Source organism: Nitrosospira sp. TNL300 (genome assembly GCF_055385915.1).
In genome coordinates this window covers 921,951-1,152,636 of record NZ_AP041005.1, presented here as the reverse complement: position 1 = coordinate 1,152,636, position 230,686 = coordinate 921,951, and the positions used below count along the sequence as shown (strand labels likewise).

Sequence of the window (230,686 nt, the reverse complement as noted above, 5' to 3'; positions counted from 1 at the left end):
AACTTCGGAATGAATGAAACCTTTATGCACGCGATAAGAGATGGCCCGGTCGTTGTAGAGGGAAGCAAAGACATCCTTGACCGCTTTCAGGAGATTATCCAATCCCTGGACATTGAGATAGGTTTCCTGCTGCCCGGCAAACGAGGCATCCGCCAGGTCCTCGGCAGTGGCCGAAGAGCGTACCGCCACCGAAATTTCCCCTTCCGCCTCGCGCAGCATTTTCTCATAGGCAACAGAAATTTCAGTTTCCAGGCGAGAGGGGAACGATGCTTGCACTATCCAGGAGCGAATTTGTGCGCCTGCCCCAGCCAGCGCTTGAACATCTTCTATGTCAAGCTCAGCAAGGGTCTGCTCGATACGCCGGGCGAGGCCATCCTGAACCAGGAAATCGCGATAGGCATCGGCAGTGGTTGCGAAACCGCCGGGGACCCGCACTCCCATCCCGGTCAGCTGGCTGATCATCTCGCCAAGAGACGCGTTCTTGCCGCCGACACGACTCACATCCGTCATGCGCAGCGTGTCAAACCAGGCTATATAGGGCGACTCGTCCATTTTGACTCCTGATTGTGCGAATGCTAGCCAAAGAAGAATTGTGCTACATTTTGAAGCGGGATTTCCACCCGGAAATCATCCATAGTTTCTCATAACCATGCCGATCACTGCCAAACCAATTCATCGAACTGCCTTCTTTCTTTCAGACCGTACCGGGATTACGGTGGAAATGCTGGGGCATAGCCTGCTCAGTCAATTCGAAAATATTCTCCTGGATGAGATCACTCTACCCTACATTGACAACAGGGCAAAAGCCACTTCGGTCGTCTGGACGATCAATGAGCGGTGCATCGCGGACGGCGCGCGCCCGGTGGTGTTCAGTACGTTGGTGAATCCCGAAATCAGGCTTATTATCAATTCCGCCGACGCTCTGCATCTCGATTGCTTCAGCATTTTTATTGCTCCACTGGAGGCTGAGCTGGGCGTGCGTTCGTCGGAAAACATGGGGCGTTCTCACCGTGTTTCCGATCCAACCGGGTACCGGAAACGCATCGATGCAATAAATTACGCTCTGGAGCATGACGATGGCTTGTCGCAAAAAGACTGGAACCGGGCCGATGTTACCCTGGTAGGTGTTTCCCGTACCGGCAAGACACCGACTTGTCTCTATCTTGCCTTGCAATATGGAATTTACGCGGCAAACTACCCGTTTATTCCCGAGGATTTCCAGCACGGAGAGCTTCCTGCCCAGATCAGGAATGTGCGAAGCAAGCTGTTCGGTTTTACCATTCACCCTGAGCGGCTCCATGAGATACGCAGCGAACGCAAACCAGAGAGCGTGTACGCTTCCCTCGGGAACTGCAAGTATGAGATACAGAGCGCGGAAAAGCTGATGCGCCGCGCAGGAATCCCCTATCTCGACGTAACCAGCAAATCTATCGAAGAATTGGCGACCGCGGTACTGCACGAAGCAAAACTCGAAAGGAAGATTTATTAACCGAAGAAACCATAAGGGGAAATCAGGCAGCGAAGGTACATACTTATTTACCCCTACGGTATGAAGCCCGAAATCCGGATGACGACTTCATGCGTAGGCAGAGCCGCTTGTGAAAGAATCCGAATTCTGATTCTCATCCCATCAAAAGGTCCGCGGTGAGTGAATGATCGAGGCCTGGTTTTGGGGATGGAAATGAGGGAATTCATGAGATGCTTACCAAATTTGCGTGGAAAGCTCCCCCATTCATGGGGGAGATGGATAGCGCGGACGCTGGAAGCGTCCATCCAAATTTATAATTTGAGCCATGCAACGACTCCAGGCCTATAAATTCGAGCTAAAGCCTAACGGCGAACAGCAGCGCATGTTGCGCTGCTTCGTCGGTTCGTGCCGCTTCGTCTATAACAAGGCGCTGGCGTTGCAGAAGGAACGACACGAGCAGGGCGAGAAGAAGCTCGGCTATGCCGGGTTATGCGCGCTGCTGGTTGAATGGAAGGCAGAGGCTGCCACGGCGTGGCTGGCAGAAATCCCTTCCCAAGCCCTGCAACAGACACTCAAGGATCTGGAGCGAGCCTACGCCAACTTCTTTGCCAAGCGTGCCGACTTCCCGCGTTTCAAGAAGAAGGGCCAGAGCGACAGCTTCCGCTATCCGCAAGGGGTGAAGCTCGATCAGGCAAACAGCCGCATCTTCCTGCCAAAGCTGGGCTGGCTGCGCTATCGCAACAGCCGAGACGTGTTCGGCACGATGAAGAACGTCACCGTCAGCCAGTCCTGCGGCAAGTGGTACGTTTCGATCCAGACCGGGCGGGAAGTCGAGCAAGCGATACCGAAAGGCTGCGCTGTCGGCATCGACATGGGCATCGCCCGCTTCGCTACGCTCTCGGACGGTACGTTCTACGCGCCGATCAACAGTTTCAAGCGACACGAAGCCGCGCTGCGCAAAGCGCAGCAGGCCATGAGCCGCAAAACCAGGTTCAGCAATAACTGGAAGAAGGCCAAGGCCAGAGTCCAGAAGATTCATGCCCGCATCGGCAACGCCCGCCGCGACTACTTGCACAAGGCCACGACAGCTATCAGCCAAAACCACGCGATGGTGTGTATCGAGGATTTGCAGGTGCGCAACATGTCCAGGTCAGCGGCAGGCAGCACTGAACGACCGGGTAAAAACGTTCGGGCCAAGTCTGGCCTGAACAAAAGCATCCTCGACCAGGGATGGTTCGAGTTCCGTCGTCAGTTGGACTACAAGCTGGCGTGGAATGGTGGCTGGCTCATCGCCGTACCACCACAGAACACCAGCCGTACCTGCCCATGCTGCGGCCATGTGTCCAAAGACAACCGTCAAACACAAGCGCAATTTCTTTGTGTGGAATGCGGCTTCGAGGGAAACGCCGATGTGGTTGGTGCGATCAACATTTTAAGGGCGGGACACGCCCGGTTCGACTGTGAAGTGAGCGGCGCGGTAATGCCGCCAGCAGCAGGAACCCACCGAAGCGACCTAGGCATTCGCCTGGGCGCTGTAGGAATCTCCGGCCTTTAGGCCGGGGAGGATGTCAACAGGCAGTCATGGGCCTCGAGAAGCTGGCAGCAGAGGCCGTTGCTTCCGCAAGCATCCCGGATGGCTTTACACATCTGTTGCGCCTTCGTGCATCCCAACTCAACCAGTGCGCATTCTGTATCAGGATGCATACTCACGACGCTCTATCCAGTGGCGAGTCGAGCGATCGCATAAGTGTCCTACCAGCCTGGCGGGAAACCGGGTATTTCACTGAAAAGGAACGTTCATCGTTGGCGCTGGTAGAAGCAATCACATTGATCTCTGAGGGCCAAGTGCCGAATGCCGTCTATGAGCAAGCAGCAGCCAATCTGTCAAAAGATGAAATATCGGCTGTCGAGTGGCTTTCGGTAGTCATCAATGCCTGGAATCGCATTGCCATTTCCAGCCGTTATCCTGTGAAGCCATGAGTATGGCTAACAATTCTCCACTCATTTCTATCAACGAAAGGAGACATAATGTTTACCAGATTTCTCTGCGGGGTTGCCTTCGCAGCTCTCTCCGTAAGTCCGGCTTCAGCCGATAACCTGCCGGCTGATAAATCCAAAGTAACACTGGCCTTTGATCATGCCCTTCCGAACGTGCCTGGCAAAAGCATGAAAGGCGTGCTTGTCGAATACGAGCCGGGAGGTTCATCGCCCGCCCATACCCATCCAAAGTCGGCTTTCATCTATGCAACAGTCCTGGAGGGAGAAATTCGTAGCAAAGTCAATGACGGTCCGGAAAAGGTTTATCGCGCCGGCGAGAGCTCGCCGAGCTGCCGGGCGATCATCATGCCGTCAGTGCAAATAACAGCAAGACTCAGCCCGCACGCCTGCTGGCGGTCTTTGTCGTCGATACCAGCGAAAAAAACCTCGTCACGTACGACAAATAGTGAGTTGACTGCTCCCCCGTCTGAAGGCAGAGGATTCCCACTTCACAGAACCTTGCCGTTCGATAGGCGCAATTCCTCCCGCGACTAAAGTCGCAGGTTTCCTTGCGAGGATTCTATGAAAAGGGTTGGGTATTCGACAGAGCAGCCGTAGGGCAGGTTCTACCCGCCATCCTGTTGAGACGGCGGGTAGAACCTGCCCTACGAACTAAACTTCGAGGGGAATCTGGAAAGAAAGGGACGCCAAAAGCAAAGCCACTGGCAGAGAATGCCTCTGTGGTGAGAACTACGCAACGTTCAGCCAGCTTGCACCATAATCATAGCGATATTTCGTCAGCATCGATTTCACATCGTTATCTTCCAGCACCTCATCAGCTGCATTCTTGAATGCCTTGTCGTCTGGATATAGCTCCGAAAACGCGATGATGGACATTGCAGCCAGCTCCCATTCTTTCCTGGCAAATTCATTGTCAGTGCCGTCCCTGAAATCAGGATTGCCAAGCACCGCTCGCGGTCTGTCCACCCGAACGCTCATCTGATACAGGACATACCCGACTACGAACATCACCACCCCTGCGGCGAGCAACTCCTTGAGAATGTAAACCACGCCCAGGAAGAACGATGTCAGGGATAAAACGAGGCTGTTGCGCTGCTTTTTCCACGAAGTGACCGGATATGCCAAAGCCATCCAGTATTTCACAATGTAAGCGGTCAGTTCCTCAGCATTGTTCCACTTCACCGCGAGAACTTTCGTTATCGTCAATTGAGGGATATCCGATCTGCCGATCAAGGCGTGCGGTGCAATAACAAGGGCATATAGCACCGGCAGCACGGCACCCCAGTAAATGGCGAGCATGTGATTGAGTGAAAACGAGGCATACAGTGCAATGAAATTGATGATCAGTATCATCCATGCTCCTATCCAATCCGATAGTTGGATATTTCGAATAATGAACGATATACGATTCCAATCAATATCGATATGAATTTCGTAGGATTCAGAGCGGTCCGGAAAGAAGCTTCTTATGCGAATATACAGTCCGTTTGAACGGCCGCTCCAGAAGACACTGGAGTTACTGGAGTTACATTTCAATATAGCATGCACGGTGATAAGAACATTTTTAATCCGCAGTTTTCCGGGGGCAGGCAGTGGCTACGAACCGTGTGAAGGCCAATGCCAATCCCGTATCTCCGGCATGTCCTCGCCGTATTGCCTGATATAGCGTTTATGGTCGATCAGCTTGTCGCGCATCAGTTGCTTGAGGTAGGCGCCTTTGGATCTCAGCTTGGGTACACGGTCAACCACATCCATTACCAGGTGAAACCTGTCCAGATCGTTTAGCACTGTCATATCGAACGGCGTAGTCGTGGTGCCTTCCTCCTTGTAGCCGCGCACATGCAGGTTGGGATGATTGGTACGACGGTAAGTCAGGCGATGGATCAGCCAGGGGTAGCCGTGATAGGCGAAAATGATGGGCTTGTGGGTTGTGAACAGCGTATCGAAGTCCCAGTCTGAAAGCCCGGCCGGATGTTCCGATTGGGGCTGCAAGGTCATCAGGTCGACGATATTGACAACACGAATCTTCAACTCCGGGACATGGCGCCGCAGCAGGTCCACGGCCGCCAGCGTCTCCAGGGTGGGAATGTCGCCGGCGCAAGCCAGGACCACGTCCGGCTCGCCCCCCTGATCATTGCTCGCCCATCCCCATATACCGATACCCGCGCTGCTATGTCTGATGGCCGCATCCATATCCAGCCACTGGAGCGCGGGCTGTTTTCCCGCGACGATGACGTTGATGAAATTTTGAGAACGAAGGCACTTGTCAGTAATATAAAGAAGAGTATTCGCATCCGGCGGAAGATAAACACGAATGATACTTGCCTTCTTGTTGACGACATGGTCGATAAAACCGGGATCCTGATGGGAAAAGCCGTTATGGTCCTGGCGCCACACATGCGATGTCAGCAGGTAATTGAGGGAGGCGATGGGTCGCCGCCAGGGAATTTCCTTGCTGACCTTGAGCCATTTGGCATGCTGGTTGAACATGGAATCAACGATGTGGATGAAGGCTTCATAGCAGGAAAAAAGCCCGTGGCGGCCCGTAAGCAAATAACCTTCCAGCCAGCCCTGGCATATGTGTTCGGACAATATCTCCATCACCCGCCCGTCGGGAGAGAGGCGCTCATCCTCGGGCAGCCGCTGGGCAACCCAGGTTCGAGCTGTTACATCGAAGAGGGCGTCAAGTCGGTTCGAGCTGGTCTCATCCGGTCCCATTACCCGAAAGTTGCAGCTATCCAGATTGAGTTTCATGACATCGCGAAGAAACTTACCCATTTCCCGCGTGGCTTCGCCCACTTCTGCCCCCGGCACAGGTACGTCAACGGCATAGCTGCGAAAATCGGGCATTTCCAGCTCTTTCAGTAGCAGACCACCATTGGCATGGGGATTGGCGCCCATGCGCCGATCGCCTTCGGGCGCAAGTGCCGCCAGTTCCGGCATGAGACAACCGTTCTCATCGAATAACTCTTCGGGTTTGTAGCTCTTCATCCAGTCTTCCAGCTGCTTCAGGTGATCCGGCTTGGAGCCGAGTTCCGCCAGGGGTACCTGGTGTGAGCGCCAGTAATCTTCCAGCTTTTTCCCATCCACTTCTTTCGGCCCGGTCCAGCCCTTGGGGCTGCGCAGGACAATCAGGGGCCAGCGGGGATAGGTGATTGCTTCCCGGCTCTTCCCCGGATTTGGTCCGCGGCTGCGCGCCTCCCGCTGTATTCTTCGTATACTTTCGATCGCGGTATCCAGCACGGCAGCCATCGCCTGATGCATGGGCTCGGAGTCGGACCCTTCCACGAAATAGGGCTGATAGCCATAACCCGCAAACAGGCTTTCCAGTTCCTCATGGCTGATGCGCGCGAGTATCGTCGGATTTGCGATCTTGTAGCCATTGAGATGCAGGATAGGCAGCACCGCTCCATCGTGGGCCGGATTGAGGAATTTGTTCGAGTGCCAGGAGGCGGCAAGCGGTCCGGTTTCAGCTTCCCCGTCGCCCACCACGCACGCCACGATGAGATCCGGATTGTCAAAAGCCGCTCCAAAAGCATGCGAAAGCGAGTAACCCAGTTCCCCGCCTTCGTTTATCGAGCCCGGCGTTTCCGGGGCAACATGACTCGGAATCCCTCCGGGAAAGGAAAACTGCCGAAACAGCCTCTTCATTCCCGCCTCATCCCTTGAAATGCAGGGATAGAATTCACTGTAGCTGCCCTCCAGCCATGTATTCGCCACCATTGCCGGTCCACCATGACCTGGCCCGCATACGTAGAACATATCCAGATCGAATTTCTTTATCACCCGGTTCAGATGCGCGTAAATAAAACTGAGGCCGGGACATGTGCCCCAATGTCCCAGCAACCGCGGCTTGACGTGCCCAAGCGTGAGCGGTTCCCGGAGCAACGGGTTGTCCAGCAGATAGATCTGTCCTACCGAGAGATAATTGGCGGCCCGCCAATACGCATCGATCTTGCGCAGTTCGTCCGGCGAGAGCGGATTGCTTTCGGTTTGTGCTGCAGGCGAAGCACGATTCATGTTGAATCCTCCTTTTTTCCAGACACTGGTTGCTGCCGAAGAATCCCGGCACTGACGCAAAGGCTAACGGCGGCTGGAAATGGCTGCCTCTGCTTCCTGTGCGAGAATTGCCGCCTCATTCACGGGAGTTACCCACACCTCAACCCGGCTTGTTTCGCTGCTGATGCATGACATCCCGCTCGCATCGCTGTTCTTTTTTGCATCGAGATGGATTCCGCACCATTCCATTCCTGCCAGAATCTTTTCCCGCACGACTGGAACGTTCTCCCCTACGCCTCCGCCAAAAACCACTGCATTTGTCCCGCCCAGCACAGCAAGATAGGCCCCCAGATATTTACGCGCCCGGTAACAGTACAGCTCGACCGCCAGGCCAGCGTATCGGTCTTTCGATTTCAGCAGTTCCCGGATATCTGCGCTGATTCCTGATACTCCAGATAAACCGGACTGCTCATTCAGCAACCGATCCATCTCCTCCGGCGTCAAGCTCTCCTGCCGCTGCAAAAACGTCATCAGACCCGGGTCCAGGTCGCCCGAGCGCGTCGCCATCATGAGCCCCTCCAGAGGTGAGAATCCCATGGAAGTGTCGCGAGGCAGTCCCTTATCTGTCGCCGTGATCGAGCAACCGGCGCCGAGCTGCATCGAGATGATTTTTCCATTTTGCAGAAAGTCCGGATGTTGGTCGCGCCAATCCTGCCACATGGCCTGATGCGCCAGTCCGTGAAAGCCATACCGGCGCAACCTGTATTTTTCGGTCAGCTCGTGCGGGATGGCGTAAGTTTGCGCAGCTGCCGGCAGATGGGTAAAAAACGCGGTGTCGAATACCGCAACTTGCGGTGTATGAGCGCCGAATACTCCAGTCGCCGCACGTATCCATTTCAATGCCACAGGATTGTGCAAGGGCGCCAGCGGCACGAGACACTCGATTTCCCGTTCCACATCGCGATCGATCAGACAAGGGGAAGTAAGACGCATGCCTCCATGCACCACGCGATGCACCACGACGTTTACCTTGGCAAGTTTGTGGGTCTGCACGAATTCCTGGAGCGTGTCTTCCGGTTCACCGCCGGAATCTTCCCTGACACTCGCAAGCTCCGTCAGTTTTTCCTCATGGCGAACGAATGCTGCCAGGCGTACCGATGAGCTGCCTGTGTTGACCGTCAAAATTTTCATGGCAAGGACTTGATCGGAACGCATAAGGATTCAGCGCTCCGCCAGCATCTGAGAATTACAGCATCATATTAAGACAATCATATTACGGGTTGACTACAAGCACATCGCAAGGGGTTTCATAGAGGACATGCTTTGTGACTGACCCGAATAGCGCTTCATCCAGTTCTGTCTGACCACGCTTGCCTATCACGATGAGATCAATATCGAGTGCCTGCGCTTTCTCGCGGATCACAACCGGTGCATGGCCGTATTCGATAATGGATGCAACGCGCCTGTCTCCGTGGGCGTAATCGCTCACTATCTTCTCCATGCCTTCACGGGCATGGATCAATATTTCGCTGCGAAAGTGTTCAACCCGCTCTGCATCGAACCCCGCCTGCTTCATTTTCTGCCCGAGCGGCATTTCCACCGCATGCAATACGTGAATGGAAGCATCCCTCACGGCTTTCAATGCCATCTCCAGCGCACTGAGGGAGTTTTTCGAAAAATCGACCGGTACGAGCACGTGTTTGTACTTATCCCTGGGCTCCTGCCTGACGATCAGCAAGGGATGATGACCGGTACGGAGCGTTTTCGATGCGGTCGTCCCCAAAAAGAATTCGCGCGCGAAGCTTTCCCCCTGATCCCCGATCACAATGAGATCGGCATGATGGGACTGGGCATAGCGGTTAATCTCGAGGTGCGCCCTGCCGATGGCAACGTGATGCTTTACCCGTATGCCTTTCGATGCCAGTATTTCCGCCCTGTTCTGCAGCGCCACCTTTGCCCGGTTGTAGAGTCTCTGCTCGGTTTCCAGCGGCGTTTCGGCTATCAGACGCTTGAATACTTCGAGCGGCAACGCGGGAAGGACATGCAACAGATACAGCTCCGCCGCATGCTCCGACGCAAGTTGCGCGGCGCGCTGCACCGCTCTTTCGCCGCGCGGGGAGAAATCGGTGGCGATAAGTATGCGTTGAATCTTCTCCACGTATGTTCCTCGCAATAGCACCTGTCGCACCTGTCGAATACGGTCCCTTGAAATCAGGCTAAAAGATATTCTGTCGAAAGATGCTGCGATAGCCGGACAGGATAAACCGAATGATTTTTCCAGCCCCCTACGATCCTTCAGCCCTTCGGTCCTCGGTCTTGTACAGCAGGCTCAGCACTGCAGAAAATATCGATCCTGTAGTATCTCGATCCTTGTAGTATGTAGTATCCAGGCGCAACCTACGATTAGAAACATGATCTTCGGCTGCGTCTGTACGTCAACCGTCATATGACAGATGTTTTGCCATCCCTTGCTGCCGGACTGCTGTGGCCGCTGCTATAGCCGGCTGCTCCCGAACTCATCCGTTTTCCCTCCAGCACTCGTTCATCCCTGAAAGGATTCCTCAAAGACGTGAGCGATTCTGATCTTAGACGACATTTCCTTGAATTGATGGTGCTATACTCTTTACTTTAACCGTATCCCGGGAGACCTTCATGAAGAAAATATTGACTCTGTTGACCCTGGCCGTTTTCAGCTTCGGATTGGCGGCCTTCGATGCCGAGGCGAAACGCTTCGGTGGCGGTCAAAGTATCGGCAAGCAACGGGAATCCATGAGCCAGCAGGCAGCGCCCCAACCTGGAACGGCACCCAACGCCGCGCCGGGAGCGGCCGCGCGCCCAGGCGGCAATAAGTGGTTGGGACCCCTGGCTGGGCTGGCTGCGGGAGGATTGCTGGCTGCGCTTTTCATGGGCGGCGCATTCGAAGGAATTAATATGATGGACATGCTGATGCTCGCAGCGTTGATCGGCGCGGTCTTCTTTGTCATGCGCATGCTGCGCAAACCAAAGCAGGAACATTCGGCTCGCCCGATGCAGTATTCGGGCATGCAGGAAACCGCAACGGATCACAGTACCGCACCCGGAGCAACAACCTCGACAGGCTCAGGGCCGGAGACAACCTCGAGAGCAGGCACCGTGGCACCGGTTTCCGGCACAGCCAATATTCCCGCTGATTTTCAGGTGGAACCTTTCCTGCGTAACGCGAAGACTTCATTCATACGCTTGCAGGCAGCAAATGATGCGCGCGACCTGAACGATATCCGGGAATATACTACCCCCGAGATGTATGCGGAGATCAGCATGCAGATCAACGAGCGCGGTAACGAGCCCCAGCGGACCGACGTGCTGGCGATCAATGCGCAACTGCTTGAAGTGATCACGGAAAAAGATATGGCAATTGCCAGTGTCCGCTTCAATGGTCAGTTGCGCGAATCGCCCCAGTCAGCGCCGGAAGCGTTCGATGAAATCTGGCATGTGCAGAAGGATCTCAAAGATCCTGATGCCGTCTGGCTGCTCGCTGGAATTCAACAAGTCTCCTAGGGACCGGATTCCATGCTGGCATCGGTGGCGATAGCTCCGCTCAACCATGTGCTGCGTGGAGAAAGCTGGGCGCGCAAACGGCTGCAGCCGTGCGCCGGGAAGACTGCCCGTTTTCGCGTCCCACCTTTTTTTGATCTTGCCGTCGTCATCCAGCCTACCGGCGAGGTGGCGGCAGCCTCCACCGCCGCTGGCAACGACGCCATCCTGACCATCATGCCGACGTTGCTGCCGCGCCTGCTCGTTCGTGATGAAGCCGCATACCGTGAGATCCGGATTTCCGGGGATAACGTGTTCGGCCAGGAAATCCTCGAAATCGGGCAGAATCTGCGCTGGGACGTGGAGCAGGATTTAAGCGATGTGATGGGGGATATCCTCGCTCACCGGGTGGTCCGGGCGGGGGAAAACCTGGTCCACTGGCATAACGAAACCCTTCATAATTTGTCACAGGCGTTGACGGAGTACCTCACCGAAGAGCAACCGGTACTTGCCAAGCCGACCGACATGCGCACATTCGCTGATGAAGTGAGCGGATTGCAGGACCATGTATCAAGACTGGAACTGCGTGTGGAAAGCCTCATAAACAAGCCTTTATAAGCGAACTGAGAAGATCAAGGAACATCTGAGCAAGTCCCTGGGAGAACCGGGGTAGCAGAATAGAATAAATGCGTTTCTTCCGTCTTCTCAAAATACTCGCCGTCTCATTCCGCTTCGGCCTCGATGAATTCTTCCTGAGCCACGAGCGCCTGCGTCTGCTGCGACCTGTCGTCAAAGCGGCAACGTTCTGGCGTAAACTGGACCGTGCGCGTGGCGAACGTCTCCGCCTCGCCCTGGAGGCTCTGGGCCCCATCTTCGTCAAGTTCGGCCAGATGCTCTCCACCCGGCGGGATCTTCTGCCGCCCGATATCGCCGACGAACTGGCGAAACTACAGGACCAGGTTCCACCCTTTCCCTCCAGCATTGCCCTCAAGACACTGGAAGAGGTTTATGGAAAATCCGTCAACGAAGTTTTTCTGCTATTCGATGCGGAACCGGTAGCAAGCGCATCCATTGCCCAGGTTCATCTGGCAGTGCTGCATGATGGTACGGAAGTGGCAGTCAAGGTACTGCGTCCCGGCATCGCGCCTGTAATCGCCCATGATATCGCGCTGATGGACTCAGGCGCCCTTCTGCTCGAAATAGTCTGGCCGGATGCCAAGCGGCTCAAGGTACGGGAAGTCGTGACTGAATTCGCTCGTCATCTCGACGATGAACTGGATCTCATGCGCGAAGCATCCAATTGCAGTCAGTTGCGGCGCAATTTCCTGGACTCTCCCCTGCTTCTCGTACCGGAAGTCTACTGGGATTACTGCTATTCGAACGTCATGGTGATGCAGCGCGTCAAAGGCACGCCCATCAGTCATGTCACAGCCTTGCGTGAGCAGGGAGTGGATATTCCGCGGCTTGCCCGCGTCGGGGTGGAAATCTTTTTCACCCAGGTGTTCCGCGACGGCTATTTCCATGCCGATATGCATCCAGGAAACATTTTTGTCGGAAGTGACGGACGATATATCGCAGTCGACTTCGGCATAATGGGAACCCTTACCGACGAGGACAAGAATTATCTCGCGCAAAATTTCCTGGCTTTCTTCCGCCGTGACTACAAACGTGTGGCGGAAGCGCACGTGGAAGCGGGATGGGCCCCGAAAAACACGCGCGTCAATGATTTCGAAACCGCTATCCGGGCAGTGTGCGAGCCCATTTTCGACAAGCCCTTGAGCGAGATTTCATTTGGGCGGGTATTGCTGCGACTGTTTCAAACATCGCGCCAGTTCAATGTCGAAATCCAGCCGCAACTGGTGATGCTGCAAAAAACCCTGCTCAATATCGAGGGACTGGGACGGGACCTCGACCCTAATCTCGACCTGTGGACGACGGCCAAGCCATACCTGGAAAACTGGATGGCGGAGCAATTGGGCTGGAGGGGGTTCAGTCACCGCCTGCGCAAGGAAGCCACGAGCTGGGCGGTAATCATGCCCCAGTTTCCCCGCCTGATGCATCATGCCCTGACGGAGATACGCACCAGCGCCCTGGAAGAAAAGATGGACCGGTTTATCCTGGAAAAAAAACGTGAGAGCCGGCGACTCACCATCTTCATCGTATTGCTGATCGTAGTGATACTGTGGCATCTGGGGAAATAAGGGCGGAGATTTTTTGCGCACGCAAAAAATCTTGCCCATCCTCGTTTTCCGCTAAGTCATAGGCCACGCAAGCCGCCCATTACTTGAGGCGGTGCTTCACCTGTTATGGCCTGTCATGCCCCGTGATCCGCAAGCGCTGCTTGCGGGAGCGCCTTTGAATTCCCCTTTGAATTCCCTTTGTCAGGCACGCTCCAGTGCTCCCCACGCAATCCCTGCAACACCCAGCGTTCTGTAAAGGGAACTCACGTCCTGAGTTGATTCGCTCGGTTGATCCATCTAGCCCGTCGTCCGAAACCTTTCGTCGGCCATCCTTCATGAGAAATCCTTGAAGGGGAATTGGTTGACCAGGGAGTATTTTCACAGTAAGATAACAAAAACTTCACAAAAAGATAACAACTTCTTAACAAGTCGCGGTATCGGTAAAGGCGAGGCTTTGATAAGGAGAAGGATGATGAAAGTAGGAAAACTCGTTGCCCTCTCATATTTTACGGGCATGACGGTAGCACTGTTGGCGATTGCGCTCTTCTGATCCATTGAGGCTGCCAAGGGGACCTTCCCTCAACCCCCTGGATGTTGCGGCAGCACTCTTTTGATCCGTGGAGACGCCAGGGGAAGTACTCCTCCTGCACTTCCCCTGAATCTTTGTTCTTGATTTCCAGATTCCTTCGGGGATTCTGGATTATTTGCAAAAGGAGCTGGTGATGGCTACTGCAGTTGAAAATAGAGTAGTAGTAGATAAGGCAGTGAAGGCAAGCAGTCCTGCCTACGACATGTCGGAATGGTATGACTCCAGGTTCTACAAGCTGGGTCTGCTGCCGATACTGGGGATGGCGGTTTTCTGGATCTGGTTTCAACGCACCTATGCCTATTCCCACGGGATGGACTCCATGGAACCGGAGTTCGATCAAATCTGGATGGGGCTGTGGCGCTTCCAGATGATACTCTGGCCCACCATGGCCGCCTTATACTGGGGGTGGCTGTGGAAGACCCGCAGCACCAGGGAGGAATTGGCCAGCCTGACGATCAAGCAGGAGATCAAGCGGTACTTCTATTTCCTGATGTGGCTGGGGGTATACCTGTTCGGCGTCTACTGGGGATCGAGCTTCTTCACCGAGCAGGACGCTTCATGGCACCAGGTGATCATTCGTGACACCAGTTTCACTCCCAGCCATATTCCCTTGTTCTATGGCTCGTTCCCGATGTACATCATCATGGGCGTATCGATGTACATCTATGCCAGCACGCGCCTGCCACTCTACAACAAGACGACCTCGTTTCCGCTGGTGATGGTCATTGCCGGTCCGATCATGAGTCTCCCGAACGTCGGCCTGAACGAATGGGGCCATGCCTTCTGGTTCATGGAGGAACTCTTCAGCGCACCGCTGCACTGGGGCTTCGTGATACTGGCTTGGGCCGGTCTGTTCCAAGGGGGCCTCGCCGTCCAGATCATTGCACGTTTCTCCAACCTCCTGGACGTGCAATGGAACAAGCAAAGCCGCGTAATCTTGGATGACGTTGTCAACCCGGGTAATTCTGGATAACGTTGTTTAAGTTTTAATCCAGTTGTAACTCCTGCAGCACACCCCATCCGCTTTCACAGGGATGGGGTTTTTTGTAAGCGGATCAATGAGCTGCCGTCGGACGGGTTACATGAAACTGCGCTGCCTGGGAACCTCAATGTGCCAGCTTCAGTATGACAACCCCGGAGACGATGAGCGCAACCCTGCCAAGACAAGATAGGCCAACTCATGATGACTCTCCTTCGAAATTGAATGTGAAAGCTGCGGCCAGGTCAGCAGCCTCGCACTGCAGCACCAGAAATTCTCTGTTTCTTAGCAGAGGCCCTCACTGCCTGCAAGCCCTCGCTTTATCATAGCGTTCGAAGTTCCTTAAGAGAATGGCGGGAGCAGCAGTTGCTTCATAAATTTTGGTAAAATGTCGAGTTTTACCTTGATTTGCCCCGACTATGGCGCTCCTGGAAATCCGTAATGTTACGCGGCGTTTCGGCAGTTACACTGCGGTCGACAACGTCAGCATCGATGTGGAAGCCGGCGAGTTCTTCACGCTGCTGGGCCCCTCCGGTTGCGGCAAGACAACGCTGCTGCGGATGATAGCCGGCTTCGATCTGCCGGACTCCGGTCAAATCCTGCTGGATGGCAAGGACATGGTAGGCATTCCACCGGAAAAACGCCCTGTCCATACCGTGTTCCAGACCTATGCTTTATTTCCGCATATGACAGTGGCGGACAATATCGCCTTTCCCCTCAAGATGGCAGGGAAAGCGCCACAGGAAATAAAAAAAAGGGTGAATGGACTGCTGGAGCGGGTTCACCTGCCGAACTTCGGCAATCGCTTTCCACACGAACTCTCTGGCGGGCAGAAACAGCGCGTGGCTTTCGCCAGAGGATTGGTGAATCGACCGCGACTGCTCCTGCTCGATGAGCCATTGGGGGCACTCGACGCAAAGTTGCGCGAAGAGATGCAGATCGAACTCATCAATCTCCAGAAAGAAATCGGTATTACCTTTATTTTTGTCACTCATGCACAGGATGAAGCGCTGGCGCTATCGCATCGCATCGCGGTGATGAACCGGGGGAATGTCGAGCAGATAGACGAACCCTCCAAAATCTACAGTGCTCCGAGAAATCATTTCGTTGCAGATTTTATCGGCAAAATCAGTGTGATGAATGCAGCGGTTATGGAAGCTGTTCCGTCGCATCTGAAACTCGTGATAGAAGGACTGGGGGAGGTAACGGCGCCGGCCAGGGAAGGTGTAGAGGTGGGCGACAAGGGTGTACTGGCCATCCGGCCGGAGCAAGTACGAATTTCTCACCCGTCCAATGAATCGCAGCTAAAAAACCATTTCCTCGGCAAAGTGCACGACTTCCTGTATGTCGGCGACGTAACCACTTATATTGTGGAACTCGTCAACGGTGCTTATATTGAAGCTTTACTGCCAAATTCCGCTCCTGGCCGGGCCAAGTTTTTCGAGGTGGATGACGAGGTAACGATCTCCTGGCGCCACGACGCGGGCATTTTTCTCAATGATCCCCAATGATTAAGGGCGAAATGAAAGAAAAGCAGCTTGCCCGGCTGCTGGTGAGCGGGCCGCCCCTATTGTTTCTGATAGTGTTCTTTGTTGCACCCAGCCTGATCATGATTCTCACCTCGTTTCGCTTTCCGGGTGAATTCGGCGGTCTGGCGCCCGTTACGCCGCCGTCGGACAAAGCGATTGGCGACTATGGATTCACCTCGGACGCTTATCAGTTCTTTTTCAGTGACTTTATCTACACGGAGATTTTTCTCAAATCGTTCGCGGTTGCGTTCGGCACCACCTTGATCTGCCTCATCCTGGCTTATCCATTGGCAGTACTGATTGCCCGCAGCAGAAAACACTTGCGCAACCTGATGGTCCTGTTGGTGATACTTCCATTCGCGAGCAATTTCCTCATCCGCATCTACGCCTGGATGATCATTCTCGGCCCGGAATCCGCGCTCAGCCACTTTGTCAATACTGTTCTCGGCGCGTTCGGAATCGCCCCGGTCACATTATTATTCTCGCCTTTTGCAGTATTGGTTGGCATGGTGTACGTACATCTGCCGTTCATGGTGCTGCCTCTCTATACCAATCTGGAGAAGCACGACCCCTCGCTTCTGGATGCGGCACAGGATCTGGGTGCGAATGCCTGGCAACGCTTCTGGCAGGTTACTTGGCCGCTATCCCTGCCGGGCGTATTTTCAGGTTCTGCGCTGGTATTCATTCCGGTGCTGGGCATGTTCGCCGTGCCGGATATATTAGGCGGCACAGGCGATATCCTGATTGGAAACCTGATCAAGGATCAGTTCCTGGGCACGCGCGACTGGCCTTTCGGTTCTGCGTTATCGATCATGCTGACACTGGCGGTACTGTCCGTAGCAGGCTTGACGACATGGTTTGCCCGTTCCGCAACCGGCCAGCGGGCGATATAGCATGAAGCGCGGCAATCCCTGGTTGTGGTTCGCGGCCGTGCTGGTTTACGCCTTTCTTTATATCCCGCTGATCATCGTAGTGCTGTACTCGTTCAACGATTCCAGGCTGAACGCTGAATGGGTCGGCTTTACCTTGTTCTGGTACAAGGCGCTGTTCAACAATACCGAGATGCTGCTGGCGGCACGCAACTCGCTCATCATCGCGCTGTGCGCGAGCTTCTGCGCAACCCTGCTGGGCACGATGTCCGGCCTGGCGATACACCGGTACAAGCTCAAGGTATTGCCAGTGCTGGTATTCACTCCAGTGGCAATGCCCGAAATCCTGCTTGGGGTATCGATCCTGCTATTCTTTTTGCAAGTCCTGAATTTCACGCTCGGAATGGTGTCCATCATCATTGCGCACACTACCTTCTGCATTGGTTTTGTTGCCATCATCGTGCGGGCGCGGCTGCAGGGAATGGATGAAAGCATCTTCGAAGCGGCGCGGGACCTGGGCGCATCGCCGTGGCAGACTTTCCGGCTCGTCACCTTGCCGCTCATCATGCCGGCCGTGGTCGCAGGCGCCCTGATGTCGTTCACCCTGTCCATCGATGATTTTGTCATCACATTCTTTACCAAGGGTGTAGGCGAACCGATTCTGCCGATCCAGATTTATACGATGATAAAAGTTGCAGTAACGCCTGAAGTGAACGCCATCTCCACATTATTGATGCTGCTGACATTGGTCATGATCATCATTGCCGCCCGGCTTGAATCAAACGACTCCTCGGAAGGGAGCGCGAAACCTCGCACGGCAAAATAAGCGGCGAAATGATGAACTCTCCACGACTCCTTTTTTTTCTGCTGGTGCCACTGCTCACGTTCGCTGCGGGGTGCGCTCCACAGAATCCGGATGCGGCCAACAGCGGCAAAAATGTCCTGCACCTGTTCAACTGGAATAACTACATCGCGCCGGAAACCGTTGCGCGCTTCGAGAAATCCTGCAAGTGCGACCTGTCGCAGGATTATTATGCCGATAACGAGGAAATGCTGGCGAAGCTCGCAGCAGGCGCCACCGGTTATGATGTTATCGTTCCCACGGGCAATGCGCTCGACACCCTCATCCGCCAGGGAGTACTGAGTCCGCTGGACAAATCGCTGCTGCCCAATTTCAGGAATATCAACCCCGCCTATCTCGATACGGCCTTCGATCCCGGTAATATATACTCGGTCCCCTACGCCTACACGCTCTCTCTGCTCGGTTTCAACAAGGAGAAGATCGAGCGGCTTGGCCTGCCGACTGATACCTGGGCAATTATTTTCGAGCCAAGATACCTGGAAAAAATCAGGGGACGGGTGACCGTGCTCGACAGCCAGCGTGAGTTGATGGCTGCCGCGCTCAAGTATCTGGGCTATTCCGTGAACGACACGGATGAGAGGCATTGGCAGGAGGCCGCCGATCTGATCGTGCGTGCCAAACCCTATTGGGCGGCCTTCAGCAATACCAGCTACATCAAGGAACTGGCAGTGGGAAATCTGTGGGTGGCGCACGGTTATTCCAACGACATGTTCCAGGCGGCGCTCGACGCCCAGAAAACCGGGCGAAAATTCACGATCAGCTATTCGACGCCCAAAGAGGGAGCGGTGCTGGCAGTGGATAGCATGGTGCTGCACAAGAGCGGGAAACGCCCCGATCTTGCTCACCAATTCATCAATTTCATGCTGGATGGAAAGAATTCTGCCGAACTTACCAACCTCATCGGTTCAGGCAATCCCAATCTCGATGCTTTGCAATACATCCAGCCCGAGATTGCAAGCAACAAGGCCATTTTTCCCGATCCGGAACTGATTGCCCGGCTTGAAATGCTGCGCGATCTCGACCGCAAGCAGCGACGACTGCTGAGCCGCTTGTGGACAGAAATTAAATTGCGATAATCGTTATAATTTCTGCTCATCCATTCAAGACAAAAACCATGAGCTACTACCATCGGCATGTATTTTTCTGCGTGAACCAGCGTGAACCCGGAACCTTGTGCTGCAATAACTTTGGCGCCCAGGCAATGCGCGACTATGCCAAAGAGCGTGTAAAGACACTCAAGCTGGACACTAAAAACAAGAGGATAAGGATTAATAATGCAGGCTGCCTGGACCGTTGCAATGAAGGTCCTGTCATCGTCGTGTATCCCGAAGATGTCTGGTATACCTACGTGGACAAGGAGGATATCGATGAAATCATTGAAGAACACCTGAAAAACGGCCGTGTGGTCGAGCGGCTGCGGATCTGATCTCAGTGTATGATATTGCTCATTCGACTCGCGGCTATACGTACATCCATTGACTGTGCATAATTCCCAAAACTTATTCAGAAACCTGTTCATTGATGGCCCGACGGGAAAGCTGGAAGCGGTTCTGGCGGAGCCGGCTTCGCCTTCCCCCCGAGGTATTGCCGTTATCGCACACCCTCATCCGCTCTATGGCGGAACCATGAATAACAAGGTAGTGCATACCTTGTTCAAATCCTTTCTGGAGCTTGAATTTATCACGGTCAAATTCAATTTCCGGGGTGTGGAGCAGAGCGAAGGTCCTCTCTATTCAGGCAACGATGATGGCATGGGAGAAGTCGAGGATGTGGTGGCGGTGGCGGAAGCTGTAACAGCGGAATATGCCTCCCGCTTCGATTCTTCCCCGCCATTGTGCCTGGCGGGATTTTCATTCGGGGGCGCAATCCAGATCTTCGCCGCGCAACGGCTCAAGCCGCAGCAGGTCGTCCTGGTCGCCCCAGCGGTGGAACGCTTGAGCGCCCCTCCCCTCTCCTTTCCGCAGGATACGCAGGATGTCCGATCTCTATCCCGCGTGCTGATCATTCACGGCGCTCAGGATGACGTCGTTCCGCTTAAAACCGTTCTGGATTGGGCTGCCCCGCAGGAATTACCCATTGTCGTTGTACCCGGCGCAGAGCATTTCTTTCATCGGCGCCTGCATATACTCAAACGCATTGTCCTCGATTCCTGCCGCCCCTAATGAGCCGATAGCCGTAGGGCGGGTTCTCTACCCGCCATCCTGTTGCGACGACAGATAGAACCTGCCCTACGATCTGCTGCACCGCCTCCCACGCTCTATATTCCTAAAAACCCATGCCCAACTATCGACGTTGTAGAACTCCGGGAGGTGTTTATTTCTTTACCGTGGTAGCGGCTGGACGAGAACCGGTTTTTACTCGGGAAGTTACACGTGCGGCACTAAGGACAGCAATACAAACGGTAAAGAGGGAGCAACCGTTTCATATTGAGGCATGGGTACTGTTGCCCGACCACTTGCATTGCCTCTGGCGCTTACCACAAGGAGATGCTGATTTCCCGTTACGATGGGCAAAGATAAAACGCCTGACCCGGCACAATCTGGAATTGAGCTCCGGGGTCAAACTCTGGCAACCTCGATATTGGGAGCACTTCATCCGTGACGAGAATGACTTTGCATGCCATCTGGATTACATTCATTGGAACCCGGTTAAACATGGCCTCGTCCACCGCGCAGCAGATTGGCCTTATTCCACCTTCCATCGTTTTGTGACGGCTGGTGTTTATTCTGTTGATTGGGGTATTGCCCAAAAAGAAATTGAGGGGAAACCTTTCGGCGAATGATATACAGATCAAAGTTGTCAGGCAAAGCCTGACCTACAAATTAAATCCGTCAAGCTATAGTTGGTAACTCGTAGCTCGTAGGGCGGGTTCTACCCGCCATCCTGTTGCGACGGCAGATAGAATCTGCCCTACGATCTGCTGCACCGCACCGCTGCTATCTCTAAAAATCCATCCAAATAGCGCTACAGAGGTAAAACTGCCGAGGAAACAGCGATGCCCAAGTACCTGGCGCGATTCCTTAAGCTGACTGGCCGTGCGGAACCCACTGACGAATTCCAGGTCTCCTTGAATCGATCAGATCAACGAAGCGGACGGCAAATCAAATACAATTCAGTACCATTGAACGGAAGTTGTCAAAAAAACCCATTTCCTTCGACAGCTTAGCGACTTCCGCACCGGCATCGAGAAACTTATCCTCGTCCCGATAATTGTGATTGTCAAAAATGGTGAGATTGGCCTTGGGACCGACTTTGACGCTGCGCACCTTGTTCTCCCAATCGTTGCCAAACGGACCAATCAGTCGAGGCAAATTGACGGGACCGCTGAGAAAGAGGCTATCGCCTTGAAAATTCTTCTTGTCAAAAAATTTCACCCAACACCCTTTGTTTTCCAGTTCGGCGGAAACCTGGACTGGAACGAACATCAATACGGGAACTTCGATAGTCGTCTTGCCGCCCCTGGCCCCGGGATGTTTGCTCTCGACCGGTGCAGGCTTCTTATTCATTGCCGGCTTCTCAGGATACTCCTGCGCGCTGAGACCGACCGAAACAGACATACCGAACGCCAATGCAACTATGGTCAGTAAACTACGGGAGTTCTTCTTTACCAGAATATTCATGTTATCCTCCTTGAGAACAGAAATCTGAGGACTGCAATCAGATTCGATTAACGAAGATAGAAGACAAACCAGCCCGGAAGCCCTCTTCATAAAAAAGGAACGGTGCAGGTCATCTATTAATCCTAGTGACAGACCCCCACGCGTTCCGTTCGCTTTCACACATAATCGACTACCGGTGGGATGAACAACAGGAGAAAGCGACTGAAGATGTTCCAGTCATTCCTTTTATTCACCCTGATGCGCAACTGTCTCGCGTTGGAGGTCTGCAAGCCTCATTCGCTCAGGTGAGGAAATAACTTCTAACCTTCCAGCCAGCCTCCCTTAAATCCTGCACGTCGTAAGCCCGTTGCAAGATAAGAACATTTTCGCATCAGTGACCACAACAATCCTGTGCGATAGTTTTCAATCATCAATACGATGGGCCCCTGGTTCAAACCAAAGTGATAAGGCGAAACCCAGCCAAATTCCTGGTAAGGCTCCACTGGAAAGGTGGGATTGAATGTAGCCTTGTAACCATATTTCTCGGCTTTTCTCAGATTCATGCCTTCACATTTTTTAATCGTTGGAAGTACGACATCCGGCGCAAACGGTAGCGAAGCAACCACGGCCCAAGGCGCGAGAGTGCCGTCATCAGGACCATAAGGTGCACCTCGACCAATATAGGCATAAAAAACGCGAAGGATGCCGTCCACCTGTCGGGTAACGGGCCCAGGGCCGTCACTGGAAGTTATGCCCCAGCAATATTCACTGTAATGCTTGAACTCGAGCGGATTACGTACTGCATATCGCTGCTGGACAAGTGCTGCGCAACGGGAATTTTCGAAGTAATCAGTATTGTGCTCGCGCATGAAGGAATCCTGAATACTGCGAAAATCGATCCATATATGTGACAACTGATGAACGAATAACGGTCCCGCATAAAGGAATTCGATATCGTAGATCTTCTTCCATTTATAGGTCGAAGTCCACGCAGCGTAACTTTCTTCCGACAACGAGTGTGTAGGAGACCCCAGTCCAAGAAGGTAAATAATCAGGGCTTCATCATAACCCGTCCATTGATATGTCAGAAAGCCCCTTTCAGGGGTCCAGCCATGGCTTACCGCCGCCTGCCCATTCTGCATCCAGTGCCAATCAACTCGTCGGTAGAGATCATCGGCAAGGTTCCGGATTTGCTCCTCCTCCTTCGTCTCATGCTGGTAATATGCGGCGGCTGCCAGCATGCCGGCAATCAGAAATGCAGTATCCACACTTGAAAGCTCGCAATTCCAGACACGCCTTCCCGTTTCCATATCAAGGAAGTGATAATAAAAACCTTTGTAGCCGGTAGCGTCACGCTGGGGTCCATGAGGAGCGCTGGCAAAGAATTTCAGGACGGTAAGCGTGCGCTTCACTGCCTCTGCCCGGGTCATCAACCCCCGTTCGACTCCGATCACATAAGCGGCAAGCCCGAGGCCTACGGCAGCAATACTGGCCGGCCAATGCGGATGTGATTTGTCGCGGATAAGGCCGTTGGTGGGATTGATCTCGTGGATAAAATAGGAAAATGAATCCTGCTGCAAGCTTGCCAGCATTTCATCATCGGATTGCTCCCTCGAAGAAACGGTTTCAGTTTGCATGGTCGATCTATGTAGGAAACGACAGGTCCTGTCAGTAAACAATAAGACAGTGGTTCGTTTTCATTTTTTCCTCGCCATAGGAACCAAAAATCCATATTAGCCGAGGCAATAGCATAGCTTCGGTGGGTTAGCACACTTAGGAGGAGGGAGTTGGCGAATAAGGTGGCGGAAGGAATCCTGCTATCAACCGGGAAGAGCGAATTGATCTTTCCGGAAAAACAGGTTTACACTTGCTGGAACATGTTCGCAGAAAATGACGAGTCGGGAATTCTTATGCAGCGTCTGCTCATCCTATTCGGCATTGTGCTGGTATTGGCGGGATTATTGTGGCCCTGGTTGTCGAAATTGCCTTTTGGCCGTCTTCCCGGAGATATTTTCATCGAGCGCGAGAATTTCAGGCTCTACTTCCCGCTCACCACGGGGCTGCTGGTGTCGCTGGTTCTGTCGTTTCTGCTGTGGTGGTGGACCCGAAAATAAATCAGGAGAGAAAATGTGAATTTATATGAATCAATGGTGTTCTGGTTTGTGAAGGAATTTGCCAAGGCTATTCTCGGCCTCGCACTTGTGCTGGGGATAGTCGTCTTCCTGTGGTGGATCAACACAGAGGACTGAATCCGGACGCTGCCGGGTACTACTGATCCGACCAGAAAATACTATGAATCTCTAGCTGGAAGCCGGTTCCAGCTTTTCCTTTTCTTCCGGTAAGGTTTTCCTGATCGCATCCTCCGCCAGGGTGGATTCCGGCCAGGATGGAGGTCTGTCAATGATGGGTTTGAGGACCGGTACCAGTTTCTTCATCACCTGTGTGGAAAGTGCCGAGGTAAACGTGTAGTTTGCTGCATCCACTCCCGGCACGAATGCAGTCATGGTCCCGAAAAAACGGTCACCGATAAAGAAGACAAAAGTAGCAGAACGATTCACCACACGCGATTCCTTGATGACTCCGGGTGAAGAAAACGTGATATGACGATGATCTCCCGTCCCCGTTTTCCCGCCAATCAGGATTTCCGAGCCATCCTCTTCCACAATTGCATGCGCCAGCCGCGAAGCCGTACCCGCTGTCACCACCTTGGTCAGGACACTGCGCACCGTTGCCGCCAGTTCGGGTGAAAATACTCTTTCGCCCTTGACAGGTTTCTTCTCGACGATTGTCTCGAAAGGTGTATCGGCTGCAAAGCGAAGGCGTTCGATCAGCAGTGCGGGCACCCGGACGCCATCGTTGAGGATGACGCCCATAAGCTCGGCAAGGGCAGCAGGATGATCTGCGGAGCTTCCTATAGCCGTGGCGAGCGATGGCACGAGGGAGTCGAAAGGATACCCGAGGCGTTTCCAGCTGCGGTGGATTTCGAGAAATGCTTCGACCTCCAGAAGACCGCGGATACGCACATCCTGGGAGTTTTTATGGATGGTATTGAACAGCCAGTGATAAACGGCAATGCGCTCGCCAGCGCTCGCGTCGATCACCTCCTTGTAGTCGGCTGCCGGATGCAGGATGAGGTAACGTGCCAGCCATAATTCCAGAGGATGAACCGTGACAATGTGGCCCTGATCCGCCAGTGAATATTTTCCCGGGCCGTAAGCTTCATACAGATCCTCGAGTCTATAGGTATCCAGGTTTTTGAATCTGGGCAAATGCGGCGTCATGAAGGCCACGAATTCGACGAGACTGGAGGCTGGATAAATATAGCGGTAAGCTGCCGCGAGACGCCGGGGCGTGTGCCGGAAACTCGAAAAGAATATATCGTTCACCTCCCGCGGATCAGCAGCCTTGTCTTTGTACTTCAAGTAAAAGCGGTTGATGAACTGCCTGCCTTCCTTGTCGGCAAAGCGCCGAAGATATTCCTCCCGATCGGAATTACTCGCATCCCTGAGTATTTTGGCGGACGACCCTCCCACCTGGAACATGTAATAACGCACGATATCCCGCATCAACCGGATATAAACGAGATTGACCGAGTTGGTCGTAGCCTCGCGCACGCTCATGATTCTGTAGTTGTCTTCGGGCTTGAAATTATGGAAGACATGCTGGCCTCCGCCGGTAAAGAAGCGCTCATACGGGCTGGCGGAATACTTGCGTTCCATGGCCGCGTTCAGCATGGATTTCAGGCTCTTGTCCCTGCTATGCAAAAGATAGTCGATTGCCCAGCGGCTGAGTGCATCGCTCGGATCGACCTCTTCCGCGCGTAACGCTTTCGGTTCCCGGGCTGCATATTTCCCATGCAGCGCCTCGACAATTTCGAGATAACTCACGAGTGTTCTCAACTTGGCCGTGGAACCCAGATCCAGCTTGGTCCCCTTGTTGATATCGAGAGGCTGGTCGAAATTATCAGCGAGAATACGGAATTTGGCCCCGTCAGGAGTCAATTCTGAAAGCGTGAAGCTATAGATGATTTTGGATGGATCTTCTTTCCCCAACAGACGATGGCCATACAGTCCCGCCGCTACCGCATTTATCGGGTCCCGCAACTGGCGCAGCATTTCGGTGGTTTTTTTCTGCAGATCAATGTCGAGCGTGCTCTGCACGGACAGATCCAGCCGATCCAGGTCATACAGCCCCTGTAACCCGAGCTGTGACGCAAGGCGTACCCGTGCCGCGTTGACCGCCTTCTGGGCGGAAAAGTCCTTGATCTCCTCCGGCTTGAAGGCATCCTGAAACCGCAGAGGTTGCCTAAGTGCGGCATCCCTGAGCCTGGGTGGAATCACTTTCACCTGGGTGAGCACGCGCAGATAGGCATTGGTGAGTTCGCCCAACTCCTGGCGGCCGACCAGCAGATAATAGGAAGGCCTCCGCTGCGCGATCATGAGGCTCAGTACGTGCTTGTAGCGCCCTGCGGCTTCGACAAATTCGGCTTCGTTCCGGTATTGCCAGTTCAGGATACGGTTGGTTTCGTCGAAATCGAGCCCATACCAGGCCCAGAGAGCGTCCCCGATTCCATTCGTTTCTCCGAATCCGAGAGCGCCCGCAAGCGGAACGGTATTAAGGTAATCCACCACGATTTGTTTGCGGACCGCCAGCGTGCCGTCCCCCTGCAGGTACGCACGCACGGAGGCGGAAGCAATCTGCTGGAACTTGTCGCCGCTGGTAAGCGTCAGCCCGTTGGGAGAATGACGGTACTTCTCGATCTGCGTTGCAAGCGTACTGCCGCCGGGAACGTCATGATCGGAGTTGAAAACCTGAATCCCTTTGTCCAGGATCGCCCTGCCTAGCCGGGTCCAGTCTATGGCAGGATTTTTTTTCGGCTGGGCCTCATCCAGCAATTCTCGGTTTTCGATAAACAGAAGACTGCTCGTGATCACCGACGGAACGGATTCGAATTTGTCGTAAATCCGCCTTGGAAACGACACGCGGTATAGCGACTGCCCGTTGCTTCCGGTTATTTCGAGGCCCGCCTGGGATTTTTCGCGATACGGCACGAACACGCCCCTCCGGACCAGATCCTTCATCTGCCTGGAAGCATGCGCCTGCGCCTGCACCTCGAAACCATGTTTTTCCAGGTTCTGAAGCAACCGGGGCAAGCGGCTGTAGCCCAGACGGATGTCGTACGGTCCAGTCTGGGAAAGAGCAAGCCGCGTGAAGTCTTCATCCGGACCGCTTCTCATCTCCCACTTCAGGTCACCAGCCAGCTTCGACAGACGCCATGCCTGATACCAGGATGTTTCTATTTCCCGGTGAGCAAGAAAGACTGCGACTGAAAGCGCAGCAAAAAGCAGGATCAATACGCGGAGAGTGAAAAACCTGAGCGCACGCTGCACAGTAGGAATCAGCAAGGGTAAAAATACAACATTACTGTTTTATGGGTATCAACCAAACCATGAAATGCAGCATTTTCCTCGACTTATTCGCTTTTTTGAATTCGAGTCGAATCTCTGATCAAAAGGGTCGTTAAATTTTTTCGCCGTTTATTTCGTTTCCGGGGGCAAACTGCCTCGGGCATTCTAGACATGATAAATAAGCAGATATCGAACTGCAATGTTTAAGACACTCAACAGCAAGGCTGGATTCCGCAATGCCGGATATATACCGGAAATATAGTCCGTCGAGAGGATGAAACATTCTCCGTCAAACCTGGTGCGAGTGCCGCAATATGACATGCGACAATTTGTCACATGCGGCAATATGCCACATTCCTAATTTCTACGATTTGCTTTACATTCCACCTCAGCAGCAATACAGGGTTTATCAATATTCTCCTGGCTGCGAGTGACAAGCTCTTCCCGGTTTTTCCCGGCACAGGCTTTACTTCGGGCTTTACTTCGATATGCATTCCGCCTTCGAGAAAATGACTTCGTCATTTACGGCATTGATGGCTGTTTTGGCCCTGTTGAGTAGCCCTGCTTGCAGCGATTCACAGGAATTCGATGAAAACAAGAAAAATGATAAGAAGAAAAAACACGGTATCCGCACTATCTGCGGTCTTGACGATAATCTGCTCCGGTTTTGCCATGGCGCATGAAACTGAACTCACTCCGATCGTGGTAACCGCCAATCCGATCATAGATCGCGTTCGTATCGACGGTTTTTCCAGCACATCGGCAGTCGTTACCGAAAGCCAGTTGCACGATCAGAATGCATTCGATCTGGCTAACGCGCTGCGGCGCACGCCTGGCGTCCAGATATCGCGCTACAACCCCGTGGGTGCCTTTGGCGGGGATCAGGGCGGCGCGGTTTATATCCGTGGGATGGGCGTCAGCCGGCCCGGCAGCGAAATCAAAACCTACATCGATGGCGTCCCGTTTTACATGGGGGTCTGGAACCATCCCTTGCTCGATCTTCTGCCGGTCAACGGCATGCAGTCGATCACAGTATATAAAAGCCCGCAGCCACAAATCAACGGGAACAACTTTGCCTCGATCAATCTGGAAACCAAGCGCGCCATTGAAGACGGCCTGCATGCCAGCGGCAGAATATCCGGAGGCTACTTCAGCACCTTCATAGAGCAGGCGGATCTGGTAGGCCGTTATGGAAACGTGGATTTCATGCTGGCGCAAGGCCATGCCCAATCGAATGGACATCGGCCTAATGCGAACGGCGAGCTGAACAATGTAATGGGACGCATCGGGATGCGCCTGAACGCCAATTGGTCAATGGGCACGAGTTTTCTCTTTGTGGACAATCAGGCACGCGATCCCGGAGACAACCGTCACCCCCTTCCCGCTGTAGCGCCTCGGTACAACACCCAGGCGGGAATGGTGACTGCCTTCGTATCGCATCAGCATGATGCGTGGCGTGGCGACCTGCGTTTTTACTACAACAAGGGAGAAGGCAACTGGCTGCATCAAGCAGGGCTGGATGGGGATACGCTCACCAATTTCGAGATGATCGGCATGCGCTGGAAAGAAGAATTCTCCCTATGGAAGGGAGGCGCTATTGTCGCCGGTCTCGACAGCAACTGGGTTTCGGGCGACGTACGATTCAACCGGCTACCGCCAGCTCCCCGAGACAGTTTCGATGCGCCGACTTTCCGTGTTACATCGCCTTATGTGGCATTAAGCCAGAAGATCGATCTCAATGAAAACTGGTCGCTGGTGCCGTCGGTCGGAATACGTGTCTACGATCACAGCATGTTCCGCACGAGAACCTCGCCCCATGCGGGCCTCTCCCTGGTTTCCGAAAAGCTGACTCTCTTCGGCAATGTTTCACGCGGTATCAACTATCCGGGTCTGGAGGCACCTGTTCTCTCCTTCGTGATTCCACCACTGGGGCAGACATGGAAACAGCTGTCCGCGGAAGAACTCAATCATGCGGAGATCGGTTTGAAACTGACGCCTGTCGAGGCGACGCAAATCGATGTCAGCCTCTTTATCGATCAGGTAAAAAACCGGTACATCTTCGGCTTTCCGCCGAATGTTCCGCCGCCGCCTCAGTTTCTGAATCTCGGCACCTATTCGATCCGGGGGGCCGAGATTGCGATCAGACAGAATATCGGGCGTCATTGGACAGTATTCGGCGGGCTGACCTTGCTCGATCCCACCATCGACAGCCTGCCTTATACCCCGGCAAGAGCAGTCACAGCCGGTCTCAACGGGCAATTCGGAATGATTCGCGTGACGATCGATACCCAGTATCAATCCAGCGTACTGGCACTCAGCCGTTCCCGCGCAGCCGGGGCAGCGAATACCGAGCAGGTCGATTCATTTGTAATCATGAATGCGCGTGTCTCCCACCCATTGCCTTTCCTGGGCAAGAAAGGAGAAATTTTCGTGGCCATGGAAAACCTTCTGGATGCCAATTATGCCTACCGTCCGGGTTATCCCATGCCGGGCCGGTGGGGGCAGATCGGCATAGCCGCAAGCTTCTAAAAAATGATGATCCTTTGACTTGAACATGGAGGTTTCGAATGCAGTTATCACCGCTGGTACATCCCTCGGAAGAATTGAGTAAAAAAGAAATTTCGCGCTACAGCCGCCACCTGCTGATTCCTGATGTCGGTCTGGAAGGGCAGCAGCGTCTCAAGAACAGCAAGGTCCTGATAATCGGCGCCGGAGGCCTGGGATCACCCGTACTCCTCTATCTGGCAGCAGCCGGCGTGGGAACTCTCGGGATTATCGATTTCGATGTCGTCGATGAATCCAACCTGCAGCGGCAGGTCATTCATCGGCAGGAGGATATCGGCAGACCCAAATGCAGGAGCGCGCAGGATTCTGTCAATGCCCTGAATCCCTATGTGCAGGTTCGGATTCACGATGAACGCCTCGAAACAACAAATGCTATTCACATTATCTCGGGGTATGACCTGGTAGTGGACGGAACGGATAATTTCTCCACCCGCTATCTCGTCAACGATGCCTGTGTGCTGGCTGGAAAGCCCTATGTCTGGGGATCCATTTTCCGCTTCGAAGGGCAGGCCTCAGTCTTCTGGGAAGATGCGCCAGGGGAACGCGGCTTGAACTACCGCGACCTTTATCCCGAACCCCCGCCGCCCGAAATGGCCCCATCGTGTGCGGAAGGTGGCGTGCTGGGCATACTGTGCGCATCCATCGGCGCGATCATGGCTACCGAGGCCATCAAATTGATTACCGGCCTGGGCAATACGTTGCTCGGCAGGCTTGCTGTTTACGATGCCCTGGATATGACCTTCAGGTTCATCCCGCTACGGCGGACTCCGGTAAGAACGCCGATTACGAAACTGATCGACTACCAGGCATTTTGCGGGCTCCCGCGGTCGGCGGCGGACAGTAAACCGAACGTTCCCACGATCAGCGCGCTGGAACTGAAAGAGATGCGGGAAAGCAGCGTACCCATGCAGCTTATCGATGTTCGCGGAATCCAGGAATGGAACATCGTGCATATCGAAGGAGCAAATCATATTCCCAAGGACAGGATGATGTCCGAGGAAGTTTTATCCCGATTGAACAAGGAAGACCTCATCGTGCTCCACTGCAAGATGGGCGTTCGGTCCCGGGATGTTCTCATGGAGATGCGCAAACGGGGCTTTACGAACGTCAAAAGCCTGGAGGGCGGAATCCTGGCGTGGATCAGGGACGTAGATCAGACGCTGCCAGGTTATTGAGCTGTCGTCATACCGAACAGTTTATTTTTTTATTTCATTGGTTGACTCATATTGGTTGACTCATTGCAGGTCGGGCTCTGCCCGGCAACTAATTCATTGTAGGTCGGGCTCTGCCCGACAACACTTGACGTCGGGCAGAGCCCGACCTACTTGAAATGATATTGTTATGTCATACATTTTGGAGGACGCCCTGTCAAACAACACCTGGGGGTCAGGCGGAACCCGACCTACCCTGTCAACCAGTATGGAAAACCTTTGGATTCCGGATCAGGTCCGGAATGACGAAATTATATTTTTCTCGACCGGGAATATGCCGATTAATGTCAACATCATGGAGGATAAGAATCATGCTGACCATACACGCCAAGCTTGTTGAAGCAATGCTTGCTCAGGCACATAAAGATCATCCTTTCGAAACCTGCGGCGTCATTGCCGGTCCGGAAAAATCGAATCTTCCCCTGCGCCTCATCCCGATGCGCAATGCGGCCCGGTCGGAAACATTTTTCAAGTTCGATCCGCAAGAGCAGCTACAGGTCTGGAGAGAGATGGAGGCACGCGGCGAAGAGTCCATCGTGATTTATCACTCCCATACCCATACGTCAGCCTATCCAAGCCGTACCGACGTGCAATACGCATCCCAGCCCCAATCCCATTATGTCATTGTTCCAACCGACCCCGCATATGGAGAAGAAATCCGCAGCTTCCGCATTCTCGATGGAATGGTCACCGAAGAGAGAATCAGAGTGATGAATTCATATAAGACGGAATGGGAATTATCGATGGGCGCGATGGTAGCCTAGGGGCTTTCTGGAAGGACCTTCTGAAAGAACCTTTTAAAAGGACCTTCTGAACAGGTTTCTTCGCAAGCAGGTCGATCAGGAATATTGGCAGTGGCAACGGGATTCAGGCACGCTTGAAAGCGCCTGAATCCGCAAAGAATCGGATGAACTCATACGCCTTTTATTTGAATGAGGGCGTTAACGCAAATCGGAATTCTTATTAATACTTTTCGTGTTTAAAACCAGCTACGGAGAAATAAATATGCCGATAACCATAAGTATCCCAACCATACTCAGACCACTCACCGATAACCAGAAGCGTATCGAAGTGGATGGTTCCAATGTGCTCGATGCCATCGAACGAATGGAACAGCAGTACCCCGGCGTCAAGGAAAAACTGATCACCGGGGGCCAGGCGCACCGCTTCGTCAATATCTATGTGAACGACAACGATATTCGCTTTAGCGAGGGTCTCTCAACCAGACTCGCTGACGGCGACTTGTTAACCATCCTGCCTGCCGTTGCAGGGGGTTGAGCCCGAAATTACTCCTATCCCGGGGAAACATGAGCATGAATCAACCATTGACGGGTTGTGTGATGAAGGGTCCGAAAAGCATAACTCCTGATTTTGCCCCCATAGCCGCCTCGTTTCTTTATCAGTCCGAAGTGTTGGGGATGAATATCGCGGCAAATGAGAATTATGCAGGTAATGAAGCATTGTGCTTCGAATTCGAAACACCCCACACTGCCCCTGTCATATGCGAGATCACCCGGTGGGAAGATCCTTCCCGGCAGGCAACTGTGAGCGAAAACATCATGCAGGCGGCATGCGGGCTGATGTCGGTACACGGGCGAACCCACCGGCAGCCGAAACCTCTAGGGCTGAACTACGTTTCGACCTTGACCGCGGCCCTGGCGCTTCAGGGAAGCATCGCCGCTTCCATTGCCCAGCTGCGAGGGTTGCCTGTCTCCGGCAGCACTGTCTCGATGGCAGCCGCAGGCTTGTTGAGCATGAGCCAGTATATCGCCGGGGCAACAGCTTCGGAGTCCCCTGAAACCACCGAGGCCGCTGAAGCCACCCGCCCGCTCCCTGCTTCACCCCCGGCTTGCCCTCCTTTTGTTTCCCTGGACGGAGTTATTTTTGAACTCGAAACACTTGATGCCGGCCCCTGGCAAAAATTCTGGACGGAACTGGCTGTAAGTTCAGCAGCGGCGGGAAAAGGATGGAGAGCTTTTCTGCTGCGGTACGCGAGAGCGGCATCGCCATTGCCGGATGAACTGTCCCTCGCTATCTCGAAGCTGACTTATCACCGTATCTCACAGATATGTGCGAGAACCGGCATGGCTATCTGCCCTGTCCGCTCGATCGATGACAGGGCGCAGGACGACGATGCCAGACAAATCTGGCAGCAGGGCCCGTGGTCGTTTTCGTCGTTCTCATCTGGACCAAAGCCGAATGGCGAATACCTGCGCCCCGCTGGTGCATTGCCGGGGAATGATCTGCCGTTAAGCGGATTCACGGTGATCGAATCATGCCGGCGCATACAAGGTCCTCTCGCCGGGCACTTGCTCGCACTCCTCGGAGCAACGGTTATCAGGATAGAGCCGCCGGGCGGCGATCCGCTGCGAGGAATGCCCCCCATGGCTGAAGGTTGCTCTGCGCGTTTCCAGGCGCTCAACCGTCTCAAGACAGTGCGCGAAATCGATATCAAATCCGCGGCTGGAAAAACAGAAATCAGGGAACTGGCACGGCACGCCGACGTTTTTCTGCATAACTGGGCGCCTGGCAAGGCGGTACTGCTCAATCTCGATCATGGCGATCTGGCGGCAATCAACCCATCCCTGGTTTATGCCTATGCGGGTGGATGGGCCACCGATTGTGCCGAGCACGTCTCTTCAAATTCAATGCCCGGAACGGACTTCATGGCCCAAGCCTATTCGGGAGTGGCTGGAAAGGTCGCAGGAGCCGGGAGCAGCCGTGGCGGCTCCTTGTTCACCGTCCTGGATGTGCTCGGAGGCGTGGTAGCGGCTCAAGGCATCACGATAGCGCTGCTTAACCGGTGTATGAACAATGTGGGCGCAAAGGTCACTTCCTCGCTCATGAGCGCAGCAACACTTTTGTGTGCAGAGGATTTCCGGGATATATACAGCTTGCCGGCTTCCGGTTCAAAACCTTCGGCAAGCATCATCAATGAAGTCAATGACGTTTACGCCACAAGACAGGGCAGGATTACAGTCGAATGCCCTGATATGGATGCGGTATTACGGCTCGCGGAAGTCCTCGACATTACTGCCGGCATTGAAAGCAAAGGCTTCCAGCGATGCCTGAGCGAAGTGTTCCCCTTGAGAACGGCCGATGAATGGGTTGAACTCTTCCAGCACGCAGGCATTCCCTCCGCCGTTGTCATCGAAGATCTTGCCGACCTGCAAACCCTGGCGCATCTGCAACCAGGGCTGACTCCCGGCTCTTACACCCAAGTCAATTCTCCCTGGAGATTTAAATGAACCATTCCGGCATCCTGGATAGGGTCCCCACCGAGGTGCGCGCTCAATGGGCCCGGCAGGGAATCTATCCGAATAAATCCCTGTACGAGTTGTTTTGCGAGCAAGTGCGGCAACACCCGGATAGTCCGGCGGTAATATCGCTCGACCACACCATCAGTTACGCAGCGTTGCTGGACAAGATTCATCGCCTGGCTGCCAGTTTCCAGGAATTGGGCATTGTTGCGGGTGATGTAATTTCATACCAGCTTCATAACGGCTGGCGCAGCTGCGCGATCGATCTGGCGGCAGCCGCGCTTGGAGCCATCGTGGCGCCTTTTCCGCCGGGACGGGGCCGCCTCGATATCCAGTCCCTGCTCAGACGCTGTGACGCCCGTGCAATTATTGTCGAGCGCGAATATGGAAAAACCGACCTTTGCGAATTGATCGAATCCATACGGCCCACCTTGCTTTCACTGCGCATCCTCGTTGTCGATGGAGCAGCCGGAGACGATTGGCACGCACTGGATGATTTGTTCCGGACCGGCCCCATTGAACGAGACCTGCTGCCGACAGTCTGCCCGGATTCACCTGTCCGCTTCCTGATCTCATCGGGCACGGAATCCGAGCCCAAATGGGTTGCCTATTCTCACAATGCGCTGGCGGGCGGGCGAGGCCGTTTTCTGCAACGAATTCATCCTGAAGGAAAGACTTTCAGAGGGCTTTATCTGATGCCGCTCGGCACAGCGTTCGGCTCCACGGCGACATTCGGGGTTTTATCCTGGCTTGGCGGATCCCTCATTGTCCTGCGGCAATTCGACGTTGCAGCCGCTGTTCAAGCCATTGGGGAACTGAAGCCTACGCATATATTGGGCGTTCCCACGATGTTTCAGCGCATTGCCGCGGACCCTGCGTTGGCGCAGGCGGATACGTCCAGCCTGCTTGCCATTATCAGCGGCGGCGCGAAAATCGATGAGGCCTCGATTCGCCGGTGTACCGAGGCGTTCCGATGCGGATTCATCGGCTTGTATGGCTCCGCCGATGGCGTCAATTGTCATACGACCCTGGATGATGACCTGGAAACCATTATCAGGACGGCGGGAAGGCCCAATCCGGAAATCTGTTCCATCCGCATAATCGATGGCCAGAAGCAGGAAGTGCCGCAAGGCTGTATAGGAGAAATAGCGGCCAGGGGCCCGATAAGTCCCATGCAGTACGTCAACGCGCCGGACCTCGATGCTCTGTATCGTGACCAGGAGGGATGGGTGTATACCGGTGACCTCGGCCTGATTGATGAAGAGGGGCATCTGGTGCTATCCGGGCGCAAGAAAGACATCATCATTCGGGGCGGCGTCAATATCAGTCCCGCTCAAATTGAAAACATTGCCGTTTCCCACCCGGCTGTCGTCAGCGCAGCCTGCGTTCCGGTGGCCGATGCGGATCTGGGACACAGGGTTTGCCTCTGTCTCGTCATGAGAGAGGGAGCGGAACGTCCTTCGCTTTCCCAGTTCACCCGTTTTCTCCATGAAAAGGGACTGGAGAAAAGCAAGCTTCCCGAATACCTGCGCTATTACCGCCAACTGCCCCTCAGCCCGGCGGGAAAAATCGATAAGAAGCGGCTGACTGCCGAAGTCGAGTTCACGCAGTATCCTGGTGAACGGAATCATCCCGAATGGGCACATTGATGCTGCAAGCATATCAGGAGCATCGGGAGCATCTGGCATCCTCCCACACGGAAGCAGCCCGATCTCTTTCGCGCGAGGTAAGAAAGTTCGTCGACAAGGTGATCATCCCCTGCGAGCCGCGCCTGGCGGAGGGAGGAGATTCGGCAGCGCAACTGCAATCGGAATTGACCGAAAAAGCGCGGCGTGCCGGGCTCTGGGGCCTGTTTTATCCGCCCTCCCACGGCGGAAAAATTGCTTCTCTCGAAGATTACCTGATCGTGGCCGAACAGGAAGGGCGCTCAGAGTTCTCATCCGCGATCTTCGGCACCCATTCAGCCCTGGATGCGCACATGCTCCTGAAGTTCGGCAGCGATGAAATCCGCAAAAATTTCCTGGAGCCTATGATTGCCGGGGAAGCCATTCCCAGTTACGGCATGACCGAGCCCGATCATGGCGGTTCGTTTCCCACCCTGATAACGACTTGCGCCCATCTATCGAACGGGAACTGGACAATCAATGGCAGAAAATGGTTTGTCGGCAATGCGGACCGCGCCACTTTTGTCACCGTCCTGGCGCGCACTGGCAAAGAAGAAATCAACATACGCCAGACACTTTCAATGATCCTTGTTCCCGCGAATTCGCCTGGATTCAGTATCGAGCGCCAGATTCCCATACTGGGGCGCTTTCTGGGCCAGGGTGAAATGTCTTTCACCGATGTGCAGGTCCCCGAATATAACCGGTTGGGCGAAAATGGCAATGGCATCGAGCTGATGAGTCAACGGCTCCGTCTCGGCCGTCTGCTTCGCGCGATGAACTGGGTAGGATTGGCGCAACGATGTTTTGACCTGATGGGTGCGCGCATCAATTCCCGCCGCGGCCTTTCAGCCCGGCTGCCGCACAAGCAGCTCGTACGGCAGCACATCGCCAACACCTATCAGGCCATTGCAAGTGCGCGCGAATTGATTCGCATAGCTGCGCGCGGAATTGATATTCAATGCCCCAGCGACGTGCGGATCAATGTCGCGAAAATGGCCGCGTCACAAGCGCTCTGCATTGCCTCGGATTCGGCGGTGCAGCTTTACGGCGCCGAAGGCATCAGCGACCTCACGCCCCTTTCCGGAATTTACAGGATAGCCCGCACGTCGCGAATTCTCGACGGCACCGACGAGTCGCTTATCAGTTCGACAGGCCGCCGGCTCATCGACTTCTTCAAGGAAGAGGACGTTTATCACTTTGACTAAATCACTATTGGCAGCCATCTGGTTCAGGATTGTCCTGGTATTTGCCATGGCCCTGCCCATGCTGGTCTTGTATGCCATCAGCACGCTGGGACCATTCCTTGTGCGTGATCTGCGCTTCGAGGCCGGGTTGCTCGGTTATCTGGTGATGAGTGCATTCGGCATCGCGGCCATTCTATCGCTCTGGGCAGGCGCATTCGTGGATCGGATCGGGGCACGCTGGGCGCTTGCAGCGCTTTTCTTCGCCGTAGCGCTTGCTTTTGCGCTGATTGCAACGGTTGAAGATTATTACTCCCTCGTTGCAGCCGCTGCCATTTGCGGAATCGCCCAGGCACTGGCAAACCCGGTCACCAATCTCCTGATTGCACAGCAGGTTTCACCGGAGAAAAAGGCGACAGTCGTAGGACTCAAGCAATCCGGTGTTCAGCTCGCAGCGCTTTTTGCAGGTCTGGTTCTTCCCGCCATCGCAACTCAATACGGATGGCATGCGGCATTCGGCATCGTTGTTCCGGTAGCGATACTGTTCGGAATTACGACACCATACATCGCTCCGCGAAAACCCTCGGGAACGCGTAAAACTCTCACGGTTCCGCCGCCGAATGTACTGCTGCTGCGTTTGATGGCTATCCAGTTCTGCGTGGGTATAGCGCTCTCCGCTTTCGTTACGTTCCTGCCGACCTTTGCCGTCCGACAAGGCATGCCGCTCTCGGTGGCGGGAAGCTTGATCGCCGTCTTCGGCGTGATGGGGATACTCTCGCGGATAACATTGACACCCGTTGGCGCCAGAATGAAAGACGAGTCGCTGCTTCTGCTTGTGCTCATCGCCCTTGCAGCTTGCGCAATCGCAGTGACGATGAACGCCAATGCGGACAGTCATTGGCATCTCTGGGCAGGGACTGTGGGAATGGGCCTCACCGCCGTCGGCACCAATGCAATCGCAATGAGCATGCTGATCAGGGATGCCGGATTTGGCCCGGTAGCAACGGCATCGGGTTTTGTTTCCGTCGCTTTCTTCGGTGGCTTCGCATCAGGCCCGCCCCTTTATGGTGCGTTTTCGAATTATTCCGGCAGTTCCCAGTCCGCTTGGGGCTTGCTGATCGGCGTGCTTTTATGCGGGTGCCTGATGGCCCTGGGACTGGCTTCCGCCCGACGCCGCAAGGCGCAAATATTGACGTCAACTGGCGCGGTTCAGCGCGCAACCACCGCAAAGATGTAAGAACCTGAGATGTAAGACCTGAGTTGTAAAAATCGATGAATCCATGAAGCTGATAATCCTCATGACCTTGCGCAAGAGTAATTCAGGCAGCGGAAGAAGACAGTTCAGTGTTTGTAACTAAACGATCAGGGTGGGCAGTTCTTTGCACCTTGATCTGCCTCATGTTTCAGGTCACCGGTGCATGGGCTGCCGACGGCATCAAACCCATAGGTCAGATCAACGAATATCTGCGGCTGATAGGCGAACTGTATGGCAGCCACGAGACATGGAATTTTTTTCGACCAGAGCCGGCAATCAATAACAACAATGATTATGGCTTGTGGGCGGCGCGGGCAAGACTGGGCGCCCTGCTCACCACGCCCTATATCGATGGCTATGCGCAAGCCCAATATATAGGTTTATACAGTCTTCCGGACGATGCGGTTGCATCTCCCGGCGGCCCACTGGGACTGGGCGGAGCTTATTTCCTTGCCAACCAGTCAACGAATGCCAGCAATATTTTCCTGAAACAGGCTTATCTCGACTTCAAGTTCAGCTCATTGGGACTGCCGGGAGCATTGCTTAGAATCGGCCGGTTCGAGTTCATGGATGGCATGGAATATACAACGGGTATCGGCAAGTTCGACGGGCTTAAACGGGCGCGTATCGCCCAACGCCTCCTTGCCTCCAACGTCGTCCATGTAGGCCGAAGCTTCGATGGCTTTACCGCCGTTTATGACCAGCCCGGTTTCAATATAACGGCAACCGGAATTCGTCCCACCCAGGGCGGGTTCACTGTCCAGGGGCAAAAAGAAATCGGTGACATCAATCTGTTCTATGCGGCACTCACCAGCAAGAAGGATGCGCTGCTGCCGGGAACCGAGGGCCGCCTCTTCTACCTCAATTACGATGACAAGCGCAACACGCAGGCGGTGGACAACCGTCCTGCCGCAGAACGGCCCAGGCTTGATAACCGGAACCTGAATCTCCATACCATCGGCGCGCACCTGCTCACTCTCCAGCCGTTGGGTTCGGGCAGCATCGATGCCTTGTTGTGGGGCGCCTATCAGTTCGGTGACTGGACCAACCAGGACCACCAGGCGTGGGCGATTGCGGCAGAAGCCGGATATCAATGGACAGATCTTCCCTTCCAGCCATGGCTGCGCGCGCTCTATTTCAGAAGTTCGGGCGACGGCAACGCCAATGACGGCACGCATAAGACCTACTTTACCGCCCTTCCCAGCGGACGCGCCTACGCCAAGCTCCCCTTCTACAACCTCATAAATATGCAGGACGCATTTCTTCAGATGATTGTCTCGCCCACTCCGAAAACCAGGGTAACAATCGATCTGCACCATCTGTCCCTCAGCAATTCGAGTGACCTGTTCTACTCGGGGCTGGGACCGACATCCCGCTCGGGCGCATTTGGCTACTCGGGTCGCCCCTCCGGCGGCAAAAGCGATGTAGGTCAACTGGTGGACATCAGCTTCACGCACACGCTCAACAAGCACTTGTCATGGCGGTTCTATTATGGCCATGCATTCGGCGGCAGCGTCGTCAGGAATTTTTATCAGGGCAAGAAAGATGCGGACATGGTCTACATCGACTTCAGCCTGATTTTTTGAAGCGGCCTTTTTTACTTGAGCCCTTATGCACATGCTTGAAAAGACCCGATACAGCATCGAGGAGCAGTCGCCAGGCATCCTGTTGAGTCATGCAGAAATGAAGCAGGCACTGGAGTCGCTGGTACAGCGCCTGGAGGCCATTCATTCGAGCTGCGCGAACAGTTTTCCCCTTTATTCGCCGGGAGTTGCCGATCAATGGATCTTATCGTCAGGCGGTTCCTGGGTCGGGGGATACTGGAGCGCTTGCTGGTGGCTTCGATCACGAATAACAGGCGCCCTGTCCGATCGGCGTAATGCCGTGGACATCTGCCAGCGGCTATCACCGAAAATCACAATCGACTCCATTAACCGAAACCCCATATTCTGGTATGGGGCAACGCTTGGCGATCTCTGGTTCCGTGACGCAAAGGCGTGTGGCCTTACCTCGGCATCCATTTCCGCGATTGCCGCTTCCTATGATCCGGAAATGCATTGCGTTCCACTCGGTAGAGATATGGGGGGCGGAAGGGAAGGCAATCAACTCATCTCCGTGGACTCGCTGGCTCCCCTGATCCAACTTCTGAGTCGAAGTGAAGATAGTGCTCATCATCAAATCGCGCGTACTCACGCAAGTACCGTATCAGCGACGTGTAGTAGCGGGAACGGCGCATTTCACCCCGGCGCACGCTTCGCTGACGGGCACTTTCAACCAATGGAGCAGGCAGGCGTATGGTCTCGCGGTCAAGCGTGGGCCATGCTGGGATTAAGCCGCGCAGCAGCACTGTGGGGAGAACCTTACCTGACCTGCACATTGCGCGCGTGTGAATACTGGAAGCGATCGCGGCCGGAGCCCCTGCCCCTGAATCGGCTGGATAATCCATCAGGCCTTGCCGACCCTTCGTCCTCAATCATCGCGTCCCTCGCCATGCTCGCCCTCGCTGAACTGCTGGCGGATGGAACGCAATGGCGTACTTCTGCGCATCGGGAGATTGCCGCAATCGTTCGAAGCGATTACTTCACCGGTTTTCATGAAAGCGGCAACCGTGCAAAAAGTGGAGATCCGCCTTCCGGAATATTCTGGGGCTGCTGTTATAAGACCAGCGACAACAAAGAGGAAATGGTCGAGTCTGCCTGGGGCAGTTTTTTTCTCATGGCCGCTCTCTGCGTTCTGCTGGGTATGCTGAAGCCGGACAGGTTTTAAAAACGCTGCTGAATCGAGCAGCATCTGAAACGCAATCAAGGATAAAAGGAAAAAGGAGAAAAGGCTATGGAAAACATCTGCCTGAAAATCACCAGCCTCACCAGCATTACCAGCCGAATCACGGCGGGTTTATCGCTGATGTCGATCATGCTGGCTTCCCCTCTGGTTGTTGCCCAGACAACAGGGAAGCACGAAGCGCTTCTCCTGCATGCCGCACGGGTTTTCGACGGCCTCAAGATGAGGACGAACACATCGGTACAGGTAATAAACGGAAAGGTAACGCAAATCGGTCCCCGCGGCTCATTCACCTCCGATAATGCGAAAGTCATCGATCTGGGAGATGCGACGATACTGCCCGGTTTTATCGAGTTGCACGCGCACCTTTCGTTCCAGCGTGTTCCTGCTGATACGGTATTGAAGCATGGGATTACCACCATCCGGGACGTAGGCGGACCGGTACACAAGCCCTACGGGGGAAATGGCGCCTTGCGTGTGCTTACCTCGGGACCCATCATCACCGCCCCTGGCGGTTATCCTATTCCGCTGACAGGGGAAAAGAATATCGCAACACCGGTATCCACGGAAAAAGAAGCACGAGAAACGGTTCGCAACCTGATCGATGCGGGCGCGGTCGTGATCAAGATCGCCCTGGAACCCGGCGGCGAGCCCGGCGCGCCATGGTCGGGCGGCCATGGGCACGGGCATCATCATAACGCTCCCGCGCCTGCCCATGGTCACGCTCATCATGCACTGCCCAACCACGAACCGCCCAGTCATGAACCGACAAGTAACAAACCGGCAAAGCACGCCCATTCCTCTCACCCACATCCCAATACTTCCAATACTGGTCTCAACACTGCCTGGCCCCTGCTGCCTGAAAGCATCGTAAAGGCGATAGTGGATGAAGCCCATGCGAACAAACGTAAGGTAACGGCCCATATTGCCGAGACAAAAGGCGCGGAGACTGCCATCAATGCGGGGATCGATGAATGGGCGCATATTCCCTGTGACACCATCCCCGAGCCCCTGTTAAAAAAGGCCGTGTCACAGGGCGTCAAAATAGTTACGACACTCGATACCCTGTCGAAATGCCCCGGTGTTGCGCACAACGCCCGCGTCTGGCGGGAGCAGGGTGGCGAACTGCTGTATGGCGCTGAAATCGCACACCCGGATGTTCCCAGGGGAATCGACGCCCAGGAGCTTATGTTCATGATGCAGATGGGAAATATGGAAACCCTGGAAGTCCTCCGCGCAGCCACGTCGAAAGCGGGAGAGCACCTCGGCTTGCCCCTTCTCGGTACTCTCCAACCCGGCGCGCCTGCCGACCTGATCGCTGTCAAGGACGATCCCACCCATAACCTGAAAAACCTGGAATACCCGGACCTGGTTATTTCGGGCGGAGAAATTATTTTGAATAATTTTCCAGCCATTTTCCGGCAAGGCAGCGGCAGGTGACAGATAACAGAACAGGCAACAGGGCCAACTCCGCTCAATGATCAGGGATTGTTGAACGAAGCCTCAAAGTGCAATGTAACTTGCACTGAATAGCGCGCTATAATCTCCCTCCCTGCGGTATAAAAACAATTCCTCTTTAATCAGGAGCAAAAATGAAGAAGACAACTTTGATATTGACGTTTGCCGCACTGGCAGGCTTGATGGGCTGTTCGAAAACAGATCCTTACACTCCGCCCTCGGATGCCACTGGAGAAGATATATTCAGCACAAACTGCACAAAATGCCACAAACCCGAAGCTGGCGCGGCTATGATATTGAGCGAGAAGATGGCCAATAAGGATGCCATCATTCAGAAGGTCCAGAAGGGAAGCATGGGCATGACCGCTTTCCCCAATATTCAGGGCGAACCGGCCCAGCGTCTCGCAGAATACGTTCTGGCGAACAGCAAGACGAAATAGCGGCCGCGCCAGGGTTCTGACAGGAAATGACAACAGGATATGAGACCGCAGCCGGCTGTTGCCTGCATCCGGCTGGATGGCGAAAAATGACGGTAGAATCCCTCCGGGAAAAGCTTTTGAACTCCTGAAAACGCCTTGCATATCCCCTCCTGTTGGCATAATCCGTACCCGATAGTCGTTCCGCACACTATCAGTGGCTGTTTCGCCGTAGCGAATCCGCCTACATGACTTCTCGGGCGCCTTATCGTCTGGCCCGTTTTGCCTGCGCGCTTGTTATCCTGGCGTTGCTGTCCGTTGGCATTCTCTGGCTGGTATTGCATGGAAGCCTGCCGCAATACGAAGGAACAGTGCAAACGGACGCCCTGTCTGCACCTGTGGCTGTCGAACGCGATACCCTCGGTACCGCTACGTTGCGCGCTCAAAACCGGCATGACCTGGTTTGGGCACTGGGTTATGTTCACGCGCAGGAACGCTTCTTTGAAATGGACCTGATGCGCCGCCAGCCTGCGGGCGAACTGGCTGAGTTGTTCGGATCACGCGTCCTGCCCGCCGATCGGGAAGCACGCAAGCATCGGATGCGGGCACGCGCGTCCTCGATGCTGAAAGAGTTGCCGGTTGAACAGCGCGAACTGCTCGACGCGTATCGCGATGGGGTAAATGAAGGTCTCGATGCGCTGGCGACAAACTCCTTTCCCTATCTTCTGCTGGGCTTACAGCCCCTGGCATGGCGCAGCGAAGACAGCTTGCTGGTCATTGGGGCGATGTATTTCACGTTGAAAGAGGCAAGCGACGTGCGCGAAATTGCCTTCTCTACCCTGCGGGATGCGCTTTCCCCGGCTGTCTTCCGGTTTCTTAGCGCCAAGGGTGGCAAATGGGATGCCCCGTTGCTGGGCCCTCCCCTTGCCTGGCCGGATATCCCGTCTGCGAGCGAACTCGATCTCCGCAAGCTCGATCCCGGCCTTATGCCTCCCGTGGATACGCACAGCCCCGACGAATACATCGACGATGTGCTTGGGAGCAATAGCTTTGCCGTGACTGGCTCGCTGGCCGGGGGCGCGGCGCTGATTGCCAATGACATGCACCTGGAACTGCGCGTCCCCAATATCTGGTTTCGCACACGCTTCATCTATCCCCACCCGCAACGACCAGAGGAAACAAGCGACATCACAGGCGCCAGCCTGCCGGGCACACCGGCAATCACGGTCGGTTCCAACCGGCACATTGCGTGGAGTTTTACAAACAGCTATGGTGACCTGATTGACTGGGTGCGGATAACGCGCGATCCGGATGATCCCCTGCGCTACCGGACTGCGGATGGATGGAAGCGCATCGAGGTGCATCGCGAAGTGCTGCGTGTACGCGGATCGGCAGATGAAACACTGGAGGTCCAGGAAACAGAATGGGGACCCATTGCGGCAACCGATCATGACGGAACGCCGCTCGCATTTGCCTGGACTGCGCACCAACCGGGCTCCATGGATATCAAGCTTACCGATCTGGAACAGGCCGAAAGCGTGGACCAGGCGATCGCCATCGTACGGAACTCCGGTATCCCCGCGCAGAACTTTATCGTCGGCGACCGGACAGGCAGAACCGCATGGACCATTGCCGGAAGGCTTCCGGCACGGGACAAGAAGGGGTATGACCCGCGGCTCCCGGCAGACTGGAGCGCACCGGATACCGGCTGGAACGGATGGCTGGATCCCGCACTCTATCCAACCATCATCGATCCCGCCGACCAGCGCCTGTGGACCGCGAACGCGCGCACCGTGGACGGCCTGATGCTGGAGAGGCTCGGAGATGGCGGCTTTGATCTCGGCGCACGGGCAAAGCAGATCCGCGACACCCTTTATCAACATGATCATTTCACGCCCGCCACCATGCTGACCATTCAACTGGACGATCGGGCGCTGTTCCTCGCGCAATGGCGGCAGCTTCTCGAACAGACCCTGGAAAGAACCGAAGCGGCACCCTGGCGCACCGAAATGCAACAAGCGCTCAAGGATTGGGATGGACATGCATCCACAAAATCCGTGGCCTACCGGGTGGTGCGCGCCTTTCGCCAGGAAGTTGTAAGCGGCGTGCTTCGCGGCTTCGAAGCAGCCGTGCGGGAGAAATATCCGGAATTCGTGCTGCCGCCGTTGAACCAGGCGGAATATGCGGTATGGAAATTGATAGAGGAACGCCCCCCGCACCTTTTACTCCCTGTCCATTCTGACTGGGACGATCTCCTCGGCAAGTGCGCGCACCGGGTTGCCGAACGTTTCCGGCGCCAGCCTGGCGGTATCGCGGCGAGAACCTGGGGTGAACGCAACACGGCGAACATCCGGCATCCTTTCAGCCAGGCTTTACCATTATTTATCGGAAAGTGGCTGGATATGCCCAAGGATGAACTTGCCGGAGACAGCAAGATGCCACGCGTGCAGGGTCCAGCGTTCGGTGCGTCGAATCGTCTCGCCGTTGCCCCGGGCGATGAGGAGAATGGATATTTCGAGATGCCCGGCGGCCAGAGCGGACATCCCCTGTCACCTTATTACGGCAGCGGACACGAAGACTGGGTGACAGGCAGGCGCACTCCCTTCCTTCCCGGCCCCTCCGAGCAAATGTTGCATCTGCTACCCGCCCGCAAAAATCCCTCCTGATCTCCCGGTCCTGGAACCGGACCCAAGAATCGTCAGGCGTCAGGCTCATTGCTTGCGGGAAGCGTCCGGTCTCCTGTCGAGACCGCCATGGCGGCTTAACCCCGGCTCTATGGCCTGAACGCCTTCCTCATATTGAGTATAAATGTAAATAGGCAGGTCCAGGTTTCCAAGATGCCGCTCGATCAAGGGCTCCACCACCTTCCAATCCAGGCCGCCCGCGCCCGTAGCAAGACGCGGCAGCGCAATATGGGTAAACCTCTTGCTCTCCAGCAGATTGCGAAGTTCGCGCAACGACAGTTCTAAAACTTCCTTTCTGGCCGGGAGCGCCTTGCCCCCGGTGCCGGACGGCGCTTCATTCGTCAGCAGGCTGATCACCCGCTTGCCCATCGCACCCGACCAGACCCATACATCGCCGGCCTTGGGGTGCATGGCATGGCAGAAGTGGTGAAAATCCTTGACCAAGGCGGGCCACCGCTGGCTCAAACTCAAAGCCAGTCCCTGGTTGAAATGATCATGGGGAGCAACGGCATGAGCAATGACCTGAGCATGGCTCAGCAGGATATCGCCCCTTACTTCGTGAATCATGCGCCTCCCTCCGCAATGGATGACAATGAATAAGACAACCTATGCACCCTATGATTCAGTATAGCAAGCTGTGCCGCTTTAGCTTGCCCCTGTGATTCCTCTGCAATTCCTGCGACTTCAGCCAGATTCCTTACTACATGCCACCTTTATTTCCATTGGAACAAGTTGTCGCAACAAACACCGTAGCGCGCCTGGGGCCCAGCGTATCTCACTCAGTCATTAGGATCATTCCATGGAATCACTCGATATCATCCCTCGTGTACAGTATTCGCTCGAAGAAACAGAGCAAATCCTTCCTCATCCAGTGTTCCTGCCGCTAGTGAGAGCACGACTTGCGCCGCTTCTTCCTCGCTGGCCGTAAACCGATAGCCATTGAGTTCCAGAAAGAGGATGCCAATGACAAAGCCTGTGCGTTTGTTACCGTCTACAGAAGGATGATTACCCACAATTCCCACAGTGTAAGCGGCAGACATGCTAATGATATCTACATTGCTGGAATAAGCCAGATATTGACGAGGCCGCGCCAGAGCCGATGATAAAAGCGTTTTGTCGCGAACTCCGGGCGGTCCCCCATGCAGCGCGAGCAGGCGGTTATGGATTATGAGCGCGTCTCGCTCGTCTATCCATGATAGCTCTTTCACTTGGCCAGTATATGGAGCGTGTTGCGATAGCGGTTACAGATATCCTCGACCTTTGCCATTTTTTCCTCGAAGGTGGGGTCATAGGATGTAATCAAGTACCCCCCTTCCGGGGTCTCTATAAGATAGAGCGGCTGCCCATCGCCAGTATGAAGGCGATTAATGACCTCTTTGGGTAGGACGACCCCGAGTGAGTTTCCAAATTTACGGACTTTAAGTTCGAGCATGTGGGCTCCTGGAAGTTATTACAAAAGTAATAACTGATTATACAAGATCACTCATGCTTCAAACATCAGTTAAGGAAAGATGGGGCAAGCAGGCGGATATCATAGATAACGAGTTCTAGTTCGCACATATTGACGCGGCTTGCCGCCCTCCTTCTTCGCGATGGCGAGAAGGATATTTGTCGGGACTTCATACTTAACCGCCGCTTGAACTGAACAAAGCGATGTGCTCCGGCAAATCAGGGGGCAGATCCAGCATCCCCTACCCTCTTTGCGAAGTGCGAACCGACAAGGCGTTAATCGTGCCTAGCATGGTTTTCGCTGTTGGAATCCCCTGCTTTTAGGCAGAGGAGGATGTCAACTTCAAATCTCAAGCCGGGTTGACAGCGAACTTTGCCTTTTCTATACATAAGTTGGCCTTCGCATTATTTCCGCTATTGACTCTATTAACTCCAACTCTAATCGGTCCGAGGAGCTGACATGATCAAACCCTTTTCTGCCCTGCTCACTTTGGTCTTCGCCACTGGCCTTGGAGTGCCAGCGGCTTTTGCACAGCTGCAAACCCGAATCGTTGCAAGCGGCCTTGATCGCCCTTTGTTCGCAACATCGCCCGCAGGAGACTCACGCCTGTTCATTGTCGAACAGGGCGGCTTGATCAAAATCCTCCAGAATGGAGCTGTGCAGCCAACACCATTTCTCGATCTGTCAGGCTCGGTCAATACCGAGGGTGAGCGCGGCCTGCTGGGCATGGCATTCGATCCAAACTTTGCTAGCAACCGTCGATTTTATGTCGATTACATAGACAGGACCTCGCTCAACACCGTAGTCGCCACGTATCAGGTAAGCGCGACGCAGCCAAACGTTGCCGACATCGCAAGCCGACAAACAGTGCTCACTGTGCAGCAACCTGAATTCAACAATCACAAGGCTGGTTGGCTGGGCTTCAGGCCCGGTGAATCAAGGAATCTTTACATAGCCACAGGAGACGGCGGCTTCCATGATGATCCTGGTAATCGCGCACAAAACCTGTCCAGCAATCTCGGCAAAATTCTGCGGGTCGATGTTTCATCTGATCGCCTGCCCAATGATCCCACGCAGTATGGTTATGCGATACCTGATGGAAATATCACGGGGGGTAATCCGGAGATATATGCGTATGGGCTGCGCAACCCGTTTCGCGACAGTTTTGACCGGGAAAACGGCACTTTCTATATAGGCGATGTGGGACAAAACGCCCGCGAAGAAATCGATATAGGCGCCGCCGGAGCAAATTATGGATGGCGCAGATTCGAGGGCACGCTGGTGAATTTTCCCAATGATCCCCAGATTCCCAACCACACGCCGCCTATCTTTGAATATAACCATACCGCAGACGGCGGTTCAGTCATTGGCGGCTATGTCTACCGAGGCTCAGAAATCCCCGGTCTGGATGGCACCTACTTCTTTGCTGACTTCGTGAACGACAAAGTAATGTCCTTCCGCTTCACCGGCTCAGGCATTACCGACCTCACCGACCGCACTGCCGAACTGCTCTCCCCAACCGGCATTTCGGGGAATATCTCCTCATTCGGCGAGGACGCTTCCGGCAACCTTTATCTGATAAGCCTCAATGGACAGGTCGGGAGAATAACCCTTATACCTGAACCTGCAAGCTACGCGATGATGCTCGCGGGGATGGGTTTGATTGGAGTGTGGGCGAGGCGAAGGGGAAAAGCGGATGAAATGTCAGAATCGGACTCTACTACGTTATGTAGCTAGACTAATGATTTTGCCTGCTTCTTGTCGGGTTCCGCTTCGCTCAACCCTATTTACTCATCATGCCCATACCATGCATCAACAAGCTCTCCGATCTGGATATCAACTACCATAGGATGCGCAGATAACCAGCTTTTTACCCGCTCTCTATGCTCTTCAGTAGCGCTTTTTCGTTCTAATGTTACAAAACCTCCGCTATTTCCCCCGATTCCACCCCCAAACCACAAATCGTTGTTCTCAATGGCTTCCGTGATAAATTGATCAAAAAAATCGTTCAGTTTCTCGCTATCAAGATTTTCAGGTAATGAAAATGAAATCTCGAAGCCAAATTGCTGGAATTCATCCAGATGGAGTTTTTTTCTGAGGCGCCTGCTTCTGCTTTTGGACATGTTATGAAGTGATTAATGGTGCGAATAAAAGGATGAGTAGCCCGAGGTATCTCAGATCATAAAGGCTGGTCAGAGGTTCAAAAGGTGAGTATTAAACCGATAGCAAGAAGTTTATACCGACCAAGAAGTCAGATACAAAGTGTAGTAGTTTTAGATTATTCGAAATTCGAAATTGAAAGCTTTTTTATTTTATATAGGCGAGTAAATTCGATTCAGAATGGGCTTGCACCCTTCGTGCTGAATGTGAATATTCGTCCATGTCCGTTCCACTTTGTTGAGTTGGTCAGTCTCTATCCAATAGAACCAAACTGCCCGACCTTTTGCTGTCTCGGCTGTTTTCGCTGGTATATCAAGATGGTTGCCCATACGTTTACGCAGATTTGCAGTCAACCCAACATATAGGACTATGCCGGAGAAGGTAACAAAGGCGTAGCAGCCTGCACGGGGTGGTAGGAATTTTTGGTGACTGCGGTGAAACCAGCGCTTGTTTTGTTAGTGGGGCATGGTACAAGTTCTTCTACCTTCATAGCTCGATAGGTTGGCTCATTGCTCCTTTATTGAGAGCCTTCGACAAATGCTGTGATACTACATTTATGGCGCCAGCGTTTAGACAGTTAGCCTTCGATCCGCTGGCCCACCAGCTAGGATGCCCCACTCCAGCATATTCCCCTTCCATATTATCAAAGCATGTCTTCAGCAAAGCTTTCATGGTGCTAACGGTGTAGCTCCCCTTATTTTGGAGTTTCATGAAAAACGGGATCGAGAATTTGCAAAGGAGCTCCACACCGTTGTACTTGTAGAGCACCGTCGAATGACCGTCGTCCAGTAATTCAGTAATGGCCTTCCAGTAGTTCAAGAAAATCTTCTTTTCTTTCTCCGTATCACCGATTGCTGGATTGTGGACAGTAAGGACGTATTTAACGATAGCCTTGACGAATGTCTTTTGGTTCACAGATATTTGTTTTGCTGCATCTAGTGAATTATTCGCCATCTCTATCTTTTGATGCCAAGGGGAATCCTCGACCAAGTTCAGAAAGTCTACAAAGCGGATGCTATCGCTCGCTACCCGCTACCGCTGCGGTTCATTCCCACCCGCGTGGGGAACACTTGAGCGAAACCCACCAGCCCTCTCCGGAGGGCGGTTCATCCCCACCCGTGTGGGGAACACGAGGAGCTGCGGCCAGATTTTGACTGGCAGTACGGTTCATCCACCCGTGTGGGGAACACCCCCCTTTCGTGTTTCCAACTGTTACTATCATCGGTTCATCCCCACCCGTGTGGGGAACACGCTGAGAAGCGGATAAACGGATTTGTCTACCTCGGTTCATCCCCACCCGTGTGGGGAACACCAAACATCTCGGCAATTTCTCTGCGGTCGATCCGGTTCATCCCCACCCGCGTGGGGAACACGGAAGAAATGCCCCACATGCGGCGGAATGTTTCGGTTCATCCCCACCCGCGTGGGGAACACACAAGCTGTCTCCTGACCTGCAGGAGAAGTTGCGGTTCATCCCCACCCGCGTGGGGAACACTGCAAGACGCTGGAAGAAGTGACGAACTACCACGGTTCATCCCCACCCGCGTGGGGAACACGTAAAACCTGTATCAGCGCCGTCCACAAATGCCGGTTCATCCCCACCCGCGTGGGGAACACCATCTACCAAAACATCGCGTGTATGTGGAACCCGGTTCATCCCCACCCGCGTGGGGAACACCATCCAAGCCGTGCTGCTGAGGCCAACTCGGATGGTTCATCCCCACCCGCGTGGGGAACACCACTGCTTCTGTATGTCGGTGAGCTTTAATTCCGGTTCATCCCCACCCGCGTGGGGAACACAGATAGGCGGCTTCGTAAGAGATTTTCGGCGGCGGTTCATCCCCACCCGCGTGGGGAACACCGTAGAGGGCTGGTTAAATAATCGCTAATATGCGGTTCATCCCCACCCGCGTGGGGAACACTTCGAGGATTTCAGGGAATTTCACGGCAAATCCGGTTCATCCCCACCCGCGTGGGGAACACAGCGTTCATCACGTAACTGTGCCGGCTGATGACGGTTCATCCCCACCCGCGTGGGGAACACTCAGTGGGCAACCGATACTGACGCAGGAATGTCGGTTCATCCCCACCCGCGTGGGGAACACACCATTGGAATCATCGCTGTTCCGGGAAATTGCGGTTCATCCCCACCCGCGTGGGGAACACACTTGCAGATCAACATCCACTTCAAGTTTTAGCGGTTCATCCCCACCCGCGTGGGGAACACACCTATCTGGTCGCTCACGTCCTCGCCCTGGCCGGTTCATCCCCACCCGCGTGGGGAACACTTTATCGAGACCCAGTTGCAATGCCATAGTGCCGGTTCATCCCCACCCGCGTGGGGAACACTAGATCTTGCGCACCTCACGCCCCGCCTCAGTCGGTTCATCCCCACCCGCGTGGGGAACACATAGTTATTTTGATCATAGGACTCATCTACCTCGGTTCATCCCCACCCGCGTGGGGAACACGATGGTCGGTTTATCAAGGGTAGCGCGAAAACCGGTTCATCCCCACCCGCGTGGGGAACACTCAGTCTTAACGGTGGTGGTTCTCTTGCTGCCCGGTTCATCCCCACCCGCGTGGGGAACACATCATCATCGGTCTGGTCACTGTCGCAATTCCCGGTTCATCCCCACCCGCGTGGGGAACACCACCCTGTTGATCAGGCCGGTATTGGCATTGGCGGTTCATCCCCACCCGCGTGGGGAACACTGCAAATGCTCCGGCGAACGCTGCTGATGTAACGGTTCATCCCCACCCGCGTGGGGAACACCTCATATAGCTGGGGAAACGTTGGCTATGTGGCGGTTCATCCCCACCCGCGTGGGGAACACCTGTGATCTACGGCGGCGCTTTTTATAGTTTGCGGTTCATCCCCACCCGCGTGGGGAACACTTCAGGCTGTCCCTGCATCGTGGAACCGAACTGCGGTTCATCCCCACCCGCGTGGGGAACACCCCGATGATATTCCCTCTGGTGAGGTATATGTCGGTTCATCCCCACCCGCGTGGGGAACACGTTATTCCATCCCTCGGAACCACGAAACAGACCGGTTCATCCCCACCCGCGTGGGGAACACTTCAGGCTGTCCCTGCATCGTGGAACCGAACTGCGGTTCATCCCCACCCGCGTGGGGAACACCCCGATGATATTCCCTCTGGTGAGGTATATGTCGGTTCATCCCCACCCGCGTGGGGAACACGTTATTCCATCCCTCGGAACCACGAAACAGACCGGTTCATCCCCACCCGCGTGGGGAACACTGCTTCTCGTCTGCTGTCTGGCCGGGATAATGCGGTTCATCCCCACCCGCGTGGGGAACACGCGCGCCAGTAAAACCGATTGGCTTGTCGCTGCGGTTCATCCCCACCCGCGTGGGGAACACTGCAAAACGCAAAACAAATGACGGTAACCCTGCGGTTCATCCCCACCCGCGTGGGGAACACTAGGTTGACTACGGGCATACCCGTTCTGCTGTCGGTTCATCCCCACCCGCGTGGGGAACACAATAGGCGCGGAATGGTGCCATAGGGGTATCCCGGTTCATCCCCACCCGCGTGGGGAACACCGAATTCTTCTCTGTCTTTTTCCATGGTTAACCGGTTCATCCCCACCCGCGTGGGGAACACTCCGGTCGAACCGTCTCTCTTCTCGTAGAATTCCGGTTCATCCCCACCCGCGTGGGGAACACGCATTCATACGGCCCTGGAACGCACTCAGCGTCGGTTCATCCCCACCCGCGTGGGGAACACACTGCCTCTGCCCTGGTGAACATTCCAGAGTACGGTTCATCCCCACCCGCGTGGGGAACACTCATCCATGCTGGCTATGTCGCTTGAATATTGCGGTTCATCCCCACCCGCGTGGGGAACACGAAGGATGGGAGATTAAACAATCCGAATCTGGCGGTTCATCCCCACCCGCGTGGGGAACACTGCTTCAGCAATCCTGGCAATATTTGCGTTCGCGGTTCATCCCCACCCGCGTGGGGAACACGCCAGATCGGTTATGTCATCAGGCGACTCGGACGGTTCATCCCCACCCGCGTGGGGAACACACGCTTGAACATGTGGCCAGCATTGCCGACGCCGGTTCATCCCCACCCGCGTGGGGAACACATCGGCCTCGGCCCCACTATTTCGCCCGTTTCCGGTTCATCCCCACCCGCGTGGGGAACACTGCTGCCGTGCTGTTGAACTGGTCGCCGCCCGGCGGTTCATCCCCACCCGCGTGGGGAACACGTTTGATGCAGGCGGCGCTGCTGTCGATGTGTCGGTTCATCCCCACCCGCGTGGGGAACACGAAGGGAATTGTGGCACAAAGGTCACAGGACGCGGTTCATCCCCACCCGCGTGGGGAACACATGCAACTCTGCCTTGCGCTTATCCTCTTTTTCGGTTCATCCCCACCCGCGTGGGGAACACAAATCCCCATTCAAGCCTGGCACGACCTCCTGCGGTTCATCCCCACCCGCGTGGGGAACACAATGTCACCCAAGAAGGGGATCACCATATCCCCGGTTCATCCCCACCCGCGTGGGGAACACTCGCCGCGTGCAAGGAAAAGACTCCGAAAGCGCGGTTCATCCCCACCCGCGTGGGGAACACAGCTTGCGAAGGATGGCAGCGTCCTCGATGGACGGTTCATCCCCACCCGCGTGGGGAACACCCGGCAGTCCGCGAATAATCGCATCTATCGATCGGTTCATCCCCACCCGCGTGGGGAACACACTTCTTTCATCTCTTTGAATCTACATCAAAAATCAATACATCAAAATTGTACCAACTTTTTTACTACGTTTTGTCCTGTTCGGGGAGAAATGATACGAGTTTCGCTCCATCCAACTCTACGGGAATCCGCCGATTATTCCCCACCGTCACAAAATCAAAACCGGCCTCTGAATTGGTGCGCCACGCCATCACGGCATTGCCATCTTCAATACCTTTTTCTACTTGATTCCAGATATTATCGCGAACTTTTGCGGAATAATTGCCGACATAAACACCCGCACGGATCTCCAGTAACCAGATGGCGAGCCGTCCGCGCAGACGCGGTGGAGAATTTTCAAGTACGATGACCAACATCGCCTAAACCTTCTTCATTGGGAATTGCGGGCAGCACCGCTTCCTCATGAGATGCCGGCGGAGTAATTTCGCCGGCCGATAGCATTTCCTCTATTCCTGGAATGATGCGCTCAAGCAATCTACTTTCCCTGAATACATCGCGGCAAGCGAGGCGAACCTGCTGTTCCGGATTTTGCGGGAATCTGGCAGCAATCTTGAACGCCACCGGCACAACCGTTTCAAACTTATAAATATCCGCCACATCGTAAACGAAGGATAATGGCTTGCCTGTATGAATAAAGCCCACTGCGGGTGCATACCCTGCTGCCAGTACTGCGGCCTCAGCCACTCCATACAAACATGACGTCGCGGATGAGAGGCAACGATTGGGCAAATCGCCCCTGTCCCATTCGCTGGTGTCGTAATTACGCGACTTCCATTCCACACCATATTTTTTTGCGATCAGCTTATATGTCTCGCGCACCCGCGCCCCTTCGAGGCCACGCAGCTGCTCCACGCTGCGCCTCGCCGGGGGCTCCTCGCCGAAGCGGATGGCATACATTTTACGCACCACCTTGAGCCGCAAGGTATCATCCAACGCCAGTTTGGCTTGATAGAGCAAGCGATCAGCCCTCGCCCCGCCTGGCTGGCCCGAAGAATACAAACGCACCCCCGCCTCGCCCACCCACACCAGCAGTGTGCCCACTCGCGCGGCCAACGCTACAGCGGCATGGGAAGTCCTTGTACCAGGTTCCAACATGAGACAGGCAACACCGCCGACAGGAATATGCGTGCGGACACCACTCTTATCCAGCACAACGAACGCGCCATCCAGCACGTCCAGTTGGCCCTTTTCGATAAACAGGATGGAAAGCCGTTCCTTTATGGCAATCGGTTTCAGGGACGGCAGGAGATCGGCCATATAATCGGTGCAATCAGCCCGGGAAGGGGCGCAGCAAGAGATGACCGCAATAAAACTTCATGCCCCTATTTTCCCAACTCATTTTTGCCTTTCCCCTCTGCATATAGTCAAAGATGCCAAACCGCTCAATTCCGCACCAGCAACAAGCCGCAACCGAAGGCCTTCGCGTGGCCGAGTCCGTTATATAAAGCCAGATTAAATAACTGGGGATTTGTCACAAGTAGCTCGCCTGAAAAATCCACCGTGCTAAAACGGATATCGCGAGGGTGCTTAGCCGCTATGCTTTGCTCATAGGCATCCACTTGCAGCTTGCGTTGCGGCGCCTCTTCATTCGTCAGCGCAACCTCAAATCCATTTCTTTTCGCCACCCTGTCGAGCCATTCAGCACAATGCTTTTGTACCAATTCATACAGCAGTGGCTTTTTGCTTTCGTCATTCCAATACGCCCATTTTGCTCCATTGCTGAATCCGTGTTCCGTCAGCAACTGCTTCTTGGCTTCCATCACAACATCATGGCGCCGGGATTTCCCGTCGGCATTTTTTTTGGTAATCACCGGATTAGCACGGAGCTGGAAGGATAAACGCTGGCCTTCCTTCAATTGGGGAGCATAGAGGCGGCTTTCCACCTGCCACGCATCGCTGAATGCGGTGGGCTGCCGCTGCGAAACCACGTAAAAACGCGGCATCTGTTCCTGCTCATGGCGCCGGAAAATAAAATCGCGCCGTTGATCCGCACTGCTCGGGAAAAATTTCCACACCCATTGATGGACGTCATAAGACGATTTCGACAGTTCATGCGCGGCTCGTCGCAACAAGCGTTCCTCTGGCGTAATAACGCTAAAATACATGACGTTTATCCTTTCACCAGTAAAGCGATATGTTCGCTGCGGCCTGCAAACTGCCAGCCTTGGCGGGTAATCACTTGGTCCTTGCGGGTGATGCTCAAGTCGCGCTTCACCCCCACGACCGACAGGTCGTCAGCGCCGAAATCGTCACCCCAAGCGATTTTATGAACTGATAAATCATGTGGCTCAGCATGTTTTGGCAATTGCTGCTGCCGCAGATCAGCCAGTTGCTGCCGGTAACCCGTAAAGGCCGCACAAATGGTTTCAGCATCCAGGACGCAGGGATGCAAAGGTGCGGCAAGGGGACAGGATTTGCGTCCCAGATACATCACGAACTTCGGCATTTTTAATGCCCCAGCCAATTGCGCTAATGAATAAGGTGCATTCGTCATCCTTTGCACCGCCACTAAAGCGGCGGCATCCTGCCGGTAATCACGGCTGGATAAAATAGTATTGAGATCCGTTTTGGGCAATGACAATTCATCCCGCCGCGTGACGTGCGGCCGCTTTTTCAGATCAGCGCGGCCAGGCACTTGCGCAGTATGGTAATCGCGCAGCAATCTTCCCTGGCTCAGTACACCTACTGCCAGGCGATAGCCTGTGCGCAAGGCTGCCTGCGCCGCATCATCGGCGCGATCAACGCCCAATGCCGCACCCAGCAGACCGTGTATGGCGGACTGGCTGGGGTATTCCGCGCTCGGGCGATATTCACCTACGGCCGCTTCGCCCCACGAGGATAGCGGAGCATGAAGTTGAAAAACCAGGGTTTCCATAGGAATTAGTTCGCAACAAATTCGGCTAATGCATTCAGGCTCCCCTCACCCGTTTCAACATTAAACTGCGCGCAGGCATCGGTGCAATCGCCATACACCGCGTTGAAGTTGTCGCGGCGCCTGCTTAATTCCTTAATGGCACGGCTCAAGGTATCTTCGCCTTTTTCATCTTCGCCTTTTTCCTGCTTGGGCTTTATGGGTTTGAGAAAGGCTTGCGACAAACTGCGTGGCTGTTGATCACCTTTCTCCGCCAGCACAAAACCTGCATAGGCTCGCGAAGCAAAACTGTTTTGCTTGCCGATGGGCGACACCTTTGTGACCGCCTGCATGAAGGCATTCAAGGCATTTCGTGTCAACTCCGCATCGCCCCCCAGGTTTTCCTCCAGCAATTCACGGTTAATGCAGATATACAAATAGAACACGCCTGCACCAAAACCCAGTTCGCCGATATGTGCGGCGCCCCGGTCTTCTTCGCCGGCATTGAGATCATCAACAGCAATAAAATAATCATCTTCGACCGCAGCCTTGTGCACGGTGATAGCGTGCGCTACCTGTATGGCGGCTTCGGTATTAAAAGCCGGCGATGAAGCCAGCATGCGGCCAAACATCGCAATGTCCACGGCAGTGTGCTGCTTGCGCAGCAGATTCAAATCTTCCTCGGTTGGCGCAGTCGCTGTCGACACCAGTTGTGTCACTAAATCGGCAATCGCTTTTTCCTCTTCGGGACTGAAATGCACCAGTTGCTCAACGTGCAGATCTTCGTTTTTTTCGGCCTTTTTGTCGGACTTCAATTTGCCGAACTGACTGGCAATTGTTTTTGCCCATTCACGCGCATTTTTTTCGCTGACACCTTGCCGGGTCAGCGATTGATAAACGCTCACGCCCATTTCCTTGGTGCGCGTACCGATATGCCCTTTCAGCGCGCTCTCGAAAATATCGGAGGTACGCCAGGCCCGTTTAAGACTTTGCGAAGAAATACGCAAACGGGTGCAATCGCCAATCACTGCGGTTTTTGGACGGCCGGTGTCATCGCGGTTGAGGTTTGAAGGAGGGTAGCTGGTCAGGATATGCAGCTGAATAAAACGGGACATAGTTTTTCCTTTGATAGTTTTTATAAAGGGTTTTTAAAAAATCAGGCAGACTTTTTGCTCGGCCATCGATAGCTATAAGCCCATTGTTTTTTTATGTCGTCATTCCACCAATAGACATCGTGTGCCAGTTGCTCAATGTTGGCTTGATGACCTCCCAAGGGTAAAATTCGACGCAGACTGGTAAACAAATCATCAGTGGTTTCAACCTTGAGCAGGCCCCGAAAACGGATTTCCGACACCAAGAGCCTGTCGCCTTTTGATTCATACATTCTGATAGGCAAGCGTTGCGTATCGTCGAAATCACCTTGATTACCATCTTTCATTTTGACGTGTGCCACTAATCCAGCAATTGCGGCGAGCTTATCCCTTTGCCACTCACTGGAACTTTCTGGCCAGCCACAAGCCAGCATATAGCGGTAAAAGCGCTGGTAAGCATCGCTTAATGTCACTGCGTCGAGCGTTGCGCATCGCCGCAACATGGCGCGGCTGGCGCGATCGTCTTCCAACTTTTCCCACCAATCGGTTAACGGTTGGGCAAAAAGGATTTTGATGGGGATCGATTTTTTTTCTTCCATTATTTATTTCTCTACAGTGTCAATTGGGCTTGGGCATCGGCGGATGATCCGCTTTCCTGCCTTCTTTAGCAGACTTGCTTTTCTTCTGATCCACAGGCAAACGCAAGATGGTTTTTATCGCATCGCCCTGCAAATTATTTTTCAGATTGTTATAGGCTTCTGCAATTCGGCGTGGGTCCTGCTGACCGACGGGACCGGAGCCGACAATATCCTCATCAAACAGCTTGATGGCACATTTGATCAAAACGTTGCGCCATGTTTCGCCCAGGTCAATAATGAACCTGGCGTCATCCATGTTAATGCCCGATTCGGTGCGCGCCTGTTTCATTAAATCCTGCAGCTGCCGATAAAAACCCGCCTCTGTGCTGTCCCAGAATGCCTTATCGATAAAACTCAAATCGCCACGTAATTCGCTCTCGCCAAACCACGCATGCTTGACCGCTTTGCGCAAATAAAAGACGGCTTGTTCTGCGGCCTCAATTCTATTGGCGACAAGAGCGACAAGATTTTGAATCTGCGTCTGGGTAGACCGCGTAGCCTCTGCCAGGCTGTATAAAGGGAAAGTCGTTTCGTACCAGCAGCGGGATTTCATGTTATCCATGTCATAGCCAAACACCCACAGCCTGAACTGAGCCGACTTTTGATATTTTTTGCGCTCCTGAAAAAAATAATTAACGATCTCGGCGGCTTGAACGGGTTTCTTCCCTTGGTTAACCCCCAGCACCCACGCCAGCCAGTGCTTGTAACTAAAACCACCGGGTTGCGGATGCACAGGCAGCCAGCCTTCTTTGGTTTCGTAATAAGGCGAAAACGGATGCCGCCACACACCCTTGTAATTCAGGCCCTGCGGTTTGGTGGCATATCGATGCACCAGTTGGCTCGAATCGCGTTTGCAGACATCGCACGCTCCGTTTTTCACATCTGCAAAATCAACACGAATCCGACGTGGCATGGCCCAGAACGAATGATGGGGATGGACTTGCAATGGCTGTGTCTCCCCGCCGGTACGCTGAATCTGACTGATGTCTGCCAGCCACGGAAAAGTAAAGTGCCTTGCCGTTTTTTGTGCATCCCCCCCTTGCTGCAGGAAAGCGCGTTGCGGTTTGACGTTGAGCCATAAGTCTTGCCACAAGCTCTGCGATGGGGTGGCTACCAGCAGCGTAGTGAGAGGGCCGCCGCCGCGCAGACTGGTGCGATGTCCCGCGCCACCCGCAGGAGCATTCGTTTGCAAGGTAAACAAGGCCGCCGCCACACAATGCGGACACATCGCGTTGACAGTGCCACGCTTGACGAAATGGTCGGTATTTTTATCAACCGACGAGCTTCCGGCAGCCTCGATCAATAACGCATCAATTGTGCATTCCGCCCCTTCGTTAGTGGTTAAGCTGAAATCCTGCATAAACCGCGCGCCATCCCCATCCAGAATGAATGCGTCAGCATTGACGCCAAACCATTTATCCAGAATTTCAGCAGAAGGCGGCTTATCCAGCAAATGCTCCCAGCTGTCTTCGTCATCAATCGGCGTAGTCGTTTGCAACAAGCCAATCATCATTTGTGCGAGTGCACCGTTGAAATCGGCGCGATTGGCCGCAAACGCAACAATATCCGCCTCGGCAATCTGGTGCGGTGCAATCCAGTCGACTTGCCCTGTGCTGCGGCGGACAGGTAGCCATTTTTCTTCGAGTAAATTCAAATGAAATCTCACTTTTTTTATATTTACTAAAACAAATTATGCTAACTTATGAATAAGTGTATACTATACTTTGATTTTCAGATTTAAGAAAGTTTTTGATGAAAACAGGCCTCCAAATCTGAATTCATTTCTTTCTTCAGTTCCTCCAAAAAACTGATCTGTGAATCTTTGTTCCCTTGCAGAGGGATGAACCATTAGCTTAATTGGTTAGGGCATGTTTATTTGTATGTTCCCCACATCTGCGGGGCTTAGTCCGATGCAATAATTGCATCGGACTCCTTTACTCGCAAACCAAAATCCGCATCGTAAATCCAGGTCAGAAGTTCCGGCCTCTTCCCTGATTTTTCATTACCAGCAGTCCAGGCCCGGCCTTCCCACGTGCCATCCGAACGCTGCGATAACGGCAACAACCTGCACCATTTACCCTGGCTGGGCAAGGTCTGTTGCAAATGTACATAAGCCGCTTTTTGCAGCGGGTCGAATGGGGCGTCGACGCTTGCCAACCATCGGGCTGGCACTTTTACCATGCTATAAGTCCACATCCCCTCCGCCCATCCCTCCAGAAGGCCATCAACCCATTTTGCCAGCATGAGTTCCACTGTCTCTTCGCCCAGGCGGGAAGGCGTTTTTGCATCGCTCCACCAATCGTCGATCTCGCCACGCCTGTAACCACCGTCTATTTTCAGGGTGTTTAGCTGCGCCATACTCGCTTCTGCCATTTCTTGCCCTTCTGCTTTTATGGCGTTTCTGGCGAGCGATTCAGGCAGAATCTCTTTTTCAGAAAACACGGTTTCAATCATTTCTCTCGCATCCATTGGCATAGTGAAACTGCCTTTCTGTAACACCTTTGCCGTTAGCCAAAGCTGCCCATGATGCACATAAACATATTGAGCTTTCCTGAATACAGCAGCGTACCAGTCGGCCTTCGGCTGTTCTGTCCAGGCCGGTGCATATACCCACAGGCACGGTGCCGGTCGCTGATCCTTGGCGTCAGTTGCAGGCAAACGGTTGCCTTGGGCATCGCGCACATGCCGCTGCAACCGGCCCGCCCGTTGCAGGACGCGATCTACCGGTGCAAGATCGGTAATCAGCACATCGAAATCCAGATCCAGTGATTGCTCTGCGACCTGGGTGGCAATCATCAAGCGTCCTTGCCGATCTTGTTGATTGCTGCCTTCGCCAAATGCGCCCAATACCTGCGCCTCCTTTTCCAGTCTGTCCCGCAGGGCAAAGCGTGCATGAAATAGCGTTATTTTTTCGCGGGGAGTGGTTTGAGATATGCGCTCGTAAGCAGCCATCGCATCTGCAACGGTATTGCGAATCCATCCCACACATTGGCCTTGTTGCAATGCAGCACCAATATGCGAGAAGACTTTTTCAAGATCGGCTTCGTAATGTACCTGCACCGTGCGCGAAACACAGTGCCGTGAGGCTAGTGCATTTTCCACCGGGACGCATTGGTTCTCATGCCAGTGGGTTGCCAGTGGGTAGGCATCCGAATACAACGTCGGTGCGTGGTCTCGATTGCGCCCTTTGGCATAGGCGTTGAGCAAGGCCTGTTTCATGTGGATAGGCAATGTGGCCGATAACAAAATCACCGGACCGCCAGTGCACGCATGGAACTTCAGCAGCACTTCCAGCACGCCCTGCATATAGGCATCGCATGCATGCACCTCATCAACAATCAACACCTTGTTGAACAAGCCCAGTAACCGGAGAGATTGGTGCTTGCTGTGCAAAACAGCTAGCAAGGCTTGGTCTATCGTTCCGATTCCGGCGGAGGCCAATAATGCACGTTTGCTATGGTCAGCCAGCCATGCACTGCAACGTGCCGAAGCGGTTTCATCCACTTGGGCAACGTCCTGTTCGGGTGACCCAGGAGGCAGGATGGAAGTGGCAAACTTCTCCACCAACTTTTTATGACCGTGAGCCAGCACCAAATTGGCATTCCCGACAAAAAGCTTTCGATAAACTTCTGCCATGCGCTCATACATGGCATTGGCTGTTGCCATGGTCGGCAAGCCAATAAAAAAACCTTCCGCCAACCCCTGCTCCATCAAACGATAAGCCAGCATTATTGCGGCTTCGGTTTTTCCGGATCCTGTCACATCCTCCAGTAAATAAATTTGCGGTGCCTGCGGAATGTCCACTGATACCGCCCATTGTTGCAATGGCGACGCCTCCTGGATATTCTGGAATAAGTCCTTGAGAGAGCGTCCTTTCTGAATGTCGGCCGACGAAATGCCTGAATGGCCCAATGCGATAGCGACCCGACCTTTTGTGTATTCCCAGTATTCCTCCAAATCCATTGACGGATTTTTATATGGAAAATACTGGGTATTCGAACCGAGCCAGTCTGCCAGCACTGTAGTTCCTGCAAACCACCAAGACAGCATTTCGCCAGCATCCTTAAAATTCTGATTGGCAGGAAGGCGCCTGGCGTCTTTTGTAAGCAACAGTTCGGCCATCGCCTGCACAAACTCGGCAGCGATTTGCTTGTCTTCCCTACGAAAGAAACTATCGACATTGCCACTTGGTCGGGGCGGCATCCCATGATGCCCGGTCACAGCCGATAGCCAACACTTAAGGCTGCGTTGAGTGGCGCGAGAAGCTTCGATTCCGATTTCAAGCAGCGCCTCATCCACAAGATAGTCATCCAATAACCAGAAACCCAGTGAGTCATGGCGTTCACTGTATATTTTGTTTGGGTGCGGTTGTCGTTTCTGCAACGCTAAAATCAGATCGGGCCGCTGTGCCTGGAATGCCTCGCTGAACTTGCCCAGGTCATGCAATGCAAGCAAAAACCCCGACCAGGACAAAAAATCCTGTTCATGACAGTTCAACAACCTACAGCACAATTTAAGCAAAGAAGACCGCTCAAGATAAGCCACACCCACCGCCGCTACATCCAGGCTGTGATAGGCGAGCGGATGCCACTTTTGTTCGTGCGGGTAGACGGGATCGGCCTTACCCCAGTAGTTGAAAATCGTGCCCTCTAGTCGCTTTAGCATAATTTGTTTTTTGGTTGCCAACTTATGGGAGGCGCAAGAGGTAGCTCATAAGTTAGCCTGCGATTTATTATTTAGCAGGGTTGTATCCTGAATTTTGCTTGATCTTTCCACTTGTTGTTTTGATGCTTATTTTTATGGCGCTACCCAGGAAATAAGATGATCTTTCATTCCATTCCCAAACTGGTCTATTCAGATATTATTGCCTTGAAACGGGCTCAGCAATTGGACCAAAGTACTACGTCCAAGACCTGATAGTCTTTGTGTCTTGTTTCCGCTCAGGAAGGTTTCAGGGTAAAGCTTTGATGGGCTGCACTGCGCTTCACCTATCCTACGGCAGATAAGCGAACAGCATAAATAATTAATCTGTTGTCATTTTATCTGCATCCAAAAGATCGCATCTTTTCGGAGGCTTCGTTAACCCCATCCGTTAAAATGCAAGGCTCCTCTCGTCCCTGAAAATACCAATCCGAAAAACGCACGCCTTGACCTTAAGGTCCGGCAACAGGTAATGTTGCGGCCTTGTTCATCGAGTTGTTTTCAATTTCCATCTTTGACTACCCCCTCCACCAAACACGAGCTGCTGCATGACATCCTGAAGCAGGTTTCCCGTTCGTTTTATCTCACGCTCAATGTGCTGCCGATTGGTGTGCGTGACCAGATGGGCCTGGCGTATCTGTTTGCGCGTGCTGCCGATACCATTGCGGATACGGATCTGATCGATCGATCGGAGCGCCTGAAATACCTGAAGCAGTTCCGTGATCAATTCACGACGGCAGGGGTCGATCGGGAAGCGGTTCAGGGGATTCAGAGCGCGCTGGTCCCTCATCAGAAAGACTCGGGAGAGAGCATTCTTCTGCAGCGGCTGGAGGATTGTTTCAGGCTGTACGAGGAGTGCTCGCTCGACGACCGGAAGCGCATCCAGTGGGTCATAAAGGTGCTGACTGAAGGGATGGAGATGGACTTGAACCGCTTCCCCGGCCAGTCAAGTGACCGGCTTGCGGCGCTATCCACTCTGGACGACCTGGATCAGTACACCTACTATGTCGCAGGTTGTGTCGGGGATTTCTGGACCAGGATGATTTGTGCTCACCGGCCGACGATGGGGCGATGGGATGTAGAGGAGATGGCGGCCATCGGGGTAAGGTTCGGAAAAGGACTGCAACTCACGAACATTCTGAAGGATATCGGCCGGGATCTGCACAATGGGCGCTGTTATATTCCCGAATCGCTTCTCGATGAGGTGGGCCTGAAGCCAGCGGACCTGTTGAATGACAACAATTTGCCAAAATTCAAACCGGTTCTCGATCGGCTCATCAGGATGGCCATCGAACACCTGGATCAAGGCTGGGTTTATACCATGGCGATTCCCGTCTCGGAGATTCGTCAACGGCTGGCCTGCATCTGGCCTATACTGCTAGCCGGGGAAACCCTGAGGCGTGTCGCGGTGGCACCCGATCTGCTCGATCCCGCCGTCAATGTCAAAGCGCCTCGAAGCGAGGTATACCTGATAATGACGTTGACAACCCTGACCTGCGCCAACGGCTTTGTTGCAACCAGTTACTGGAACCGAGTCCGGGAGCAGGTTGTCTCAGCCGTAGAGCAATAACCGCAGAGCCGGCTGGCGCAATATAACTACCGCTGCCGCGTTTCACCCTTAAAGCCGGAAAAATCGAAAACGTTTTCGTGCCAGATACTCCCGACAATCTTTCTTTCCTTCCCCAGCAATGAACCAGTCTTCCGATAAAAGCGCGGTGGCTACAACCGTACGGCCAGCCGCGGGTTTCCTCGCTACCGTCGGCAGCTGGCTGGACGAGAATATTTTCGCGCTAGGCCGCGAAATGCGGTTGTCCTATCTGCCTCCGCTCATGGTTTACATGGCGGCGGGTATTTCCGGGCTGACGGCAATCGTCGGCACATTTTACGTCAAGGAGCGGCTGGGGCTTTCGGCCGAATTTCTTGCGGCGCTCGGGTTCTGGATGATGCTGCCATGGGCGTTGAAGATGCCGCTCGGGCATCTCGTCGACCTCGTATGGCGGTGGAAGAGCCTTCTGGTGTATCTGGGCGCGGGCTTGATCACGTTGAGCCTGCTCATCATGATCGGGTTGCTCGGATACCTGGACGAGATGCGCGCTATCGCTACTGTGGAGGCGTGGTACGTTACCGCGGCATTGCTCGCGCCCATTGGCTACGTCCTTCAGGATGTGGTGGCGGATGCGATGACGGTCGAAGCCGTGCCGCGAGTCGACAAGGACGGAAAGCCGTTAATGCTCGAAAGCCGCAAATCCATGCATGTCACGATGCAGACGCTGGGCCGGGTCGCCATCATCAGCGGGGGGGTTCTGGTTTCGGTGGTGAACGTTTATGTCTTGCAAGGCGTGGGTGAGTTACCCGAGGCGGGCAAGGCCGCGGCGTACCTGTTCGTCTATGAGCTTGCCTTGATCATCCCGCTGGTTTCCGTTACCGGTGTCCTGTTCGCTTCATGGCTGCATCGGCGGGATATTGCGCGTCTTGTAGCCCAGGGTCATAGTCGGAGGGAATCGGAGACACTGCTTGGGGTTAACCCCGAGCCTCCTCCGGTGAACTGGTGGATACTCGGCGGCGGCTTGGCTTTCACGGCAGTCTCCCTGAGTGTTGGCCTGAGCCAGATACCGGGGGGTGAGGAAATCATCTTCCTGGTTTCCATGGGCATCGTCTTATTCCTGATGTGGCGGCTGACGGGCGAACTGGAGCCCGAGGCGCGCAATGTGCTGGTGGGCACGGCAATCCTGATATTCGTGTTCCGCGCCATACCGGGGCCAGGGGCTGGTTCAACCTGGTGGATGATCGACCACCTTGGCTTTGATCAGCAGTTTCTGGCGACATTATCCCTGATCGGTGCGACCTTGACCCTGGCGGGAATGTTCATCTTTCGGCGATTCATGGCTGAACGCTCGATTGCCTACATTATCGGCTGGCTTACCATCGTTGGCACTTTCTTGTCCCTGCCCATAATCGGGATGTATTACGGTTTGCATGAATGGACGGCGTCTTTGACGAACGGTGTGGTGGATGCGCGCTTTATCGCGGTGATCGATACGGCGCTGGAATCACCCCTGGGACAGATTGCAATGATCCCGATGCTGGCGTGGATTGCCAACTCCGCACCGAAGGCACTCAAGGCCACCTTCTTCGCGGTGATGGCCTCCTTCACCAATCTTGCCCTGTCCGCGTCGCAGCTTGGGACAAAATACATGAACCGGATTTTCATGGTAACGCGCGAAGTGACGGACCCCGAGACCGGGAAGATCACTGTTCCCGCGGACTACAGCGAACTTGGTCCGCTGCTGGTTTCAGTGACTGTAATTGGCCTCGTATTGCCGCTACTGGCTATCTTCCTGCTCAGGCATTCGCGCTTCCGCAATGCGTGAGGTGTTGGAGTGAAAAGGTTCTGGATGCCGCATAAAGGAGAAGGAGAAACAAAGGAGAGACAATAGTACTCTCCAGGTAAATCCGCTCTGCCCTGACAGCATTTAGGTCGTCGGGCAAAGCCCGGCCTACTGGTTATCCAGCAGCCATTTTTCAAAGCGTGCTTGCTTTCCTCGGAAGCATTATCTATGGAGTGGAGAAAAAAATGAGTCCCATGCGACAAGAAGGCCGGGTAAACTGGCTTGTCCTTATGCTGATCGTTTTTGCCGCATCAATGGCTTACTGGTTGTGGCGCGCTCATGTCCAGGTTTCTTACGAAATCGACCTCGCCTGTCGCCTTCCGGATGCCAGCGCCTGCTCCACGGCCAAGGCGAGCTATATGAATAGCTTCTATGCCGCCTGGTTTTCGCAGATGTTCCCGTGGATTCTCCCGTTTGTTCCGGCCTTTATTTATATTTTCTTTTTTCGGTGGCTGCGCAGGAACAAACAGGCTTCTCGCGATTAAAAAGCTCCTTATTTTTTATTCCGGAAAATCTATTCGGCCCGCAGCGCTTCAATCGGATTCAACCGTGCCGCTCGCATGGCAGGAATAACACCGGCGGCGAGACCGATCAGCACAGAAATTCCGAGTGCGCTGGCGGTGTAATTCCATGGGATCTGCACGGGCAGGCCGATTGACAAGGATTTCAGCAGCCAGGCTATTCCCACGCCTGTAGCCAGACCACCCAAACCGCCCAATGTGGCAAGCACTGTGGATTCCGTCAGAAACAGAATGCGAACACGGGCACGGGTCGCCCCTAGGGCGGTGAGCAAGCCGATTTCGGCAACGCGTTCAGTCACGGCAATATGCATGAGCGTGACCATGCCAACAGCCCCTACCAGCAGGGAAATACTGCCCAGCGCTGCAACCGCGAAAATCAATACGTCCAGAACGGTATTCAACGTATTCAGCATTTGCTGTTGGGGCGTGATGGTGAAATCTTCCCGCCCATGCCTTGAAACGAGGATGCGGCGTATATCCTCCACCACGGCTTCCAGTGGCGCGCTTGGCCGATAGGCAATATTGATTTCCATTACACCTTCACGATTGAAAATTTCCAGTGCGCGGGTAGTGGGAAGGAAGACCGTATCGTCCAGATCGAAGCCGAGTACCTGCCCCTTCGATTCCATGACGCCTATCACGCGAAAGCGCGACAGGCCGACTTGCAGCGTAGCGCCTAGAGGATTCGCACTGCCGAACAATTCCGTGCGCACTTTGGAACCCAGCACCACATAGGCGCGAGGATTGCGAGGATCATCCTCCGGCAGAAACCGTCCGCTTGCGACCTTCATGTTGAAGGTATGCGCGAAATCCGGGCTTTCACCATAGACCGTCACCCGCCGGCTCCGTCCACGGGCACGTATTTCCGCATTGCCCATCACGCCTGGGTTGACGTGCTGAACATAGCGGGATTCCTTCAACGCCAGCGCATCCTCGATCGTGAGGAGCCGCGCGCTCCCGATCGCGCCCAGCGACCTGCCGTGGGTCCTGATTTTTCCCGGCGTAACCGTAATGATATTGGTGCCGAACTGGGTGAACTCCGAAATCACGAACTGATGAATTCCTTCCCCAATGGAAGTCAGGAGGATAACCGCCGCAATCCCGATGCCGATTCCGGTTGCGGACAACAAGGTGCGCAGGCGATGTGCGGTGAGCGAGCGCAGGGCGAAACGCAGCGTATCGATACCACTCATGCCGCTCCTTTCATGCCTCTTTCATATCCATTCCCTGTTTGCCCCTCATTTCCGCTTATTTTCCACTCAGTGCGCGCACGGGGTCGAGCCTGGCGGCACGCGCTGCCGGTATAAGGCTGGCCAGCAGGCCTGTTACAAAAGCCACTCCCACCCCGGCAATATTGGCCCATACGGGTGGCCACGCAGGAAGCTGCGGATAAGCCAACCGGATCAGCAGGCTTCCAAATTGCCCCAATGCGAACCCCGCTATCCCGCCCGCCAATGACAGCCACAACGCCTCGGCAAGAAACAAACGATGGATTTCGGCGGAAGGCGCGCCAAGGGCTTTCAACAAGCCGACTTCGGAGGTGCGCTGACTCACCGACACCAGCATGACATTCATTACCAATATGCCGGCTACCGCCAGGCTGATGGCGGCGATTCCCGCTACACCGAGTGTCAGCGCCCGCAGAATGCGGTCAAAAGTGGCAAGCACTGCGTCGTGTGTAATTACCGTGACGTCCTCTTCCCCATCGTGTCGCCGCTTTAAAATGTGGCGAATTGCTTCTTTGGCGGGCAAAAGGTCGCTGCGGCTTCTGGTTTCGACCAGAATACGAAAAAGGGACGATGTGTTGAACAGGGCCTGGGCATAATCGATAGGAATGATGACGATTTCATCGGTATTGAAGCCCATCGTTTCGCCTTGCGGCGCAAACACGCCGGAAACGAGGAAGCGCCTGTCACCCAGCCTTACCCGCTGACCGATAGCGCTGCTTTGGGGGAAGAACTCCTGCGCGAGCTGTGCACCCAGAACGATTTGCGCGCTGCGCTCGCTTCCTTTTTCCCGCGCAAGAAAACCGCCCTGCGCGAGATTCATGTGCCTTATCGGCAGTATATCCGCTGTGCTTCCCAGCACCGTCACTTCGCGCAGGCGCCCGGCGGAGGCAAGCTCGGCAACACCGACGTTGAGCGGCGCATACCGCCTGATCTGCGGCAGGTGGACAAGCGATCGCGCATCTTCCAGCGTCAGGTCGCGTGGGGTCTGTCCCAACGCTGCACCGGGGAAGCTGCCGGAAGTTTCGGCCCGGCCGGGCAAGACGATGATGAGATTGGTTCCGACGGATGAAAACTGGCGAACCACGTAGCCACGGGCGCCATCCCCCAGGGCGGTCAGCACGACCACTGCTGCCACCCCCAATGACATTGCCAGAATGATGAGCAACGAACGGGTGCGGTAGCTGGCAACGGTTCTGATGGAGAGACTCAACGTGTCGCGAAGCTTCACATCAAATCTTCATTCCTGCCACACCTCGCGCCATTTCCACGGCGGCTTTGAATAGGGATCAGCCCACAATCCACGCTTTGCAGCCTTCGCATCGGCCTGAAGGGGCTTGAGGTCATTGTCTTTTACATAGTGATCATAAACCCAGGCCATGCCGCGCCGCACCTGCTCTGCCCCGGCATCGACATCACCACACAGGACTTGGGCAAACATGCGGCCATACTGGTCTTTTCCTTTCGGAATAACCGTAACCTGCTGCCAGAAACAGAGATCGGAGAGAGATTCCCGGGAAAGCTTGCCAAAAGGCTGATTCGCTTCAGGCGCATCGATGCCCGCAAGGCGTGCCCTTACCCATTCCTTGTTTATTACAAGGGTAAGAGTGTCTCCATCCGCAACATGAATTACCTGACCGGTGAGGTCAGCATAAGCCAGGCAAGGAAGAAAACTGAAAAACCCGATTGCCAGAGCAACCAGAATATGCGGCATTGCAGGCGCCTCGATCCATCTCCCCGAAAGAACCGAACCTGTGAATGCTCGCAACTGACAGGACAGGGAGCTGTGATAGTACAAAATCTGCCAAGCTCATTATAAACACTTTTATGGTTACCATAGGATTTATTGCAGGCCCGTGAAGTCCTGAAAACGACAGTTGATGCAGATCATGCAAGACTGTTCCCACCTGGAAATTTACCCTGCCTCTCGTCGGATACAATTTCTCCATCACGCATCGCGATATGGCGCTGTGCCCTCGCCCCCAATTCGCGATCATGCGTCACCACGATCAATGTTGTCCCCGCCTTGTGCAAGCCTTCGAGCAGCACCATGACTTCCGCGCCAATACGGTGATCGAGATTACCCGTTGGCTCATCCGCCAGCAAGGCAGTAGGCCGCAGGATGGTAGCACGCGCGATGGCGACGCGCTGGCGCTGGCCGCCTGACAGCTCGGGAGGCCGGTGCGCCGCCCGATCCTGCAGATTGAACCCCCGCAGCGCCTCATCCACACGCGACTTTCGTTCCGCCGGCGCAATTCCCTCCAGCATCAGCGGTAGCTCAATGTTTTCCGCGGCAGTCAATCGTGGCACAAGATGAAACGACTGGAACACGAAACCGATTTTTTCCCTGCGAACACGCGCCTTCTCGATCTCCGACAGATCGGTTACATCCCTTCCGTCGAGTTCATAGCGTCCGCCGTCTGGCTGGTCGAGCAAGCCAATAACGTTGAGCAGAGTCGATTTGCCCGACCCCGAAGGGCCCATGATGGAAACATACTCTCCGGTACCGATTTCAAGATCGACTCCATCGAGCGCTCGCACCTCCTGGTCTCCCATATGGAAAACGCGTGAAATGTCAGTAAGATGAATCATTCTATTCTGGCGAAGTGAATCAATGGGTCACCTCCATTGATTCACTGCTCGGCAACCTTCTCCCGGACTTGCATGCCGGCTTTGATTTCCTTTGCCTCTGATGATAGCAACACGCGATCGCCTTCCTTCAGGCCACCGGTGACTTCTGTAAATGCCCAGTTGGCAAGTCCTGTTTCCAGTTTATGTTCAACCAATCTTTTCTCCTCGTTCACCAGCAACACTTTGCCGCCCTGACGAATCGCCTGGGTGGGCACGCGCAACACATTCTCATGCCGGTCGATCACCACTTCGACATCGGCGCTATATCCCACCAGCAACGGCCGTTCCGGTATCTCTTCGAAATCCACTTCGATATCCACCGTGCGCGCCTGCTTCTCTACCTCCGTGACATAGGGTGCTATCCGCCGCACCTTGCCGGGGAAGGTCTGGCCCGGCAAGGCATCGATCGTAATGCGGGCGAATTGCCCGATCCTCAGCTTGGGCGCATCCACCTCATCCATTGGAGCGGTAACATACAGACAGCTATCGTCGATCAGATCAATAGCCGGTGGAGTAGGAATCCCCGGGGGTGATGGGGTGGTATATTCGCCCAGTTCCCCGGTGACAAGCGCCACGATGCCATCAAATGGAGCAGCCAGAACGGTGCGCTCCAATCCCGCCTCCGTTACTTCGAGCTGTGCTCGCGCCCGCTTCACATCGGCAGTAGTCGCATCGCAGCTTGCCTGGCGGGCGCGTGCATCGGCATCGGCATTCTCCCGGTTCTGTGCGCTGACGAAGCCTCTCTCGGCAAGCTGACGCGAACGCTCAGCCTCACGGCTGGCATGGGCTGCAATGATGCAAGCTTCACGGCGCCGTTCTTCCGCAGTGGTGAGCTGGCGCCGTACGAGATCGCGCTGGGCGGTCAGGTCCGTATTCCATAGTTCCAGCAATACCTGCCCCTTTTTGACCCTGTCACCCTCTTTGACCTGCAACTTGACAATCTGTCCCCCCGCCGCTGGCGCAAGCTTGGCACGCCGGCACGCGGTTACTGTTCCGGCACGTGTATTCACCACGGTGGCTTCCACCGTACTCCGCTTGATGGTCGCAAGTTCAACCTCTATGGGCGCCGGACGCGTTGCAAACCATATTGCATAACCCGCTACCGTGAGAATTACGATGATGATGGCGAGGCGAGCCAGTGTTTTTGTTGTTGGCATGGCGAATGGGGTAAAGACAATTAGATACTTCAGGCAGCTAATGGGGCCGCCCATGCTGCTCAATGAAGAGAAAAGGAGGAATTATCGCCCATATTTGACCGAGCTACGTGCGCACGAGCAATCCGTATGCACACTTCTTTATTGAAGATCCAGGGCAGCCAGGGGGAGTTCCCTTTGCTGGCTCATGCCCGGGCTTTGCAATGCAGTATCGGAGCACAACCCGCTGGCGCGAACGCCGAGCAGCCGCATTTTCTGCTCAAGAGAGACGCGCCGCAGGCATTCCTGGGCTGCTTTGCGAATGGCAGCGGCATTCGCCGTGGGGACTGGGAGCGTGATATCACGGGTTACGGTGCGAAAATCTTCATACCGCAATTTGATGCCAATGGTACGGGCGGCATAGCCCTTGTGCTGGAGATCCTCGGCGACACCCGCGCATAGACCGGTGAAAATTTCCGAAAGAACGGGACGATCGCGACGCGCATGCAGATCCCGCTCGAAAGTCGTCTCGCGGCTGATCGATCTGGGCTCCGCATGAGTTACGACGGGACGCTCGTCAATGCCGCGGGAAGCCTCGTACAGCCAGGAACCGTTGCTGCGCCCAAACTGTGCCTGCAGGAAAGCGATGTCAGCCTGTGCCAGATCGCCGATGGTGAAAATACCTGACGCTGCAAGTTTCTGGTTTGCTTTGGGGCCGATGCCATTGATTTTACGGACGGGAAGAGGCCAGATTCTGGCTGGAACATCCGCCATGCTCAGGAGAGTGAGTCCATCCGGCTTTTCGAGGTCTGAACAGATTTTTGCCAGAAGCTTGTTTGGTGCCACGCCAATAGAACAGGACAATCCGGTGCTTTCCCGCACAGCCTGCTTGATGCGCCGGGCAAGAGTCACGATGTCCTCAGCCGAGTCACTGAAGTCGATGTAAATCTCATCGATACCGCGATCCTCTATATGAGGCGCAGCCAAGGCAACGGCTGTTTTGAACAGATTCGAATAGCGGCGGTAAGCGCTGAAGTCGGCGGGCAGCAGGATAGCCTCCGGGGCCAACTGTGCCGCTTTCATCAAGCCCATGCCGGAGGAAACGCCGAAAGCGCGAGCCTCATAAGTGGCGGTGGTTACCACTCCCCGCCCCGCATAACCTTTCAGTTTTGCAAAACGCGGCTTACCGTTGAAAAGTTCTGGCTGCTGCTCCGCGCTTCCGCCGATTACCACCGGTAACCCGTGCAATTGCGGATATCGCTTCAACTCGACTGAGGCGTAAAAAGCATCCATATCAAGATGGGCAATGCGGCGGAGCGCTGGGGTCATAAGTGACAAAAAGCGATTACGGTCGATTGGAATGCCATGACCAGTCAGACTCCGAATATTCAGGGTGGACAGGTGGTATCCGGTAACTACATGATGCAGTTGCTGCATCTTTCCCATGGCCAATTGTATGGGTCTTTAACACGCTTGCATTTGTTACCGCTGATTAAAAAGTAACCATATTGATATTGATGCGACCTACAACGAGTTGCCTGGGCGTCATTCGGAAAAATTAACCGTTACTCCTAGAAAATTCTCGAAGCGTGGTCTAGGATTTTAATAAAAGGTACAAGCAGTCACATAAGGCGACGACAAAACATTAAGATAGATGAATCAATCCAGGCGGCGCTTCTTTTGAGCGTCATTTTTATCCGAGCTACACCTTTCTCCTTCGTAACCAGTTTACTTAATGTTGGCATATTTAAGGATGGAGGGAACTACGATGTCAAAAGATAATGGACTTATCCTGGGGGAAGATGAATCAATAGCAACTGATACAGATGTGAAGACCGAGTCGGACGAAATCCAAAATAAGATGATCGTATTGCTGCAGACAGCGGCCTTTAGTATGCAAACACAAAATGTTCCCGCAGTTGATATGGCTGTCGGTACCGCAACAGCACTATATGAAATGTCTAAACAAAGGGTTTCAACAGACCAAAGCTTTCTTCTAGGTATGCTCAAGAATATGATTTCGCTCTTTGATCCTCTCACAAGAGCTATCGTATTCCAAATGGAAGGAAGGTTCTCTAGAGCCCTTGAGGAAGCCGAGAAAGGATTATCAAGGGTCAACGAGAGCCTTCTCGCCATAGAGGATTATGCACAGCAATCCAACTCCGATGAGAATGAGGTGCGGAATTTTAAATCAATCTTCTCGCTCTTTCCCATTCTCTTCAGAGGCGCCGCTGCCGCCATGCGAGCAGAAATAGTTGGTTACCAAGGTAATATTCCTCAATATAGAAAATTACTTCGGGAAGCAGCAGCTGAATATCGCCGGGCAAAGTCTCTTCCGCCCTCCCTCGACCCAATGTTTTTAGCACTTGTCAGTTTTTGCACAAGTACAGCAGAACGTGTGGAAACACGGGTTGAGGTATTCGGTTCGGAACTCAAGCAACGCTACCTGATCCCGACGGGAGACAGAGTATTCATCATCCACGGACATGATGAAGCAAAATGGCGGGAACTACGCGACATCCTGGAGGATAAACTTGATCAAAAAGTAATCGTACTGCAGGAGGAACCGAGTGAAGGCGAAACAGTCATTGGGAAATTTGAGAAGCTAGCAGATGATTGTTGCTATGCCTTCGCGCTGCTAACTCCTGACGATTTCGTTGAAAAAGAGGGCAAAAGTTACTTCCAGGCTCGGCCCAATGTTCTGCTCGAGCTTGGCTGGTTTTACGGGCGCTTCGGGCGAGACCGCGTCTGCATCGTCAAGAAATCGAAAACAGAGATACCGTCTGATCTGGCTGGAATTTTGACCATCAACTTCCACAGTGACATCTCTGAGACCTTTGCCAAAATCGAGGCCGAGCTACGGCGCGTCGGTGTTATTGCCGACGCGCGAGGTCTAGCGCGGCGCTCCGGTGGACGTGGCAAAAAGCGGATTGCCAGTGAAGTCTGATATCTTGTTCAGGGCAATTTTATTTTTAATCAGATCCTGCGCAAAGTCATGAGTGGTGGCGTTGAAAGCGCGGCACGCGTACCGATCAGTCCCGCCAGGGTCACGCCTGCGGCTCCTGCGCCTATGCCGATGAGCCAAATCCACGAATTGAAGGTATAAGTGAGATTCAGCGCATATTCCGCAACGACATAACCCAGCGCGCTTGCTCCCGCCGCCGCAAAAAAGCCGGCAAGGCCTCCCAATATAGCAAATTCAGCCGCCCAGGCACGCGCCAGTTGCCTGCGCCTTGCGCCCAGCGTGCGGAATATGGCGGCCTCCTGAATGCGTTCATCCTGGGTGGAGACGATGGCGGCATAGAGTACCGCCAACCCTGCCAGCAGCGTAAACAGGAACACGAATTCGACCGCCTTGGTCACCTGTTCGATCATTCTTTGAACCTGGGTGAGGATGGCAGCCACATCCAGCACGAGCAGGTTGGGAAATTCCTTGACCAGCTGGTTCGTCAGTTCCACATGCATGGAAGGAAGATAAAAACTCGTCACATAGCTTGCCGCATATTGCTCCAGCACGCCGGGCGGCGTCACGACAAAGAAATTCACCCGGAATGAATCCCAGTTCACCTTGCGCAGACTCGTGACCTTGGCGGAAAACACTCTGCCCGCTATATCATAAGTCAGTGTGTCGCCCACGTGGATCCCGATGGTCTTGGCAATATCCTCTTCGATCGAGATTTCCTCTTTTCCCCGGTCCTCAGGTTTCCACCAGCGGCCTTTGACGATCTGGTTATCGCTTTGCATCTCGCTCGCCCACGAGAGGTTGAATTCCCGCTCCACCAGCCGCTTTGCCCGGATATCGGCATAATCCTCGGAAGTGACCGTCTTGCCATTGATCTCGGTGAGGCGTCCCCGCACCATGGGGAAAACTCTCGGCGGCTGCATCCTGTGCTCTTTGAAAAACACAGCCAACGGCTCCAGCTGGTCCTCCTGGATATTTACCAGAAAATGGTTGGGGGCATCGGGAGGCAGGCTGGTGCGCCAGTTTCTCAGCAGATCGTCCCGGATCAGTGTCAGCGCCAATAGCGCCATCAATCCCAATCCGAGGGCCACGGCCTGCAGCACGCTCGCGGCGGCGCGACGGCGAATGCTTGCCAGGCCATAGCGCCACGCGCCACCCGCCTGGTTGCGGATATGGGTCAGCATTCTCATCAGCAGGAATCCAAGCACGCCAAAAACTGCTATTGCTACGATGAAACCACCAATGACGGAGGCACCGAGCCGCATGTCGCCCGCTTTCCACAGGAACAGCAGCGCCAGCACGCCCAGTCCCAGCCCATAGCCGGCGAGTCCCTGCGGTGGCAGGCCGATATCCCGGCGCATGACGCGCAGCGCCGAGACGCTGCGCAGGCTTAGCAGCGGAGGTAGCGCGAAGCCAAGCAACAGCACCATTCCAGTCAGCACTCCATGCACGCCCGGCCATACCGTGGGCCATGGCAATTCGGCTTCAACCAATCCCGAAAGCCAATAGGTAAGAACCTGCTGGGCGACAAAACCGAGAAGACAGCCCAGGCTGCTGGCAACGAAACCCAGGGTGAGAAAATGATACAGATAGAGGCGCAGCATGGCGCCCTGGCTTGCGCCGAGGCAGCGCATCACTGCACAGCCGTCCAGGTGGCGCTGGGTGAAACGGCGCACCGCCAGTGCCGCAGCGGCGGCCGCCAGCACCACGCTCGCCAGCGCAGTCAGGCTCAGGAATTTTTCCGCCCGCTCCAGCGCCGACCTTATTTCGGGCCGGGCGTCACGGATGCCCTCGATTTTCTCCCCCAGCATCAGGCGTTGTTCGGCCCACTTGCGGAACCCCTCCACTTCGCCCGAATCGCCGGAAACAAGCAGGCGGTAGCCAATACGGCTGCCCTGCTGGATCAGCCCGGTTGCCGGCAGGTCAACTTCGTTGATCAGCACGCGCGGCCTCAGGTTGAGAAAACCGATCGAATAATCCGGTTCCTGCGTGATCAGTGCATCCACAGCAAAGCGGGATGCGCCCACCTCGATCCTGTCTCCCCGTTTGAGAGACAAGCCGATCATGAGCTTCTCGTCCACCCAGGCCGTGCCTGGGGACGGAATCCTGTCGGCAATATGGGTCACACGCTCAGCAGGCGGGGCTCCGTTGCCGAAATCCTCACTGATGCGCAATTCGCCACGCAGTGGATAGCCTTCCGCCACGGCCTTGATTTCCGTCAGCAGACTTTCCTCTCCTTCCGCTGTCATGCTCGGGAACTTGATGGCAGAGGAAACCGACAGGTTTCGGCGTTTTGCCTCCTCGGCATAATGCGGCGCCAAAGGATGGTCCGAAAAAATGATCAGATCCGCGCCCAGCAACTGGTTGCCCTGGCGGGAAAGCGCCACCTGCACCCGGTCGGCAAAAAAACCGACAGTGGTCATCCCACCCACTGCAATGACCAGCGCAAATACCAGCACGCGCAACTCGCCCGCGCGCCAGTCGCGCCCAAGCATGCGAAGAGATAGCTTTAGAATGTTCATTCAATCATTAAAATCGCTGTTTGTACTTCCTGTTTTTGAAACCCGTAATGTGGGCTGATCGACAGGGCGAAACACGTCGGTACCAGGACAGTGCTTCTTACCCCATCCGCTTATTGCTTCCAGAATGGGCTTGAGATCGTTGCCCTTATCTGTAAGAACGTATTCGTAGCGAACGGGTTTCTGTTGATATACCCGCCGGGAGACAAGGCCTGCTGCCTCCAATCTTTTCAGGCGATCGGAAAGAATGTTCGAAGCGATATTTTCCGGCGACGAGATAAAATCGGCATAACGGCGCTTACCAAGCACCAGGTCGCGAATAACCAGAAGCGTCCATTTGTCGCCAAAGATATTCAATCCATTGGTAATGGGACATGAGGAACGCTTGAATATTGCGTCATCATGCGCTTCCGCACCACCTGTCACAGCTTCCTCCTTCATCAACCCATAACTTATAACACTTGTGGGGGTTATAACATTTGCGAGTGAGCTTTATTATAGTCACTTGCAATTCGCAATATAGTAGGCTAGGCTGCTGTCTCTTGCCACGCCAAGCTTATGAGTGGAAAGCTGATTGACAGGATGGAGAACAGCCGTGCTGATACTGTACCAGTTTGAGCGTACCTGGGGTAATCCGAATTTAAGTCATTTCTGTTGCAAAACAGAAACGTATTTGCGTATGGCAGGGATTGAATATGCAATCAGGACAACGCTTCCACTGTTTGCGCCAAAAGGTAAACTGCCTTATATAAAAGATGGAAACATCAAATTAGCGGATTCCCGCTTCATCATCCGGCATCTCAAAGACAAGTATAAAGACCTCGACGAAGGGTTGAATCCCGCAGAAGCCGCGCTGTCCCTGGCAATGCAGCGCCTGGTCGAAGAGCATCTTTTCTGGGCAACCATGTATACCCGCTGGCAGTATACGGATACGAACTGGCAGGTCAACAAGAAAGCCATCTTTGGCGTCTTGCCCCCAGCTATTCGGGATGTCGCAGCTGTTATCTACCGCTACAGGATTCGGCGTCAAATTTATGGGCACGGCATGGGGCGGCATAAATCCGAAGAGATTTTTGAACTCGGGATGCAGGATATAGACGCACTCGCCGCATGCCTCGGCGACAACAAATATTTTCTGGGAGATAAGCCCACCACGCTGGATGCAAGCGCCTTCGGTTTCCTGATCAATACCTTTGGTTGCCCTATCGAATCCCCTCTGAAGGAATATGGCTTATCGAAGGAAAATCTCAGAAACTATATTGACCGCATCAAAACGCAATATTATTCAGACTTGCAGTAGGCACTAACTGGAAGAGACCCTGACGCTTGGATCAATCGTCGATTGCGACTGTCAATTGCCGATTGTTGAACCGGATCAAAGCAGAATACTATGCAAGTTAGACTAGCTCAAAGTAGACGCCGCCTAACTCCATTGTGACTTAAACAACCTCAACGTACACTGAAACATTCAGAGCATCGAACAGGAAAGAACGGCATGGATTTTTGGCATAAATTGCCGCCGGGTATGCGGCTTCTGGTTGTAACAGGATTTGTGGCGCTGATGGTGGCGGTGGGAGCACAGTTTCACGTGAGCTCTCAGGGCGATCGGTCGTCAACATATCCAAAAGGCTATCGCGGCGGGACCTGCACCATTGAAACCGAGACCCTGCTTGTGGGCTATTCTGCCTACTTCATCCCCAGCGACTACGAAATACCGGATGACCCAACCAGCGCCAAGGCGGTTCCCGTCCTCTGCGGTAAAGTGCCAAGTCCTGGCACACTCAATGTAACGCTGGATCTGCTTTATCCTGAATCTGCCCGCTATGCTCCCCTGGCGCTTCGGTTAGTCAAACTGTCGGACAAAAATGGGGAGCAGGAATTGCTGTCAATACCACCGCAGGTGTATGAATCCGGTACTCTCACTCAGGCATTCAAGTTCGATTCGGTTGGACAATACGCCCTCTATCTCGACGGTAAACGTCCCGCTGGTACCGAGTTCAAGTTACAGATACCGATCAAAGTCGGAACGGACTGGAAAGATTATGCGTCCAAGTACTGGCTCCAGGCACTGGTGTTTCTTTTTATCGTGATTGTTCTCTCAAACTGGAAGAGAATATTTGGGTGATAGCGTGGAGAACGGGACACGAAGAACAATGAGTAGATCTTCCGGTAAGCGCTCAACTCTCGACCTTATGCCAAGGATACTCGTTTGGCTTAATGGCATAATCTTTTTCAAGAGAATGCTTGAATCCATCTGGAATGCCTAGCGCCAAGTCAAGTGCAAATAGAAAGGGTAGCCGTGAAGGGTACGATGAATTTATTCCTTCAAAATGACAAACTTCCTCAAACAACATTCTCATATCTAAGTCAATTGGTTCAGAAAGCTCCTTCGCGCCAGGGGAATACCCAAGGGATTTTCCTAATCCTTTCTCGCAGAATTCTGTATAAGCTGAAGTCAACAGAGTAAATTCTTGCCAAGCAATATCAATAGCTCTGGAAGGCAGACTCCCAGATCCATCGCTTCTTAGTTTAAGATACTGTCGCAAGCCCTCCAAAATCCATAACAAGTGCTCGTCGGATAGGCTTGGGTAATGCTTTATGATTGCTTTTTTAAGTTCTGATGGAAATTCATATTTATCAAGGAAGGCAGCTCTCCTGCGTAATGAAGGCGCAGAAATAGCGGTAAACAGAAATATAAGAAGAGCAAAGCCTAATAAAGAGTTTATTGTTGTATCTACTTGTTTACTGCCCGTTGTCAGCTCGGATGCGCAGCAGATTAAGAAGCCGTAAAATCCAACATTTAATAAAACTGAAAGTATCAGGTTTATAGTTTCTTCGAGAGTTACTTGTTTCGGGGGTTCTAAGGGTCGACTATTTAATATTCTTCCGCTTATAAATTCTTTACATGTATTTATAGCCTGTTCTACTGGTACCTCCTCAAATATCTCCGCAGTCATATCTTCATAATACGTAACCCCGTTAGCTCCTCTACTTTTATTCCATAGCACTTTCGAGTAAGGTAATCTTGTCATATCATCTCATCCTCCGAAAAGGATTCACGGCAGGGAAAGTGCTCCCTTGTTTTTTACTTACAGAATCCAAGGAAATATAGATTTTCATCAGCTTGCTATTAGAATTAGAATAAACGACTCTCTGGGATTTTGCAGTAATCATTTTTATCGTTTATTTGGATAATGTGCGAACAAAATAAGCAAAATCCGAATGGCGCTATCAAGCTATCAGTGACCCGCTTGGGTTTCCAGAGCCATTCCAAGAGTTATTTTTCAGCGTTGTGATCGGCCCAGCTTGCCTGAGTCATCTGAAATAACGCTGCAATAAATCTGAGCAGTCTGGATAGCTTAAGCTGAAACAGAGGCTTAAGAACTTATCCACAACCCTATCCCCGCTTTATCCCCGATAACTGGGGAAACCTCATCCTGACGCAGGATAACAAGGTTCTTACGTGGAGGGCGTGGCACCCATCACCTCGTCGCTCTTAATAGAGAATAGAGGCATCCGCTGATTCCAGATAACCCCGCCATCCCCCGAACTGGCTGATATCCGTTGCATCCGCTACCGCGTAGCCCTCGCATATCGCCCAAGAGACCAGGCTTGCTCATATTTACTCCTCTTGAACGATAAGCAACATCTGCCCGGCGGATACATGGCTCCCCTCCTTGCAGAATAGCTGTCTTACCGTACCGCTGACCGGCGCCTCCACGGAGAATTCCATTTTCATGGACTCCACCACTACCAAGGGATTTCCCATTTCGACATGCTGCCCTTCCTTGACGAGCAGTTTCCATACCGTGCCGGTTACATGCGCACTGACAGCCTGGGAACCGGAGGGCAAATCCAGTTCGCTCTGCGCATCCGCTTCCTCAAGCGTAACCTCGCTCACGTACTCAGCCTTGCCTTCGGCCTTCCAGCGTTCACGCTCGGCTTCAAACGCAGCCTGCTGCTTTGCTTTGAAAGCGCTGATGGATGCTGCGTTTTCTTTCAGGAAAGCGTTGTACTGTTTCAAACTGAATGTTGTCTCCTCGATCTTCAGCTTGAAGTGTCCGGTAATGAAATCCTTGCGCAGCTTGAGCAGTTCGCTTTCGCTAACCGGATAGAAACGGATCTGGTCAAAGAAACGCAGCAGCCAGGGTTTTCCTTCCTTGAAATCGGCTGTCTGGCGGTAGCGGTTCCACATCTGCACCGTGCGGCCCACAAACTGATAGCCTCCGGGACCTTCCATTCCGTATATGCACAAATAGGCCCCGCCTATGCCAACCGCATTCTCGGGCGTCCAGGTGCGCGCAGGATTGTATTTCGTGGTCACCAGGCGATGACGTGGGTCCACGGGTGTGGCAACCGGTGCGCCCAGATAAACGTCACCCAGCCCCATGACAAGATAATTCGCGGAAAATACGATGTGCTGCACTTCCTCGATACTATCGAGGCCGTTGATCCGGCGTATGAACTCGATATTGCTCGGGCACCAGGGCGCATCACTGCGCACGGACTGCATGTATTTTTCGATCGCCAGCCGCGTCACTGCGTCAGCCCATGACAACGGCAGATGCACGATCCTCGCCGGCACTTCCATATGCTCGATATCCGGCAATTCCTGTTCCGCAGCAATCAGGCCATCCAGCAATTCATTGCGCTGCAACAAGCGTGAATCGTAGTGAATCTGAAGCGAACGGATACCGGGCGTAAGATCCAAGATGCCCTTCAGCCTGCCTCCCCCAACCGCCTGCCGCACCCATTCCATCAGGGCATGTGCGCGAAAGCGCAGATTGAGATCGAGCTCGAGCGGGCCATACTCGATCAGGATATTCTTGTCGCCTGCCTGGCGATAGACGACCTGCACCTGACCGTCGCTTTGCGGGATGAAGTGGAGCACAGGGGTGGGTTCGGTGGATTCGGTGGTTGCGCCCTGCTCCACCTCCGATGAAACGTTTTGTGGAACCCGAAGGCCTTTTATCCTTGAATCCTGTTGTAGCTCCAGCGCCAGCGCCTGCTCCATCGACATCCTGTGAAAGCGCACGCGATCTCCCGGCTTAAGCTGTCCCATCTTCCACAATTCGGCCTGGATAATGGTAACCGGGCAGACGAAGCCGCCGAGGCTGGGGCCATCCGGGCCGAGTATCACAGGCATGTCACCCGTAAAATCCACAGTGCCTACGGCATAGGCGTTGTCGTGAATATTGGAGGGATGCAGCCCTGCTTCACCGCCGTCACTGCGCGCCCACTGGGGCTTGGGGCCGATCAATCGCACTCCAGTGCGATTGGAATTGTAGTGCACTTCCCAATCAGTGGCGAAGAGGGTTTCGATATCCTCTTCAGTGAAAAAATCCGGTGCACCGTGCGGCCCGTACAACACCCCTATTTCCCAGCTGTCGGTGTAGCGCGGTACCAATTCCTCCGGCAGCCCCTGCTCAAATCCGCCATCACCGTCTTTTCCGGCTTCAAAGATATGCAGCACGTCGCCGCTAAGGAGCGTGCGGCCTGCGTGTCCGCCGAAGTGGCCGAGGGTGAAGGTGGATTTACTGTCCAGGTAATCGGGAACCCGGATTCCTCCCTGCACCGCCAGATAAGCGCGGCACCCATGATTTGCGAGCTTACCGAACTGCAACAACGAACCGGCCTTGACGCGATGCGCCCGCCAATAGGCAAGCGGTTCACCATCCAGGCGCACCTCCATCGGCGCGCCACATACAGCAATAACGCTGTCACAGTTGAAGCGCAACACCGGGCCCGAAAGCGTAATCTCCAGCCCGGCCTTATTCTCGGCATCCTCGCTGTTATTGACGAGCCGATTGGCTAGACGAAACGCCAGACCATCCATCGGTCCCGATGGCGGCACGCCGATGCTCCAGTATCCTGTCCGTCCGGGATAATCCTGCACTGTAGTCTGCACCCCGGGACTGAGCACATCGACCGTATGAGCGATGTAATGGAAGCCGTTCAGGAAGCTCGTCGTGTGTCGCCCGCTGCGAAAAGCCTCGCTGCGCAGTATCTGCCTGAGATAACCGACGTTGGTTTCTACCCCATGCAATGCTGTCACGTCCAGGGCTTCCAACAGTCGCGCAATGGTCTGCTCCCTGTCCGGCGCGTACACGATGATTTTTGCCAGCATGGGATCATAAAATGGGGTGACATCGACACCGCGTTCCACCCAGGTTTCCACGCGCGCGGCAGAGGGAGACGGAAACTCCGCCGCCGTGAGGATACCGCAGGAGGGTTGAAAATCCTTGGCCGCATTCTCGGCGTACACGCGTACCTGGAGGGAGGCCCCATGCGGCTGGATATCGAATGAATCCAGAGGCGGCAAATCTCCAGCGGCTTGCCGAACCATCCATTCCACAAGGTCGATGCCGGTCACTTCTTCAGTTATCCCATGCTCGACCTGCAGCCGCGTATTCACCTCCAGGAAATAAAATTCTGCGGTGGAAGCATCGAAAATGTACTCCACCGTACCCGCGGACTGGTAGTTGACTGACTGGCCCAAACGCACCGCCGCCTCCAGCAACGCCTGGCGCACGCGCGGCGGCAGATTAGCCGCTGGCGTTTCTTCGATCACCTTCTGGTTGCGCCGCTGCATCGAGCAGTCACGCTCACCCAGCGCAATCACCCCGCCCTTGCCGTCGCCGAATATCTGCACCTCGATATGGCGTGCCTTCTCGACATATTTTTCGAGAAACAGGCCGGCGTCCTTGAAATTGTTCTGCGCCAGGTATTTCACCGATTCGTAGTTTCCGCTTAACTCTTCCTTGTTCCAGCACAGACGCATGCCGATGCCGCCACCCCCTGCCGTGCTTTTCAGCATGACCGGGTAACCGATATGGGCGGCCTGGCGCAAGGCATCATCCAGGCCTTCGAGCAATCCTGTGCCCGGCAGCAGCGGTACGTGGTTCTGCAGCGCCAGTTCGCGCGCCGTGTGCTTCAAGCCGAATTCACGCATCTGGTGGGGAGTGGGGCCAATGAAGGAAATGCCATGGTCAGCGCATTGCTCGGCGAATTCAGCTTTTTCACTGAGGAAGCCATATCCTGGATGAATGGCATTTGCCCCCGCGTGGCTCGCAACCTCCAGGATCTTTTCGGCACGCAGATAGCTTTCGGTGGCCGCGCCGCTACCGATGCAATATGCCTCATCCGCTTCGATCACATGGCGGGACATCGCATCGGCATCGGTATACACCGCCACGCTTTTGACTCCCATGCGCCGCAGTGTACGGATGATGCGGCAGGCAATGGCGCCGCGATTGGCTATCAGCACTTTTTCAAACATGCCCTATTCTCCGATACGCCTAAAAACGATTATCCGGAACAGCCTTGTTTTATCTACCGAAGCATTCTATATAAACTCTACTTCCACGCATGCCCGTAGATTACCTCAAAGGTTACTGGCAGCGTTCCGCTGATACGCAATTTTTCATAGGCGCTTACGGCCTTATACCACGACAGTTTCCCGCGTCGTCTGCCATGTGTGACGTTATGAGCCCCGATGGCCTTGAGGTCACGCATGAGTTTGATTGCGTTGTCATATTGTGAGGTAATATATTCTTTCTCTATGACGGGGGAAGAAAAACCGCTATCCAGTAGCCCCTCCCTGATATCGCGAACAGCGGCAAAGTTATTGACATGGCTATAATCATCCGCGCCACGAAACGCATGACGCAATTCCTTCAAGGTATCAGGACCGAAAGTGCTGAATATGAACAAGCCATCGACCTGCATCAGACGGTATATTTCCGCGAACGTCTGCCTGATATCATTGCACCATTGCAGCATCAGGCTCGAGCATACCAGTCCGGCACAACCGCGATCAAAAGGCATCTCCTCCACATCTGCCACTACGTATGCAATCTGACTCCCGCTTTGACTCCAAGGGACTATCGATGATCGCGATATGCAACAGCTCACCAGCTGCGACTCGACATGCATTGCTATAGCAATGTCAACCGCCAATATTTTCGCGGTGGGATAACGTAAACACAATTTACGTGTGCCATACCCGGTTCCGCTACCTACATCGAAAACAACCTCAGGGATACAAGGGATATTATCCAGGCGAGCCAACATCTGGTCGCATACATCACGCTGCAAAACCGCCGCAGCGTCATAGCTCGGTGCAGCACGTCCAAATGCGTTTCGTAGCTGACGCTTATCGATTATATGGCTGTCATTCATTTAGGTAATACTGCGGGGATGAGTCAAATTGCATGCAGACCCAGCTTGTTGAGCAGGATACTGTCTCGCTCGACCTCTGGATTTCCCGTCGTAAGTAATTTATCCCCATAGAAAATCGAATTGGCTCCAGCCATAAAACACAGTGCTTGCACCGCATCCGGCATTTCACGTCGCCCTGCGGATAATCGTACCATGGCCTTGGGCATTGTAATGCGGGCTACTGCGATCGTTCGAACGAATTCCAGGGGATCCATGATCTCGGTGCCGTGAAGGGGTGTGCCTTCTACCTGCACCAGATGGTTGATGGGCACCGATTCCGGATAAGGATCAAGATTTGCCAGTTGTGCGATCAGACCTGCCCGCACATGGCGTGATTCTCCCATGCCGACGATACCGCCGCAGCATACATTGATGCCTGCATCACGGACTTTCTGCAGGGTATCGAGCCGATCCTGATAGTTGCGAGTGGTGATGATTTCCCCGTAGAATTCCGGAGCAGTGTCCAGGTTGTGATTGTAGTAGTCGAGCCCCGCTTCCTTAAGCTGTTCAGCCTGTCCAGGTTTCAGCATTCCCAGCGTAGCGCAGGTTTCGAGTCCCAAGGCTTTTACCGTACTCACCATTTCCGTCATCTTCTCGATGTCGCGTTGCTTGGGTCCACGCCAGGCAGCTCCCATACAGAAACGCGAAGCTCCCTGGGCCTTCGCCGCTACAGCTGCCTCCACCACTTCCTCTAGTGACAGCATGCTCTGATTCTCTACTCCGGAATGGTAACGTGCGGCCTGGGGGCAGTAGCCACAATCCTCAGGGCAACCACCGGTCTTGACCGAGACAAGCGTCGATAGCTGCACTGCATTGGGATCGTGATGCTGGCGATGAACCAATTGCGCCCGATGAATCAGTTCGTTGAATGGCAAGTCCAGTACTTCCTTGACTTGCGAAACACTCCAGCGTCCTGGTTCGGCAACCATTCCTGGTATGTCGTCTGCTTGCCTCTCCAACAACTCCTTGGACACTTTTCTGTTGATCGTTATATTGGAAATAAGCTGGTTCATTAGCACGTCCCTTAATCAATATATGATGGCGAATACTTCCGAGCGGCGGCTGAACAATCGGCATTTCGCAGCACAACCTGCTCACCTCGCCGAGCTCTCATCTCAATCCTCCTTGATCACCAGGAGAATCTGTCTGGCGGAAACGCGTCCGCCCTCCTTGCACAGCACTCGCCGCACAGTACCGCTAACTGGAGCGGCCAACGTAAATTCCATCTTCATCGATTCCAACACCGCAACGGGGCTGCCCGCGCTGACGCGTTGCCCCTCCCCGACGTGAAGCTTCCATACCGTGCCGGTTACGTGTGTACGCACAGGCTGGGTTCCCGCCGGAAGGTCCATTTCATCCGGAACAGCATCGTCTTCCAGAATTTCACTAGTACTGTAATTTTCCTGGCCTTGTGCCTTCCATCGCTCGCGTTCAGCTATATAAGCCGCCTTCTGCTTCGTCTTGAACGCATCAATGGAGGCAGCGTTCTCTTTCAAGAAATCATTATATTGCTTCAGTCGAAAGGTGCTTTCCTCAATACGCAGGTTGAACTTTCCTTTCGGAAAGTCCTCGCGCAATTCCATCAACTCGCTCTCGGTCACCGGATAGAAGCGCACCTGATCGAAGAACCGAAGCAGCCACGGCTTGCCCTCCTTGAAGTCTTTTGTCTGAACATGGCTATTCCATATCTGCACCGTCCGTCCCACCAACTGATAACCTCCAGGACTTTCCATGCCATATATGCACATGTAGGCACCGCCAATTCCCACCGCATTCTCCGGCGTCCAGGTGCGCGCGGGATTGTACTTGGTGGTGACCAGGCGATGCCGCGGATCCAACGGCGCGCCCAAGGGGGCGCCAAGATATACGTCCCCCAAACCCATGATCAGGTAACTCGCATCAAAGATGATCCGTTTGACTTCTTCGATACTGTCCAAGCCATTGATACGGCGAATGAACTCGATATTGTCGGGATTCCACGGCGCATCTTTTCGTACCGATTGCATGTACTTCTTCATCGCCAATTGCACCGACGAGTCATTCCATGATAAAGGCATATGTACGATACGTGTGGGTACCTCCATGTCCTCAATCGCCGGCAGATCGTTCTCTGCAGAAACAAGGATATCCAGGAGCTTATCTCGTGGCAGGAGTTTCGATTCGAAATGGATATGAAGCGAACGGATACCGGGTGTCAAATCCACGATCCCTTGCAGCCGCCCCTCCTCCGCAGCCTTCTGGAGCCATCCCATCAGTGCATGAACGCGAAAGCGCAGGTTGAAGTCGAGCACCAGCGGCCCATATTCGACCAGCAGATTTTTGTCACCCCCCTGTCGATACAGCACCCGCGGTTGCTGCCCGCTTTCGGGAATGGCATGAAGGACGGAAGTGTCCTCTTTTCTTGCCGCCGGGATGGTGGGTGCGGACGGGGTGCGCAGGTTCCGGATGAGGGCGTCCTGTGCGGTCTCGAGCACCTGAGCATCGGTCACCGATATCTGGCGAAAGGAGATGCTGTCGCCCGGACGCAGCTGCCCCATCTTCCATAATTCGGCATGAGCCATGGTTGCCAGGCAAACGAAGCCACCCAGGCTGGGGCCATCCGGACCAAGAATCACAGGAAGATCGCCGGTAAAATCGATGGCTCCGATGGAATAGGCCACGTCGTGGACATTGGACGGATGCAAGCCCGCTTCTCCCCCATCGGTTCGTGCCCATTTGGGCTTGGGCCCAATGAGACGCACCCCTGTCCGGTCGGAGTTATGATGCACCTTCCATTCGGCAGCGAAGAAATTGCTGACATCCGTCTCTGTAAAGAAGTCCGGAGCCCCATGGGGACCGTAGAGTACGCCGATCTCCCAGTGATTGACATAGCTGGGAATGGATGCTGCGGGGATTTCGCGCGGAGTATGACTGCTCGCTGGAACGATGCCAAGCACGTCTCCTGTTTGCAGCGTACGTCCTTCATAGCCACCGAATTTGCCCAGCATGAAAGTAGCCTTGCTACCAAGATAGTCGGGCACCTGTATGCCTCCCTGTACTGCCAGATAGGCACGACAACCCCGATCCAGGACATCGCCGAAGGTAAGCAACGCCCCAGCTTCAACTTTTTGCGATTTCCACCGTGACAGCGGCTTGCCGTTCAGGTTCACCTCGATTGGCGCGCCCGTAACCGCGATTACACTGTCGCAGTTGATGCGCAATGCGGGTCCTGCGAACGTGATTTCCATCGCAGCCTGCCCTTCCTCGTTGCCGACCAACCGGTTGGCTAAGCGGAATGCCAGGCTGTCCATCGGTCCGGAAGGCGGCACGCCGATATTCCAATAGCCCAGCCGTCCAGGATAATCCTGTATCGTGGTCTGCACACCGGGGGGATCAAGCACGTCGATAGTGGAAGTGACAGGTTTATCCGCATACTGGGTTTTTTCAGACATTTTTATCTCCATATTCATTGGTAGCGTATTGCGCACGGTCGAGGCAGCAGGGCTGTCATAGAGTTATCCCCGATTCCGCTGTGTTGATGCTTTTTCGCAAAAGGGATCGCATGCCTATCCCGCAAGGCTCAGTCCCACACGAGCAGGCGGATGGGGTAGGGTTATAGGATTGCAGGGATTATTCAGTTGCGGACAGTTCGAAATCAGTACCACAACGTCCATTTCGGCCTTCATTTCCACGTACTTGCCGGGAGCCGAAACACTGTCTGCGAAATCCAGCTCGCCACTCTCCATTACAGGCACGTTCATAACAAAGTTGATATTGCTGGAATATCACGCTTGCTCATCCCGAGATGCGTGCATACCGGATCATGCGCGAGCGCACGCAGAAAACTGTGCGGTAGCTGTGCATCGGATACTTCTCAAGGGCATAATGCGTGGTGTTGCTTTCAGCCGAACAGGCGCCGCCGACGGTATCATGACGTCCGCAGGTATCGGGGCGATAGTGAGCATGACATTGCCGAAGTTGGAATACAGCTGACTTCCGGCGGTCAAATACAACATATTCTGGCGGCGAATCATGTCGGTTGCGCTATAGCTTTCCGCGGCGACGCCGCTGCCTATGCAGTACGCTTCATCCGCTTCGATCACATGCCGCAATAGCGCATCTGCCTCGGTATAGACTGCAACGCTCTTCACCCCCATGCGCCGCAAGTTGCGGATAATCCGACAGGCAATGGCGCCGTGGTTGGCTATCAATACTTTTTCAAACATGATTTATTCTCGGTTGAGTGAAAAACAGCCGGGATAGAAACTGGACTATGTAAAGCTCATCTCACTGGAATCGTCCCAGACCAGCAATCGAATGGGCGTGGGATTGTAGGCGTTGCATGGATTGTTCAGTTGCGGGCAGTTCGAAATCAGTACCACCACGTCCATTTCGGCCTTCATTTCCACGTATTTGCCAGGCGCGGAGACGCCATCCACGAATTCCAGGCCCCCCTCTTCCGTCACCGGCACGTTCATGAAGAAATTGATATTGCTGGGAATATCGCGCTTGCTGATGCCGAGCTGCTGGCACTCCGGCTCGTGCGCCAGCGCGTGCAGAAAGTTATCGCGGCAACTGTGCATGGGGAATTTTTCCAGCGCATACCGCACGGTATTGCTCTCCGCCGCGCATGCCCCTCCCAGGGTGTCATGCCGTCCGCATGTATCCGCAACGATGGTAAGCATTACGTTGCCATAATTCGAGTACAGCTTGCTGCCGGTAGTCAGATAGACCTTCTTCTGCCGGCGTACGGTATCGGTTGCGCTATAGCGCTCCACCGCGTGTGAGGCGTTGTAAAACAGGGTATCGACGGCCTGATTGCCTTCCAGGTCCACGATCCGGAAAATCTGCCCTTCCCTGACGATCTTGACCCAGGGCTCGCCTGCGGGGCAGATTTCATCCACCACCGCCGCATCCGGATCCAACCTGCTTTCAACAAAATTCTTGCTCTTTGAATTCGCATTCATGCCGCACCTCCATGACAAGCATATAAACATTCGGTGTTTTGCCGGGCACGCTGGTTTTCGGAAATATGCGCGCATTCGGCAATCACCGAAGATGGGGTTGCAAAAGCAGTGAGATTGACTGCACCGGGCTGGTAAGTCGTGGAGGGGTCGAGAGGATGCGGCGCAGCGGATAACACGACAAGCGTGTCCATTTCGAAACTCAAATCCACATGATCTCCCGCTTTGCTGTTGCCGGAATGGAAGGTGAGTTCGCCGGCTGAATTGGCGGTTACCTTGCTGAAGAAATTGATATTGGATACCACGTCCCGCATGCCCAAACCCCATTTGCCAAGCTCGATCAGCATGCCGTCCAGTCCATTGCGGAACATCTGGTTGCGGTGCTCCTGATACCGCGCGGTGCCGTATTTCCGGCGTATCAGTTCGGCGTCGCTCAGGCCGCAAACTGTATCGTGCCAACCCACGCTATCGGCGGTAATACAGCAGAATATCCTTCCCATGTCCGAATGGCAGGCATGTCCCCTAGTCAGGCGGAAGGTGTGCTGGGATTTAAGCGTATCGGCCATGTTGTAGCGCTCCAGTTTTTCTTCCTGATTGAAGAACAATACCGAGGCATTGGCGCCGCCGTTGACATCCGTCATGCGCAGGGTGGTGCCGCGCCGCAGAATGCCAGACCAGTGGCAACCGCCGGGAATATGTTGTTCCCACAAATGGGCATCCGGTTGGTTCATGTCTTTCTCCTCATCACGATAGTTTTTTCAGGTGTACCCAATTCAATTTGTAGATTGAGGCGGTGTTTTCGCATCCCTCTGCTTGCTGGGTGAAGTGGATTTTTTACGCATCTTATTTATCAGGATATATAGCGCTGTAATGCCGAGAATGCTGCCCAGCACCAGCGGTACCGCCCAAAGCTGCCACCACGGCGCGTCGGGAGCCGTGGCATAGGGACGCGGCCAGGCAATATTGACAAGTTCGAATACAGACCAGATAAAAGCGAGCGTGTTGATCAGCAACCCCCAGACGCCAAGCTTCAGCTCACCCAAGGCCGGATTCCAGCGCCCGGTGAGCCGGGTGAATAAACCCACGCCGGTCGTCATGGAAAACATGGCGTAAAGCCCTCCGGTGCCGAAGGCAATCACGGTGGCCACGGCGCCGTCGTTCAGCCCGAACAGCAATCCCAGTCCTGCCAGCGATACAGTACAGATAACGGCGTTGCGTGGCGTCTTGTCAGGCGCCAATTGGCTGAGAACAGCCGGCATATTGCCTTCGCGCGCCATGGAATATACGATGCGTGAGGTATATTTCACCACCGAGGCGCCACAGGCCAGGAATGCGACCATGACGATCGCTAGAAACGGCTTTTCCGCCCACTCGCCAAAACTGCCAGTAATTACAGGCGTAATTGGATCGGAAGTGGCACTCGCAGCAATCAACGCCTCGCGATCGAACGCGAGTGTCAGGGCGGCGGAGTTGAAAAGCACCACCGATCCCACCATGCATAAAGAGAAGAAGACGGCACGCGGCACCATCCGCTTGGGTTCGTGCGTTTCCTCCGCAATGGTGGAGCAGGCATCAAAACCGATGAATGCCCAGCCGGCGATCGCCAGTGCTGCCAAAAACGCGGATGCCTGGTCTGGCGCCGTGCCTGTGCCGAGATGCTGGAACAGTTCTGAAAAAGAATGCTGCCGGAAAAACAGGAACAGCAGCAGCGCCACGCCAAGGGAGCCGACAACTTCCGCATAGACTCCCATTGTGATGACCAGCTTGAAGATATTGACGTGGACCACGTTGATAATGGTGCACAGGAGGAGGAATACCGCGCCCCAGATCACGAATGCAGAGCCCGTTTCGCTCTCGGCTCCAAAAAACAGGGCAAGCCAGACGCCACCCGTATAGGCAGTGGTGGTAAGCATGGCGATAGTGGAACTGACGTAGATGACGCCGGCAAATTGCCCGGTGATCACGCCTCCGAGTTGACGCGACCATTTGTATGCACCGCCCGCAATCGGGAATTGTGAAGACAGTTCGGCGTAAACCGTGGCTACGAGCAACTGCATGACGAGACAAGTGACCAGCGCGCCGAACCATCCCCCTCCTGTCACAGTGGTCTGGACGCTGATGGTGGCGTAAAGCCCTACCACGGGGGAAACAACGGCGAACCCGAGCGTAAAGCTGTTCCATACGCTCATGCTGCGATGAAGCTTGTCGTCGGTGACGGGGGCGGCAGCAGGACGGGAAAATGTATTCGGGGTTTCTTCTATGGACATGATATCCCTTTCGAGACACACGGAATGATTCCACCTGGCTGACCATTTGTCGGCCTCTTCATGCTGCCCGAAGCGATGAGCAGGGAGGCGCACAGCCATGGCGGACTGAGATCGCAGGTGTCGCGGTTATTTGTATCGCGGCTATCGCAGCTATTTATGCGGCGAAAAAATACTACGAGCTTCGTCATTCCAGGGCACAATCCGGAATCCCGTCCGAACCCACAATGGTGTGCTTCGCACACCATTGGATACCGGCTTTCGTCGGTATGACTTATAAACTGCTTGCCACACAGTTCTATCGTAACCGGGCTGGCAACTGAAAAAGCGGGGAAAAGTACAGGAGGGAGATGCACGACCAAGTCTCCTTTTCGGCGGTTAAACTCCGGGAATCAATGTAATAACTACATGATCTCCCGGGCTTTTATCCCTCCGTGGAGCCTCGTCATGACGAAGCCGGAAACTCTCGGACCAGACACTTCGAGAAAAGAAGCCGGAACCCTAGTTTCGCGCTACAACTTTACTGGAAAACAGTTTTACACATCCCCTTCAGAAATACAACAAAAAATTATAAAAATTTTCTTTCGATTTGAGCTGCTGGATTTGAGCTCTCGATATTTTATTTCGATATTTTTTAGCAGCCCTGCTCCCTCCAGAGATCGGGCCTGGCGGGTTTGGCGTTAGGAATGAATTACAAATAGTGTCATTGTGCCTTTCTTCGCGCCACGACAACGCCGTCCCGCGTTGGATTTATGAAAGCGTCAAAATCGGGATCACCAAAAATCAGCCGGTTGTGCTCAAGAATGGCTTCTGTCCATCCGGGAACAATATCGACATAATGTTCCACCGCCACCCGCCCATGCCAGAGCACGTTGTCCGCAACGTACAACCCGCCTGGACGAATCCTTTCTTTTGCCATACGCCAGATTTCCGGATAATCCCCCTTGTCCGCATCGTTGTAGCAGATATCGAATACTCCTTCGATCTGCCCGAATATCTCCTGTGCGATGCCGGTGCGAAAATCGATCCTCTCCAGCAGATCGGCAGACTTGAGATACTGCTCGGCTTTTTCCTTGTTCTGAGGATCGCCATCGGTACAGATCACCTTTCCATTCGCTCCGGCTGCTTTTGCGAACCAGTAAGCTGAATAGCCGTAGCCGCTGCCGAACTCGAAAATACGTTTGGCATCGATCGTTTTCGCCAGTGTCTCCAGAAAAACGCCGACCAGGCGGCCAACGATCGGAAAATTGTTTTTGGCAGCCACCGCTTCCATTTCGGTCAGCACCGGATGATCAGTCTGTCCCACCAGACTGCGAATATACTTTTCGATTGCCGGATTGACCGGGTCTAATTGGGAGGGATTTACAATAGTTGGAGATTGCATGGCCACCGCTCCTCAAAAAAAGAAATTATGTGCTCGTCGTATGCTCATTATTCGACTCTACGCTCAATACGATGAGGGGTCAAAGACGAACTGTACTTGATTCGTTAATCCTGACGAACGGGAATGCCCATAAAAGCAGCATATGAACTCCTGCTGCTCCGGTAATATCATGACATTTGATGATAGAATCAGTGGCATCCTATCCGATCGGCCCGATCAAAACTTCCGACGAGGAACCGGCACTGGAGGTCAGGAAGACAGCAGCAGTAAGTGCTTGGCGGCGTAGCAAAGGGCGATAACAGAACTTGAAACGAGGTTGAAATGAACAGCAGACCGCACATCGTATTGACATCCCAGGACCTGGACAGGCTTGAGACCTTGCTCGAGTCGCTTCCAGCCAATGCGGTTCCTGGCAATGCGGAACTGCAAGCCGAGCTTGAACGCGCCGAAATCGTCGAGCCCGAGCAAATACCGCCCGCGGTGGTAACCATGAACTCCACAGTACGGTTCAGCATCGATTCCTCAGGTCAGGACTTCCGTCTGACGCTGGTCTATCCAAAAGATGTCGATGGGTCCGGCGATAAAATTTCCGTGCTTGCGCCGGTTGGCAGTGCGCTGCTTGGGCTTTCCACCGGCGACGAGATAGAGTGGCCGCGTCCAGGCGGAGGCACAATCAAGGTACGGATAGAGGAAATCATCTACCAGCCGGAGCGCGAGGGGAAGTTTTACAGGTAGGCCCGAGCATCTATCCGGAGTCTATCCATCAGAAGCCGTTGATTCGCTACCGCTCTGCCCCACAGTCTCCCCGACAAGCGCAATAAGCAAAGCGTATTACAGTATCCTGCCCTGAGGATATGCAATTCAAATACGCGGAGCACCTGAACACGCTTTGCTCATCAGTTCAAAATAGACGCTGATTTTGCTATAGTTGCGGGCATTTTTTTATCCGAGGTCCCTGAAATCCCGCTATGCGTCTGCCTGATTGCCTGCCTGCTTCATTCACGCCTGCCAAAAACCCCAACTCCTTTTCAAGCCCTACACAACGTACACCGGGATTATTTGTGAGATTCAGCCTGGCAGGCGTGCTGAGTATGGCGCTCCAGGCTTCTGCGGCAGATCCTGCTCCCGCCGGCAGCATCACGGTAGTCCCGACAACATCGGAGGCATCGCCACCTGCAACGAGCAGTGACGGAAGCAGCCGACGGTTCGACTGGTCGAAGGTACCTCCTGTAACCGCCCCATCCCACCCGGGCATGTTTATCATTGCCCCCTCAGGGCCGAGGTACTACTCCCTTTGGGATCATATAACCGGCAACAAGCGTGAAGGCCCACCCGTTTCCCCCTATGCGCTCTATGCCCTCATGACCACGCCGGCTTTCGATATCGATTTCCGCTATCTCGAAAAGCCCGAACATGAGAAGGATATTTTCGACCCCGTCAAGCGCATCCATCTTGGCGATGACTTCCTTTTGTCATTTGGCGGCAACTTCTGGTACCGGTATATGCGGGAATCCGACGCCCGGCTGACCAATACCAGCGACAACTACCATATGATCCGCAGCCGCTTCCATGCCGACTTCTGGTATCAGGATCGGATCCGGCTGTTCGCGGAGTTTCTGGACGCGCGCACTTTCAGCCAGGCATTGGCGCCGTTAGTCACCGATGTCAACCACACGGATATGCTGAATGTTTTTGCGGACATCAAGATCGCCAACGTCAAGGACGGCCCGGCTTATCTGCGCGTGGGGCGGCAGGAATTGCTTTATGGCTCGCAGCGACTGATTTCCACGCTCGATTGGGTCAACGCCCGCCGCACTTTCCAGGGTGTGAAGGGATTCTGGCGCACGCCCACGTTCGACCTGGATGCATTCTGGGTGCGCCCGATGGTAACGGAAAGAAACAATTTCGATAACTGGGATGAGAAGCGCGAATTCTTCGGCTTGTGGGGAACATACAAGCCCATGAAGGGGCACCTGGCCGATTTCTATTTTCTGAGCCTGGATGACAACCGCAACCTTGCCGCGGGCAGAGCCGGGGTCAGGGGCGATTCGATCACGCATACTCTTGGCAGCCGCGTGGCCGGAGATTACAACCAGTTCCTGTACGAACTGGAAGGCATGTACCAGTTCGGCCAGAATTCCAACCAGGATATCTCGGCCTTTGCCGTTGCCTCCGGCGCTGGCTACCACTTCAAGGGAAAGCCGCTGAACCCGCAATTCTGGCTGCGCTACGACTTTGCCTCGGGCGACAATAATCTGACCGATGGCAGCCGCACCACCTTCAACCAGCTTTTCCCCTTCGGCAATTATTACCTCGGATGGATCGATCGCGTGGGCAGGCAGAACATCCACGACTTCAACGCCCAACTCAATCTGCATCCCCTGACCTGGGCCCATTTCACCGCCCAGTACCACCGCTTCTATCTGGCGAACAAACGCGATTTCCTGTACAACGCCGCAGGCACCGCCACCCTTAGAGACGCAACCGGACAATCCGGCAGCTATGTCGGGGATGAGATCGATTTCCGCTTCAACATACACGTCGACCGGCACGAAGACGTGCTGATAGGATATTCGAAACTATTTGCCGGCGATTTCCTGAAAGCGCAGGCGCCACGCGTCTCGCCTGATCTGTTCTACGTTCAGTACAACTTCAGGTTCTAAAACGTGAACGGCTGACAGCGGTAATGCCGCCTATCCCAAAAGCATCAAACAACGCCGCCGGGCCGGGCAAGGAATTCATTCAGCCCTTCCGGCAGAATGACAAATTTCTGGTGAAACTCGATATTGCAGGCAGGCGGCCATTTTTTTCCTGGAGCACAGCCCAATAGCGTCCCCCACCCCTGGTTTTTTTATTCCCCTTATAAGAGGCTATTACGCGGTCAGCACTGACCCATGTAGACAATATTTTTACCGCACATGGGAGATGAATGGCGGGATCGTACAGATGTTTTGCCTTCTTGATGCCACAGCTATAGCCCGGCTGGTTTGCGCTTTCTTTTGATATTTGCAGCAGCCCTCGATTCACACCCCCCCTTCTGCTGAATACGTCTTTGGAGGGCCCTCTGGCAGCCGCTTCAGGATTAAAGGTACTTTCGAATTCCGCCATGGACGAAAGCAGACCCACCCAGAACTGAATCCTTTTTTTGCGTGGCAAATGCTTATAGGCTGGGCAAAATTTGCCGATATCCTTGGGTACCACAGAGGGCAGAGACGAGGTGGCAACAGCAATTTCCGTAATCCGCGTCCACGAGCCATCAAGGTTCTTTTTTGACCACGCCGCATAATCGTGAGCCTGAGCGGCCAAGGATGCGACCGGTGCCAGCATGAAGATCAATAACAGGACAACACACACTTTGACATCCTCCCCTCCCTAAAGGAAAGAGATTCCCACTTCACAGAACCTTGCCTATTCACATTTACATGCAGACAGGACTTACAGTTTCTCCATGGGCTGACACCGCCAGTCCGGCGGCCAAAACGTTACGCGCCGCGTTGATGTCGCGGTCGTGGATAGTCCCGCATTCCGGGCATGTCCATTCGCGTACTTTCAAAGGCATTGCCTTGACGGTATGTCCGCAGTCCGCACATCGCTTGCTGCTTGGATACCAGCGGTCAATACCAATCAGTTCCCGGCCATGCCAACTGGCCTTGTACTCAAGTTGCCGCACGAACTCAGACCAGCTTGCATCGCTGATCGACTTCGATAGACAGCGGTTCTTTTGCATGTTGCTGACAGCGAGACTTTCAATGGCGATCACTTGGTTTTCGTTTATCAGCCGTGTCGAAAGTTTGTGCAGGAAATCCCTGCGCGAATCTGCAATCCTGGCGTGCAACCGGACTACTTTCAACCTTGCCTTGCGCCGGTTTGCGGAGCCTTTCTGCTTCTTTGCCAGCCTGCGTTGCAGTCTGGCGAGCCTGGCTTCGTTCTTGCGGAACGTGTTGGGAGAAGCAACCTTTTTGCCTGTTGAAAGGATTGCGAAGTGAGTCAGTCCCAGATCAATACCAACCTTGCCGGCTGCTTTGGACTTTGCTCCGACCTCATCAGTGCAGAGCATGGACACAAAGAAGCGGTTCGCGATGTCCTTGCTGACCGTGACAGTTGTCACGGTAGCAGCCTTCGGGATGGTGCGCGAAAAACGGATATTCAGCGGGGCATCCATCTTCGCAATGCGAAGCTTCTTTCCGTCCCACTTGAACGCGCTGGTCGTGTATTCAGCCGACTGATTGCCGTCCTTACACTTGAACGCAGGATACCTGGCACGGCGAGCAAGGAAGTTGCTGAAAGCCGTTTGCAGATGGCGAAGGGATTGCTGAACCGGAACGCTGGAAACCTCATTCAGCCACACGTGCTCCGGTGTTTTCTTGAGCGCCGTGAGCATCGCGGAAGTGTCAGCGTATCCGACTCTTTCCTGACGCTGAAACCATGCATCAGTTCTCTGGCGCAGCATGTAGTTGTAGGCAAAACGAGCGCACCCGAACGTCCTGGAAAGATTTTCTTCTTGCTCGGACGTTGGGTAAAAGCGGAATTTGTATGCACGCTTGACTTCCATTTACAGAATATATCATTTAAGAATATCAATGGAGGCAGGATGCAAACTGCAAAATCGCCTCCTTATCTCCCCGGCCTGAAGGCCGGGGTTTCATGGAGACTTTGATGAGTATCCTTCTTGACCATAGATAATGCGTTTATATAAACCATTATAGGCTCTATCCAGCCAGAGCTCAGTTTCCTTCAAACTCGCACAGCGCAAACACCTTGAGCCCCTGATCTTCCAGCCGGGCCCTGCCCCCGATATCCGGCAGATCGATGACAAAGCCACACTCCACCACCTCGCCGCCCATCTCCTGTATCAACCCAGCGGCGGCCTCCGCCGTCCCACCGGTAGCGATCAGATCATCCACCAGCAGCACCCGGTCGCCCTTCTGAATCGCATCCACATGAATCTCGATGCGGTCGCTGCCGTATTCCAGCTGATAATCGCGCCCGCGCGTTTCGGCAGGCAGCTTTCCCTTCTTGCGCACTGGCACAAAACCCACGCCAAGCTCGTAGGCAACCGGCGCGCCAATAATGAAGCCGCGTGATTCAATCCCCGCCACTTTATCGATTTTCATGCTCTTGTAGCGACTGGCGATCTCCTGAACCGTCGCGCGCAACCCCACCGGGTCTTTCAACAGCGTAGTGATATCCCGAAACATGATACCTTCATGGGGATAATGCGCGATGGTGCGGATGCGGGATTTGATCTGCATGCTACTTCCTGTTTCTGGTTTTTCTGGGATCAAAGGATTCGAGGCCCCTCCGTACGGATGAGCCGCTTTCGGCTATACTACCGCAAAGTTGCCGGGGATGGCGTTCTGGTGTATCCTTTGCGCCCTTTGCCGGGTTCCTTTCCTGGAACCCTCAACAGGAGAGATGGCCGAGTGGTTTAAGGTACACGCCTGGAAAGCGTGCGTACGGGTCAAACCGTACCGAGGGTTCGAATCCCTCTCTCTCCGCCAGTTCCGTATAAAACCGGGAACGCCGATTCCCGCCGACTTCCCTCCTTTCGCAGCCACCAGCGTCCGCAACATGGCCGCGGGGAATGACTTTCCCGAGGTTACTCTCGGTGATTATCAAGCAACCCTGGTGTTCGACGATGCAGCGCCTGTAGTCTCACTCTGCCGACTGGTCAGGCAGTACGAAGCCCATCTCTTTCAGGAAACGAGAAGGCTGTTTTGCCCACCCGCGATAAGAGTCAGCATAGGACAGGCAAAGCCATTCCCGCGCGCGTGTGATGGCCACAAAGCAGTTGCGCCTTTCTTCTTCCATCTCCGGGCTGTTCTCCCCCGCTTTCAGGCTCTGAAAGCTCGGAAGAATATCCTCTGCAAGGCCAACGACGTATACATGGTCGAATTCTTTCCCCTTGGCGCCGTGAATGGTCATGAGTGTGACAGTATGGCTCCCGACCGGGGCCTCCTTCGAGCGGATAGCGAGTTCCTGAAGGAACTGCTCCAATGGGGCATCACGACCGATGGACTTGCCGATGCTTCTCGCCAGAGCGGACCAGGCTGCCCGATCTTCGGCGATATCGCTGGATTCGTCATCCTGAGCGGGGATTTTGGCGAGCACGGCGTCGACAAAGGGCCTGAATCGTGTAGGTTCCTTTCCAAACTTTGCTGCAAGGTCGACTAAGGTGACAGCATCCGGATTCTCGGTTAGCGAATCTCTCACCGCTACGGCCCATTCATCGAGCAAGGAACGTTCGGTGAGTTCGGTAGTCGTGATGATCAGATCGACCCGCGTATCGGTGCCAAACCAGCGATTAAACGCGCCGGTTAGAATTTCTAGAGCACGGCGATCAAGGGGCCGAAGGGCTTGGCGCAGGACTGCTGCCAGCCACAGAAATTGAGGCGACCTAAAATCATCGCGGCGTTGGGCAATCACCGCAGTGACTTGTTTCTGTGTTAGCGTTGCCTGCAACTTTTCAAGCATGTAACGCGTACGCGCAAGAACGGCCACCTCACCCCAGCAGCTACGGTCGATCTTAGAAATCCCATCGGCGATCGACGCCGCTTCTACCTCGTCGGTGGAGTAGCGCAGAACACGGATGTGCTGCTCGTTTGGATAGCGAAGCGATGTCTTGCCTGCCTCAAGCGGCCGCTTGGCGGTGGTTCGCTGAAGGTTATGGACTACAAGATGATTGGCAGCCGCAACGATCGCAGGTGGACACCGGTAGTTCGTAGGAAGCTGTAATTCCTGCGGCGAAAAATCGGCTCGAAACCGCTGAATCTGCTGATAGCTTGCGCCATTCCACTGATAGATGATCTGATCGTCGTCGGCGACGGCAAAGACATTTTTGAAATCGTCGGCCGCCAGCGCACGGATCAACCGATACTGCCCGTCTGTTGTGTCTTGGAATTCATCGAACATCCAGTAGGCGTAAGTTTTGCGATAGCGTGCGGCGATACCGGGGAAGCTCGTAACAAGCCGATGGGCTTGGGCGATGAGCGAACCAAAATCCAGAGCGTTGGCCTGCGTTAGGGCGGCCTCATAAGCGGTATAGACTTGCTCGACGCGCGCTCCATCGGACGGGTCGCGGAAATACCGCGCTGATCCCGCTGGCTGCACCAGCTGCGACTTGAGTTTGTCTATGGTCGAGAGGAGCCGGACATCGTCCGCACCCAAACCAGCGTGTTTGATCGCACCTCGCAGAATCTCCTGACGATCGACGTCGAGGGAATAGATCGCGAAATCGGGATTGATCCCGATATGTGAACCATGCTGTTGCAGCATCTGCATGCAGAAGGAATGAAACGTTCCGATCAGTGCGCGCCGTTCCTGTTCCGGTACGAGAGCGGTAACCCGACCTGACATCTCGTCGGCGGCCTTGTTGGTGAATGTCAGGGCGAGGACACGAAACGAGCGGTCCGGGGTATCGGCAAGCAACTTGGCGACACGCCTGGTCAGCACGCGCGTCTTGCCGGAGCCGGGACCTGCCAGAACAAACATTGGTCCATCGCGCCAGTCGACGGCGATGGCCTGTGCTTCGGTCAGTTCGGACAGCGCTACGCTGAGGGCAGATTCCATCATGTCAGGCCTCTCAGAGACAGGATTGCATTGCGGAACGGTTCCGGCATGCGCTGGGCCAATGCCGGATTTTCAGCGCATTGCTTAGCCAGTACGGCAGCATAGCCGCTTTTGTCTTTCTTGAGCGTTGTAATCAAATCGGCATCATTGAGATTTGCCGCAGCCGCGTTGCCGAGTGAAACAAGGATTGCCTTCAGCTCCGCTTGCAGTCCGTCTGTGACGAGTTGCTGCTCTAGATAACCCGCCGGCAGCGAGAAGGCGCGTCTAGCCATTTCCTGTGGGGAGAAGCTTCGACCCGCGATTTTGGCGAGGTATCCTTGCCCAGCAGGGTCTCCGTCCACGATGATCAGCCATGGATAGCGCAACGCGCGAGCAAGGACGGCAAAGATTTCGGGGTTACCGCAATTCTGGAAGTCGATGACGGCCACACCATGCTCGTCAAGGTCATAGCCCAGACCTTTAGCTATGCCGTGGACCAGGTGATAGTCCGACTGCCCTTCGACCAAGAGCCACCTGTGGGCGAAAAAGATCTCGCCGCGGATACGCCGGGCGAAGGTCTCGAGCTGATTGAGTTCTGCGTCGGAGATAAATTCCTTGGACGCATCGGAGACCTGACGCAGCGCCGCGTGAAGGGCGACAGTGTCTGGCCGCCCGTTGTAGGCGATTATGAGCTGTTGGTATTGATACTGCGGCAACGTGCCGGAAAGCACCAGCTCATTGAGACCGCGATCATAGGTAATCAGGCCCCCCGACGCGTTAATGATCGCGTCGATTACTGGAATATAAGGAATGGACGCTCGATACTGGCGTGGCAGCGAGCTTACTGTTGTACCGTTCGCCTCGACCCGGACCACGCGAATGTTACGAAACGGAACGTGCTGGAGGAAGTATGGCGAATGGGTCGTGACGATCTTTTGGCCAGGAAGCTCACTGATATGACGCCAGAGGCTTCGCGCTGCCTGGGGGTGGAGATGGGTTTCAGGCTCCTCCAGTGCGAGAACGGCCGAGCTTTCGGGCCTGTATAAGTCGCTGAGGATCAGCTCGACGAAGGCCTTGAACAGGAACATTACCGAGAGGCTTTGGACGCCTTGTCCATGCTTTGCCAACGGCAACCAAGGTTTGCCGCCCTCGGTCTGATAGATGACCTCGGCTTTGGAGAGGATATCCCATGTATTCAGCGGCAGAAGGCGCAAATCGGCTTGGCCGGGGACATCGGTAGCAGCGACACGGCTGATGTGCGAAAGGCCAGTCGCGAGGTTAGCGAGAAGCGGATCGGCATCGAGAAGCCGCCGGTTCAGCAAATCGAAAATGCGCTTCGATTTTTGCTCGAGGTTCTCAGGAATCTGTACAGTCCGGAGCAGCTTGCCCCAGAACTGGCTTCGCGATGAAAACTCATCCGCGACGTCGCGAAGCGCCTCCAGATAGAAGACGGGAAGAAACTGAAAAAATTCCTGAAGGTTGACTGCGCGGGCGCCGCGGCCGGCTAGCGGATTTCGGTCGACGTTCAGAAACTCCCACCGCGGAACGAAACTTTCTTCGGCTGCGTCCCATGAGCAGCTCACACGCATGATGATGGAGGCCCGGCCGGAAACGGGGTCTAGCTGGATTATATCTTCCAGTTCACCATGGAGATCCTCGGGCCACTCGTTGGCGACCTCCTCCTGAAGTTCGACTTCAATGACGACGGGATCGCCGAGCTTGGGATCTGATCTGCCATCGCATAAATGAACGTCATATTCAGTAAATCCAGTTCCTCGCTGCCCCCACCTTCTGGTTAGCGCGATACGGATAGCCTCCAATATAGCCGATTTACCAGCATTATTTGTTCCGATGAGAACAGTGACGGGGCCAAATTCAATGTCTGCCTGCTGAATAGAACGGAAGTTAGATATTCTTAATCGTTTTATTTGCACTGCTGAATAACCCCTCCCGCTTCTTTGTTCATAATATCGCGAGTCACGATGCTTGCAGATTGAATCCCACGTATGCGGCATGCGCGGGGGCAAAGGCGTCGTAGGCTGATCCTCTTCTGGCTAGCCCACCCATATGCCCGAAAGCGCAAGCCCCCTTGTGGCTCTAGCTGCAAGGGACATGGAGGCTATGGAGTAGACGTAGTTCTCCGTTTCGTCGTTCTCGGCCCACTTGAATTTGCTTACTTGAAAGTCTCCCTAGCACCCTGAAGGTAGCAGCGTTTCAGCGGTTCTAAGTCCTGCATTTCTATGGTATTGAAACCCGTCTGGAAAAGCCAATCTCAGCACCGCGCGACGATTGCACAATCACCCGGAATTCCAGAATTTGTGGGACAGTATGTTACCGATTAAACGTATATTTTGGATATAGAAATTCTGGTAAAAGTCATTGCCAAATATATTTGGCAATGATATGGTCAAAAGAGAAGGAAATGGTGCAGGCCACAGAACTAAAAACAGTCATCATCTATCAGGATGATAAAGGTAAAGAGCCTTTTACAGAGTGGCTCAATGGCTTGCGTGACCAAAAAGGCCGTCGCCTTATTTTGAGGCGCATCCGCAGGCTGGAACAAGGGCTATATGGCGATTGCTGCCCTGTCGGCGAAGGTGTGTTGGAGCTTCGGATATTTTTCGGCCCCGGCTATCGAGTATATTTTGGTGAGGAGGCTGGTCGCATGGTTATCCTATTATATGGCGGCGACAAAGATAGCCAAGACAGAGATATACAAGCCGCGAAAGAATACTGGAAGGAGTACAAGGATCATGGCTAAGCGAACATACCGGCAATTCAGAGAGGTTGAAGAAGAATATTTTCGTAATCACCTGGAAGAAATCGATGCTTACCTCGACGAGATTTTCGATGAGTATGCGGAAGATCATAACTCGGCTTCCTTGCTGGCATCATTGCGCGTTATCGCAAAGGTAAAAGGCATAAGCCATATCGCTGAAAAGACAGGGCTGACGCGACAAGGAATTCAAAACGCTTTGTCTAGCAAAGGCAACCCGCGGTTCGATAATGTCAATTCAATTATGAATGCGCTTGGCTATCGCCTTGTGCCGGAAAAACTCGATAGCAATAATCAGCGCATGTAAATCTGGACTGATGAGCTTCTTGCAAAAGTCCCTATTACCCCACGTTTATCGGCACAAGCGTCATGGTATCGTTGCCGAAGATGTCGATCACCTTGACGGCTACGATGTAGCGCCCGGCTCTATCGTAGGTATGCTCAGCAGTTATCAGTTCCAGGGTACGATTCTGGCGTGTGCGAAAACTCTGCCATTCATTCTCGAAGATGTATCCTCCAGTCCAGCGTTCCTCGAAAGCAGGCAAGGTTAATTCCCCTGTGGCGGTTCAAAGCCGGGTACCTTTGACATCCTCGCCGCCTGAAGGACGACGATTCTTACGGCGCTCAGGCTGCGATAGCCTGAGTCGCTTCGGTGGGTTCCTGCTTCATCGAGCGGCCTGACTGCACCGGCTCTCCACAGGCTAAAACGCAATGCCCTCGCGCTAAAATATTGATCGCGCCGACCAGATCGGCGTTTTCTTCAAAGCCGCACTCGATACACTCGAATTTCGCTTGCATCTGGCGATTGCCTTTCGATACATGGCCGCAGCATGGGCAAGTCTGGCTGGTGTATTGCGGTGGAACGGCAACGACAAAGCCGCCATTCCATACCGCCTTGTATTCCAGTTGCCGAGCTTCCAGCGTCCGCGCTATCCATCTCCCCCCATGAATGGAGGAGCTTTCCGCGCTACCTGTAAGATTTTACAGCTACTCCTGACTTCCATTCGGTTATCTAATCTGGTTCTTTGCGGCCATATGTCAAATGCCTGAGCCGGGTGAGGCATGAGGCTGAAACGCATAGCTGAAAGAAAAGTTCTTTGGAAAGATTCTTTTAACCTCCCGTCGCGTCGCGTTTCCGTAAAATTGCGTGCCCCTGCTTGCCATCCCGTCAAGCTTTACCCATTTAATTTTATCCGTTCAGCTTTATCCAGAATCAATAACCATAAACAAGGTTTAACCATGCAGCCAAAATTACTCTCATCCACCATGTCCCGGCGTACATTCCTGAAAGCAGCGGCGGCGACGACTGCCACCATCGGCGCTTCTGCCCTGCCCTTCGGAGCCCAGGCGCAAGGGAAAGCGAAGTATCGGCGTTTGAACGTTCTGAACCCGGAGGCAAAGCGCGCCATCGAAAGCTACAAGAGGGCTATCGCCAGGATGCTCAAGCTCCCGCCGGAGGATCCGCGCAACTGGTATCGCATCGCGCTCACTCACACGATGGATTGCCCGCATGGCAACTGGTGGTTTCTGGTCTGGCACCGCGGCTATATCGGCTGGTTCGAGCAGATTTGCCGTGAGCTCAGCGGCGACCCAGGGTTTGCCCTTCCCTATTGGGATTGGACGGAGAATACGGACCCCAGCAATCCCTTTCGTGCACGCGTGCCCGCCGTCATGTTCGAGAATGTGCTCACCCCTACTCACCCGGCCTATATTGCGACCTCGCGCGAGTTTCAGAACCGTTTTCGCGGGGTGATCGCCAGGGCGGATTACTGGAAGCGCATTTATGGGCCCAACGGTGAATTCGACGATAGGACTCAGTATGGTCAGCTTCTCGCCCGGGGAATCCGTTCCCCGGAGGATTTGTGGTTCGATATGCTCAACGACCCGCGAGGCCGGTTCTTTTTCGACCTCGCGCAGGCACGCGGCGCGACCCGGGAAAAGCCGGAGCTCGACGAAAAAACGACGAAGGCCGTCTCCCTGCAAACGTTGCTGGACGCACTGGCGCCTCGCGATTTTCTCACGTTTGCCAGCCCGAAGACCCTCGGTCACAGTGCCCTGACAGGATTTGGCGTGCTGGAAGGGCAGCCGCACAACCGGGTGCACAACTGCGTCGGCGGCATCTTCACCGACCCCAAGGGCAACACCACCAACAGCGGCGGCTTCATGCAGGCCAACCTTTCGCCTGTCGATCCGCTTTTTTTCCTGCACCATGCGAATATCGACCGGCTTTGGGACGTATGGACCCGCAAGCAGTTGGCGAGGGGATACCCTGCCCTGCCCGAAGGCGCGGACTGCGATGCCTGGTCGAGGGAGCCGTTTCTGTTCTTTGTCGATGCAAAGGGAAAGCCGGTGAAGAAAAGAATCGCTGGGGACTACGCGACTATCGGGGATTTCAATTACGATTACGAGCCCGGCTCCGGCGAGGAAGTGGTTGCACCTCCTATGCTGGCCTCGCTGATGGGCGCCGCCGTGCCCGCTGAGAGCATCAGGGCTCAGATCAGCCGTTCCGTGGTGAGCGGGGAGCGGGCAGCAAGCGCTGTCGTGACACTTCCGTCCCCGCTGCTTGGCCTGCGTGCGCAGACGGAAGCACCGCGATTGTATGCGAAGATCACCCTGGCGCTGCCGCCGCTGGCGCATCATCATGATTTTGCCGTGATGGTGGATGATGGGAGCAGTCGAACGGACCCATCAAGTCCTCACTATGTCGGCACGCTCTCGATGTTCGGTCATCACACCATACAGGCCCCGGTTACCTTTACCGTGCCTTTATCGGGCACGATCGAGGCAATGCGGCAGAAGGCGCAGCTTGCAGCCAGTGGGGCATTGAATATCCGGATTGTTTCGGAGCGAATGGCAAAACCGGGAGTACTGACGGCAAGACATGGCGCGGAACCGAAGGCCGAGGTACTTTCCATTGTCGTGGAGGCGCATTGACCGCGTCGAAATACAGACGGCAGTTACACTTCACCGCGATAATTGCTGTTCTGATATTCTCGGCCATATGGGAGAACAGCGCTTCTGCCCAGGTCGAGGTGCAACAGGGCGTGATCGAGCTTACGCTTCCGCGCCCGGTTTCGAGCAATGAAAGAGTCTGGGTTGAAGTGCGCACGCGTACTTTATCCCAGGGAGCGGAAATTCGCGTCACCGCACCGGATGGAACACTGTTCGGCACCGTATCGCCGTATGCCGCACCAGGAACACTACGCCATGAAGCAGCGACTGTAACCTACACCATCCCTCTTCCCAGGAACGCGATCGTGGACGACCACGTAGAGTTGTGCCTGGAAGTGGATGAGCCGGGCAAACCGCCACGCGCCCCATGGCCGGTTGAGGTGGAAAGCCTCAATCTGGTTTATGTGCCGGTCAGTGACTGAATCAACTATTCCTGCATCGACCACGCACCGAATAATATCCCTTATTCACCTTGCTCCGGATAAATTCCGTAGTAGCCGTAGATCGCTCTTGAGGCTTTCCGGTTGGCCTATTCGGATTCTGCGGAAATCGGGATGCGCCGGGTTGAGCAGAAGGTTTCGCTCGGCAGGAATTACAACACTGGGAACGTCCAGCACGCAGTATCTGGCGTCACGCAGCCACCGGCTGCCAATCTCCTCGAGATTTCTACGGCTCTCGAGGGTTCGCCAGTTCTCAGGGAGCTGTTCGATATCGATTTCCAGTCTGGGGATATCGCCAGGAATTTCCGCGGGTATCAGCAGATAATGGGCGCGCAGGGGCTCGTCCTGGACGAGCATTTCGAGAAAGGCCAGTGACCTGCTCTGTGCCGTGTACACTACGGGCTCGCCCTTGCGGTTCCAGCGCCCACCGAACAGCCGTGCGCCTTCGCCGGAAAATGCAGAAGTGGCGAAGCGGTGTGTGACGATACGCCACACCATCAACTTCAAGTGAAAATACCGTGCTCGATCCGACCAAGAATAGTCATCACTGAATCGGCGCCAAGATCAGTATCCAGCATGGAAAGGGGTGTGGCGCCGCCCAGGCTGGCGTTGGACGACTTGATCCAGTCCAACGCCAGGGAACCATCCTCAAACACCTCGCCGGCACGTTCAACAACCCGCGCTAGGCGCAGCAACTTGCCGGATTCCTCACAGTTGAGCACTCCCTCCTTTTTTCGCCGCACCAGCGTGCGCTCAGGGATATCCAGCGCGCGGGAGAGTTCACCCTGACGCAAGTCCACAAGCCCAAGAACTGCATCGATCGCCGGGGCGGGAATGCCCCTGCGCACAAGCTCTATCCACTCGACCGCCGAACTTGGATCAGCGTGGAGTACCTGCTTGCCTCCCAGAATGTTCGAGGCGGAAAACGGCTTATGGGCCACTGATGAGGAGAAAGACGTCATGAAAATGATGATAAAGCGGCATCGAGAAGAAGGCAAGCCATCTGGCGTTTAATATATGCAAAATTGGCTATTTTAAATTTCTTATGACCCAGGTAGTCAGTCTTCGAATATTGGCACGAGTTTATATTCCCCTGTACCTTTGGTCACTCGATATTCTGCGCTTGAGAGTCGTTGAATGAATTGGAAATCGTCCGGGTCCTGGTTCGGAGTTCGCTCACCGTTCGACCGACCCTGCGGCGAAGAAGGGTGCGCAAGGTTGCACCATCTGCATAACCCACCTGGGCAGCAATCGCGTCTACATTGTCGTTGCTCGTCCCCAGGAGATATACAGCACGTTCAATACGAAGATCCTGAAAATAAGAAAGCGGGGATTTTCCCAGGACGGCCTTTAGCCGGCGCGAAAGCGTTCTCTCGCTTGTACCTGTCACACTGGCTGCTTCGCTCAGCGAAAAACGTTCACCCAGCCTGCGCCGAGCCCAGCGCTCGAATCGCTGGACCAGTGGATCGGTATGTGCAAGATGATCAGGAATTGCAAAAGCTGCCTGTGACGCTCGTGGTTCTATCAACAGATAACGCGCTGTCATTTCTGCGAGTGTGGGACTGCTTTGGCGTATAAGCCAAAGCGCAAGATCAATATGCGCGAGTGCAGCGCCAGCAGTAACAAATCCGGGCGAGCTTACCACCATGCGTGATTCCTCCAGACGCACACGAGGATAACGTTCGCGAAACAAGGGAGTAAGCCACCATGATGTGGTAGCACTTCGGTCATTGAGAAGCAAAGTATCGGCGAGAACGAAGGTTCCAGTGCAGGCGGCGCCGACAAGAACGTCATCTTTGGACCACTGTCGCAAAAGATCGCCCGCCTCGCATACATCCGGCCGCTTAAGCGCCAATCGCAGTGTTTCCGGCATTTTTGCCCCAAGCGCGGGAATCAATACCACATCCGGAGGGCCGCATCGCGTCGCTGACACTACCGGGACAGAAAATCCCTGACCGGTACGAATACTCCGGCGCATACCCACGATAGTTAGGTCAAATCGCGTCAATGCGTTGGCAGAAACTGCGAGATCGTTCGCGATACTCAGTGTGTCCAGGAGCGTTGATAATCCAGTGTCAAAAACCTGGTCGAGCGCAAGAATATGAATACGCATGGCGTGAATTATATCAAAATTGTCAATATCGCCACTTGGCAGAAATCTTCCTGATATCTAGAGTCTGAGTCTTATTGTTCAATATGAGGAAGGAAATCAAAATGGTAACAGTTGCACTGTTTGTGCGGTTACAAGCTAAACCCGGAAGGGAAGCGGACGTGGAAAGCTTTCTCAAGCAGGGGCTTTCAATGGCAAATCAGGAAACCACTACACCGATCTGGTTTGCGCTGCGGCTCGGCCCATCGACTTTTGGTATTTTTGATGCATTTGTGGACGAGGCTGGAAGATCAGCGCATTTGTCCGGCCCGATCGCTGTCGCATTGATGGCAAATGCAGCCGATTTGCTGGCTGAGCCACCGCAAATCGAGCATGTGGATATCCTTGGCGTCAAACTCCCGAGCTGAACCTGGAGGATGAAAAAATAAAAAGAAAGCGTGAACGCGCTCCGCGTTCACCGCTGGGACGCTGGAAAGGAGGCAGGGCAGATTCTGCAGTCAAAGCCTTTGTACTCCTTCATGGGCGCCTGGCGCTTTCGAGCAGCATTAAGACCGGACTTACAAACGGCTTCGTCAGCTCCGGGCCCTGCCTGGATACCTGAAGTACGCAAATATCCTGATTGCCAATAATTCCTGCATTCCTGCAAGTCGGTGCAGGCTGTTTTCAGCCCTTGTATGTTAGAAAATAGCATTTAGGGATTGCCAGATCGACTGGCCCAGGCTCTGCATGTCAAGTTCGGGAGAGAGCGAAGATCGACAGTCCCAACTGATTAATTGCCAGTTGCCCAAACCCGAACGGTTGTGAGGTGACAAACCGCATTGAATACAAGGCAGGGATAAGCAATATGGAAATTAAATTTGTGGGAATTGATGTTAGCAAGGCTTGGCTTGATTTTGACTGTTTGCCGCAGAGTGCGCCCCAGCAGTTTAGCAATGATGAGGAAGGCATTGCAGCCCTGGTTGAATTGTTAAGGGGAAGTGGAGTGGAGCGTATTGTGCTGGAAGCAACCGGCGGATATGAAACCAACCTGGCTGCTTGCCTGGCGGCAGCGGGTTTGCCGGTTGTGGTGATCAATCCCAAACGGGTGCGTGACTTTGCCAAAGCAAGCGGTATTCTAGCCAAGACAGATCGGCTTGATGCCCGAGTGCTGGCGCTATTTGGCCAGGTCATTGATCCACCTGTGCGTGCTCTGCCTGATGAAGCGCAACGCGAGCTGGCGGAGCTTCTGGATCGGCGCATGCAACTGGTGGTAATGCGTGCCCAGGAAAAGGCCCGATTGGGAACAGTATTGCCGGTGGCAAAGCGTGATATCAAGGAACACATTGTCTGGCTGGATCGGCGCATTGAAAGATTCGAGCGTGACCTGGATCAGCGGCTGCGTAACTCGGAGGCATGGAAGGAGAAAGTGGAACTGCTGGATTCCATACCAGGCGTGGGCAAGGTAACGATCTTCACCCTGCTTGCCAGACTGCCTGAACTGGGATGCCTCAATCGGGGACAAATTGCTGCTTTGGCTGGCGTAGCCCCCTTCAATGATGACAGCGGCCAGAGGCGTGGACAGCGATACATTCGGGGAGGGCGGTGCGACGTGCGTTGCGTGCTGTATATGGCGACTCTGACGGCCAAACGCTGTAACCCGGCAATCAGGCAATTCTTTGAACGCCTGATCGCCTCTGGCAAACCTTTCAAGGTAGCCATGACAGCCTGCATGCGCAAACTCCTGACAACCGTAAATGTGATTATAAAAACTCAAACCCCCTGGAAGAATTTAATCACCCCTTGACACGGTTGCTCTCTCATTCGAGACTACAAAAACCATCAGGGTTCGGCACGCCATCACCTTGCCTTGAATATCTCGGCCAGGAAACGTCCCGTCTCCTTCCATGATGCCTTGTCAGCTTGCGCATCGTAAGCAAGCGGCAAATTGAATTTGCGGCCGTATTCATCGGCCTCGGGATTGGTAAAACTGTGGCTGGCACCGGGGAATGTGACCACCTTGTAATTTACCCCGGCGTTTTCCATTTCCCGCTTGAATGCCGCTACCTGCTCGGCCGGTATCATGGGATCAGCAGTGCCGGTAAAAGAGATAATCTGCGCCTTCACCTTGCCCCTTTGAGCAGGGTGCTCGGTCGCCAGACCGCCATGAAAGCTGGCCACACCTTTTAAATCTTCACCCTGGCGAGCCATTTCCAGAGCGACGCTGCCGCCAAAACAATAGCCCAGCGCCGCAATGTTCTTCGGATCGACATTCTCCTGCTTCTGCAGGAAATTCAGGGCAGCTTCAAAACGTTTTTTCGCCAACGGTAGATTCTTCTTCAGTTCTCCAGAATACCTGGAGGCCTCATCCGGATGGTGAGCCTGCCTGCCCTCGCCGTACATGTCCACGGCCAGCGCGGTGTAGCCCAGTTCCGCCAGCATCTTTGCGCGTTTCCGCGCGTAATCGTCGAGGCCCCACCATTCATGCACCACCAGTACGGCGGGGTGGTTATGTGTTATTGCATCATCATATGCAAGATAACCTTTGAGTGTCGTGCCATTGGCGGTGTAGGTGACTTCCTTCCCCTGTATGGCAGCCTGGGCCAGGGAACTCAAGAAAAACAATGCAGCGGCTAATATGATTTTTTTCATAATGAGCTCATTGTGTGGGTGGGTTGATTAAACTGATTGATGGTGTGAGTATAGTCGAGGCCTGCGAGCCACCCAAATCGAAAAATAACGAACGATGGAATCCTATCCAGGTACAGTGCGATAGGCTTTGTTATTGAAGGCAGTTAAGGTAAGCGGGCCAATAAGGTGAGCAGATCATGGGACCATCCAGCTGTTGGACATTTAAAAATTCAATATGAATTATCACGTTTTTAATGGAGATGCAGACGGTCTTTGTGCCGTCCATCAGCTTCTGCTGGACAATCCTGTTCGAACAGAATTGGTGACAGGGTTAAAGCGCGATATCCGGCTGCTGGAGCAGGTCAAGGCTCACGCAGGCGAACGGGTCACTGTGCTCGACATCTCTCTGAACAGCAATCGTGCTGCCCTCGTGCAACTGCTGGAGGGCGGCGTGGCTGTCGAGTATTTCGACCATCATTATGCCGGGGAGATACCCGTCCATCCCAATTTGACCGCGCACATCGATACATCTGCCGGTGTATGCACAAGCCTGCTGGTCGACCGGCATCTGGAAGGGAAATACTGTTTTTGGGCGATTGCCGCAGCCTTTGGGGATAACATCAGCGAAAGCGCCAATAGACTCGCGCTACAGAACGGACTTGTCCAACCGCAGATAGCAAAGCTCGCGCACCTGGGTGAATGCCTTAATTACAACAGCTACGGCGAGACTCTGGAAGACCTGCATTTTCATCCCCTTGCGCTGTATGAGGCAATGGCGCCCTACCCCGATCCATTCGATTTTATCGCCGAATCGGCTGCCTTCAAGGAGCTTGCAGCAGGGTTTCTGGAGGATATCCGCATGACTGCATCGTTGCGCCCCCTGCTCCAGCATGCGCATCACGCTGCTTATCTCCTTCCGGATGCGGCATGGGCAAGACGGGTAAGCGGTGTCTTTGCAAACAAACTTGCGAACGACCACCCGGCATGCGCGCATGCGGTCATTACGATCGACCGGGCGGGTGGCTACAAGGTCAGCGTGCGAGCACCATTGGCGAACCCCGAGGGCGCCGACATGCTCTGCATGAAGTTTGAAACAGGGGGAGGACGCAAGGCAGCGGGCGGAATCAACAATTTGCCCGAAAACGCGCTCGATATCTTCCTTGCCCGCTTCGCAGAGCAGTTCAACTGATACGGCGGGGCTGATATTAGCCGTTACCCCCAAACCTGCCGGCCAAGCTGCCAATCATCGTCATGAAAGATTCGATCAATCAAGCGAAGAGGCCGCCTGATATCCCGCAGGCTGATGGAGACGTTCAAGGCAGGTTAATCACTGCCTTATTGGATCCTCGCCCCTATCCCCACCCGGTAAAACGGGTGCGAGTAATGGAAACACACATTTCCTGGGTACTGCTGGCGGGACGCTATGCCTACAAAATAAAAAAGTCGGTCGACCTGGGCTTCCTCGACTTTACAGATTTGTCATCACGCCGCCATTACTGTGAAGAAGAATTACGCCTCAACCGGCGTCTTGCACCCCAACTCTATCTGGATGTCATTCCTCTCGGCGGCACGGCTGAAACGCCGGAAATCGGCGCTGAACCGGCTATCGAATATGCAGTGAAAATGCGCCGCTTCGCTGCTTCTCAACAACTGGACAGGCTTGCCGAGCACGGTAGGATTCTGCCGGAGCATATGGATAGCCTGGCGGCAACAATCGCGCATTTTCATAACGATCTGCCCTCGGCTGAGCCTACAGCCGGGTTTGGTTCAGCCACTGCGACACAGGCGACAGTATTGCAGACTTTCAAGCAATTACAGGTTGCGCTGGCTGGCACTGAAAATGAGGCCCGCGTGACCGGGTTGCGCCAGGCCATCGAGACTGAGTATGGCGTACGCAAGGAGCATCTGGAGCGGCGGCTTGCGGAGGGTTTTGTGCGTGAATGTCATGGCGACCTGCACCTGAGCAACATTGCGCTCATTCGCGGACAACCCGTTCCCTTCGATTGTATCGAGTTCAGCCCCTCGCTACGCTGGATCGATGTAATGAATGAGATCGCCTTTACCGTCATGGACCTGCTGCATCGCCAGCGGTCTGAACTTGCCTACCGCTTCCTCAATGCCTATCTGAAAGCTACGGGTGATTATGGCGGCCTGCCCTTGCTGCGTTTCTATCTCGCCTATCGCGCCGCAGTGCGCGCGATGGTTGGCGCCATTCGCGCCGGTCAGAGCAACCTCCCCAAACGGGAGAAGGCAGCCGCGCTGGCATCCTGCAGCAGTTTTCTTGATCTCGCCGCGGCATGCCTTGCCCAACAGCGCCCCTCCCTGATGATTACCCACGGTTTGCCGGGGTCGGGCAAAACGACTTTCTCGCAGGCAGCACTGGAACGGCTGCAAGCCATACGCATACGCTCGGATGTGGAGCGCAAGCGTTTATTCGGATTGGCCGCGTTGGCAGACAGCCGCTCCCATACGGGCGGCATTTACCATGCGGAGGCTACGGTGCGAACTTATGCGCGACTGCATGATTTGGCGCGAGAACTGCTGGCCGCAGGCTTTCCGGTAATCGTGGATGCCGCCTTTCTGAAACGGGAAGAGCGCGAGCATTTCCGAATGCTGGCAAATGAACTGTCGGTACCGTTTGCGATTGCATCGCTGAAAGCGTCCTCCGAGACAATGCAAAGCCGTATCGTAAAACGGCAAAGCGAATCAAGCGATGCCTCCGAGGCTGATCTGGGAGTATTGAAACTGTTACAGGAAAAAGAGGAAATGCTGGCGCCTCAGGAACAGGCCTACACAGTAGAGTTCGTCAATGAGAAAGAAGGCTTTGGCAGCGGGGATAGCACCTGGAAGAGACTGGAGCGGTTGCTGGATGGAAGATGACCCCAACTGCTGTTTCAGCAAATCAGGCAGATCTCGTTGATCTTGTTCGCCCCACTTCGGGGCAGGGACAGGATGCTAAAGCTTAACTGGCTAAAAACTTGAAAGCATGAAAAAGATTGGACGGAATGAGCTATGCCCGTGTGGGAGTGGAAAGAAATACAAGCACTGCTGCGAAAGGAACGCGGAAGCGGACCCGGCAGGCTCGCTGACCCATACGCCTCCACGACAATTCATCCCGCAGCACCTTCAAGTCGCAGTCGAGCATCACAAGAGGGGAAATTTGTCTCAAGCGGAAGCAATTTATCAACGCATACTTCAGCTTGATCCGAATCATCCCGATGCACTGCATTTCCTGGGGCTCCTGGCTCGGGATGCAGGTAGGATCGATATCGGTATCGAACTCATCAGGAGAGCCTTGAAGTTCAAGCCCAACTATGTGGAGGCGCATAACAACCTTGGTAACACGCTTAGGCAACAAGGAAAATTGAATGATGCAATCACCTCTTACCGGACTGCCGTGAAACTTGAGCCTCGTTTTGCCGAGGCCTATGGCAATCTTGGAAACGCTCTTAGGGAGCAGGGTAGGCTGGATGACGCGATGATCAATTATCGAAAGGCTCTCAGTATCCAGCCTCAGCTTGCGGAGATTCACTGTAATATCGGTATCGTACATAGAGAACAGGGGAATCTCGAAGATGCCGTATCAAGCTTCCGCAGGGCACTCCTGTTGAAGCCAGATTCTGCGGAGGCATTCAGCAATCTGGGAAATGTCCTTATGGAACAAGGTAAATTTGAAGAGGCAGTATCAAGTTTTAAAAAAGCCATCCTGTATAAACCGCGGTTTCCGGAGGCATACAACAATCTGGGAAATGTGCTGCGTGAGCTGGGGAGATTGGATGAAGCAGTAGCCGGTTATAGCCGGGCTATTGAGCTGAACCTTGGATATGCGCGGGCCTATAGCAATCGTGCATACGTGCTGTGGCAACAGCATAAGGCTGACGATGCCGTAATCGATTACTGGCACGCACTTGAACTTTGCGATGACTCCGATATAAAGAGGAGTTTTACAGATTGCATCGCGAATGTTTACTGTGATCATGACATCCCTCGCCTTCATGCTCTCCTTGTTCGAGCCATATCTGAAACATGGGGCCGGCCAGATGATTTTGGAAATCCTGCTGTTTCGCTGATCAAGAGCGACTGTGCCATACGTGAGCATCTCGACGGAATGAAGACAGCCCATGCTGTCGGGATGTCGTGCCAGGAGTTGTTTGGTAAATTTGAATCAAATAAAGCCGGCTTTGCTGCAGTGTTCAATAATGAGCTGTTGCGGGTTTTGATGGAAAATACTCCTGTTTGCGATGTTGAACTTGAACAGTTTTTGACGTCGCTGCGCTATTGCCTGCTGCAAATAGCCATAGCCGAAGAAAATGTGGCCGGCAAGGTACGAGGAGATGGTCGGGAGTGGCAGGAGGAAGAGGGCTTATTTTGGTGCGCACTGGCGCGGCAATGCTTCATCAATGAATATGTTTTCGCATATTCGGCAGAGGAATATGCGCAGGCGCTGAGGTTGAAGGCACAAGTCGCTGCTGCACTGCAAGCCAACAGAACCATCCATCCACTATCGCTTGCAGGGGCGGCTGCTTATTTTCCGCTCCGTTCGTTGCCATTTGCTGAGCGGCTTCTCGACCATTCCTGGCCTGACTCGATAGCAGCATTGCTCTTGCAACAGATACAGGAGCCGCTGAAGGAAGAGCGGAACCTGTCCCACCTTCCTTCCTTGACAGCCATCGTAGACGATACTTCATGCCGTGTGCGTAATCAGTATGAAGAGAATCCTTATCCGAGGTGGATCAAGATTCCGTTACGACCTGGTAGCGAATCAGTGGACCGCTACCTGAGCGGCCGCTTCCCTTACGCGCGATTTGAACCGCCTGCCAGTCCGTCTGCCAGCCGTGGACATCGGAATGAAAGTGTCAAAGACGCGATTGAGGTTCTGGTCGCGGGATGCGGAACCGGTCGGCACGCGATTGCCGCCGCACAGCGATTCAAGAACGCAAATGTTCTTGCTGTCGATCTTAGTTCAAGATCGCTCTGTTATGCCAAAAGGAAGACTGATGAGTTGTGCGTACGGAATATCGAATATGCGCAGGCAGACATCCTGAACCTCGATTCCGAAAGCATTGCGACGAGGGGTGGCAAACTCTTCGACGTGATCGAAGCGGTTGGCGTACTGCATCATCTTTCCGACCCTCTCCTCGGGTGGCGTAAGCTGCTTTCCTTACTCCGCCCCGGCGGCTTCATGCGTATCGGCCTGTATAGCGAGTATGGAAGGTCGAACCTGGCTTTTGCCCAACGTTTTATTGCTCAAAGAGGATATAAGCCCACTGTCGAGGACATCAGGACGTGCCGCCAGGAGATGATGTCGCCAGAAAATGCCGATACATTTCGTCAGGTTTTGTCCGCGCGGGATTTCTATACTTTGAGCGAGTGTCGCGACATGCTATTCCATGTCCAGGAGCATCGTTATACTCTTCCCCACCTCAAGGAAGATCTTCGGGAGCTTGGTTTGATATTCCTCGGATTTTCGATTGGGCGAAGCACGGCTACTCAGTATCGGCGGCGCTTTCCGGATGATCTCCCTCAAACCGATCTAGATCGCTGGCATATATTCGAAACCGAGAACCCTGACACGTTCAATACCATGTATCTGTTCTGGGTTCAGAAGCAGGCGGCAGCCGCCTAACTGATACGCAAGCGAGGTCCTCTGGAGAAGTGGCAAGGCAAAATGACTGAAGATCATCTTTTTATTATCGGCTCTGTCGTTCTGTTCTGTGTTGTCTCGCCGGGCGTCCAGCTTGCCGAAGTATTTTGATAGCATGCTTCCAGCCACGGAGGCGCCCTTCATGACAGAGGCCGGGCAGACCCCCCGGTTATCTGGCCAAGCTGGGACTGATATCGGTAGCGTGTTCATCGGGCATCTTCATTTTGATCCGCCGGTGGCCTTGTCGATTTGCCCAGCTGTGAGGTGCACGTCCAGGAAGAGGAATTGGCTGCGGCACGAAGGGCTCAGGGCGAACGTAAATTGTAGGTCGGGCTCCGCCTGACAGATTCTTCACCGCGTGGAGCCCGGCTTGCTACTGTATTAAGCAGCATTCGATTCTTCGATGGCCGCCCTCTCCCCATCCCTCTCCCTCCCAGGAAGAGGGAGCCGGACGAGCATGCTCCCAAGAACTGGATTTCTTCCAGCGCATCGCCTAACCTTTATAGAGGGACTTCGAACAAGCCCTACCACGGAGCAAGCACCGGGAGCAGATCTACGAGGCTGTCCCATGCTCCCTACGCTCCAGCCATGCTGTCTTGACATGCGCCTTTGCCGTTCATTTGCCGCCTGTTGCCATGCTCAGAACAACACTGCGCTTACCTGTCAAAACACTGCCGCAACCCGACGAAACGACATGCGGTCCGACGTGCCTGCATGCCATATACAGCTATCTCGGCAAGACGGAACTGCTGGACACCATCATTGACCGCACCCACAAGCTTGAAAACGGAGGAGGAACCTTTGCCGTTTTTTTAGGGTGCGACGCGCTGCGAAACGGTTTCCATGCCACCATCTATACATACAACCTGATGGTTTTCGATCCAACCTGGTTCACATCAGACGTGGATATCGCGGAACGTCTACAACGGCAATGCGAGATCAAGTCGGACTCAAGATTGCGACGAGCCACGGAGGGTTATCTGGAGTTTCTGCGTCTGGGTGGCCAATTGCGTCTCACAGACCTCTCACAATCCCTCATCCATGGCCTTTTACGTCGCGGTCTACCTATCCTGACCGGCCTGAGCTCCACCTTCCTTTACCGCGCGCCGCGGGAATACGGGCCAAATGACATACCGGACGATGTGCGTGGTTTTCCGGCCGGGCATTTTGTCATACTCACCGGTTATGACCGTGAGAAGCGTACTGTTCTGGTCGCCGATCCATACGGCCCGGCCCAGGAGTACTGGAGCAACATAGACCGGGTGCTGTGCTCCGTGCTGCTGGGGATCGTGACCCATGACGCCAATCTGCTCGTCATCCGAACACGCGATGGATCGGGTGAGGCAACATGATGGCGGCATTGCCGGCCTTTGCGGGTTACGGCATCGAGCTGGAGTACATGATAGTCGATCGAAAGACGCTCTCGGTCATTCCCATCGCCGACGAGTTGCTGCGAAAGCTTACCGGTACGTTTGCATCCGAGGCCAGGCATGGCCAGTTGGGATGGTCAAACGAGCTGGTGCTGCATCTGCTCGAACTGAAAAACATCGACCCGCAGCCAGACATTTCCTCCCTGTCTGTCGCGTTTCAGGGCGAAATCCGGCGGATCAGCAAGATGCTCGAACCGATGGACGCGCGGCTCATGCCAACTGCAATGCACCCCTGGATGAATCCACGCGCTGAAACCCGCCTTTGGCCGCGCGAGCAGGCGGAAATCTATTTGGCCTACGACCATATCTTCGACTGCAGAAGGCACGGCTGGGCCAACCTGCAAAGCATGCATCTCAACATGCCTTTCGCAAACGACGAGGAATTTGCGCGGCTTCACGCCGCAGTGCGGCTGTTGCTGCCCATTCTTCCAGCGATAGCGGCAAGCTCCCCGATCGCCGAAGGCTGCTACTCGGATTTTCTGGATTTCCGGATGGCAAATTACTGCGAGCACCAACTGAAGATACCCTCGACCATCGGTCGGGTGATCCCCGAAACAGTCTCCAGTGCCGCCGAATACCAAGCGAAAATCCTGGCGCCGATGTACCAGGAAATTGCAGCACTCGATCCGGAAGGGACGCTACAGCATGAGTGGCTCAATGCGCGCGGCGAAATTCCCCGTTTTGACCGCAACACTATCGAGATTCGTGTAATCGATACCCAGGAATGCTCCTGGGCTGACTTTGCCATCGCCGCTGCCGCGCTCGATATCGTGCATGCACTCTACAGCGAAGCTTACGCGCCGCTGACCGAGCAGCAATCCATCGCCACGGATGCATTGATCAGAATCATGCATGCCTGCATCCGTGATGCAGAGCAGGCCGTAATCGATGATGCGGAATACCTTCGACTGATGGGTTTTTCGGGTGCAGACTGCAAGGCTGTCGTTCTGTGGCAACGTCTCATCGAGTCTGAGATGCCGGTAGAGCTTGGGCAGGGAAAAAGCTGCCGGGAAGCGCTGCAAACCATTTTAAGGGAGGGCCCGCTTGCGCGCCGCATCCTGAATGCGATCGGTTCCGACTTCAGCAGGAGGCAGCTGGAGAGTGTCTATCGCGAGCTGTGTGATTGCCTGGACGAAAACCGCATGTTTCTGGAATAAGTTGCGTATTGCTTCAATGATTACTCAATGAAATGCAGGCGACGAATATTCATTTTTTAATCAGTTGTGAACATGGTGGTAACCGCATTCCACTGCGCTACCAGCCGCTGTTTGAGGGCTACGAGCATTTGTTGCACAGCCACCGTGGCTATGACAGCGGCGCTTTGAGCATGGCGAAAAAACTTGCCATGGCGCTGCACTCACCATTGTTCGCCGCCACAACAAGCCGCCTGCTGATCGACCTCAACCGCTCGATCGGTCACCCCCGGCTCTACTCGGAAGCCACTCGTCCCACACCTGCCGCTATCCGCCATGAGATTCTTAAATATCACTACTTGCCCTATCGCACCCTGGTGGAGGCGAACATTGCGGATGCCATTCGCTCCGGCCTGAGGGTAATCCACATCTCCTCACACAGCTTCACCCCGGAACTGAATGGGGAGATTCGCAATACCGATATCGGGCTGCTTTATGATCCCTCGCGCAACCTCGAGCAAGACCTGTGCAACCGCTGGCGGGCACGACTCGGCACACGCGCACCTAACCTGAGGGTGCGCCGCAACTATCCCTACATGGGGTCGGCAAATGGTTTCCCCACTTACCTGCGCCGCCGGTTTCCTGCCAATGCTTACGTCGGCATAGAGCTGGAAGTCAACCAGAAACATATTCTCAAGGGCGGCTGGCGATGGCATGCGTTACGCAGCCTGCTGGCTGGCACACTCAACGAGGCAGTTGCATGAGCCAACCCATACTCATCTGAGGTATCCTCGAGCACCAGCAGAGGGAATATGCGAAGATGAGGCCTATACCCGCTCAGCCCACTCAGGCATCGAGGTTCGGGGCAGAGGTGATAGCGCTGGGTTCGTCATCCACCTGTTTTGCCAATGCTCGCAGCGGGGCGGAGATTTCTACCGGGTAAGCGGGTGCCGTTTCAAGCGATCTGAGAGATTCCGGCAGGCGGGCATAGTTCGCCAGTGTTTGCTGGCGGATGGCCTCCAGCTTCCTTTTCCCGTTGATCCCATTGATCCCACTGATGCGCCGACCACTCCGCATCACAGGGACGATCAGGGGCTCGCCCTCATGCGGATCATCCTTTTCCAGCGCAACGACATCGCGCACCATGCGACCATTCGGGCGGTCATATTTGCGATATACCTGCTTGCGGCCCGGCCATGTCGCTTTTCCCTCGGAGCGCTTGCGGCGGGCCGTGCCGGCATACTCCTGCAGCTTATAAGCGCAATCCAGTGCCGGCGCGTCGCTCGACACGTCTAATGCGGTGCCCAGGCCAAAGCCGTCGATGGGAGCGCCGGAGGAAATCAGTTCATGCACCCGATCTTCGTTCAGGTTACCACTGGCAAAGATGCGGGTTTTTTCAAGCCTCCCCTCGTCGAGTATCCGGCGCACGCGACGTGCATGCATCCCCAGGTCGCCGCTGTCCAACCGGACGCCACTCACCTCGATGCCATCCTGCGCAAGTTTGCGGGCCAGGGTAACGACCTTGGTGGCAGCTGCCTCGGTGTCGTAGGTATCGATCAGCAGCGTCGAGTTTTCCGGATGGCAACGTACGAGGTGTTCAAAAGCGGCTGCCTCATCCGCATGCGCCTGAATGTAGGAATGAGCAACGGTGCCGAACGAAGGCATGCCATATATTGCCGCGGCAAGTACTGTTGATGTGCCGGAAAAACCGGCAAGATAACTTGCCCGGGCAGCCAGCAACGCGGCTTCCGCTCCATGCGCCCGGCGCATGCCGAAATCCACCAGGAGTTTGCCGGGCGCAACCAGCACTGAGCGCGCCGCCTTTGAGGCGATCAGGGTTTCGAAATGCAGCAGGTTGATGAGGCGCGATTCGACGAACTGGGCTTGCGGCAACGGCGCCGTGATCCGGAGGATGGGCTCATCCGGAAAAAAAAGAGTACCTTCCGGCATTGCATGTACATCGCCGGTAAAGCGGAATTGTTCAAGGTAGTTTATAAGGGCTGGTCCAAACCGGGACTTGAGCCATGCCAACTCCTCGGCTGAAAAGCGCAGGTTCTCAAGGAATTCCAGCGCCTGTTCCAGACCGGCCGCCACCAGGAAATTCCGGGTTGGGGGAAGCTTGCGAAAAAACAGCTCGAATACGGCAGTTTCCTGCATTCCCTGCTGAAGGTAGCTCTCCAGCATGGTCAACTGGTAATGGTCGGTCAGCAGCGGGCTGGAGAGTGGGTTCACTCAGGGACGATAGCTTCGAAATCGATGAGTTTTGCGCCCAGACGGGCCATTTCCTCCAGCGCCGCGTTGCTCGCGTCTGCATCCATCCCCCGCACTGCATCCTTGAGAACAAAGGTGTCATACCCATGATTCAAGGCATCCCGTACGGTACTGAGGATGCAATGATCCGTCGCCAGGCCACCGATGAAAACGCGGGAAATTCCCGCAGATTTCAGCATGGCATTCAGTTCTGTCTCCGAAAAACCGGAATAGGCATCTTTCTCCCTGGAGGTGGCCTTGGAAGCAATATGCGTGTCGCAGGGGATTTCAAGATTCGCCGGAAATGCCGCGCCCTGTGTGCCGGCAATACAATGCGCAGGCCAGAGCCCTCCTTGCTGATGAAAGGAGCAGTGATCAGGCGGATGCCAGTCGCGGGTAGCGAAAATGGGCAATTCGTGAAAAAGAAAAGCTGCGATATACCGGTTAAGGCTTGGGATGACCTCATCTCCAGCCGGTACAGGAAGGCTTCCGCCGGGCAGAAAGTCGTTTTGCACATCCACTATGATAAGGGCATCACCGGTGCCGATGTCTATTTTCATGGCAGTCTCCTATCCTCTTTGATGCTTTGCTCCTCGCACTTTACATTCTTTGGGCGAGTACGCTGGATTTAGTCTAATCCCCCGAACCTGTCAAGCGCGGCTCTGGTTCTTCGGGTTCTTCTACCTGACGCCTGCCGGTGCTGACGCGTTTTGCCTGAAAACCTTCGCTGCCAATATCTTCGAGGAACTGCACCTCGCTTCCTTCTTCCAATTGCTCAAAGTTATTGTTGGCAAGATTCTCGCGATGAAAGTACAACTCCTGCCCACCCGGAGTTTCGACGAAACCATAACCTTCCTCGGGCATCAGCCGCACCACCTTTCCGTACAAGACCGGAGCATGCGCCTTGACTTCGCCGCGCTGGCGCCGCCCGTAGTCTTCGAGCTGGCGCTTTGCGGCGTCGAACGCATCGCGCAGCGCAACATACACATCCTCGTTCGGTTCGCGGGTCACCACAAGCTCCTTTCCCGGCACTGTAATGTCCAGCCGCACATTGAACAGGTTGCCCTGGTGTTTGTGTTTGTGAGGAACCTCGACAACTATCCTGCATCCCATGATCTGGGGATAAAAAGTCTCGAGCTTTTCCGATTTTTGCCGAATATGGCTTTCCAGTGCCTCAGAATGGGGGATATCGCGTGTGGTGATCTGAAGTTGCAATTTCATGACTTATGTCCTCTCGATGATAAAATCATATTGCACCCAGGCGTAACGTAACGTATAAGACAAGCCTGAAAGACCGGAGCCCGCACCAGGCTGCCAGTCCTATATCCGCTCCATTTCACGCAACTGGCTTTTGTCGCCGCGGATGAGCAGTACGGGAATATGCGCCATACGAACCATCCCTTCCGCAACGCTCCCAAACAGGACGCGACTGAAACCAGAACGGCCATGTGTGCCGATTACGATCAGCTCGGCTGACCAGCGCCTTGCTTCTTCGAGTATTACGCCGGCAATGCGCTCGCCCCCCGCTTCCAGTAATTTCACTTCGGCTGCAACCCCTGCCTGCTGCATCAATGTTTGCGCCTCCGTCAATATCCTTCTGCCGGTTCTCTCCAGGGATTCCTTCATTTCATCGTAATTGATGTAGCTGTTGGCATCCATCAAATGAATATCAGTCATGACATATACCAGTTCCACCTGGGTACTGTGCTGCTTTGCAAGTTTCGAGACTTCCTGGAGCGCAAGAGTGGAGGTTGCGCTGCCGTCTATTGGAACCAGGATACGTTGATACATGTCACTCCCTTGAAAAAAGTTTTTATACTGCCAAGGAACCGCCGGACAAATCCATCGCGCCTGCAAGGAATTTGTTCAGTACTCCTTAACCCTTAACCTTTAACGCAGACTTTCGGCCGGAGAAATGCGACTCGCCGGGCGAGTCCGGCTTCTTCCGTGGCCTCCGCCACCAGATCGACATCCTTATAGGCGCCCGGAGCCTCTTCTGCCACGCCGCGCATGGAGCGGGTATGGATCAGAATGCCTTGTTGCGCCAGCTCGTCCACCAGGGCGCGTCCTTTCCACCGCGCGAGTGCCTGATGCCGGCTCATGGCGCGACCTGCGCCGTGGCTCGAAGAGGCGAAGGCCGGGTTTTCGCTGGCGCCTACGAGAATGTAGGATCCTGTTCCCATGCTTCCGCCGATAACGACGGGTTGTCCTACCTGGCGGTAGCGTTCCGGCAACATGGGGTGCCCCGGCCCGAATGCGCGTGTGGCGCCCTTGCGGTGCACGTAGAGTAGCCGTGATTCACCGTCGATCTGGTGAGTTTCGGCCTTGCAGGTATTGTGCGAAACATCGAACAAGGTTTCAAGCGCGGCCTGGGGATAAATTTCCGTAAATACAGAACGCGCAAGGTGCGTCAGGATTTGCCGATTGGCAAGCGCGCAATTGATCGCGGCATTCATGGCGCCGATATATCGCTGGCCTTCGGGGGACTTGACAGGCGCACAGGCGAGTTCACGATCGGGTAAATGAATACCCAAGCGGCTGGCTGCTTTTGCCAATAGCACCAGATAATCGGTACCGATCTGGTGCCCCAGCCCCCGCGAACCGCAATGTATCGAAATCAGGATTTGTCCTTCATGCAGGCCAAACGCCAGCGCGACAGCAGGATCGAAGATGCGGTCCACCACCTGTACTTCCAGGTAATGATTGCCTGAGCCGAGCGTGCCCATCTCGCCGCGCTGGCGCTTTTTGGCAAGTTCGGATACGTTATCCGGGATCGCCCCTGCAACCCGCCCATGTTCTTCAATATAGTCCAGATCTGCCGCGGTGCCGTAGCCTTGTTGCACTGCCCAGTATGCACCGCCGTGCATCACCTGGTCGAGCTGCTCCGGGTTCAACTTGATCTCGCCCTCCTCGCCCACACCGGCAGGGATGGCGCGGAACAAGGCGTTCCCGAGGTCAGGAAAATGCTCTACTGCTTCCTCCAGATGGAGATTGCTGCGCAGACAGCGTATACCGCACGAAATATCGAAGCCGACTCCGCCCGCGGAAATCACGCCCCCCTGCTCAGCATCGAAAGCCGCAACGCCCCCTATGGGAAAACCATATCCCCAATGGGCATCCGGCATGGTCATTGCCGCTCCGACCAGACCCGGCAGGGAAGCAACGTTGGCGATCTGCTCGAGTACCTTGTCGTCCATGCTGACGAGCAAGGGCGCACCGCCGTACAGGAGAACCTCTGCCCGTTCTTCGCCTGGTGTGCGCGGCAGCGTCCACAGGTAGGGTTGCAGTTGGCGTAGGCGTTCCAGATTCATGTCATCAGGACGGCGGGTAGAAAAACTTTTCACCCTCTAAAGTGTTGCAGTTGGCGTAGGCGTTCCAGATTCATGTCATCTCCTGCCGTTACTGTCGTTCATTTCATCGTTTCATCTGGAAGCGGATTCACACATCCACTATGCAGCGCGCTTCCCACATTGCTCCGGTTTGTTTGACTGAAAGCATGGTCAGCGTCGCACCTTTGACTTCGACCCCCCGCTCCAGACCTTCACGCCACTTTTCACCCAGCGCTTCGGCAGACCACAGATTTTCCCGGCGCTGCACATGGAAGCGGCTGAATACCATGCCCAGTTCACGCGCCTTCCCCAGCAACAGATTCAGCCATGTCACCAGCGCCAGTTCCTCATCTGATTCTTCGAACTCTATCTTGACCGAAGTCTGCGGCTGTACCTTATCCAGAGGAGTAACAATGCCGAACACTGCTTGAGCAGCTGTCTCGAATGCCTGCTCAAGCGTATTGCCGCGTCCGATAATGCCGATATCGGCATCATGCTCGAAGTAGGATGAAGTCTCTGGCATGCACGAATTATCCTTTGATCCATCACTCGGTCTGACCCAAGCGGCTTCTCCAAAATTTCCCCTTTGCTTTTCCATTGACCCTCCCATCTGCGCTCTTCCGTTTGCTTTTTATCGCGCTAAAAACGGCGCTAAAACCGGAGTACCCACTACAAGCTATAGGAGAACCGCTTTGCCGTGTCAAGGGTAATCGGATGCACCCCAAATCCTTGCCGCCCCGGCTGAGCCTGCATATCCCCATGAATATACTAAACTGACCATGTGAATCCTCGGCCAGCAACTTTCCCGGCAAAATCAGCAAAGTGCTTGTCGACGGGAGCAAACGGGAAAACGCATGCCCAGCCATAATGCCGATATCGCAGCTGTCTTCGAAGAGATTGCCAATCTGCTCGAGATCGAAGGCGCAAACCCTTTTCGGATACGCGCCTACCGTAACGCAGCCCAGGCAATAGGCGCCCTTTCCACCGAAGCGTACGTGCTGCTCGAAAACAAGGAAGACCTGACGGAGCTTCCCGGCATAGGGCGCGATCTTGCAGGCAAGATAGAAGAAATTGTTGCCACCGGCCACTGCGCCTTGCTGGACCGGCTGCAAACCGAACTTCCCCCCGCGGTTACAGAGCTTCTGAAAGTGCCCGGCCTTGGGCCGAAGCGGGTCCGGCATCTTTATCACGACCTCGATGTCCAGACTGTCGAGCAGCTCTATGGCGCGGCGCGCGACGGACGCATTCGTGCACTGCCCGGTTTTGGCGAGAAAACCGAGCTCAACATCCTTCAGGCGATCGAGGCGCATGCCGATCAGAAAGGGCGTTTCAAGCTGGCGGTGGCGGCACAATACGCGGAGCCGCTACGCGCGTTTCTGGCGGACGTTCCCGGAGTCAAGGAAGCAACCGTGGCCGGCAGCTACAGGCGCATGCGCGAAACAGTGGGCGACCTCGATATCGTTGTCACAGCCGCACCGGGCAGTGCTGTCATGGAGCGCTTCACGGGGTACGAAGAGGTCGCCGAAATACTTGCTGCCGGAGGCACTCGCGCTAGCGTGGTCCTGAAATGCGGCTTGCAGGTGGACCTCCGCGTAGTCGCAGACGAAAGCTACGGCGCTGCCCTGCACTACTTTACCGGATCAAAAGCCCATAATGTTGCGATACGGTATATCGCCCAGAAAAAAGGGCTGAAAATCAACGAATACGGCGTGTTTCGGGGTAAAAAACGTATGGCGGGCGAGACCGAGGAATCGGTCTATCGTGCTGTCGGGCTATCCTTTATTCCACCCGAGTTGCGCGAGAACAGGGGTGAAATAGACGTGGCGCGGGCTCGGAAATTGCCGCGGCTGGTCGAGTTGTGCGACTTGCAGGGGGACCTGCATACTCACACAAAAGCTACGGACGGCCATAACACATTGCGCGAAATGGCGCTGGCGGGCAAATCACATGGCCTGGAATACATTGCTGTCACGGATCATTCACGCGAACTGAGAGTCGCACGCGGCCTCGATCCTCTGCGGCTGAAGCGCCAGTGCGATGAAATCGACATGCTGAATGAAGAACTGGAAGGGATTACCCTGCTCAAGGGAATCGAGGTGGACATCCTGGAGGATGGCACCCTGGACCTGCCAAATCACGTTCTGGCGCAACTCGATCTGGTTATAGGCGCAGTCCATAGCAAGTTCGAACTTTCGCGCGTGAGGCAGACCGAGCGGATACTGCGTGCAATGGAACATCCCCATTTCACCATGCTTGCGCATCCCAACGGCCGCCTCATCCCGCAACGCCCGCCTTATGATATCGACATGCCCCGCATTATCCGTGAGGCGGGACGCCGCGGATGCTTCCTCGAACTCAATGCCCAGCCCGAGCGGCTGGATTTGTTCGATATCTACTGTCAGATGGCCAGGGAGGAAGGGGTGCTGGTCAGCATCAATTCCGATGCCCACAGCACATTTGATTTTGCGAACCTGCGCTTTGGTATCGGTCAGGCAAGGCGCGGCTGGCTGGAAAAACAGAATGTGCTCAACACCCGCTCTCTTGAGGAATTGCGGATACTCATTGCCCGCACGATGCAGTACCCCAACACCTACGGCCCATATAAACGGCAAATCAAGCGTCAAATCCGACCGGGTAAAAATGCCCGGTAAAAAATTCACTATACTGAAAATAAACACGGGAGCGGGGGCAGCCATGTATTTTGAAAATCGTGCGGCGGCAGCCAGGAAGCTTGCGGAAGCGCTTTCCGAATACCGCGGTAAAAATCCGCTGGTTCTGGCTATTCCCAGAGGCGCAGTGCCAATGGCCAGAATTATTGCCGATGAGCTGAAAGGTGAACTGGACGTGGTGCTGGTGCGTAAAGTACGGGCGCCAGGCAATCCCGAATTCGCGATCGGTTCCGTCGACGAAACCGGCTGGGTTTATCTTACGAGTTACGCCAGCGATGTGGGCGCGGACGAGAAATACATCAAGGATGAAGTTTCCACGCAACTGGAAACGATACGGCAGCGCCGCGCTCAATATACCCCGGTACGGCCGCCGATCGATCCCGCCGGACGAATAGTGATCGTAGTCGATGATGGGCTGGCTACCGGTTCGACCATGATAGCCGCGTTGCATGCGCTCCGGGCGAAGAAGCCGGTGGAATTGATCTGTGCGGTACCCGTGGCCCCGCCCGATACAGTGGAGAAAGTGCGCAACAGTGCTGACCGCGTAGTATGTCTTTCCAGTCCCATCAACTTCTACGCTGTGGCGCAGTTTTACATGGATTTTCCGCAGATAACGGATGAAGAGGTTATCGCCGTGCTTGCAGCTGCTTGACTTTCCAACATGAATCCAGGATAAGACCATGATACGTTATCCAGTAGATGTTGACACCCGCGTCAGTCCCAATCTCTCGCTGCTTATCGACAGCCGGGTCAACGATCCCGATGTGGAGCAGCCTGTTACGCTTGCCAAAGTGCGAGCTTTCATCGCCGGTCTGCTGCCTTCTGCATTAGATGAGACTGAGCGATTGCACCATTTCGACATGGATGCCTCACTCCTTGACGAACTCGATGTGCTGATCGAGGAATATGGAGGAGATGCGCTTGCCATTGATTTTGTGAGAAGCGATGCGAGCGAAGCGCTTACACGGGCAATAGAAGCCGTAGTCGATGACGAAAATCGTGAAAATCCCCCCACGCTCGGCGCAGTGCGAGACGCCATCACCGGTGGCCTTACTGCAAAACTGGTTGGCGACGGTGTTCTGGAGGATGATGAGGATGACACCTTGCTTGCGGAGATCGATGCGCTGATCAGACGTAATGGTCCCGACGCCCTGGCGGAAGAATTTATCCGTTACGAATAGTCGTTTCCTCCCCCTGCCCGCGACAAACAGGTCGGACACCATTAAGGATCCGAGTCTGATCCATATTCTCCATATTCCCGGTCCGAGGTTCTTTCGGTCAAACAAAAGGTTACAATAACAGTTCTTGAATAGCATGGACGCGCCGTCCGCCCGCGGCGTGGAGGAGCCAGCCCTTGGAAAAACCTTCGACACAACGACAGGACGCGCTTGACCTGAAACCGGCGATACTGGAGTTACGTCATATCGGCAAAGCATACTCCAGCGCCGGGGATGGACGACAGGTGCTGACGGATCTGTCCTATACCTTGAGGGCGGGTGAATATGTGGCGATCATGGGTGAGTCCGGCGTTGGAAAATCCACGCTGCTGAATCTGATCGCCGGCCTGGATATGCCCGATACAGGCGAGATACTGATTGACAATATTACTCTGTCATCACTGGACGATGATGCCGCCACTCGCTTGCGGCGCAGGGAATTCGGCTTCATTTTCCAGGCATTTCACGTCCTGCCGCACCTGACCCTGAGCCAGAACATAGCCCTGCCCCTGCTTCTGAATGATCTTCCTGTCGAAGGTACGGAACACATGCTGGATTCAGTAGGCCTGGCTGGCCGAGGCCACCATTTTCCCCGCCACCTGTCGGGCGGAGAATTACAGCGCGTCGCAATCGCCCGTGCGCTGGTACATCGACCGAAATTGATTCTCGCTGATGAACCCACAGGCAACCTGGACCCCGATACGGCGCACGATATCCTCATGCTCATGCGTCGGGAGATCAAGGCGAATAGCGCTTCCGGCATTATTGTCACCCATTCGCATGCCGCCGCGGCAACAGCAGACTGCGTTCTCGTGCTGACAAAGGATGGGCTGCATCCCTTTGTAGCGGAAAAGGCTGCGGACTTGCCGAAGCAAATAAAATGAGGTGGCGCAATAAGGCCATGCTCGCTCGTTGGCTGCTATCAGGCGAATGGCAGGCTCACAAGGTTCAGTCAGGCGTCGCCGTGATCGCAATCGCGCTCGGGGTGGCACTCGGGTTTGCCATTCACCTCATCAATACAGCCGCCTTCAACGAATTTTCCGCTGCCGCGCACAGCCTTTCCGGCGAGTCGGATCTTGAAGTGCGTGGGCCGCAAGCCACAATCGACGAATCGATTTATCCACTGCTGGCAGAACACGAGGATGTCGAGCTGGCAAATCCCGTACTGGAACTCGACGTCGCCCTCCCCCACCAGTCCGAGGAACGAAAAGACGCCACCCTGAAAATTCTCGGGCTGGATATTTTTCGCGCTTCGGTCATGGCGCCCGACCTGATCGGGATTCCGGCGGAAGACAAGCTGTTCGATGTCCTTGCGGATGACGCCATTTTCCTCTCTCCTGCCGCCATGGAATGGCTAGGGGTAAAGCAAGGCGACATCCTGAACCTGAGTGTAGGCACCCAGACGGTTGCGCTGCGGGTTGCCGGGGGTTTGCGCAGGGCGCGGGCGGGACAACGCATTGGCGTAATGGATATTGCCACGGCGCAATGGCGATTTCATCGTCTCGGCCAGCTATCGCGCATCGAATTGAAATTGCTTCCAGGCATTGATAAAGCTGCGTTCAAGGCGGAACTCGAGCAGGAACTGGAGCCCCAAAACCAATACCTTGTTGCCGAACCCACCACCCGGGAAGCCCGGGTGGCAAACATGTCGCGTGCCTATCGGGTGAACCTGAACGTGCTCGCGATGGTAGCGCTGTTTACCGGCACCTTTCTGGTATTCTCCACCCAGGCGCTATCCATTGTCCGGCGAAGACATCAGTTCGCCCTGTTGCGGGTGCTCGGCTTTACGCGCAAACAAATGCTGGGACAGGTTTTATGGGAGGGGGCCATTCTTGGCTTCGTCGGGTCGCTGCTCGGCCTTGCTCTCGGCTATGCCACGGCCACCGGTGCGCTGCATTATTTTGGCGGAGACCTCGGAGGCGGTTTTTTCCCGGGAATAAAACCCGTCATGCATTTCGACCCTGTGGCTGCAATAGTCTTTTTCATTCTGGGAGTGGGCATTACCTTGCTTGGCAGTGCCGCTCCCGCCTGGGAAGCAGCCAATACCCTTCCAGCGCCCGCACTGAAATCCGGAAGCGAAGATACGGCGCTCGCCAGGCTGGGGAATCCCTGGCCGGGGTTGCTTTTCCTTGCTTCGGGCATCCTGTTTACCCAATTGCCGCCGATTTTCGATTTGCCGATTTTCGGTTATCTTGCCGTAGCGCAACTGCTGACGGGCGGCATTATTCTCATGCCGCGCCTTTCCGCACTCATTTTCACTGCCATATTCCGTATGGTGCAGCATGCGAGCCATGCGAGGCCGGTGCTGAGAACGGCATTGGCACGGCTCGCCAACGCACCCAACCAGGCCGCGATCGCCCTCGGCGGCATACTGGCAAGCTTTACCCTGATGGTCGCCATGGCGATCATGGTTGCAAGTTTTCGCGTATCGGTCGATGACTGGTTGAGGCACATTCTGCCCGCAGATCTGTATGTCAAAACCGCAGCGAGCGGAGATACGCGCGGACTCACGCCGGATGAGATGAAAGCACTGGCCGAAACGCCCGGTCTCGTGCGAGTGGACTTTTTCCGTTCTTCCAAGCTGATGCTCGATCCAAGCCGGCCCAATATCATGCTGATCGCACGTCCCATCGATATATCCGAGCCCGGCAATACGCTGCCGTTGACAGGCGAATCGATTCCAGCCGCCCAGCTTCCGAAAGGTGCGATTCCGATATGGGTTTCCGAACCCATGGTGGATTTATACGGTTATACGCCCGGCAAGCAAGTCACTCTACCCATCGCTATTCCCGCGCGCACGTTTATCGTGGCAGGAGTGTGGCGCGACTATGGGCGGCAATTCGGCGCGATACAGATGCGCCTGGCGGATTATCAGGCACTGACGGACGACCGGCTCGTGAATGATGCCGCGCTTTGGCTGGAGCAAGGGGTGGCCCCGGAACAGGTAATCGAGTCGATGAGGCGGCTCCCGTTTGGCAATGCCCTGGAGTTTTCCGATCCGGGTCAGATACGCGCGCTGAGCCTGAATATTTTTGACCGCAGCTTTGCCGTAACCTATCTGCTGGAGGGTGTGGCAATCATCATTGGCCTGCTTGGTGTTGCGGCCAGCTTTTCGGCGCAGGCCCTGGCGCGCATCAAAGAATTCGGAATGCTGCGTCACATCGGCATGACACGGCGCCAGATACTCGGCATGCTGGCAATAGAAGGGGGTCTGCTGACAGCGCTCGGCGTGCTGCTCGGCTTTGTGCTTGGAGGATGTATCAGCCTGATCCTGGTCTTTATCGTGAATCCCCAATCGTTCCATTGGACCATGCAATTGAGTCTTCCCTGGAGGAGCCTCTTGAGCGTGGCACTGGCGCTGATGTTTCTGGCGGCGTTCACGGCGGTGGCATCGGGACGCCATGCAGTCTCGGGCAATGCAGTACGCGCCGTAAGGGAGGACTGGTAATGCGAGCCATAAAGCGTAATGCCGGATATTTTGCCTGTTCCTGCAACCAAGGGTGGCGCTGCGCCGGATTCAAATGGCTGAGTATGACCGCTTTCCTTGTTGCGGCTTTGTTCCTTGCTTTCTTTACCGCCAGCCACGTTCTGGCGGAACGGCCACAGCTATCGTCGGTAGTTCGAAACGTGCCCCTTGTGTTCCCGCGCGACTTCGGGGCGCATCCTGGCTTCAGAAACGAGTGGTGGTATGTAACCGGCTGGCTGGAAACACCCGAAAAAGAACCGCTAGGCTTCCAGATCACCTTTTTCCGGGTGGCAACCGAACATGACCGCGCCAACCCGAGCCGCTTCGCCCCTAAGGACCTTATCATTGCCCACGCCGCGCTGTCTGATCCCGCAGTGGGTAAACTCCTGCATGACCAGAAAAGCGCACGGGACGGTTTTGGCCTGGCGTATACGACGGAGGGCAACACGAACGTCAAACTGGACGACTGGTTTATGCTGCGCGAGGAAAACGGGCGCTACCAGACCCGCATAAAGGCAGACCATTTCAGCCTCGATTTTTCGCTGACACCCACGCAACCCCCCATGCTGCAAGACCTCAACGGTTTTTCCAGGAAGGGGCCGCAACCTGAGCAGGCCAGCTATTACTACAGCGAGCCTCACCTGCAGGTGAGCGGGAAGATAACGCGCGATGGCAAGGAGATCGCTGTGAAAGGCATCGCCTGGCTCGACCACGAGTGGTCTACCGCCTACCTCGATCCGAAAGCGGTAGGATGGGACTGGGTTGGCGCCAATCTTGATGACGGGTCAGCCCTGATGGCGTTTCAGATCCGCGGCAAGGACGGCAGCAAGGTCTGGGCATATGCCGGCATTCGGGAGCCGTCAGGGCAGTTCACGCGCTTTGAACCTGATCAGGTAAACTTTGAGCCGCAACGCACCTGGCATTCAACACGCACCAACACCACCTATCCAGTCAAAATACGAATCCAAACCGGCACTACTGTCTGGGTCCTCACACCCCTGATGGATGACCAGGAACTTGACTCGCGGCAATCCACCGGTGCAGTTTATTGGGAAGGCGCGGTGACCGTTACCCGCGATGGTGAACCCGCGGGGCGCGGCTATCTCGAACTGACCGGTTATGTTGAACCGTTGAGTCTTTAAGCATTCAAAAATGAGCTAAAGGCTACATCGCCTTCAAGCTTTGCCTTGGCATTGGCAAGGATCTATCTCCCTCTGTACATCGAATCAACCGTTCGCCTTGAGCCTGTCGAAGGGGCGAACACGCTACACGAACTCAAGTTTTAGTGTATCTTCTCGGGTTTCGAGAACCTCGACTTGGCCTTCATCACAGTTTCGCTTGTTAGACTTTGTGCGGGAATATGCAGGTCTCGATGCAAGCGCCGGATCATTGGCAGCGTAAGTGCGCGCTTGTAGCCGAGAATTTCATATACCCGGTTCAGATTGCCGATCATGGGCGTCAGGTCCTTGGGTTTCAGATCGGACTGTTCCATACGGTACCTGATTGCCTCCACTGGGTCAGGCGCTTCTACCGGCCAATAGTTTCCTGGCGCGCTCCACAATCCGCTCGCGATTGAACTCAGTGAGCCGTCCGGTCGCAACCTCAGCCAAGGCCTGATCGATATCCGCCTTGAGTGCCGCGAGCTCCTCCTGCCGGATTTCCCGCTTGGTCTTCCAGTCGCGTAAAGCGTCCCGCACGTTTTATTGATCGAACCATTAACCCATGATAAGCTGGATGTCTAGTCTAGCTTGTCATGGAGATCAAATGCGCGAAATTGGAGCCTTCGAGGCAAAGAACAAACTAGGGACGTTGCTCGATTGGGTGGAGAACGGTGAAGAAGTGATTATCACCCGCCATGGCAAAGCCGTGGCCCGGTTAATTCCGAATACTCCTCTTCATGATTCCAGTAAGGCGGTCGCGGCTGCCAAGCGCATCCGTAGCCGAGCCATTGCCCTAAAGCGCAGTGCCTTTGACTGGCAGGAATGGAAAGTCTATCGCGATGAAGGCCGTACGTGAGCTTGATACTTGATAGTTCAGTCACCTTGGCATGGCTCTACAGTGACGAGTTGACCCCTGCCACTCAGGAAGTTTTCGATCAGGTTGTCGCTGCTGGTGCACGAGTGCCATCGCTCTGGCGCCTTGAAGTAGCCAACAGTCTGCAAGGGGGCGTCCGGCGAGGACGCATCAGTGAAGAGTTTCGAAATGCGGCCCTAACAGACTTGGGACTGTTGGATATCGATATCGATTCGGATACAGACACCTTTGCTTGGTCAACCACGCTGCGTTTGGCTGAGCGGTGCGGCCTCACCCTCTATGATGCCGCCTATCTCGAACTGGCCCAGCGACTCGAACTTCCTTTGGCAACACTGGATCAGGAGCTGCGTACCGCGGGGAGCGCGCTCGGTCTTACCTTGCTTGGTCATTGACATCCTCCCCGGCCTAAAGGCCGGAGATTCCTACAGCACCCAGGCGAATGCCTGAGTCGCTTCGGTGGGTTCCTGCTGCTGGCGGCATTACCGCACCGCTCACTTCACAGTCGAACCGGGCGTGTTCCGCCCTTAAAACATTGATTGCGCCGACCACATCGGCGTTTTTCTCGAAGCCGCATTCCACACAAAGAAATTGCGCTTGCGTTTGGCGGTTGTCTTTGGACACATGGCCGCAGCATGGGCATGTGCGGCTGGTGTTCTGTGGTGGTACGGCGATGAGCCAGCCACCATTCCACGCCAGCTTGTAGTCCAACTGACGACGGAACTCGAACCATCCCTGGTCGAGGATGCTTTTGTTCAGGGATGCTTTTGTTCAGGCCAGACTTGGCCCGAACGTTTTTACCCGGTTGTTCAGTGCTGCCTGCCGCTGACCTGGACATATTGCGCACCTGCAAATCCTCGATATACACCATCGCGTGGTTTTGGCTGATAGCTGTCGTGGCCTTGTGCAAGTAGTCGCGGCGGGCGTTGCCGATACGGGCATGAATCTTCTGGACTCTGGCCTTGGCCTTCTTCCAGTTGTTGCTGAACCTGGTTTTGCGGCTCATGGCCTGCTGCGCTTTGCGCAGCGCGGCTTCGTGTCGCTTGAAACTGTTGAGCGGCGCAAGGTGACTGCCGTCCGAGAGCGTGGCGAACCGGATCACGCCCATGTCGATGCCGACTGCCCCGCCTTGCGAGATCGACTGTTTGACCTCACGTTCGGTCTGGATCGATACGAACCACTTGCCGCAAGACTGGCTCACGGTGATGTTTTTTACCGTGCCGGGAATATCACGACTGTTGCGGTAGCGAATCCAGCCGAGCTTGGGCAGGAAGATGCGGCTGTTGCTCTGATCAAGCCTGAAGCCCTGCGGATAGCGGAAACTATCTGACTGACCTTTTTTCTTGAAGCGAGGGAAATCCGCTCGTTTGTCGAAGAAGTTCTTGTAGGCTCGTTCCAGGTTCTTCAACGCCTGCTGCAAGGCCTGGCCAGGGGTATCAGACAGCCATAGCGTTTCCTGTTGCGCTTTCCATTCGGTCAGCCTCCTGCACAGCGCAGCATAGCCGAGCTTCTTTTCTCCTTGCTCGTGGCGTTCCTTCTGCAACGCCAGCGCCTTGTTGAACACGAAGCGGCATGAGGCAGCAAAGCAGCGCATGTTGCGCTGCTGTTCGCCGTTGGGCTTTAGCTCGAATTTATAGGCCTGGAGTCGTTGCATGGCTCAAATTATAAATTTGGATGGAACGCTTCCAGCGTTCGCGCTATCCATCTCCCCCATGAATGGGGGAGCTTTCCGCGCAAATTTGGTAAGTGAACGCTTGAAATGGTTTCCCGAATCGCAGTGCCTCAATCTGGCGTCACGGCGAGAGTGACGCGCTCAACTGCGCTTGCCAGCCAAAACACCCTCAGCCAGGTATGCAATTCTCATCTGCCCGAAATCCCACGGCGCGACAGGCGTCGCATCACTCCACAATCCAATGCCCTTGAGACTGCCTGCCTTTTGAGCCTCGGCATCAGATCTTTGTCATACTGTTTGTAATGCCATGCCAGTCCCGCCTTGATCTGCTTAAGGTTTACGGTTACCTTGATGGCAGCCAACGCCTGCATCAGGTGTTCGAGCGAGATGTTCTGCAGCTTGATCAGCTTATTCCGTCCTCTTGATGCTGAAGGATTCCCAAAAGGCTAACAATCCAGCTTGTTTTGCCCCAGCCAAATCAACTCGTGCAGCTTACATATTCCGGCTCTTCCTGATCACATCATAGGCAGCCTGCACTTCCTGGGATTTTGCAGTGGCCATTGCAATCATATCTTCCGGCATGCCCTGCCCCATCAATTTATCGGGGTGATACTGGCTCATCAGCTTGCGATAAGCGCGCTTGACTTCCTGGTCGCTGCTTTCCCTGGTCACCCCCAGCGCTTTATATGCATCCTCCAGAGTGGTAGCCGAGGGTGGCTGACCCCTCGCAAAATGCGACTGGCTCAGCACCATGTCCAGTAGTTGGCGGAATGCGGATGAATCATAGCCAAGATAGCGCGCCACGTCTCTTAACAGGCTCTCCTCGGCCGCGTCCATGCGCCCGTCCGCCACTGCCATGACGATAAGATAAACCAGAAGCATCTGCGCAAGGTTATGGGTGTGCCCGCAAACAATCATGAATTCATTCAGCTTGGGCGCGTGATCAAAACCAGGCGCTGTGCCCTGTTTGAAAAGCGCAATCGCCCTCTGCCGATGCTCCGCCGACATTCCCAGCTTCTGCATGAAGCCTTCAACATGGTTAATCTCCTCCTGGGAAATATGTCCGTCTGCCTTGGCAAGTTTTCCCATGAGTATGAAAACGGTTTCGAGAAAAACCGTCTGCCGCTGGGCACTTGTAAACGGATTGATCGCACCGGCGCCGTAGGCACGATAACGATCGATGAAGCTGCCGGCGATGTATCCGAGAAATGCGCCGAAAATGCCGAAGAAGTAAAGGCCCAACAGGGCTAAAATTATTTTGAACAAGCGAGCTTCCTTTGACGAACATGAAAACGGCAAAAAAGTGATCCGGTGCGCCGTTATTCTGGGAAAAGAGCAATGATGAGTGAAATAATATCAGTAAATGCCTCTGCGCCATCTGAACCTTTTTTTCTTGTCGAACAGTACCGGTTCGTTACAACCGCCCTGACACAACAATGAACAATGAGCACAACAATGAGGCAACAAGACAAGCCAGACGATGGATGGGCTGCGCTCTGCCATCCGGGAGTAAATGACGGAAAGAACCCGCCCCCATGAAACTGACACAGGAGGAATCATGATCGAACTGCATTCCAGTCCAACCCCGAACGGCCAGAAAGTGATGATCATGCTGGAAGAAATCGGAATCGAATGGAAACACATCGACGTCGATATCAATGTAGGGGAGCAATTCCAGGCCGAACACCTGAAACTCAATCCCAATAACAAGATTCCCGCAATCGTCGATACGGAGGGTCCAGGGGGCGGTTCATACACAATGATGGAATCGGGCGCGATTCTCCTTTATCTCGCGGAGAAAACAGGCAGATTCCTGCCTGTGGATGTGCGTAAGCGTTATGACACGCTGCAATGGCTGTTCTTCCAGGTTGCGCATATCGGCCCCATGTTCGGGCAGGCGAACCATTTCAATCGGCAGGCCAGGGACAATCAATATGCGCGGGACAGGTACAACAATGAGTCGCTTCGCCTCTATCGAGTGCTGGAAAACCGGCTGGGCACCTCCGCGTGGCTCGGGTGCGATGAATATTCAATTGCCGATATCGCCACCTACCCCTGGTGTAAGGGGCATGCGGAGCGCGGCGTCGATGGAGAGACCTTCCCGAGCTTCATGCGCTGGTTTACTGCAATGGAAGCACGTCCCGCAGTGCAGCGCAATAATGAAATGACTGTCGAAATTCGGGCCCGAATGGAAAAGACGGCAAAGGACAAGCCCGTTATCAATATGTACGACACCAGGGATAATGCCGAGCGGCTCGCCCGGGCGACGTCGCGCAAGCCATGAGAAAGGCATGAGAAATTTTATCTGGCGCTGCGCAATTTGCAGCCCTAACGCTTGCCCCTTTCAGAGCAAGCGGTTCAAACAGGCCAGGCGACGGCTTACTGGCAATTTTTGTTGTTATAGATAGTCGTAAGCGCACTCCTCCTGTCACTGATCAATCGGGTTGCCTCCCCGGCATCGTAATAGGTATAGGCCAGACCCGGAAGCCACAAAAGGGCCGCTGCAACATTGGTTCCAGTAACCCCTTTCTTTGAATCTATGTCAGCTTGTGCTTTGTCAAGCCTCGCAAATTCCCCCTTGATTGCATTGCAGGACAGGTTCTGGTCACCGGGCTGCACCACTTGTACTTTTTCCGAGGTCGCGCAACCGACCAATAAACTACTCGCGGCAACGGTAACAAGCACCGCGCTTCTCAAAGAGAACAGCATTTATTTCACTCCAATCAACCGCCAAACGTGCGTAATCGAAGCCGGGGCGGAATCCGGCCACGCGCAAAAAATCAGTAGTCCATGGATTCAGATAAAGAAATCTTTCTACTGCCGAGGGCGGGAGAAATTATAAAGAAATAACTCTAACTCAGCATTTATTGCGTGATTTTCGATAAATGAAACAGCAGAAGAATATTCTGCTCGTATAGTGCTTCATGCTGGCGCTCTCATGCGTTAAACTCGAATTTTTTCAATTTTTCATTCAGTTATGGCCCAATACGTACTTACCATGAACCGGGTGGGCAAGGTAGTTCCACCGCGGCGCACAATACTCAAGGATATTTCCATCAGTTTTTTTCCCGGCGCAAAGATAGGTTTGCTTGGACTCAACGGTTCGGGCAAATCAACCGTTCTGAAAATCATGGCGGGCGTGGACAAGGATATCGAGGGCGAGGTCACCGCCATGCCCAACCTCAATATCGGCTATCTTCCGCAGGAGCCGCAGCTCAATGCCGAGCACACGGTACGCGAAGCTGTGCAGGAAGGGCTTGGCGAGGTATTCAGCGCGCAGCAGAAACTGGAGGAGGTTTACGCTGCCTATGCCGAGCCGGATGCGGATTTCGATGCCCTGGCATCCGAGCAAAGCCGGCTCGAAGCCATCATTGCCGCCAGCGGCGGAAACGTCGATCAGCAGATGGAAGTTGCCGCTGATGCGCTGCGCTTGCCGGAATGGGATGCTATCGTGAAAAATCTCTCGGGTGGCGAGAAACGGCGCGTCGCCTTATGCAAATTGCTGCTGTCCAAACCGGACATGCTATTGCTGGACGAACCTACCAATCACCTGGATGCGGAGTCAGTGGAATGGCTGGAGCAATTCCTCACGCGGTTTCCGGGCACCGTGGTGGCAGTGACGCACGATCGCTATTTTCTCGACAATGCCGCGGAATGGATCCTGGAGCTCGACCGCGGGCACGGCATCCCATGGAAGGGCAATTACAGTTCCTGGCTGGAGCAGAAGGAAACCCGGCTGAAACAGGAAGAATCAGCCGAATCGGCACGCCAGAAGGCACTGAAAAAAGAGCTGGAATGGGTACGACAGAACCCCAAGGGACGCCAGGCAAAATCCAAGGCGCGTATCGCGCGTTTTGATGAACTCAATTCGCAGGAGTACCAGAAACGCAACGAGACGCAGGAGATATTCATTCCCGTGGCCGAAAGGCTGGGTAACGAAGTCATCGAGTTCACGAACGTATCGAAGGCATATGGCGATCGCCTGCTGATCGACAACCTGAGTTTCAAGGTGCCCCCTGGCGCTATTGTCGGCATCATCGGCCCGAATGGAGCCGGAAAATCCACTCTTTTCCGGATGATTACAGGAAAGGAGCAGCCGGATTCCGGCAATATAGAAATAGGCGCAACCGTCAAAATTGCTCATGTGGATCAATCACGCGCCGCCCTGGAAGGCAGCAAAACCGTATTTGATGCGATCTCGGATGGGCATGACATCCTGACCGTTGGCAGATACGAAACTCCTGCGCGCGCCTATCTTGGCCGCTTCAATTTCAAGGGCTCGGACCAGCAGAAGATCGTCAGCAACTTGTCCGGCGGTGAACGCGGAAGGCTTCACCTTGCTAAAACGCTTATCGCCGGGGGCAACGTGCTATTGCTGGATGAGCCTTCCAACGACCTCGATGTGGAAACGCTGCGCGCCCTGGAAGATGCGCTGCTCGAGTTTGCAGGATGCGTGATGGTCATCTCGCATGACCGCTGGTTCCTCGATCGTATCGCTACTCATATCCTGTCGTTCGAAGGCAATTCGCAGGTGGCATTCTTCGATGGCAATTACCAGGAATATGAAGCCGACAAGCGCAAACGCCTCGGGGAGGAAGGCGCAAAGCCCAAGCGGATCAGGTATAAGCCGATCAATCGGTGAACGTTGAGCGATCGTCCGGTAATCTGTCCCCAGCCCCTTCGATCCTCGACAGGCGCGGTAACTCCCTCTCCCCAATGGGGAAAGGGAGCCTTGCAATGGAAGAGAGAAGGAGCAGAATTCAAGGTTTCAAAGCCAAACCTGAGCGCATAGCCTGCCGCAGCCATGCAAGATAGGGCAGTGGTTCGAGGAGAATGACGGGCGCCTGTCCTTCAATAGCGGCCTGCGGGCTTCGGCCCGGTGCCGCTGTAATTCTCCTGCTGCTCATATCTTTCAGTACCATCGGTACGGTATCTGGAATTATCCTGACCTCTTTTCATCGAGGTGCCTTCCTTTATGTGCAATCTTTCCTTGATGCTCTCATCCCCGCCTTTATCATCCGTATCGCGAACAGCCGGAGAATCGGCCGGCCCGATCTCGTCCGATATATCGTTGTCGCTCGGTGCAGACAAGACATATGAATCCTCACCCGCATAGACTCCACCCGATGTACTGACACCGAGAACAAATGCCGCGACAATTGGAAGCAATGTGGGCCCAGATATCAAAGAAGAACGTTTCATGATTACTCTCCTTATCAGCTCAACGATTGACCGAAATCGCACAGTACGCCTGATTCCAACGTCATTCCGTGCGCTAACATACATATTGCCTGCATTAATCTGATTCTTCGTGAGATTTTGGATATCAACGGCTTTTCTATACAATTATCAAATTTGCTGATCAGTCTTTTTACTTGTTTAGATGCAACTCTTGACTGCTCCCCTTCCTAAAGGGAGGGGATTCCCACTTCACAGAACCTTGCCTATTCACATTTACATGCAAACAGGACTTACAGCTTCTCCATGGGCTGACACCGCCAGTCCGGCGGCCAAAACATTACGCGCTGCGTTGATGTCGCGGTCGTGGATAGCCCCACACTCCGGGCACGTCCACTCGCGCACCTTCAAAGGCATGGCCTTGACGGTATGCCCGCAATCCGAGCAACGCCTGGACGACGGAAACCATTTGTCTATGCCGATCAGTTCTCGCCCATACCATTGGGCTTTGTATTCCAACTGTCGCACGAATTCAGACCAGCTTGCATCGCTGATTGACTTCGAGAGACAGCGATTCTTCTGCATGTTGCTGACAGCAAGACTTTCGATGGCGATCACTTGGTTTTCGTTTATCAGTCGTGTCGAAAGTTTGTGCAGGAAATCCCTGCGGGAGTCCGCTATCCTGGCATGCAGTCTTGCAACCTTCAGTTTTGCTCTTCCTCGACGGTTAGAGCCTTTCTGTTTCTTGAAAAGCCTACGTTGCAGTTTTGCAAGTTTTGTTTCGTTCTTGCGGAAAGTATTCGGCGAAACAACCTTTTCTCCGGTCGAGAGAATGGCAAAGTGAGTCAAGCCGAGGTCAATACCCACCTTGCTTTGCACTGCTGGCTTGGCACTCACGGTGTCATCGCACAACAGACTGACGAAGTACCGGCCAGCAGTGTCTTTGCTGACTGTAACGGTCGTTACCTTGGCAGCCTTGGGAATTTGTCTCGACCACCGGATGTTCAGAGATTCGGTCATCTTCGCCAGCTTCAGTGTCTTGCCGTCCCACTTGAAGGCGCTGGTCGTGTATTCCGCCGACTGTTTTCCATCCTTGCGCTTGAACTGCGGATAGCGGGCGCGCCTGGCAAAGAAGTTGGCGAACGCGGTTTGCAGATGGCGCAAAGCTTGTTGAACCGGCACGCTCGAAACCTCATTGAGCCATGCGTACTCAGGCTGTTTTTTCAATGCCGTGAGCACCGCAGAGGACTCATGGTAGCCGACCCGTTCCTGCCGCTGGAACCATGCATCGGTTCGCAATCGAAGCATGTGGTTATAGGCGAAGCGCGCACATCCGAACGTCCGTGCAAGGATCGCTTCCTGCTCGGGCGTCGGGTAGAACCGGAATCGGTATGCACGCTTGATGTCCATGTCTCACATTATATAGTATCGCCGTGTGAGAGACTGCATTCCTAATCACTAGTGCAGCCTGTTGGCTGCGCTCCTTTCCTCCCCCGGGTGAACACCCGGGTTTCTCAGAGCAATTGAGATGAAATTGGTATATCTTCGCTCCCTGTACCCCTCGGTTTTCGCGTTATTCATAAGCATTGGCGCGCTCTTTTGCAATCCGGTGACGGCGAGCGAAAATAATACCTTGAACTCCGCAAAAGCGTGTCCTGCCTGTCCTGAAATGGTACCCATTCCAGGCAAGAAATTTGCTATGGGTAAATACGCTGTAACGTTCGACGACTGGGAGGCGTGTGTTGCAGGAGGCGGCTGCGGTGGATATGTTCCCCCCGATAATAGCTGGGGACGCGGTAAAAGACCGGTTGTGAATGTAAGCTGGGACGATGCGCAGGCTTATCTGCGATGGTTATCGGATAAGTCGGGCAAGACTTATCGGCTGCCCACGGAAGAGGAATGGGAAGTCGCCGCCCTGGCGGGCGCGACTACCGAATACTATTGGAGCAACGACGTCGGGCGCAATAACGCCAATTGTGATGGATGCGGAAGCGAGTGGGATAACAGGAGAACCGCTCCCGTCGGCAGTTTTAAACCCAATGCCTTTGGTCTGTACGATATGATGGGTAATGTCTGGCAGTGGACGGATACCTGCCGGAAAGGGAATTGTGCAAAACGCCTCCTGTGCGGAGGCTCCTGGAATCACCGGCCGCAGGATATGCGGGCAGGTATGTGCAACTGGTTCGATACCAACAAACGCATGCGCTACCTGGGATTTCGACCTGCAATGACGTTGCCCTGAAGCGCTCTTTTTTCCCTCTCCCCCGACCCCTCTCCTACAAGTGGGAGAGGGGAGCGAGGACAGCCGGGGGAGAAGGTAAGCGCCGCTTGATGACTAGAGCATTTCTCGTTTAGTTGGATGCATATCCGGAGTTGGCGAAGTAGTTGCGGCATTCCTTGGGCCGGATGGCATGGGGTATCCAGACACCACGGCGCAACCAGGCCGTCAAGATGCAGGCCGGCAACGAAAGTCATGGTTTTCCAGTGACCGCCGGGAGCGTGGTCATGGCATCGCTCTCCCACAGGGCAGCGGCCATGCTGCCTCGTCCGCGAAACTGGCGTCCGTGCAGATTTCCGAGGCCGAACCACAATATTTCTGATCATCAGGACCACGTCGAGCAACTGGGTTGTCACCTTGATTATCATTATGGAATCTCCTCAAATGCATCTTCGTTTTCCGTTATATGTGTTGACACGTTTCATATATTTGATGCCTCAGATTAAGTGTGATTATGCTAATCGTCTGAATTCAGCAAATTTGACAGTCAGTACCTGAAATGAGGGGGACCTATTTTCCATTTTTCCATTTGCGGGTCGTTTTATGCTGCAATCTTCTTCCTCCTCCACCAAGCCAATCCCGCGATGCCCGAAGCAAACAAGATGAAAGAGGATGGCTCCGGAACCACGGAGATTTGCAGCGTGGAGAGCGTCCCTCCGATCTCCCCAGTCGGATTGTTATGAGTCAGGACATTTACGAAGGTATTCCCAGCCTCGATCGCGCCGCGATCCGCCAAGGGTATGAGAACGTCACCCCCAAAGGCCACGCCATTTAATCCATCCACGAGGGCGGAGGTTTCCAGATCCAAGGTTTCGAAGCCAGGGCTATTTGAGGTGATCTGGATGCCCGTAATGTCCGATTTCTCTAGACCCACCAAGCCGATCTCCAGGTTGAGTTGGCTCGTATCTGGATGGAAGAAGCCAGCCAGGGAGCCGAAAGCCGACGTGGAAACCTGGGACGATTCATCGGTGGCTGAGAGCGATGATCGCAGGGCAACTGGTGCCGCTGCATTTGCTACGTGGTCGCCAAGTACCACGAAGTTGTATGCATCGATATCCGCTCCACCCAAATTGGTACTGTGCCACTTGAAGGTCCCGGTCACTTCCACGTAATCAGTGGCGGTCCCGTGTGCAGCGCTTGACGAGTACGTGATGAGCGGAGAAGTGATGCTTCCAATATTATTCGGAGCGCCGGCGACGGTGACGTTGGGAACTGCGAATACGAGGCCTGCGCCGGGATTGACCCGGTGCTGTACTGTCAATCCCGTGATGGTGACCGTGTCTATCCCGCGTGAGAATAGGCCGGCATTGCTGTCTGTGATAGTACCCTTGACGTCCCACTTAGTTATGGGTGGCTTCAGCGTAAAGGTGTTGCTGCCGAAGGTCGAATCGGGGTGGTTTACGGTGAGCCTCAACGTGGTGGGCGTATCTGCTGACACGATATAGCTGATCGACCCCGCATAGACACCTTGAGTTGGAATCGCGAGCGCCGCGAGCGTGAGGGTCGCGATACCTTTCGTTACGTTCATGTTTTTTCTCCTCTCGAAGTGGAAAGAACCATTGTTCCAAAATGACCCGCAATTTGTCGCCAGATGCTGTTGACAAGGATTCCCAAAGCCACCGTTGCAGCCTCAACTCAGAACTCCGGATATTCGTCGTCAGTCTCATGCAATCCTCCTGTCCGGTTCCATGCTATACCCCCTCCCCGAACTATACTAAAGACCAATTGCTCGATTTCCCTGTATATTTCTAGTGCAATAACCATGCCCAATCGCCACAATGCCGAAGGCGACAAAATTTCCGCCGTATGATCCGGCAACTGGTCATCAAGGGGTGACACCTTGCGCAAGCTTAGCCTCAGTAGTGGGAAGTGGCTTCGTGAGTTGATCCACGCCTCGGTCAAAACGTCCTGCGAGCCGCGTTTCCTGCACCGGTTGCACTGCGTATTGCTGATCACCGAAGGTCGCAGTTGTTACGAGGTCGCACGGTGGTTCGGCGAGGACCCGCGCACGATCGAGCGCTGGGTGCATGCGCTCAATGGGTACGGCATAGAGGGGTTACGCGAGCATCATGCGGGAGGGCGCCCTACCAAGCTGACTGACGAGCAATTGCAGCACCTTGCGCTCGAATTGCAGAAGTCGCCGCGCGTATGCGGATATTCGGAGCGGAGATGGAGCGGAAAGCTTCTGACGCAGTACTTGGAGAATCGCTACGGGGTCAAGTTGAGCGCACGCCAGTGCCAGCGGATCATGCGCCGATTGGTCGGCGCCAAAGGGTCCGGGGTGGCTTGATGCCTCATGCGGCAGTGATTTTGACGCTAATCTAAGTGCGCACCCGCATCAACATGCTCAGGGATCTAATGGCGTATCAAGTGTAATATTTATCGACACTTTTTTGCTATATGAAATTCGATAAATGACCCATCATGGATTAGCTAGAGAGCGATTTCTATTCATACTCAATCGGATAGCACTATTCCTCGGAGTTTAAAGAAATTCGACACCGAGCGAACGGCGTGGTGTGCCGGGTGGGTTGTCTCCAAGCTAATTCATAGTCCGCGGCCTCGTAGAATTTTTCAATAGGCCCATCGCTTTCATCAATTCATCTCCGGGTCGTCTCAGAGTTGCGGCTTGGCAATGCTGCATAACTAGCGGGTGTGAATCCCCTCCGGGTAATCACTAGCCACGAGCCTGGTATTGAGCCTTGCAGGCATATTAGTAATGATATGCTTGATGCGTAGGTACGAAAGAAAGCGAGGTGCAAAGGTAGCAGGTCATGCTGACCCTGAAGGATCGAGTCCCGAAATGACCGCATTGGAATTTGGCCGATAGCTTTCTGAGGCTAGACTAGAGCATTTTTCTTCTAATTGGAATCGGGGGGATTCCCCTGTGCGTCAAAACAGGGGAAGATTGACGTGGAGGTGAGACATGCCGAGAGCTTATTGGATTGAAGAGACTTTGGAGGTTCGTGTCCACATCTCCTCCGTTGACCGGTTTATCCGCTCGCTGGGATACAGTTATAAAAAACACTGCGGGCCAGCGAACAAGAGCGTGCTGACGTGGCGGAGGCAAGGCTCGCCTGGCGGGACTGGCAAAAGACCTGCGACCCCGGGCGCCTGATCTTTCTCGATGAAACGGGAGCAGGCACGAACATGACGAGGCAGCATGGCCGCTCCCCTGTGGGAGAGCGATGCCATGACCACGCTCCCGGCGGTCACTGGAAAACCATGACTTTCGTTGCCGGCCTGCATCTTGACGGCCTGGTTGCGCCGTGTTGTCTGGATGCTCCCATGAACGGCGCAGCTTTCCTGGCTTATGTGGAAACCCGGCTCTGCCCCGCGCTCAAGCCCGGCGATATTGTCGTCTGTGACAACCTGGGCAGCCACAAGGTCGCAGGTGTCCGGGAAATGATCGAGGACAAAGGCGCAAAAATCCCTTATCTGCCGCCCTATTCTCCCGACTTCAACCCTATCGAGCAGGCCTTCTCCAAAATCAAAACCCTCCTGCGTAAAGCCGCCGAACGATCCTTCGATGCACTCTGGGTCGCCATCGGCCGCATTATTGAAACCATCCGGCCCCAGGAATGCCGCAACTACTTCGCCAACTCCGGATATGTATCTAACTAAACGAGAAATGCTCTAGGCTCTCATACTGCTCCAGGACATCCCGATCTGAGTTGAGGGTCGCCGTCTGGTCAGATCACAGATTAGGCTGCTTCAACCCTCGCGCCTGATTCGCGCACCCAGCGCCGACAGCTTCTCTTCGATCCGTTCATAACCGCGGTCAAGATGATAAATACGGTCGACGATCGTTTCACCCCGGGCGATCAGCCCGGCCAGAACCAGACAGGCCGAAGCACGCAGATCGGTCGCCATGACATTCGCCCCATCGAGCCCGGTCACACCGCATACCACTGCGGTATTGCCTTCGACTTTGATGTCAGCATTCATGCGCTCCAACTCCTGCACATGCATGAAGCGATTCTCGAATATGGTTTCGGTAATGATCGCGGTTCCGGTAGCGATGGTATTCAATACCATGAATTGCGCCTGCATATCGGTAGGAAAGGCGGGATAAGGCGCTGTCCGCAGGTTTACCGATTTCAGCGGGTTATTCATTTTCAGGTGTATCCAGTCTTCCCCTGACTCGATGGCAGCCCCCGCTTCCATCAGCTTGTCGAGCACCGCGTCCATCGTATCGGTGCGCGTCTGCCTGAGATATATTTCGCCACCACTCGCTGCGGCTGCTACCAGGAATGTGCCGCTTTCGATACGATCAGGCATGACGCGATAATTGGTACCATGCAGGCTTTCCACACCTTCAATGGTGATGATGTCCGTCCCGACTCCCTGGATTCTAGCGCCCATGGCGATAAGGCAGCTCGCGAGATCCATCACTTCCGGTTCCCGCGCCGCATTTTCCAGCACAGTCGTCCCTTCCGCCAGCGTGGCCGCCATCATCAGATTTTCAGTGCCGGTAACGGTGACGATATCCATCACGATATGCGCGCCATTAAGGCGTTTCGCCTTCGCATGAATATAACCGTGCTCGATCTCGATCTCCGCACCCATTGCCTGCAATCCTTTTATATGCTGATCAACGGGACGCAGGCCAATGGCACACCCACCCGGCAGCGATACTTTTGCCGCTCCTGCCCGCGCAAGCATCGGGCCCAGCACCAGAATTGCGGCCCGCATGGTTTTCACCATTTCGTACGGCGCAACGAGATTGGAAAGATGTGCCGCGGTCAGTTCGGTCCTGCGGGTGCTGTCGACATTGGTTTGAACCCCCATCTGCTGGAGCAGGTCCAGCATGGTGGTTATGTCATTCAGATGCGGAACGTTTTCGACGGCGAGAGTTTCCCCGGTAAGCAGGGAGGCGCACAGGATAGGCAGCGCCGCGTTCTTGGCTCCGGAAATGGTTACATCGCCGGAAAGCCGCACGCCTCCCTGAATGATCAGTTTCTGCATGGTTGAAATGTGCTGAGGTTCCCGTCATCATATCGCAAACACGGTACCCGTAGTTTCAAATTTCGACTTATTATGTCAACGTATTATCAACCAAAGGAGATCAGATGGAAAAAAAGACAATACATACAACGGATGCGCCGCAGGCTATCGGCACTTATTCCCAAGGGATACGCGTCAGCGGAGGCGATACCATCTACATTTCCGGTCAGATCGGTCTCGAACCCTCTACCATGCACATGGTGGAAGGCATCGAGAATCAAATCCATCGGGTATTCCAGAACCTGACAGCGGTTGCAGCGGCCGGTGGAGGCAGTCTCGGCGATATCGTCAAATTGAACGTCTATCTCACGGACCTTTCCAACTTCCAGAAGGTGAATGAAATCATGGTGCAATATTTCAGCGCTCCCTACCCTGCGCGCGCTGCCATCGGCGTCTCCGCGCTACCGCGGAATGCGCTGGTGGAGATCGATGCGGTGCTGGTGGTACCAGCGTAAGGATTCGATGGACTGATATAGGGAAACCTCGCGATAAGCCAGGGGATAATCGCGCTTCCACGACGGATGCAGTCACTCGCCACCTCTCCCGCCAGCGGGACAATCAGGGACAAGCTCATCAAACTCGGCATTACCGATGCTTCGAGCCTGATACTGCATTTGCCGTTTCGCTACGAGGACGAGACGCACCTCTACCCCATCAATGACGTGCCTGCCGATCGAACAGTGCAGGTCGAGGGCATGATCACCCGCAGCGAAGTTATGTACCGACCCCGGCGACAATTGGTGTGCCAGGTGGAGGATGGAACAGGTGTTTTGTTCATGCGCTTTCTAAATTTTTACGGCAGTCAGGTAAAAGCGTATTCAGTGGGTACGCGGGTGCGCCTGCTGGGAGAGGTCCGTCCCGGCTTTTTCGGTGTTGAAATGGTTCATCCCAAATGCCGGATTTTGCGCGGGGACGAACCTCTGCCGGAGGCGCTCACTCCGATTTACCCCTCTACAGCCGGACTTCCTTCCGAAGCACTGCGCAAACTGATTTCCCGGGTGCTGCAAACAGGAGATGGCGGAAGCCATGAGGCTGCTCTCTCCGAAACGCTGCCCGATGCGGTACGCGAACGCTGTCAGCTTCAGGGTTTCAAGGACAGTGTGCTATTCCTGCACCAACCCCCACCGGATGCATCGCCCGCTCTATTGCAGGAACGCACTCACCCTGCCTGGCAGCGGATCAAGTTCGATGAACTGCTGGCGCAGCAATTGTCAATGCGGGTGCACTATCAGCAGCGGCGTAACGGCAGCGCCCCTGTTCTAACGGCAAAAAACGATTTGACCAGGGCGTTGCTGAAGTTGCTGCCTTTCGATCTCACTCAAGCCCAGAAGAAGGCTTTCGCCGAAATCAGCCGCGATCTGGCGGAGCCCCACCCCATGCAGCGCCTGTTGCAGGGTGACGTGGGAAGCGGCAAAACGATCGTTGCCGCGCTGGCTGTGCTGCAATCGATTGAAAATAATTTTCAGGCGGCCCTGATGGCGCCGACCGAGATTCTTGCGGAGCAGCATTATCAGAAACTCTCGGCATGGCTTGCCCCCCTGCTGGGGCCGCGCGGGCTGCGGATCGCGTGGCTCGGCGGCAATCAGAAAAGGAAGGAACGGGAAACCACGCTTGCCGATATTGCTGCCGGCAGCGCCCTGCTTGCCATCGGGACACACGCATTGTTCCAGAACCAGGTGGAATTTGACAGGCTGGGACTTGTGGTTATTGACGAACAACATCGCTTTGGTGTTCACCAGCGGCTGGCATTGCGAGAAAAAGGAGCCGGAGCGTACTCCATGCCGCACCAGTTGATGATGAGTGCAACGCCCATCCCGCGCACTCTTTCGATGAGCTATTACGCTGATCTGGATGTGTCCGTAATAGATGAAATGCCTCCCGGACGCGCACCGGTGGTGACCAAGCTTATCGCCGACGCCCGGCGCGACGAGGTAACGGCGCGCGTGCGGGAAGCCTGCCGCGAGGGGAAGCAGGCTTACTGGGTATGCCCGCTGATCGAAGAGTCCGAAGCGTTGCAGCTCAAGACCGCTCTGGAAACCCATCAGGGACTGACCGGGACTTTTCCGGAATTGAGAATCGGTCTGGTGCATGGCCGGCTTCCATTTCAGGAGAAATCCCATGTAATGGAAGCATTTGCGCGAGGTGAAATCCATCTCCTCGTAGCGACAACAGTAATCGAAGTGGGTGTGGATGTGCCCAATGCATCGCTGATGGTGATCGAGCATGCAGAACGCATGGGCCTTGCACAATTGCACCAGCTGCGCGGACGGATCGGACGAGGTACGGCCGGTGGTGTATGCATACTGATGTATCAGCAACCTCTCTCCACAACCGCACGCGAGCGGCTCAAGATAATTTTTGAGCACACCGATGGCTTTGAAGTAGCGCGCCGCGATCTGCAGCTGCGCGGTCCCGGCGAATTCCTGGGCGCGCGCCAGAGCGGCCTGCCCATGCTGCGCTTCGCTGACCTGGAACGGGATGAAGACCTGCTCGACGCGGCGCGGAGGGTGGCCGAAGAATTGCTGCGTGATTATCCGGAAGCGGCAAAACGCCATCTCCATCGCTGGTTGGGAAGGAAAAGCGAATATCTGAGGGCATAGTAAGCAATCTCGATGCGGTTCTTCGTCGCGGATTTTTCGTACTCGTGAATGATTCTACAAACCAAAAACCTGACCTTGCAGCATCCCGGCAAATTGCTGTGCCGCAATCTGAACCTCACCGTCAATCCCGGGGAATGCTGGGCGATTCTGGGCCGGAACGGCTGCGGCAAGACGACTTTGATATCCGCACTGGCTGGGCTGAACCAGGCGAAGGCGGAACAGGATTCATCCATAACCGTCGGGGGGATAGCGTTACGGCGGTGGTCCCGGCGAGAACTCGCCCGCAATCTCGGCATTCTATTGCAGGATGAACCCGGCGAGTTCTGGGGTACGGTGCACGAATACGTGCTGCTCGGACGGCATCCTCATGCAATGAGCATGTTCGGCTGGCAGGCGGACGACCTCGATATGACATCTCGCGCTATCGAGCAGATGGAACTGGCCGGCCTTGCCGATCGTCTACTGGTTACGCTTTCCGGCGGCGAGCGCCAGCGCGCGCGTATCGCCTTGCTGCTTGCCCAGTCGCCCCAATGCTATCTGCTGGACGAACCCTTGCAACACCTCGATCTGCGCCATCAACTCGGGACCATGATCCTGTTCAGTGAATTGGCGAAGCGGGGCAGTTCCATCGTAATGGTGCTGCACGATATCGGCTGGGCAGTCAGATTCTGCGACCACGCATTGCTGCTGTTCGACGACGGCCATGCCATGAGTGGCAGCATAGACGAAGTGCTCAAGCGTGATAATCTTGAAGCACTTTATCACTGTAATCTGGGGGAGTTCATCGCAGGCCGGCAGCACCATTTCTTCCCGCAAACGGTGCCGAGTGTATAATCTGGAATTTCAGGCATACTTTTTCTCAGCAGCAATTCTTCAGCGCTTTTTCCAGCAAGGGCCGTGGATGGCAGTGGCTGTTTGCCCTCACTTGATCTTCTCCTTTTGGATGAGTTCGCCCCGCGGGATGACGAAGTCCCGGAGCTTGTTCATCAGTATTCGCAATGATTCGTAAACTTATCGAACGCGTCTTCAACCGCAATACATCCGCTCCCATCCCTTCCGCCCGCACTTCCTCCAAGAAGCCGCATATCATCACACGCGACCAGCACGGCATTACGCGCGATCACATCAGCTCGGGTGCGCTTAAAGTGACCTCAGGTCTGCAGGAAGCGGGATATTCCGCCTTCATTGTGGGCGGCGCCGCGCGCGACCTGGTGCTGGGACTGGAGCCGAAGGATTTTGACGTCGCCACGAATGCCACACCCGAGGAAGTACGCGCTGTTTTCCGCCGCTCGCGTATCATTGGCCGCCGTTTCCGGCTGGTGCATGTCATGTGGGGAGCGGAAACGGTGGAGGTTTCGACTTTCCGCGGCGGCACATCCGGAGAGATAGGCGGACTGAGTGCTGGCGAGCATGCTGACGAGCACGGACGCCTATTGCGCGATAATGTATTCGGCAGCCAGGAGGAGGATGCCAGACGGCGCGATTTCACCGTGAATGCGCTGTTCTTCGATCCCGTCCACGAGGAAATTTGGGACTATCTGAACGGCTATGAGGACCTGAAGGCACGACGCTTGCGCATCATTGGAGATCCGGTGCGGAGATACCGCGAAGATCCCGTGCGAATGCTGCGGGTGGTACGGCTGGCCGCCAAGCTCGGCATGGAAATCGATGCCGATACGGCCGCACCTATCACCGAACTGGCCCCCCTGTTGCTGCATGTGCCGCCCTCGCGGCTGTTCGATGAAATGCTGAAATTGCTGCTATCCGGCCACGCGCTGGCCTGCGTGACGGATTTGCAGAAGCGCGGATTGCACCACGGGCTGCTTCCCATGCTGGATGTGATACGGGAACAACCGCTGGGCGAGCGCTTTATCACGCTCGCGCTCAAAAATACCGATGAGCGCGTGCGGCAGGAAAAGCCAGTATCGCCGGGATTCCTGTTTGCCGCCCTGTTGTGGCACGAAGTACTCGCATCCTGGAATGCTTACCAGGCGACAGGTGAAAGACCGGTTCCCGCCTTGCATCTGGCGATGAATGACGTGCTGGCGGTACAAGACAAGAACCTGGCAATTCCGCGCAGGTACGATGCCATCATGAAGGAAATCTGGATGATGCAGCCGCGCTTTGCCCACCGCTCAGGGAGCAGACCGTTTCGACTCCTTGAAAACCCCCGCTTTCGCGCTGCCTACGACTTCATGTTATTGCGTTGCGAAAACGGCGAAGTGGATGAAGAACTGGGCAAATGGTGGGAAGCATTCCAGCATGCAGGTTCCCGCGAACGTGAAACCATGCTGATCAGCGATGAGAGCCAGAAGAAACGCAGGAGAAGCCGTAGCCGTAAAAAATCCGGCGTTGCCCATACTGGAGAGAGCGGCCGTGAAGCATCCGAGAAGCCGGAAGGTTTTACCCCATGAATGCGGCTGACGATGGCCAGATCGCCTTGCACGCGTATATCGGACTCGGCAGCAACCTGAACGATCCCGTAGCGCATGTGCAAAAAGCGTTTGAAGAACTGGGTGAGCTTCCTTTTACGCGCTTGCTGACGCATTCTTCGCTCTACCGCAGCGCACCCATTGGGAGACTGGATCAGCCTGATTTCATCAACGCGGTCGCGTATATCGAAACCGCTCTGCCGCCCCAGGATCTGCTGCGAGCCCTGCTCGGGATCGAGCAAAAGCATGGGCGGATGCGCGAGTATCTCAATGCTCCGCGTACACTTGATCTCGACTTGCTGCTGTATGATGATCTGCAACTGGATGAGAATGGCTTGACTCTGCCTCATCCGAGAATGCACGAACGGGCGTTCGTATTGCAGCCCCTGCTCGAAATTGCGTCGATCAGCAGCATACCCGGACGCGGCAACATAAGGGAATTGCTTGCCGCCTGTGAAGGACAGCGGCTGGAACGCGGACTGGACACGTGAAGCTTGAGGAATATCGCCACATCGCGGTGGAAGGCCCGATCGGCGTGGGAAAAACCAGCCTGGCGCGACGAATGGCGGAGTATACCAGTGGACATCTCCTGCTGGAAAAGCCAGAGGAAAATCCGTTTCTCGGCAAGTTCTACGAGGATATCCGCCGATATGCGCTCCCTACCCAACTGTTTTTTCTGTTTCAGCGCGCCAACCAGTTGCAGGACCTGGCGCAGATCGACCTGTTTACGAAAACGACCATAAGCGACTTTCTGCTGGATAAGGATCCGCTGTTTGCGGGGCTGACGCTCAACAATGAAGAATACAGTCTGTACCAGAAAATCTATCACCATCTGCAACCCGAAGCTTTTACCCCCGACCTCGTGATCTATCTGCAAGCGTCACCCGCCACGCTGGTGGAGCGGGTGAAGCGCCGCGGCAGTCCCTATGAACAAAACATTTCCGAAACGTATTTGTGGCGGTTAGCTGACAGCTATGCGCGCTTCTTCCATCACTATGAGGACGCGCCACTTCTGATCATCAACAGCGAGCATCTCAATTTCGTTGATAGCGAGAAAGATTTTGCATTACTGCTGAGACAGGTCGAACAAATGCACGGCCCCAGGGCATATTTCAATTTCGGAAGATGAGGAAACCGGAGAGCAGGAACCTGAAAATGGGTTGGATGACCTATCCCGATACACGCAACCAGGAGCTGAACCATGCGTATCACACAAGATGTTTTTCAAAAAATGCGGGATGATGGGGAGAAAATTGCCATCGTCACCTGCTATGACGCAAGTTTCGCGGCATTGCTGGAAAGAGCAGGCGTCGATATCCTGCTGGTGGGGGATTCACTGGGGAATGTGATCCAGGGTGAAGAGACTACCCTTCCGGTTACCCTGGATGACATGATCTACCATACATTTTGCGTAAAGCGCGGCTCAAGCACGGCCTTCATTATGACGGATATGCCTTTCGGCACCTCGCAGGTGAGTCCGGAAGAAACCTTCCGCAATGCGGCCGAGCTCATGGCGGCAGGCGCCAACATGGTCAAGATCGAAGGCGGTTCCGTCATGGCCGAAACCGTGGAGTTCCTGACGCAGCGCGGCATCCCCGTCTGCGCGCACATCGGCCTCACGCCGCAATCGGTAAACCAGTTGGGGGGCTATAAGGTGCAGGGAAAGACCGACAATGAAGCCGGGCAGTTGCTGGAGGATGCGGTAGCGCTCGAACAGGCCGGAGCAGGAATGCTTTTGATGGAAGTCGTGCCTGCCGCCCTTGCAGCGCAGGTTACCCGAACGCTCTCCATTCCCACCATCGGTATCGGCGCCGGGAAGGATTGCTCGGCGCAGGTACTGGTGCTGTATGACATGCTGGGCATTTATTCAGGTAAAAAGGCCAGGTTCATGAAGAATTTCCTCACGGGCGCCGGCAGCATCGAGGAGGCCGTGCAAAACTATATCAGGGCGGTCAAAACCGGGGAGTTCCCTGGCTCCGAGCATACATTCTGACTATCTGATCCGAGTTGGACGTCATCACGGATATTTCACCGTTACGAACACGCCTCAGGCGCGAATCCTCCATTGCCTTCGTGCCGACGATGGGCGGGTTGCATGAGGGGCACTTGTCCCTGATCCGCGTCGCCCGGCAGCATCGGAAATGCGTAGTCGCAAGCATTTTTGTAAATCGCCTGCAGTTTGCCCCCACCGAGGATTTTGACCGATATCCCCGCACGCTGGAGCAGGACTGCGCGCTTTTCGAAGAGCAGGGCGTTCAGGTCGTGTTCACGCCGGAAGAAAGAACGCTTTATCCCGCGCCGCAAGAATTCACGGTGGACCCCTCCTCCATCGCGAATATGCTGGAAGGGAAGTACCGCTCCGGCTTTTTTCGGGGGGTGGCAACTGTCGTGCTGAAGCTCTTCAATATCGTGCAGCCGCAGACAGCGGTGTTCGGAAAAAAAGATTATCAGCAATTGCATATCGTACGCGAACTGGTGCGGCAGTTTAATCTGCCCATAGAGATCGTTGCCGGGGAAACAGTTCGCGCCCCGGACAACCTGGCATTGAGCTCGCGTAACCGCTATCTCAGCAATGAGGAGCGCGCCGAGGCAACCCGGCTGTATCAGGTGCTATCGCAAGTGAAGCGGGAGATAGAAGGCGGCAATCACAATTTTGCCGGACTGGAGGAAAACGCGATGAAAACTCTTGCCTCCCACGGCTGGAACGCCGATTACGTCTCGATACGCGAGAGAGATACTCTGGCGCCAGCCCAGCCCAGGGATGGGAATATGGTGGTGCTGGGAGCAGGCCGCCTGGGTAAAACCCGGCTCATCGATAATCTCGAAATCACCCCGAAAAAGGAATAGAGGCGCTGAAAGCCGACTTCAGCGGTTGGGCACGCTGCTGCTCCCAGTTCTTCCCGCTATACTCTGCTTTACCAACCCTTGAAACCTTGAAGCTGTTCCACCCGAGGCAGTTTTTCACTTCGGACAGTTTGCTATACATCTCTCTTCTATGATTTTCCTGCCGCCGCAGCCCAGAAAGCAGGCATCCTGCACCGACTGACACCCGCATTCCACTTCACACTGCTGGTAGCGCAGCCGATCAAATTCCCGCATGCGATTCGGTCTGAGGGGAGGCTGCTGGTAGAAAAAAGGAGACGAGTAGCCCAGGCCATAGTAAGGCCCTCCTCCCCAGCCCCACGGCGAACCCCACCCCCAGGGATAGCCACCCCAACCCCATGGGTACCCCCCCATCCCCCAGCCCAGTGTGGCGCGTCCCCAGCCAGAGTATCCGAACTGCATCCGCCGGCGGTATGTATCAAGCTCATCGTCATAACGCTCGACGGCTTTTCTATATCTCTCTTCAGCCAGGGGTTCGATGCGCTTCAGGCAGGCCTGATATGCCGATTGACAGCTTTGCTGGCACATCTCCAGCTTTTGGGTGCATTTTTCAAGGCAAACGATGCCTGCCGGATCGGTTGGCGGTTCGTACCGATGGATGACCTGATAGCGGGGAGAGAAAACGGTGCAGCCAGCCAAACCCCCCACCAGGTTGATCAGGACTATTGCGCGCTTGACCGGATTCGTACCCATAAACTTCATTGCTGATGTTCGTCAATATCGGAGATAAGCACCCATATCATACTCTTACTATACTACTTCACACTCTCGTGCACCGTTGATTCGTCATAGATAAGTGCGCGAAAAAGTAATTGATTGAAAACATCTTTTTCACGTCTCTGTTTGGAGACATCAAATAATCCTGAAAAATCAGGTGATTACTGCCAGGCAATAGAGGCCTGTTGCCAGCAAGCAACAATGCGATAAGGGTTTTATTCTTCAGCTTTCCACACAAGCCTTTGTTTTAATGCTCATTCTTATACTGGCACGATAACTGCTTGTATTCACGTTGATACCGTATATCGGCTTGCGTCTGCTGAAAATGAGCCAGGCGCTGTTACCGATCCAGCTCGAAAAGAGAAATCCGCAAGGAATACCGATAACGGTTCGCCCAGCGCCGGACGTGTTTCAGCAGAGACATGAGTAAGGCATATTCTGGCGATACAGCCTGACATGAGGAGGAATATTGTGATGCTTTCACCGCATAGCCCGAAGCAAAACCGACTTCTTGCCGCCCTGCCACCGGAGGACTACGCGAGGCTGCTCCCTTATCTTGAATTCATGCCTATGCCAGTGGGACAAACAATCTATGAACCGGGAGCGATTATTACTCATTCATATTTTCCCACCACAAGCATCGTCGCACCGCTTTACAGTGTGGAAAGCGGCGCATCGGTACGTCTTTCAATCATTGGCAACGAGGGCCTGACAGGTATCTCGTCATTGCTGGGAGGCACCAGTACGCCCGCTGGAGTCGTGGTACAAAGTGCGGGCAGTGGCTACCGCATGAAAACCAGTGTGCTGAAAAAAGAATTCGATCGGCAGGGGAAATTACAATATCTGATACTGCGCTTCACCCAGGCCCTGATGACCCAGACGGCGCAGAATGCGGTTTGCAACCGGCACCATAACATAGAGCAGCAGCTGTGCCGCTTCCTTTTGATGAACCTCGACCGGTTGCCCGGCCATGAACTGCAAATGACACACGAGCAGATTGCCGTCATGCTGGGGGTGCGGCGGGAGAGCGTGACGCAGGCCGCGCTCAAGCTGCAGACGATCGGTGCAATACAGTATAGCCGCGGACATATAGCCGTAATGGACCGTGAAGAACTGAAAGATTCCGTATGTGAATGCTATTCCGTAGTAAATGACGAGTATGACCGGCTGCTATGGAACCACTCCATGGCCGAGTCTGTTCAAACTTCTGCAAGGAAGGATACAAGGAAGGATACAAGCAAGGAGTTGTGGCCGGTAAGCTGAGGAGAGCCCCGGGTTGCTCGGCAAGAACCGGTTTTCCTCCCCGACCCAAGTTCGAGCCGAGTCACCCGGCCTTGCCGCCGCATCTTTGCATTCACGCCTTCATGAGTTCACGAAGAACATAAGGCAATATACCCCCATGCTGGTAGTAGTCGATCTCTATGCCGGTATCTATCCTGCACAGCAGGTCGATTTCCCGGCGGGAGCCGGTATTGTCACGTACGACAAGCGTTACATCCTGCTGGGGGCGGATGCTGCTCAGTCCCTCGATGTCGAACGCTTCATTTCCCTGAATACCGAGCGATTCCACGCTGTCGTCGCCTTTGAACTGTAGCGGCAGCACGCCCATGCCGATCAGGTTGCTGCGATGGATGCGCTCGAAGCTTTTGGCAATGACTGCCTTGACCCCCAGTAGCTGTGTTCCCTTTGCCGCCCAGTCGCGACTCGATCCGCTGCCATATTCTTCTCCCCCGAATACCACCGTAGGGATGCCATCCGCAACGTAGCGCATGGCGGCATCGTAGATGCTCATCTGCTCGCCATCCGGCTGATGCAGTGTTATACCTCCTTCGCTGCCAGGAATCATCAGGTTTTTGATGCGCACGTTGGCGAATGTCCCGCGCATCATGACTTCATGATTGCCGCGACGTGCTCCATAGCTATTGAAATCAGCCCTGGATACACCACTTGCAAGCAGGTATTTTCCCGCGGGAGAGGTATCCTTGATACTGCCGGCAGGACTGATGTGGTCAGTGGTCACCGAATCGCCGAAGATGGCGAGCGCCCGCGCGCCCCGGATCTCACTATGCGGCTGCGGCTGCGGCGAGAAATCCTGGAAAAATGGAGGTTCTGCTATATAGGTCGATTTCGGCCAATCATAGACCTCCCCTGAAACAGACGCTATATCGTTCCATAGCGGATGATCCTGTGTAAGGTTGCTGTAGAGCCTTCGGAATGTTTCCCCGTTTGCTGCAAATTTCATCAGGCTCTGGATTTCATCATCTCGCGGCCAGATATCAGCCAGCCATACCGGCTGACCATTCTCGCCACATCCGAGCGGCTCAGCTGTCAGATCCTTGAGCATGGTTCCCGCGAGAGCATAAGCAACCACCAGAGGTGGCGAAGCAAGGAAGTTCGCACGAATGTTCGGATGAATTCTAGCCTCGAAATTGCGATTGCCGGAGAGGACCGCGGCGCAAACCAGATCATTGGATACCACCGTCTCTTCAATCGGCACGGACAACGGGCCCGAGTTGCCAATGCATGTGGTACAGCCATAACCGGCAAGATTGAAGCCAAGCTTATCGAGATAGGGCAAGAGGCCTGTTTCCCGGAGATACTCCGTTACGACACGTGACCCGGGTGCAAGCGATGTCTTGATGTGACACTTTACCGCCAACCCTTTTTCCACCGCTTTCTTTGCCAGCAGACCGGCGGCAAGCAGCACGCTGGGGTTGGAGGTGTTGGTGCAGGATGTAATGGCCGCAATCAGGATATCCGCGTGCGCCAGATCGAAGAGGCCGTTTGTGCCATACACAGGAGCTTCAGCCGGAGTCAGGATAGGCCTGTTATTGACCATTTCCGTGATGTTTCTTTCAGTCCCCGGCCTCACGGCTGCCGTGTTCCGCTCTGCGCTGGCGCTGTCGGCCGTCTCTGCGCCGGTGCCAGACTCTTCGCTGCCATGTATCTTGTAGCGAAGTTTCAGTGCAGCAGCATCCCTGCCGTAACCTCCCTGCATGACAGGCCGTGAAAAGAGTTCTGTAAAACGGGTCTTGACATCGGCAAGCTCGATACGATCCTGGGGGCGCCTCGGTCCGGCGAGAGAAGGCTTGACAGTGGAGAGATCAAGCTCCAGCTCGCGCGTGTAGTCGATCTCGCCCTTGCGGGGAACCCCGTACAACTCCTGAGCCTTGAAATAAGACTGGAAGGCCGCGATCTCTTCTTCGCTTCGCCCGGTTCCGCGGAAATATTCCACAGTAGCGTCATCGACCGGGAAAAAACCCATGGTGGCGCCATATTCAGGCGACATATTTCCGATGGTGGCGCGGTCGGGAACCGTAAGCGACGCGGTCCCCTCGCCAAAAAACTCCACGAATTTGCCCACCACACCGGATTTACGCAGGAGTTCAGTAACCGTCAGCACCAGATCCGTTGCCGTGACACCCGTGGAAAGCTTGCCCGTGAGGTTCACGCCGACAACATCGGGAGTCAGAAAATAGACCGGCTGCCCCAGCATGCCGGCCTCAGCCTCGATTCCGCCAACACCCCAACCCACTACGCCTATTCCGTTGATCATGGTGGTATGTGAATCCGTACCTACCAGGGTGTCGGGATAAAGAATACCCTCTTTTTCATGCACTCCCCGCGCGAGATACTCGAGATTGACCTGATGCACGATACCGATGCCGGGCGGAACAACCTTGAAAGTATCGAAAGCCTGCATGCCCCATTTTATGAACTGGTAACGCTCCCGATTACGGTGAAACTCCATTTCCATGTTGAGCTTGAGCGCGTCATCGGTGCCGTAGTAATCGACCTGCACCGAATGATCGACCACCAGATCAACCGGCACCAGGGGTTCGACCATCTCGGGGTCCTTGCCCATTTTTTTTGCGGTGCTGCGCATTGCAGCCAGATCGACCAACAGGGGCACCCCGGTAAAATCCTGCAGCACGATACGGGATACAACAAATGGAATCTCATCCAGCCGGGGTGCGGTCGGTTGCCAATCGGCCAATCTTTTTACGTGCGCCTCGGTCACTTTCCTGTTGTCACAATTGCGCAGGACGGACTCCAGCACGATGCGAATGGAGACAGGCAGCCGGGAGATTCGGCCGAGTCCCGCTGCCTCCAGAGCGGGCAGCGAATAATACTTTGCCTTTTTGCCCGCAGGCAGCGAAAGCTCTTTCAGGGTATTGAACAGGTTATGGGCCATAAATGTACTCCTTGAAAAATTTCTGCATCTTCATGATGCCGCCCTCATGGATATCGATCTTGCCGGACAGATGCTGCCCGGATTGCGTCCGCCGGCACTTATTGCTTTTCCGCCCTGTATTCTTCAATGTCCGCTTCAATGACATTTTCAGAAAAACTCCGATACGCATTTCCGATACGCTGAGCCATAGGGTCGGGGAAAAGGTGAAAACCCCCTGATCGCAACGCAGCGATTATACCTTCTGCAACGACAGAGGGAGGCGCGGCGGTACCTGCCAATCCGGCAGTGCTGCTCATGTCGGTTGCGATCAGACCCGGATGTACACTCAGCACCGTCGTACCCTGCCGTGCCAGCAGCTCACGCAATGCCTGGGTAATGGAGTAGGCAGCGGCCTTGGATGCCGAATGCGTCGCAAAATTTGAAGCGCACTTCAAGGATGCAACTGAATTGAGCTGGATGAATGCGCCTCCTCCGTTTTTTGCGAGAATGGGGGCGAAGGTTTGAGCCATGCGAATAAGTCCGTACACATTGATCTTCATTGCCATCTCAAGCGCATCTATCGCACCGGCATCCAGCGGGGTTGAGGTCTTGAAAATCGCCGCGCTGTTGACCACCACCTGAACATCCGGGGCTCTGTCAGCCAATGTTGCAATGCTTTCCGGCACGGTCAAATCCAGATGAACTGGAATCACCATGTCGCCAAAGCGCTCCAGCAGCGGATTGGCGGAATCGAGGTTGCGCACCGCTGCATAGACTTTCATCACGCCATGATGCAGCAGCGCATCGACAATCGCCTTGCCTATGCCACGATTCGCCCCTGTCACAAGAGCGGTCTTTCCGCTGATATCGTATGCCATTTTCATTCTGCAGCTCCTCGCTCAACACGGTTGCTCAGAGCGGATAAACAGCACGGCGGTCGAAATCACGTTCAGACTCCAAGGTACGATCCGGGACCAGTCCTCCCCGACCCGGTTACCGATCCGGCTTCCGATTAGAGCTTAATTCCCTTATCAAATTATATTCCCCTTAGGAAGTCACTGAACAAGTCATTGTGGATTTACTTGCACCGGCAAAAGCCTATCTCCGGGTCAGACTTGGCAGGCATGTCAACAAAATATTCAGGGTCGATGATACCGGTGAGATCACGTCATGTTGGTTGCATAAACACGGCCCGATGCAGAATGCGGAATATCCTATAATATGAAATAAGGTAGCAGGGTATCGTTGCCACGTATCGTGGCGTGATGAGTTGACAGGCGCAGGCAGCAGTGCGACTGCAAGTTTCATTGGATGCGTTCATTTATTGCGGGCATGTTCATGGCAACTCCAACGGTGGTGCTGTTGCACGGTTTTCTGGGCTTCTCGCGGTGGGGTCCCATCGAACAATTTCGCGGCGTGGAAAAGGCATTAGGCCGCAAAGATATCAGGCCCCTTATACCGGAAGTACCGGGGGCTGGAACCATAGCGGAACGCGCGGAAATACTCGCAAGCAAACTCTTCCGCGGACGCGCGCCGGTTTTTGCCCTGGTTGCGCATAGTATGGGCGGGCTCGATGCCCGGTATCTCATCAGCCACCTCGACCCGGACCGGCGCGTAAAAAGCCTGCTTACTGTTTCCACTCCGCATCGCGGTTCGCCCCTGGCACAATGGTTCCTCGAAGCCAAAGGACCTGTTCCCGCCTGGATTCGACACATTGGCCATCCGGCGCTCGCTGAACTGACTCCCGTCGCGTGTGAAACAATGCAGATCCCGGATCGGCCGGATGTCGCCTATTCCTCCTATGCAAGCCGCCGCCCTTTAGAGGAGCTTCCTTTCTGGCTTAGGCCCTATGGCAAGGTAATGCCGGAAGACAACGATGGCATGGTTCCCGTGGCCTCTGCCAGATGGGGAAAATTTCGGGGAACGCTGCGTGCCGACCATATCGAGCTGCTGGGCTGGAGTCTGGCTCTGCCGGATAGGCAATCTGCACGGCCTTTCAATCATCGCCAATTCTGGATCGAGGCTGCGAATCAAGCAATAGCTGCGGCAGAAGGTAAGGAAAGTTGAAAAGACGTGTATGGATCCGAACGAGAGCAAAAAATGGAACATGCACTGGTACGATTGGCTGGTATTTGCGGTACCGACGATCTTCATCGTGAGCTTGGGACTGGAGTCCGCGTTTGGAGCAACGCCGGGACCCGGTACAGCTGCCCATCGCGATTTCCGTGCAGTCGCACACTGGTTTGACCCGGTCTTCTTTCAGTACAACCTTATCATGACCCTGGTGGCGGTTCTGGTTGTGCCATCGCTCGCCTTGAGTTACACGATGAAGATGGCGAACCGCAAGGAACGCCGTTTGTACCGCGACGTTCCGGCCGAGCGGCGCGGTGAAATCCGCCAGCGGATGGGACACCGGGCTTCCTTTGGCACTTATAGGGGAAGCGTCTGGCTGACTACTGTCGTCGTGCTGCTCGGCAGTTCGATTCTGCTGCTGTTCAAGCCCGTTTCCTCCTCCGCGGAACTTGGCGTGGATTTCAGTCTCGGGGCGAACATGCTGACCATGGGTCCCTTCATGGAGCTGTATGAAACAAATCGCGATTCCTATTATCCCCACCTCGTCCGCAACCTGACGGCTTTCCAGTTCGGATTCCTCGGTGCTTACGTCTATTTCATCGGCTCCGTAGTCCGCGCCTACTTCACGATGGACCTCACTTCCAATACGTTCGTCGATGGCGCTATCCGCATGATCGTCGCAAGCCTGCTGGCGCTGGTGCTCTCCTTTGCGTTCGATCTGCTGCTGCCACACGAACTCGAACACGAACCCGATGTGATTGCGCCTTCCACTGCTGCGCCCTCAACTGCTACGCCTTCCGACATGAATGCCGCGGCGCCAACGCCTCCTGCCGGTGAGGAGCCCAGAGAAGCCACATCTCCTGAAGGATCAGGCAATGGCGAAAAACTGCTTTCGAAACAGGAAATCCCCTTCCCTGCCAGATTGAGCCTGCTGCCCCTTGTTGCTTTTTTTCTGGGTTTCTATCCAAAGCGGGCTGCACTCGGAATTGAGCGGATCGTCGTTAAACTGACCAGAGATATCATCCCCGCCATGAGCTATCGCGCGCTGCCGCTTTCCATGCTGGCGGGAATGAGCTACTCGCACGAATTGAGACTGGAGCGGGAAGGATTCGATAACATCGAAAACCTCAGCAATGCTGATCCGGTGGACCTTGCGATACGCACCTGCTTCAGCTATAGCCAGTTGAAGCAATGGATCGATCAGGCCTGGCTGGCCTCTCATCTGCGTGAAGATTATCCCGTTTTCGCGCAGCGGACAGGAATCACGAACAGTGAGGAGCTTCACTGTTTCTTCTCCACCTGCGACGCCTCACATACCGACGGGGTGGAACAATTGCTGGCCGCCCTGTCAGCAGACACGGCAATCGTCGCTTCGTGGAGATTGAGGCTCAATACTCTCCGGATACTGCTGAATACAAACTCTTCCCCGCAGGAGAACGAGCACGATCTCACCGAAAGGGAGCTCATCCCGCCTCATGTTGCGCATCCTGAAGCAGGAACCGGTTCACCTAAATCACAAACAAATCAATAAACTCGTGAACTGGCATCGCTTCCAGCCTGCTTTGATCATGACAGGCATTCATGATTGCCCCGCACCGGTGGGCCGGGAAACGGCGTGCAAGATTGATTCTGAACTTTTCTTCCAGTAGCGGAATGCCTTCGCTTCTGCGCAGCCTGTGGCCGATGGGATACTCCACCACCACTTCCTCCAGTTTACTGCCGTCCTTGAATTCCAGGGTAAGGCCATTTGCGATGGAGCGTTTTTCGGGATCGTAATAATCCTTTGTGAACTGCGGGTCCTCGACGCAGATTATCTTGTCCCGCAACTCATCGATGCGCGGGTCGGCGGCCACGGCATCCTCATAATCGGCAGACGTAAGCCTGCCGAAAATAAGCGGTACTGCAACAATATACTGCATGCAATGATCCCGGTCGGCTGGGCTGCTGAGCGGCCCCTTCTTGTCGATGATACGGATTGCGGCTTCATGGGTGCGGATCGTTATTTTCCGGATATCGGCAATCCGGTCCTTCATTCGCGGGTATAGTTGCATCGCACACTCCGCCGCCGTCTGGGAGTGGAATTCGGCGGGGAACGAAATCTTGAGCAGCACATTTTCCATCACATAGGAATGCCATCGTTCGATGGGCCTCTGGAATTTGAAAGGCTCTCCCTTGAACAGCACGTCGTAGAACCCCCAGGTTTTCGCAGTAAGTGCTGAAGGGTAGCCTGTCTCCCCCTTGAGTGTGATCAGCGCGAGCCATACTGCGCGGCTGGTGGCATCCCCCGCGGCCCAGGATTTGCGCGAGCCGGTGTTGGGCACATGACGATACGTGCGCAGCGCCTGCCCATCCACCCACGCCTGGGAAAGCGCATTGATGATCTGGTCGCGGCTGCCGCCCAGCAGATGCGTTACAACGGCAGTGGATGCGGCTTTAACCAGCACCACATGATCCAGTCCCACCTTGTTGAAGCTGTTTTCCAAAGCGAGGCAACCCTGAATCTCGTATGCCTTTATCATCGCGGTCAACACATCCCGCATGAGCGGTTGCTGCCTCCCGCTCGTGGCACTGCGTGAGAGCCAGTCGGCTACACCCAGTATGGCGCCAAGATTATCCGATGGATGGCCCCATTCCGCAGCCAGCCAGGTATCGTTGAAATCGAGCCAACGAATCATCGTGCCGATATTGAAGGCTGCTTCCACCGGATCGAGCTGAAACCGTGTACCCGGAATCCTCGCGCCGCCCCCAGATTCGGCAGCGCCGGGCACAAGCGGCCCAAGCAGTTTGGTGCAGGCCGGATACGCAAGTGCTTCCATGGCGCACCCCAGAGAATCCATCAGGCAGTGGCGCGCGGTAGCGTAAGCCAGATCGCTCTGAATATCCCGCCCTACGACGTAATCTGCAATGTCGACCAGAACCTGGTCAGGTTGGGGACGAACGTTGAAGGACGCGGATGACATGGGCACATATTATAGAGCCTGCGCCTTCAACAAGGAGAGTCTGTGCGGCGAAAGAAGGAGTTGCTCTTCCTTCTTGACGTTGAATTATTCAAGTATGACAACCAAAGCGTCGGTGATACGTTATATCCGCATTAACATCGATCCAGCCAGAATTTTTTTTGCTCGCGGAACGGTCCAAATCATACGTGGAAAGAGAGGAGTGATTTCAATGGCTGGAATCGCAAAGTGGAGACTGGCTTGACTGCTCCCCGTCTAAAGACGGCGATAGGTGCAATTCCTTCCGCGACTAAAGTCTCAGGTTTCCTTGCGAGGATTCTATGAAAAAAATGGGATTCATGTATGCTTTCCTCATTTTACTCGGATCGTTTTCGGCAACGACTTCGGTATCGACGGCATGGGCACGCGGGGGAGGTCATCATGGAGGCCACCACCACGGGGGTCATTGGGGCAGCCCTGGATTGGCCTTCGGACTGGGGGTATTGGGCGGTTACGGCCTGGGTTACTACGGCAGAGGACCCTACTATTCGCCTTATTACCGCTACGGGCCGGCGTATGGTTACGCACCCTACGGCTACCCTGCTTACGGGTTCTCCCCCTGGTATGGCTACACCCCCGGCTACGCGTATCCACCTGTGGCGCCCATGGTTGTAACGCCGGCACAGCCTCCTGTTTACATCCAGCAGCCACCGGTGATCCAATCCCAACCCCAAACACAGCCGCCGACAACCGGTTACTGGCATTATTGCCGCAATCCCGACGGCTATTATCCCTATGTCAAAAATTGTCCTGAAGGCTGGCTGCAGGTAGCGCCCCAACCCAGTCAATGAGTGGAACCGTCATGATTCAATCCGTATTCAGGAAATCCCTGGTCTCATATAAAGTCCGCTGGCCGGAGTTATTCCCGAAGTTGTCCCCGAGGTTGTCCCTCCCGCTGCTCGTGCTCACTTCGCTCACTGCCTGTGTCAGTATGCCAACAGGTCCCAGCATGATGGCCCTGCCGGGCACAGGAAGAAGCTTCGACGAGTTCCGCTACGACGACTACCTCTGCCGGCAGTTTGCTTATGACCAGATTGGAGGAAATACGCCGAGCCGCGCTTCGATAAGCAGCGGAGTGGGAAGCGCCGCCGTAGGTGCTGGAGTAGGGGCTGCAGCCGGTGCTGCCCTCGGCGGTGGAGGCGGCGCAGCGATTGGAGCCGGTACCGGCGCGTTGGCAGGCAGCCTGGCTGGCATCGGTACTGCGGGGGCCTCGGGTTCGATTTCCCAAGAGCGTTATGATGCCGCCTACGTGCAGTGCATGTACGCCAAGGGACATCAGGTGCCGGTATACGGCCAGGTCACGAACAGCTATCCAGGAGGTCGTTACACCTCTCCTTCTTATCCACCTTATTCCTCTTCCTACCCCCCTCCGCCGCCCGGGCCCCAGGGAACAGTGAGCATACCTCCGCCACCGCCCGGCGTTCCTCCCCCGCCACCGCCAGGCAAGATACTGAACCAACCGCCCGGGCGTTAATATGGCGGAAAGCCGGGAAACTGTATAAGGCAAGCGATAGGTCAGCTTAATTCGTTTCTCATTGACGAACTGTATCCTTAAGGATACACTGAGCCGTGACAGAAATTATCCAAAGCGAAACGTTTAAGCAATGGCTGTTCGGATTAAAAGATCGAACCGCTCGCGCTCGCATTCATATTCGTATAAAACGAATTGAGACGGGTAATCTTGGAGATGTTAAGCCGGTTGGCGAAGGCATCTCGGAATTGCGTATCGATCACGGTCCAGGTTACCGGTTGTATTTTATGCAACGAGAACAACGCATCGTTATTCTTCTCTGTGGTGGGGACAAATCGACCCAAACGCGTGATATTGATCGTGCAAGGATGATTGCAAAGGATTGGGAGATTAGATCATGAGTGAAAAATTTTTTCGTTATGATGTAGCGGAATACCTCGAGACACCAGAGGAAATGGCGGCTTACCTTGAAGCCGCGATGGAGGAAGCTGATGGTGACGCAGCCTTTATCGCAAGAGCTCTTGGCGATATCGCCCGTGCCAAAGGGATGACACAGATCGCGCGTGAATCGGGCCTCTCCCGCGAGAGTCTGTATAAAGCTCTGTCAGGGGATAGAAGCCCTGAATTCGAAACCATACTGAAAGTAATCAATGCACTGGGATTGAAATTGCACGCTACGGTAGCTTGACTTCTCTTGTCTAAAACTGAACCCTCTGTCTCCTATTCTCGCTCCAGTTCTCGCGATTCTCAGAAGCGGCTAGATATTTCGACTGAGTGCTTGTCTTAATTCTAACTTTACGAAGTCAATTACAGTATCGGCTAACGGCGATTCCACTACTGTTAAGCCCTGCCAATGATCTGTAAGTTTTCTGCCGATAAGTCCGTTAATTTGTGATGCAGGAATAAAAGGTTTTTTCACGTCTTTTAAGAAGCAGACAAAACTCCACGTTTCGTTGTCACTATCCAAACCCCACAGAGACTCGGCCAACTCCGGATTAAATATCCATTTAGTGATGGTTCCGCACTTGTATACCGTTTGACCTCGGCGAAACAGGGCTACCGAGTAGCCCGACGGTATTTTACCGAATTGATGTGCCCTTTCAGACTTGGCACCCCATATAAAAACTTTTTGTTCAGCACACTTTGACTCGAGTTCTTGAAACTGATCCGCGGTAAGCCACTTTTGAATATGCTTCAGCGCTATCGGCTTCTCCAAGGTTCTATTAGCGTTCGTTATTGCGGACTTATTGGTTACCTGCAGAAGAACGATACTTGTCATCTTGCCCCTTCAAATAAGAGATCTACCTTTAAAGCAATACGCGATCTTTTGTCCAAGTAATTGCTAATACGCTGCCTAATAACCTGTCCCGACCATCCTGCAAGAAAATTTTTAATTTCTCTTCCCAATCGGCACAAACTTCCGCTCTTCCGGCCCGATGTAATTCGCCGAGGGGCGGATAATTTTTTGGTCTATACGCTGCTCAATGATGTGCCCAGCCCAGCCGCTGGTGCGGGCAATCGCAAACAGCGGGGTGAACATGGCAGTGGGAATGCCCATCATGTGATAACCCACAGCGGAGTACCAGTCCAGGTTGGGAAACATTTTCTTGATGCTCCACATCACCGTTTCCAGTCGCTCGGCCACGTTGAACATCGGCATGTCTCCTGCCTCGGCCGACAGTTTCCTTGCCACCTCGCGGATTATCCGGTTGCGCGGGTCGCCGGTGGTATACACGGGATGGCCGAAACCAGTGATGATCTCCTTGTTGGCTACCCGGCGGCGGATGTCCGCCTCGGCCTCATCCGGGCTGCTGTAGCGTGTCTGGATGTCAAACGCGGCCTCGTTGGCGCCTCCGTGTTTGCGCCCCCGCAGAGCGCCGATAGCACCAGTTATGGAGGAATAGAAATCCGACTCCGTTCCGGCAATCACGCGCGCGGTAAAGGTGGATGCATTGAACTCATGCTCGGCATACAGGATCAGGGAGGTATGCATCGCCTTTACCCAGGATTCGGGGGGTGCCTTGCCATGCAATAGGTGCAAAAAATGGCCACCAATGGAATCGTCATCTGACTCCAGTTCGATGCGGCGGTTGTGATGCGAATAGTGGTACCAGTACAGCAGCATGGAGCCCATCGAGGCCAGCAGGCGATCCGCGATATCCCGAGCGCCCTCTACCGTGTGTATCTCTGCTTCCGGCAGCACCGTACCCAGTGCGGAAACCCCGGTTCGCAACACATCCATGGGATGAGCGCTTGCCGGTATCGTCTCCAGCAGGGTTTTTACCCTGGCCGGCAGATCGCGCAGCTTTTCCAGCTTCTCCTTATAAGCAGCGAGCTCAGCCACCGTGGGCAGTCTTTCGTACACCAGCAGGTAGGCAATTTCTTCAAATTCGCTGCTTTCCGCGATATCCAGAATGTCATAACCGCGATAATGCAGATCGTTCCCTGTTCGCCCGACGCTGCAAATGGCCGTATTGCCGGCCAGCACACCGGACAACACGACAGACTTCTTCGCCTTCGGCGCAGTGCTCACAGTGCTTTTACCAGGTTTATTCATTTTCAGGTTCTTCGGGTTTTTCGGACTTGAACAGGAGATTCACTTTCTCGTCATAGGCATGGTAGTCGAGAAATTCGTACAGCTCGGCACGGGTCTGCATGCTCGGAAGCGCACTTTTTTGCGAGCCTTCCGCGCGTATTGTTCGATATACATTCAACGCAGCAGCACTCATGGCGCGAAATGCGGAAAGTGGATAAAGCACCAGGGAAACATCTGCCTGGGCTAATTCCTCGACTGTGTAAAGGGGGGTTGCGCCGAATTCCGTGATGTTGGCCAGGATGGGCACCTTGACCGCTGCCGCGAACTGCCGGTAGGTTTCCAGATCAGTCACAGCCTCGGGGAAGATCATGTCCGCCCCCGCCTCCACATAAGCACAGGCCCGGTCAATGGCAGCTTGCAGCCCTTCCACCGCGAGTGCATCCGTACGCGCCATGATGACGAAAGCGGGATCGGTTCTTGCATCCACCGCGGCGCCAATCCGTTCCACCATCTCCATTTCACTGACCACAGCCTTGCCTGGAAGGTGACCGCAACGCTTGACCTGCACCTGATCTTCGATATGGAGCGCGCCTGCCCCGGCTTTTATCAATGATTTCACAGTACGGCCGATATTGAGAACGCCGCCAAAACCGGTATCCGCGTCCACCAGCAACGGCAGGTCGGTGATGTCGGTGATACGTCGCACATCGACCAGCACATCGTCAATGGTGGAAATGGCAAGATCGGGTACTCCGAGGGATGCCGCAGCCACCCCCCCACCCGAGAGATACAGCGCCTTGAAACCGGTACGCTCCGCCATGCGGCCCGCATATGCATTGATGCAGCCCGCGATCTGGAGGGGCTTTTCCGCATCAAGCGCTGCGCGAAAACGGGAACCGGCAGAAGCGGGCATGAAAGCGGGGAGAAACGAAGATGAGAATCGGCCTTATCCAAGCAGATGCTTTATCGAATCGCGCTCTCCCATTAATTCCCGGTAGCTCGCCTGCATCTTCATCCTGCTGAAATCGCTTATTTCCAGGTCGGGCACGATCTTGTACTCGCCGCCCTGACAGGTCACCGGATAACCATAGATAACCCCTTCCGGAATGCCGTAGCTTTCATCCGAAGGAATGCCCATGGACACCCAGTCACCTTCAGGAGTGCCGGAAACCCAGTCGCGCATGTGGCAGAGTGCAGCGTTCGCCGCGCTGGCCGCACTCGAAGAACCGCGCGCCTCGATCACCTCCATGCCGCGCTTCTGTATTACAGGAATGAAACCGTTTTCCACCCATGCCATGTCATTCACGAGGTCGGCGGCATTATGGCCGTCAACCTCGGCATGACTCAAATCGGGATACTGGGCTGAGGAGTGATTGCCCCATACGATCATCTTTCTCACGCTGGAAACCGGCTGCCCGACCTTGGCAGCAAGCTGGAACACCGCGCGGTTGTGGTCCAGCCGCATCATCGATGAGAAATTGGCCGGCTTCAGGCTCGGCGCATTTTTCATCGTGATATAGGCATTGGTATTGGCAGGATTCCCCACCACCAGGACTTTCACATCGCGCCGGGCAACCTCGTCGAGCGCCCTCCCCTGCGCACGGAATATCGTACCGTTTGCCTCCAGCAGATCCTTGCGTTCCATACCCTTGGTGCGCGGACGGGCGCCAACCAGAATGGCGATATTTGTGTCTCGAAAAGCCGTTTTGGAGTCGTCGGTAACTGTGACGCCCGTCAGTAATGGAAAGGCGCAGTCGTCCAGTTCCATGACAACGCCTTTCAGGGAAGACAACGATTGTGGAATATCCAGCAATTGCAGAATGACAGGCTGATCCTCGCCAAGCATGTCGCCCGCCGCGATACGAAACAACAGGCTGTAAGCTATCTGGCCGGCGGCGCCAGTTATGGCGACACGAATGGGAGTCTTCATTTTTTCTTATGCTCCTGTAGATATACTACCGGGTAGTAATTTTCCATTGCGTCCTTCAGGCTGTAACGAGCCGGACCAGACAGAGGAGCGGAAAAATGAATCGCACCTCTCAGATGGATAAGTTCGGCGGACAATACTTCGGGAACCACCCCTGCTCCAGGTGCATTGAGGACATTGAACGGGAGCAAAGAAACCGGGACTATAAAAACATTCCCCATGGGTTGTCAATTTCAGTTTGTCAATTTCGGTTCAGCATTCGAAGTATCTTCCGCCTGACCGGAAAGCGGAAAGCGCAGTATGCTCCTTGATGGTCGCATGGTTGTATCCCCTGCAATAACGGTCTAAACTTAATCCCAGCCTCAACTTGATCACCTTCCGGTAACAATAACAACGGCGACGACAGCGGGATCGAAATTGCCAGAAAAGCGCCCCAAATATCTTGACCTGCTGAAAATCCGGCAGCCCCTGCCCGCAGTGATATCGATCCTGCACCGCATCAGCGGAGCGTTGCTGTTCTTTCCCGGTATTCCTCTCGTCCTTTGTGGTCTCGACATGGCGCTGGGTTCCCCGGAAGGCTACACCCAGTTTCAATCCTTCCTGAACAATCCGGTGGCAAAGCTCGGACTGATACTGGCGCTCTGGTTCTTCGTGCATCATTTCTGCGCCGGAATCCGTTATCTTGCGCTGGACCTGCATTACGGCGCAAAACTTGAACAGGCGCGGCTGAGCAGTAAAGTGGTTGTGGGAGCGGGAATCGTTCTCACTGTGTTGATCGGGGCTGCGATATGGTAAAGATATGGTAAAGCGGCCAGTGCGGGTGTTAACCGGCGCACATTATGGGCTTCGCGACTGGCTTGCGCAACGCGTCACCGCCGCGGTAATGGCTATCTATACCCTGATGCTGGCAGGGGTATTGCTGGTTTCCCCCCCGCAGGACTACGCGTCCTTCAAGACGCTGTTCGATAACCAGTGGATGCGGATAGCATCCTTCCTGTTTCTTCTGAGCCTGTTCTGGCATGCATGGATCGGAATGCGCAATATCCTGATGGATTACGTTCATGCTGCTGGTATTCGCCTTATTCTGGAAATACTGGTCATACTGTCACTGCTGTCTTATGCCATCTGGTCCGTAGAAATTCTCTGGATAGGTGAAGGGTAGCGTGACAATAGCACGGCGAAAATTCGATGCGGTCATCGTTGGAGCAGGCGGCGGCGGGATGCGCGCAGCGCTGCAATTGTCGGAAGCGGGGCTCAAGGTAGCCGTACTCTCCAAGGTTTTCCCTACCCGCTCTCATACGGTTGCCGCCCAGGGCGGCATCGCCGCGGCGCTAGGAAATGTCACCGAAGACAACTGGCACTGGCATATGTACGACACGGTCAAAGGTTCCGATTATCTCGGCGATCAGGATGCGATCGAATTCATGTGCCGCCAGGCAAGCGAAGTGGTATATGAACTCGAACATTACGGCATGCCCTTCGACCGGCTGGAAAATGGAAAAATTTACCAGCGTCCTTTCGGGGGACAATCGCAGAATTTCGGAGGCGCCCAGGCAACGCGTTCATGCGCCGTTGCTGACCGCACTGGCCATGCCATGCTGCACACGCTCTATCAGCGCAACGTGCGGGCAAATACTCAGTTTTTTGTCGAATGGATGGGACTCGATCTTATTCGTGACGAGCATGGTGATGTGTTAGGCGTCTCCGCACTCGATATCGAAACCGGCGAGGTGATGATCCTGCAGGCGAGAGCGACACTGTTTGCAACCGGCGGGGGAGCACGGATATTCAGCGCCAGCACCAATGCTTTCATCAACACCGGCGATGGCTTGGCGATGGCGGCGCGCGCGGGCGTACCGTTGCAGGACATGGAATTCTGGCAGTTTCACCCGACGGGAGTATATGGTGTAGGAATCCTTATCAGCGAGGCGGTGCGCGGGGAAGGCGGCTACCTGCTCAATAAGAACGGGGAGCGTTTCATGGAGCGCTATGCCCCGCATGCGAAAGACCTTGCCAGCCGCGACGTCGTCTCGCGCGCAATGACGACAGAAATCAAGGAAGGGCGCGGATGCGGCAGGGACACTGATCATCTGCTGCTAAAGCTGGATCATCTGGGTGCGGACGTCATCAAGGCGCGGCTGCCCGGCATACGTGAAATTGCCATAAAGTTTGCTCACGCAGACCCGGTTCGTGAGCCCATCCCGGTAGTACCCACCGCGCATTACATGATGGGAGGAATTCCGACCAATTTTCATGGTCAGGTAGTAGCGCCCTACAAAACGGGACCCGAGGAAGTCGTGCAGGGATTCTATGCCGTGGGTGAATGTGCGTGCGTTTCCGTGCATGGCGCCAATCGCCTTGGAACCAATTCACTGCTCGATATACTCGTATTCGGTCGCGCTGCGGGCAACCAGATCATCGAAGACTTGAAAAGGAATCCCCATCATAAACATTTACCCGGAGACGCGGCAGACAAAGCACTCGCGCGCCTGGCGCGGCTGGATTCTCAAAAGGATGGTGAGAACGTGTCGCAAGTAGGGGATACGCTGCGTAAAACCATGCAGGCGCATTGCGGCGTATTCCGTTTTGCGGATTTGCTCAAGCAAGGGGTGGATAAAATTTCGGAAGTGGCGGAGCGCGCCAGAAACACCGAGATCAAGGATAAAAGCCGAGTGTTCAATACCGCGCGCGTGGAGGCGCTGGAACTCGATAATCTGGCCGAAGTGGCCGTCGCGACGATGATCTCAGCTGAGGCCCGTACGGAGAGCCGGGGTGCACATGCGAGGGATGACTTCCCCCATCGCGATGACAACAAGTGGCTCAAACACACATTGTATTTCAGCGAAGGCCGGCGGCTCGATTACAAGCCCGTCCGGTTAAAACCATTGACAGTGGAATCATTTACGCCCAAGGCGAGGACATACTGACGAGATAACACGCGACTATCGATCAACATGGTTTTGCGGTCGGAAATAGCAGGCAAAGAGGTTGCAACAAAAGATGATGAACCTTCAAGAATGGCCGGGTTGCCGTCAGGCAACACAAGAATGGCCACGGTTAACAACTACAGTTAACAACTACTGCGTGCTTTCCATGATGTGATTGCTTTCGGCTTGCACGAAGTACAACACGAGAGGGAAGAAAAATGAAAACTATCGAACCATGTGTCCTTGTGATCTTTGGCGCAAGTGGAAATCTGTCGCGGCGTAAACTGATTCCTGCACTGTTCCGTCTGGAAGTAGCCAGACGTCTGCCGGATAAAATGGCGATACTGGGTTGCGGCCTGGGGCTGTGGAGTAACGACCGGTGGATCGAGGAAGTGACCGGCATGCTGAAGTCCCAGTTTCCGGAAGGCATTGATGAGCAGGCATTCGAGCGTTTCCGTGCCCGTCTGCATTACCATCCCAATCCCCCCGCCACTGGCGATGCCTATCTGAAATTACAGAAATTATTGGAAGAAACGCCCGAGTTTTCACCCAATGTCGTGTTTTACATGGCTGTGCGTCCATCGGAATTTCCGGCAATCATAGAGAAACTCGGTGCGATAGGCCTCCTCCAGCAGAAAAACGGATGGTGCCGCGTGGTGATCGAAAAGCCTTTCGGCTACGACTTGCTCAGCGCCCAGACTCTGCAAGGCAGCCTGTACCGGCATTTGAACGAACCACAGATTTACCGGATCGACCATTACCTCGGTAAAGGTACGGTCCAGAACGTGATGGTGTTCCGCTTTGCCAATATATTGCTAGAGCCGCTATGGAACAATCATTATATCGACCATGTGCAAATCACCCATTCCGAAACCCTGGGGATAGAAGGACGCGCCGATTATTACGAAGGAGCCGGTGCGTTGCGCGACATGATCCAGAGCCATTTGATGCAGTTGCTTGCCTTGGTGGCGATGGAACCGCCTGTAACATTGTCAGCGGAGCATTTGCGGGATGAGAAAGTAAAGGTGCTGAAAGCGATACGGCCCATTACACAAAACTCGGTGCATGCCCATGCATTCCGCGGGCAGTATGCAAATGGCATTATCGATGGGAAACCCGTTCCGGGGTATGTGGACGAACCGGGTGTGGCGCCAGACAGCGCCACTGAAACCTACGCGGCGCTAAAGCTGTTTATCGACAATTGGCGCTGGGCCGGAGTGCCGTTCTACCTGCGCACCGGCAAGCGGATGGCCGAAAACAGTTCGGCAATCTGTATCCGTTTCAAAAACCCGCCCCAGGACTTACTGCGGCACGCACGCCATGAACCATCGCACCCCAACTGGATCATGCTGGGCATTCAGCCTAACGACAGCCTGAAGATGGAAATGCGCGTCAAGGTGCCGGGCCTGGACCTGGAAACCCGCACCATCAGTCTTGATGCCTCATACCGCAAGGGGAGCGAGCAAGAACATGACGCCTACGAAGGTTTGCTGCTGGATGTGATGCAAGGTGACCATTCACTTTTTTTACGTATAGATGAAGTGGAATGGGCATGGCGCGCGGTGGATCCTGTCATCAAGGTGTGGGCGATGGAACGCGATTTTATCAACGGCTACCACGCAGGCACGTGGGGACCGCGCGGCACCTACCGGCTGTTCGATAGTGACAATCAGTTCTGGCGCCATTCCTTGGGTCCGGATGGCGCTGATCTGCAAGCGTACTGATCCATCCTCACTTCCTTCCGGTAACACCGGTCGTAATTGGCATCCCTGATAGCCTTAAATCCAGCGGGAGAAATCATGAATGATTCTTGGAAGACATCCATTTTCGAGCATGAAAAAGTCGGTTTCGATGCGGACTCGATCAAACACTCGCTCTCCAACAGTTTGACCTATTCAGTAGGCAAGGACACGATAACCGCCACCGATCGTGACCTGTTCTTCGCGGCAGCTTATCTGGTACGCAACCGCTTGATCGACCGCTGGATGGAAACCATGCGCAGCTATTACATCAACGATGTCAAGCGGGTTTACTACTTTTCCCTGGAATTCTTGATGGGGCGCACCCTGATGAACAGCGTGCATAACCTTGCCTTCGACCAGCAATTTCGCGAGGCATTCAAGGAATTGGCAATCAGTCTGGACGACGTGCGCGAAATAGAGCCGGATGCCGCACTTGGAAATGGTGGCCTTGGGCGGCTTGCCGCCTGTTTTCTCGATTCAATGGCGACACTCGACCTTCCAGGCTACGGTTATGGCATCCGTTACGAGTACGGCATGTTCGCCCAGCGCATCGAGGATGGCAGGCAGGTCGAACACCCGGATAACTGGTTGCGTTATGGCAACCCCTGGGAGTTCCCCCGCGCCGAGGTATTGCACCAGGTAAAATTTCATGGCCGGGTGGTTCAGTATGCGGATGAACAGGGAACGTTCCGCTATCACTGGATAGATACCGACGACGTGATGGCCATGGCTTTTGATACGCCTATTCCGGGTTATGGCACCCACACGGTCAACAACATGCGCTTATGGTCGGCCAAGGCAACGCGGGATTTCGAATTGCGTTATTTCAACGAAGGCAATTATGTCAAAGCGGTGGAAGACAAGAACGATTCCGAAAACCTGTCCAAGGTACTCTACCCCGACGACAGCACGGCAATGGGGCGCGAACTGCGCCTGAAACAACAATATTTCTTCGTATGCGCTTCATTGCATGACATTTTGCGCCGGTACCGCAAGTATCAAGATAATTTTGATGCCCTGCCCGACAAAGTCGCGATCCAGTTGAACGACACGCATCCCGCTATTGCCATTCCCGAACTGATGCGCCTGCTGGTGGATTTGCACCATCTTGAATGGGAGAAAGCATGGGATATCACTACCCAGACGTTCGCCTATACAAACCACACGCTGATGCCCGAAGCGCTTGAGACCTGGGCGGTCGCACTGTTCGAGAACATCCTGCCGCGCCATTTGCAAATCATTTACGAAATCAACCGGCGGCTATTGAAGGATGTGATGCATCGCTACCCCGGCGACACCGGGATATTGCGCCGCATGTCCATCATCGATGAGGAAGGAGGAAGGCGCATCCGTATGGCGCATCTTGCCATCGTGGGAAGCCACAAGGTAAATGGAGTGGCGCAAATTCACACCGAATTGATGAAGCAGACTATATTCGCCGACTTCGACCGTTTTTTTCCCGGCAAGATCATCAATATCACCAACGGTATCACCCAGCGCCGATGGCTGAACCAGGCTAACCGGCGGTTGGCCGAACTCATCACTTCGCGTATCGGTTCTAGCTGGATCAAGGACTTGATCCAGTTGAAGCGCCTGGTTCCACTTGTCGACGACGCGTCTTTTCGCAAGGAGTTCGCCGCCGCGAAGCGCGCAGACAAGGAACGGTTGGTTGCCATGTTGAAGCAAAAGCTCAAGATTGATATCAGTCCCGATTCGCTGTTCGATGTTCAGATCAAACGCATCCATGAATACAAACGGCAACTGCTCAATGTGCTGCATGTAGTGACGTTGTATAACCGCATACGCCATCATCCGACTGCCGACTACGTTCAGCGCACGGTCATTTTTGGAGGTAAGGCGGCACCGGGTTATTTCATGGCCAAGCTCATTATCAAGCTTATCAACGATATCGCCGACATCGTCAATAATGATCCGCAGGTAGCAGGCCACCTGAAGGTAGTGTTCATACCTAATTATGATGTATCGACCGCGGAAGAGATGATTCCGGCCGCTGACCTCTCGGAGCAGATTTCCACCGCAGGCACCGAGGCTTCGGGAACGGGAAACATGAAATTGGCATTGAACGGCGCGCTTACGATTGGTACCTTGGATGGCGCCAATATCGAAATCGGCAACGAAGTCGGAGAGGACAATATCTTTATATTCGGCCTCACGGCGGAGGAAATCGCTAAGATGAAAGCGAATAGCTACCAACCTTTGGATTTCTACCATTCCAACGCGGAATTGCGGACGGTACTCGATATGATCGGCTCGGGCTTTTTCTCACCGGACGAGCCGGATCGCTTTAAACCTGTTATAGATACGCTGCTACAGCATGGCGATAAATATTTTCTGCTGGCCGATTATGCGTCTTATATCGCCTGCCAGAAGAAAGTTGAAGCCGCGTACCAGGATCAGGAGCAGTGGATACGCAAGGCGATCCTGAATGTTGCCCATATGGGTAAGTTTTCCAGTGACCGTACCATTCTGCAATATGCCGATCAGATCTGGGATGCGAAGCCGGTCAAACCCCGCGGTACAGAGCTCGATGAAATTGCTTAGGCACTGTTTTTCGAGGAGGAGGTCCGGATTCATGCGGGAATATTTTCCGGACCTCGTGGAAAATGGCTTTTCAATCATCAGGGATATATCATAGTCATGAATATGGATATTCCTTGTAACAAAATCCACCTGCCCATATATCAAGGAATTGGACTTGACATCCTCCCCCGTCTGAAGACGGAGGATTCCCACTTCACAGAACCCAGCCTTCTACATTTACATGCAAACAGGACTTACAGTTTCTCCATGGGCTGACACCGCCAGTCCGGCGGCCAAAACATTGCGCGCTGCATTGATGTCGCGGTCGTGGACACTGCCGCATTCAGGACAAGTCCATTCGCGCACCTTCAAAGGCATGGCCTTTGCGGTATGTCCGCACCCGGAGCAGCGTTTTGACGAGGGATACCATTTGTCAATGCCGATCAGTTCGCGTCCATACCAGTGCGCCTTGTACTCAAGCTGCCGCACGAATTCAGACCAGCCTGCATCGCTGATTGACTTCGACAGGCAGCGGTTCTTCTGCATGTTGCTGACAGCAAGACTTTCGATGGCGATTACTTGGTTTTCGTTTATCAGCCGTGTCGAAAGTTTGTGCAGGAAGTCCCTGCGCGAATCGGTAATCTTCGCGTGCAACCGGGCTACTTTCAACCTTGCCTTACGCCGGTTTGCGGAGCCTTTCTGTTTTTTCGCCAGCCTGCGTTGCAGCTTTGCCAGTCTGGTTTCATTCCTGCGGAATGTGTTGGGCGAAGCAACCTTTTCGCCGGTCGAGAGGATGGCGAAGTGAGTCAGGCCCAGGTCAATGCCAACCTTTCCGACTGCTTTGTTCTTGGCGGTGACTTGATCCGTGCAAAGCATGGACACGAAATAGCGGTTGGCCGTGTCCTTGCTGACTGTGACGGTGGAAACGACAACCGCTTTCGGGATGGTGCGCGAGAAGCGGATATTCAGAGATTTGTCCATCTTCGCCAGCTTCAGTGCTTTGCCGTCCCATTTGAACGCGCTGGTCGTGTACTCAGCCGCCTGGGCGCCGTCCTTGTGCCTAAATGCCGGGTATCCGGCGCGCCTGGCAAAGAAGTTGGAAAAAGCGGTTTGCAAATGCCGCAGGGATTGCTGTACCGGGACGCTGGAAACCTCATTCAACCAGGCATGCTCAGGAGTTTTCTTGAGTGCCGTGAGCATTGCGGAAGTCTCGTTGTAGTTGACCTTCTCCATTCGCTGAAACCATGCGTCAGTGCGCTGGCGAAGCATGTGGTTGTAGGCGAAACGCGCGCAGCCGAACGTTCCGGCAAGAACTTCCGCTTGCTGCGGCGTCGGGTAAAACCGGAATTTGTAGGCACGTTTAACTTCCATTCAGGCATTTTACAAGAAATACCTGAACCTTGTGACAATTACGCAATTCCTCCCGCGACTGAAGTCGCAGGTTTCCTTGCGAGGATTCTATGAAGTTCTCCATCTACCGCTTCGATCCGGACAAGGACGAAAAGCCTTATATGCAGGACTACGAAATCGCGCTGGAACCGGCGGACAGGATGCTGCTGGATGCGTTGATACGGATAAAAACCGTGGACGACAGCCTGAGTCTTCGACGTTCTTGCCGGGAAGGCGTATGCGGTTCGGATGCGATGAACATCAACGGCCGTAACGGACTGGCGTGCATCACCCCCGTGAAAGGTCTCAAAGAGCCCGTGGAATTGCGCCCGCTGCCAGGGTTGCCGGTAATACGCGACCTGATCGTCGACATGACCCAGTTCTTCAAGCAGTATCACTCGATCAAGCCCTACCTCATCAATGACGACCCGCCGCCGGAAACCGAAAGGCTCCAGTCTCCCGAGAAAAGGGCGGAACTGGATGGACTGTACGAATGCATTCTATGTGCATGTTGTTCTACCGCATGCCCTTCTTTCTGGTGGAATCCCGATAAATACGTGGGACCGGCCGGCCTGCTGCAAGCGTATCGCTTTCTGGCGGACAGCCGCGATCAGGCAACGGCCGAGCGGCTGGATTATCTGGAAGACCCGTACCGCCTTTTCCGCTGCCACTCCATCATGAACTGCACGGATGTATGTCCGAAAGGCTTGAACCCAATGGAAGCGATCGGCCAGATCAAGACCATGATGACCAAAAGAACCATCTGAAAGCAATGAAAGAACGCGAGCGCGCCCGCTGGCGGTGTCGGCGCGGACTGCTGGAACTGGATATCGTGCTGCAACGCTTTATGGACAAGCATTATGCCGCCCTCGACGAAGCGGGCATCCGGCAGTTTGAAACACTGCTGGATTTCCCGGATACCGACTTGTGGCATATGATAGTGCAGAAGGATGAAGACGAAGGAAAGGCAGGCCTGCAACCGGTATTACGCCTGCTGCAATCGGTTTAGCAAGGAGTCTCCTGGGTAAATCAGATAACGGAAAACGGTGGGAAACGACATGGAACACAAACGCAACGCAACCCTCGACCTGGGTAACGGTAATCCGCCACTCGAATTGCCAATCCTGGCCGGCACCCTGGGACCTGATGTCGTGGACATTCGCACGCTTTATAAGAGAGGCCACGTATTCACCTACGATCCAGGCTTCATGTCCACGGCAAGCTGCAGTTCGAGCATAACTTTTATCGATGGCGACGAGGGGATTCTGCTCTACCGCGGCTACCCTATCGAACAGTTGGCAAAGCAGTGTGATTTCATGGAAGTGTGCTACCTGCTGATGAATGGGGAACTGCCGAATATCGCCCAGAAGGCGTCATTCGATAAAACCATCAAGGAGCACACGATGGTGCACGAACAACTGGCGCGCTTTTATACCGGTTTCAGGCGCGACGCGCATCCCATGGCGGTGATGGTAGGGGTGGTGGGCGCATTGTCCGCGTTTTATCACGACGCAATGGATATTTCCGACGCGGCGCATCGTGAGCTGTCGGCCTTCCGGCTGGTTGCAAAACTGCCGACCATTACTGCAATGGCCTACAAATACAACATCGGCAAGCCTTTCATGTATCCGCGCAACAACCTCAACTATGCGGAAAACTTCATGCATATGATGTTTGCCACTCCCGCGGAGGACTATCGATCTAACCCTGTGCTCGCGCGGGCGCTTGACCGCATCCTGATCCTGCATGCCGACCATGAACAGAATGCCTCCACCTCTACGGTGCGCCTTGCCGGTTCGACCGGCGCCAATCCGTTTGCGTGTATTTCCGCCGGTATTGCCTGCCTGTGGGGACCGGCGCATGGCGGGGCGAATGAGGCATGCCTCAACATGCTGGAAGAGATTGGCGATGAGTCGCGCATTGGCGAATACATTGCGCGCGCCAAAGACCCGGATGATCCTTTCAGGCTGATGGGATTCGGTCACCGGGTATACAAAAACTTTGATCCGCGCGCAACGCTGATGCGCGAAACCTGTCACGAAGTGCTGAGTGAACTGGGTTTGCGCGATGATCCTTTATTCAAGCTTGCGCTCAAGCTGGAGAAGATCGCGCTCGAAGACGAATTCTTCGTTACCAAAAAGCTTTATCCCAATGTCGATTTCTACTCGGGCATCGTACAGCGGGCACTGGGTATTCCTGTTTCCATGTTCACCGCGATATTCACCATGGCTCGTACCGTGGGCTGGATCGCCCAGTGGAGCGAAATGATTTCAGACCCCGAGTACAAGATCGGCCGTCCGCGCCAGCTCTATACAGGCGCCAAAACGCGCGAGGTGATTCCCATCGCCTCACGCTTGTAGACGGATTGCCAGACGACGAGACCTTTGGCCATGCTGAAGCAGTTACACGACAATTCGCCACTATTCGGATCGAATGCGTCCTTCGTGGAGGGGCTTTACGTAGCGTATCTGCAGGAACCCTTATCGGTTTCTGCAGAATGGCGTGAATACTTTGACACGCTTCAAGGGGGGAAGGTCCCGGTCGAACCTGGCAAACGCACTGCTCAACCCGCTGCCGTTGCCCAGGGCGTCGAAACGATGCGGGAAGAACGCCTGCTGACCACCGAGCGCAAGCAGATAGCCGTGCTGCAAATGATAAATGCATACCGCTTCCTCGGTGTGCGCCATGCCGATCTCGACCCTCTCAAGCACTACGATAAGCCGCACGTTCCCGAACTCGATCCGGGCTATTACGGCCTGACCGAAGCTGACATGAACAGGATATTCGGAACCGGCTCGTTGTTTGGTCCGCCTCGCGCTTCACTCAGGGAAATCCTGCAGACGCTGCGGCAAACCTACTGCGGTAAAATCGGCGTCGAGTATATGTATATCACCGATACCGAGCAAAAACGCTGGATACAGAACCGCATCGAGGGTCCGCGTGCGCAGCCCGATTTCGAACCGGAATATAAACGGCACATTCTGGAACGGCTCACCGCGGCGGAAGGCCTGGAAAAATATCTGCACACACGGTATGTGGGGCAGAAGCGATTTTCCGGCGAAGGGGGTGAGAGCATGATTCCGCTGCTGGACAATCTGCTCCAGCGCGCAGGCCACATGGGCGTGCAGCAACTGGTGATCGGCATGGCGCACCGGGGCCGTCTCAATGTACTGGTCAACACGCTCGGCAAGCTGCCGGCCGACCTGTTCCAGGAATTTGAAGGCAAGCATGTCCAGGATCTGACCGAAGGCGACGTCAAATACCACCAGGGCTTTTCCTCTGCGGTTTCCACACCGGGTGGCATCATGGGCCTCTCTCTGGCCTTCAATCCCTCTCATCTTGAAATCGTGGATCCGGTAGTTCAGGGGTCGGTGCGTGCGCGTCAGCACCGCTTGCAGGACAGGGATGGTGATCTGGTACTGCCCGTGCTGCTGCACGGCGACGCCGCGTACTCCGCCCAGGGCGTGGTAATGGAAACACTGAACCTGTCGCAGACGCGCGGCTATGGCACCGGGGGCACGGTGCATGTCATTATCAACAATCAGATCGGTTTCACGACCTCCGATCCCCGCGATGCCCGCTCCACGCTTTATTGCACCGACGTATCGAAGATGATCGAAGCGCCGATTTTCCATGTGAATGGGGATGATCCGGAAGCGGTCGTCATGGTGACCGAAATCGCGCTCGATTTCCGCATGCAGTTTCACAAGGATGTGATCGTGGACATGGTCTGCTACCGCACGCTCGGCCACAACGAGCAGGATGAGCCGATGGTCACCCAACCGCTGATGTACAAGATCATCGGCCAGCATCCCGGTACGCGCAGGCTTTATGCAGACAAGCTGGAAGCGGAAGGTGTGATCGATGCCGGCACGGCCGATCACATGGTAAAAGCATATCGGGATGACATGGACGCGGAGCGCAATCCCAACAAGACCATTGTCTACGGCTATAAATCCCCCAACTTGGTGGACTGGACGCCGTTTCTGAAAGAAACCGCCTGGGATGCAAAAGTGCCCACCGGCTTGCCTCTGGCCGAACTTCGCAAACTGGCAGAGCGACTCACCGATATCCCGTCGAAATTCAAGTTGCATTCGCGCGTGGAAAAAATCATTTCCGATCGCCGCCTGATGGGAGAAGGAAAACTGCCGCTGGATTGGGGCATGGCTGAAAATCTCGCTTATGCTGCCCTGTTGAATGACGGATATCCGATCCGCATTTCCGGGCAGGATTCGGGACGTGGTACGTTCTTTCATCGTCACGCGGTCCTGCACGACCAGAACCGTGAAAGATGGAGTGAGGGGACATATATCCCATTGCGCCACATCAGACCGGACCAGCCGGATTTCGTGATAATCGACTCTGTATTGTCCGAAGAAGCAGTCCTTGCCTTCGAATACGGCTATGCCACAGCCGCACCCGATGAATTGGTGATGTGGGAAGCACAATTTGGTGATTTCGCGAATGGCGCCCAGGTGGTGATCGACCAGTTCATCGCCTCGGGCCAGGCCAAATGGGGCCGCTTGTGCGGACTGGTGATGATGCTCCCGCACGGCTACGAAGGCCAGGGGCCTGAACACTCCTCTGCCCGGCTGGAACGGTACCTGCAACTGTGTGCACAATACAACATCCAGGTATGCGTTCCAACCACGCCCGCCCAAATGTTTCACCTGCTGCGCCGCCAGATGGTGCGGCCGCTGCGCAAGCCCCTCGTCATCATGAGCCCGAAAAGCCTTTTACGCCACAAGGAGTCTGTATCCGGCCTGGAAGATCTGGTCGACGGCGGCTTCCGGAACATCATTTCCGACGCGGAAGAACTCGATCCGAAGAAGGTGCGGCGGCTGATCGCCTGCAGCGGAAAGGTTTATTTCGATCTGGCGGCATACCGGCGCAAGAACAAAATCGAGGATGTCGCCATTATCCGCATCGAACAACTGTATCCATTTCCCCATGATGATTTCCAGACCGAGGTCGAGCGCTATCCGCATGCCCGAGACATCCTCTGGTGCCAGGAAGAACCCCGCAATCAAGGTGCGTGGCATCGCATCCAGCACTACCTGCTGCGTCACAAGCGCCCGGATCAGGTTCTCGGGGATGCGCTGCGCCCCTCGTCGGCGTCCCCCGCTGCGGGCTATCTGGTGAAACACAACGAGCAGCAGAATGCATTGGTAGTGGCTGCATTTCGCGAAAAAATCTGAAAACCTGGAGACAGAGGAAGAATATGCGCGTCGATATCAAAGTTCCTGCGTTATCCGAATCAGTAGCTGAAGCGACGCTCCTTTCCTGGCATAAAAAAGAAGGTGAACGTGTTGAGCGTGACGAAAATCTGATCGACCTCGAAACCGATAAGGTCGTGATGGAGTTGCCAGCCCCCGCTGCGGGAATACTGGCGAAAATCATCAAGGAAGACGGAGCAACGGTGACTGCCGGCGAAGTCATCGCCACGATAGACACCGAAGCAGGTGCGGTAGAGGGCAGCACCCCGTCAGCTTCAACTGCAGCAACCGGATCCAAAGCAACCGAATCCGAAGCAACGCGTTCTGCCGCCGAAGCCAGGCCAGTCAAAAAAGGGGCAGAAGCTGCTCCGCCTTCCACAACTGCCCCGGCTTCCACAACTGCTGCGGAAGCTCCGGGGATGATGCCTGCCGCGCAGAAGCTGGCCGCACAGGAAAATCTGACGCCGGAAGAAATCCGCACGCTCAAAGGCAGCGGTCGCGATGGTCGCATCATCAAGGAAGACGTGGCGGCTTATGTAGAGCAAAAACGCTCAACAGCCAATATCGCCCCCGTGCCTTCTCCTGCAGTTCCGCAAGCTCCGGCAACTCCACCTGCTCCGCCCGTTTCACGTGCCCCTGAGCCCGCGCCGCAGATGGCTGAAGACAAGACTGAAGGGAAACGCAGCGAGAAAAGAGTGGCCATGTCGCGGCTCCGCGCCCGCATTGCAGAGCGTCTGGTACAGTCGCAATCCACCGCAGCCATCCTTACCACATTCAACGAAGTCAACATGCAGGCGGTCATGGATTTGCGCGCCCGCTACAAGGACAAATTCGAAAAAGAGCATGGCGTCAAACTTGGTCTCACGTCATTCTTTGTCAGAGCGGCGGTGGCGGCACTCAAAAAATTTCCCATCGTCAACGCTTCAGTGGACGGCAACGATATCGTCTATCACGAATACTATGATATCGGCATTGCGGTGAGCAGTGCGCGCGGGCTGGTCGTGCCCATCATTCGCAATGCGGATTCCTTGTCGCAGGCGGAAATTGAAAGGCAGGTCACTGATTTTGGCCGTCGCGCGCAGGACGGCAAACTGACCATCGAGGAATTGACCGGGGGCACTTTCTCGATCACCAACGGCGGCGTCTTCGGTTCGATGCTTTCCACCCCTATCATCAATCCCCCGCAGAGCGCCATTCTTGGCATTCACGCAACCAAGGAGCGCCCGGTGGTCGAAAACGGCCAAATCGTGATTCGTCCGATGTGCTATCTGGCGCTATCCTATGACCACCGTATCATAGACGGGCGGGAAGCTGTACTTTCCCTGGTAGCGATGAAGGAAGCGCTCGAATATCCCATGAGTCCCCTGCTTGAGAGCTGAGACTGCGCGGGCACACGCCGGCGCGGCTTGCATCTTTCCGTTTTGCATTCCTTGCTTGAACAATAAAGAGAAAATATGTCTCAATCTTTTGATGTGGCTGTAATCGGCGCCGGTCCGGGTGGTTATGTGGCGGCAATTCGTTGTGCGCAGCTGGGCCTTAAAACCGTTTGTATCGATGAATGGAAAAACCCGCAGGACAAACCCAGCCTCGGGGGAACCTGTCTGAATGTTGGCTGCATCCCCTCAAAGGCGTTGCTGGAATCCTCGGAAAATTACGAGCGCGCCGCCCGCAAGTTCTCTGCCCATGGCATCAAAGTGGAGGGTCTGTCCGTGGACATTCCGGCGATGATAGGTCGCAAGGACAAGATCGTAGCAAACTTCACCGGCGGCGTTACCATGCTGCTGAAGAAGAACAAAGTCGCATCCATGCACGGGCGGGCGACATTGCGCAAACGCGGCAAGGATGACGAAGCCGGCCGTGAACTCTGGCAGATTGAAATCAGGAATGGAGACAAGGTGGAGACTGTGGGGGCCCAGCACATAATCATCGCCACCGGTTCAGTGCCTCGTCAATTGGCCTCCGCTCCTGTGGATAATGAACGGATACTGGACAACGCAGGGGCGCTGGCGCTGGCCGAAACGCCGAAACGGCTGGGGGTGATCGGCGGAGGCGTCATCGGCCTCGAAATGGGAAGTGTATGGCGCAGGCTGGGCGCAGAGGTCACCGTTCTCGAAGCATTGCCTGGGTTTCTGATGAGTGCGGACGAACAGGTGGCGAAGGAAGCGCGAAAAATCTTCACCCGGGAACTGGGCCTGGTTATAAATACCGGCGTCAAAATAAGCGGCATTACCTCGGGACAGGATAACATTACCGTGGAGTATTCCGATGTCGATGGAAACCCGCAAAAACTCGAGGTGGATAAACTGATTGTTGCCATCGGGCGCGTGCCTAACACTACCGGCCTGGGTGCAGAAAACGTGGGATTAAAGTTGGACGAGCGGGGATATATCGAGGTGGATTCTCACTGCCGCACCAATCTGCCTGATATGTATGCGGTGGGAGATGTGGTGCGTGGTCCCATGCTGGCGCATAAAGCGTCCGAAGAAGGTGTGGCGGTTGCAGAAATGATTGCGGGACAGGCAGGTCATGTGAATCTCGATACAATTCCCTGGGTTATCTATACCTCACCGGAAATCGCCTGGGTGGGCAAGACAGAACAGGAGTTGAAAGCAGCCGGGGTAGAATATAAAGTCGGACAATTCCCCTTCATGGCAAACGGACGTGCACGCGCACTGGGAGAAACCGGTGGATTCGTCAAAATGCTCGCGGATGCAGGTACTGATCGTATTCTGGGTATTCACATGATTGGTCCCTACGTCTCTGAGTTGATTGCCGAGGCTGTAGTGGCAATGGAATTCGCGGCAAGCAGTGAAGATATTGCGCGCATCGTCCACGCGCACCCTTCCCTGTCCGAAGTCGTGCACGAGGCCGCACTGGCGGTGGATAAACGGGCGATACATATATAAAACTCCGACCCCATCTGAAGTTACGCTACCGGGACTGTCTTTCTTGCCTCGTCATTCCTATGCAAAGCAGGAATCCAGGATTTTCAACGATCTACTCCGCTATTGCATACGTAGCCGGTGCAACCCTCATCAACGAATCAATAGGGTCAGAGTCGATTGATCAAGATGGGGCGGTCGACCGTCTTTTTCTAATGATCAATCGACTCTGACCCTATTGATTTTATTGATTCTTAGCCAAAAACTCCTTTTGATTACGTCATGGGTATGGAAAGATTCTCTGATGACGGGCTTAAAGGCATATGCGGCGAGGGGAGATGGCGTAACAGAATGCTTGCAATGGATGTGGGTAGCTGAATGGGATAAAGAATTTTCCCCAGTAGGCCCCACTACTCTCGATGATCTTGCATTGGAGAAACAATACGGAAGAATAAGCGAGTTCTTCCGGGTTCGCGAGTCAAGCGGCCCAGTTTTCCACAAGCAGGCCGGCCACCTGACCAAAAGCTCGATCGCTCGTCACGAGAACCGCGCCTATGCTTAGCGCATGCGCGGCAATCAGGAGATCAAGCGGTGCAAGTATCTTGCCTTCACGTTCCAGACTGGCTCGTACAACCCCATAATGCTCCGCAACGGCGCTATCCCACGGCAACACATCGACGCGCCGGAGGAGTTCCCGCACAGCGAGGTGGAGTCGCCTCGCATCTGGCCGCTTTGCCAGACCAAAAAATAGTTCCCCTTTGGTAATAGCGGACATGCACAGAGATGCCATGGGCGCGGCCACCACCCACCTGACTACGGACGGATGCTCCTTGATCAGGTGGCTCACTGTGCTGGTATCAAGCATGTACCGCTTCATTCACTCCATCCCTCGAAGGGATCGCGATCTTGTGTCCCATGGTTGCGCTCCTTTTCATCCAGGAAATCGCTCGGCACATCGGCATTCTTGAGCGCGGAGAAGAAGTCATCCCAGGTTGCCGGCTTACGCGACAAGATTATGTCACCTGTTTCCTTGTCCTGGCGGATGAAAACTTCTTTAGTATCGAACCGGTAGGCGGCGGGGAGTCGCACAGCCTGGCTGCGGCCGTTGGTGAACAGTTTGGCTACTTGGCTCATTGCTAGGTCCTCTTATCCTGTCATGCTAATAATTGTAAAAGTATATGCAGGTTGATAGCATATATCAAGATATATGCTTAATTGCTGCGATTGCGTTAGGATGCCTGTTGGAACCGTTATCCCATTCTGTAGAGGACTTTCTCAAGATTCCTTAAAATTTTGGCATCGTCACCCGTCTTTCAATATTGCTCAGCACGCCCCGGCCATCGCTTTAGGGTAAAATCCTGTTTTCGCAAATTTTCCATGACAAGCATCACGATTGCCCTTTCCAAGGGACGGATTTTTGACGATACCGCCCCCCTGCTGAAAGCCGCGGGAATTGTCCCGCTGGATGACCCCGAAACATCACGCAAGCTGATCCTTGCCACCAATCGCGATGATGTGCGACTCATTATCGTGCGTGCTTCGGATGTACCGACCTATGTGCAATACGGCGCGGCGGACATGGGCATCGCAGGAAAGGATGTGCTGCTGGAGCATGGCGGCGCGGGCCTTTACCAGCCTCTCGATTTGAACATCGCCCGCTGCCGCATGATGGTGGCTGTGCGCAGCGATTTTGACTATGAGTCCGCGGTCCGGCGGGGTGCGCGGGTACGAGTGGCCACGAAATATCTACAGACGGCGCGTGAACACTTCGCGGAAAAAGGGATGCACGTCGATCTCATCAAGCTCTATGGGTCAATGGAGCTTGCTCCCCTGGTAGGGTTGGCGGATGCAATCGTGGATCTGGTTTCCAGCGGTAATACGCTTAAGGCGAACAATCTCAAGGCCGTCGAAGAAATAATGCCGATCTCATCCCGGCTGATAATCAATCAGGCAGCATTGAAATTGAAGCGTCAGGCAATACAACCGATGCTGGAAGCCTTCTCGGCTGCAATTACCCTTCCTACACCTCTATCCCCTTACCCCCTTGGAGCAGCAACCTGAGCGGCGCGCTGAACTGCAACTGCAAACCATCCTTTTATCCCTTATCCCTTTCCCTTACCCCTCATGATTTCGATAAAGAGACTGTCTTCTGCCGATACCGAGTTCGACAGGGCGCTGTCGGAGCTGCTTGCGTTTGAAAACGCCCAGGATGCAAAGCTGGAGGCCGCTGTCGCAGACATCCTTGCGGAGATCAGGATGCAGGGAGATAAAGCCTTGCTGGAATACACACTCCGTTTCGATCGTCTGGATGCAAAATCAGCGGCGGATCTGGAGTTGCCCCGAAAGCGCCTGCAGCAAGCTCTCCATAACCTGCCTGCCGAGCAACGTAACGCCCTGGAACAGGCCGCGGAACGGGTCCGCGTCTATCATGAGAAACAGTTGACGCAATCCTGGAGCTACGTGGAGCCTGACGGGACGCAACTTGGGCAGAAAATCACCCCTCTCGATCGCGCCGGCTTATATGTTCCCGGCGGCAAGGCATCCTATCCTTCGTCAGTACTGATGAATGCAATTCCCGCCAAGGTGGCAGGAGTGGGCGAACTCATCATGGTGACACCCACTCTACAGGGCGAAACAAATGACCTGGTGCTCGCTGCTGCGGCCATTTGCGAGGTTGACCGGGTTTTCACCATAGGGGGCGCCCAGGCCGTGGGCGCACTGGCATATGGCACCCACACCGTGCCCCGCGTGGACAAGATCGTCGGCCCGGGAAACACTTATGTGGCAACAGCCAAGCGCCATGTTTTCGGTGTGGTAGGCATCGATATGCTCGCGGGACCTTCCGAAATTCTGGTCATCTGCGATGGTAAAACAAATCCGGACTGGATTGCCATGGACATGTTTTCCCAGGCGGAGCATGACGAGTTGGCCCAGGCGATCCTGCTGTCACCCGATCTCCATTTTATCGATGCAGTCGCTGCGAGTATCGCCCGGCAACTGGAAACAATGCCACGCAAGGAGATAATCCGGACTTCGCTCGAAAACCGGGGTGCCTTGATTCAGGTACGTGATCTGGACGAAGCCTGTGAGATCGCCAACCGCATCGCACCCGAACATCTGGAGCTATCAGTAGAACAACCGGAAAAGTGGGTGGAAAAAATAAGACATGCGGGCGCGATTTTTCTGGGGCGCCATACTTCGGAAGCGCTGGGAGATTATTGCGCAGGCCCCAATCACGTGCTGCCCACTTCCCGCACCGCACGCTTTTCGTCGCCTCTGGGAGTATACGACTTTCAGAAACGCAGCAGCATTATTCAGGTATCGGAGCAGGGATCAGCGAAACTGGGCGCAATTGCCTCCGTCCTGGCGCATGGCGAAGGGCTGCAGGCCCACGCAATGTCAGCGGAATATCGTTATACAAAAAAATAGCCCTTGAGAAAAATCGAGAACCCTCCCGATTCATCACGGTATGAACGCTCTATGGGCCGACCGGCTCCAGCCCCAAGGAACTATCGACATCCCGCCCCGCAGCGGTGGCGAATAAACCTGAGGTAATTAACTCGGCCATGAGGTAGAATTGGCTGTTATGCCTTTTTCCCCCGATCAGATCATTCGCCCCGAAATTCTCGCGCTTTCCGCTTACCACGTGCCCCCCGCGCGCGGAATGATAAAGCTGGATGCGATGGAAAACCCTTACACGCTTCCCGCGGAATTGCGCGATGAAATCGCGAGGCTTGCAGGTGATACGCCGGTCAACCGCTACCCCGACCCCGATGCAGCAGCACTCAAAGCGGTGTTACGCGAGGCATTGAGCATCCCGGACGGGATGGATATCATGCTCGGCAACGGTTCGGATGAGATCATCCAGATTATTGCTTTAGCATGTGGGAAGCCGGGTGCGGTATTGTTGAGCGTGGAGCCTGCATTCATCATGTTTCGCATGATTGCCACTTTTGCTTCGATGAATTATGTAGGTGTCCCATTACACCCCGATTTTTCACTCGACGTGGAGGCAATGCTTGCCGCAATTGCCCGGTACCAGCCCGCGGTCATCTTTATCGCCTATCCCAATAACCCTACTGGCAACCTGTTTGACGCCGTTGAAATCTCACGTATTATTGACGCTGCGCCCGGCATGGTGGTCATCGATGAGGCTTACCATGCCTTCGCCGATGCAAGCTTCATGGACAAGCTCGCGCACCATCCCAATCTGTTGCTGATGCGCACACTTTCGAAGCTGGGGCTGGCCGGCTTGAGGCTGGGCTTGCTGGCGGGAAAACCGGAATGGCTGAGGCAACTGGAAAAATTGCGGTTGCCGTATAATGTGGGAATCGTTACTCAACGGATTGCAGAGAAATTACTGGAGCACCATAATGTCCTGCTGCAACAGGCGGCAGCCATCAAGGTTGAACGTTCATCGATGAGCAGGCGACTGGCGGAATTGGAAGGTGTCGAGGTTTTTCCGACGGATGCGAATTTCATCCTGTTTCGCCTGAACCAGGATCATAAAGCAGGCCAGGTGTTTCAGGAACTCAAGCAGTGTGGCATATTGGTCAAGAATCTGGACGGCGCTCACCCATTGCTCAAAAACTGCTTGCGGGTGACCGTGGGCATGCCCGATGAAAACACGCAATTTCTGGCGGTCCTGCAAACTTTGCTCGTGAAGATTGAAGCAAAAGCCTGACGCCCCCATCCCAATTTTCTTATTGCAGTTTTATTCGATTTATTTCACCTGATTCCTCGCATGCGCCACGCTCAGGTCAACCGTAATACGCTGGAAACCCGCATCAACCTCAAAGTCAATCTGGATGGAAGCGGAAAAGCAGTGCTGGCTACAGGAGTGCCATTTCTCGATCATATGCTGGACCAGGTGGCGCGTCACGGAATGATCGATCTCGAGGTTTCAGCCGAGGGAGATTTGCATATCGACGCTCATCACACGGTGGAAGATATCGGCATCACCTTTGGGCAGGCATTCACCCAGGCCGTCGGGACCAAGAGCGGCTTGCGCCGCTACGGTCATTCCTACGTGCCACTGGACGAAGCCCTTTCCCGGGTGGTGATCGATCTCTCCGGCCGTCCCGGAATGGAGTTCAATGTCGAGTTTGTGCGTGCGCGTATCGGCGAATTTGATGTCGATCTCATCAGCGAATTTTTCCGGGGTTTTGTCAACCACGCCATGGTTACCCTGCATGTCGACAACTTATCCGGCGCAAATGCGCATCACCAGGCGGAAACCATATTCAAAGCGTTCGGACGCGCGCTGCGTATGGCAGTGGAAGCGGATCCACGGGCAGCGGGCGCAATACCTTCCACCAAAGGCACTCTGTAATTTCCCACATTCATAGATGCAGTATGACTGATATTGCAATTGTTGACTACGGCATGGGGAATCTGCGTTCCGTAGCCAAGGCACTCGAACATGTCGCTCCCGAGGCTGTCATCACTGTTACCAATAACCCTGAAGTAGTGCGGAAGGCAGAGCGCGTGGTCGTTCCCGGACAGGGCGCCATGCCGGACTGCCTGCATGAACTGGACCGGCGCGGGTTGCGCGAAGCCGTACTGGATGCGGCCACCAACAAACCATTCCTGGGTATCTGCATCGGTCTGCAAATGCTGTTCGACAGTAGCGAGGAGGGCAATGTATCCGGTCTCGGCATCGTGCCGGGGAGGGTGAAGCGTTTTCCCGCAAGCGCAATGAAAGATGAAAAAGGGCAGAAGCTCAAGGTGCCGCATATGGGTTGGAACCAGGTCCATCAGGCGGTTGAGCATTCCCTCTGGAAAAACATTGCCAATGATTCGCGCTTTTATTTCGTGCACAGCTACTATGTCGAAACCGCTGACGCCGATTCGGCGGGCTACAGTGCTTATCCCTTTCCTTTTACTTGTGCCGTGGCGAAAGATAACATTTTTGCCGTTCAGTTCCACCCCGAAAAGAGCCATGCGGCTGGGCTGACCCTCCTCGATAACTTTGTCCGATGGAAACCCGTTTGAGAAACGTTAGAAGGTTGGCGCCACTACGAATTCTGAAACTCAATTCATTTTTATCCTGATTCAAAATGCTTATCATTCCCGCTATAGATTTGAAAGACGGTCACTGTGTACGGCTGAAACAGGGTGTGATGGAAAACGCTACTGTATTTTCTGAAGATCCCGCCGCCATGGCCAGGCATTGGCTGGATCAGGGCGCCAGAAGGCTGCATCTTGTGGATCTGAATGGCGCGTTTGCGGGCAAACCGAAGAACGAACCCGCAATCCGCGACATTGTAGATGCCATTGGGGACGAGATTCCGACTCAACTCGGCGGCGGCATACGCGATCTGGAAACCATTGAACGTTACCTCGATGACGGTATTACCTACATCATCATCGGCACGGCGGCAGTAAAAACGCCGGGATTCCTGCACGACGCGTGCAATGCTTTTCCCGGCCATATCATGGTCGGGCTGGATGCAAAGGATGGCAAGGTGGCAGTCAATGGCTGGTCCAAGGTGACGGGGCATGACGTGGTGGATCTTGCGAAAAAATTCGAAGACTATGGCGTGGAGGCAATCATCTATACCGATATCGGGCGCGACGGCATGTTGAGCGGTGTCAATGTGAAGGCGACCATGGAACTGGCCAAGGCGCTGACGATTCCCGTCATTGCCAGTGGCGGCGTGAGCAGTCTTGATGACGTCAAGGCGCTGTGCGAGATCGAACCGGAAGGTATTGCAGGTGCAATAACGGGACGCGCCATTTACGAAGGGGCACTCGACTTCAAGGCAGCCCAGGAGCTGGCGGATGAGTTAAGCGCCCAATCAAGCCCCAGGGATACAACAGTTCTCTTTTGATGAAACACCCTATCTCATCCAGTCATACAAACTGGAGCAACTCCTGTTTCGGAGCATTCTTTTTTTCTACAACTACAACTCCCTTACGGAAAGCTCGACTCTTGCGGATACCTCTACAATTCGACCTCTTCGACCTTCTTGCGGATCCAGAGCGCAAGAAGGGATAAAAGCAGCTAATCCGCATAGCGGAGGCTTACAAACTTTGCGGTTTTTAGCGATATCCAGAGGTGTCTATGGGCCTTGCCAAGCGTATCATTCCCTGTCTTGACGTTACAAACGGACGTGTTGTCAAGGGAGTCAAATTTGTCTCGCTTCGAGATGCGGGAGACCCCATCGAAATAGCGCGCCGCTATGATGACCAGGGAGCGGATGAACTGACCTTTCTCGATATTACCGCGAGTTCCGATGACCGTGATCTGATTCTCCATATCATCGAAGAAGTGGCGGCCCAGGTATTCATCCCGTTGACAGTGGGCGGCGGTGTTCGCAAGGTGGAAGATGTACGCCGTCTCCTGAATGCGGGAGCTGATAAGGTAAGCATCAACACTTCGGCCATACAAAACCCCCAACTGGTGGCTGACGCCGCAGGTCGTTATGGCTCTCAATGTATCGTCGTGGCGATAGACGCCAAGCGTGCGGGACAAGGATGGGAAGTGTTCACGCACGGGGGACGCAGGCCTACCGGGCTGGATGCAATCGAATGGGCCAGGAAAATGCAATCCTTGGGTGCTGGAGAAATATTATTGACCAGTATGGACAGAGACGGTACGCGGGATGGGTTTGACCTGGCGCTGACCCGCGCGGTGTCAGACGCGGTGGATGTACCGGTGATTGCAAGTGGCGGTGTAGGCAATCTGCAGCATCTGGCTGAGGGAATCGTGGAAGGTCATGCCGATGCCGTGCTGGCTGCAAGCATTTTCCACTACGGCGAATATACCGTTCGCCAAGCAAAGGAATATATGTCACAACATGGTATTGAAGTAAGACTATAGTAACAGGATCAATCAAACTCCGGCATATTCATGTCTGACACATGGCTCAACAAGGTGAACTGGTCTGCGGATGGCTTAGTGCCGGTCGTGACACAGGATGCGACCAGCAATAAGGTATTGATGGTGGCCTGGATGAATCCCGAGGCATTGAGACTTACCGTGCAAACAGGGGAAGCCCATTACTGGTCACGTTCGCGCAAAAAACTCTGGCATAAAGGTGAAGAATCCGGGCACGTGCAGAAGGTAAAAGAAATCCGGCTGGATTGTGATGAGGACGTCCTGCTGCTGGTGGTGGAACAAGTCGGAGGGGTTGCTTGTCATACCGGCAGACATCATTGCTTTTTCAACAAACTGGAACAGGGCCAGTGGCTGGTGACCGAACCCGTCATCAAGAATCCCGAAGAGATCTACGGGCAGCGATGACCGATCCCGATATCCTTTTTCGCCTTGCCGAGACCATAGAGGCACGTAAACAGTCCGGTCCCCATGCTTCTTATGTGGCGAAGCTGCTGCATGAGGGGCGGGACAAGATTCTGAAAAAGATTGCGGAAGAATCAGCGGAGGTTCTGCTGGCATCGAAAGATGGGGATAGCGCGCACGTGGTGCGCGAGACGGCGGACCTCTGGTTTCATTGTCTGGTGTTACTGGCTCATCATGACCTGAAGCTGGAGGATGTGTTGGATGAGTTACGCCGGCGGGAAGGGGTTTCGGGGATTGATGAAAAAGCTGCCCGCAAAGCAGGCGGGATAACGGGACAGGCAGGATAACCGGGGCAAGCGACCAGGACAAGGGAATGGACAGTTGTATTTTTTGCAGGATCGTGCGGGGAGAAATTCCGAGCGAGAAAGTGTATGAGGATCCCCGCGTTTATGCATTCCATGATATCCATCCGGCGGCGCCGGTACATTTCATGCTGATACCCAAACTGCACATCAGCTCGCTCGCCGAAGTGGAAGATGCTCATAGCGCTTTGCTCGGTGAAATGATGGTGCTGGTGCCCAGGCTGGCAAGGGAACAAGGTTGTACGGATGGTTTTCGTACGATAATCAATACCGGACGAGTAGGCGGTCAGGAGGTAAATCACCTGCACATCCACATCATTGGTGGCATGGAACGCCTGCCGGGAATGATTGCTCGCGGGAAGTAAAGAGTAATGAGCAAAGGATAAGGGAGGAGTAATGGGATCATTCAGCATCTGGCATTGGCTGATCGTTCTGCTGATCGTTGTTCTGGTATTCGGTACCAAAAAACTCCGTAATCTGGGAAGCGATCTGGGTGGCGCGGTGAAGGGCTTCCGCGAAGGTGTAAAAAGCGCAGATGAAGAGGAGATATCTGCGCATAATCACACCGAGGCACGGATTATCGATGCCGATATCAAAGATAAGGCTCAGCCGAAACCGTGAGTGCCGGCTAGCCGCGCCAAGTCGATAACGGCTTGCGAGTCCAGGTGTAGGTCAGCGTTATTCGACTGTTTCGACTCCGCCTTATTCTTGTAAAAAATGTTCGATATCAGTTTCTCGGAAGTTCTGGTCATCGCGGCAGTCGCACTGATCGTGCTAGGTCCGGAACGGCTCCCCAAAGTGGCGCGTACGCTGGGACATCTGTTCGGGCGGGCGCAGCGCTATGTCAACGATGTCAAGAGCGATATTCAGCGTGAAATTGAGCTGGACGAACTGAAAAAATGGAAAGCTTCAGTGGAGGAAACGGGTCGTTCAATCGAAAATTCGGTACATACCGAGCTGGATAAGTTTCGGGAAACGGTAGAAGCAGGCGCTGAGGCTTCCGCTATGCCTCCCCCTGCTACGGCCCCTTCTGCGGCAGAACCTTCCACACCCCCACAAAATTCCTCTCCGACTCCAGCCGGACCTGCGCCGCCGCCGGCTCAATCAACGGCGAATTCCAACGCACGCGGAACAGATGGAAATCGCGAGCGCGAAACTGCTGAATAATCCGCCTCCCGGAGGACTTGCTCAGGAATCGATTGAACGAATGCTTGTACCTCATCCCCGGTACCTCATCCCCGCTGTACTTCACTATCGACAGTGGGTATAAGTGTATCGGTCTAACCTTTCCCGCCCACCTTCCATCACATGAGTGCCGACGAAACATTTATCTCGCATCTGGTCGAGCTTCGGGCCCGGCTGCTGCGGGCGTGTGCAGGTATTCTGCTCGGCTTTTTGCCCTGTGCCTACTATGCCCGTGAGCTTTATTCGTTATTAGCGCAGCCTTTGCTCGAAAAACTTCCCGAGGGGGGGCAGATGATCGCGACGGAAGTGGTTACGCCATTCTTTGTACCCATGAAAGTAGCCATGATGGCTGCTTTTATCATTACCCTGCCCCATACTCTCTATCAGATATGGGCATTCGTCGCTCCCGGATTGTATTCCCACGAAAAGCGCCTGGTACTGCCACTGGTGCTGGTGAGCAGCATTCTGTTCGGCTGCGGCATGGCTTTTGCCTATTTTGCCGTCCTTCCCCTGGTGTTCGAATTCATTACGCATTTTGCGCCGGAAGGCGTGGCAGTGATGACAGACATCAGCAAATATCTGGATTTTGTGCTGACCATGTTCATCGCCTTCGGCATCACATTCGAGGTACCCATATTCGTTGTGATACTGGTTCGGATAGGCCTTGTTACCATTGAAAAGCTGAAGGCGATGCGCCGCTATGTTCTAGTCGGCGCTTTTGTCGTCGGCGCGATATTTACGCCGCCGGATATCGTTTCCCAATTCATGCTGGCGGTGCCGCTCTATCTGCTGTATGAACTTGGGATATTGGCCGCAGGAATCATCGGACGTTCGGAAACTCTGGCCGTTTATCAGGCTGCGGACAGTCCTGGTACGAATTCCCCTTCCGCGCAGACCGAAACAGGGGAAACAAAAAGGAGCTGAGCTACTGCCTGGGGAAAAACAGCACGTTTTCGTTCGGATAATTTCCAATCTCACGCCACAGTCACTGCGCTATCCTCTACAACCGTTTTTATTCCAACTCCTCGGGCTCCTGAAACTGCTCCTGAGGCTGAGGCTTTGGACGTTTTCCAACCTTGATCTCGATTGCCTTCTTGTTCTGGTTACGCATGACTGTAACGGTCGCCATGTTTCCGGGAGGTAATGCCGCTACCAGATTGAGCATGCCAGATGAATCGGTTACCTCTTTTCCCTCCACTCCTACAATAATGTCACCCGGCTTCACTCCGGCGCGGTCTGCGGGCCCTCCCTTGAGCACGCCGGCAATCAGCGCTCCGCTGGTAGTCGTCCGCTTGAACGACTCCGCAAGTTCCGGCGTCATATCCTGCACTTCCACGCCGATCCAGCCACGGGTCACGCCCCCTGTCCGGATGATCTGCTCCATGATCTGCTTGGCCACACCTGCTGTAATGGCAAAACCTATCCCAAGTGATCCTCCCGTTCGGGAGACTATCGCGGTGTTGATGCCGATCAGGTTACCCGATGCATCCACCAGTGCACCTCCGGAATTCCCCGGATTGATAGCGGCATCGGTCTGAATGAAATTTTCAAAGGTGTTGATACCAAGGTGAGTTCGTCCGAGTGCGCTGATAATACCCATCGTTACCGTCTGGCCCACACCGAAAGGATTACCGATCGCAAGGACAATATCGCCGACCAGCGCATTGTCGGAGTATCCGAAAGTTATGGCTGGAAGTCCTTCCATATCTACTCTTACCACTGCAAGATCGGTTTCGGGATCGGAGCCGATGACCCGCGCTTTCGTTTTTCTGCCGTCCGCCAGTGCAATCTCGATTTCATCCGCCGCTTCAATGACATGATGGTTCGTAAGGATATATCCCTGCGAACTCACGATTACCCCGGACCCCAGGCTGGCCGCACGCCGGCTTTGGGGTGATTCGAAACGATCTCCGAAGAAACGCCGGAAGAAAGGATCCTCCATCAAGGGGTGGGGTGCAGCCTTGATTTCCTTGGTGGTGAATACATTCACCACCGAGGGCATGGCCTTTTTCGCCGCGCTACTGAAGCTCCCAGGGGTAGACTCGACCTCTGCCCTGCCTGACTTGTCAGCCGGAGCTTCCTTTATGGTTACGACAGCGCCATCGCCGGATTGCCAGGGCAATAGATCCGGGCGTAAAGTCGAAACGACAAACAGGGCTGCCAGAACTATCGTGGTAGCTTGTGCGAAAACTAGCCAGAACTTGTGCATAGGTTGAGAGATGTGGAATCAGGGATAAAATAGCAGCATTTATTTTAAATCATAGACGAATGCGACTGGATGAGCAGCGATGCAAGTGAATGACCTCGAAGCCTATTTGAACCGATTGCTCGATACTGCAAAATTTCATGATTATTGCCCAAACGGGCTGCAAGTGGAAGGGCGACGCGAGGTGCGGCGACTGATAAGCGGCGTAACGGCGTCGCTCGATTTTCTCGAAGCTGCCATCGCGGCTCGAGCGGATGCAGTCCTGGTGCATCACGGATATTTCTGGCGCGGTGAGAATCCCTGCCTGACCGGAATGAGGCGGCAGCGCATTGCGCTGCTGCTGGCGCACGACATCAGCCTGCTCTCCTATCATCTGCCGCTGGATGCTCATCCCGAACTGGGCAACAACGCGCAGTTGTCCCGCAAACTGGGTCTGCGGGAAACCGGTCGTTTCGGGGAGCAAGGTATTGGCATGCTTGGAGTCTTGCCATCGAACGTATCGAACCTGAAAGAATTACGGGTAAGTGTGGAACAAGTTCTCTCCCGTACACCGCTGGTCATAGGCGACGATGCACGGCTGGTAAAACGGGTGGCGTGGTGCACCGGCGCCGCCCAGGATTATTTTGGTGACGCCATCGATCTCGGCACAGACGTGTTTATCACCGGGGAAATTTCCGAGCGAACCGTACATCTTGCGCGCGAATCGGGCGTTGCTTTTATTTCAGCCGGGCATCACGCCACCGAGCGATATGGCGTGCAAGCCCTGGGAGAGCACATTTCTGAAAAATTCGGCATCAGCCATCAGTATATCGATATCGACAACCCCGTATGAGGGGTGTAAAAAAATAAAGCGGTGAAGGTTGCTTGAGGCTTTGAGGCTTTGTGGCTTTGTGGCTTTGTGGTTGAATACTCGCCTCACAAAACGGTTCCCAGTGGCACCAGAAAGAGTCCCGGTACTGGTGCTACCGGTTTATATAAACCAGCGATACAGTATGACCACAATAATTTTAAGATCGCTAGGGGTATTCCGTCCTGAAATCCGGCTGTTTCAAGGGTTTGACGTATTTCCGAACAGAGCGGGCAGGAATTGCAGGTCCAGACACAACAACATCATTACGGAGTAAAGGAGAGAAGCAGATGTTAATGAAGCCTTGGCTGAGGCTGGTTACGCTTGCGTGTGGGGTGCTGTTTGCGGGCGCCACGTGGGCTAACTTTCCCAGCGTTCCCAAAGAGACGTATAAGGCACTGAAGCTGGAGCAGTCGGCCTCGCCGAAGGATCTGCATTCAGCGCTGGTGAAGCGTTACAAGGATCCTGCGCAGGGAGCGGGACGTGGCACGCTGGCGAAGTACTGGGAGCCGATCCCGATGAGCATGTACTTTGACCCTGCCTCATATTACAAGCCGCCGACCTCGATGAAGGAAGTTGCGGCGCGTGAGGAATGCGTCAAATGCCACACGGACGAATCGCCGGTATGGGTGAGTGCCTGGAAGAGGAGCACGCACGCGAACCTGGACAAGGTCCGGAACCTGAAGCCTGAAGACCCGACGTACTACAAGAAGGCGAAGCTTGAAGATGTGGAGAAGAATCTTCGCTCGATGGGCAAGCTTGGGGCCAACGACAAGCTCAAGGAAGTAGGGTGTATCGACTGCCACGTCGACATCAACAAGAAAGACAAGGCAGACCACATGAAGGATTTGCGCATGCCGACGGCGGACGTGTGCGGCACCTGCCACCTGCAGGAATTTGCCGAACGCGAATCCGAGCGTGACACCCTGATATGGCCGAACAAGCAATGGCCGCAGGGGCGCCCCTCGCACGCACTGGACTGGAAGGCCAACGTCGAAGTAGCGGTATTTGCCTCCATGCCACAGCGCGAGATTGCCGAAGGCTGCAGCATGTGCCACACCAACCAGAACAAATGCGACTCCTGCCACACGCGGCACGAATTCTCTGCTGCCGAATCGCGTCATCCTGAAGCCTGCGCCACCTGCCACAGCGGAGTAGACCACAACAACTGGGAAGCCTACTCCATGAGCAAGCACGGCAAGACGGTATCGATCATGGGCGACAAGTGGAACTGGAACGCACCCCTGAAGGACGCCTACACCAAGGGCGGGCAGACAGCGCCCACCTGTGCCGGCTGCCACTTCGAATATGAAGGCAAGTACAGCCACAACGTCGTGCGCAAGATACGCTGGGCCAACTACCCCGCGGTTCCCGGCATTGCCGAGAACATCAACAGCGAATGGTCGGAAGCGCGGCTTGACTCCTGGGTCAAGACCTGCACGCAATGCCACTCCGAGCGTTTTGCCCGCTCCTATCTTGAATTCATGGACAAGGGCACGCTGCACGGCATAGCCAAGTACAAGGAAGCGCACGCCGTGGCCGAGAAGCTCTACAAGGAAGGGATGCTGACCGGGCAGAAGACCAACCGTCCGACCCCGCTGCCGCCTGACAAGGAAATGTTCGCAGGCTTCACCCAGCTCTACTGGAGCAAGGACAACAACCCTGCTGCAATCGAGCTCAAGGTGCTGGAAATGGGAGAGAACAACCTTCCCAAACTGCACGTAGGGTTGGCGCACGTCAATCCGGGTGGCTGGACCTATACCGAAGGCTGGGGCCCGATGAACCGCGACTACGTCGAAGTCATGGACGAGAACACCAAGATCCGTGAAATGGCGGCGTTGCAGGCGAAAGTAGCCAAGCTCGATGCCAAGCGCAAGACAAGCCTGTTCGACCTTGACAGCAGCGAGAAGCTCTCGCTTGGCGGTCTGGGTGGCGGCATGCTGCTTGCTGGCACGCTTGCCCTGGCAGGCTGGCGCCGGCGCGAGAAGAACGAGGGCGTCCGCAAGGACTGATATCCTGTTTTGACCGCAAGTACCTCTAGCCGCGCCATCCTGGCGCGGCCTGGCTCCAAACTCCTCCCCTCACTGGGCATTCTCCTGGTGGCGGGAGGAATTCTTTTACTCCTGTGGTTTGCCTGGGCGTGGTTCAATCCCGGGCCTGCCCCCTACCGCTACCAGCTGGTGGAAGAAGGCAGCGCAGACAAATTCCCGCAACTTGGACTGGGCAAGTGGCCGGACCTTTCCATTGCCCGGTACGAAGTCTTTGCCGAAGACATTCCCCAGCCGCTGGCGGTGCTGCATGCGGCTAGGCGCGGCAATGACGCCCCGGTGAGGCTCGACTGGGAAAACCGCACGAGTGAGCTGCTGCTCACCACCGATCTCAAACTCAATGAACTGGCCACCCTGGCTGCCGCCATCGACAAGTACGCCGGCAAGGATGCGCTGGTGCTTGGCTGGTGGGACACCTCGCGCCAGCTGAAGCTTCTCTCGAAGCGCGACACCCTGTTTAGCGGGCAGTTCTCCGAGTACCTGGTCATACCCGCTCCGTGGCAGAAGCAGGCTGACGCCATCCGCAAATACGAAGACGACTTCTGGGGCGGCAAGGCAGGACGGGAAGAGGAGCAGAGATTCGAGCGCTTTGCCGATGCTCTGCTGGCCGAACCTGAAGCGGGTGCTGCCATCCTGCGCGAACTGGCGGGCGATCGCGAAGCCTATGTCGCCATTCATGTCACCGACCTGTACAAGCTTGGCATCATGCGTCCGGGCCAGTTCGACGTTGCCTATCGCAACTTCCCGATGGAAGGCAACATGCATGGCATGGTCGACTATCTCAAGAGATGGGTACAGGACAACAACTACAAGACCTATACCCTGCAATCCCTGTCGGACAGGCTGATGCGCGGCTACTTCCTCAAGGATGACAAAAGCGACCGGACGCTGATTGCGCAGATGCTGCCGTTCACCGAATCGATGCCGCTTGACCTGGCTGCGGTGCAACTCATCTACCAGACCGGGGGCTACTGGGTGTACAGGCTACCGGGCGGCAAGGAGCCTGCATCTCCCGGCGCAATCCCGGAGGATGCCGCATCTTTCCCAACTCCCAGTCTGCCTCCAGCCTCTGAGTAAACCGATATCTGGCAGCCGGCAGCAGCGGTTAATGACCGCTCACTTCTGCCGGCAGCCGCATTGCTAACCGCACCACCTGTCAAATCAGCTATAAAGCAAGAAGTAAGGTAGCTTAGGCCTTGCCCGGGCATGCCTTCTTTATCTGAAGTAGGTCAGGCTTTGCCTGACAGACTATTGATTCCTGGTTGAGGATGTAGAACAGGTTATGTCTGTGCCCGCGTTTCTTCCATTCATCTGTAGCCCTTGTCCTTGCTCGTCCTCACCCTCACCCTATTGATTCTCCTCTGGGGAAGATAACCTGCAAAGCGACCGTGCACGGGAGCAAGGATTTTCGCTGTAGTAAGCCTGAAACAGATACCAGATATAAACTGCGAAAAGGATCGCGCGTGGGAAAAAGGGAATTTCGGCGACGATACCAGCCATACATACGTACACTTTGTATCAGGGCGCGATCCCGGCGCCCCTCCGCTGCCCGACCCCGCTTCGCGGGTCCCCCGTGCTGCGCTCCGGGACGCCCTGCCCAATCCCGCTTCGGGTCCCCCGTGCTGCGCTTCAGGCGCCACCGGTACCAGTGGTACCAGAAAGAGTGATAGTACTGGTGCTACCCGTCCCTATAAACGGGAGATACAGTATGGGTACAATAAAAGGTGTGTCCTGAAGTTGCGATCATTGCGCTATCATTACAATGACAGGGAAGACAAACAGAAGAACAAGAACAGGGAATAACAAAATACGGATCAGTTGTAGTCGCATGAAGCTGGAAGAGATACAAAAATCCAGGGATATAACGGAAACAACGGATATACTTGCCGAAAGAAAAAAGGAGGAAGGATGAACCATCGCATGACACTCGCCCTGACCGCGGCAGCGCTGTTTGCGGTCATGGCAGGCAGCGCGTCTGCCCAATCGTTTGAAGGCCGCAAGAAATGCAGTTCCTGTCACAAGAGCCAGGCCGAATCCTTCGGCAGCACGGCGCACGCCAAGGCCATGGACTCGTTGAAGCCCAACAACAAGGCCGAAGCCAAGAAGAAGGCCAAGCTCGATCCTGCCAAGGACTACACCAAGGACAAGGACTGTGTCGGCTGTCATGTGGATGGCTGGGGCAAGGAAGGCGGCTATACGATTGAAGACCCGAGCAAGTTCTTAACCGGAGTAGGCTGCGAATCCTGCCATGGACCCGGCTCCAAGTATCGCGGCATCCACCGCAAAGCCGGTGCCGCTTTCGAGAAATCGAAGAAGACCGCCTCCCGCCAGGTACTGGCCGATGCCGGTCAGGACTTCAGCTTCGAGGAAAGCTGCAATGCCTGCCACATGAACTACAAGGGCAGCCCGTGGAAGGGCGCGAAGGAACCCTACACCCCCTTCACCCCGGAAGTGGACAAGAAATACACCTTCGACTTTGACAAGTACGTGAAGGACACCAAGGCCATGCACGAACACTTCAAGCTCGATGGCGTCTTCACTGGCGATCCGAAGTTCAAGTACCACGATGAATTCCAGGCCAGCGCCAAGGTAGGCGAGAAAGGTTCGGACGACTGACATGGCGATGAAGACAGGCAGTGCCCTCCTGGTAGGCACACTCTTGGGGGTGGTGATGGTGGCGGTGGTATTGGGCGGCGAAGCGGCCGTCTCCACCACCGAATTCTGCACCAGTTGCCACTCCATGACTTATCCGGCCGAGGAGTTGAAGGAATCCTCGCACTATGGCGCTCTTGGCGCCAACCCTGGCTGCAAGGATTGCCACATCCCGCAGGGATTGCAGAACTTCCATCTGGCGGTGGCGACCCATGTGGTGGATGGGGCGCGCGAGCTCTATCTCGAGACGGTCAACGACTACTCCACGCTGGAGAAATTCAACGAGCGTCGATTGATCATGGCGCACGATGCGCGCATGAATCTCAAGAAGTGGGACAGCCGCACCTGCCGCGCCTGCCACCGGAATCCGCAGCCTCCTGGAGCGGATGCCAAGGCTGCGCACAAGAAGATGGAGACGGAAGGGGCCACCTGCATCGACTGTCACCAGAACCTGGTGCACAAGGAGGTTGCAGAAACCGACCTGAACGAGAGCATCAAGCAGGGCAAGATGGTGCTCAAGCCCGAAAAGAAGGATGAGGACGACGAGGAAGAGGAAGACGAGGAGTAAGCACTCGCTTCGTATATAGGCAGCCCTCAATCAGCCGCTCTCATAAATGAGTGAGAGCGGCTGATATGGTATGTAGGCTTACGTTAATTATAAAAATATGTCAGAATTAATAATTTACCTGGAACAGAAATCCAGCGCGCGTACCTGCCGCCATGAATATATATGGCAATTCCCATTGAACTCGACCACAACAGCCGTCAATCGCTGCAAGGCCAGATTTTTGACCAGTTACGCCACCTTATCCTGGGAGGTAAACTAAAACCCGGTACACTCATCCCGGCAAGCCGTGTGCTTGCCGAACAGCTGGGTATTTCCCGTAACACTGTTTTGCTGGTTTATGATCGCTTGATTGCCGAGGGCTATCTTCAGGCCCGGAAGGCAATTGGAACGTATGTAAACCTTGAGCTTCCTGAAACCTGTCTTTCTGCCACCCGTAGGGTAACTCCCTCCTCTCCCGGTGACGAAGAGCTTGTCAAACGGCCAGTAATTCCATTTATCGGCCACATACACGCCAACAATAATATTCAGCATCTCGATTTTGATTTTTGCCCGGACCGCATTGGTCTCGACCTGTTTCCCCATAAGATATGGCGCCGCTTTGTAAATAAGACATTCATGTCTGCAAATATGCACTTCGAGGAATGTTGCGATCCCGGTGGACTATCGGAACTACGGGAAGTCATCGCTGCCCACCTTGGAGTCGCGCGAGGTATCAGCGTTTCGTCAGATCAGATAATCGTTACCGCTGGTTCTCAGGAAGGATTGAATCTTGCTGCTCGCCTCCTTGTAAAAGAGGGAACAATGGTTGCAACGGAAAATCCCTGCTACCACGGAGCCACTTCTCTTTTCGAGAGTTACTATGCAAAATTGATTCCCGTGCCTGTGGATGAGGCAGGACTCGACGTTGAACAACTACCAAGGGAGGGAGTTGCACTTTTATTTGTTACCCCTTCTCATCAATTTCCCCTGGGCTTCACCTTGCCCATTGAGCGGCGGTTGAAGCTTCTGGATTGGGCGCGGCGTTGCGGGGCATTCATCATAGAGGACGATTACGATTCAGATTTTCGATATCGCGGATCGCCCCTGACAGCCCTCATGGGGCTCGATGATTATGGGTGTGTCATGTACCTGGGTACATTCTCCAAATCCATGGGGGCGGGCCTACGACTAGGCTATCTGGTGGTACCCAAAGCATTGATTCCTGCTGCCCGTTCTGCGAAAGCTCTGCTTAACAATGGACATGCCTGGCTGGATCAGGCGACCATGGCCGAGTTTATCCGCAGCGGCGCCTACGGCAACCATCTGAGACGCATGCGAAATATGTATGGTAAGCGCCGTGATTGTCTCGTGGAAGCACTACGGGAACATTTTGGCGCAGTCCGCCTTAGCGGGCTTGAGAGTGGTCTGCATCTGGCGTGGCATCTTCCTGATCACTACCCACCCGCAGCTCAGCTTCAGACAATTGCGTTACGTCATGGAGTAAGAATCTACTCGATCGGAGGGGGTACGGGCTATGATTACGGTGGCTGTCGCTATAGCGTTCGTACGCTCGTGTTAGGTTTTTCTTCCCTCAACGAATACCAGATTCGAGCTGGTGTTCGACGAATTGCCGATGCTTTCGCGGATATGTCACTCAACTCCCTTTCCACGCGAGAGAAAGCGGATAAGGTAGCAACATCCTCCCTTTAGGACAACCTGCCGTCGTTCGTATCAAATGTCTTATGAATAAATAAGACACTTCTGTAGCATCTCTGCCACTTTCCGCTGTCTACAGTCGATATTATCGAAATTAAGCGGCTATATACTATGGCTTTAAGGGGTTGGCTTCCGGATCTCTTGGAGAGCTTATAGGGAAATTAATAGAGAAAGCTAAAAATGGCAAAAAAAACACCGATCCACCTTGCCGTCTGTAACGGTGGCGGACCGGTGTTTGCGTGTTGCCATATTCCAGTCTTTTTCCCCGGCTCCCACCCTGATCAGGGCAGGAGCCAGGCTGCTTAAGGTTGATTCCAGGGTTTGACCCTATAGGGGCTGACCCCGGGGTTTGACCTTAGAGCTTGGTGAAGACCGGGATGACCGCACCTGCGATGCTGTTGATGTTGCGATCGCCGTCATCGCTCCAGGTCATGAGAAGTCCGCCAAAGCGGCTTTCCGGGTCACCCAGGAGCGCCATCAGCCGTTGCACTTCCCACAGCGCGTCTTTCGCTTCCATCTTGACTTCGCGCGTCTCGCCAGGCTGGATCGGCGTATCGCTGTCAAACGACAGGCCGGTGGCCACCAGTTCCTTCGGATAGCCGCGGTCCAGGTGCTTCAAGCCCACCTTGTTGATGAAGCGCACGCCCGCAGTGGTGAATTCCCCGATGCGATAGGCCTTGTCGCCGCTGTTGGTCACACTCATCGTCACCCGCAAGGCGCGTCCCGGCACGTCGTAGTTGGCGTGCGTGACCTTGATTGCGATCGGGTTGGGTTTCACCGGCAGCGGTTCGACCTTCGATTCGCCCGCCTGGATCGGCACCGTGTAGGGATGCTTGTTCTCAGTGTAGCGATAGCCGCCCCAGACAATGCCAAAGGTGAGAATCAGCACCACCCACGCTACCTTCCTGTCCATGGGGTCGAGCAGGAGCTCGTCTCCATAGGCCAGCAGCACCCGGCTCCTTGGCAGGAACATGGGCCGCGCTACGTAGTAGCCGATCCAGAAGACGCCAAGGGACAACCACAGGATGTGCCAGAAGATGCCGTTGCTGAAGTTGAAGGTCTCGGTGTCGATGGTCTCGCCCGTCAAGAGCTTCACCGGGTTGGTGAAGTCGTCCCAACTGCCGGAGATGTTCATCCAGGCGGCAGGACCTGCAATCGGGCCTGCGTCCTTGATGTTGACCATGGCGTGCATGTGGTGGCGTCCGGGAATGCGGGCCTTGAGCCTGACTTCAAAGGCGTAGTCGCGCCCGATCTCCATCGGTCCGGAGATGTAGGTGGGCTCGCCATTGAGCTTGGTGGACAGGCGCACGAACACGGGGCTGGGGCTGCCTACGTTGAAGAAGGCGCGACCAGGCTTGCCCACCGCGCGCGGCCAGTCTTCGGCCAGGTGGAATTTGCCGGTCATGGTGGCGATGTCGTTGACCTTGGTGGTCTCGGGGCCCCATTTCATGTCATACCACTGGATGGTGCGCATGCGCAGGAACGGTTCCTGCGAACGCTCTCCATGCGCTGCCGCCGGCTGGATGTCAAGCGTCAGCGCCAGTCCCAGGGCGGCAATACTGCAGAATCCTGCAATGCTCTTCTTGAACAGGTTCTTTGCGTTCATTATTTGATCCCCTCGGCAAAGCCTTCTTCGCCAAATGCCGTCACGTCGTTCTGCATGCTGACACGGCCGCGCGCACCCTTGACATAGTAGAAGGCGGTGCAGTAGACCTTGCCAAAGTACCACCAGACGGTGAACATGAGCATGGAGACGAACGCGGAGAAGAAGGAGGCAATAACCGTGGTGTGACCGCCAAAGGTCCTGAGCGACCCTTGTTCGATCAGGCGCACGTACTCAGGGGTGCCGGTACGGACATACAGAAAGCCCGTGTAGTCGGCTACCGAGAGCAGCACGCCTTCTGCCACCAGCGGCAGGTGGGTCGGGCCGAAGATGGTCCAGTTGCCAGGGTAGAACAACAGGCCGTAGGCGCCACCGCCAACCAGAGCCGTGATCATCCAGTTGCGCGTCAGGAGCATGACGGTGTCCATCACCAGCGCGCCAGGAATCATGGTGGAGGGGAATACAAAGTTCATGGGGTAGTGCGACCACCAGTAGAAGCCCCAGAAGCGGGTCAGCCATTCGCCCGTCAGCAGGCACACCACGCACAGGGTGGCCCCGAACGGCAGGCGGTAGTTCACCCACAGGTAGTACATGATGGCAGCGCAGTAGGTGATCCCTACGATCGGGGTTACCACCGGCCACCATTGCCGGTCCTTCCAGTCAAGCCAGAAGTCCCAGTCACCCGCCAGCAGCATGAAGTGCATGTGGTAGGTTCCAACCAGAAGAATGCATAGAATCGGGAAGTAAATCACGTCTATCATCCTGGACATCTTTACCGCTTCAGGCGGCATCTTCGCCGCCTTCAGTATTTCATCTGTTCTGCTCATCGCACCCTCCCTCAAATGTTACGCGACTAAAACTGTCAATTGTTGCTGCGAGTTCCAGGGAACCTCGTGATTCAGCAAGGGTCTACATGACTGGATAAATCCTGCATGAATCCCTTGCTGCTTCCTTGCTGCTCCCAGGTTCAGCGGCTCCTTTCCCCTTTTGCTCCAGGTGCCGCCGCCTCGCATTGCTTGAGCTTGCCTGGTTGTGTTACCGCTGGCCGCATCGCTCTTCCGTGCGGGAGCGATGCGGCCAGGTGCTGCTCACTGCGTATCTCACTGCGTATGGCAGCGAGTCAATCCTAAAACTTCTTGTCGTACGGTACGATGCGGTTGTTGAGGATGACTTTGCTCTGGCCGTTCCAGACGACGTCCGTCAGGTTGGAGTAGCGGGTGATGATCTGGGCCGCAATCCCGCCTGCAAACAATCCCGACCAGCCCAGTATCACGAAGCCCCAGTGCAGCGGTGCGCTGAAGAGTTCTTCCATGAACCAGAAGGCGTGGCCCCATTCGTTCAACCCTACGTTCGGCAGGATCATGAGCGGCCCTGCAATGGCCATGACCAGCGGGAACGAGGTGCCGCGCGAATACAGCGGCAGGCGTGTCATCGCATACAGGTAGCTCGCTATCCCGCAGACGATGTACATCGGGAAGGAGCCGTAGAACACTACTACGTGACTTGGCGTGAAGCTCGTGTCACGGATGATGACCTGGTGCCAGGAGGCGTCCTGTTCGGTAAAGAAGCTGCCGCCCCAGTACACGCCAAACAGGTATACGCCCAGCCACATCATCCAGTAGAAGTAGCGCTTGACTTCAAGCTTCGGATCAAGATTGTCCAACTGCTCCTTGGTGTCGCGCGTCTTCCAGATCCACCCCCAGGTGATGAGCGCAAACAGCGGCATCACGATCATGTGCACACGCCACAAGCCCATCCACACTTTCTCGAACTCGGGTTCCATCGAGTCCATCCCGTGCGAGTAGGCAAACGTGCGCTGGTACCAGATCCAGAATATCGCTACCGCCAGCATCGTGATCAGACCAAACTTGTACCACTTCGAGTCATACCACAGCGACATGTCGTAGTCCCGGCCACTCGTCTTGGCCTGGCTCGACGTTCCCATCGTTGTTGCCATTTTGCTTCCTCCTGCTATCTTGTTAATCAAGTACTGCCTTGCTTCCAGCAGCCGCTTCCTCCCTCTCCAACCCCGGCAGAAGCGCTTGCCCTTCATGCTGCCTGATACTTCCAACTTCCGATATCCGCTTGCTGCCGCTTCCACTACCCAAAAAATGGCTTGCAAGAACAAACAACAAACTGTCGCTTACTTCCCAATACCGGTAGCGCTAAATAGCGGCAACCAGACCATACCCCAAATCCCTCCCTGGTACCACCTATATTGCCACTACCAGTACTTTACATACCCATAAGCCCGTAAAGACTACTCCCCGTCCCGCACTTAAGTCAAGCAGTTTGTCAGAGAGCAAATAGGGCAAACTTCGTGCCAAAATGCACATCCTGCTTCTGAAATCCCAACATGGGCAAATCGCATAAGCTGAAATCACCGCCTTCCATGAGCTGCCGAGAAATTCCAGTTCCAGTTCTAGTTTCGGGGTTTCGGCAGTATAAGCCCACCTTGCTAAAGAGGTTATAGAATTTCGTTCTTTCCCATACCTGGTTTCTCTGCCTATTCGGCAAGATCATAGTAACTCGATCCCATATGTTTCGTTATTTGAGTATACTCATCATGTTACCTCCCCTGAATAGAGCGATTGGAGAATAGGAACCTGATGGTTCAATGGATATTGTGAGACTCCATTAATCAGGATTAACGGGTGGAAAATGCCTTCCCTCTCTCGCCGGTCTATCGTGGTCGGTTTGCACCCTCTCCTACCGGACCGTTGCATTTTGGCTCTCTTGTCACTGCTGTAGGCAGCTATCTGGAGGCAAAATCACGGGGCGGCGAATGGCTGGTCAGAATCGAGAATCTCGATACGGCGCGGGAAATTCCAGGTGCTTCAGAAGAGATTTTGAATACCCTGTATCTCCTTGGGATGGAATGGGATGGCCCAGTGGTATATCAAGAACGACGACAGGACGCCTATCAGGCGGCTTTGAGGGCACTTGATAAGCAGGATCTGATTTACTCTTGCAGTTGTAGCCGTAAGGAAATTGCCGATTCCTCGGTTCTTGGGATAGAAGGGCCTGTCTACCCCGGAACTTGCCGCGACCGCAAACATGAACCAGAATTTTCCGGTGCATGGCGACTATATACAAATAATGATCTGATTGAATTTGAAGACGCAGTACAAGGCATACGGCAACAACGGCTCCAGCACGACATAGGCGATTTTGTGATACGTCGCGCAGACGGGGTTTTTGCTTACCAGCTGGCGGTCGTGGTGGATGACGCTGAACAGGGTATTACGCACGTGGTGCGGGGAGGTGATTTACTGAACTCGACTCCCCGGCAGATTCACCTGCAAAAACTACTAGGCTACTCCATCCCCTTCTATATGCACCTCCCAGTGGTGGTCAACGCACGGGGCGAAAAACTCAGTAAACAGACACAGGCAGCGCCAGTGGACATTTCGCATCCCGTTTTGCAGCTCGTGAAAGCCATCCGGTTTCTCGGCCAGACGCCACCGCCGGAAGTAAGCGAGAGCAGCTTGAGGTCATTCTGGATGTGGGCAATCGAAAATTGGAATCGGGAGGCAATTCCAAAAAACATGTCACTCATGTTTTAACCAGAGCGAATTTGCCCGACGGATAATGACGGATAATAGATGAAATGAAAACCGGCTACCAAGCTGCCAGCACTACCGGTTTAGAGAACGAATCTATATCGGAGAAACACAAGAAATACGCGACTTTATCGTCTTTTCAAGGAAGAACGTGCCCTTTCTGCCATTTTACATACCTAGATTGAAGCGACTCAAGATTGTCGTGGTCGGCGGAGGCTATTCCGGCATCGCGGCACTGGTTACCCTCTTGCGTCACATGCCGGAAGCTGATGTCGTCATCATTGATCCCCGGTTCGAACATCTCAAGATCACTCATCTGCACGAGACTTTCCGATATCCACTGGACGATTTCCTGATTCCGTTTTCCACGCTGGAAAATCGTTTTGGCTGCCGCCACGTTTGCGCGGAATTGAACCCGAGTGAACCGGTTCTGCGGCAGTGGCAGAGCAATAGATTCCTTGAAGTCAATAATGAAATACTGGAATTTGACTATCTGCTCCTCGCCTCGGGCTCTCCTGTAATGCAGGTGAATAAACCGGAGAATGTCTTTGATCTGCTCGACTTCATGGCAATATCGGGTTCCGATTTGTTCCATGAGTGGTTAAACCAACCCGGTGCAATCGGGCGATCTGTTTCAGTGATAGGCGGGGGAGCAACGGGAATTCAATTTCTTTTTGAAATCGCTCATTTCCTCAAGCGCTATCAAATCGGGTGCAATCTGCGTCTTGTCCATGGCGAGAACCGGGTACTCAACCAGTTCCCCATCGGTTTTTCCACCTATACCCAGTCCAAGATGACCGAACTGGGGATCGAATTTTTTCCTGATACCCGTTATCTCGGACAACAGGGGGAGCAGATTCTATTGGGAGATAACCTGACGGGGCGCGAGTTTACTATGCCCTCCTCAATCTCCTTCCTGTTCATTGGTAAAAAGCTGGAAACACCATTTTCTGCCAACATCTTTGGACAGGTAGTGGTTGAAGGCACGGTGTTGCCGAACATTTTTGCGGCGGGAGATTGCTGCATCTATCGTGCTCCAGGCTCCAATACTATGACTGCCCAATCCGCGGTAAGAAAAGGAATGCTTTCCGCCCGGAATATACTGCGTCACTCAGGCGCCTTGCGATTGCTTGAGCCTTACCTTCATCGGGATTTAGGTTATGTAGTGAGCCTCGGACCAATGGACGCAATAGGCTGGCTGGCATTGGAAGGCAATGTGGTTGGAGGCATGCCGGCAATGGTGATCAAGGAGTTGGTCGAAGCGCAATATGATTTGCTGCTGACAGGGCTTGACACCTACCTGGTTTGAAGAAAAAGAAAATCTGCGTACTACTCGAAGCCGACAGAAAAAAGGAAAAATAGTCAAATCACTGTTTTCGGAGAATGGAGGACACCGCCAGTCCCTGTTGAAGCCACTTTTCGACTACATATTCATAAAACCGTTGATTACTCTGCACGTCACAGTTCGTTATTGCCAGCGCTTTTCCTTTATCTGTCAGGAGCACATGACCAAGATCAAGTTGATTGCCGGCTTCCTCGAGGAATCGTACTTTTGTCGGTCGTCCGAAATAAAACAAACGTGTGTGTTGACCAAGCCCTTTCTTTACATATCCCGCTGGGTTCACAGATATCAAACCAGCTGCTTCCAGTGCTTTCAATGTTGGCAATGTAATGCCCTGGTCTGAATAAACCTCATGGCTGAGGTCATATATAAGAGGTATCAGTTGTCCTTGCATCCAGAGGAACTGGCAAAGAGATGCAAAAACTTCCCTGTTTTCGCCCTGCTCCAAGTCCGCCTTCCTGTGATCACCCGGCGACCCGAAAAAGGAGATACCGGTTATAAGGCTCCATTATGAGATATGTTTCTCGGCGTCTCTGACAACAGGTGCATTTTTTTTGCTCTTACCACCGCGGCGGGCAATTTCCTGGTCAAGTTTTTCGAGAAACTGGATATTCTTCTTTTGTTGTTTATCACCCTTGTACCATGAAAAACATGCAAGAGTCCCGAGAACAACCAGAAGGACATTTACTGCTGCCGGTCCCCCGAAGAACATATCCATGAGCCCGGTGAGAACAGAAAAAGCGCCCATGAATCCCGTCCAGTTCAGGAATCTGTTCGCCCATGTGGGCTCCTGCCGTTTAACACACCAGGTTTGTAGTTTCTCACGGACCGAATTAAGTTCCTCATCAGTCCAATCTGCAAGTTCCATCAGGGCCGTCCTATCTGAACAGGAAAAAATTAATTGTGTCTTTAGATGCGGATTCCGGGATAGACGCAACTTCGGTATAAAATCGGAATGCAGACTTCGTATATCCGAACAGCCTGACGCACATGACCGGAATCTGGATCTTATGTCGTCCGCTGTAAATTATAATAGGGTAATACAAAAAAGCCGGGGTGACCCGGCTTTTTTCTTCCAAAAACTGCCTAACTTGCCTAACCTTCCGTGTCCGTGGCTGGCCGTTCCGGGCGGTCCATCAATTCAACCAGCGCCATAGGTGCGTTATCGCCCTTTCGGAATCCAAACTTGAGAATACGCAGATATCCGCCATTGCGAGTCTGGTAGCGAGGACCCAGTTCGCTAAACAGTTTTCCAACCATGTCACGATCCCGCAACCGGTCAAATGCAAGTCGACGATTAGCCAGCGACGGTTTCTTCCCCAGCGTTATCATCGGCTCAATAACTCGACGCAACTCTTTGGCCTTGGGTAAAGTCGTTTTTATAATCTCATGCCGTAACAGCGAGTTGGTCATGTTCCGCAACATGGCCGAGCGGTGACTGCTCGTGCGATTAAGCTTCCTTAGTCCATTATGGTGCCGCATGACTTGTATCCTTTTTACCCTTATCAAGATTGGCAGGTGGCCAGCTTTCCAGCTTCATACCCAGTGTCAACCCACGAGAAGCAAGTACTTCCTTGATTTCGTTCAAGGATTTCCGTCCCAGATTGGGGGTTTTCAATAGCTCGGTTTCCGTCCGCTGAATCAGGTCGCCAATATAGTATATATTTTCCGCTTTGAGGCAATTCGCGGAACGTACGGTGAGCTCAAGATCATCCACCGGCCGAAGCAGTACCGGATCAATCTGAGGTAATTTCGGCTGTTCCACGGGCAACGGCGTGCCTTTGAGGTCCGCAAATACGGAGAGTTGCTCAACCAGGACTTTTGCCGCATATCGGATCGCTTCTTCGGGATCAACGACACCGTTGGTCTCGATGTCCATGACCAGCTTGTCCAGATCGGTACGTTGTTCAACCCGTGCGCTTTCCACGGCATAACTTACTCGCCGTACAGGACTGAAAGATGCATCCAGCAGAATGCTGCCGATAGTGCGACTTTCGCGCGCCAACTGGCGGACAGTTCCAGGCACGTAGCCCCGTCCCATTTCCACCTTGATCTGCATATCCAGCTTGCCGCCGGCCGTAAGGTGGGCAACAATATGGTCGGGATTAATGATCTCGACATCATGTCCTCCCTCGATATCGCCCGCAGTAACCGTTCCCTCCCCTTTTCTGCTCAGGGTCAGAAGTGCCTCTGTACGGTTGTGCAATTTCAGGACAATACCCTTGAGATTGAGCAGGATATCAACCACGTCTTCCTGCACGCCGTCCAGGGCCGAGTATTCGTGGACGACACCACTGATCTGAACTTCTGTTGGCGCAAATCCCGGCATCGATGAAAGCAGGATACGTCGTAGCGCGTTGCCCAACGTATGGCCATAGCCGCGCTCGAACGGCTCCATGGTGATTCGGGCATGGAGCGGTGATATATTCTGCACATCGATAATACGCGGCGTAAGAAAGGTGTTACTTTGCATAGCCTGATCCTTTTGCGGAAACGTGGCAACTCATTACTTGGAATACAATTCAATTACGAGAGATTCATTAATGCTTGACGGTAAGTCGGATCTCTCGGGTTTGTTCTTGAAAGTTCCCTTCATGGCTTTAGTGTCCACCTCCAGCCATTCCGGAAAGTGCCGCTGCTCGGCAGCTTCCACGGATGCCTTGATGCGCAAATGATTCTTTGCCTTCTCTGTAACCTCTATGACATCCCCCGGTTTTACCTGATAGGAAGGAATATTGATTCTCCTGCCATTTACCAGAATCCCGTTATGACGGACAATCTGACGTGCTTCGGACCGCGATGCACCAAACCCCATGCGATAGGAAACCGTGTCAAGCCGGCATTCCAGTAATTGGAGAAGATTTTCGCCGGTAACGCCGCGCTGCCTCTCCGCAAGCTCGTAACTGTTACGGAATTGACGCTCCAGCACTCCATATATCCGGCGCAGCTTCTGCTTTTCGCGTAGTTGCACGCCGTAGTCCGATAGACGACCGCTTTTCTGGCCGTGCTGCCCGGGCGCGTAATTTCGGCGCTCAATAGCGCACTTATCGGTAAAACATTTCTCACCTTTAAGGAACAGCTTCTCACCCTCACGTCGGCATTGACGGCATTTGGGATCAAGATTTCTCGCCACAGTAACTCCTTAAATACGACGTTTCTTCGGCGGCCGACAGCCGTTATGTGGAACGGGCGTCACATCCGAAATACTGGTAATTTTAAAACCGGCTGCATTCAGTGCACGCACTGCGGACTCCCGCCCTGGTCCCGGACCTTTTATACGCACTTCGAGGTTCTTTACCCCGTATTCCTGTGCAGCCCTGCCGGCTTGCTCGGCTGCAACCTGGGCGGCAAACGGTGTACTTTTGCGGGACCCCTTAAAACCTGCCCCTCCGGAAGTAGCCCACGATAGCGCGTTCCCCTGACGGTCCGTTATCGTCACAATAGTGTTATTAAACGAAGCATGTACATGCGCAATACCTTCTGCTACATTCTTCTTGACTTTCTTGCGTACTCGCGTGGCTGCTTTTACCATATTGATCTATCCTTCTGCCCTGCCATTCGGTTGGCTGCTAAAATTTATCTTCCTGCCTTGGCGCTGGAAGCACGGACGGCCTTCCTGGGTCCCTTCCGCGTCCTGGCATTCGTGCGGGTACGCTGCCCCCGTACCGGGAGACCACGACGATGACGCAATCCCCGGTAGCAGCCGAGGTCCATCAAGCGTTTGATATTCATTGAAACTTCCCGCCGGAGATCGCCTTCGACCACAAATTTCGCGACGTTGTCCCGCAACTTGTCCATTTGCGCGTCGGTTACGTCTTTCATCTTGGTCGATACGCTTATTCCAGACGCCTCACAAATCTCACGAGCTCTCGCACGACCAATGCCATAAATTGCTGTCAGCGCAATTTCAGCATGCTGATGATTGGGGATGTTTACTCCAGCAATACGGGCCATACGTTTTCCTACAAAAATTTTGGATTATAACTCTTAGAATGCGTAGCCGAATCAACCCTGACGCTGTTTATGCCTCGGATCTGTGCAAATCACTCGCACTATCCGGTTGCGTCTGATAATTTTGCAATTCCGGCAAATTTTTTTTACTGATGCCAGTACTTTCATTATTTACCCCTCTCCGGCTATTTGGCGCGAAACGTAATGCGCGCCCTGCTCAAATCGTATGGTGTCAGATCTACCGTTACCTTGTCTCCCGGCAGAATCCGAATGTAGTGCATCCGCATCTTGCCGGAAATATGTCCCAGCACTATATGTCCGTTTTCCAGCTTGACCCGAAACGTCGCATTCGGCAACGTTTCCAGTATCTCGCCCTGCATTTGTATGGTTTCTTCCTTTGCCATCCTATCCTTGATGCACTTTATCTCGCCGGCAATCCGCCACCGCCCTTGAAGTTGGTTTTTTTCAACAGGCTCTCATACTGGTGAGACATGATGTAGGCTTGCACCTGGGCCATGAAATCCATCGTTACCACGACGATAATAAGCAGGGAAGTTCCACCAAAATAAAATGGAACATTCCACTTCAAAATCAAAAATTCCGGCAACAGACACACGAGCGTTACGTAGATCGCGCCGGTGAGCGTAAGGCGTAACATGATGCGCTCGATATATCGTGCCGTTTGATCACCTGGTCGAATGCCAGGAATGAATGCTCCGCTCTTTTTCAGGTTCTCCGCAGTTTCTTTGGGGTTGAACACCAGCGCCGTATAAAAAAAGCAGAAGAATATGATCATGGCCGCGTACATGATCACGTAAACCGGCTGACCGGGCGATAGCGCCCCGCTTATATCCTTCAGCCAGTCCATTGATTCCCCCGTCGAAAACCAACCAGCCAGCGTAGCGGGAAACAATATTATGCTGGAAGCAAAGATCGGCGGAATCACGCCGGACATGTTCAGCTTAAGCGGCAAGTGAGAGCTTTGACCGCCATAAACCTTACGTCCGACCTGACGCTTTGCATAATTCACCAGTATCTTGCGTTGCCCCCGCTCGACAAAGACAACGAATCCCGTAACAACCGTAGCCGCCACGAAAATTCCAAGCGCCACCAGAAAGTGCATGGCGCCCGTTCGCACCAGCTCCAGCGTGCCTCCAATTGCACTAGGAAGACCTGCAGCGATCCCGGCAAATATGATGAGCGAAATTCCGTTGCCAATGCCGCGTTCGGTAATCTGTTCTCCCAGCCACATGAGAAATATGGTGCCTGTCACCAATGTTATAACCGTGGTCAGCAGGAACATCGGGCCGGGCTCGATCACCAGGCCAGGCTGGGACTGTAGTGCGATCGAGATGCCATAACCCTGAACCAGCGCCAAACCGAGAGTACCATACCGGGTGTACTGGGTAATCTTTCTGCGCCCTGACTCACCCTCTTTCTTCAGTGCCTCGAGATAAGGGAATGCCACGGTGCCCAACTGCATGATAATCGATGCCGAAATGTACGGCATGATGCCCAGGGCAAATATCGAAAAGCGGGATAGGGCGCCACCAGAAAACATGTTGAACATGCCCAGGATGCCGCCCTGCTGCGATTCGAACAGATCCTTCAGTACAACCGGATCAATACCGGGCACCGGCACATGCGCGCCAATACGGTAGACAACCAATGCGAACAGCAAAAACCATAACCGTCGCTTCAAGTCACCGAGTTTTCCGGAGAGTCCCCGCAGGGAGTCGCTAGCGGCCAATATATATCCTCTCGTACTTATTCAACGCTACCGCCGGCAGCTTCAATGGCTGCTTTCGCGCCCTTGGTCACCGGGATGCCCTGAAGCTTCACTGCGCGCTCGATCTTTCCCGAAAGTATTACCTTGACGTTCAGGGCGGAACCGGAAACGAGTCCTGCCTGCTTCAGGATCAGGATATCGATGGTATCGCCCGGTATTCTGCCAAGCGCTGACAGGCGCACCTCTGCATCATTCTTTTTTGTGGGTGAAACAAAGCCGCGCTTGGGCAATCGCCGTTGCAAGGGCATTTGACCCCCTTCAAAGCCGACTTTATGAAAACCGCCCGCGCGGGATTTCTGTCCCTTATGTCCTCGACCGGCGGTCTTGCCAAGACCGGAGCCGATACCACGACCTACCCGGCGCTTTGGATGCTTGGCGCCAGGGGCTGGTTTAATGGAATTCAGTTGCATCTAAACCTCACTCTTTACGAGGTAATAAATGGTATTGATCATGCCTCGCACCGCCGGGGTATCTTCCACTTCCACACTGCTGTTAATGTGACGTAGCCCCAATCCTCGGGCGGTTGCCCTATGTGCCTGTTTCGTTCCAATCAGACTCTTCACCAGGGTTACTTTTATCTTCTTCGGATTTTGCGTCATTTTTCCAACCCCAGAATCTCTTCGACGCTCTTGCCTCGCTTGGCGGCTATCTCAGCAGGATTGTTCATCGCCTGCAGGCCATTGAGAGTCGCACGGACGACATTGTATGGATTGGTCGAGCCAATACATTTGGCCAGGATATTGTGTACACCCATTACTTCAAATATTGCGCGCATGGGTCCGCCGGCAATGATGCCTGTTCCCTCGGATGCTGGTTGCATGTACACCTTGGCCGCGCCATGCCGGCCGATTACCGGGTGCTGGAGCGTTCCATTCTTGAGACTCACCTTGATCATCTTGCGGCGCGCCTCGTCCATCGCCTTTTGTACCGCTACGGGTACCTCGCGCGATTTACCCTTACCCATACCCACGCCACCATCGCCATTCCCGACAACCGTCAGAGCGGCGAAGCCCAGAATGCGTCCTCCTTTGACCACCTTGGTAACGCGATTGATGGCCACCATTTTTTCCTTGAGTCCATCTCCGCGGTCGTCTCCTGGAGCCATTTTGCCCTGCATCCGCCCCTGCATTTTAGCCATTATCGTTCCTCACTCAGAATTTGAGGCCGTTTTCACGGGCAGCGTCAGCCAATGCTTTCACACGCCCATGGTATTTGAAGCCTGAACGGTCGAACGCAACCGTCTCAATGCCGAGACCCCGAGCCTTCTCTGCAACCCTTTTACCCACGACTGCCGCTGCGGTAACCGTTCCCCCATTGGGAAGCTCCTTGCGCAGCTCCGGCTCCAGAGTAGATGCGCTGGCGAGCACCTTGCTACCAGAGCCGTCTATCAACTGCGCATAAATATGAGAATTGCTGCGATGAACTGCCAGTCGCACCACCTTCAATTCAGCAATTTTGGCACGCGTCTGCCGCGCACGCCGTAAACGGGATTCTATGGAATTCGGCATATTTACCCTATTTTTTCTTCGTTTCCTTCAGGACGATGACTTCGTCCGCATAGCGCACGCCCTTGCCTTTGTATGGCTCCGGCTCCCTGTAAGCACGCACGTCCGCAGCCACTTGTCCTACCTGCTGCTTATCCATGCCCTTGATGACAACCTCGGTCTGGCTGGGAGTCTCGACCTTGACACCTTCGGGCATCTTGTGGGCGATTGGATGAGAGAATCCTAACGTCAGATTAAGGACGTTATCCGCAGCCTGAGCGCGGTATCCTACGCCAACCAGAGTCAGCCTTTTCTCAAAACCGGTGGTAACGCCTTTCACCATATTGGCGATCAGCGCGCGCGTTGTCCCCCACATTGCGTTGGCATGCTTGGAATCATTTGCTGCTTTCACTACCAGGTTTTCGCCCTTGCGCTCAATCGAAATATCCGAAACAAGCTCGCGACGCAGGATACCCAACGGACCCTTTACCTCTACTTCTGACTCGGATAGCCTGACTTCGACATTTGCCGGAACTGAAACAGGATTTTTACCCACTCGAGACATTTTTTATATCCTTATGCCACGATGCATAACACTTCGCCGCCTACACCATTTGCGCGCGCTTTTCTTTCCGTCATTACGCCTTTCGACGTCGATACGATTGCCACCCCTAGGCCATTCATTACGTTGGGAAGTTTGTTACTGGCTTTATATATCCGCAAACCAGGACGACTGACACGCTCTATTTTTTCAATTACCGGACGTCCTGCGTAATACTTCAGACTGATATCCAGTATCGATTTTCCGTCGGCCTCATGAACTATAAAATCCTCGATATACCCCTCATCCTTCAGCACTTGAGCAATAGCTGCTTTGAGCTTGGAGGCAGGCATTACGACAGATGTTTTTTCAGACAGCTGCGCGTTACGAATCCGCGTCAGCATGTCTGCAATGGGATCACTCATGCTCATCTAGAATACCTCTGGAAATCCGACTTTCGTTACCGGCGAATACGAAATCCTTGAAACCACATTGACCATAATGGATCTGATCCATAAATTTACACGGCCTGTTCGATTCCTTGAATCAAACACCATTAATTATTACCCTCACTCGTCTACCAACTCGCCTTGATGATGCCCGGAATCTCTCCGCTCATGGCGATATCACGAAGCTTGCCACGACCCAACCCAAACTTGCTGTATACCCCCCGAGGACGGCCTGTGAGCGAGCAACGGTTGCGCAGCCGCACTGGGCTGGCATTGCGGGGCAACATCTGCAACTTGATCCTGGCCGAATGACGATCTTCCTCACCTACGCTGGCATCATTAATGATTGCCAATAGTTCAGCACGTCGCGCTTCGAATTTTTTTACGATTTTCCGACGTTTCAGATCACGGTTAATAACAGCTACCTTGGCCATGCGCCCTCAGTTTTTAAATGGAAATTTGAATGCCGCCAGTAATGCCTTTGCTTCCGCATCTGTCTTTGCAGTCGTGGTAATCGTGATGTTCATCCCCCGCAACGTATCGATTTTGTCATATTCGATCTCAGGGAAAATGATCTGCTCCTTTATACCCATATTATAATTGCCACGTCCATCGAACGATCTACCGGAAATACCGCGAAAGTCCCGAATACGCGGTATAGCGATATTCACCAGGCGGTCCAGGAATTCGTACATGCGAATGCGGCGCAGCGTAACCATGCAACCTACCGGATAGCCATCCCGAACCTTGAAGGTGGCAATGGATTTTCTAGCTTTCGTCACCACAGGCTTCTGGCCCGCAATTTTTTGCATGTCGCCCACGGCGTTATCCATGATTTTTTTGTCCGCGACCGCCTCGCCCACACCCATATTGAGGGTGATTTTGCGAATGCGCGGCACTTCCATCACGGACTTATAGCCAAACTGCTCCATCAACTGCTGGACTACAGTACTACGGTAATATTCTTGTAAACGTGCCATATATTGTTTTCCCCTAACCCTTGGGCCTTAACCCTTAGGCATCGATCAGATCCCCATTCGACCTGAAGCAGCGGGCCTTGCCTTTTCCTTCGACGGTTTTGAAACCTATCCGGTCTGCCTTCCGGGTTGCGGGATTGTAGATTGCAATGTTTGAAACCTGGATAGGACTGTCCATTTCGACGATTCCACCCGTGTCACCTTTATTCGGATTGGGTCGCTGATGCTTCTTGAGGCGATTGACACCTTCAACGACCACAAGATCCGGCTTCATGACGCGCAGCACTGTGCCACGCTTACCTTTGTCCTTGCCGGCGATGACAACTACGTCATCTCCCTTCTTTATTTTGCTCATGTTTGATTCCTTATCTCGCGCCCTATAGTACTTCAGGTGCGAGCGAAACAATTTTCATGAAACGTGCGGTACGCAACTCACGTGTAACAGGACCGAAAATACGCGTGCCGATTGGCTCCAGTTTGGCATTCAACAGTACCGCGGCGTTGCCATCGAACTTGATTAATGATCCATCCGCGCGACGCACCCCTTTTGAAGTTCGTACTACGACTGCGTTGTACACTTCACCTTTTTTGACGCGACCACGAGGCGCTACGTCCTTTACGCTGACTTTTATAATATCGCCAATACCGGCATAACGTCGCTTGGAACCGCCTAATACCTTTATACACATAAGCGACCGTGCGCCGGTGTTGTCAGCGACTTGCAGAATCGATTGCATTTGGATCATGATTTACTCACTCTCTCCAACTTTTCCAGCCGAACCAAAGGCTAGGATAGTATTGGAACCCGTTCGGGTTACGATGCCGCCAGCACTTACCGGCCGCAAAAAAATTAAGATATCTGAAAAATGAAGAGGCAGAATTATAAGACAACCGGATTACAAAAACAAGGAAGAAAATACTTCCCAAACCCGGTTTTGCTCGTAATCAACTCACCTGCTCGGCTTTCTGCATCAACTTGACGACACGCCAGGCTTTTGTTTTGGATAATGGACGGCACTCTTCTATCACCACCATGTCCCCGGTGTGAAACTCATTGGTTTCGTCATGAACATGATATTTTTTGGAGCGAACCATAATCTTTCCGTAAAGCGGGTGTCTGACCTTACGTTCAACCAGAACAGTAATAGTCTTATCCATTTTATCGCTTACCACTTTTCCGCTAAGAGTACGGTTTAAATTCGCTTCGCTCATGACTGCCTTGCCTTCTGGCTAAGAATGGTTCTGGTACGCGCTATATCCCGACGAATATTGCTCAGTTGGGAAGTATTGCTTAACTGCTGGGTTGCATGCTGCATCCGCAGACCAAACTGCGCCCTCAGCAACTCCAGCAACTCCTGCTGCAATTCCACGGAATTCTTGTTTCTCAGTTCCTTGGCTCTGGATTTCATGATTAACCGCCTACTTGTCGTACAACAAAAGTTGTCAGGATCGGAAGCTTGGCAGCTGCGAGCCGGAATGCCTGGCGAGCCAGCACCTCATCGACGCCGTCCATTTCATATAGCACTTTGCCTGGCTGAATTTCTGCCACAAAATACTCTGGATTACCTTTTCCGTTACCCATCCTGACTTCGGCAGGTTTATGTGAAATAGGCTTGTCCGGAAAAATACGAATCCAGATACGGCCGCCCCGCTTTATATGGCGGGTCATCGCACGCCGCGCAGCCTCGATCTGCCGGGCTGTCAAACGTCCCCGTCCTACGGCCTTGAGGCCGTATTCGCCAAAACTCACCTTGGCACCCCGGGTTGCAATGCCCTTGTTCCGCCCTTTTTGCTGCTTGCGATATTTTGTTCTAGCTGGCTGCTGCATCGTTCACTCCTGGCTTTACTGGCTTCTTTGCCGGCTTTGTGGCGGATTCCTCAGAACTGCTGTCAGACTTTCTGGGAGCTTTCTTCTCACCAGCTTTCCCGTCCGATCTGGCATCTGCTCTTCCCGCTGGCCTTCGCGGCGGACGCCTGGTTTCCGGTTCTCCCCCTGGAGGCAGGGTCTGCGTTGCGGCTGTGCCCGCGCCTGCCTGCTCACCTCGACCTATCACTTCACCCTTGAATACCCAGACCTTGATTCCGATCACGCCATAGGTTGTCTTGGCCTCGGAGACTCCATAATCGAGATCGGCCCGCAGTGTATGAAGGGGCACACGTCCTTCCCGATACCATTCGGTACGAGCAATTTCAATACCGTTCAACCGGCCTGAACTCATGATTTTGATACCCTGAGCACCCAGGCGCATCGCATTCTGCATGGCACGCTTCATTGCACGGCGAAACATGATGCGCTTTTCCAGTTGCTGTGCGATGTTGTCGGCAATCAGTTGCGCATCAATTTCCGGTTTGCGGATTTCTTCGATATTTACATGCACCGGGACACCCATGAGCTTTTGCAGCGCCCCCCGCAAAACTTCGATATCCTCGCCTTTCTTGCCTATCACTACCCCAGGGCGTGAACTGTAGATCGTGATACGCGCATTCTTCGATGGCCGTTCGATAACCACGCGACCGACAGACGCATGCGCCAGTTTCTTTTTCAAATATTCCCGAACCTTGATGTCTTCGTTCAGCATGCCGGGAAAATTTTTTCCGTTGGCATACCATTTGGATGACCAGTTCTTCAGGACGGAAAGCCGAAAACCTGTCGGATGTATTTTTTGTCCCATAATGCCTGTTCAGCCTTATTTTTTGTTGCTGGCTTTATCGCCAACAGTAAGAAGAATGTGACAAGTTGGCTTGACAATGCGATTGCCCCGCCCCTTGGCGCGCGCACTGGTACGCATGAGAGACGGCCCTCTGTCGACATATATCCTGGACACCTTCAGCTCATCTATGTCAGCCCCCTCGTTATGCTCGGCATTTGCGATAGCTGATTCGAGAAGCTTACGAATGATGACCGCAGCCTTTTTGGGACTGAACGCAAGCAGATTGAGCGCGCGCTCCACCGGCAGTCCACGGATCTGATCCGCAACGAGCCGGCCTTTCTGCTCGGACAACCTGACTCCGCGCAATACAGCAGTTGTTTCCATGATGATTATTCCTATTTCCTTCCAGTCGCTTTTCTATCGCCGGAATGCCCCTTGAAAGTACGTGTATGAGAAAACTCGCCGAGCTTGTGCCCAACCATGTTCTCAGTAACATATACCGGAACGTGCTGCTTTCCATTATGCACGGCAATCGTCAAGCCAATGAAATCCGGCAATACCGTTGAGCGTCGCGACCAGGTCTTGATAGGTCGCTTGTCATTGGTCGCACGCGCGGTCTCCACTTTGGACAGGAGGTGCAGATCAACAAATGGGCCTTTCTTTATAGAACGAGCCATGATTCATTATCCCTTGTTTGAATAACGACGTCGCACAATCATGCCGTCGGTACGCTTGTTCACCCGCGTACGGAAACCCTTGGAAGGCGTTCCCCATGGGCTGACAGGATGACGTCCCGCCGCTGTTTTACCTTCACCCCCGCCATGAGGATGGTCTATCGGATTCATTGCCACCCCACGCACTGTTGGCCTGATGCCACGCCACCGCTGCGCTCCTGCCTTGCCGATAGCTCGCAGGTTATGCTCCTCGTTTCCTACTTCCCCGATCGTCGCACGGCAGTTCACGTGTACCCTGCGGATTTCTCCCGAGCGCAGACGTAACTGGGCATAATCTCCCTCGCGCGCTAGAAGTTGAACCGAAGCTCCCGCTGAACGAGCAAGTTGCGCGCCTTTACCCGGCATCATTTCCACGCAATGAATGATGCTGCCAACCGGAATATTGCGCAGCGGCAATGCATTGCCGTTCTTTATAGGCGCATCTGCGCCGCTCATCAGTTGCATGCCTACAATGATGCCTTTTGGCGCAATAATGTAGCGCCGTTCGCCATCGGAATAGCAGAGAAGGGCGAGATTCGCGCTGCGATTCGGATCATATTCCAGCCGCTCCACTTTGGCTGCGATTCCATCCTTGTTGCGGCGAAAATCCACGACGCGGTAATGCTGCTTGTGACCACCGCCTATGTGGCGAGTAGTGATTTGCCCCTTATTGTTACGTCCGGCAGTGCGATTCTGCTTCTCCACCAGGTGCGGGTAAGGTGCACCCTTGTGCAGGCCAGCATTGACGACTTTGACTACCGCCCGACGACCTGGAGAGGTCGGTTTGACTTTAACCAGCGCCATTACTTGACCTCTCCTTGAGCAATTTCAGAAAAATTGATTTCCTGACCGGCCTTGATGCTGATGTAAGCCTTCTTCCAGCCACCGCGCCGCCCCATGAAACGGCCAAAACGCTTTTCCTTGCCTTTGACATTGGATATGCGCACGCTTTCCACTTCAACCTTTTGATTCTTCCACATCAATTCCACTGCGGCTTTGACTTCCGGCTTTGTTGCATCTGGAGCCACGCGAAAGATAATCTGGTTATGTTTTTCGCCTATAAACGTCGCTTTTTCCGATACCTGAGGCGACAATATCACCTGCATCAGACGCTCAGGGTTGAATGTTTGGCCGCTCATGCAAGCATCTCCTCCATTTTTGCCAGCGCATTACGCGTAATCAGTACATTTGCAAAGCGCATGAGACTGACTGGATCAGCATAACTCGCTTCAACAACCTTGACGAGTGGAAGATTTCTTGAGGAGAGATAAAGATTCTCATCAATGTTAT

Annotated in this window: 219 protein-coding genes, 1 tRNA gene, 5 pseudogenes, 1 CRISPR repeat array and 1 riboswitch (2 of these 227 only partly in view); of the genes and pseudogenes, 111 read left to right on the top strand and 114 right to left on the bottom strand. The window is 54.4% G+C overall.

Annotated features, from left to right (window positions below; genetic code table 11):
- Positions 1-552, bottom strand: the start of a protein-coding gene (gene ppsA / locus ACZ5BW_RS05225) for a phosphoenolpyruvate synthase (RefSeq protein WP_464543184.1). It extends 1,836 nt beyond the left edge of the window; only the first 552 of its 2,388 coding nucleotides appear in the window; its start codon is at positions 550-552; its stop codon lies off the left edge, out of view.
- 97 nt (positions 553-649) lie between these two features.
- Between ppsA and ppsR the strand changes: the two genes are divergently transcribed.
- The 4 genes from ppsR to ACZ5BW_RS05205 all read left to right on the top strand — a co-directional run bounded on the left by ppsR (position 650) and on the right by ACZ5BW_RS05205 (position 4,000).
- A complete protein-coding gene (ppsR, locus tag ACZ5BW_RS05220) occupies positions 650-1,489 on the top strand; it encodes a posphoenolpyruvate synthetase regulatory kinase/phosphorylase PpsR (protein ID WP_464543183.1) in 840 nt (279 codons plus the stop codon).
- A gap of 304 nt (positions 1,490-1,793) precedes the next feature.
- The gene (locus ACZ5BW_RS05215) at positions 1,794-3,023 is read left to right on the top strand and encodes an RNA-guided endonuclease InsQ/TnpB family protein (RefSeq protein WP_464543182.1); all 1,230 of its coding nucleotides are present in this window, start codon (positions 1,794-1,796) and stop codon (positions 3,021-3,023) included.
- Positions 3,024-3,049: 26 nt separating this feature from the next.
- Positions 3,050-3,448, top strand: coding sequence for a carboxymuconolactone decarboxylase family protein (locus ACZ5BW_RS05210; RefSeq protein WP_464543181.1), 399 nt, complete (start codon positions 3,050-3,052; stop codon positions 3,446-3,448).
- A 48-nt stretch (positions 3,449-3,496) separates the two neighbouring features.
- Positions 3,497-4,000, top strand: a complete 504-nt coding sequence (locus ACZ5BW_RS05205) for a cupin domain-containing protein (RefSeq protein WP_464543180.1) — start codon at positions 3,497-3,499, stop codon at positions 3,998-4,000.
- Positions 4,001-4,195: 195 nt separating this feature from the next.
- Here the strand turns inward: ACZ5BW_RS05205 and ACZ5BW_RS05200 are convergent, their stop codons facing one another.
- The 4 genes from ACZ5BW_RS05200 to ACZ5BW_RS05185 all read right to left on the bottom strand — a co-directional run bounded on the left by ACZ5BW_RS05200 (position 4,196) and on the right by ACZ5BW_RS05185 (position 9,623).
- Positions 4,196-4,819: a hypothetical protein gene (locus tag ACZ5BW_RS05200; RefSeq protein ID WP_464543179.1), complete on the bottom strand. Its 624-nt coding sequence runs from the start codon at positions 4,817-4,819 to the stop codon at positions 4,196-4,198.
- Positions 4,820-5,062: 243 nt separating this feature from the next.
- Positions 5,063-7,486 (bottom strand): phosphoketolase family protein, encoded by a 2,424-nt coding sequence (locus ACZ5BW_RS05195; protein ID WP_464543178.1) that lies wholly within the window; start codon positions 7,484-7,486, stop codon positions 5,063-5,065.
- Positions 7,487-7,549: 63 nt separating this feature from the next.
- On the bottom strand, positions 7,550-8,680 hold the full coding sequence (locus ACZ5BW_RS05190) for an acetate/propionate family kinase (protein WP_464543177.1): 1,131 nt from the start codon (positions 8,678-8,680) through the stop codon (positions 7,550-7,552).
- Positions 8,681-8,738: 58 nt separating this feature from the next.
- Positions 8,739-9,623, bottom strand: a complete 885-nt coding sequence (locus tag ACZ5BW_RS05185) for a universal stress protein (protein ID WP_464543176.1) — start codon at positions 9,621-9,623, stop codon at positions 8,739-8,741.
- A 494-nt stretch (positions 9,624-10,117) separates the two neighbouring features.
- Between ACZ5BW_RS05185 and ACZ5BW_RS05180 the strand changes: the two genes are divergently transcribed.
- From ACZ5BW_RS05180 to ACZ5BW_RS05130, 11 genes are all read left to right on the top strand, one after another.
- Positions 10,118-11,002, top strand: a complete 885-nt coding sequence (locus ACZ5BW_RS05180; RefSeq protein WP_464543175.1) for a Tim44 domain-containing protein — start codon at positions 10,118-10,120, stop codon at positions 11,000-11,002.
- 12 nt (positions 11,003-11,014) lie between these two features.
- Complete coding sequence (locus ACZ5BW_RS05175) at positions 11,015-11,596, top strand: ubiquinone biosynthesis accessory factor UbiJ (protein ID WP_464543174.1); 582 nt, start codon at positions 11,015-11,017, stop codon at positions 11,594-11,596.
- 68 nt (positions 11,597-11,664) lie between these two features.
- Entirely contained in the window at positions 11,665-13,179 is a 1,515-nt protein-coding gene (gene ubiB / locus ACZ5BW_RS05170) for a ubiquinone biosynthesis regulatory protein kinase UbiB (RefSeq protein ID WP_464543173.1), read from the top strand.
- 701 nt (positions 13,180-13,880) lie between these two features.
- The gene (locus ACZ5BW_RS05165) at positions 13,881-14,720 is read left to right on the top strand and encodes a methane monooxygenase/ammonia monooxygenase subunit C (RefSeq protein WP_464543172.1); all 840 of its coding nucleotides are present in this window, start codon (positions 13,881-13,883) and stop codon (positions 14,718-14,720) included.
- 425 nt (positions 14,721-15,145) lie between these two features.
- A complete protein-coding gene (locus ACZ5BW_RS05160) occupies positions 15,146-16,237 on the top strand; it encodes an ABC transporter ATP-binding protein (protein WP_464543171.1) in 1,092 nt (363 codons plus the stop codon).
- A complete protein-coding gene (locus tag ACZ5BW_RS05155; protein WP_464543170.1) occupies positions 16,234-17,148 on the top strand; it encodes an ABC transporter permease in 915 nt (304 codons plus the stop codon). Before ACZ5BW_RS05160 ends, ACZ5BW_RS05155 begins: the two co-directional genes overlap by 4 nt.
- A 1-nt stretch (position 17,149) precedes the next feature.
- On the top strand, positions 17,150-17,950 hold the full coding sequence (locus ACZ5BW_RS05150) for an ABC transporter permease (RefSeq protein WP_464543169.1): 801 nt from the start codon (positions 17,150-17,152) through the stop codon (positions 17,948-17,950).
- An 11-nt stretch (positions 17,951-17,961) separates the two neighbouring features.
- Complete coding sequence (locus tag ACZ5BW_RS05145; protein ID WP_464543654.1) at positions 17,962-19,062, top strand: ABC transporter substrate-binding protein; 1,101 nt, start codon at positions 17,962-17,964, stop codon at positions 19,060-19,062.
- A gap of 38 nt (positions 19,063-19,100) precedes the next feature.
- Positions 19,101-19,412, top strand: a complete 312-nt coding sequence (locus ACZ5BW_RS05140; protein WP_464543168.1) for a (2Fe-2S) ferredoxin domain-containing protein — start codon at positions 19,101-19,103, stop codon at positions 19,410-19,412.
- 55 nt (positions 19,413-19,467) lie between these two features.
- Positions 19,468-20,148 carry an alpha/beta hydrolase gene (locus ACZ5BW_RS05135; RefSeq protein WP_464543167.1) on the top strand — a complete coding sequence of 227 codons (681 nt, stop codon included), beginning with the start codon at positions 19,468-19,470 and terminating at the stop codon, positions 20,146-20,148.
- 113 nt (positions 20,149-20,261) lie between these two features.
- Positions 20,262-20,768: an REP-associated tyrosine transposase gene (locus ACZ5BW_RS05130; RefSeq protein ID WP_464543166.1), complete on the top strand. Its 507-nt coding sequence runs from the start codon at positions 20,262-20,264 to the stop codon at positions 20,766-20,768.
- Between the two features lie 319 nt (positions 20,769-21,087).
- Here ACZ5BW_RS05130 and ACZ5BW_RS05125 read toward each other — a convergent pair whose 3' ends face one another.
- Together ACZ5BW_RS05125 and ACZ5BW_RS05120 are read right to left on the bottom strand one after the other, a co-directional pair.
- Positions 21,088-21,606 (bottom strand): beta/gamma crystallin domain-containing protein, encoded by a 519-nt coding sequence (locus ACZ5BW_RS05125; RefSeq protein WP_464543165.1) that lies wholly within the window; start codon positions 21,604-21,606, stop codon positions 21,088-21,090.
- A gap of 299 nt (positions 21,607-21,905) precedes the next feature.
- Positions 21,906-23,222, bottom strand: a complete 1,317-nt coding sequence (locus ACZ5BW_RS05120; protein WP_464543164.1) for a glucoamylase family protein — start codon at positions 23,220-23,222, stop codon at positions 21,906-21,908.
- A gap of 150 nt (positions 23,223-23,372) precedes the next feature.
- On the opposite strand from ACZ5BW_RS05120, the gene ACZ5BW_RS05115 reads away from it, so the two are divergent.
- Positions 23,373-23,699 (top strand): DUF2905 domain-containing protein, encoded by a 327-nt coding sequence (locus ACZ5BW_RS05115; protein WP_464543163.1) that lies wholly within the window; start codon positions 23,373-23,375, stop codon positions 23,697-23,699.
- A 186-nt stretch (positions 23,700-23,885) separates the two neighbouring features.
- Here ACZ5BW_RS05115 and ACZ5BW_RS05110 read toward each other — a convergent pair whose 3' ends face one another.
- On the bottom strand, positions 23,886-26,975 hold the full coding sequence (locus tag ACZ5BW_RS05110) for a transglycosylase domain-containing protein (RefSeq protein WP_464543162.1): 3,090 nt from the start codon (positions 26,973-26,975) through the stop codon (positions 23,886-23,888).
- A 606-nt stretch (positions 26,976-27,581) separates the two neighbouring features.
- Between ACZ5BW_RS05110 and ACZ5BW_RS05105 the strand changes: the two genes are divergently transcribed.
- The 13 genes from ACZ5BW_RS05105 to ACZ5BW_RS05045 all read left to right on the top strand — a co-directional run bounded on the left by ACZ5BW_RS05105 (position 27,582) and on the right by ACZ5BW_RS05045 (position 45,450).
- Positions 27,582-29,522, top strand: coding sequence for a TonB-dependent receptor (locus ACZ5BW_RS05105; RefSeq protein WP_464543161.1), 1,941 nt, complete (start codon positions 27,582-27,584; stop codon positions 29,520-29,522).
- 38 nt (positions 29,523-29,560) lie between these two features.
- The gene (gene moeB, locus ACZ5BW_RS05100) at positions 29,561-30,733 is read left to right on the top strand and encodes a molybdopterin-synthase adenylyltransferase MoeB (protein WP_464543160.1); all 1,173 of its coding nucleotides are present in this window, start codon (positions 29,561-29,563) and stop codon (positions 30,731-30,733) included.
- 347 nt (positions 30,734-31,080) lie between these two features.
- The gene (locus ACZ5BW_RS05095; RefSeq protein ID WP_464543158.1) at positions 31,081-31,533 is read left to right on the top strand and encodes a M67 family metallopeptidase; all 453 of its coding nucleotides are present in this window, start codon (positions 31,081-31,083) and stop codon (positions 31,531-31,533) included.
- Between the two features lie 241 nt (positions 31,534-31,774).
- On the top strand, positions 31,775-32,047 hold the full coding sequence (locus ACZ5BW_RS05090; protein WP_464543156.1) for a MoaD family protein: 273 nt from the start codon (positions 31,775-31,777) through the stop codon (positions 32,045-32,047).
- 35 nt (positions 32,048-32,082) lie between these two features.
- Entirely contained in the window at positions 32,083-34,017 is a 1,935-nt protein-coding gene (locus ACZ5BW_RS05085; RefSeq protein ID WP_464543154.1) for a CoA transferase, read from the top strand.
- Positions 34,014-35,678, top strand: coding sequence for an AMP-binding protein (locus ACZ5BW_RS05080; protein WP_464543152.1), 1,665 nt, complete (start codon positions 34,014-34,016; stop codon positions 35,676-35,678). The genes ACZ5BW_RS05085 and ACZ5BW_RS05080 overlap by 4 nt, the downstream gene beginning before the upstream one ends.
- Positions 35,666-36,898 carry an acyl-CoA dehydrogenase family protein gene (locus ACZ5BW_RS05075; RefSeq protein WP_464543150.1) on the top strand — a complete coding sequence of 411 codons (1,233 nt, stop codon included), beginning with the start codon at positions 35,666-35,668 and terminating at the stop codon, positions 36,896-36,898. The genes ACZ5BW_RS05080 and ACZ5BW_RS05075 overlap by 13 nt, the downstream gene beginning before the upstream one ends.
- Positions 36,891-38,111: an MFS transporter gene (locus tag ACZ5BW_RS05070; protein WP_464543148.1), complete on the top strand. Its 1,221-nt coding sequence runs from the start codon at positions 36,891-36,893 to the stop codon at positions 38,109-38,111. Before ACZ5BW_RS05075 ends, ACZ5BW_RS05070 begins: the two co-directional genes overlap by 8 nt.
- 161 nt (positions 38,112-38,272) lie before the next feature.
- A complete protein-coding gene (locus ACZ5BW_RS05065; protein WP_464543146.1) occupies positions 38,273-39,715 on the top strand; it encodes an alginate export family protein in 1,443 nt (480 codons plus the stop codon).
- A 31-nt stretch (positions 39,716-39,746) separates the two neighbouring features.
- Positions 39,747-40,895 carry a glucuronyl hydrolase gene (locus ACZ5BW_RS05060; RefSeq protein WP_464543144.1) on the top strand — a complete coding sequence of 383 codons (1,149 nt, stop codon included), beginning with the start codon at positions 39,747-39,749 and terminating at the stop codon, positions 40,893-40,895.
- 66 nt (positions 40,896-40,961) lie between these two features.
- Positions 40,962-42,350: an amidohydrolase family protein gene (locus ACZ5BW_RS05055; protein ID WP_464543142.1), complete on the top strand. Its 1,389-nt coding sequence runs from the start codon at positions 40,962-40,964 to the stop codon at positions 42,348-42,350.
- Between the two features lie 152 nt (positions 42,351-42,502).
- Positions 42,503-42,808 (top strand): c-type cytochrome, encoded by a 306-nt coding sequence (locus ACZ5BW_RS05050; RefSeq protein WP_074973464.1) that lies wholly within the window; start codon positions 42,503-42,505, stop codon positions 42,806-42,808.
- A gap of 224 nt (positions 42,809-43,032) precedes the next feature.
- Positions 43,033-45,450 carry a penicillin acylase family protein gene (locus ACZ5BW_RS05045; protein WP_464543138.1) on the top strand — a complete coding sequence of 806 codons (2,418 nt, stop codon included), beginning with the start codon at positions 43,033-43,035 and terminating at the stop codon, positions 45,448-45,450.
- Between the two features lie 45 nt (positions 45,451-45,495).
- Here ACZ5BW_RS05045 and ACZ5BW_RS05040 read toward each other — a convergent pair whose 3' ends face one another.
- The 3 genes from ACZ5BW_RS05040 to ACZ5BW_RS05030 all read right to left on the bottom strand — a co-directional run bounded on the left by ACZ5BW_RS05040 (position 45,496) and on the right by ACZ5BW_RS05030 (position 46,900).
- Entirely contained in the window at positions 45,496-46,035 is a 540-nt protein-coding gene (locus ACZ5BW_RS05040) for a macro domain-containing protein (RefSeq protein ID WP_464543136.1), read from the bottom strand.
- Between the two features lie 248 nt (positions 46,036-46,283).
- On the bottom strand, positions 46,284-46,676 hold the full coding sequence (locus ACZ5BW_RS05035) for a type II toxin-antitoxin system death-on-curing family toxin (RefSeq protein WP_464543134.1): 393 nt from the start codon (positions 46,674-46,676) through the stop codon (positions 46,284-46,286).
- Positions 46,673-46,900, bottom strand: coding sequence for an AbrB/MazE/SpoVT family DNA-binding domain-containing protein (locus tag ACZ5BW_RS05030; protein ID WP_464543132.1), 228 nt, complete (start codon positions 46,898-46,900; stop codon positions 46,673-46,675). Before ACZ5BW_RS05030 ends, ACZ5BW_RS05035 begins: the two co-directional genes overlap by 4 nt.
- 477 nt (positions 46,901-47,377) lie before the next feature.
- Between ACZ5BW_RS05030 and ACZ5BW_RS05025 the strand changes: the two genes are divergently transcribed.
- Positions 47,378-48,655: a PQQ-dependent sugar dehydrogenase gene (locus tag ACZ5BW_RS05025; RefSeq protein ID WP_464543130.1), complete on the top strand. Its 1,278-nt coding sequence runs from the start codon at positions 47,378-47,380 to the stop codon at positions 48,653-48,655.
- Positions 48,656-48,705: 50 nt separating this feature from the next.
- Here the strand turns inward: ACZ5BW_RS05025 and ACZ5BW_RS05020 are convergent, their stop codons facing one another.
- The 10 genes from ACZ5BW_RS05020 to cas3 all read right to left on the bottom strand — a co-directional run bounded on the left by ACZ5BW_RS05020 (position 48,706) and on the right by cas3 (position 63,054).
- The gene (locus ACZ5BW_RS05020) at positions 48,706-49,041 is read right to left on the bottom strand and encodes a YggL 50S ribosome-binding family protein (RefSeq protein WP_464543128.1); all 336 of its coding nucleotides are present in this window, start codon (positions 49,039-49,041) and stop codon (positions 48,706-48,708) included.
- Positions 49,042-49,564: 523 nt separating this feature from the next.
- Positions 49,565-50,032 carry a hypothetical protein gene (locus ACZ5BW_RS05015; protein ID WP_464543126.1) on the bottom strand — a complete coding sequence of 156 codons (468 nt, stop codon included), beginning with the start codon at positions 50,030-50,032 and terminating at the stop codon, positions 49,565-49,567.
- A gap of 267 nt (positions 50,033-50,299) precedes the next feature.
- A CRISPR array of direct repeats spans positions 50,300-53,810; the repeat unit is 29 nt; unit sequence CGGTTCATCCCCACCCGCGTGGGGAACAC.
- A 64-nt stretch (positions 53,811-53,874) separates the two neighbouring features.
- Positions 53,875-54,165, bottom strand: coding sequence for a type I-E CRISPR-associated endoribonuclease Cas2e (gene cas2e / locus ACZ5BW_RS05010; RefSeq protein ID WP_112892660.1), 291 nt, complete (start codon positions 54,163-54,165; stop codon positions 53,875-53,877).
- A complete protein-coding gene (gene cas1e, locus ACZ5BW_RS05005) occupies positions 54,146-55,066 on the bottom strand; it encodes a type I-E CRISPR-associated endonuclease Cas1e (RefSeq protein WP_464543123.1) in 921 nt (306 codons plus the stop codon). The genes cas2e and cas1e overlap by 20 nt, the downstream gene beginning before the upstream one ends.
- Positions 55,067-55,191: 125 nt before the next feature.
- A complete protein-coding gene (cas6e, locus tag ACZ5BW_RS05000) occupies positions 55,192-55,914 on the bottom strand; it encodes a type I-E CRISPR-associated protein Cas6/Cse3/CasE (RefSeq protein ID WP_464543120.1) in 723 nt (240 codons plus the stop codon).
- A 5-nt stretch (positions 55,915-55,919) separates the two neighbouring features.
- Positions 55,920-56,684: a type I-E CRISPR-associated protein Cas5/CasD gene (gene cas5e / locus ACZ5BW_RS04995; RefSeq protein WP_464543118.1), complete on the bottom strand. Its 765-nt coding sequence runs from the start codon at positions 56,682-56,684 to the stop codon at positions 55,920-55,922.
- Positions 56,685-56,689: 5 nt separating this feature from the next.
- Positions 56,690-57,775: a type I-E CRISPR-associated protein Cas7/Cse4/CasC gene (gene cas7e, locus ACZ5BW_RS04990; RefSeq protein ID WP_464543116.1), complete on the bottom strand. Its 1,086-nt coding sequence runs from the start codon at positions 57,773-57,775 to the stop codon at positions 56,690-56,692.
- A 41-nt stretch (positions 57,776-57,816) separates the two neighbouring features.
- On the bottom strand, positions 57,817-58,350 hold the full coding sequence (gene casB, locus ACZ5BW_RS04985) for a type I-E CRISPR-associated protein Cse2/CasB (protein ID WP_464543114.1): 534 nt from the start codon (positions 58,348-58,350) through the stop codon (positions 57,817-57,819).
- A gap of 19 nt (positions 58,351-58,369) precedes the next feature.
- Positions 58,370-60,043, bottom strand: coding sequence for a type I-E CRISPR-associated protein Cse1/CasA (casA, locus tag ACZ5BW_RS04980; protein ID WP_464543112.1), 1,674 nt, complete (start codon positions 60,041-60,043; stop codon positions 58,370-58,372).
- A 248-nt stretch (positions 60,044-60,291) separates the two neighbouring features.
- The gene (gene cas3 / locus ACZ5BW_RS04975; RefSeq protein ID WP_464543110.1) at positions 60,292-63,054 is read right to left on the bottom strand and encodes a CRISPR-associated helicase Cas3'; all 2,763 of its coding nucleotides are present in this window, start codon (positions 63,052-63,054) and stop codon (positions 60,292-60,294) included.
- A 550-nt stretch (positions 63,055-63,604) separates the two neighbouring features.
- Between cas3 and ACZ5BW_RS04970 the strand changes: the two genes are divergently transcribed.
- From ACZ5BW_RS04970 to ACZ5BW_RS04960, 3 genes are all read left to right on the top strand, one after another.
- A complete protein-coding gene (locus ACZ5BW_RS04970) occupies positions 63,605-64,660 on the top strand; it encodes a phytoene/squalene synthase family protein (protein ID WP_464543108.1) in 1,056 nt (351 codons plus the stop codon).
- Positions 64,661-64,778: 118 nt separating this feature from the next.
- On the top strand, positions 64,779-66,461 hold the full coding sequence (locus tag ACZ5BW_RS04965; RefSeq protein WP_464543106.1) for an MFS transporter: 1,683 nt from the start codon (positions 64,779-64,781) through the stop codon (positions 66,459-66,461).
- A 248-nt stretch (positions 66,462-66,709) separates the two neighbouring features.
- Positions 66,710-66,964 (top strand): hypothetical protein, encoded by a 255-nt coding sequence (locus ACZ5BW_RS04960; RefSeq protein WP_464574193.1) that lies wholly within the window; start codon positions 66,710-66,712, stop codon positions 66,962-66,964.
- Positions 66,965-66,993: 29 nt separating this feature from the next.
- On the opposite strand, the gene ACZ5BW_RS04955 is transcribed toward ACZ5BW_RS04960, so the two are convergent.
- From ACZ5BW_RS04955 to dinB, 6 genes are all read right to left on the bottom strand, one after another.
- Positions 66,994-68,193 carry an ABC transporter permease gene (locus ACZ5BW_RS04955; RefSeq protein ID WP_464543101.1) on the bottom strand — a complete coding sequence of 400 codons (1,200 nt, stop codon included), beginning with the start codon at positions 68,191-68,193 and terminating at the stop codon, positions 66,994-66,996.
- Between the two features lie 55 nt (positions 68,194-68,248).
- Positions 68,249-69,457, bottom strand: coding sequence for an ABC transporter permease (locus ACZ5BW_RS04950; RefSeq protein ID WP_464543099.1), 1,209 nt, complete (start codon positions 69,455-69,457; stop codon positions 68,249-68,251).
- Positions 69,458-69,466: 9 nt separating this feature from the next.
- Complete coding sequence (locus ACZ5BW_RS04945; protein ID WP_464543097.1) at positions 69,467-69,940, bottom strand: thermonuclease family protein; 474 nt, start codon at positions 69,938-69,940, stop codon at positions 69,467-69,469.
- A gap of 173 nt (positions 69,941-70,113) precedes the next feature.
- The gene (locus tag ACZ5BW_RS04940) at positions 70,114-70,818 is read right to left on the bottom strand and encodes an ABC transporter ATP-binding protein (RefSeq protein WP_464543095.1); all 705 of its coding nucleotides are present in this window, start codon (positions 70,816-70,818) and stop codon (positions 70,114-70,116) included.
- Positions 70,819-70,859: 41 nt separating this feature from the next.
- Positions 70,860-72,014 (bottom strand): efflux RND transporter periplasmic adaptor subunit, encoded by a 1,155-nt coding sequence (locus ACZ5BW_RS04935; protein ID WP_464543093.1) that lies wholly within the window; start codon positions 72,012-72,014, stop codon positions 70,860-70,862.
- Between the two features lie 138 nt (positions 72,015-72,152).
- Positions 72,153-73,319 (bottom strand): DNA polymerase IV, encoded by a 1,167-nt coding sequence (gene dinB / locus ACZ5BW_RS04930; protein ID WP_464543653.1) that lies wholly within the window; start codon positions 73,317-73,319, stop codon positions 72,153-72,155.
- A gap of 439 nt (positions 73,320-73,758) precedes the next feature.
- On the opposite strand from dinB, the gene ACZ5BW_RS04925 reads away from it, so the two are divergent.
- The gene (locus ACZ5BW_RS04925; protein WP_464543091.1) at positions 73,759-74,937 is read left to right on the top strand and encodes a TIR domain-containing protein; all 1,179 of its coding nucleotides are present in this window, start codon (positions 73,759-73,761) and stop codon (positions 74,935-74,937) included.
- A gap of 29 nt (positions 74,938-74,966) precedes the next feature.
- Here ACZ5BW_RS04925 and ACZ5BW_RS04920 read toward each other — a convergent pair whose 3' ends face one another.
- Together ACZ5BW_RS04920 and ACZ5BW_RS04915 are read right to left on the bottom strand one after the other, a co-directional pair.
- On the bottom strand, positions 74,967-77,474 hold the full coding sequence (locus ACZ5BW_RS04920; RefSeq protein ID WP_464543089.1) for an ABC transporter permease: 2,508 nt from the start codon (positions 77,472-77,474) through the stop codon (positions 74,967-74,969).
- On the bottom strand, positions 77,475-77,897 hold the full coding sequence (locus ACZ5BW_RS04915) for a winged helix-turn-helix transcriptional regulator (RefSeq protein WP_464543087.1): 423 nt from the start codon (positions 77,895-77,897) through the stop codon (positions 77,475-77,477).
- Between the two features lie 169 nt (positions 77,898-78,066).
- Between ACZ5BW_RS04915 and ACZ5BW_RS04910 the strand changes: the two genes are divergently transcribed.
- Entirely contained in the window at positions 78,067-78,771 is a 705-nt protein-coding gene (locus ACZ5BW_RS04910) for a glutathione S-transferase family protein (RefSeq protein ID WP_464543084.1), read from the top strand.
- A 195-nt stretch (positions 78,772-78,966) separates the two neighbouring features.
- On the top strand, positions 78,967-79,596 hold the full coding sequence (locus ACZ5BW_RS04905; RefSeq protein WP_464543081.1) for a hypothetical protein: 630 nt from the start codon (positions 78,967-78,969) through the stop codon (positions 79,594-79,596).
- Between the two features lie 52 nt (positions 79,597-79,648).
- Here the strand turns inward: ACZ5BW_RS04905 and ACZ5BW_RS04900 are convergent, their stop codons facing one another.
- The 12 genes and pseudogenes from ACZ5BW_RS04900 to ACZ5BW_RS04845 form a co-directional block, all read right to left on the bottom strand.
- Positions 79,649-80,503, bottom strand: coding sequence for a hypothetical protein (locus ACZ5BW_RS04900; protein ID WP_464543079.1), 855 nt, complete (start codon positions 80,501-80,503; stop codon positions 79,649-79,651).
- Between the two features lie 590 nt (positions 80,504-81,093).
- Entirely contained in the window at positions 81,094-84,750 is a 3,657-nt protein-coding gene (gene uca, locus ACZ5BW_RS04895; RefSeq protein ID WP_464543077.1) for an urea carboxylase, read from the bottom strand.
- Between the two features lie 77 nt (positions 84,751-84,827).
- Positions 84,828-85,652, bottom strand: coding sequence for a malonyl-ACP O-methyltransferase BioC (bioC, locus tag ACZ5BW_RS04890; RefSeq protein WP_464543074.1), 825 nt, complete (start codon positions 85,650-85,652; stop codon positions 84,828-84,830).
- Positions 85,653-85,675: 23 nt separating this feature from the next.
- Complete coding sequence (bioB, locus tag ACZ5BW_RS04885) at positions 85,676-86,620, bottom strand: biotin synthase BioB (protein ID WP_464543652.1); 945 nt, start codon at positions 86,618-86,620, stop codon at positions 85,676-85,678.
- Positions 86,621-86,806: 186 nt separating this feature from the next.
- A pseudogene (locus ACZ5BW_RS04880) lies at positions 86,807-89,080 on the bottom strand (5-oxoprolinase/urea amidolyase family protein); the annotation flags it as partial.
- A gap of 156 nt (positions 89,081-89,236) precedes the next feature.
- Positions 89,237-89,431, bottom strand: coding sequence for a DUF1989 domain-containing protein (locus ACZ5BW_RS04875; RefSeq protein WP_464574191.1), 195 nt, complete (start codon positions 89,429-89,431; stop codon positions 89,237-89,239).
- A gap of 34 nt (positions 89,432-89,465) precedes the next feature.
- Positions 89,466-89,573: pseudogene (locus tag ACZ5BW_RS04870) on the bottom strand (hypothetical protein); the annotation flags it as partial.
- A gap of 125 nt (positions 89,574-89,698) precedes the next feature.
- A pseudogene (locus ACZ5BW_RS04865) lies at positions 89,699-89,896 on the bottom strand (biotin carboxylase N-terminal domain-containing protein); the annotation flags it as partial.
- A 45-nt stretch (positions 89,897-89,941) separates the two neighbouring features.
- Positions 89,942-90,637 carry an urea amidolyase associated protein UAAP2 gene (locus ACZ5BW_RS04860; protein WP_464543072.1) on the bottom strand — a complete coding sequence of 232 codons (696 nt, stop codon included), beginning with the start codon at positions 90,635-90,637 and terminating at the stop codon, positions 89,942-89,944.
- On the bottom strand, positions 90,634-91,365 hold the full coding sequence (locus ACZ5BW_RS04855; protein WP_464543070.1) for an urea amidolyase associated protein UAAP1: 732 nt from the start codon (positions 91,363-91,365) through the stop codon (positions 90,634-90,636). The genes ACZ5BW_RS04860 and ACZ5BW_RS04855 overlap by 4 nt, the downstream gene beginning before the upstream one ends.
- Positions 91,366-91,407: 42 nt before the next feature.
- A complete protein-coding gene (locus tag ACZ5BW_RS04850; protein WP_464543651.1) occupies positions 91,408-92,901 on the bottom strand; it encodes an APC family permease in 1,494 nt (497 codons plus the stop codon).
- A gap of 408 nt (positions 92,902-93,309) precedes the next feature.
- A riboswitch (guanidine-I (ykkC/yxkD leader) is annotated at positions 93,310-93,414 on the bottom strand.
- 187 nt (positions 93,415-93,601) lie between these two features.
- Positions 93,602-94,282 (bottom strand): O-methyltransferase, encoded by a 681-nt coding sequence (locus ACZ5BW_RS04845; RefSeq protein ID WP_464543067.1) that lies wholly within the window; start codon positions 94,280-94,282, stop codon positions 93,602-93,604.
- 321 nt (positions 94,283-94,603) lie between these two features.
- Between ACZ5BW_RS04845 and rnk the strand changes: the two genes are divergently transcribed.
- Both rnk and ACZ5BW_RS04835 read left to right on the top strand, forming a co-directional pair.
- Positions 94,604-95,017: a nucleoside diphosphate kinase regulator gene (rnk, locus tag ACZ5BW_RS04840; protein WP_464543063.1), complete on the top strand. Its 414-nt coding sequence runs from the start codon at positions 94,604-94,606 to the stop codon at positions 95,015-95,017.
- Between the two features lie 326 nt (positions 95,018-95,343).
- Complete coding sequence (locus ACZ5BW_RS04835) at positions 95,344-96,945, top strand: alginate export family protein (protein WP_464574190.1); 1,602 nt, start codon at positions 95,344-95,346, stop codon at positions 96,943-96,945.
- A gap of 79 nt (positions 96,946-97,024) precedes the next feature.
- Here ACZ5BW_RS04835 and ACZ5BW_RS04830 read toward each other — a convergent pair whose 3' ends face one another.
- The 3 genes from ACZ5BW_RS04830 to ACZ5BW_RS04820 form a co-directional block, all read right to left on the bottom strand.
- Positions 97,025-97,636: a transglycosylase SLT domain-containing protein gene (locus ACZ5BW_RS04830; protein ID WP_464543056.1), complete on the bottom strand. Its 612-nt coding sequence runs from the start codon at positions 97,634-97,636 to the stop codon at positions 97,025-97,027.
- Between the two features lie 64 nt (positions 97,637-97,700).
- Positions 97,701-98,834 (bottom strand): RNA-guided endonuclease InsQ/TnpB family protein, encoded by a 1,134-nt coding sequence (locus tag ACZ5BW_RS04825; protein WP_464543054.1) that lies wholly within the window; start codon positions 98,832-98,834, stop codon positions 97,701-97,703.
- A 172-nt stretch (positions 98,835-99,006) separates the two neighbouring features.
- The gene (locus ACZ5BW_RS04820) at positions 99,007-99,534 is read right to left on the bottom strand and encodes an adenine phosphoribosyltransferase (RefSeq protein ID WP_464543049.1); all 528 of its coding nucleotides are present in this window, start codon (positions 99,532-99,534) and stop codon (positions 99,007-99,009) included.
- Positions 99,535-99,691: 157 nt separating this feature from the next.
- On the opposite strand from ACZ5BW_RS04820, the gene ACZ5BW_RS04815 reads away from it, so the two are divergent.
- Positions 99,692-99,783: transfer RNA gene (locus ACZ5BW_RS04815), tRNA-Ser, on the top strand.
- A 154-nt stretch (positions 99,784-99,937) separates the two neighbouring features.
- Here the strand turns inward: ACZ5BW_RS04815 and ACZ5BW_RS04810 are convergent.
- Entirely contained in the window at positions 99,938-101,854 is a 1,917-nt protein-coding gene (locus tag ACZ5BW_RS04810; protein WP_464543047.1) for an ATP-dependent helicase, read from the bottom strand.
- Complete coding sequence (locus ACZ5BW_RS04805; RefSeq protein ID WP_464543045.1) at positions 101,851-103,764, bottom strand: ATP-dependent nuclease; 1,914 nt, start codon at positions 103,762-103,764, stop codon at positions 101,851-101,853. The genes ACZ5BW_RS04810 and ACZ5BW_RS04805 overlap by 4 nt, the downstream gene beginning before the upstream one ends.
- Positions 103,765-104,252: 488 nt before the next feature.
- On the opposite strand from ACZ5BW_RS04805, the gene ACZ5BW_RS04800 reads away from it, so the two are divergent.
- Both ACZ5BW_RS04800 and ACZ5BW_RS04795 read left to right on the top strand, forming a co-directional pair.
- Positions 104,253-104,591, top strand: coding sequence for a type II toxin-antitoxin system RelE/ParE family toxin (locus ACZ5BW_RS04800; protein ID WP_464543043.1), 339 nt, complete (start codon positions 104,253-104,255; stop codon positions 104,589-104,591).
- Positions 104,584-104,913: an addiction module antidote protein gene (locus tag ACZ5BW_RS04795; RefSeq protein ID WP_464543040.1), complete on the top strand. Its 330-nt coding sequence runs from the start codon at positions 104,584-104,586 to the stop codon at positions 104,911-104,913. The genes ACZ5BW_RS04800 and ACZ5BW_RS04795 overlap by 8 nt, the downstream gene beginning before the upstream one ends.
- Before the next feature lie 34 nt (positions 104,914-104,947).
- Here the strand turns inward: ACZ5BW_RS04795 and ACZ5BW_RS04790 are convergent, their stop codons facing one another.
- On the bottom strand, positions 104,948-105,151 hold the full coding sequence (locus ACZ5BW_RS04790) for a hypothetical protein (protein WP_464543038.1): 204 nt from the start codon (positions 105,149-105,151) through the stop codon (positions 104,948-104,950).
- 79 nt (positions 105,152-105,230) lie between these two features.
- Positions 105,231-105,512, bottom strand: a complete 282-nt coding sequence (locus ACZ5BW_RS04785; protein WP_464543650.1) for a zinc ribbon domain-containing protein — start codon at positions 105,510-105,512, stop codon at positions 105,231-105,233.
- A gap of 333 nt (positions 105,513-105,845) precedes the next feature.
- Here ACZ5BW_RS04785 and ACZ5BW_RS04780 point away from each other — a divergent pair, with 333 nt between their 5' ends.
- Both ACZ5BW_RS04780 and ACZ5BW_RS04775 read left to right on the top strand, forming a co-directional pair.
- Positions 105,846-107,540 (top strand): tyrosinase family protein, encoded by a 1,695-nt coding sequence (locus tag ACZ5BW_RS04780; protein WP_464543036.1) that lies wholly within the window; start codon positions 105,846-105,848, stop codon positions 107,538-107,540.
- Entirely contained in the window at positions 107,537-107,980 is a 444-nt protein-coding gene (locus ACZ5BW_RS04775) for a hypothetical protein (RefSeq protein ID WP_464543034.1), read from the top strand. The genes ACZ5BW_RS04780 and ACZ5BW_RS04775 overlap by 4 nt, the downstream gene beginning before the upstream one ends.
- 45 nt (positions 107,981-108,025) lie before the next feature.
- Here ACZ5BW_RS04775 and ACZ5BW_RS04770 read toward each other — a convergent pair whose 3' ends face one another.
- The 3 genes from ACZ5BW_RS04770 to ACZ5BW_RS04760 form a co-directional block, all read right to left on the bottom strand.
- The gene (locus ACZ5BW_RS04770; protein WP_464543649.1) at positions 108,026-108,496 is read right to left on the bottom strand and encodes an RES family NAD+ phosphorylase; all 471 of its coding nucleotides are present in this window, start codon (positions 108,494-108,496) and stop codon (positions 108,026-108,028) included.
- Between the two features lie 5 nt (positions 108,497-108,501).
- Positions 108,502-108,960 carry a type II RES/Xre toxin-antitoxin system antitoxin gene (parS, locus tag ACZ5BW_RS04765; RefSeq protein WP_464543032.1) on the bottom strand — a complete coding sequence of 153 codons (459 nt, stop codon included), beginning with the start codon at positions 108,958-108,960 and terminating at the stop codon, positions 108,502-108,504.
- Positions 108,961-109,103: 143 nt separating this feature from the next.
- The gene (locus ACZ5BW_RS04760; RefSeq protein WP_464543030.1) at positions 109,104-110,111 is read right to left on the bottom strand and encodes a GlxA family transcriptional regulator; all 1,008 of its coding nucleotides are present in this window, start codon (positions 110,109-110,111) and stop codon (positions 109,104-109,106) included.
- Positions 110,112-110,212: 101 nt separating this feature from the next.
- Here ACZ5BW_RS04760 and ACZ5BW_RS04755 point away from each other — a divergent pair, with 101 nt between their 5' ends.
- Together ACZ5BW_RS04755 and ACZ5BW_RS04750 are read left to right on the top strand one after the other, a co-directional pair.
- Positions 110,213-110,515 (top strand): putative quinol monooxygenase, encoded by a 303-nt coding sequence (locus ACZ5BW_RS04755; RefSeq protein WP_464543028.1) that lies wholly within the window; start codon positions 110,213-110,215, stop codon positions 110,513-110,515.
- Between the two features lie 437 nt (positions 110,516-110,952).
- A complete protein-coding gene (locus ACZ5BW_RS04750; RefSeq protein WP_464538705.1) occupies positions 110,953-111,891 on the top strand; it encodes an IS110 family RNA-guided transposase in 939 nt (312 codons plus the stop codon).
- 53 nt (positions 111,892-111,944) lie between these two features.
- On the opposite strand, the gene ACZ5BW_RS04745 is transcribed toward ACZ5BW_RS04750, so the two are convergent.
- Positions 111,945-112,736 carry a dienelactone hydrolase family protein gene (locus ACZ5BW_RS04745; RefSeq protein ID WP_464543026.1) on the bottom strand — a complete coding sequence of 264 codons (792 nt, stop codon included), beginning with the start codon at positions 112,734-112,736 and terminating at the stop codon, positions 111,945-111,947.
- A 214-nt stretch (positions 112,737-112,950) separates the two neighbouring features.
- Between ACZ5BW_RS04745 and ACZ5BW_RS04740 the strand changes: the two genes are divergently transcribed.
- From ACZ5BW_RS04740 to ACZ5BW_RS04715, 6 genes are all read left to right on the top strand, one after another.
- Positions 112,951-113,904 (top strand): acetyltransferase, encoded by a 954-nt coding sequence (locus ACZ5BW_RS04740; protein WP_464543024.1) that lies wholly within the window; start codon positions 112,951-112,953, stop codon positions 113,902-113,904.
- A gap of 194 nt (positions 113,905-114,098) precedes the next feature.
- On the top strand, positions 114,099-115,595 hold the full coding sequence (locus tag ACZ5BW_RS04735; protein WP_464574188.1) for a bifunctional aminoglycoside phosphotransferase/ATP-binding protein: 1,497 nt from the start codon (positions 114,099-114,101) through the stop codon (positions 115,593-115,595).
- A 106-nt stretch (positions 115,596-115,701) separates the two neighbouring features.
- Positions 115,702-118,341, top strand: a complete 2,640-nt coding sequence (locus ACZ5BW_RS04730) for a tetratricopeptide repeat protein (protein WP_464543020.1) — start codon at positions 115,702-115,704, stop codon at positions 118,339-118,341.
- A gap of 653 nt (positions 118,342-118,994) precedes the next feature.
- Positions 118,995-119,711, top strand: a complete 717-nt coding sequence (locus ACZ5BW_RS04725) for a C39 family peptidase (RefSeq protein ID WP_464543017.1) — start codon at positions 118,995-118,997, stop codon at positions 119,709-119,711.
- Positions 119,708-120,946 carry a carboxylate-amine ligase gene (locus ACZ5BW_RS04720; protein ID WP_464543015.1) on the top strand — a complete coding sequence of 413 codons (1,239 nt, stop codon included), beginning with the start codon at positions 119,708-119,710 and terminating at the stop codon, positions 120,944-120,946. The genes ACZ5BW_RS04725 and ACZ5BW_RS04720 overlap by 4 nt, the downstream gene beginning before the upstream one ends.
- A 32-nt stretch (positions 120,947-120,978) precedes the next feature.
- Positions 120,979-121,686 (top strand): N-formylglutamate amidohydrolase, encoded by a 708-nt coding sequence (locus ACZ5BW_RS04715; protein WP_464543013.1) that lies wholly within the window; start codon positions 120,979-120,981, stop codon positions 121,684-121,686.
- 82 nt (positions 121,687-121,768) lie between these two features.
- Here the strand turns inward: ACZ5BW_RS04715 and ACZ5BW_RS04710 are convergent, their stop codons facing one another.
- The 6 genes from ACZ5BW_RS04710 to ACZ5BW_RS04685 all read right to left on the bottom strand — a co-directional run bounded on the left by ACZ5BW_RS04710 (position 121,769) and on the right by ACZ5BW_RS04685 (position 127,024).
- Positions 121,769-123,154, bottom strand: a complete 1,386-nt coding sequence (locus ACZ5BW_RS04710; protein WP_464543011.1) for a nicotinate phosphoribosyltransferase — start codon at positions 123,152-123,154, stop codon at positions 121,769-121,771.
- The gene (locus ACZ5BW_RS04705; protein WP_464543009.1) at positions 123,151-123,732 is read right to left on the bottom strand and encodes a nicotinamidase; all 582 of its coding nucleotides are present in this window, start codon (positions 123,730-123,732) and stop codon (positions 123,151-123,153) included. Before ACZ5BW_RS04705 ends, ACZ5BW_RS04710 begins: the two co-directional genes overlap by 4 nt.
- Positions 123,733-123,805: 73 nt before the next feature.
- Positions 123,806-124,393, bottom strand: a complete 588-nt coding sequence (locus tag ACZ5BW_RS04700) for an HPF/RaiA family ribosome-associated protein (RefSeq protein WP_464543007.1) — start codon at positions 124,391-124,393, stop codon at positions 123,806-123,808.
- Between the two features lie 99 nt (positions 124,394-124,492).
- Positions 124,493-124,963 (bottom strand): universal stress protein, encoded by a 471-nt coding sequence (locus ACZ5BW_RS04695; protein WP_464543005.1) that lies wholly within the window; start codon positions 124,961-124,963, stop codon positions 124,493-124,495.
- A gap of 92 nt (positions 124,964-125,055) precedes the next feature.
- Positions 125,056-126,516, bottom strand: coding sequence for an RtcB family protein (locus ACZ5BW_RS04690; protein WP_464543002.1), 1,461 nt, complete (start codon positions 126,514-126,516; stop codon positions 125,056-125,058).
- Positions 126,517-126,610: 94 nt separating this feature from the next.
- Positions 126,611-127,024, bottom strand: a complete 414-nt coding sequence (locus ACZ5BW_RS04685; RefSeq protein WP_464543000.1) for an archease — start codon at positions 127,022-127,024, stop codon at positions 126,611-126,613.
- Between the two features lie 331 nt (positions 127,025-127,355).
- On the opposite strand from ACZ5BW_RS04685, the gene polX reads away from it, so the two are divergent.
- The 6 genes from polX (at position 127,356) to ACZ5BW_RS04655 (ending at position 134,995) form a co-directional block, all read left to right on the top strand.
- A complete protein-coding gene (gene polX / locus ACZ5BW_RS04680; protein WP_464542998.1) occupies positions 127,356-129,152 on the top strand; it encodes a DNA polymerase/3'-5' exonuclease PolX in 1,797 nt (598 codons plus the stop codon).
- 43 nt (positions 129,153-129,195) lie between these two features.
- Positions 129,196-129,822, top strand: coding sequence for a phosphoribosyltransferase (locus ACZ5BW_RS04675; protein ID WP_074973550.1), 627 nt, complete (start codon positions 129,196-129,198; stop codon positions 129,820-129,822).
- Positions 129,823-129,850: 28 nt separating this feature from the next.
- Positions 129,851-130,351: a hypothetical protein gene (locus ACZ5BW_RS04670; RefSeq protein ID WP_464542995.1), complete on the top strand. Its 501-nt coding sequence runs from the start codon at positions 129,851-129,853 to the stop codon at positions 130,349-130,351.
- A gap of 173 nt (positions 130,352-130,524) precedes the next feature.
- Positions 130,525-131,271, top strand: coding sequence for an ABC transporter ATP-binding protein (locus tag ACZ5BW_RS04665; protein WP_464542993.1), 747 nt, complete (start codon positions 130,525-130,527; stop codon positions 131,269-131,271).
- On the top strand, positions 131,268-133,835 hold the full coding sequence (locus ACZ5BW_RS04660) for an FtsX-like permease family protein (RefSeq protein ID WP_464542991.1): 2,568 nt from the start codon (positions 131,268-131,270) through the stop codon (positions 133,833-133,835). Before ACZ5BW_RS04665 ends, ACZ5BW_RS04660 begins: the two co-directional genes overlap by 4 nt.
- The gene (locus ACZ5BW_RS04655) at positions 133,835-134,995 is read left to right on the top strand and encodes a lipocalin-like domain-containing protein (protein WP_464542989.1); all 1,161 of its coding nucleotides are present in this window, start codon (positions 133,835-133,837) and stop codon (positions 134,993-134,995) included. The genes ACZ5BW_RS04660 and ACZ5BW_RS04655 overlap by 1 nt, the downstream gene beginning before the upstream one ends.
- 140 nt (positions 134,996-135,135) lie before the next feature.
- Here the strand turns inward: ACZ5BW_RS04655 and ACZ5BW_RS04650 are convergent, their stop codons facing one another.
- Positions 135,136-135,345 carry a hypothetical protein gene (locus ACZ5BW_RS04650; RefSeq protein ID WP_464542987.1) on the bottom strand — a complete coding sequence of 70 codons (210 nt, stop codon included), beginning with the start codon at positions 135,343-135,345 and terminating at the stop codon, positions 135,136-135,138.
- 25 nt (positions 135,346-135,370) lie between these two features.
- A complete protein-coding gene (locus ACZ5BW_RS04645) occupies positions 135,371-135,550 on the bottom strand; it encodes a hypothetical protein (RefSeq protein ID WP_464542985.1) in 180 nt (59 codons plus the stop codon).
- Positions 135,551-135,617: 67 nt separating this feature from the next.
- Between ACZ5BW_RS04645 and ACZ5BW_RS04640 the strand changes: the two genes are divergently transcribed.
- Positions 135,618-135,869, top strand: coding sequence for a type II toxin-antitoxin system Phd/YefM family antitoxin (locus ACZ5BW_RS04640; protein WP_464542983.1), 252 nt, complete (start codon positions 135,618-135,620; stop codon positions 135,867-135,869).
- Entirely contained in the window at positions 135,866-136,279 is a 414-nt protein-coding gene (locus ACZ5BW_RS04635; protein WP_464542981.1) for a type II toxin-antitoxin system VapC family toxin, read from the top strand. Before ACZ5BW_RS04640 ends, ACZ5BW_RS04635 begins: the two co-directional genes overlap by 4 nt.
- A gap of 13 nt (positions 136,280-136,292) precedes the next feature.
- Here the strand turns inward: ACZ5BW_RS04635 and ACZ5BW_RS04630 are convergent, their stop codons facing one another.
- The 4 genes and pseudogenes from ACZ5BW_RS04630 to djlA form a co-directional block, all read right to left on the bottom strand.
- Positions 136,293-136,595, bottom strand: coding sequence for a zinc ribbon domain-containing protein (locus ACZ5BW_RS04630; RefSeq protein WP_464542979.1), 303 nt, complete (start codon positions 136,593-136,595; stop codon positions 136,293-136,295).
- 106 nt (positions 136,596-136,701) lie between these two features.
- Positions 136,702-137,478 (bottom strand): annotated as a pseudogene (locus ACZ5BW_RS04625) (RNA-guided endonuclease InsQ/TnpB family protein); the annotation flags it as partial.
- Positions 137,479-137,744: 266 nt separating this feature from the next.
- Positions 137,745-137,927 (bottom strand): hypothetical protein, encoded by a 183-nt coding sequence (locus tag ACZ5BW_RS04620; RefSeq protein ID WP_464542977.1) that lies wholly within the window; start codon positions 137,925-137,927, stop codon positions 137,745-137,747.
- Between the two features lie 121 nt (positions 137,928-138,048).
- Positions 138,049-138,822, bottom strand: a complete 774-nt coding sequence (gene djlA / locus ACZ5BW_RS04615) for a co-chaperone DjlA (protein ID WP_464542975.1) — start codon at positions 138,820-138,822, stop codon at positions 138,049-138,051.
- A gap of 292 nt (positions 138,823-139,114) precedes the next feature.
- Between djlA and ACZ5BW_RS04610 the strand changes: the two genes are divergently transcribed.
- A complete protein-coding gene (locus ACZ5BW_RS04610) occupies positions 139,115-139,840 on the top strand; it encodes a glutathione S-transferase family protein (RefSeq protein WP_464542973.1) in 726 nt (241 codons plus the stop codon).
- Positions 139,841-139,935: 95 nt separating this feature from the next.
- On the opposite strand, the gene ACZ5BW_RS04605 is transcribed toward ACZ5BW_RS04610, so the two are convergent.
- Entirely contained in the window at positions 139,936-140,265 is a 330-nt protein-coding gene (locus ACZ5BW_RS04605) for a hypothetical protein (RefSeq protein WP_464542971.1), read from the bottom strand.
- A 268-nt stretch (positions 140,266-140,533) separates the two neighbouring features.
- Between ACZ5BW_RS04605 and ettA the strand changes: the two genes are divergently transcribed.
- Positions 140,534-142,198 carry an energy-dependent translational throttle protein EttA gene (ettA, locus tag ACZ5BW_RS04600; protein WP_464542969.1) on the top strand — a complete coding sequence of 555 codons (1,665 nt, stop codon included), beginning with the start codon at positions 140,534-140,536 and terminating at the stop codon, positions 142,196-142,198.
- Between the two features lie 209 nt (positions 142,199-142,407).
- Here the strand turns inward: ettA and ACZ5BW_RS04595 are convergent, their stop codons facing one another.
- Entirely contained in the window at positions 142,408-142,758 is a 351-nt protein-coding gene (locus tag ACZ5BW_RS04595) for a hypothetical protein (RefSeq protein WP_464542967.1), read from the bottom strand.
- Positions 142,759-143,010: 252 nt separating this feature from the next.
- A complete protein-coding gene (gene tnpB, locus ACZ5BW_RS04590) occupies positions 143,011-144,144 on the bottom strand; it encodes an IS200/IS605 family element RNA-guided endonuclease TnpB (RefSeq protein ID WP_464542965.1) in 1,134 nt (377 codons plus the stop codon).
- A 289-nt stretch (positions 144,145-144,433) separates the two neighbouring features.
- Here tnpB and ACZ5BW_RS04585 point away from each other — a divergent pair, with 289 nt between their 5' ends.
- The gene (locus ACZ5BW_RS04585) at positions 144,434-144,976 is read left to right on the top strand and encodes a formylglycine-generating enzyme family protein (protein WP_464542963.1); all 543 of its coding nucleotides are present in this window, start codon (positions 144,434-144,436) and stop codon (positions 144,974-144,976) included.
- A 577-nt stretch (positions 144,977-145,553) separates the two neighbouring features.
- On the opposite strand, the gene ACZ5BW_RS04580 is transcribed toward ACZ5BW_RS04585, so the two are convergent.
- On the bottom strand, positions 145,554-146,540 hold the full coding sequence (locus ACZ5BW_RS04580; protein WP_464542961.1) for a CHRD domain-containing protein: 987 nt from the start codon (positions 146,538-146,540) through the stop codon (positions 145,554-145,556).
- Positions 146,541-146,852: 312 nt separating this feature from the next.
- On the opposite strand from ACZ5BW_RS04580, the gene ACZ5BW_RS04575 reads away from it, so the two are divergent.
- Both ACZ5BW_RS04575 and ACZ5BW_RS04570 read left to right on the top strand, forming a co-directional pair.
- Positions 146,853-147,302, top strand: a complete 450-nt coding sequence (locus ACZ5BW_RS04575; protein ID WP_464542959.1) for a helix-turn-helix domain-containing protein — start codon at positions 146,853-146,855, stop codon at positions 147,300-147,302.
- Positions 147,303-148,033: 731 nt separating this feature from the next.
- Positions 148,034-148,636 (top strand): annotated as a pseudogene (locus tag ACZ5BW_RS04570) (IS630 family transposase); the annotation flags it as partial.
- 90 nt (positions 148,637-148,726) lie between these two features.
- Here the strand turns inward: ACZ5BW_RS04570 and murA are convergent.
- Positions 148,727-149,980, bottom strand: coding sequence for a UDP-N-acetylglucosamine 1-carboxyvinyltransferase (murA, locus tag ACZ5BW_RS04565; protein ID WP_464542957.1), 1,254 nt, complete (start codon positions 149,978-149,980; stop codon positions 148,727-148,729).
- Between the two features lie 104 nt (positions 149,981-150,084).
- Here murA and ACZ5BW_RS04560 point away from each other — a divergent pair, with 104 nt between their 5' ends.
- The 8 genes from ACZ5BW_RS04560 (at position 150,085) to panC (ending at position 157,898) form a co-directional block, all read left to right on the top strand.
- Positions 150,085-150,474, top strand: coding sequence for a RidA family protein (locus tag ACZ5BW_RS04560; protein WP_464542955.1), 390 nt, complete (start codon positions 150,085-150,087; stop codon positions 150,472-150,474).
- 66 nt (positions 150,475-150,540) lie between these two features.
- Entirely contained in the window at positions 150,541-152,619 is a 2,079-nt protein-coding gene (recG, locus tag ACZ5BW_RS04555) for an ATP-dependent DNA helicase RecG (protein ID WP_464542953.1), read from the top strand.
- A gap of 48 nt (positions 152,620-152,667) precedes the next feature.
- Entirely contained in the window at positions 152,668-153,453 is a 786-nt protein-coding gene (locus ACZ5BW_RS04550) for an ABC transporter ATP-binding protein (protein WP_464542951.1), read from the top strand.
- A 164-nt stretch (positions 153,454-153,617) separates the two neighbouring features.
- Positions 153,618-155,033, top strand: a complete 1,416-nt coding sequence (gene pcnB / locus ACZ5BW_RS04545) for a polynucleotide adenylyltransferase PcnB (RefSeq protein WP_464542948.1) — start codon at positions 153,618-153,620, stop codon at positions 155,031-155,033.
- Positions 155,030-155,542: a 2-amino-4-hydroxy-6-hydroxymethyldihydropteridine diphosphokinase gene (folK, locus tag ACZ5BW_RS04540; protein ID WP_464542946.1), complete on the top strand. Its 513-nt coding sequence runs from the start codon at positions 155,030-155,032 to the stop codon at positions 155,540-155,542. The genes pcnB and folK overlap by 4 nt, the downstream gene beginning before the upstream one ends.
- Positions 155,539-156,180: a deoxynucleoside kinase gene (locus tag ACZ5BW_RS04535; RefSeq protein ID WP_464542944.1), complete on the top strand. Its 642-nt coding sequence runs from the start codon at positions 155,539-155,541 to the stop codon at positions 156,178-156,180. The genes folK and ACZ5BW_RS04535 overlap by 4 nt, the downstream gene beginning before the upstream one ends.
- Before the next feature lie 72 nt (positions 156,181-156,252).
- On the top strand, positions 156,253-157,044 hold the full coding sequence (panB, locus tag ACZ5BW_RS04530) for a 3-methyl-2-oxobutanoate hydroxymethyltransferase (RefSeq protein WP_464542942.1): 792 nt from the start codon (positions 156,253-156,255) through the stop codon (positions 157,042-157,044).
- A gap of 14 nt (positions 157,045-157,058) precedes the next feature.
- Positions 157,059-157,898, top strand: a complete 840-nt coding sequence (gene panC, locus ACZ5BW_RS04525; protein WP_464542940.1) for a pantoate--beta-alanine ligase — start codon at positions 157,059-157,061, stop codon at positions 157,896-157,898.
- Between the two features lie 114 nt (positions 157,899-158,012).
- On the opposite strand, the gene ACZ5BW_RS04520 is transcribed toward panC, so the two are convergent.
- Positions 158,013-158,636 (bottom strand): hypothetical protein, encoded by a 624-nt coding sequence (locus ACZ5BW_RS04520; RefSeq protein ID WP_464542938.1) that lies wholly within the window; start codon positions 158,634-158,636, stop codon positions 158,013-158,015.
- Between the two features lie 489 nt (positions 158,637-159,125).
- On the opposite strand from ACZ5BW_RS04520, the gene ACZ5BW_RS04515 reads away from it, so the two are divergent.
- Positions 159,126-159,914: a Crp/Fnr family transcriptional regulator gene (locus tag ACZ5BW_RS04515; RefSeq protein WP_464542936.1), complete on the top strand. Its 789-nt coding sequence runs from the start codon at positions 159,126-159,128 to the stop codon at positions 159,912-159,914.
- Positions 159,915-160,005: 91 nt separating this feature from the next.
- Here ACZ5BW_RS04515 and ACZ5BW_RS04510 read toward each other — a convergent pair whose 3' ends face one another.
- Both ACZ5BW_RS04510 and ACZ5BW_RS04505 read right to left on the bottom strand, forming a co-directional pair.
- Positions 160,006-162,846 (bottom strand): aconitate hydratase, encoded by a 2,841-nt coding sequence (locus tag ACZ5BW_RS04510; RefSeq protein WP_464542934.1) that lies wholly within the window; start codon positions 162,844-162,846, stop codon positions 160,006-160,008.
- A 98-nt stretch (positions 162,847-162,944) separates the two neighbouring features.
- A complete protein-coding gene (locus tag ACZ5BW_RS04505; RefSeq protein WP_464542932.1) occupies positions 162,945-163,709 on the bottom strand; it encodes an SDR family oxidoreductase in 765 nt (254 codons plus the stop codon).
- A gap of 427 nt (positions 163,710-164,136) precedes the next feature.
- On the opposite strand from ACZ5BW_RS04505, the gene ACZ5BW_RS04500 reads away from it, so the two are divergent.
- A complete protein-coding gene (locus tag ACZ5BW_RS04500) occupies positions 164,137-164,892 on the top strand; it encodes an alpha/beta fold hydrolase (RefSeq protein ID WP_464542930.1) in 756 nt (251 codons plus the stop codon).
- Between the two features lie 10 nt (positions 164,893-164,902).
- Positions 164,903-166,429 (top strand): hypothetical protein, encoded by a 1,527-nt coding sequence (locus ACZ5BW_RS04495; RefSeq protein ID WP_464542928.1) that lies wholly within the window; start codon positions 164,903-164,905, stop codon positions 166,427-166,429.
- Here ACZ5BW_RS04495 and ACZ5BW_RS04490 read toward each other — a convergent pair.
- Positions 166,407-167,858, bottom strand: coding sequence for a bifunctional 2-methylcitrate dehydratase/aconitate hydratase (locus tag ACZ5BW_RS04490; protein ID WP_464542926.1), 1,452 nt, complete (start codon positions 167,856-167,858; stop codon positions 166,407-166,409). The two genes, ACZ5BW_RS04495 and ACZ5BW_RS04490, sit on opposite strands and share 23 nt — an antisense overlap.
- A 317-nt stretch (positions 167,859-168,175) precedes the next feature.
- On the opposite strand from ACZ5BW_RS04490, the gene ACZ5BW_RS04485 reads away from it, so the two are divergent.
- Positions 168,176-168,685, top strand: a complete 510-nt coding sequence (locus ACZ5BW_RS04485) for a hypothetical protein (protein ID WP_464542924.1) — start codon at positions 168,176-168,178, stop codon at positions 168,683-168,685.
- A gap of 16 nt (positions 168,686-168,701) precedes the next feature.
- Here ACZ5BW_RS04485 and ACZ5BW_RS04480 read toward each other — a convergent pair whose 3' ends face one another.
- Positions 168,702-168,845 carry a hypothetical protein gene (locus tag ACZ5BW_RS04480; protein ID WP_464542922.1) on the bottom strand — a complete coding sequence of 48 codons (144 nt, stop codon included), beginning with the start codon at positions 168,843-168,845 and terminating at the stop codon, positions 168,702-168,704.
- On the opposite strand from ACZ5BW_RS04480, the gene ACZ5BW_RS04475 reads away from it, so the two are divergent.
- From ACZ5BW_RS04475 to ACZ5BW_RS04465, 3 genes are all read left to right on the top strand, one after another.
- Positions 168,844-169,368, top strand: coding sequence for a hypothetical protein (locus tag ACZ5BW_RS04475; RefSeq protein WP_464542920.1), 525 nt, complete (start codon positions 168,844-168,846; stop codon positions 169,366-169,368). The genes ACZ5BW_RS04480 and ACZ5BW_RS04475 overlap by 2 nt on opposite strands.
- A gap of 95 nt (positions 169,369-169,463) precedes the next feature.
- Positions 169,464-169,766 (top strand): type II toxin-antitoxin system RelE/ParE family toxin, encoded by a 303-nt coding sequence (locus tag ACZ5BW_RS04470; protein ID WP_464542918.1) that lies wholly within the window; start codon positions 169,464-169,466, stop codon positions 169,764-169,766.
- Positions 169,763-170,053, top strand: a complete 291-nt coding sequence (locus ACZ5BW_RS04465) for an addiction module antidote protein (RefSeq protein WP_464542916.1) — start codon at positions 169,763-169,765, stop codon at positions 170,051-170,053. Before ACZ5BW_RS04470 ends, ACZ5BW_RS04465 begins: the two co-directional genes overlap by 4 nt.
- Before the next feature lie 69 nt (positions 170,054-170,122).
- Here ACZ5BW_RS04465 and ACZ5BW_RS04460 read toward each other — a convergent pair whose 3' ends face one another.
- The 4 genes from ACZ5BW_RS04460 to ACZ5BW_RS04445 all read right to left on the bottom strand — a co-directional run bounded on the left by ACZ5BW_RS04460 (position 170,123) and on the right by ACZ5BW_RS04445 (position 173,831).
- Positions 170,123-170,644 (bottom strand): hypothetical protein, encoded by a 522-nt coding sequence (locus ACZ5BW_RS04460; protein WP_464542914.1) that lies wholly within the window; start codon positions 170,642-170,644, stop codon positions 170,123-170,125.
- Positions 170,645-170,755: 111 nt separating this feature from the next.
- A complete protein-coding gene (prpC, locus tag ACZ5BW_RS04455; protein ID WP_464542912.1) occupies positions 170,756-171,922 on the bottom strand; it encodes a bifunctional 2-methylcitrate synthase/citrate synthase in 1,167 nt (388 codons plus the stop codon).
- Entirely contained in the window at positions 171,915-172,814 is a 900-nt protein-coding gene (prpB, locus tag ACZ5BW_RS04450) for a methylisocitrate lyase (RefSeq protein WP_464542910.1), read from the bottom strand. The genes prpC and prpB overlap by 8 nt, the downstream gene beginning before the upstream one ends.
- Positions 172,815-172,847: 33 nt before the next feature.
- On the bottom strand, positions 172,848-173,831 hold the full coding sequence (locus ACZ5BW_RS04445; protein ID WP_464542908.1) for a malate dehydrogenase: 984 nt from the start codon (positions 173,829-173,831) through the stop codon (positions 172,848-172,850).
- Between the two features lie 414 nt (positions 173,832-174,245).
- Here ACZ5BW_RS04445 and sdhC point away from each other — a divergent pair, with 414 nt between their 5' ends.
- The 5 genes from sdhC (at position 174,246) to ACZ5BW_RS04420 (ending at position 181,059) form a co-directional block, all read left to right on the top strand.
- Entirely contained in the window at positions 174,246-174,623 is a 378-nt protein-coding gene (sdhC, locus tag ACZ5BW_RS04440) for a succinate dehydrogenase, cytochrome b556 subunit (protein ID WP_464542906.1), read from the top strand.
- 4 nt (positions 174,624-174,627) lie between these two features.
- Positions 174,628-174,990, top strand: coding sequence for a succinate dehydrogenase, hydrophobic membrane anchor protein (gene sdhD / locus ACZ5BW_RS04435; RefSeq protein ID WP_464542904.1), 363 nt, complete (start codon positions 174,628-174,630; stop codon positions 174,988-174,990).
- A gap of 1 nt (position 174,991) precedes the next feature.
- The gene (gene sdhA, locus ACZ5BW_RS04430) at positions 174,992-176,755 is read left to right on the top strand and encodes a succinate dehydrogenase flavoprotein subunit (RefSeq protein WP_464542902.1); all 1,764 of its coding nucleotides are present in this window, start codon (positions 174,992-174,994) and stop codon (positions 176,753-176,755) included.
- A 218-nt stretch (positions 176,756-176,973) separates the two neighbouring features.
- Positions 176,974-178,479, top strand: coding sequence for a glucose-6-phosphate dehydrogenase (gene zwf, locus ACZ5BW_RS04425; protein WP_464542900.1), 1,506 nt, complete (start codon positions 176,974-176,976; stop codon positions 178,477-178,479).
- A gap of 75 nt (positions 178,480-178,554) precedes the next feature.
- Positions 178,555-181,059 (top strand): glycogen/starch/alpha-glucan phosphorylase, encoded by a 2,505-nt coding sequence (locus ACZ5BW_RS04420; RefSeq protein ID WP_464542898.1) that lies wholly within the window; start codon positions 178,555-178,557, stop codon positions 181,057-181,059.
- Positions 181,060-181,275: 216 nt separating this feature from the next.
- Here ACZ5BW_RS04420 and ACZ5BW_RS04415 read toward each other — a convergent pair whose 3' ends face one another.
- Positions 181,276-182,409, bottom strand: a complete 1,134-nt coding sequence (locus ACZ5BW_RS04415) for an RNA-guided endonuclease TnpB family protein (protein WP_464542896.1) — start codon at positions 182,407-182,409, stop codon at positions 181,276-181,278.
- Between the two features lie 89 nt (positions 182,410-182,498).
- On the opposite strand from ACZ5BW_RS04415, the gene ACZ5BW_RS04410 reads away from it, so the two are divergent.
- The 6 genes from ACZ5BW_RS04410 to lpdA all read left to right on the top strand — a co-directional run bounded on the left by ACZ5BW_RS04410 (position 182,499) and on the right by lpdA (position 190,549).
- Positions 182,499-183,194 carry a succinate dehydrogenase iron-sulfur subunit gene (locus tag ACZ5BW_RS04410; RefSeq protein WP_464542894.1) on the top strand — a complete coding sequence of 232 codons (696 nt, stop codon included), beginning with the start codon at positions 182,499-182,501 and terminating at the stop codon, positions 183,192-183,194.
- Positions 183,195-183,199: 5 nt separating this feature from the next.
- On the top strand, positions 183,200-183,436 hold the full coding sequence (locus ACZ5BW_RS04405) for a succinate dehydrogenase assembly factor 2 (RefSeq protein WP_464542892.1): 237 nt from the start codon (positions 183,200-183,202) through the stop codon (positions 183,434-183,436).
- A gap of 49 nt (positions 183,437-183,485) precedes the next feature.
- A complete protein-coding gene (gltA, locus tag ACZ5BW_RS04400) occupies positions 183,486-184,787 on the top strand; it encodes a citrate synthase (RefSeq protein ID WP_464542890.1) in 1,302 nt (433 codons plus the stop codon).
- A 30-nt stretch (positions 184,788-184,817) separates the two neighbouring features.
- Positions 184,818-187,625 carry a 2-oxoglutarate dehydrogenase E1 component gene (locus tag ACZ5BW_RS04395; protein WP_464542888.1) on the top strand — a complete coding sequence of 936 codons (2,808 nt, stop codon included), beginning with the start codon at positions 184,818-184,820 and terminating at the stop codon, positions 187,623-187,625.
- A gap of 23 nt (positions 187,626-187,648) precedes the next feature.
- Positions 187,649-189,022, top strand: a complete 1,374-nt coding sequence (gene odhB / locus ACZ5BW_RS04390; protein ID WP_464542886.1) for a 2-oxoglutarate dehydrogenase complex dihydrolipoyllysine-residue succinyltransferase — start codon at positions 187,649-187,651, stop codon at positions 189,020-189,022.
- 75 nt (positions 189,023-189,097) lie between these two features.
- A complete protein-coding gene (gene lpdA / locus ACZ5BW_RS04385) occupies positions 189,098-190,549 on the top strand; it encodes a dihydrolipoyl dehydrogenase (RefSeq protein WP_464542884.1) in 1,452 nt (483 codons plus the stop codon).
- 454 nt (positions 190,550-191,003) lie between these two features.
- Here the strand turns inward: lpdA and ACZ5BW_RS04380 are convergent, their stop codons facing one another.
- Together ACZ5BW_RS04380 and ACZ5BW_RS04375 are read right to left on the bottom strand one after the other, a co-directional pair.
- Positions 191,004-191,402 carry a PIN domain-containing protein gene (locus ACZ5BW_RS04380; protein WP_464542882.1) on the bottom strand — a complete coding sequence of 133 codons (399 nt, stop codon included), beginning with the start codon at positions 191,400-191,402 and terminating at the stop codon, positions 191,004-191,006.
- Positions 191,399-191,659: an antitoxin gene (locus tag ACZ5BW_RS04375; RefSeq protein WP_464542880.1), complete on the bottom strand. Its 261-nt coding sequence runs from the start codon at positions 191,657-191,659 to the stop codon at positions 191,399-191,401. The genes ACZ5BW_RS04380 and ACZ5BW_RS04375 overlap by 4 nt, the downstream gene beginning before the upstream one ends.
- Before the next feature lie 243 nt (positions 191,660-191,902).
- On the opposite strand from ACZ5BW_RS04375, the gene hisG reads away from it, so the two are divergent.
- The 13 genes from hisG (at position 191,903) to tatC (ending at position 201,241) form a co-directional block, all read left to right on the top strand.
- A complete protein-coding gene (gene hisG / locus ACZ5BW_RS04370; protein WP_464542878.1) occupies positions 191,903-192,586 on the top strand; it encodes an ATP phosphoribosyltransferase in 684 nt (227 codons plus the stop codon).
- A 63-nt stretch (positions 192,587-192,649) separates the two neighbouring features.
- Positions 192,650-193,954, top strand: coding sequence for a histidinol dehydrogenase (gene hisD / locus ACZ5BW_RS04365; RefSeq protein ID WP_464542876.1), 1,305 nt, complete (start codon positions 192,650-192,652; stop codon positions 193,952-193,954).
- Positions 193,955-194,111: 157 nt separating this feature from the next.
- Positions 194,112-195,209, top strand: coding sequence for a histidinol-phosphate transaminase (hisC, locus tag ACZ5BW_RS04360; RefSeq protein WP_464542874.1), 1,098 nt, complete (start codon positions 194,112-194,114; stop codon positions 195,207-195,209).
- Between the two features lie 60 nt (positions 195,210-195,269).
- Entirely contained in the window at positions 195,270-195,857 is a 588-nt protein-coding gene (gene hisB / locus ACZ5BW_RS04355) for an imidazoleglycerol-phosphate dehydratase HisB (protein ID WP_464542872.1), read from the top strand.
- A gap of 23 nt (positions 195,858-195,880) precedes the next feature.
- Complete coding sequence (gene hisH, locus ACZ5BW_RS04350; protein WP_464542870.1) at positions 195,881-196,519, top strand: imidazole glycerol phosphate synthase subunit HisH; 639 nt, start codon at positions 195,881-195,883, stop codon at positions 196,517-196,519.
- A 65-nt stretch (positions 196,520-196,584) separates the two neighbouring features.
- Complete coding sequence (gene hisA / locus ACZ5BW_RS04345) at positions 196,585-197,358, top strand: 1-(5-phosphoribosyl)-5-[(5-phosphoribosylamino)methylideneamino]imidazole-4-carboxamide isomerase (protein WP_464542868.1); 774 nt, start codon at positions 196,585-196,587, stop codon at positions 197,356-197,358.
- Positions 197,359-197,591: 233 nt separating this feature from the next.
- Complete coding sequence (hisF, locus tag ACZ5BW_RS04340) at positions 197,592-198,350, top strand: imidazole glycerol phosphate synthase subunit HisF (RefSeq protein WP_464543648.1); 759 nt, start codon at positions 197,592-197,594, stop codon at positions 198,348-198,350.
- Between the two features lie 30 nt (positions 198,351-198,380).
- Positions 198,381-198,773, top strand: a complete 393-nt coding sequence (gene hisI / locus ACZ5BW_RS04335) for a phosphoribosyl-AMP cyclohydrolase (protein ID WP_074973648.1) — start codon at positions 198,381-198,383, stop codon at positions 198,771-198,773.
- Positions 198,770-199,117 carry a phosphoribosyl-ATP diphosphatase gene (locus ACZ5BW_RS04330; RefSeq protein WP_464542865.1) on the top strand — a complete coding sequence of 116 codons (348 nt, stop codon included), beginning with the start codon at positions 198,770-198,772 and terminating at the stop codon, positions 199,115-199,117. The genes hisI and ACZ5BW_RS04330 overlap by 4 nt, the downstream gene beginning before the upstream one ends.
- 26 nt (positions 199,118-199,143) lie before the next feature.
- Positions 199,144-199,497, top strand: coding sequence for a histidine triad nucleotide-binding protein (locus ACZ5BW_RS04325; RefSeq protein WP_464542863.1), 354 nt, complete (start codon positions 199,144-199,146; stop codon positions 199,495-199,497).
- 31 nt (positions 199,498-199,528) lie between these two features.
- The gene (gene tatA / locus ACZ5BW_RS04320) at positions 199,529-199,753 is read left to right on the top strand and encodes a Sec-independent protein translocase subunit TatA (RefSeq protein WP_464542861.1); all 225 of its coding nucleotides are present in this window, start codon (positions 199,529-199,531) and stop codon (positions 199,751-199,753) included.
- 96 nt (positions 199,754-199,849) lie between these two features.
- Positions 199,850-200,299 (top strand): Sec-independent protein translocase protein TatB, encoded by a 450-nt coding sequence (gene tatB / locus ACZ5BW_RS04315; protein WP_464542859.1) that lies wholly within the window; start codon positions 199,850-199,852, stop codon positions 200,297-200,299.
- A 141-nt stretch (positions 200,300-200,440) separates the two neighbouring features.
- On the top strand, positions 200,441-201,241 hold the full coding sequence (gene tatC, locus ACZ5BW_RS04310) for a twin-arginine translocase subunit TatC (protein ID WP_464542857.1): 801 nt from the start codon (positions 200,441-200,443) through the stop codon (positions 201,239-201,241).
- A gap of 88 nt (positions 201,242-201,329) precedes the next feature.
- On the opposite strand, the gene ACZ5BW_RS04305 is transcribed toward tatC, so the two are convergent.
- The gene (locus tag ACZ5BW_RS04305; RefSeq protein ID WP_464542855.1) at positions 201,330-202,526 is read right to left on the bottom strand and encodes a S1C family serine protease; all 1,197 of its coding nucleotides are present in this window, start codon (positions 202,524-202,526) and stop codon (positions 201,330-201,332) included.
- 79 nt (positions 202,527-202,605) lie between these two features.
- On the opposite strand from ACZ5BW_RS04305, the gene ACZ5BW_RS04300 reads away from it, so the two are divergent.
- From ACZ5BW_RS04300 to pdxR, 6 genes are all read left to right on the top strand, one after another.
- Entirely contained in the window at positions 202,606-203,355 is a 750-nt protein-coding gene (locus ACZ5BW_RS04300; RefSeq protein ID WP_464542853.1) for a Nif3-like dinuclear metal center hexameric protein, read from the top strand.
- Positions 203,356-203,666: 311 nt separating this feature from the next.
- Positions 203,667-205,382 carry a multiheme c-type cytochrome gene (locus ACZ5BW_RS04295; protein ID WP_464541068.1) on the top strand — a complete coding sequence of 572 codons (1,716 nt, stop codon included), beginning with the start codon at positions 203,667-203,669 and terminating at the stop codon, positions 205,380-205,382.
- Positions 205,383-205,391: 9 nt separating this feature from the next.
- Entirely contained in the window at positions 205,392-206,495 is a 1,104-nt protein-coding gene (haoB, locus tag ACZ5BW_RS04290) for a hydroxylamine oxidation protein HaoB (RefSeq protein ID WP_464542851.1), read from the top strand.
- Positions 206,496-207,326: 831 nt separating this feature from the next.
- Positions 207,327-208,034 carry a cytochrome c-550 CycA gene (cycA, locus tag ACZ5BW_RS04285; RefSeq protein ID WP_464541064.1) on the top strand — a complete coding sequence of 236 codons (708 nt, stop codon included), beginning with the start codon at positions 207,327-207,329 and terminating at the stop codon, positions 208,032-208,034.
- A gap of 1 nt (position 208,035) precedes the next feature.
- Positions 208,036-208,638, top strand: a complete 603-nt coding sequence (locus ACZ5BW_RS04280) for a NapC/NirT family cytochrome c (protein WP_464541062.1) — start codon at positions 208,036-208,038, stop codon at positions 208,636-208,638.
- A 162-nt stretch (positions 208,639-208,800) separates the two neighbouring features.
- A complete protein-coding gene (pdxR, locus tag ACZ5BW_RS04275; protein WP_464542849.1) occupies positions 208,801-210,327 on the top strand; it encodes a MocR-like pyridoxine biosynthesis transcription factor PdxR in 1,527 nt (508 codons plus the stop codon).
- Positions 210,328-210,688: 361 nt separating this feature from the next.
- On the opposite strand, the gene ACZ5BW_RS04270 is transcribed toward pdxR, so the two are convergent.
- The 3 genes from ACZ5BW_RS04270 to ACZ5BW_RS04260 form a co-directional block, all read right to left on the bottom strand.
- On the bottom strand, positions 210,689-211,939 hold the full coding sequence (locus tag ACZ5BW_RS04270) for a methane monooxygenase/ammonia monooxygenase subunit B (protein ID WP_464540288.1): 1,251 nt from the start codon (positions 211,937-211,939) through the stop codon (positions 210,689-210,691).
- Positions 211,939-212,763 carry a methane monooxygenase/ammonia monooxygenase subunit A gene (locus ACZ5BW_RS04265; RefSeq protein ID WP_464540290.1) on the bottom strand — a complete coding sequence of 275 codons (825 nt, stop codon included), beginning with the start codon at positions 212,761-212,763 and terminating at the stop codon, positions 211,939-211,941. The genes ACZ5BW_RS04270 and ACZ5BW_RS04265 overlap by 1 nt, the downstream gene beginning before the upstream one ends.
- Positions 212,764-213,062: 299 nt before the next feature.
- Positions 213,063-213,893, bottom strand: coding sequence for a methane monooxygenase/ammonia monooxygenase subunit C (locus ACZ5BW_RS04260; RefSeq protein WP_464540292.1), 831 nt, complete (start codon positions 213,891-213,893; stop codon positions 213,063-213,065).
- A 697-nt stretch (positions 213,894-214,590) separates the two neighbouring features.
- Here ACZ5BW_RS04260 and gluQRS point away from each other — a divergent pair.
- Together gluQRS and ACZ5BW_RS04250 are read left to right on the top strand one after the other, a co-directional pair.
- Positions 214,591-215,502 carry a tRNA glutamyl-Q(34) synthetase GluQRS gene (gene gluQRS, locus ACZ5BW_RS04255; RefSeq protein WP_464542846.1) on the top strand — a complete coding sequence of 304 codons (912 nt, stop codon included), beginning with the start codon at positions 214,591-214,593 and terminating at the stop codon, positions 215,500-215,502.
- 178 nt (positions 215,503-215,680) lie between these two features.
- The gene (locus ACZ5BW_RS04250; protein WP_464542843.1) at positions 215,681-216,808 is read left to right on the top strand and encodes an NAD(P)/FAD-dependent oxidoreductase; all 1,128 of its coding nucleotides are present in this window, start codon (positions 215,681-215,683) and stop codon (positions 216,806-216,808) included.
- A 58-nt stretch (positions 216,809-216,866) separates the two neighbouring features.
- On the opposite strand, the gene ACZ5BW_RS04245 is transcribed toward ACZ5BW_RS04250, so the two are convergent.
- From ACZ5BW_RS04245 to rplD, 29 genes are all read right to left on the bottom strand, one after another.
- On the bottom strand, positions 216,867-217,289 hold the full coding sequence (locus ACZ5BW_RS04245; protein ID WP_464542841.1) for a hypothetical protein: 423 nt from the start codon (positions 217,287-217,289) through the stop codon (positions 216,867-216,869).
- 60 nt (positions 217,290-217,349) lie between these two features.
- Entirely contained in the window at positions 217,350-217,709 is a 360-nt protein-coding gene (locus tag ACZ5BW_RS04240) for a hypothetical protein (RefSeq protein WP_464542839.1), read from the bottom strand.
- 227 nt (positions 217,710-217,936) lie between these two features.
- Positions 217,937-218,323 carry a 50S ribosomal protein L17 gene (gene rplQ, locus ACZ5BW_RS04235; protein WP_074971948.1) on the bottom strand — a complete coding sequence of 129 codons (387 nt, stop codon included), beginning with the start codon at positions 218,321-218,323 and terminating at the stop codon, positions 217,937-217,939.
- Positions 218,310-219,314 (bottom strand): DNA-directed RNA polymerase subunit alpha, encoded by a 1,005-nt coding sequence (locus ACZ5BW_RS04230; protein ID WP_464542836.1) that lies wholly within the window; start codon positions 219,312-219,314, stop codon positions 218,310-218,312. Before ACZ5BW_RS04230 ends, rplQ begins: the two co-directional genes overlap by 14 nt.
- A 33-nt stretch (positions 219,315-219,347) precedes the next feature.
- On the bottom strand, positions 219,348-219,974 hold the full coding sequence (gene rpsD / locus ACZ5BW_RS04225) for a 30S ribosomal protein S4 (protein ID WP_464542834.1): 627 nt from the start codon (positions 219,972-219,974) through the stop codon (positions 219,348-219,350).
- A gap of 9 nt (positions 219,975-219,983) precedes the next feature.
- Positions 219,984-220,373, bottom strand: coding sequence for a 30S ribosomal protein S11 (gene rpsK, locus ACZ5BW_RS04220; RefSeq protein WP_011380146.1), 390 nt, complete (start codon positions 220,371-220,373; stop codon positions 219,984-219,986).
- Positions 220,374-220,417: 44 nt separating this feature from the next.
- Positions 220,418-220,795, bottom strand: coding sequence for a 30S ribosomal protein S13 (gene rpsM / locus ACZ5BW_RS04215; protein ID WP_074971954.1), 378 nt, complete (start codon positions 220,793-220,795; stop codon positions 220,418-220,420).
- Positions 220,796-220,846: 51 nt separating this feature from the next.
- Positions 220,847-220,960: a 50S ribosomal protein L36 gene (gene rpmJ, locus ACZ5BW_RS04210; RefSeq protein ID WP_074746766.1), complete on the bottom strand. Its 114-nt coding sequence runs from the start codon at positions 220,958-220,960 to the stop codon at positions 220,847-220,849.
- A gap of 17 nt (positions 220,961-220,977) precedes the next feature.
- Positions 220,978-221,196 carry a translation initiation factor IF-1 gene (gene infA / locus ACZ5BW_RS04205; RefSeq protein WP_011380144.1) on the bottom strand — a complete coding sequence of 73 codons (219 nt, stop codon included), beginning with the start codon at positions 221,194-221,196 and terminating at the stop codon, positions 220,978-220,980.
- A gap of 17 nt (positions 221,197-221,213) precedes the next feature.
- Positions 221,214-222,542, bottom strand: a complete 1,329-nt coding sequence (gene secY / locus ACZ5BW_RS04200) for a preprotein translocase subunit SecY (RefSeq protein ID WP_074708386.1) — start codon at positions 222,540-222,542, stop codon at positions 221,214-221,216.
- Between the two features lie 17 nt (positions 222,543-222,559).
- Positions 222,560-222,991 carry a 50S ribosomal protein L15 gene (rplO, locus tag ACZ5BW_RS04195; protein ID WP_133668255.1) on the bottom strand — a complete coding sequence of 144 codons (432 nt, stop codon included), beginning with the start codon at positions 222,989-222,991 and terminating at the stop codon, positions 222,560-222,562.
- Positions 222,992-223,180, bottom strand: a complete 189-nt coding sequence (rpmD, locus tag ACZ5BW_RS04190) for a 50S ribosomal protein L30 (RefSeq protein WP_464542827.1) — start codon at positions 223,178-223,180, stop codon at positions 222,992-222,994. It lies immediately after the preceding gene.
- Entirely contained in the window at positions 223,177-223,719 is a 543-nt protein-coding gene (gene rpsE / locus ACZ5BW_RS04185; RefSeq protein WP_074971960.1) for a 30S ribosomal protein S5, read from the bottom strand. The genes rpmD and rpsE overlap by 4 nt, the downstream gene beginning before the upstream one ends.
- A gap of 13 nt (positions 223,720-223,732) precedes the next feature.
- Positions 223,733-224,089: a 50S ribosomal protein L18 gene (gene rplR / locus ACZ5BW_RS04180; protein WP_074746762.1), complete on the bottom strand. Its 357-nt coding sequence runs from the start codon at positions 224,087-224,089 to the stop codon at positions 223,733-223,735.
- Between the two features lie 7 nt (positions 224,090-224,096).
- Positions 224,097-224,630 (bottom strand): 50S ribosomal protein L6, encoded by a 534-nt coding sequence (gene rplF / locus ACZ5BW_RS04175; protein ID WP_464542824.1) that lies wholly within the window; start codon positions 224,628-224,630, stop codon positions 224,097-224,099.
- Positions 224,631-224,641: 11 nt separating this feature from the next.
- The gene (gene rpsH, locus ACZ5BW_RS04170; protein ID WP_464542822.1) at positions 224,642-225,037 is read right to left on the bottom strand and encodes a 30S ribosomal protein S8; all 396 of its coding nucleotides are present in this window, start codon (positions 225,035-225,037) and stop codon (positions 224,642-224,644) included.
- 146 nt (positions 225,038-225,183) lie between these two features.
- Positions 225,184-225,489, bottom strand: a complete 306-nt coding sequence (gene rpsN, locus ACZ5BW_RS04165) for a 30S ribosomal protein S14 (protein WP_464542820.1) — start codon at positions 225,487-225,489, stop codon at positions 225,184-225,186.
- A 6-nt stretch (positions 225,490-225,495) separates the two neighbouring features.
- Positions 225,496-226,035: a 50S ribosomal protein L5 gene (gene rplE / locus ACZ5BW_RS04160; protein ID WP_464542818.1), complete on the bottom strand. Its 540-nt coding sequence runs from the start codon at positions 226,033-226,035 to the stop codon at positions 225,496-225,498.
- Between the two features lie 34 nt (positions 226,036-226,069).
- Positions 226,070-226,387 (bottom strand): 50S ribosomal protein L24, encoded by a 318-nt coding sequence (gene rplX / locus ACZ5BW_RS04155; RefSeq protein WP_464542816.1) that lies wholly within the window; start codon positions 226,385-226,387, stop codon positions 226,070-226,072.
- 22 nt (positions 226,388-226,409) lie between these two features.
- Positions 226,410-226,778: a 50S ribosomal protein L14 gene (rplN, locus tag ACZ5BW_RS04150; protein WP_011380133.1), complete on the bottom strand. Its 369-nt coding sequence runs from the start codon at positions 226,776-226,778 to the stop codon at positions 226,410-226,412.
- Between the two features lie 199 nt (positions 226,779-226,977).
- A complete protein-coding gene (gene rpsQ, locus ACZ5BW_RS04145; RefSeq protein ID WP_074971971.1) occupies positions 226,978-227,244 on the bottom strand; it encodes a 30S ribosomal protein S17 in 267 nt (88 codons plus the stop codon).
- On the bottom strand, positions 227,241-227,441 hold the full coding sequence (gene rpmC / locus ACZ5BW_RS04140; RefSeq protein WP_464542812.1) for a 50S ribosomal protein L29: 201 nt from the start codon (positions 227,439-227,441) through the stop codon (positions 227,241-227,243). The genes rpsQ and rpmC overlap by 4 nt, the downstream gene beginning before the upstream one ends.
- Positions 227,442-227,443: 2 nt before the next feature.
- Positions 227,444-227,860, bottom strand: coding sequence for a 50S ribosomal protein L16 (gene rplP, locus ACZ5BW_RS04135; RefSeq protein ID WP_011380130.1), 417 nt, complete (start codon positions 227,858-227,860; stop codon positions 227,444-227,446).
- The gene (gene rpsC / locus ACZ5BW_RS04130; RefSeq protein WP_113067109.1) at positions 227,844-228,704 is read right to left on the bottom strand and encodes a 30S ribosomal protein S3; all 861 of its coding nucleotides are present in this window, start codon (positions 228,702-228,704) and stop codon (positions 227,844-227,846) included. The genes rplP and rpsC overlap by 17 nt, the downstream gene beginning before the upstream one ends.
- 15 nt (positions 228,705-228,719) lie before the next feature.
- Positions 228,720-229,067, bottom strand: coding sequence for a 50S ribosomal protein L22 (gene rplV, locus ACZ5BW_RS04125; RefSeq protein WP_011380128.1), 348 nt, complete (start codon positions 229,065-229,067; stop codon positions 228,720-228,722).
- Positions 229,068-229,078: 11 nt separating this feature from the next.
- Positions 229,079-229,360, bottom strand: a complete 282-nt coding sequence (rpsS, locus tag ACZ5BW_RS04120; RefSeq protein ID WP_464542807.1) for a 30S ribosomal protein S19 — start codon at positions 229,358-229,360, stop codon at positions 229,079-229,081.
- Positions 229,361-229,366: 6 nt separating this feature from the next.
- The gene (rplB, locus tag ACZ5BW_RS04115; protein WP_464542805.1) at positions 229,367-230,200 is read right to left on the bottom strand and encodes a 50S ribosomal protein L2; all 834 of its coding nucleotides are present in this window, start codon (positions 230,198-230,200) and stop codon (positions 229,367-229,369) included.
- Positions 230,200-230,535 (bottom strand): 50S ribosomal protein L23, encoded by a 336-nt coding sequence (rplW, locus tag ACZ5BW_RS04110; protein ID WP_464542803.1) that lies wholly within the window; start codon positions 230,533-230,535, stop codon positions 230,200-230,202. Before rplW ends, rplB begins: the two co-directional genes overlap by 1 nt.
- A protein-coding gene (gene rplD / locus ACZ5BW_RS04105) for a 50S ribosomal protein L4 (RefSeq protein ID WP_464542801.1) crosses the window boundary here: on the bottom strand, positions 230,532-230,686 show its final stretch. The gene runs 466 nt beyond the window's last position; only the last 155 of its 621 coding nucleotides appear in the window; its start codon lies beyond the right edge, outside the window; it ends in the stop codon at positions 230,532-230,534. Before rplD ends, rplW begins: the two co-directional genes overlap by 4 nt.

Bases quoted from the DNA above. Each gene is read 5' to 3' on its own strand.
- ACZ5BW_RS04475 (WP_464542920.1), top strand. From the start codon at position 168,844: ATGATGGCCCTGCCGGGCACAGGAAGAAGCTTCGACGAGTTCCGCTAC.
- ACZ5BW_RS04420 (WP_464542898.1), top strand. From the start codon at position 178,555: ATGAATGATTCTTGGAAGACATCCATTTTCGAGCATGAAAAAGTCGGT.
- ACZ5BW_RS04740 (WP_464543024.1), top strand. From the start codon at position 112,951: ATGAATTATCACGTTTTTAATGGAGATGCAGACGGTCTTTGTGCCGTC.
- ACZ5BW_RS04925 (WP_464543091.1), top strand. From the start codon at position 73,759: ATGTCAAAAGATAATGGACTTATCCTGGGGGAAGATGAATCAATAGCA.
- ACZ5BW_RS04755 (WP_464543028.1), top strand. From the start codon at position 110,213: ATGGTAACAGTTGCACTGTTTGTGCGGTTACAAGCTAAACCCGGAAGG.
- rplW (WP_464542803.1), bottom strand. From the start codon at position 230,535: ATGAGCGGCCAAACATTCAACCCTGAGCGTCTGATGCAGGTGATATTG.
- ACZ5BW_RS04410 (WP_464542894.1), top strand. From the start codon at position 182,499: ATGAAGTTCTCCATCTACCGCTTCGATCCGGACAAGGACGAAAAGCCT.
- ACZ5BW_RS04605 (WP_464542971.1), bottom strand. From the start codon at position 140,265: ATGCTGTTCTCTTTGAGAAGCGCGGTGCTTGTTACCGTTGCCGCGAGT.
- ACZ5BW_RS04940 (WP_464543095.1), bottom strand. From the start codon at position 70,818: ATGATTCATCTTACTGACATTTCACGCGTTTTCCATATGGGAGACCAG.
- bioB (WP_464543652.1), bottom strand. From the start codon at position 86,620: ATGGTTGCCGAACCAGGACGCTGGAGTGTTTCGCAAGTCAAGGAAGTA.
- ACZ5BW_RS05195 (WP_464543178.1), bottom strand. From the start codon at position 7,486: ATGAATCGTGCTTCGCCTGCAGCACAAACCGAAAGCAATCCGCTCTCG.
- ACZ5BW_RS04330 (WP_464542865.1), top strand. From the start codon at position 198,770: ATGACCGATCCCGATATCCTTTTTCGCCTTGCCGAGACCATAGAGGCA.
- rplN (WP_011380133.1), bottom strand. From the start codon at position 226,778: ATGATCCAAATGCAATCGATTCTGCAAGTCGCTGACAACACCGGCGCA.
- ACZ5BW_RS04820 (WP_464543049.1), bottom strand. From the start codon at position 99,534: ATGCAGATCAAATCCCGCATCCGCACCATCGCGCATTATCCCCATGAA.
- ACZ5BW_RS04660 (WP_464542991.1), top strand. From the start codon at position 131,268: ATGAGGTGGCGCAATAAGGCCATGCTCGCTCGTTGGCTGCTATCAGGC.
- ACZ5BW_RS04945 (WP_464543097.1), bottom strand. From the start codon at position 69,940: ATGCCGCATATTCTGGTTGCTCTGGCAATCGGGTTTTTCAGTTTTCTT.
- ACZ5BW_RS04500 (WP_464542930.1), top strand. From the start codon at position 164,137: ATGCGTTCATTTATTGCGGGCATGTTCATGGCAACTCCAACGGTGGTG.
- ACZ5BW_RS04265 (WP_464540290.1), bottom strand. From the start codon at position 212,763: ATGAGCAGAACAGATGAAATACTGAAGGCGGCGAAGATGCCGCCTGAA.
- ACZ5BW_RS04510 (WP_464542934.1), bottom strand. From the start codon at position 162,846: ATGGCCCATAACCTGTTCAATACCCTGAAAGAGCTTTCGCTGCCTGCG.
- ACZ5BW_RS05180 (WP_464543175.1), top strand. From the start codon at position 10,118: ATGAAGAAAATATTGACTCTGTTGACCCTGGCCGTTTTCAGCTTCGGA.
- ACZ5BW_RS04280 (WP_464541062.1), top strand. From the start codon at position 208,036: ATGGCGATGAAGACAGGCAGTGCCCTCCTGGTAGGCACACTCTTGGGG.
- ACZ5BW_RS04715 (WP_464543013.1), top strand. From the start codon at position 120,979: ATGCAGGCGACGAATATTCATTTTTTAATCAGTTGTGAACATGGTGGT.
- hisI (WP_074973648.1), top strand. From the start codon at position 198,381: ATGTCTGACACATGGCTCAACAAGGTGAACTGGTCTGCGGATGGCTTA.
- ACZ5BW_RS04375 (WP_464542880.1), bottom strand. From the start codon at position 191,659: ATGAGCCAAGTAGCCAAACTGTTCACCAACGGCCGCAGCCAGGCTGTG.
- rpsN (WP_464542820.1), bottom strand. From the start codon at position 225,489: ATGGCCAAGGTAGCTGTTATTAACCGTGATCTGAAACGTCGGAAAATC.
- hisB (WP_464542872.1), top strand. From the start codon at position 195,270: ATGCGCCACGCTCAGGTCAACCGTAATACGCTGGAAACCCGCATCAAC.
- ACZ5BW_RS05145 (WP_464543654.1), top strand. From the start codon at position 17,962: ATGAACTCTCCACGACTCCTTTTTTTTCTGCTGGTGCCACTGCTCACG.
- ACZ5BW_RS05200 (WP_464543179.1), bottom strand. From the start codon at position 4,819: ATGATACTGATCATCAATTTCATTGCACTGTATGCCTCGTTTTCACTC.
- ACZ5BW_RS04325 (WP_464542863.1), top strand. From the start codon at position 199,144: ATGGACAGTTGTATTTTTTGCAGGATCGTGCGGGGAGAAATTCCGAGC.
- zwf (WP_464542900.1), top strand. From the start codon at position 176,974: ATGAAAACTATCGAACCATGTGTCCTTGTGATCTTTGGCGCAAGTGGA.
- ACZ5BW_RS05050 (WP_074973464.1), top strand. From the start codon at position 42,503: ATGAAGAAGACAACTTTGATATTGACGTTTGCCGCACTGGCAGGCTTG.
- ACZ5BW_RS04720 (WP_464543015.1), top strand. From the start codon at position 119,708: ATGATGGCGGCATTGCCGGCCTTTGCGGGTTACGGCATCGAGCTGGAG.
- rplX (WP_464542816.1), bottom strand. From the start codon at position 226,387: ATGAGCAAAATAAAGAAGGGAGATGACGTAGTTGTCATCGCCGGCAAG.
- ACZ5BW_RS04300 (WP_464542853.1), top strand. From the start codon at position 202,606: ATGCAAGTGAATGACCTCGAAGCCTATTTGAACCGATTGCTCGATACT.
- tatA (WP_464542861.1), top strand. From the start codon at position 199,529: ATGGGATCATTCAGCATCTGGCATTGGCTGATCGTTCTGCTGATCGTT.
- uca (WP_464543077.1), bottom strand. From the start codon at position 84,750: ATGTTTGAAAAAGTGCTGATAGCCAATCGCGGCGCCATTGCCTGCCGC.
- rplB (WP_464542805.1), bottom strand. From the start codon at position 230,200: ATGGCGCTGGTTAAAGTCAAACCGACCTCTCCAGGTCGTCGGGCGGTA.
- bioC (WP_464543074.1), bottom strand. From the start codon at position 85,652: ATGAATGACAGCCATATAATCGATAAGCGTCAGCTACGAAACGCATTT.
- ACZ5BW_RS05140 (WP_464543168.1), top strand. From the start codon at position 19,101: ATGAGCTACTACCATCGGCATGTATTTTTCTGCGTGAACCAGCGTGAA.
- prpC (WP_464542912.1), bottom strand. From the start codon at position 171,922: ATGAATAAACCTGGTAAAAGCACTGTGAGCACTGCGCCGAAGGCGAAG.
- ACZ5BW_RS04905 (WP_464543081.1), top strand. From the start codon at position 78,967: ATGGATTTTTGGCATAAATTGCCGCCGGGTATGCGGCTTCTGGTTGTA.
- ACZ5BW_RS04445 (WP_464542908.1), bottom strand. From the start codon at position 173,831: ATGAAGACTCCCATTCGTGTCGCCATAACTGGCGCCGCCGGCCAGATA.
- ACZ5BW_RS04620 (WP_464542977.1), bottom strand. From the start codon at position 137,927: ATGCAGGCGTTGGCTGCCATCAAGGTAACCGTAAACCTTAAGCAGATC.
- pdxR (WP_464542849.1), top strand. From the start codon at position 208,801: ATGGCAATTCCCATTGAACTCGACCACAACAGCCGTCAATCGCTGCAA.
- ACZ5BW_RS05205 (WP_464543180.1), top strand. From the start codon at position 3,497: ATGTTTACCAGATTTCTCTGCGGGGTTGCCTTCGCAGCTCTCTCCGTA.
- hisG (WP_464542878.1), top strand. From the start codon at position 191,903: ATGACAAGCATCACGATTGCCCTTTCCAAGGGACGGATTTTTGACGAT.
- ACZ5BW_RS05045 (WP_464543138.1), top strand. From the start codon at position 43,033: ATGACTTCTCGGGCGCCTTATCGTCTGGCCCGTTTTGCCTGCGCGCTT.
- ACZ5BW_RS04920 (WP_464543089.1), bottom strand. From the start codon at position 77,474: ATGAACATTCTAAAGCTATCTCTTCGCATGCTTGGGCGCGACTGGCGC.
- ACZ5BW_RS05015 (WP_464543126.1), bottom strand. From the start codon at position 50,032: ATGGCGAATAATTCACTAGATGCAGCAAAACAAATATCTGTGAACCAA.
- ACZ5BW_RS04725 (WP_464543017.1), top strand. From the start codon at position 118,995: ATGCTCAGAACAACACTGCGCTTACCTGTCAAAACACTGCCGCAACCC.
- ACZ5BW_RS04800 (WP_464543043.1), top strand. From the start codon at position 104,253: ATGGTGCAGGCCACAGAACTAAAAACAGTCATCATCTATCAGGATGAT.
- murA (WP_464542957.1), bottom strand. From the start codon at position 149,980: ATGCAGAAACTGATCATTCAGGGAGGCGTGCGGCTTTCCGGCGATGTA.
- rpsQ (WP_074971971.1), bottom strand. From the start codon at position 227,244: ATGAGCGAAGCGAATTTAAACCGTACTCTTAGCGGAAAAGTGGTAAGC.
- ACZ5BW_RS05085 (WP_464543154.1), top strand. From the start codon at position 32,083: ATGAATCAACCATTGACGGGTTGTGTGATGAAGGGTCCGAAAAGCATA.
- hisF (WP_464543648.1), top strand. From the start codon at position 197,592: ATGGGCCTTGCCAAGCGTATCATTCCCTGTCTTGACGTTACAAACGGA.
- ACZ5BW_RS04875 (WP_464574191.1), bottom strand. From the start codon at position 89,431: ATGAACGTGCCTGTAATGGAGAGTGGCGAGCTGGATTTCGCAGACAGT.
- parS (WP_464543032.1), bottom strand. From the start codon at position 108,960: ATGACGTCTTTCTCCTCATCAGTGGCCCATAAGCCGTTTTCCGCCTCG.
- ACZ5BW_RS04855 (WP_464543070.1), bottom strand. From the start codon at position 91,365: ATGAACCAACCGGATGCCCATTTGTGGGAACAACATATTCCCGGCGGT.
- polX (WP_464542998.1), top strand. From the start codon at position 127,356: ATGCCCAGCCATAATGCCGATATCGCAGCTGTCTTCGAAGAGATTGCC.
- hisH (WP_464542870.1), top strand. From the start codon at position 195,881: ATGACTGATATTGCAATTGTTGACTACGGCATGGGGAATCTGCGTTCC.
- ACZ5BW_RS05025 (WP_464543130.1), top strand. From the start codon at position 47,378: ATGATCAAACCCTTTTCTGCCCTGCTCACTTTGGTCTTCGCCACTGGC.
- ACZ5BW_RS04595 (WP_464542967.1), bottom strand. From the start codon at position 142,758: ATGAAACGTTCTTCTTTGATATCTGGGCCCACATTGCTTCCAATTGTC.
- ACZ5BW_RS05190 (WP_464543177.1), bottom strand. From the start codon at position 8,680: ATGCGTTCCGATCAAGTCCTTGCCATGAAAATTTTGACGGTCAACACA.
- ACZ5BW_RS04485 (WP_464542924.1), top strand. From the start codon at position 168,176: ATGAAAAAAATGGGATTCATGTATGCTTTCCTCATTTTACTCGGATCG.
- cas2e (WP_112892660.1), bottom strand. From the start codon at position 54,165: ATGTTGGTCATCGTACTTGAAAATTCTCCACCGCGTCTGCGCGGACGG.
- ACZ5BW_RS05090 (WP_464543156.1), top strand. From the start codon at position 31,775: ATGCCGATAACCATAAGTATCCCAACCATACTCAGACCACTCACCGAT.
- ACZ5BW_RS05095 (WP_464543158.1), top strand. From the start codon at position 31,081: ATGCTGACCATACACGCCAAGCTTGTTGAAGCAATGCTTGCTCAGGCA.
- ACZ5BW_RS04295 (WP_464541068.1), top strand. From the start codon at position 203,667: ATGAAGCCTTGGCTGAGGCTGGTTACGCTTGCGTGTGGGGTGCTGTTT.
- prpB (WP_464542910.1), bottom strand. From the start codon at position 172,814: ATGCCCGCTTCTGCCGGTTCCCGTTTTCGCGCAGCGCTTGATGCGGAA.
- cas1e (WP_464543123.1), bottom strand. From the start codon at position 55,066: ATGGCCGATCTCCTGCCGTCCCTGAAACCGATTGCCATAAAGGAACGG.
- rnk (WP_464543063.1), top strand. From the start codon at position 94,604: ATGAACAGCAGACCGCACATCGTATTGACATCCCAGGACCTGGACAGG.
- ubiB (WP_464543173.1), top strand. From the start codon at position 11,665: ATGCGTTTCTTCCGTCTTCTCAAAATACTCGCCGTCTCATTCCGCTTC.
- ettA (WP_464542969.1), top strand. From the start codon at position 140,534: ATGGCCCAATACGTACTTACCATGAACCGGGTGGGCAAGGTAGTTCCA.
- sdhD (WP_464542904.1), top strand. From the start codon at position 174,628: ATGGTAAAGCGGCCAGTGCGGGTGTTAACCGGCGCACATTATGGGCTT.
- ACZ5BW_RS04770 (WP_464543649.1), bottom strand. From the start codon at position 108,496: ATGGTGTGGCGTATCGTCACACACCGCTTCGCCACTTCTGCATTTTCC.
- ACZ5BW_RS04415 (WP_464542896.1), bottom strand. From the start codon at position 182,409: ATGGAAGTTAAACGTGCCTACAAATTCCGGTTTTACCCGACGCCGCAG.
- ACZ5BW_RS04655 (WP_464542989.1), top strand. From the start codon at position 133,835: ATGCGAGCCATAAAGCGTAATGCCGGATATTTTGCCTGTTCCTGCAAC.
- ACZ5BW_RS04960 (WP_464574193.1), top strand. From the start codon at position 66,710: ATGCTGATCGTTTTTGCCGCATCAATGGCTTACTGGTTGTGGCGCGCT.
- ACZ5BW_RS04585 (WP_464542963.1), top strand. From the start codon at position 144,434: ATGGGTAAATACGCTGTAACGTTCGACGACTGGGAGGCGTGTGTTGCA.
- rplV (WP_011380128.1), bottom strand. From the start codon at position 229,067: ATGGAAACAACTGCTGTATTGCGCGGAGTCAGGTTGTCCGAGCAGAAA.
- ACZ5BW_RS04965 (WP_464543106.1), top strand. From the start codon at position 64,779: ATGAACCAGTCTTCCGATAAAAGCGCGGTGGCTACAACCGTACGGCCA.
- hisA (WP_464542868.1), top strand. From the start codon at position 196,585: ATGCTTATCATTCCCGCTATAGATTTGAAAGACGGTCACTGTGTACGG.
- recG (WP_464542953.1), top strand. From the start codon at position 150,541: ATGCAGTCACTCGCCACCTCTCCCGCCAGCGGGACAATCAGGGACAAG.
- rpmD (WP_464542827.1), bottom strand. From the start codon at position 223,180: ATGACGCAAAATCCGAAGAAGATAAAAGTAACCCTGGTGAAGAGTCTG.
- rplR (WP_074746762.1), bottom strand. From the start codon at position 224,089: ATGCCGAATTCCATAGAATCCCGTTTACGGCGTGCGCGGCAGACGCGT.
- ACZ5BW_RS04495 (WP_464542928.1), top strand. From the start codon at position 164,903: ATGGATCCGAACGAGAGCAAAAAATGGAACATGCACTGGTACGATTGG.
- ACZ5BW_RS04260 (WP_464540292.1), bottom strand. From the start codon at position 213,893: ATGGCAACAACGATGGGAACGTCGAGCCAGGCCAAGACGAGTGGCCGG.
- rplF (WP_464542824.1), bottom strand. From the start codon at position 224,630: ATGTCTCGAGTGGGTAAAAATCCTGTTTCAGTTCCGGCAAATGTCGAA.
- ACZ5BW_RS04395 (WP_464542888.1), top strand. From the start codon at position 184,818: ATGCTGAAGCAGTTACACGACAATTCGCCACTATTCGGATCGAATGCG.
- ACZ5BW_RS04670 (WP_464542995.1), top strand. From the start codon at position 129,851: ATGATACGTTATCCAGTAGATGTTGACACCCGCGTCAGTCCCAATCTC.
- ACZ5BW_RS05125 (WP_464543165.1), bottom strand. From the start codon at position 21,606: ATGAATATTCTGGTAAAGAAGAACTCCCGTAGTTTACTGACCATAGTT.
- rplO (WP_133668255.1), bottom strand. From the start codon at position 222,991: ATGCAACTGAATTCCATTAAACCAGCCCCTGGCGCCAAGCATCCAAAG.
- infA (WP_011380144.1), bottom strand. From the start codon at position 221,196: ATGGCAAAGGAAGAAACCATACAAATGCAGGGCGAGATACTGGAAACG.
- ACZ5BW_RS04230 (WP_464542836.1), bottom strand. From the start codon at position 219,314: ATGCAAAGTAACACCTTTCTTACGCCGCGTATTATCGATGTGCAGAAT.
- cas3 (WP_464543110.1), bottom strand. From the start codon at position 63,054: ATGCTAAAGCGACTAGAGGGCACGATTTTCAACTACTGGGGTAAGGCC.
- ACZ5BW_RS04845 (WP_464543067.1), bottom strand. From the start codon at position 94,282: ATGCAATCTCCAACTATTGTAAATCCCTCCCAATTAGACCCGGTCAAT.
- ACZ5BW_RS04640 (WP_464542983.1), top strand. From the start codon at position 135,618: ATGCGCGAAATTGGAGCCTTCGAGGCAAAGAACAAACTAGGGACGTTG.
- ACZ5BW_RS04760 (WP_464543030.1), bottom strand. From the start codon at position 110,111: ATGCGTATTCATATTCTTGCGCTCGACCAGGTTTTTGACACTGGATTA.
- rpsE (WP_074971960.1), bottom strand. From the start codon at position 223,719: ATGGCTAAAATGCAGGGGCGGATGCAGGGCAAAATGGCTCCAGGAGAC.
- panB (WP_464542942.1), top strand. From the start codon at position 156,253: ATGCGTATCACACAAGATGTTTTTCAAAAAATGCGGGATGATGGGGAG.
- ACZ5BW_RS04490 (WP_464542926.1), bottom strand. From the start codon at position 167,858: ATGTCATCCGCGTCCTTCAACGTTCGTCCCCAACCTGACCAGGTTCTG.
- ACZ5BW_RS05120 (WP_464543164.1), bottom strand. From the start codon at position 23,222: ATGCAAACTGAAACCGTTTCTTCGAGGGAGCAATCCGATGATGAAATG.
- ACZ5BW_RS05020 (WP_464543128.1), bottom strand. From the start codon at position 49,041: ATGTCCAAAAGCAGAAGCAGGCGCCTCAGAAAAAAACTCCATCTGGAT.
- tatB (WP_464542859.1), top strand. From the start codon at position 199,850: ATGTTCGATATCAGTTTCTCGGAAGTTCTGGTCATCGCGGCAGTCGCA.
- tatC (WP_464542857.1), top strand. From the start codon at position 200,441: ATGAGTGCCGACGAAACATTTATCTCGCATCTGGTCGAGCTTCGGGCC.
- ACZ5BW_RS04705 (WP_464543009.1), bottom strand. From the start codon at position 123,732: ATGAAAATAGACATCGGCACCGGTGATGCCCTTATCATAGTGGATGTG.
- cas5e (WP_464543118.1), bottom strand. From the start codon at position 56,684: ATGGAAACCCTGGTTTTTCAACTTCATGCTCCGCTATCCTCGTGGGGC.
- ACZ5BW_RS05080 (WP_464543152.1), top strand. From the start codon at position 34,014: ATGAACCATTCCGGCATCCTGGATAGGGTCCCCACCGAGGTGCGCGCT.
- ACZ5BW_RS04735 (WP_464574188.1), top strand. From the start codon at position 114,099: ATGGAAACACACATTTCCTGGGTACTGCTGGCGGGACGCTATGCCTAC.
- rplQ (WP_074971948.1), bottom strand. From the start codon at position 218,323: ATGCGGCACCATAATGGACTAAGGAAGCTTAATCGCACGAGCAGTCAC.
- rpmJ (WP_074746766.1), bottom strand. From the start codon at position 220,960: ATGAAAGTACTGGCATCAGTAAAAAAAATTTGCCGGAATTGCAAAATT.
- cas6e (WP_464543120.1), bottom strand. From the start codon at position 55,914: ATGTATTTTAGCGTTATTACGCCAGAGGAACGCTTGTTGCGACGAGCC.
- ACZ5BW_RS04810 (WP_464543047.1), bottom strand. From the start codon at position 101,854: ATGATGGAATCTGCCCTCAGCGTAGCGCTGTCCGAACTGACCGAAGCA.
- ACZ5BW_RS05210 (WP_464543181.1), top strand. From the start codon at position 3,050: ATGGGCCTCGAGAAGCTGGCAGCAGAGGCCGTTGCTTCCGCAAGCATC.
- ACZ5BW_RS05160 (WP_464543171.1), top strand. From the start codon at position 15,146: ATGGCGCTCCTGGAAATCCGTAATGTTACGCGGCGTTTCGGCAGTTAC.
- ACZ5BW_RS04825 (WP_464543054.1), bottom strand. From the start codon at position 98,834: ATGGAAGTCAAGCGTGCATACAAATTCCGCTTTTACCCAACGTCCGAG.
- rpmC (WP_464542812.1), bottom strand. From the start codon at position 227,441: ATGAAATCCAGAGCCAAGGAACTGAGAAACAAGAATTCCGTGGAATTG.
- ACZ5BW_RS04935 (WP_464543093.1), bottom strand. From the start codon at position 72,014: ATGCCAACAACAAAAACACTGGCTCGCCTCGCCATCATCATCGTAATT.
- ACZ5BW_RS04745 (WP_464543026.1), bottom strand. From the start codon at position 112,736: ATGAAAAAAATCATATTAGCCGCTGCATTGTTTTTCTTGAGTTCCCTG.
- ACZ5BW_RS04700 (WP_464543007.1), bottom strand. From the start codon at position 124,393: ATGAAATTGCAACTTCAGATCACCACACGCGATATCCCCCATTCTGAG.
- ACZ5BW_RS04675 (WP_074973550.1), top strand. From the start codon at position 129,196: ATGTATTTTGAAAATCGTGCGGCGGCAGCCAGGAAGCTTGCGGAAGCG.
- casB (WP_464543114.1), bottom strand. From the start codon at position 58,350: ATGGAAGAAAAAAAATCGATCCCCATCAAAATCCTTTTTGCCCAACCG.
- dinB (WP_464543653.1), bottom strand. From the start codon at position 73,319: ATGACCCCAGCGCTCCGCCGCATTGCCCATCTTGATATGGATGCTTTT.
- ACZ5BW_RS04305 (WP_464542855.1), bottom strand. From the start codon at position 202,526: ATGCACAAGTTCTGGCTAGTTTTCGCACAAGCTACCACGATAGTTCTG.
- ACZ5BW_RS05105 (WP_464543161.1), top strand. From the start codon at position 27,582: ATGAAAACAAGAAAAATGATAAGAAGAAAAAACACGGTATCCGCACTA.
- ACZ5BW_RS04520 (WP_464542938.1), bottom strand. From the start codon at position 158,636: ATGAAGTTTATGGGTACGAATCCGGTCAAGCGCGCAATAGTCCTGATC.
- cycA (WP_464541064.1), top strand. From the start codon at position 207,327: ATGAACCATCGCATGACACTCGCCCTGACCGCGGCAGCGCTGTTTGCG.
- ACZ5BW_RS05150 (WP_464543169.1), top strand. From the start codon at position 17,150: ATGAAGCGCGGCAATCCCTGGTTGTGGTTCGCGGCCGTGCTGGTTTAC.
- ACZ5BW_RS04750 (WP_464538705.1), top strand. From the start codon at position 110,953: ATGGAAATTAAATTTGTGGGAATTGATGTTAGCAAGGCTTGGCTTGAT.
- ACZ5BW_RS04460 (WP_464542914.1), bottom strand. From the start codon at position 170,644: ATGACAAGTATCGTTCTTCTGCAGGTAACCAATAAGTCCGCAATAACG.
- odhB (WP_464542886.1), top strand. From the start codon at position 187,649: ATGCGCGTCGATATCAAAGTTCCTGCGTTATCCGAATCAGTAGCTGAA.
- cas7e (WP_464543116.1), bottom strand. From the start codon at position 57,775: ATGTCCCGTTTTATTCAGCTGCATATCCTGACCAGCTACCCTCCTTCA.
- moeB (WP_464543160.1), top strand. From the start codon at position 29,561: ATGCAGTTATCACCGCTGGTACATCCCTCGGAAGAATTGAGTAAAAAA.
- ACZ5BW_RS05215 (WP_464543182.1), top strand. From the start codon at position 1,794: ATGCAACGACTCCAGGCCTATAAATTCGAGCTAAAGCCTAACGGCGAA.
- ACZ5BW_RS05030 (WP_464543132.1), bottom strand. From the start codon at position 46,900: ATGCTCGAACTTAAAGTCCGTAAATTTGGAAACTCACTCGGGGTCGTC.
- rpsH (WP_464542822.1), bottom strand. From the start codon at position 225,037: ATGAGCATGAGTGATCCCATTGCAGACATGCTGACGCGGATTCGTAAC.
- ACZ5BW_RS05040 (WP_464543136.1), bottom strand. From the start codon at position 46,035: ATGATTCACGAAGTAAGGGGCGATATCCTGCTGAGCCATGCTCAGGTC.
- rplE (WP_464542818.1), bottom strand. From the start codon at position 226,035: ATGGCACGTTTACAAGAATATTACCGTAGTACTGTAGTCCAGCAGTTG.
- ACZ5BW_RS04550 (WP_464542951.1), top strand. From the start codon at position 152,668: ATGATTCTACAAACCAAAAACCTGACCTTGCAGCATCCCGGCAAATTG.
- rpsS (WP_464542807.1), bottom strand. From the start codon at position 229,360: ATGGCTCGTTCTATAAAGAAAGGCCCATTTGTTGATCTGCACCTCCTG.
- ACZ5BW_RS05060 (WP_464543144.1), top strand. From the start codon at position 39,747: ATGCTTGAAAAGACCCGATACAGCATCGAGGAGCAGTCGCCAGGCATC.
- ACZ5BW_RS05155 (WP_464543170.1), top strand. From the start codon at position 16,234: ATGATTAAGGGCGAAATGAAAGAAAAGCAGCTTGCCCGGCTGCTGGTG.
- ACZ5BW_RS05165 (WP_464543172.1), top strand. From the start codon at position 13,881: ATGGCTACTGCAGTTGAAAATAGAGTAGTAGTAGATAAGGCAGTGAAG.
- ACZ5BW_RS04610 (WP_464542973.1), top strand. From the start codon at position 139,115: ATGATCGAACTGCATTCCAGTCCAACCCCGAACGGCCAGAAAGTGATG.
- folK (WP_464542946.1), top strand. From the start codon at position 155,030: ATGAATGCGGCTGACGATGGCCAGATCGCCTTGCACGCGTATATCGGA.
- ppsR (WP_464543183.1), top strand. From the start codon at position 650: ATGCCGATCACTGCCAAACCAATTCATCGAACTGCCTTCTTTCTTTCA.
- ACZ5BW_RS04860 (WP_464543072.1), bottom strand. From the start codon at position 90,637: ATGAATGCGAATTCAAAGAGCAAGAATTTTGTTGAAAGCAGGTTGGAT.
- lpdA (WP_464542884.1), top strand. From the start codon at position 189,098: ATGTCTCAATCTTTTGATGTGGCTGTAATCGGCGCCGGTCCGGGTGGT.
- ACZ5BW_RS04480 (WP_464542922.1), bottom strand. From the start codon at position 168,845: ATGCTGGGACCTGTTGGCATACTGACACAGGCAGTGAGCGAAGTGAGC.
- ACZ5BW_RS04580 (WP_464542961.1), bottom strand. From the start codon at position 146,540: ATGAACGTAACGAAAGGTATCGCGACCCTCACGCTCGCGGCGCTCGCG.
- ACZ5BW_RS05130 (WP_464543166.1), top strand. From the start codon at position 20,262: ATGCCCAACTATCGACGTTGTAGAACTCCGGGAGGTGTTTATTTCTTT.
- ACZ5BW_RS04695 (WP_464543005.1), bottom strand. From the start codon at position 124,963: ATGTATCAACGTATCCTGGTTCCAATAGACGGCAGCGCAACCTCCACT.
- ACZ5BW_RS05065 (WP_464543146.1), top strand. From the start codon at position 38,273: ATGTTTCAGGTCACCGGTGCATGGGCTGCCGACGGCATCAAACCCATA.
- ACZ5BW_RS04270 (WP_464540288.1), bottom strand. From the start codon at position 211,939: ATGAACGCAAAGAACCTGTTCAAGAAGAGCATTGCAGGATTCTGCAGT.
- ACZ5BW_RS04515 (WP_464542936.1), top strand. From the start codon at position 159,126: ATGCTTTCACCGCATAGCCCGAAGCAAAACCGACTTCTTGCCGCCCTG.
- ACZ5BW_RS04780 (WP_464543036.1), top strand. From the start codon at position 105,846: ATGCAGCCAAAATTACTCTCATCCACCATGTCCCGGCGTACATTCCTG.
- ACZ5BW_RS04405 (WP_464542892.1), top strand. From the start codon at position 183,200: ATGAAAGAACGCGAGCGCGCCCGCTGGCGGTGTCGGCGCGGACTGCTG.
- rplP (WP_011380130.1), bottom strand. From the start codon at position 227,860: ATGCAGCAGCCAGCTAGAACAAAATATCGCAAGCAGCAAAAAGGGCGG.
- tnpB (WP_464542965.1), bottom strand. From the start codon at position 144,144: ATGGACATCAAGCGTGCATACCGATTCCGGTTCTACCCGACGCCCGAG.
- ACZ5BW_RS04795 (WP_464543040.1), top strand. From the start codon at position 104,584: ATGGCTAAGCGAACATACCGGCAATTCAGAGAGGTTGAAGAAGAATAT.
- ACZ5BW_RS04900 (WP_464543079.1), bottom strand. From the start codon at position 80,503: ATGACAAGATTACCTTACTCGAAAGTGCTATGGAATAAAAGTAGAGGA.
- gltA (WP_464542890.1), top strand. From the start codon at position 183,486: ATGGAACACAAACGCAACGCAACCCTCGACCTGGGTAACGGTAATCCG.
- rpsC (WP_113067109.1), bottom strand. From the start codon at position 228,704: ATGGGACAAAAAATACATCCGACAGGTTTTCGGCTTTCCGTCCTGAAG.
- ACZ5BW_RS04380 (WP_464542882.1), bottom strand. From the start codon at position 191,402: ATGAAGCGGTACATGCTTGATACCAGCACAGTGAGCCACCTGATCAAG.
- ACZ5BW_RS04955 (WP_464543101.1), bottom strand. From the start codon at position 68,193: ATGAGTGGTATCGATACGCTGCGTTTCGCCCTGCGCTCGCTCACCGCA.
- rpsK (WP_011380146.1), bottom strand. From the start codon at position 220,373: ATGGTAAAAGCAGCCACGCGAGTACGCAAGAAAGTCAAGAAGAATGTA.
- rpsM (WP_074971954.1), bottom strand. From the start codon at position 220,795: ATGGCCCGTATTGCTGGAGTAAACATCCCCAATCATCAGCATGCTGAA.
- hisC (WP_464542874.1), top strand. From the start codon at position 194,112: ATGCCTTTTTCCCCCGATCAGATCATTCGCCCCGAAATTCTCGCGCTT.
- ACZ5BW_RS05175 (WP_464543174.1), top strand. From the start codon at position 11,015: ATGCTGGCATCGGTGGCGATAGCTCCGCTCAACCATGTGCTGCGTGGA.
- ACZ5BW_RS05075 (WP_464543150.1), top strand. From the start codon at position 35,666: ATGGGCACATTGATGCTGCAAGCATATCAGGAGCATCGGGAGCATCTG.
- ACZ5BW_RS04240 (WP_464542839.1), bottom strand. From the start codon at position 217,709: ATGGAACTTGCAGATTGGACTGATGAGGAACTTAATTCGGTCCGTGAG.
- ACZ5BW_RS04730 (WP_464543020.1), top strand. From the start codon at position 115,702: ATGAAAAAGATTGGACGGAATGAGCTATGCCCGTGTGGGAGTGGAAAG.
- ACZ5BW_RS05055 (WP_464543142.1), top strand. From the start codon at position 40,962: ATGGAAAACATCTGCCTGAAAATCACCAGCCTCACCAGCATTACCAGC.
- ACZ5BW_RS04650 (WP_464542987.1), bottom strand. From the start codon at position 135,345: ATGGAACAGTCCGATCTGAAACCCAAGGACCTGACGCCCATGATCGGC.
- pcnB (WP_464542948.1), top strand. From the start codon at position 153,618: ATGATTCGTAAACTTATCGAACGCGTCTTCAACCGCAATACATCCGCT.
- ACZ5BW_RS04505 (WP_464542932.1), bottom strand. From the start codon at position 163,709: ATGAAAATGGCATACGATATCAGCGGAAAGACCGCTCTTGTGACAGGG.
- ACZ5BW_RS04560 (WP_464542955.1), top strand. From the start codon at position 150,085: ATGGAAAAAAAGACAATACATACAACGGATGCGCCGCAGGCTATCGGC.
- hisD (WP_464542876.1), top strand. From the start codon at position 192,650: ATGATTTCGATAAAGAGACTGTCTTCTGCCGATACCGAGTTCGACAGG.
- ACZ5BW_RS04685 (WP_464543000.1), bottom strand. From the start codon at position 127,024: ATGCCAGAGACTTCATCCTACTTCGAGCATGATGCCGATATCGGCATT.
- ACZ5BW_RS04850 (WP_464543651.1), bottom strand. From the start codon at position 92,901: ATGTCCATAGAAGAAACCCCGAATACATTTTCCCGTCCTGCTGCCGCC.
- ACZ5BW_RS04465 (WP_464542916.1), top strand. From the start codon at position 169,763: ATGAGTGAAAAATTTTTTCGTTATGATGTAGCGGAATACCTCGAGACA.